Here is a 198,521-nt window from a genome sequence, read left to right on the forward strand (position 1 = left end):
GAAGGCACCGCCCTGGCCGCCCGCGCGCTGAACGGCTGACCGCGCCGGGGGCAGGCAGGAGTCCGCGGAGCCGTCGTCCCGCCCGGTCGGCCTTTACGGTCGGCTGACCGGGCGGCCCGCTGCCCTGGCGACGGCGGCGCGGACGAGCGAACGTACCGGCCGCCACAGGGCCAGCGTCACTCCCGCGACCGGGAGGGTGAGCAGCACGACCTGCAGGCACGCCGCGACCGTGCCGAGGACCGGGTAGCCGGAGGCGCCCGTGTGCTCGGCCAGGAGCCGGATCGTCTGCCAGTCCGACCGCAGCAGCTGCGGCAGGTTCACGAGCACGATGCCCAGCTGGAGCACGAGCGCGGGCACCAGGAGCAGGACCCACGCCGCGACCACGATCTGCGGCCATCGCTTCAGCGCCTTCAGGCTTTCGTCCTGGGGCCGGCGGAGCACGATCCGCCGGAGGATGGGCGCGATGTACTTGAACAGGTCGGGGATGCCGACCAGGTCGGCCACGATGTAGTAGCCGTCGAACCGCAGGGTGGGGAGGAGCTGCTGGATCATCTCCAGGTGGACGGAGAGGACCGCCACCAGCAGCAGCGGATTCCCGGTCGCCCCGTACAGGCCCAGCAGGCCCAGCACGAACAGCGCGTTGAAGTAGACGCCGCCCAGGTCGGCGCGGATGCGCCCGGCGCGGCCCAGCCGGTAGGAGCTGGTGATGTCGGTGTAGAAGGCGGGCCACACCAGGTAGACGCCGCAGCCCATCTCGCCCGGACGTGCGCCGCCGTAGCGGCAGGCCGCGCCGTGGCCCATCTCGTGGAACACGCAGGAGGCGACGGCCAGGACGAAGACGAGCAGCACGCTGGCGGGAGAGGTGAGCACCGTCCGGAGTGCGGCGCCGGTGTCCTGGGTCGCCCACAGCCACACCTCGCCGCCGGTGAACGCGCCCAGCGCGGCCACCACCAGCACCGGCCGGAACAGCCACGCGAACAGCCCGGCGAGGAACCACGTGGCACGCTCCGGCAGCACGGCCAGCCGGAAGCGGAAGGCCAGGAACGGGTCGCTCTTCACCACGGGCGGAGGCGGCGAGCCGTCGCTGTAGGTCGAGAGGCCCAGCGGTGCGAGCTTCTTGTCGATGAGGAAGACGACGTGTTCCTCGGCGAACCGCCGCCCGGTCTCCCGGCTCAGTTGCTCGGCCACCTGCACCACGGGCCGGCCGTCGAGCGCCCGCGCGAGCTGGTAGAGGAGGACGGGGAGGCGGACGACCTGACCGTCGGGGCGGCAGACGAGGTGGGGCGGCTCGCGGTAGCCGGAGTCCTCGAACTCGCCGACCAGTTCCGTGCCGGCCACCAGGGCGGGCAGTGCCATGAGCGCTCTCCGTCGGGGGACGAGTGGTCGGGGCAAGGGGAAGGGCCGGACGCGTCCGGCCCTTCCCAGGTGCGTACGTGGTGCCGCTACGCAATTAGTGGCTGGCGACGGCCGCCGGGATGCAGGTCATGCTGGTGGTCGGGTTCGTGGACGGCAGGCCGAGCGAGCCGAACAGACCCGGCGTGCCCTGGCGGTCCACGGCCTGGCAGGCGGAGAGCGCCACGGTGCCGTGGTCGTGGGGCGCCGGGGCGTACACGCCGCCGCCCGAGGCCGACGCGCTGCTGGAGCTGCCGGCACCGGCGCCGGAGCCGCCGTCACCGTCGCCGTAGGGACCGGCGAGCGGCGTGGCCACGATGCCCATCACGGTGCGCTCGGGCAGCACCTCGCCCGCGACGGTGTCGAGTTCCTCGAAGCTGATGGCGTTTTCCATTTCCGTACCCCTTCTCGAAAAGCGGAGCGGTCAGCGGCTGGCGACGGCCGCAGGAATGCACGTGGTGCTGTAGCCGGGGTCGCTGGACGCCAGTCCGAGCGCGACCAGCAGAGGAGGATTGCCGGCGTTCTGCCGGTAGTGACACGCGTAGGCCACCGTCGTCCCGTTGTCCGACTTCACGAGCGTCGGAAACACGGGCTGTTCGGAGCCGGCGGCTGCCGGGAGCAGCACGCTCGACAGTGCGATCCGCCGGGGAAGCTCCTCACCGCAAAGCCGGCCGAGCTCCCCGAAGGTCACGGCGGATCCCATCGTTGCTCCCTCCCCCATCGTCCCGGGCGGGAGCCTAACCAGGACATCACTGCCCGACACGTCATCAACCCCCTGATCACCCGGTCGAGTTGGATGTACGCCTCGGACGGGTGGAAAGGTGAACGCACGCCCGGCGGTGGGTGGTTGGGGCCGCTATGCGGGCGTCAAGGCCGCCCGAACGCTTCCCGCCGTGTTCGGCTCGGCGGCTTCCTCGACGCCTGGACGCGCGAGGGCCGCACCCCGTACGGAACGGGGTGCGGCCCTTATCGCTCGTGTGCCGGAACCGCTTACTTGCGGATCAGGCTGCGCAGCACGTACTGCATGATGCCGCCGTTGCGGTAGTAGTCGGCCTCACCGGGGGTGTCGATGCGGACGACCGCGTCGAACTCCACGCCCGTGTCGGTGGTGACCTTGACCGTGCGGGGCGTGCGGCCCTCGTTGAGCTCGGTCACACCGGTGAAGGTGAAGGACTCCTCGCCGGTCAGGCCCAGCGACTCGGCCGAAGCGCCCTCGGGGAACTGCAGCGGAAGGACGCCCATGCCGATGAGGTTCGAGCGGTGGATGCGCTCGTAGGACTCGGCGATGACGGCCTTGACGCCGAGCAGCGCGGTGCCCTTGGCGGCCCAGTCGCGGGACGAGCCGGAGCCGTACTCCTTGCCGGCCAGGACGACCAGCGGGATGCCCTGCTCGATGTAGTTGCGCGAGGCGTCGTAGATGAAGGAGACGGGGGCGTCCGCCTTCGTGAAGTCGCGGGTGAAGCCGCCCTCGGTGCCCGGCGCGATCTGGTTGCGCAGGCGGATGTTGGCGAACGTACCGCGGATCATGACCTCGTGGTTACCACGGCGGGAGCCGTAGGAGTTGAAGTCACGACGCTCGACACCGTGCTCGGTGAGGTACTGACCGGCCGGGGTGTCGGCCTTGATGGCACCGGCCGGGGAGATGTGGTCGGTGGTGACCGAGTCGCCGAGCTTCGCCAGCACGCGGGCGCCGGCGATGTCGGTGACCGGGGTGGTCTCCATCGTCATGCCCTCGAAGTACGGGGGCTTGCGGACGTAGGTGGACTCGGTGTCCCACTCGAAGGTGTTGCCGGTCGGGATCGGCAGGGCCTGCCACTGAGCGTCGCCCGCGAAGACGTCGCTGTAGGACTTGTTGAACATGTCCTCGCCGATGGCGTTGGCCACGACGTCGTTGACCTCGGCCTCGGACGGCCAGATGTCCTTGAGGTAGACCGGGTTGCCGTCGGTGTCGATGCCGAGGGCGTCCTTGGTGATGTCCACCTTCATGGAACCCGCGAGGGCGTACGCGACGACCAGCGGCGGGGACGCCAGGTAGTTCATCTTGACGTCGGGGTTGATCCGGCCCTCGAAGTTGCGGTTGCCGGAGAGCACCGAGGTGACGGCCAGGTCGTGGTCGTTGACGGCCTTGGAGACCTCCTCCGGCAGCGGGCCGGAGTTGCCGATGCAGGTGGTGCAGCCGTAGCCGACGAGGTTGAAGCCGACCTTGTCGAGGTACGGGGTCAGGCCCGCCTTGTCGAAGTAGTCGGTGACGACCTTGGAGCCCGGGGCGAGGGTGGTCTTGACCCACGGCTTGCGGGTCAGGCCCTTCTCGACCGCCTTCTTCGCGACGAGGGCAGCGGCCACCATCACGTACGGGTTCGAGGTGTTGGTGCAGGAGGTGATCGCGGCGACGGTGACGGCGCCGTGGTCGATCTCGTAGGTCGAGCCGTCGGGGGCGGTCACGGTGACCGGCTTCGACGGGGCGCCGGTGGAGATGGCCGGGGCGTCGGAGGCCGGGAAGGACTCCTTGCCCGCCTCGTCGACCTCGTCGACGTAGTTGCGGACGTCCTGCGCGAACTGCGCGGCGGCCTCGGCGAGGACGATGCGGTCCTGCGGGCGCTTCGGGCCGGCGATGGAGGGGACGACCGTGGCCAGGTCGAGCTCGAGCTTCTCGGAGAAGTCGGGCTCGGCGGCCGGGTCGAGCCAGAGGCCCTGCTCCTTGGCGTACGCCTCGACGAGCGCGACCTGCTGCTCGGAGCGGCCGGTGAGCTTGAGGTACTTCAGCGTCTCGCCGTCGATCGGGAAGATCGCGGCGGTGGAGCCGAACTCCGGCGACATGTTGCCGATGGTGGCGCGGTTGGCCAGCGAGGTGGCGGCGACGCCCTCGCCGTAGAACTCGACGAACTTGCCGACGACGCCGTGCTTGCGCAGCATCTCGGTGATCGTGAGGACCAGGTCGGTGGCGGTGGTGCCGGCCGGGAGCTCGCCGGTCAGCTTGAAGCCGACGACGCGCGGGATCAGCATGGAGACCGGCTGGCCGAGCATCGCGGCCTCGGCCTCGATGCCGCCGACGCCCCAGCCCAGCACGCCGAGGCCGTTGACCATGGTGGTGTGCGAGTCGGTGCCGACCAGGGTGTCCGGGTAGGCCTGACCGCCTCGGACCATGACCGTACGGGCCAGGTGCTCGATGTTCACCTGGTGGACGATGCCGGTGCCCGGGGGGACGACCTTGAAGTCGTCGAAGGCGGTCTGGCCCCAGCGCAGGAACTGGTAGCGCTCCTTGTTGCGGCCGTACTCCAGCTCGACGTTCTGGCCGAAGGCGTCCTTGGTGCCGAACTTGTCGGCGATGACGGAGTGGTCGATGACCAGCTCGGCCGGGGAGAGCGGGTTGACCTTCGCCGGGTCGCCGCCGAGCTCCTTGACGGCCTCGCGCATGGTGGCGAGGTCGACGACGCAGGGGACGCCGGTGAAGTCCTGCATGATCACGCGGGCCGGCGTGAACTGGATCTCCTGGCTGGGCTGGGCCTGGGAGTCCCAGCTGCCCAGCGCACGGATGTGATCGGCGGTGATGTTCGCGCCGTCCTCCGTGCGGAGCAGGTTCTCCAGCAGCACCTTCAGGCTGTAGGGAAGGCGCGCGGAGCCCTCGACCTTGTCCAGCCGGAAGATCTCGTACGACTCGTCGCCCACCTGCAGCGTGCTGCGGGCGTCGAAGCTGTTCGCCGACACGACAGTCTCCTTCATGCATGAATTCGCGTACTGCGGCCATCCTGCCGCCCCACGGTCCCGCCGATCCGATAAGGTGTGCCTTAGTTAGGCAAGCCTTACTGGCGCGACAGCGGTACGCCTCTCGGCAGATATCTCGATGTCGAGATAACTCTAGTACATCGCTGAGGAACGGTCATGTCCTGACGGGACCGACCCGCGCTCCGACGGGACTGACCTGCGCGGTCCGGGGCGGATCGCGGAGCCTGGCGTACCGCTTCCGCGGACGGGCCGGGTGCCGTACGCGCCGGCTGCGGCCTCCTGGTGCGGGGGCGCATGGGGCGCTCGGAGGCCCGTCGGAGAGGTCGTGGCCGGTACGGCCATTCCGGTGGTGAGGCCCGCAAGGACCTCTTCCAGCCAGTCCGCGATGTGGTCCGCGGTGCGGATGGGGGTCGTCTGCGTGCTGTACCCGGGCTCGCCCGCCCGGTCGACGGCCGGCACGGGGCGGTCCCCGCCGAGGGCGGCGACGTGCGGCGCCCACTCGGCGGGCGTGGCGCTCCGGCCGTGCAGCAGGACGACCGGGGCGCCGAGGACCCGGGCGCGGGCGGCTTCGCCGGCGAAGGAGCCGATCCGCGCGGCCGTCTGCGCAGCCTTGTCCGCCTTGCCTGCCATCGGACTGCCTCCCCCTGCGGCGGCGCGGGCGGCTGCCGCGGGTTCGATCATGACAGGGGGTGGATTGCGGGATGCGATCGGGCCTGGGTCACCAGTACGAGTGACCGATGGGCCGAATGGGCAGGCCAGTGGCGCTGATTGCCGTAGACCTTGGACAGTCGTCATGCTGCAGTCACGATGTCCGTGGGAGGACCGATGAGCACACAGCCCCACTCTTACGCAGCCGACGATCCCGAAATCGCACTGAAGTACGCGATCCAACACATCCGGGGGGACGACCGGGTGCAGATCGTTGAGGGGGTCATCGAGCCGATGTCACCGACCTGGGGCCACGAAAAGCCCATCACCAAGATCCGCAGGCAGATCGAGTCGACAACAGACAAGTTGGGCTGCGTCATCGGCGCGGGAAACATCGATCTTCCGGGCACCAGTAACTGGTACATCCCCGACATGGCTGTTGTGCCTGAACACCTCGAGGAGGCCGATGTTGTAGTACCCGACCAGACCCTGCTCGTGGTTGAAGTCACTTCGGATTCCAACGGAGACACGGACCGGATCGTCAAACGCCGCCGCTACGCCGAATTCGGCGCGCCGCTATACCTGCTTGTAGACCGCCAGGAGCGCACCTGCACGCTCTTCAGCAGCCCAGGAGAGCTCGGCTACATGAAGTCGGACAGCTGCCGCTTCGGAGAGTCTCTCCGCCTCCCCGAGCCCTTCGACCTCGAACTCGGCACCTCGGAGTTCTGACCCGGCGGCCCTACCGCCCCGCCAGCCCGCCCCGTACGAGGTTGACGAGCTCCTCGTCGGACACACCCAGCGCCCGCGCGTCCGCGACCAGCGCGCGGACGCCGTCCGTCAGGCGGGCGCGGCCGGGGGCGGCCGGGTCGGCCGTGACCACCGCGCCGCGGCCTCGCCGGAGTTCGATGAGGCCCTCCTCGCGGAGGCGCTGGTAGCCACGGAGGACCGTGTGGACGTTGACGCCGAGGGAGTCGGCGAGGGCGCGGGCCGCGGGGAGGCGTTCGCCCGGGCGGACGGTGGCGTCGGCTATGGCGCCGCGCACGGCGGCGGCGATCTGGTCGCCGAGCGGCACCGGGGAGCCGTGGTCGAGGCGGACGAGCATCTCAGCCCCCTGCGGATGTCGTGCCGGCCACCGTGCGCTCGCGCTCGCGCTCGGCCAGGGCGCCGAGGAGCGCGGCGGCCGTGGCGGCGTCGTCGACGGTGACGACGAACTCGCTGCCGGTCGTCAGGCGGACCACCACGGCGGGGCCGGAGCGCAGGGCGAAGCCGCTGCGGCCGGGGACGGCGCGGTAGCCCCAGCCACCGAGGTCGCGCAGCGGCTCGAAGTCGCGGCAGGTGGCTTCTTCGACGCGGTCGAGGGGGATGCGGACGCGGGGGCGGGGCAGGCCGAGCACGTTCACGGTGAGGCCGTGCCGGTCGACGGTGACGCGGACGGCGAAGCAGGCGCACAGCACCACTCCACCGACCATGAGCCCCAGGCCCGCGGCCCAGCCGGCGAGCGGGGTCAGGACGGCGCCGGCCGCCAGGAGGGACCCGCCGCCGACGAGCACGGGGCGCGAGCCGGCGCCGCGGGTCCAGACCGCGCTCTCGCCCTCGCGGAGCACGAAGCGGGGCGCCGGTTCCGCGAAGGCGTCGTCCGGCTCGGCCTGTGGCGCCGCCTTCGCCCGCAGCGCCGCGTGGCCGCGCCCGCCGGCCGGCACTCCCAGGCCCGCGGCCACGGCGCCCACCGCCACGGCGACGCCCAGCGCCCCCGGGCCGAGCCGCACCCCGTCGGCCGCCTGCGCCCCGGCGTTGTTCACGACGACGGCCACGGCCACGGCGCCGAGGAGCCCCGCGACGGCGCAGCCGAGGCCGGCGAGCAGGCGGTGGCCGCGCGTCGCGTACGTGAGGCCCGTGCAGAGCAGCGCCGCGACGAGGAGCATGCCGAGCACCTCGTACGGGAAGGCGCCGAGGGTCGTGAAGCCGTCGGCGCCGCCGGAGCCGGAGAAGTGGGTGGCGACGGGGTCGGGCAGGCCGTCGCGGCGGATGAGAAAGGCCGTCAGAAAGGCGGCGCAGGCCAGCAGATGGGCGGCGGCCACGACGAGGGGCGCACGCAGGCCGCTCACCGGGCGCGGGGACACAGTCATGTCACCTCCGAGTTGTACGCATCGTAATAGAACAACCAATGGCCAGAACCGCCATGCGGATGAAATCTCATATGTGAGATAACGTCTACGGCATGACCGACGCATACCTCGCCCGTATCGGCAAGCTGATCCGTGACGCCCGGCAGCACCGAGGCTGGACCCAGTCGCAGCTCGCGGAAGCCCTCGGCACCAGCCAGAGCGCCGTGAACCGCATTGAGCGAGGAAATCAGAACATCAGCCTTGATATGATCGCCCGCATCGGTGAGGCGCTGGACAGCGAAATCGTCTCCCTCGGTTACGCCGGCCCCATGCACCTCAGGGTGGTCGGCGGCCGCCGGCTCTCCGGCTCGATCGACGTCAAGACCAGCAAGAACGCGTGTGTCGCCCTGCTGTGCGCAACGCTCCTCAACGCGGGCCGCACCACCCTGCGCCGGGTCGCCCGGATCGAGGAGGTCTACCGGATCCTGGAGGTGCTGGGCAGCATCGGCGTCCGCACCCGCTGGATCAACGACGGCAACGACCTGGAGATCGTGCCGCCCGCGGAGCTCGACCTGGCCGCGATGGACACCGAGGCCGCCCGCCGCACGCGCAGCGTCATCATGTTCCTCGGTCCGCTCCTGCACCGCATGGACCACTTCAAGATCCCGTACGCGGGCGGCTGCGACCTCGGCACCCGCACCGTCCAGCCGCACATGACGGCCCTGCGCCACTTCGGCCTGGAGGTCACGGCGACCGACGGCACGTACCACGCGCAGGTCGACCGTTCGGTCGCACCCACCCGGGCGATCGTGCTGACCGAGCGCGGCGACACCGTGACCGAGAACGCCCTCCTGGCGGCCGCCCGGCACGACGGCGTCACCGTCATCCGGAACGCCAGTTCGAACTACATGGTCCAGGACCTCTGCTTCTTCCTGGAGGAGCTCGGCGTCCGCGTCGAGGGCATCGGCACGACCACCCTCACCGTGCACGGCGTCGCCACCATCGACCGCGACGTGGACTACGCGCCCTCCGAGGACCCGGTCGAGGCCATGAGCCTGCTGGCCGCCGCCGTCGTCACCGAGTCCGAACTGACCATCCGGCGCGTGCCGGTGGAGTTCCTGGAGATCGAGCTCGCCGTCCTGGAGGAGATGGGCCTCGACCACGAGCGCAGCCCCGAGTACCCGGCGAACAACGGCCGCACGCGCCTGCTCGACCTGACCGTGCGCCCCTCCAAGCTGCGGGCGCCGATCGACAAGATCCACCCCATGCCGTTCCCCGGCCTCAACATCGACAACGTGCCGTTCTTCGCGGCCATCGCCGCGGCCGCCCAGGGCCAGACCCTCATCCACGACTGGGTCTACGACAACCGCGCCATCTACCTCACCGACCTCAACCGCCTCGGCGCCGACGTCAAGCTCCTCGACCCGCACCGCGTCCTCGTCGAGGGCCCCACGCGCTGGCGCTCGGCGGAGATGATGTGCCCGCCTGCCCTGCGCCCCGCCGTGGTCGTCCTCCTGGCCATGATGGCCGCCGAGGGCACGTCCGTCCTCCGCAACGTGTACGTCATCAACCGCGGCTACGAGGACCTGGCCGAACGCCTCAACTCGATCGGCGCCCAGATCGAGATCTTCCGGGACATCTAGGAGGCCGCCGCCCGGCCGGTGCACGCCACCGGCCGGGCCCGCGGACGCCGGCAGCGGGCCTATTGCGGTTCGTACCGGCGTTTCTCCACGACCAGCGGCAGCCCCTCGATCTCCGGGCGGCGCAGCTCGGGCGGGACCTCGGCGTCCGGGTCGACGTCGACTTCCAGGACGAGCCTGCCCTCACGGAGTTTCACGCCGACCCCGGTGACGGAGGGCAGCGCGAGGATGCGCTGCTCGTTCCGGCGCTGCACCTCCAGTGCCTGCTCCTCGTTCATCTCCATTCCGCCATTGTGCATAACGCGTGCGGGACCACCCTGCTGCCCCAGCTCCTCGGGCGGGTCCCGGAAGGTCGTGCAAGCGTGGAATCCACGACCGAGAGGAGACCGGAATGCCGTCGGTAGCGGAGCTCGTCGCCGTCAAGCAAAAGGTGGAGCAGCGATTCCTCAGTCAGCCCGGCGTCACCGGAATCGACGTCGGCTACAAGGAAGTGGGCGGTGAGCTCACGGACCAGATCGCCGTACGGGTGCACGTGGCGCGGAAGACCGACGACGTCCCGTCCGCCGACCGGGTACCCGAGAATCTCGACGGCTTCGTCACGGACGTGGTCGAGCGCGTCTACGAGCTCCAGGTGGCCTCCCGCCCGGTGGACATGACCGTGCAGGCCGACACCCGGCACTTCTCCACCCTCAAGGGTGGCGTGAGCATGGGGCCCAGCAGGGTCATCGACGGCAGTGTCTTCGCGGGAACACTGGGTGCCGTCGTCGTCGACAACGCCACCCGGGCCAAGGCGGCCCTGACCAACTTCCACGTCGCGGCCGTCGACTCGACGTTCCAGACCGGCGACCGCATGGTGCAGCCCAGCCTCATCGACACCGGTGCGGCTCCCCAGGGCGAATTCGGCGCCATCCTCCGCGCCACGCTCTCGGCCGCCGTCGACGGCGCCCTGATCTCCATCGACCCCGGCAGGGCCGCCTCGTGCGAGATCGATGAGATCGGTCCGGTGCGGGGCACCAAGAAGGCCACCCTCGGAATGGCGGTGCGCAAGCGCGGGCGGACGACCGGACTGACCCACGGGTCGGTGGACGGGTTTTCGGGGTCCATCCAGGTGGACTACGGCGACGGACTCGGTGTCCACACCCTGACCAATCAGGTGAGCATCGCGGCGGACACGTCCCGGAACGCCCTCTTCTCCGACCACGGAGACTCCGGTTCCGTCATCGTCGACGACGACGGTTTCGTGGTGGCACTGCTCTTCGCCGGTGCCGGCTCCAGCACCTCGGCCAATCCCATCGCCGCCGTGCTGTCCGAGCTGAACGTTTCCATGTGCGTCCCGGGGCCGCAGGCGGCCCGGGGCGGAGTCCCGGCACCGCACGAGAAGTCGGTGATCAAGGACGTCAGGGACCACAAGGAAGCCGTCAAGGACAAGGAACTCGTCAAAGAGCTCACCAAGGACAAGGAACTCAAGGAGTTCACCAAGGACAAGGAAATCGCCAAGGAGCTCACCAAGGAAAAGGACATCAAGGAATTCAGCAAGGACTCCGTCCTGGACAACAAGACGCTGAAGGACGCGATCGACCACATCAAGCCCCATGAGCTGCCACCGGCCGGTCCTCCCGGCCCCGGCCCCCTCGGCGGGCAGACCTCGCTCGAACAACGGCTGGGCGCCGTCGAAGCCCAGCTGGCCCGGCTGGGCAGCTTCATCGAGCCGCAGCAGCGCCCCGACCTGCGCGGCGCGGCCCTCCCGGGCGGACCACAGCCGGCGCAGGACGGCACGGAAGAACTGCGTGCGGAGCTGGAACGCCAGGTCGCCGACGCCGTCGCGGCGAAGAGCGAGTTCGACACGCCCATGGCCTGAGCCGGCCGCTGACGCAGACCCGGAGGGAACGGCCGTGCTGCTGGTGCTGTGCCCGTTGAACGACCCCCACGCCCTGTGGTTCGCCGGGCGGGCCCGCGCCGAAGGGCGGCCCTGCACCGTCCTCCCCACGGAAAAGCTCTCCTTCCCCCGGCGCCGCTCCCACCGGCTGGGCGGCGGGGAGAGCCAGGCACGGACGGTCATCGAACTGACCGACGGAACGGTGGTCGACGGCGCCCGCGTCACCGGCGTGCTCAACCGCATGATCGCGCCACCGGCCGACGCCTGGCGGCACGCCGCGGAGACGGAACGCACGTACGCGACCGCCGAACTGCACGCGTTCTCGCTCAGCTGGCTCTCCGCACTGCGCTGCCCCGTCCGCAACCGCCCCACCCCCCAGTGCCTGGCCGGTCCCGCACCCGACACGCTGCGGTCCTGGGCCGCCGCCCATGCCTCCGGGCTCTCCTGCGCCCCCGTGCGGGTGGGAACCGCCGATCCCTGGCATCCGGCCGCGGCGGTCCTGGCCGCCGCGAGCCGCGCGTCGGGCCCGTCGGCCCGGCCGGTGCACGCCGTGTGCCTGGACGGGACGGTCCTCGCGCCGGACGTCCCGGCGCGGGTCGCCGCCGGGGTGGCCGCCCTGTGCTCGGCGATCGGCGCGGACCGGTGTCTGATCGGCATCGACTTCCTCGTGGACGGCGAGGACTGGCGCTTCGCCGGTACGTCCCCGCTCCCCGATCTCCGGGCAGGCGGGCACCGGCTGTACCGGCTGCTGCTCCGTGCCCTGGGGCAACGATGACCGTGATGTTGTGGGGAGTGCCGACCGAGCCCCCGATGGCCATGGTCGCAAGGGCGCTGACGGCCCGGGGCGCCGACGTGGTGGTGGTCGATCCGCAGTCCCTCGCGGGGGCCGCGGTCGATGTGGTGCTGTCCGGCGCCGGACCCGGCCGGCCCGGGGGCCGGCTCGCCGGGGTGATCCGCACCTGCGGGCGCTCGGTGGAACTGGAGCGTGTCACGGCCGCCTACCTACGCCCGGTGGAACCCGATGTCGTGCCCGGGCTGGACCCTGCGGAGCGCGGGCGGGCACGACAGGTGCACGACACGCTGCTGAGCTTCACCGAGGTCGCCGACGCGATGGGCGGCTGCCGGCTGGCGAACCCGCTGTCGGCCATGGCCTCCAACACCTCCAAGCCGTATCAGGCCCAGCTCATCGCCGGTCACGGCTTCTACACTCCGGCGACGCTGGTCTCCGACGACCCGGACGAGGTCCTCGGCTTCGTGGACCGGCACCGGGGGGCGGTCTACAAGTCCACCAGTGGCATCCGGTCGGTGGTCACCGCCTTCGATCCGGCCCGCGACACCGGCCGGCTGGACCGCTTGCGGTGGTGCCCCGTCCAGTTCCAGGAGCACCTTGACGGCCCGGACGTACGGGTCCACGTGGTCGGCGACCGGGCCCTCGCCGTCCTGGCCGACTCCGCCGCGGTCGACTACCGCTACGCGCGCCTCCAGGTGGGAGCCGACGCGCGGTTGCGCCCCTACGCGCTCGGCGACGGCATCGCCGAGCGCTGTGTCGCCCTCGCCGCCGATCTGGGGCTGCCCTTCGCCGGCGTCGACCTCAAACTCCTCCCGGACGGCCGGGTCGCCTGCTTCGAGGTCAACCCGTCGCCGGGCTTCTCCTGGTACGAGACCGCAACCGGTCTGCCCATCGCGGCGGCGGTCGCCGACTGGCTGCTGACCCCGGCCGGCTGACGGCTGCCGAGGTGGGTGCGGGCGGCGAACCACCGTGAACGTTTCATCGTGGTGAACCGGGTCATCGGCAATGATCCGGGTCAGGATGGTGGCATGGGATTCCATGTCGATTCCGAGGCCGGGCGGCTGCGCCGCGTCATACTGCACCGCCCCGGCCTGGAGCTGAAGCGGCTCACGCCCTCCAACAAGGACGCTCTGCTCTTCGACGACGTGCTGTGGGTGCGCAGGGCGCGCGCCGAGCACGACGGGTTCGCGGACGTGCTGCGCGAGCGCGGGGTCGAGGTGCACTTCTTCCAGGACCTGCTGGAGGAGAGCCTGACGGTGCCGGAGGCGCGGGAGCTGGTGCTGGACCGGGTCTTCGACGAGAAGGAGTACGGGCCGCTGGCGACGGGCCACCTGCGGGACGCGTTCGAGGGCCTTCCGGCGGCGGAGCTGGGCGAGTGGCTGGTCGGGGGGATGACCAAGCGGGAGTTCCTGGAGCGGCACAGCGAGCCGGTCTCGGTGCGTTTCCACGCCATGGAGCTGGACGACTTCCTGATCAATCCGCTGCCCAACCACCTGTTCACCCGGGACACCTCTGCCTGGATCTACGACGGGGTGTGCGTCAACGCGATGCGCTGGCCCGCGCGTTGGCACGAGACCGTGCACTACGAGGCGCTGTACCGCTATCACCCGCTGTTCTCGGGCGGCGGCTTCCACGTCTGGTCCGAGGGGCAGGCGGCCTATCCGTCGACGATCGAGGGCGGTGACGTGCTCGTGATCGGCGAGGGCGCCGTGCTGATCGGCATGAGCGAGCGGACGACTCCGCAGGCCGTGGAGATGCTCGCCCACCGGCTCTTCGCGGCGGGCTCGGCCCGGACGATCGTGGCGCTGGACATGCCCAAGCGGCGGGCGTTCATGCACCTGGACACGGTGATGACGATGGTGGACGGGGACACGTTCACGCAGTACGCCGGGCTCGGGATGCTCCGCTCGTACACGATCGAGCCGGGTGCGGGCGAGCGCGAGCTGAAGGTCACGGACCATCCGCCGGAGCACATGCACCGCGCGATCGCCGCGGCGCTGGGCCTGGACTCGGTGCGGGTGCTGACCGCGACGCAGGACGTGCACGCGGCGGAGCGGGAGCAGTGGGACGACGGCTGCAACGTGCTGGCCATCGAGCCGGGCGTGGTGGTGGCCTACGAGCGGAACGCGACGACCAACACGCACCTGCGGAAGAACGGCATCGAGGTGATCACCATCCCGGGCAGCGAGCTGGGGCGCGGGCGGGGCGGGCCGCGGTGCATGAGCTGCCCGATCGAGCGGGACGCCGTCTGAGAGCCCGGGGACTGAGACGCATCGCACACTTGATTGCATAGCAATACGGATGTTCGTATAGTTTCCCTCTTCTGCAGCAGTCGTGAGCATCCCGTGAGCAAGCTAGGAGTCCAACCCCATGGCGACAGACCTCAAGGGCCGTCACTTCCTCAAGGAGACGGACTTCACCGCCGACGAGTTCCACAGCCTCGTCGAGCTCGCCGCCGAGCTCAAGGCCGCCCGGCAGACCGGCACCGAGGAGCAGCGGCTCATCGGCCGCCACATCGCGCTCGTCTTCGAGAAGACCTCGACCCGGACCCGCTGCGCCTTCGAGGTGGCGGCGGGCGACCAGGGGGGCCGTACGACCTTCCTCGACCCCGCGAGCTCCCAGATCGGGCACAAGGAGTCGGTGAAGGACACCGCCCGGGTGCTCGGCCGGATGTTCGACGCCATCGAGTACCGGGGGCACGGGCAGGACGTGGTGGAGGAGCTCGCCGAGCACGCGGGGGTGCCCGTCTACAACGGCCTGTCGGACGAGTGGCACCCCACGCAGATGCTCGCCGACGTCCTCACCATGTCCGAGCACACGGCCAAGTCCCTGGACCACGTCACCTTGGCGTACCTCGGCGATGCCCGGTACAACATGGGCAACTCCTACCTCATCACGGGCGCCCTCCTCGGCATGGACGTGCGCATCGTGGCGCCCGAGGAGCTGTGGCCCGCCCCCGAGGTCATCGCGGACGCGCGGCGGCTCGCCGCGGCGAGCGGGGCGAAGGTCAAGCTCACGGAGGACGTCGCCGAGGGCGTGAAGGGCGCCGACTTCGTCGCCACCGACGTGTGGGTGTCGATGGGCGAGCCCAAGGAGGTGTGGGACGCCCGGATCGCCCTGCTCGGGCCGTACGCCGTGACCATGGACGTGCTGCGCGCCACCGGCAATCCGGCGGTGAAGTTCCTGCACTGCCTGCCGGCCTTCCACGACCTGGAGACGAGCGTCGCCCGCGAGATCCACGAGCGGCACGGGCTGACCTCCCTGGAGGTCACCGACGAGGTCTTCGAGTCGCCGCACTCGGTCGTCTTCGACCAGGCGGAGAACCGGATGCACACGATCAAGGCGGTGATGGTCGCCACGCTGGCCGGCTGACGCCGGCGGACGGCCGCCGCACGTGCCGGCTGCGGTCACCGCAGCCGACGCGTTCGCCGGATCCGCCGGAGGGTATCGCGCACTCGTGACGACAGTCACAGTCAGGTGATAGCTTCACGGAGCAGGCACACACCAGCCCCCGGCTGAAGGAGGCCGCTCCGTGAGCCCGTTCACCGGCTCCGCGTCCCGTACCGAGGAGTGGCGGCACCTGCGCCTGAGCCTCGACGCCGGCGTCGCGACCGTCACCCTCGCCCGCCCCGAGAAGCTCAACGCCCTCACCTTCGGCGCCTACGCCGACCTGCGCGACCTCCTGCCCGAGCTGGCGCGCGACGGCTCCGTGCGCGCCCTCGTGCTCGGCGGCGAGGGCCGCGGCTTCTGCTCCGGCGGCGACGTCGACGAGATCATCGGCGCGACGCTGGCCATGAACACCGGGCAGCTCCTCGACTTCAACCGGATGACCGGCCAGACCGTACGGGCCCTGCGCGAGTGCCCGTTCCCGGTGATCGCCGCCGTCCACGGGGTCGCCGCGGGCGCCGGTGCCGTCCTCGCGCTGGCCGCCGACTTCCGCGTGGCCGACCCCACGGCCCGCTTCGCGTTCCTCTTCACCCGGGTCGGCCTCTCGGGCGGCGACATGGGCGCCGCCTACCTCCTCCCCCGCGTCGTCGGCCTCGGGCACGCCACGCGGCTACTGATGCTCGGCGAACCCGTGCGCGCCGCCGAAGCGGAACGCATCGGCCTGATCAGCCGGCTCAGCGAGGAGGGTCAGGCCGGCGACGCGGCGCAGGCGCTCGCCCGCCGCCTCGCCGAGGGGCCCGCGCTCGCCCACGCCCAGACCAAGGCCCTGCTCACCGCCGAGCTCGACATGCCGCTCGCCGCCGCCGTCGAACTCGACGCCGCCACCCAGGCGCTGCTCATGAACAGCGCCGACTACGCCGAGTTCCACGCCGCCTTCACCGAGAAGCGGCCGCCGAAGTGGCGGGGACGATGACGCCCGGCGAGGCGGCAGTCACCGCCCGGCGCGTCGCCGTCATCGGCGGCGGCCCCGGCGGCCTCTACGCCGCGGCCCTGCTGAAACGTCTCGCCCCCGAGCGCGAGGTCACCCTCTGGGAGCGCAACGCCCCCGACGACACCTTCGGCTTCGGCGTCGTCCTCTCCGACGAGACCCTCGGCGGCATCGAGAGCGCCGACGCGGACGTCCACGCCGCCCTGTGCCGCGAGTTCGTCCGCTGGGACGACATCGACGTCGTGCACCGCGGCACCACCCTGCGCTCCGGCGGCCACGGCTTCGCCGCCCTCGGCCGCCGCCGGCTCTTAGGGATCCTCCACGAGCGCTGCCACGGCCTCGGCGTCCGCCTCCGCTTCCGCACCGAGGCGCCGCCCGCCGCCGAGCTGGCCCGCACCCACGACCTCGTCATCGCCGCCGACGGCGTCCACAGCCGCACCCGCGAGGCCCACGCGGACCACTTCCGGCCCGTCCTCACCACGCACCGCTGCCGCTACATCTGGCTCTCCGCCGACTTCGCCCTCGACGCCTTCCGCTTCGAGATCGCCGAGACCGAGCACGGCATCATGCAGCTGCACGGCTACCCCTACCGGCAGGACGCCAGCACCGTCATCGTCGAGATGCGCGAGGAGGTCTGGCGCCGCGCGGGCCTCGACCGCTGCGACGAGGAGGGCACGCTCGCGGCCTGCGGCAAGTACTTCGCCGACGCCCTCGGCGGGCGCCCCCTGCGCTCCAACCGCTCCGCCTGGACGGCCTTCCGCACGGTCGTCAACGACCGCTGGCACCACGGCCGTACGGTCCTGCTCGGCGACGCCGCCCACACCGCGCACTTCTCCATCGGCTCCGGCACCAAGCTCGCCGTGGAGGACGCCCTCGCGCTCGCGCAGGCCCTGGAGCGGCACCCGGACGTCCCCGGCGCGCTCGCCGCCTACGAGGCCGAGCGGCGCCCGGCCGTCGCCTCCACGCAGCGCGCCGCCCGCGCGAGCCTGGAGTGGTTCGAGGACCTCGCCGTGCACGCGGACCAGCCGCCCCGCCGGTTCGCCTTCAACCTGCTCACCCGCAGCCGCCGCGTCACCCACGGCAACCTGCGGCTGCGCGACCCGGGCTTCGTCGCCTCCGTCGAGGACGAGGCGGGTGTACCGCCCGGCACGCCGCCCATGTTCACCCCCTTCCGGCTGCGCGGCCTGACCCTGCGCAACCGCGTCGTGGTCTCCCCCATGGACATGTACTCCGCCGTCGACGGCACCCCCGGCGACTTCCACCTCGTCCACCTCGGCGCGCGCGCCCTGGGCGGGGCGGGCCTCGTCATGGCGGAAATGGTCTGCGTGAGCGAACAGGGCCGGATCACGCCCGGGTGCTCGGGCATGTACGCGCCCGGGCACGAGCGGGCCTGGAGCCGCGTCACCGGCTTCGTCCACGACCAGGCGCCCGGCACGGCGATCGGCCTCCAGCTGGGGCACGCGGGCCGCAAGGGCTCCACGCGCCGGATGTGGGAAGGCATCGACGAGCCCCTCCCGGACGGCAACTGGCCGGTCGTCGCCGCCTCGGCGCTCCCGTACCGGCCCGGCGTCAACCAGACCCCGCACGCGCTGACGAGCGCCGGAATGGCCGCGATACGGGATGAGTTCGTGCGGTCCGCGGAGGCCGCCGCCCGGGCCGGGTTCGACCTCCTCGAACTCCACTGCGCGCACGGCTACCTGCTGTCCGGCTTCCTCTCCCCGCTGACGAACCACCGCGACGACGCGTACGGGGGCGGCCTGGAGGGCCGCCTGCGCTACCCCCTGGAGGTGTTCGACGCGGTACGGGCCGTGTGGCCCGCCGACCGGCCCATGACCGTACGCGTCTCCGCCACGGACTGGGCCGACGGCGGCACGACGGCCGAGGACGCCGTGGCCGTCGCCCGCGCCTTCGCCGCCCACGGGGCGGACGCGCTCGACGTCTCGACCGGCCAGGTCGTCGCCGGCGAACGGCCCGCGTTCGGCCGCTCGTACCAGACGCCGTTCGCGGACCGCATCCGCCACGAGGCGGGCGTTCCCGTAATCGCCGTGGGCGCGATCTCGTCCTGGGACGACGTCAACTCCCTGATCCTGGCGGGCCGCGCCGACCTCTGCGCGCTCGGCCGCCCGCACCTCTACGACCCGCACTGGACGCTGCACGCGGCGGCGGAACAGGAGTACGCGGGGCCGGGGACGTCCTGGCCCGCGCCGTACCGGGCGGGAAGCCGGCGGCCGCCCACGGGCCGGGGTTGAACACCCGGGCCCGGGCCACGCCCGGTGGTCCGCGCGACGGCGCCGTACGGCACCCAGGCCGGCTCGGCACCGCCGGGTACGTCGGGAGCGGTTGCGCATCGCAGCGGCGGATTCGAAGGGCCGACGCCGGCCAACACCCTCCCGCCGCAACGGCGGCGCGCCACGGCGGGCCTGTCCGGCGGTGGCGCACGGGCCGAAGCCCGCCCGGCACCGCCGGCGGTGTCATGTGAGTTCCGCGCTCACGAAGCGCGCGCCCGCCTCCCTCAACCGCGCGTGCAGCGCGGCGAAAACGCGCGCCGACCGCACCCCCGGCCAGTCCCCCGGCAGCAAGCCCCCCGGCAGGCCCGGGTCCGCGTAGGGCAGGTGGCGCCACGAGTCCAGGGCGAGGAGGTAGTCCCGGTACGCCTCCCGCGGCGGGACCACCCGCCGCCGCGCCCACCGCCGGAGCACCGGCTCGTGGGCGGCCAGGAACGCCCGGTGCTGGGCGGCCAGGGCGTCGAGGTCCCACCACCGGCCCACCGCCTCCGCGGTGGGTTCGAAGCCGAGGTGGGAGCCCTTGAAGAGGTCGACGTACGAGTCGAGTCCGAGGCGCTGCAGCGTGTGCCGCGTCTCGTCGTGCACGTGGGCCGGGGCGATCCACACGCCCGGCGCCGCCGTGCCGAAGCCGAGCCGGGCGAGCCGGGAGCGCAGCAGGTGCCGCTTGTTCCGCTCCTCCTCCGGCACGGAGAAGACGGCCAGCAGCCAGCCGCCGGCCGTCCGCGCGGGGGCGCGGCCGTAGATGCGCCGGTCGCCGTCGTCGAGCAGTTGCCGGGCGGTGTCGGAGAGCCCGTACCCCGCGGCGCCGCCGGCCGCGCGGCCCGCGACGAGCAGCCCGCGCCGTTTGAGGCGCGAGACGGCCGACCGCACCGAGGGCGAGTCCACGCCGACGGCACCCAGCAACCGGATCAGGGCCGCGATCGGCACGGGGCGGCCGGCCGCGTGGCGGGCGCCGCCGCGGCCGTAGGCGCCGTAGAACGTGACGATGAGGGACCGGGGAGTGTGGAGAGGAGGGAGTGGTTGCTGGTCAGTCACGGGGAAACTGTAAAGCTCCGTCAAGAGCCGTCACGCAGCCGGAATCGCTGCAGCTTGCCGGTGGGCGTACGGGGCAGGGCGGCCAGGAACTCGATCTCGCGAGGGCACTTGTAGGGAACGATCTCCTTTTTGGTGAACTCCCGCAGCGCCGCCGCGGTTTCCGGCGTCGGCGGCACGCCGTCCCGCAGGACCACGCAGGCGACGACGATCTCGCCGCGCCGCTGGTCGGGGCGCCCGACGACGGCCGCCTCCAGGACGTCGGGGTGGCGCAGCAGGGCCTCCTCGACCTCGGGCCCGGCGATGTTGTACCCGGCCGAGATGATCATGTCGTCGGCGCGGGCGACGTAGCGGTAGTGGCCGGTGGTCTCGCGGACGTACGTGTCGCCGGTGAGGTTCCAGCCGTCGCGCACGTAGTCGCGCTGCCGCTCGTCGGCGAGGTAGCGGCAGCCGGTGGGGCCGCGCACTGCGAGCAGCCCGGGTTCGCCGTCCGGGAGGGGGCGGCCGTCGGGGCCGACGACGCGCGCCTCGTAGCCGGGGACGGGCAGGCCGGTGGTGCCGGGGCGTATCGCGTCGTCGGCGGCGGAGATGAAGATGTGCAGCATTTCGGTGGCGCCGATGCCGTTGATGGCGCGCAGTCCGGTGGCCCGGCGCCAGGCGTGCCAGAGGGCCGCGGGCAGGTGTTCGCCGGCGGAGACGCAGCGGCGCAGCGAGGAGAGGTCGTGCGCGCCGGGCCGTTCGTCGAGCAGCTCCAGCATGGAGCGGTAGGCGGTGGGGGCGGTGAAGAGCACGGAGACGCGGTGGCGCCGGATGCCGTCGAGGAGCCGTTCCGGGCCGCGCCAGTCGGTGAGGAGGGTGGCGGCGCCCGCGCGGAGGGGGAAGACGACGAGGCCGCCGAGGCCGAAGGTGAAGCCCAGCGGCGGGCTGCCGGCGAAGACGTCGCCGGGGCCGGGCCGCAGGACGTGGGCGGAGAAGGTGTCGGCTATGGCGAGCACGTCGCGGTGGAAGTGCATGCAGCCCTTGGGGCGGCCGGTGGTGCCGGAGGTGAAGGCGATGAGGGCGACGTCGTCCGCGGCGGTGTCGGCGGCCGCATACGATGGGGGTTTGTCCGCGGCCAGGTGCAGCAGGTCGCCGGGGGTGTCGCCGCCGTAGGGGGTGACGCGGAGGCCGCGGAGGTCCGCTCCGGCCGCCTGCAGGCCGTCGAGGGAGCGGGCGTCGCACAAGGCGTGGCGGATGCGGGCGAGTTCGCAGATCGTGACGAGTTCGTGCGGGCGCTGGGCGGCCAGGACGGTGACGGCCACGGCCCCGGCCTTCATCACGGCGAGCCAGCAGGCCGCGAGCCAGGGGCTGGTGGGGCCGCGCAGCAGGACGCGGTTGCCGGGGACGACGCCGAGGTCGTCGGTGAGGGTGCGGGCGATCCGGGCGACGTGGGCGGCGAGTTCCCCGTACGTCCAGAGGCCGCCGTGGCCGTCGTGCACGGCGGGGCGGTCGGGGCCCAGGCGGGCGATGGTGGCGTCGAGCAGCTCGGCACCGCAGTTGAGGCGGTCCGGGTAGGCCGGGAGGATGCCGGCCCGCGGGCCGAGAAGGAGGTCGGGCCACTGGCCGGCGGGCGGGAGGTGGTCGCGCGGGAAGGTGTCGGCATGGACCGAGGGCTGAAGCTCCATCGCTGCCATCGCTGTGCGCCCCCTCGCGCCGGTGACATGGAGGTGAACGGGGGTCTTGCCAGCTGTACGGATCCGCTGTCAGCGTAGCGACTTGGTGACGGCAGTCAACACAGCGCGATAGCCGGACCGTAGAAGAGACAGGCAGAAGAAGCAGCAGAGGAAGCAGGCAGAGGAAGCAGTCCGTGGACCTCAGCGACCAGAAGGGGCCGCCCATGGTCACCCCGTTCGCCCTCGACCCGCAACAGCGCGCCTGGCGCGAGGAGTTGCGCACCCTCGCGGCGGAGCGGTTGCGCCCGCTCGCGGCCGCGGGCGAGCCGGGCCGCGTCAACCGGCCCCTCGTCGCCACCCTCGGCGAACTCGGCCTGCTGGCCCGGCTCTTCCCCGCCGACGGTACTTCCGGGGGGCCCGCCGCGGGCGCCGTGCGCGCCATGGACCTGTGCCTGCTCCGGGAGTCCCTCGCGCGCGAGTGCACGGAGGCCGAGACCGCGCTCGCCCTGCAGGGCCTCGGCGCGTACCCCGTCGTGCAGTCCGGCAGCGCACGGCAGCGCGCCCGGTGGATGCCGGAGGTCGTCGCGGGCCGGGCCGTGGCCGCGTTCGCGCTGAGCGAGCCGGCGGCCGGGTCCGACGCGGCCGCGCTGGAGCTGTGCGCCGAGCCGGACCCGTCCGGCGCCGGGGACGGCTGGCGCCTGACGGGCGAGAAGGCGTGGATCTCCAACGCCCCCGACGCCGACGTGTACACCGTCTTCGCCCGCACGGGGCAGGCGCCGGGCTCGCGGGGCGTCACGGCCTTCCTCGTGCCGGGCGACAGCGCGGGCCTGTCCGGCCGGCGCCTGGACATGCTCAGCCCGCACCCCATCGGCACGCTGACGTTCGACGGCGTGCCGGTCGGCGCCGGGGACGTGCTCGGCGTACCGGGCGGCGGCTTCCGCGTCGCCATGCGCACGCTCGACCTCTTCCGGCCCAGCGTGGGCGCGTTCGCCGTCGGCATGGCGCGGGCCGCGCTCGCCGCCGCCGTCGCCCACGCCGGGGAGCGGCGGGCCTTCGGCGGCCCCCTGAAGGACCTGCAGGCCGTCTCCCACCAGCTCGCCGAGATGGCCACCCGGACGGAGGCGGCGGCGCTGCTGGTGTACGCGGCGGCCGCGGCGTACGACGCGGGCGAGCCGGGCATCGCGGCCCGCTCGGCCATGGCCAAGCTCTTCGCCACGGAGACCGCGCAGTACGTCGTGGACGCGGCCGTCCAGCTCCACGGCGCCCGCGCCCTGCGCCGGGGACACCTGCTGGAACACCTGTACAGGGAGGTGCGCGCGCCACGGATCTACGAGGGCGCGAGCGAGGTCCAGCGCACGATCATCGCGAAGGAGCTGTACCGGTGAGTGCGGACGAGGGGCGGGGCGGGGAGGTGCGCCGGGTCAACCCGCCGGAGCTCTCGCCGCCGGCGGGCTTCTCGCACGCCGTCACCGTCACCGGCGGACGGCTGGTGTTCCTGGCCGGCCAGACCGCTCTCGACCCCGCGGGCCGCGTCGTGCCGGGCGGCCTGCCCGAGCAGTTCGAGCGGGCGCTGGGCAACCTGCTCAGCGCCCTCCGCGCCGCGGGCGGCGGGCCCGGGCACCTCGCGCGCGTCACCGTCTACGCCACCGACGTCGCCGGCTACCGGGCGCACGCGCGGGAACTGGGCCGCATCTGGCGGCGGCTGGCCGGGCGGGACTACCCGGCCATGGCCGTCGTCGGCGTGGTGCGGCTGTGGGACGAGGAGGCGCTGGTGGAGCTGGACGGGATCGCGATGCTGCCGTGACGCCGTGCGGCGGCTGACACGGACGACGTGCCGGCGTAGCCGGCCGGCTACGCCGCCGGACGCTCGCGTCTGTGGCGGAGCGCCGGTGCGGCGGGATTCTTCTTGCCGCCGACGCAGCGGCTGGGCACTGCGGGGCCCGGTTACGGCGCCGGGGTCAGAACCCCGAGCACGTTGCCGTCGCGTCCGGGCCGGAGGCCGTGGCGGTCCACGGCCGGCGGTCGTTCACCGTCACCGAACAGGAGACCGTGCCGCCGCCCTTCCCGGTCGTGACCGCCAGCAGGCCGCCCTTCACGAAGTCGTTCGTCGTCAGCTCCTTGCGCCAGGGCAGGTCCCGGGGGCCCTCCTTCTGCGTGACGAGGGCCCCGCCCTGCCAGGTGGTGTACGCGATGGCCACATCCTTCGCGCTGCCGGTCACCTCGTACCGCACCCGGACCGTCTTGTCGGTCTCCTCGGCGAGCCCGAGGACGAGCGCCGCGCACCCGCCGGCCAGCAGGAGCACCGCGGCCAGCAGCACCCACGGCCACTTGCGGCGCCCCTTGCGGGCATGGGCAGGGGGCGGCACCCACTGGCCGTGCGAGGGGCCGCCGCCGCCCGGATGCGGGGTACTCATGCGGCCAGCATGCCGCCGCCCCCGCGGGGCGGCGACCGGAGGCCGCCCGTACGGGCGGCGGGCCGCGTTCCTACAGCCGGGGGTCGACCGGCTCGGACTCCAGGGCGAGCACCCCGAAGACCGCCTCGTGCACCCGCCACAGCGGCTCGCCCTCCGCCAGCCGGTCCAGCGCCTCCAGGCCGAGCGCGTACTCGCGCAGGGCGAGCGAGCGCTTGTGGCCGAGGTGGCGTGCGCGCAGCCGGGACAGGTTGTCGGGGCGGGTGTACTCGGGACCGTAGATGATCCGCAGGTACTCCCGGCCGCGGCACTTGACGCCCGGCTGGACGAGCCGCCCGCCCTCGGTCCGTACGAGCGCCTGGAGCGGCTTGACGACCATGCCCTCGCCGCCGGCACCCGTCAGATCCAGCCACCACCGCACGCCGGCGGCGACCGACGCCTCATCCTCGGTGTCGACGACCAGACGGCGGGTGGGGGCGAGCAGCCGGTTCATGTACACCGGGGTGTACGCGCAGAGGCCGTTGTTCGCCTCCGAGCCGTACATCTCTGCCTCGATCATCCGGTCGATGAGGGCGAGCTGCTCGCCGTGCGGGAGCGCGGCCAGGCTGCGGCCCTGCACCGCCAGGATCTGGAACGGCGCCATCCGGATGCCGTCGAGGCCGTCCGTGCCCCTGGCGCCGACCCGGCGCAGGGACTGCGTCTCCGCCTGCTCGCCCGGCCAGCCCTGCGCGCTGTCGCCGGTGGTCCAGCAGTAGCGCCGGTAGGCCTCCGTGAACGCCGCGGCGTCCGCGGCCCGCTCGCGCTGGCGGTCCAGCAGCCCGGACACGTCCACGCCGCGCTCCGCCGCCGACTCCAGCGCGGCGAGCGCCGGCGGGAAGACCGCGCCGGACGCGGCGCCCACGGCCGCGTACTGGTGCCGCAGCAGCCCCTGCGCCTTGAGGGACCAGGGCATGAGCTCGGCGTCGAGCAGCAGCCAGTCGGTCTCCAGCTCCTCCCACAGCCCGGCCGAAGCGACCGTCCTGCTCAGCCTGCGCAGGACGCGCTCGGTCATCGCGGGGTCGTCGAAGAACGGCCGGCCGGTGCGGGTGTACAGCGCGCCGCTGACCCCGCCGGTTGCGCCGAAGCGCTCCCGCGCTACGTCCGCGTCGCGGCACACCAGCGCCACGGCCCGCGAGCCCATGTGCTTCTCCTCGCACACCACCTGCCGCACCCCGTCGGCGCGGTAGGCGGCGAACGCCTCCGCCGGGTGCTCCAGGTAGCCCTCTTCCTGGGAGGTCGCGCAGGGTGCCATGGTCGGCGGGAGGTAGGGCAGCAGCCGGGGGTCGACGGCGAAGCGGCTCATGACCTCCAGCGCGGCCGCGGCGTTCTCCTCCTTCACGGCGACCCGGCCCATGTGCCGGGTCTCGACGACGCGGCGGCCGGTGACGTCGGTCAGGTCGAGCGGGCGGCCGTCCTCGCCGCCGGGCGCGTCGCTCGCCAGCGGCCGGGCCGGCTCGTACCAGACCTGCTCGGCCGGTACGTCCACCAGCTCGCGCTCGGGCCAGCGCAGCGCGGTCATCTTCCCGCCGAAGACGGCGCCGGTGTCCAGGCAGATGGTGTTGTTCAGCCACGTGGCCGACGGGTTGGGGGTGTGACCGTAGACCACGGCGGCGCGGCCGCGGTAGTCCTCGGCCCACGGGTAGCGCACGGGCAGGCCGAACTCGTCGGTCTCGCCCGTCGTGTCCCCGTACAGCGCGTGCGAGCGCACGCGGCCCGAGGTGCGGCCGTGGTACTTCTCCGGCAGGCCCGCGTGGCAGACCACCAGCTTGCCCTCGTCGAGGACGTAGTGGCTGACGAGCCCGTCGATGAACTCGCGCACCCGCTCGCGGAAGGCGGGGTCCTCGGCGTCCGCCCGCTCCAGCTGCTCGATGGTCTCGGCCAGGCCGTGGGTGGGCTGGACCTTCTTGCCGTGCAGCCAGCGGCCGAGCTTGTTCTCGTGGTTGCCCGGCACGCACAGGGCGTTGCCGGAGGCGACCATGCCCATGACGCGACGCAGCACGCCCGGGCTGTCGGGGCCGCGGTCGACGAGGTCGCCGACGAAGACGGCCGTGCGGCCGCCGGGATGGACGCCGTCCTCGTAGCCCAGCTTCGCGAGGAGCGTCTCCAGCTCGGAGCTGCAGCCGTGGATGTCACCGATGATGTCGAAGGGGCCCGTGAGGTGGCGGAGGTCGTTGTAGCGGCGCTCCAGGACGACCTCGGCGGCCTCGACGTCCTCGGCGCTGCGCAGCACGTGCACCTTGCGGAAGCCCTCGCGCTCCAGGCCGCGCAGCGAGCGGCGCAGCTCGCGGCGGTGGCGCTGGATGACGTGGCGGGGCAGGCCGGCCCGGTCGGCGCGGCCGGCGTTGCGCGCGGCGCAGACCTCCTCGGGCAGGTCGAGGACGACGGCGATGGGCAGCACGTCGTGCTCCCGGGCGACGCGGACCAGCTGACGGCGGGCCTCGGGCTGGACGTTGGTCGCGTCGACGACGGTGAGGCGGCCGGCGGCGAGGCGCTTGCCCGCTATGTAGTGCAGGACGTCGAAGGCGTCGCCGCTGGCGCTCTGGTCGTTCTCGTCGTCGGCGACGAGGCCGCGGCAGAAGTCCGAGGAGATCACCTCGGTGGGCTTGAAGTGCCTGCGGGCGAAGGTGGACTTGCCGGATCCGGTCGCGCCGATCAGGACCACGAGGGAGAGGTCGGTGACGGCGAGGGTGCGGCTCGCCCTGCCGGCGGCTGCGGCTTCTGTTTCCGTACTGGTCATGCGGCCTTCTCCTGCTCCTGCTCCGTGGCCTTGTCCGTCCCGTTGGTCTGCTGCGTCCGGCGGGGCTGCCGCGTCCCGTCCGTCCGCTGCGTCCCGTCCGCCTCCACCGTCTTCTCCGTCCTGGTGAAGACGGCCATCTGGGTCGGCGGTCCGACCTCCGGGTCGTCCGGTCCCACGGGCGCGAACGCGACCTCGTAGCCGTAGTGCTCCGCGACCTCCGCCGCCCACGCGCGGAACTCCTCGCGCGTCCACTCGAAGCGGTGGTCGGCGTGCCGCACGCGCCCGGCGGGCAGGGTCTCCCAGCGCACGTTGTACTCGGCGTTCGGGGTGGTGACGACGACCGTCGCGGGGCGGGCCGCGCCGAACACCGCGTGCTCCAGCGCGGGCAGCCGCGGCAGGTCGAGGTGCTCGATCACCTCGCTGAGCACGGCCGCGTCGTAGCCGGCGAGCCTGCGGTCGGTGTACGCGAGCGAGCCCTGGAACAGCGTGACCCGCGCGGCCTGCCGCTCGGTCATCCGGTCCAGGCGCAGCCGCCGCGCGGCCTCCTTCAAGGCGCGCGTCGACACGTCCACGCCGGCCACCTCGGTGAACCGCGGGTCCTTGAGGAGCTCTCCCACGAGCTGGCCCTGGCCGCAGCCGAGGTCGAGGACGCGCGCGGCACCGGCGGCGCGCAGGGCGTCGAGGATCGCCGCGCGGCGCCGCACGGCCAGCGGCACGGGCCGCTCCTCGGTGTCCGTCTCCTCGTCGACGGCGTTGTCGAGCGCCTCGGCCTCGGTGTCGTCGGCCTCGGCGAGGCGGGCGAGAGCCAGCCGCTCCAGGGCGTCGCGGGTCAGCGACCAGCGGCGGCCCAGGTAGCGGCCGGCGATCAGGCGCTGTTCGGGGTGGTCCTCCAGCCAGCCCTCGCCGGCTCGCAGCAGCTTCTCGACCTCGTCGGGCGCCACCCAGTAGTGCTTGGCGTCGTCGAGGACCGGCAGGAGCACGTAGAGGTGGCGCAGGGCGTCCGCGAGCCGCTGCTCGCCCTCCAGGACGAGGCGTACGTAGCGCGAGTCGCCCCACTGCGGGAACTTCTCGTCCAGCGCCACCGGCTCGGCGGTCACCGTCCAGCCCAGCGGCGCGAACAGCCGCTCCACCAGCGCCGCGCCGCCGCGGGCGGGCAGCACCGGCACCTCGACGCGCAGCGGGCGCGCGGCCCCCGGCAGCTCGGGCCGGGCGTTGCACTGGCCCTTCAGCGCGGTGGAGAAGACGCTGCCGATGGCGACGGCGAGCAGCGAGGACGCCGCGTACGGGCGGTCGTTGACGTACTGGGCGAGGGCCGAGTCGGGCGCTCCGCCACGGCCCTTGCCCTTCGCCCGCCGCACCAGCGCGACCGGATCGATCTCCAGCAGGAGCGCGGCGGTGCAGCGCTCCGCGCCGGCCTCGGGGTAGAGGACGTGCGCGGTGCCGTGGGAGGTCGAAAAACGCTGCGCCTTGTCAGGGTGCTTGTGCAGCAGGAATCCGAGGTCGGTCGCGGGGGATCCGGCCGTGCCGGTGGTGGATATCGTCAGGAACACGCGGTCGAGTATCGCCCGAGACGACCGTTTTCCTCTAACTCTTTTCGCCGGCGGCTTTTCCCCGGAAGCCGTTCGTCCCGGGACAATCGGCCTCCCGCGCGGTCGTCCGTTCGCGCCGAACCGTTCATCCCAGGAGGCCGTTCAGCAGGGCGCGGGTGAGGACCGCGATGGTGAATCCGCAGGTGATCTCCCCTGCGCCCACCATCTCCGAGACCTCCGGCCAGGGGCGGGTGACGATCCGCCGGATGCCTTCGGAGGTCTCCGGCGGGCCGAAGCCGCCGATACGGGCGGCGAACAGCTCGACGTGATCACCGAGCAGGCCGCTGTCGGGATGCAGCCGGCCCAGGGAAATCCATTCGGTGGCTTCCGCGCCGATTTCCTCCGCGAGTTCCCGGGCGGCGCTTTCCGCGCCGGTGGCGCCCGGTGCGCCCATGCCGCGGGGCACTTCCCAATGCCAGGAACGGGTGGCGTGGCGGTAGTGCTCGATGAGGACGATGTCACCCGTGGTGGTGAGGGGGAGGATGACGGCGCCGGGGCCTGAGGCCGTGGAGAGCATGCGGACGTAGAGCCCGAGGGCGCCGCCGGGGAAACGGACGGCGTCCCGTACGAGGGTGACGAAGCGGTCGGCGTAGACGACGCCGACGGGGGGCGCTCCGGCCTCCGCCGCGCCGCGCGCCGCGCGCCGGGCCTCCTCGACCTCGGCCGGGTCGAGGAGGATGTCGATCCCGCCCGGGGTGTTGCCGAACAGCTCGGGGCGGGTGGCGCGCAGCCTGTCGTACGGGGTGGCCACGGTCTCTTCTGGCACGGGGTCGGTACTCCGCTCGCCGCTGCGGCCGGAACTCCGGCCGGTGCTCCGGCCATCGTCCGGTTCGGTCAGTAGTCCGGGATGTCGTCCTGCACGGTGGCGGAGCCGGTGGCGGCCGGGGAGCCGCCCTCCTCCCGGTAGCCGGGCAGCTTGCTCACCATGCCGTGGAACCTTTCCCACTCCCGGGTGCTGTCGAACCGGACCGCGGCCATCTCCCGGGCGAACTTCTGCTCGCGCCGCCCCTCCACCCGGTTGCGGAGCACCAGCTGTACGGAACCGCCGTACTTGGCCGAGATCCCGCCGAGGTTGCCGGCCACGCTCCAGGTCTCGTCGCCGGTGATCGCCGTGAAGACGGCGCCGCCGACGGTGACGACGACCTCGATGACGGGCAGCCACCTGTTGGCCCCGGCACGCCGGTCACCGCGCGCCTCGGCGAGGCGGACGATCTCGGAGTTGAGCCGGACGTAGCGGTCGAAGACGGGCCCCACCCGCTCCTGGAAGGCCGCCGGGTCGGCGGTCAGTTGGTCGAAGGCGCGGATGTACGCGTTCCAGGCATCGCTCTGGCGCAGGCTGCAGATGTCCTCCAGGGCGAGCGCGTCGACGGCGGAGGGGGTCAGGGCGAGCCGGTCCTGGACCGTCGAGAACGCCTGGCGCTTGAGGAACAGCAGCAGTTGCTCGGGGTCGGTGACCGTCCCGGCCGCGGTCGTACGGACGTCCCGCCACTCCTGGAGGGCGACCCGCCGCAGGCTGCCGGCCGGGGTGAGCGGATACATGCCGAGGGCGTCGGCGAGGTTCACGCTGTAGATGAGGTCGAGGAGCTGCTTGATCTCCGCGGCGAACGGCTTGGTCCCGTCGTACCGGCCCTCGGAGACCGGAGTGCCCGGCACCGTCACGAACTGCTCGTAGAGCAGGTTGCGCGTGACGAAGTCGCCGCGGACGCTCTGCTCGTTGCTCCACCGCACCACCTCGCCGATCTGCTGCGCGAACGCCCCGTGCCGCGGCTCCGGGACCCCGACCTGGCGGGCGAGCAGGGGGATGTCCTTCGCGGTCAGCGCCTGCACCCGCGCGGCGAACGCGTTGAACAGCGCGGTCCGGGTGGCGTCCCGGTTCTCCTGGTCCTCCCAGGAGAACCGGACGCACTTCACGCGCTCCCCGGCGGGCATCCCTTCGAGGGTCTCCTGCCAGGCGGCGAACCCCCGCGCGTCGTAGTCCAGGCCGGGGCGCGGCAGCTCGGCGGGGTCGCGCTCGTTGAGCAGGTAGGGCACCAGGGCCTCCTGCGCCAGCAGCTTCTGATGCGCGCGGCGGGCCGCGCCGCCCTCCAGGAGGTCACAGCTCACCGCCGCGTTGTTGTAGAAGAACACCCGGTTGGCCACCACCTGCCGGGTGTTGATCAGGCTGCGGAAGTATTCGGCGCGCACCTCCTTGTCCCGCGCGCTCCCGACGTCCTGGAGCGACTTCCCGCGCGCGGCCATCTCCCTGGTCAGCTCCGCGGTCACCCACTGGTTGTCCAGGGACTGCGCGATCACCGCGCCCGGCGCGAGATCCGCCGGTCTCACCCTGACTGCCGCCTCGGTGGATTGCTGGGCCATCCCTCCACACCCCCGGTCCTCGTCCCCCGGTGACGCTGTGTTCACGTCCGTAACCACGCTAGCCGTGAACCGGTGGCCCCGACCCGCGGTTGCACCAAGTCGGCTCATATGCAGGGGTGTTGGCGACCGGACCGTCCGCCCCCCGCCTGCCGAACGCGCCGGGCTACGAGCCCCGTCTATGCGGGCCCCGCGTCGAGCGCTCGGGCCAGGGCCGCGATGCCGTCCGGGCCCACGCGGCAGCAGCCGCCCACGAGGCGGGCGCCCGCCTCGCGCCATGCGGTGACGCGGTCGGCGGTGAAGGCCGGCTCCCCCGTCCAGGACCGGGCGGCGGCGTCCCACTCCTCGCCGCTGTTGGGGTAGACCACGACGGGCTTACGGGCCGCCTCCGCCGCCGTCCGGACCGCCCCGTCGGCGTCGGCGGGAGTGCAGCAGTTGACCCCCACGGCGACGACCTGGTCGTTCCCCGCGGCCAGGGCGAAAGCCTCGCGCAGCGGCTGCCCCGCGCGGGTGCGCCCGCCTGCCGCGCTGTACGAGAGCCATACGGGCACGCCGCAGCCCGCCACGGCCCGCAGCAGCGCCTCCGCCTCGGCCGCGTCCGGCACGGTCTCCAGCGCGAGGACATCCGGCTCCGCTTCCACCAGCGCCTCGATCCGCGGCCGGTGGAAGCGCTCCAGCTCCGCGGTGCTCAGCCCGTAACGGCCGCGGTACTCGCTGCCGTCGGCCAGGAAGGCCCCGTACGGACCGACGGACGCGGCGACCCACACATCCTTCCCCGGGGCCTCCTTCTCCGCGGCGCTCCGTGCCAGCTCCACGCTGCGCCGCAGCAGCTCCGCCGCCTGCTGCCGGCCCAGCCCGCGGCGGGCGAAGCCCTCGAAGGTGGCCTGGTAGCTGGAGGTGATGAGGACCTGCGCGCCCGCCCGCACGTAGGCGGCGTGCGCCTGCTCGATCTGCCCCGGGTCGTCGGCGAGCAGCCGGGCCGACCACAGGGCGTCGGACAGATCGCAGCCCTGCGCCGCCAGCTGGTTGGACAGCCCGCCGTCGAGGACGAGCGGACCGCGTGCCAGCACATCGGCGAAGGGGACAGTGGGGGCGGGCGTCACAGGGGCACTCCTCGGTGGGGACGGCTGCCGGGCCGGGCCGGCCGCCAGGTCCGGATCGGGTACCGGGTCCGGATCGGCCGCCAGGTCCGGGCTCAGGAGCCAGAGTCCAGACTCATGAGCCAGGGTCCGGGCCAGGGGGACGGCGTCAGCTCAGCTGGGACTGGACCTCGGAGGCGATCAGCTCCAGGTGGTCGAGGTCGTCCAGGTCCAGGATCTGGAAGTAGATCCGGGACGAGCCGACGGCCGCGTACCGGCCGATCTTGTCGACCACCTCGGCCGGGGAGCCGGCCAGGCCGTTCTCCTTGAGCTCGGCCACCTCGCGCCCGATGACCGCCGCCCGCCGCGCGACCTCCGCGTCGTCCTTGCCGACACAGGCGACGAGCACGTTGGAGTACACGAGGTCGTCGCCCTTGCGCCCGGCCTCCTCCGCAGCCGCCCGCACCCGGCCGAACTGCCGCTCGCTGTCCTCGACCGAGGCGAACGGGATGTTGAACTCGTCGGCGTACTTCGCGGCGAGGCGCGGCGTGCGCTTCGCGCCGTGCCCTCCGATGAGCACGGGCAGCTTCTGCTGCGCGGGCTTCGGCAGCGCCGGGCTGTCGGTGAGCCGGTAGTACGTTCCGTCGAAGTCGAAGGTCTTGCCCGCCTCCGTCTCCCACAGGCCCGTCACGATGGCGAGCTGCTCCTCCAGCCGCCCGAACTTCTCCTTCGGGAAGGGGATGCCGTAGGCCTTGTGCTCCTCCTCGAACCAGCCCGCACCCAGGCCCAGCTCGACGCGCCCGCCGGACATCTGGTCCACCTGCGCCACCTGGATGGCCAGCACGCCGGGCAGCCGGAACGTGCCCGCGGTCATCAGGGTGCCGAGCCGGATGCGGCGCGTCTCACGGGCGAGGCCCGCGAGGGTGATCCAGGCGTCGGTCGGCCCGGGCAGGCCGTCCGCGGAGCCCATGGCCAGGTAGTGGTCGGAACGGAAGAAGGCGTCGAAGCCGAGGTCCTCGGTGGCCTTGGCGACCGTCAGCAGCGTGTCGTAGCTGGCCCCTTGCTGGGGCTCGGTGAAGATTCGCAGATCCATGCCTCCATCCTGCACTGCCGAACAGGCGTCAACCGACTGCGCCCTGCGGCGGTACACCCGCCCCGGTCGGGTGAAATTCCGCCGCCCCCGCCGCGCGGGTGAGCTCCGGCCAGTGTCCGCCGCGGCCGGTGGTCGTTGGCTCGGGCGGAGCCGGACCGCCCGGCCCGCGCACCGGTGCACCCGGCCGGAGGCGACGACCGCAACACCGCTCTCCCGCACCGGGAGGGCCGGGGCCGAGGAGGCCGCGATGACCCAGGAAGCCGTGCCCGACGAAACGGCGCCCGCCCAGCCCGCCGCCGGGCAGCCCGGAGCGCCGAAGGGCCTGCTGCAGCAGATGGAGGAGCTGATGGCCGCGCTCAACGCCGACCTGTCGCAGCTCGATGCGGACCTTCAGCCGCGCGGCGGGCGCCCGGCGCCCGCCGGCGCCGCCACGGGCGCATCCACCGGAGCGCCTGCCGGCGCATCCGCCGATGCGCCCATCGATGTGCCCGTCGACGCGTCCGTCGACGGAGGGGATGCCCGCTGACCGCCCGCGCCTCACGCGGCACCGCCTTCCCGCTCGCGCGACGCGAGCCGTCTCTGTAACCAGCGCACTCTGTCGCTCGTCTCGTCGGCGGCGTCTATCGCTTCTATGCACTGCCAGTACATGGCGTCCTCGTCCGAGGAGCAGGCGACCCCCACCAGGGCGATGCCCACTTCCCCGAGGAGCCCGCAGAGCCCGGCCAACGCGGACCAGGGATCGCGGACTTCGGTGAGCTGCCCGGCCCGTATCGCTCCGGCGCGCAGCGTTTGACGCAGCGCGCCGGACGCACGGGCTCCGGCCTCGCTCAGACTCCCCGCGGCGGCGCGGGCCTCGAAAGGCCCGTGGACCGCGAGATGGCCGCCGACCGCTCCCGCCAGCGCCTGGGTCTGCCATGCCTCGGTGACGATGTCGTGGACGGCCCTGGCCTGCGCCAGGGCCGTCCGGGTGGCTCCGATGAGCCGCACTGCGTCCATGACCCGGTCCCCCAACTTCCCGACTGTGCCGTGCTCACACCTTCTCACTACCCAGAGTGATGACTAACCGCCGGAAACGCCAGGGGAATTCAGAAATCTGTGGATACCAGATGGGGTGTGGATAACTCAATCACTCCGGAGAGTGACGATCCGGCGAATCCGGAGCGTCCCGGTCCGGCACCGGGAACCGCTTCTCGTTGCGCTCGATCTTCGCGGCGAGGGCGGCGGCCGCGTCGATGCCCAGCACCTCGCAGAACTGCAGCAGGTACGCCAGGACGTCGGCGACCTCGTCCTCGACCCGCTCGGCCGTCCCCGGCCGGTCCATCACCTGCGCCGACTCCTCCGGCGTCAACCACTGGAAGATCTCGACCAGTTCCGACGCCTCGACGCTGAGCGCCGTGACGAGGTTCTTGGGCGTGTGGTACGGCTGCCAGTGGCGCGCGGCCGCGAAGTCCGCGAGCCGTTGCTGCAGCACGCGCAGCTCGCTCGCGCTCCCGCTCTCCCCGGCGCGCTCTTGCCGGTCTTCGCGGCCTTCTCGGTGTCCAGCGTCTTTGCAGTCGTCTCGGTGTTCAGCATTCACCCCCAAGATCTACCACCGAGACCCCCTCCGCCGGCGCATCCCCGTCGCCCGTTCCCCGCACCGCTCCCACCAGCCGCACATGCCCCCGCTCCCCCATGCGTACCGCCAGGGCGATCAGCTCGCGCGCCTGCCGGGCGTCCAGACAGCGGTCGAAGCCGTCCGCGAGGACGGTGAGCGCCTGCCGCGCCTGCAGCACCTCGCCGACGGGGTCCATGTCCAGCACTCCGGGGCCGGTCATCAGCACCAGGCAGAGCGCGAGGTAGCGCAACTCACCGTCGCCCAGCCGCTCCAAGGGCGTCCCGTCGCCGGGCTTCCGCTCCAGCACGGCCTGCACGAGGCCGCTGCCCGCCTCGCGTACGGCCAGCTCGCCCACCGGCACGCGGCACCCGGCGCCCACCGCCGCCACGAGCGCCGCGTGGCGGGTCGCGCACTCGTGACGCGTACGGTCCAGGACCGCGGCGACGTTGTCGCAGGCGCCGCGCAGCAGCCCGTCGTGCGCGGCGGCGGGCATGCGCATGAGCTCCGGGCGCGGGTCACAGGCGAAGACCGCGCGCAGGGCCACGACGACCTGCTCGGCGGCGTCGAGGACGAGGCGTTGCCCGGCGGTCTTGCCCGCGACGCGCAGGGGCAGCAGGGCGGTGCCGAGCCGGTCGTCCGGCAGGGGCGCGCGGGTGACGGGGGCGGCGCCGGCCGTGTGCCAGGCGGCCTCCACGGCGCGGCGGCCGGGGTCGCGGAGCGCCGTCGAGAGCAGGGTGCGGCCGCGGCCCGTCATCCGTTCGCCGACGATGCGGAGTTCGGGCTCGGCCTGCACGGCGACGTCGATACGCACGGGCCCCAAGGGCCCCTCGACGGTGCAGCCGATGCGGAAGCCGCGCCGCCCCTGGGCGTCGGGCCGCGCCTGCTGGGGAACGCACGCTCCGGGGCCGCCGTCGACGAGGGAGAGGGCCTCCCCCAGGGCGTCACCGCCGGCCAGCCGCGCGAGCACCTCGTACGCCTGGAGCGCACTGGACTTGCCGGATCCGCTCGGCCCCCGGAAGAGGGTGAGCGGGCCGAGCGCGAAGGCGGCGTTGCGGTGCGACTTGAAGGCGGAGAGCCGTAACTCGGTCACGACGGGCCGCTGCGTACCGCAGGGCGCAGGGGAAACCGCGGAAGGAATGCCGGAAGAAATGCGGGAAGAGCCGGGAGAGCCGGGAGAAACGTCCGGTCGGGCACAGCGAGTGTCCATGCCCGGACCGTATGTGTCACATAATCAGCCAAACCGTTTCGGCTGATCACTTTTCCTACGATCGGGGTACCCCGATGCCACCTCCGTCCCTTCTGGGGCCAGCAGGAAGACGTTCGTGTCGACCCGGTGCATGCCGCTGCCCAGGCCGAAGACGACTCCGCTGGAGAAGTCGAGAATGCGCTTGGCGACGTCCGTGTCGGCACTGGTGAGGTCCAGCAGCACCGGCACCCGCGCCATCAGGTGCTCGGCGACCTCGCGGGCGTCCGCGAAGACCTGGACCCGCAGCACGACCATGCGCCGCTGGTTCGGATCGGGCTCCTGCTCCTCCTCGGGCAGGGCCCGGTGGTTGGGCCAGGACGGCCATGCGTGGTGACCACGGAGCGGGACGACCTCGGCCAGACCCTCCCACTGCTCGTCGGTGGCCTCGGACCTGTTCACCGGCTCACCCCTCCGGGGAACGTGCTCGCTATATGCATCCCACAATCCTAGGGACAATCGTCACCCGCCGGGACCAATGACACGCTCGACCGCGGCACGGCCGGTGCGGGCCGCCCGGCGCCCCCGTACCCGTACCGCCGGACCCGGTGTCGGCACCGGCCGCGTGGCACGAGCGGTCCAGCAATTGTCCAGACGCGTCCACGAGCCTGTGGGGCAAGCGAGGTGTTCGGCGTCTCTGGAGGCACCCATGGATCTGCGGTTGGACGGCAAGGCGGCGCTCGTCACGGGCGCCACACGCGGGATAGGCCGTGCGACGGCCCGGGCCCTGGCACAGGCCGGTGCTGATGTCATCGGCTGCTACCACAAGGACGAGGAGGCGGCGGAGGCCGTCCTGCGCGCGCTCCGGGAAACGGGCGGGAAGCACCGGATGGTCCGGGCCGACGTGACCCGTCCCGAGGACGTGGAGCGGCTGATGGACGCCTGCCGGGAAGCGGGCCCGGTCGACGTGCTCGTCAACAACGTCGGCATCGACGCCTCCGCCCCGCTGGCCGACCTCCCCGAGGAGGACTGGCAGCACGTCATCGAGACCAACCTGACAAGCGCGTACCGCGTGACCCGGGCCGTTCTGCCGCTGCTCTCCGCGGACTCGTCGGTGGTGACGGTGGGCTCCTCCGCGGCGGCACGGGGCGTTCCGGGACGTGCCCACTACGGGGCCGCCAAGGCGGGGATCGTGGGTCTGACCCGGGCCCTGAGCAAAGAACTCGGGCCGAAGGGCGTACGGGTCAACGCCGTGGCACCCGGCATCGTCGACACGGGCACGCCGGGGTCCGGCGTACCCGCCGAGCTGCGCGCCCGGATGGCCCGGATGTCAGCCCTGGGACGGCTGGTGACGGCCGAGGAAGTCGCTCAGAGCGTGCTGTTCCTGGCCGGGGACGCTTCGCGCTACGTCACCGGCATCACGCTGAACGTCGACGGCGGTCTGTAGCCGGCAGCCCATCAAACCTGCTCCATCGAACCTGCTCCATCAAATCTGCTCCATCGCATGCTCCGCCGATTCCCCTTACCGAGGAGGCTTCTCATGGCTACGGCCGCGATCACGTACAGGATCAAGCCCGGGTTCGAGGAGGAGATCGCCGCGATCTTCGCCGACTTCAAGCGGGCCGGCTCGCCGGTCATACGGGACGGGAACGGCAAGGAAGTGGGCCGGATCAAGGCCACCGCGCTGTTCATCAAGGACGACCGGATGGTGCGCTTCATCCAGTTCGACGGAACGCTGGAGGACGTGGGCCGCCACATGGCGGGCCAGGAAGGCGTCAAGGAAGCCGAGCGCAAGCTCGCTCCGTATCTGGCCGAGCCGCGCGACACCACCACGGTCGAGGGGTTCCTCACGTACTTCCGCAACAGCTCGATGCGGTGCCTGTCGGAACTCTCCATAGACAGCCTTCCGCCCGAGATCCTCGCCAAGCTCTGACAGCAGTGACATCCGCCCGCCCGGGCGGCGGCACTTGCTGTCCTCCGCCGCCCGGGCGCGTACGAACCTCGCCGTCCGCAGCGGGACTTCCGCTGCGGGCCTTCATCCGGAGGGAACGTTGATGACCGGCCGACACATCGCCTTCATGGGGCTCGGCAGCATGGGCGGCGGAATGGCGCTGCGCCTGCTCGACTCGGGGTTCCGGGTCACCGTGTACAACCGGACCAGGGAGCGGGCACTGCCCGTCGCGGAGGCGGGCGCCGCCCTTGCCGGCTCGCCGGCCGAAGCCGCGGCCTCGGCCGGCGTCCTCCTGCTCAGCCTGGCCGATGAGGCCGCCGTCGAGGAGGTGCTCTTCGGGAGCGCCCGGCTGCGGCCGGGCACCTTGGTGATCAACACGTCGACGGTTTCGCCCACGTACGCCCGGGCCGCGGGGGCGCGGGCGGAGAAGGCGGAGGCGCGCTGGGTCGACGCCTGTCTCATCGGCAATCCCGCGCAGGCCCGGGAGGGCGCCGTGCGCGTGCTGGCCTCCGGGGCGCCGGAGGACGTCGAAGCGGCCCGTCCGGTGCTTAAAGCGCTGGGCAGCAGCCTGGTGGTGCTGGGGCCGGTCGGCCTGGCACCGGCCATGAAGCTGGCGTTCAACCTCCTCCTGGGGGCTCAGGTGGCCTCGCTGGCGGACGCCGTCCGGTACGGGGAGCGGGCGGGCCTGGACCGCGAGCTGCTGCTGGCCGCGATCGGAGGGAGCGGGTTCAGCTCCAAGGTGATGTCGTTCCGTGCCGAGGTGATGCGCAGCGGCGCGTACGAGCCGGCCGCTTTCCGTACCAGCCTGATGCACAAGGACCTGCGTCTGGTGCTGGAGGAGGCGCGGGAGCTGGATCTGGAACTGAGCGTGACCGAGAGCGCGTCCGGCTACTTCGAGCGGGCGATCGCCGAGGGCAAGGGGGACGCCGACGCCGCCGTCGTCGGCGCCGCGACGGCCTCCACGGGCGCTTGAGGCGGCGCGCCCGGATACGGCAGGTGGGCGGCGGAACCCCGGGGGTTCCGCCGCCCACCTGTACCCGTCGCCGTGCTACCGCGTCGCTGCCAGGCGGCCGTGCACGTACGCGAGGACCGCGCCGAGCGTCTTGAGGTCGTCGAGGTCCTCGTCCGGGATGGGGAAGCCCAGGTCCTCCTCCAGGCGTGTGAACACCTCGTAGACCGCCAGCGAATCCAGTCCCAGGTCGGTGAACTCGACGTCCATGGTGGTCTCGTCGAAGGTGATGGCCTCGTCGACCCCCACGCAGGCGTCGACGTTCTTCTGGAAGTCGGTCACGGTGAATTCCCGCATCTGCTCTCTCCTCACTCCTGGCTCCTCAGTCCTGGCTTCTGAGTCCTGACTCCTGTGGCTTTCGGTCAGGGCAGCACGACGACCTGGCCCGCGTAGTTGAGCCCCGCTCCGAACCCGATGAGCAGCGCCGTGTCCCCGCTGCGCACGGCGCCCTCCTGCAGCAGGCGCTCCATCGCGAGGGGGACCGAGGCCGACGAGGTGTTCCCGCTGTGCTTGACGTCGTCGGCCACGGCGACCGCCGCGGGCAGCGCGAGGCGCTCGGCCATGACCTCGGTCATCCGCAGGTTCGCCTGGTGCGGGATGAAGGCGCCCAGCTCTCCGGTGCTGATCCCTGCTGCCCGCATTGCCTCGCGCCCGGCGGGCACGATCCGGCTGACCGCCCAGCGGAAGACGCTGCGGCCGTCCATGCGCATGTACGGGCGGGGCAGGGCGGGGTCATCCCTCACCGCACCCCAGTCGCTGTCCATCCGCAGGGCGTGGGCGTGAGAACCGTCGGCCCCGCGTACGGCAGGGCCGATCCCCGGCTCGTCGGACGGGCCGACGACCACCGCGCCGGCCCCGTCGGCGAAGAGGAAGGCGATGGTGCGGTCGGAGGGGTCGACGATGTCGGTCATCCGTTCCGCCCCGATGACGAGGACGTGCGCGGCGCTGCCGGCGGAGACCATGTCGCCCGCTACCGCGAGCGCGTGGCAGAAGCCGGCGCAGGCCGCCGAGAGGTCGAACGCGGCCGCGCCCCGTGCGCCCAGGGCGTGGGCCACGGCCACGGCGAGGGGTGGCGTCTGCACCAGGTCCGACATGCCGGCCACGATGACGCAGTCGATCTGTCCCGCTTCCAGGCCCGCGTGGGTCAGGGCGTTCGCGGCGGCTGCCGCGGCCATCGCCGGCAGGGTCTCGTCGGGTGACGCGAAGCGCCGGGTGACGATGCCGGAACGGCTCTCGATCCACTCCTCGGTGGAGTCGATGCGCTCGCAGATCTCCTTGTTGGTGACCGTGCGGCGAGGACGGTACGTGCCCAGTCCGGCGATGCGGCTGTGCCGGTGCGCGGTGGTGAGCAGGCCCGCGGTCATCGCGGTCCCCCTTCCGTGGGGGCCGGGGCGGAGGGAGGCGCCGCGGCGAGACAGCGGTCGATGACCGAGCGGTGGTAGCCGGGCCGGGCCACGGACGCGTACGTGTGGGGCACCAGGCTCGCGAGCCGCTCCACGGACACGGTGTACTCGCCGGCGACCTGCCGGTACGTCTTGTCGGCGACGGTGCCCAGCGACCGTTCGATGTGCGCGACGATCTCCTCGACCGGCACCGCGACCCCGGAGGCCACGTTGATCACCTGCCGGGGTGCGGCGGCGGTCAGCAGCCCGTCGAGGAAGGCGACGGCGTCCCGGATGTCGAGGATGTCGCGGTAGGCGCCCCGGTGCACCTCCACGTGGCCGCCGGCGATCTGCCTGATCAGCGACGGAAGGAGCTGGTGCGGCCGCTGGCCCGGGCCCACGAGGTGCGTGGTGCGGAGGATGAGGTGGTCGGCGCGCGAGGCCGCGAGGACCGCTTCCAGGCCCAGTTTGTGGCGGGCGTAGGCCGAGGAGGGGAAGACCGGTTCGTCCTCCCGTCCCCGGCAGTCGCGTGCGCCGTACATGCCCGCCGAGCAGGTGGAGAAGTAGACCAGGCGCCGGCCGTCGGCCGTGCAGCGCCGGATCACCGTGCGGAGCAGGCCGGCCTCTCGTGCGAACTGCGCCTGTGACACGGCGCCGGCGCTGGAGACGCCGGCGGCGAAGACCACGGTGCCGGGGTGCCGGCCTGCCAGCGGGTGCAGATGACGGGCGATGAAGCCGTCTCCGACGATCTCCATGCGGTTCGGGTCCTCTCCTGACGGCTTCCTGCTCTGCGGGGACCGAGCCTTGCGAAGGGCTCTGACGGATCGCTGGACCGGAGCTGTCACCGACTGGCGGCTGTCCCCGGACGTCCCCGGCTGTCCCCGGCTGTCCCCGGCCGTCGCCGGCCGGGGCTCGCCCGCACGCGGACAGCGCGTCCATGGAGCGTCCAGCGAGGCCTGCGAAGGTGCCGCCAGGGCCGGGGCGTGCCCGGCGCGGTGGACTCGGGATCGGAGTGGTGATGGAAGCGCGTGCACGGGATTTCGGCGAGCTGCGGAAGCTGGTCGAGGGCAGCTCGGCCGAGGAGGCCGAGGCGAAGGCGACGGATTTCTACGGGGGCCCTGAGGAGGCCCTGGACGTGCTCTTCGCGCTGTTCCAGGACTCGTTCGTCCCGGAGAACGCCTCGGGGGTCGCCGGGGAGTTCCAGTTCGACGTCACGACGCAGGCCGGGATGCGGGAGTACACGGTCCTCGTGTCGGACGGCCGGTGCGAAACCCGCCGGGGCGCGGGCGCCTCGGCCACCGCCGTGACGGCCATCGGGCTGGGGGACCTCTTGCTGCTGTCCACGGGGCAGACCAGCGGTTTCCACCTCAGTGCCGAGAAGCGGCTGACCACCCGGGGCGACCTGGGCGCCGCGATCGGCTTCAAGGACTGGTTCAGGCTCGGCTGACGGTTCGGACTCGGCCGACGGTTCGGACCCGGCCGACGACCGCGGTGCGGGAAGGGCGGGCCGGGGGCGGCTTCCCCTTCTCGCAGCGCGGCGCGGGCCGGCGCGGGGCGGTGCCGGGCGGCGCAGGGCGGTGCCGGGCGGCGCAGCACAGCGCGGGACAGCACACCACGGCACAGCTCGGGTGCGTGCCGGTGTCAGGCGCTCGCCGCCAGTTGTTCCAGCGTCGCGACGTGCCCGGCGGGCGACGGCATGGCCGCCATCTCGTCGCGCAGCCCTTGCGCCGCCTTCGCGTAGGCGCGGTCGCCGAGGAGGTCGACGACGGCTTGCCGGATGCCCTCCACGCTGTTCTGCCCGTCGGCGGTGTCGAGGGTGATGCCCGCGCCCGCGGCGGCCAGCCGGTCGCCGTACTCGAACTGGTCGAGGAACTGCGGCACGACCACCTGGGGCAGTCCGTACGCGGTGGCCGTCAGGGAGCTGCCGGCCCCTCCGTGGTGGATCACGGCATCGCAGCGGCCGAGGAACAGGTTGAGCGGCAGGGACTCCACGACGCGGACGTCGCCGGGCAGCGGCCCCAGCCGTTCCCGGTCCGTCGCCGCGAGTGCCACGACCGCCTCCACCCCGTCGGTCCCGGCCACCGCCTCGATGATCCTGCGCAGCAGCGGGACTCCGTTGAGCACCAGGGTCTGGGTGCCCAGCGAGACGCAGACCCGCTTCGCTCCGGAGGGTTCGAGGACCCAGCCGGGCAGTGTCCCCGTGCCGTTGTAGGGGACGTAGCGCATGGGCCGGGCCGTCGTGGATTCCCCGTGGCCGAACGAGGGCGGGCAGGTGTCGAGGGTCAGCTCGGGCCGCGGCGCACCCGCGCCCAGCCCGAGCCGCCCCGCGGCGGGCGCCAGGGCATCGGCAGCGGCCTTCTCGAAGCGTTCGGCCTTGCCGGTCAGACCGATCCCGTGGCGGACCAGCGGCACCTTCAGGACTCCGCTCATGAGGCGGGCCGAGAACTCGAAGGGCTCGGCGACGATCAGGTCGGGCTCCCAGGACCGGCCGAAGTCCACGTACGCGTCGATCGTGCGCTGCGTCTGGGCGGCCCATGTCCTGGCGGCGGTCGCGTACATCGGGTCGATCACGCGTCCCCACGCTTCGATCGGGGACATGTCGTCCGGCAGGAGGCCCCGGAGGCCGAGGAGTTGCCCGACCGGCTCGCCGATCTGCTGCGCGCACAGGCCGGCAGCCCGTACGACCGGCACCAGCTCCGGCTGGGCGACCGTCACGACCTCGTGCCCCGCGGAGCGCAGGGCCCAGGCGAGCGGCACCATGGGGGTGAAGTGGCCGGCGGCGGGGATCGACGTCATGAGGATTCTCATAGGCCTTCCAGCGTTCCTTGGTCGACGGGGTGCGGGTCGGGTCGGGCCGCGCCCGGCAGGGACCTTCAGCGGCTTCTAGCGGCTTCTGACGGCGAGCAGCATGTGGACGTCGGTCCCGGCGAGCAGCGGTTCCTGATCCGTCTCGACGTCGAAGCCCCGGCTGGTCAGCTGCCCGGCGATGGCGTTCAGCCGGCCGTCCGTGTCGTGGACCTCGGCCACGACACGGCGGACCCTGGGCCAGCAGGCGTCGCCGATGCCGTCCAGGACGTGCTGTTCCGCCCGCTCGACGTCGATCTTCAGCAGCGCGATCTCGTCCACGGCGTGTTCCGCCACGGCCGCGGCCACCGTGGTGACCCGGACCGGACAGCGGCGCCCTTGGTGCATCTCGGCCAGGAAGGCGCGTGCGCTGTCCCCGTGGATGCCGCTGTTGGCCAGGTAGGCCAGGCTGTTGCGTCGGTCCTCGTCCTCGTCGGGGAAGAGGCTGCTCTGCGCCGGCGACTGCGGGTAGTAGGTCAGCTCTGCGGTTCCCTCCTGGGCGCCGACGGCGGCCTGGACCGCAATGACGCCGGGCGCGTGGCGGGCGGCGTTCTCCTTGAGGCAGGCGAAGCAGTCCTCGGCGGGTTCGAAGGCGTACACCCGCAGGCCGGGCACCAGTCCGGTGAAGAAGAGGGCGGCGAGCCCGATGTTCGCGCCCACGTCGAAGACGACGTCACCGGCCGCAAGGCCGTCGACGCCCCGGGCGTACAGCTCGTTGCCGGTCACGTCCCGCCACAGCACGGCCACTTGGCGGGGCTCCGGGCTCACGATCCTGCGGGTGTCGGGAAGGGTGATCTCGTAGGTACGGTCGACGGGCGCGTTCGCCGGTCCGGCCATGTGGTTTCTCCTCGTTTTCGCCTCGTTGCTGCCCATGTCGCCCGCTCGTGCCCAAGGCTCGCGGGGCGTGGTTCAGCCGCCGAGGACCTCTTCCAGGTAGCGGCTGTACGGCTCTTCCTGTCCGGGTCCGCTGCGGCAGCCGATGTATCCGTCCGGCCGGATCAGCAGCGACTCGCCCGGAGCCAGGGCATAAGGGCCGGCCGTCTCCGGGCCTGGTGCCTCGGCGGGTTGCGCACCGCGCACGCCGGGAGGCAGGCCGGTGAGCGGGGTCGTGGCGACGGCCACCCAGTCGCCGCTGCGCAGCTCGTCGTAGAGGGTCGTCATGGCCCCGTCCCTGCCGGTCAGCGGCGCTTGCGGGGCACGGTCGCCCGCTCTCAGGCCGGCGCGTTCCGCGTACTGCCGGCTGAGCTCGCCGTCCCGGTAGCCGACGGCCTGATCGGAGCGCGCCCGCTGCTGTTTGCGGACCCCCGCGGCGACGGCCTCGGCGGTGGGCGGTGTGCCGACACCGCCCCAGAACGAACGCTCGGTGCGGGCGATCAGGTCGTGGGCCACCGGCAGGCGCTCGGCGCTGTAGGTGTCCAGCAGTGCGTCGGGGGCTCCGGACACGACGGCGGCGAGCTTCCACCCCAGGTTGAAGGCGTCCTGGATGCCCGTGTTCATGCCCTGGGCGGTGACCGGCATGACGGTGCGCGCGGCGTCGCCGACCAGGAGGCAGCGGCCCTGCCTGAACTTTTCGGCGACGCTGTTGTGCAACCGCACGCGCCAGTTGTGCAGGGGGGACTCCAGCCGTACGTCCGGCCGGCCGGAGAGCTTGCGGACGTAGGCCTCGACCTCGTGCACGGACGGGTCGAGGCGGTTCCCGGGGTCGGGGTCGGCGACCGCGGCGAACAGCCGCCGGCGCCCGCCGGGCAGCGGCAGGTCGCCCAGGAAACCGTCCTCGGTGAGATACAGGTGCGCCTCTCCTGGGCCGTCGCCGGGCAGTCCGTGCGCCACGGCGTCCACCTGGACGAGCTGGGTCCCCTCGAACCGGGTCGTGTGCCAGCGGATGCCGAGCGCGTCCCGCAGCACGCTGTGCGCGCCTTCCGCGGAGACGACCCAGTCCGCCCGGGCCTCCTCCCGGGTCCCGTCCTCGCGTTGCAGTGTCAGCAAGACGCCCTCGGCGTCCTGTTCCACGCCCACGGCACGCAGACCTCGTTCGACTTCGACGCCGAGTTCCCGCAGGCGCCCGGTCAGGGCCCGCTCGGTCTCCTGCTGGCCGATCAGCACGGGCAGCGGGTACGGGCCTTCGTCCTCGCCGAGCTCCACGGCCAGCTCCGGCTCCCCGAAGGGGTGGTAGACCCGGCGCCGGTAGGCCACGGCCCGGGAGCGGAAGTCCGCCATGGGCAGGCCCATCAGGTCGAACGTCTCCAGGGTGCGCTGCCAGACGCTGCAGCCGCGCGTTCCCGGGCGCGGCTCCCCTCTGCGGTCCACGATGCGGCAGTCCACGTCCCGCCTGGCGAGTTCGATCGCCAGCGTCAGGCCCACGGGCCCCGCTCCCACCACCACAACCCCGGTCGCCGATGCCATGACCGCCGCTCTCCTCTCCCTCGGATCCCTCGGAAGCCGTCACTCCGGCCTGCAACTCACCCTTGAATACGCCGGGTTGGTGCCACGTCCACCCGGGCGGCGGAGCGTGGACAGCCGCCCTTTCCCTCGCTTACGGTGGATCCCGACCGGCTTCCCACAGCCCCTCGATCCGACCCCCGCTCACGCGCAGTCCGTGGCGTGGAGCGAAGCTCCCGGACCGCTGCCCCAGCCTCGCCCCGCGCGCTGGACGCTCAGTCGACGCGCGATGGCGGCATCGGATCCCCAGGAGGAGCCCCATGGCCCGCACGGTCTTCCGCAACGCCAAGGTCTTCGACGGCCACCGCGTCCGGAGCGACGACACCGTCGTCGTCCACGAGGGACGCATCGAGTCGGTCGGCCGGGGCCTCCCGGCGCCGGCCGGGAGCGACGTGGTCGAGTGCGACGGAGGCACCCTGCTTCCCGGGCTCATCGACGCCCACACCCACATCGTCGGTCCCGCGCTCCGCCAGGCCCTGGTGTGGGGGGTCACCACCGAGCTGGACATGGCCAACTTCCCCGAGCCGATGGCCGCCGCGAAGAAGGAGCAGGACGGCCCGCTCGGCTCCCGCGTCGCCGACCTCCGGTCGGCAGGCTGCGCCGCCACCGTCCCCGGCGGTCACGGCTCCGAGCGCTTCCCGCACATCCCGACGCTCACCGAGCCCGAGGAGGCTCCCGGCTTCGTCGACGCCCGCATCGCCGAGGGCTCGGACTACATCAAGATCCACTATGACGACGGCCAGCTCGCGGGCCGGCTGGAGGAGACCGAACTGCCCGTCATCCGGAAGGAGACCATGGCCGCGGTCATCGCCGCGGCGCGCGAGCGCGGCATGCTCACCCTCGTCCACACCGGCACGGTGCGGGCGGCGCTGGACGCCGTGGAGTCCGGCGCGCACGGCCTGGCCCATCTGCTCGTCGACCACGCGCCGGGGCGCGAGTTCGGAGAGGTGCTCGCACGGCACGGGGCCTTCGCGGTGCCCACGCTCAGCATGATCGAACTGCTCTCCGGCAGCAGTGAACTCGGCGCCCTCGCCGAGGACCCGGACGTCGCCGTCCACCTCGCCGCCGAGGAGCGCGAGCTCCTCGGCCGGCACCGGGCCGGCACCGCCCGCCGGCTTCCCGTGGACCTGTCCGCCGCCATGGCCGCGGTCCGTTCGGCACACGCCGCGGGGGTTCCCCTGCTCGCCGGCACGGACGCGGTGATGTGGCTGCACGGCATCGGCCTGCACCGGGAGCTGGAGCTCCTGGTGCGCGCGGGCCTGACCCCGGGCGAGGCGCTGACCGCGGCGACCGCGACGCCCGCGGCGCTCTTCTCCCTCTCCGACCGGGGACGGATCGCCCCCGGTCTGCGCGCGGACCTCCTGCTGGTCGGCGGAGACCCCACGGCGGACATCCGGGCCAGCCGTGCGGTCCGGGGCGTGTGGAAGCGCGGGATCGGTGTGGAGCGGCAGCCCGGGGAGGCCCAGGCCGGTTGAGCCGGTGCCGGACCAGGCCGGGGGCACCTCGGCAGTGCGCGTCCAGCAGGTGTCCAGTGGCGCGGCCGACCCTTACCGCGCCGGGCCCGCGGCGTCCCGCGGCGGGCACGACCTGTGATCGGAGCGGACGATGCCCACCATCCTCATGGCCTCTCTGGCCGCCAGCGGTCATGTCAATCCGTTCGGTCCGGTCGCCGCCGAACTGACCGGCCGCGGCCACCGCGTGATCTGGTACACGGGCACCGCCTACGCGGACCGGGTGGCACGGACGGGGGCGCAGTACGCGGCGCCGGAAGCGGGCGGGTTCACCGACCTGGACCGGCTGACGGACGAGCACCCGGAGTTCCTCGCGCTGCCGCCCGACGCCCGCGGCGCCTGGTTCGTCGAGAACGTGTTCGTCCGCCCGGTGCCGGGGCAGTACCTGGACCTCCGGGACCTCATGACCCGGCACCGGGCGGACGTCCTGCTCGCCGACTCCACGCTCGCCGCCGCCTCGCTCGTGCACGAGCTGGACCACAGGCTGTGGGCGACGCTCAGCGTGGCGCCGCTGGCGGTCCCGGACGCCTGGGTCCCGCCGTTCGGGAAGGGCTGGCCGCCGGGCGGTCAGCCCTGGCGCCGGGCCCGCCGCTGGTACGCCGAAACGACCGAACGCCGCCGGTTCCCCGGCCCGCTGCGCCGTATGAACGCCATCCGGCGGACCCTCGGAGTGCCACCGGTGCGCAACAGCCCCTTCGACGCCAACCTCACGCCGTACCTGTACGCGCAGGCGACCGTTCCCGAGTTCGAGTACCCGCGCCGGCGCCTCCCGGGGCAGGTGAACTTCATCGGACCGCTGCTCCCCGCTCCCCCGCCGCCGGGCCCGTTGCCGGCCTGGTGGCCCGAACTCGCGGAGGACCGGCCCGCGGTCCTGGTCACGCAGGGAACGGGTGCCCGCGACCTCGGCGAGCTGGTCGTACCGACCGTCCGTGCCCTGGCGGGATCGGACATCACCGTCGTCGTCACCACGGGAGGCGCCTCGCACGAGGCGCTGCGGCCCGAGGTGCTGCCACCCAACGTCCGCGTGGAGCCGTTCCTGCCGTACGAGAAGCTGATGCCGCGGCTCGACGCGATGGTGACCAACGGCGGCTACGGGACCGTACAGCTCGCGCTGGCGCACGGCGTCCCGGTCGTGGCCGCCGGGAGGACCGAGGACAAACCCGAAGTGTGCGCGCGGGTCGCCTGGAGCGGCACCGGCATCGACCTGCGGCAGCAGCGCCCTCCGGTACCCGCCCTCGCGAAGGCCGTGCACACCGTGCTCACCGACCCCCGCTACCGGCGGGCGGCGTCCGCGATGAGCACCGCCTTCGCCGCGCGCCGGGCGCCGCGGGAGCTGGCGGTCCTGCTGGAGGAACTCATCGCCACCCGCCGCCCGGTGCTGGCGCCCGCACCCTCGTGAGGAGACCGACGTGACTGACGTGACTGACGTGACTGACGCGACCGACGAACAGCCCGCGTTGTCCTTCCCGTTCCCGGCGGCCGACCCGTGGGAGCCCGCGCGGGAGTTCGCGGAGCTGCGCGGCAGGGACCGCATGTGCCGCGTCACGCTGCCGACCGGGGACACGGCCTGGATCGCCACGCGCTACGAGGACAACCGGCAACTGCTCTCCGACCCCCGCTTCAGCCGGGCCGCCGCCGCGCGGGCCGGCGCGCCACGGGTCCGGCGCGCAGCGCTGGAAGCCCGCTCGCTGACCACCATGGACCCTCCCGAGCACACCCGGCTGCGCCGGATCGCCGTGCGGGCCTTCACCACGCAGAGCGTGGACCGGCTGCGGCCGCGCATCCGCCAGGTCACCAACCGGCTGCTGGACGCCCTGGCCGCGGCCGGTCCGGGCGCCGATCTGGTCGCCGGGATCGCCAGGCCGCTGCCGGTCACGGTGATCTGCGAGCTGCTCGGCGTCCCCGCCGGGGACCAGGCGCGGTTCGGGGCGTGGTCCCGGGTCTACCTCAGCGCAGTCGGGCACTCCGCCGAGGAGATCGAGAACGCGGCGGCCTCGCTCAAGGGCTACCTCGCGCGGCTGATCGGCGACAAGCGGCGGCGCCCCGGGGACGATCTGCTCAGCCGGCTGGCGCACGCACCGGAGGAAGAGCGCCTGGACGAGGAGGAGCTGGTGACCTTCGGGGTGACCCTGCTGGTCGCCGGTGTGGAGACCGTGGTCCACGAGATCAGCGGAGGCGTCCTGGCGCTGCTGCGGGCCCCGGAGCAGTGGGAGCGGCTGCGGGCCCGGCCGGCCTTGCTCGACAGCGCGGTGGAGGAGCTGATCAGGTTCACACCGGCGGCGGTCAGCGGCGGCACGCTGCGCGTCGCGCTGGAGGACGTCGAGCTGGGCGGCGTGGTGGTCCGCGCGGGCGAGGCGGTGCTGCCGGCCGTGATCTCCGCGGACCGGGACCCCGGTGTGTTCCCCGACCCGGACCGGCTGGACGTGACGCGCCGGCCCAATCCGCACATCGGCTTCGGCCACGGCCCGCACCGCTGCCTGGGCGCCCAGCTCGCCCGCGCCGAACTCGGCATCGCCCTGGGCTCGCTGATCGCCCGCTTCCCCGGGCTGCGCCTGGCCGTTCCGGTGGCGGAGCTGGAGTGGGTGCTGCACGGCATGCAGCGGGGTCCGAAGGCGCTGCCCGTCCGGTGGTGAGCGTGCCCTGCGCGGACGGGTCCGCGCAGGCGTGACGGAGCGGCGGGGGCGCGCACCCCCCCCCCCCCCCCGCCCCCCCCCCCCCCGCCGCGCCGTCACGCCCGGTAGCCCGTATGGCGCGGGCTCAGTCGTAGTACGCGCCGGGCCCCGTCCGCAGCGTCGGCCACTGCCGCGCGTCATGCCCGTGCACGAGCAGCGCGTTCTCCGCCCTCGCCCGTTCGACGAGCTTGCGGGTGCTGGAGCGGACGGCGGCCTCGTCGACGTCGAAGGGGGTCATGGCCCGCGCGTCGGGGTCGAGGTGGCCGGCCGAGGGGATGGCGTCCGCCGCCAGCAGCACGGCACCCGAGCGGGGCAGCCGGACCAGCACCGACTGGTGGCCCTCGACGTGCCCTGGGCTCTCCAGGAGGACCAGGCCGGGAAAGAGCTCGGTGTCGCCCTCGACCAGCCGGTACTTCAGATGGGGCAGGTCCCACTTCGCCCTTGCCATGTCCAGCCGGCCCAGCGTGCCCGATCGCGCCAGCTCGTAGTGGCTGCGCTGGACGACGAACTCCGCATCGGGGAAGAGGTCGTGGTTGCCGGCGTGATCCGGGTCCAGGTGGGTGCACACCACCACTGCGATGTCCTGCGGCCGCAGCCCGACGCCGGCGAGCCGCGCCTCGATCCCCTCGCCGGGCCCCACACGGACGAAGGCCCCGGGCTCCGCGTCGCGCGGGAAGCCGGTGTCGACGAGTACGTGCGTGCCGTCGTCGAGCTGGACGAGATAGCCGGGCACGGGCGCGCCGACCGGGTTGGTGCCGAGCTGGAACAGGTACAGCTTCATGCAGGCCTCCTGGACCCGGTCGTGGATTCGGCGGCGGGGGCTGCGGCGGCCCGGTGACCGAAGTTTCGGGATATTCCCGGCAGCGTGCTCAGAGCCTCCGCCAGAGCTGTCCCGGGGGCGTCCTCCCCGGTGAAGCGGGCCAGGACGAAGCCGTCCGGGCGGACGAGGACGGCGCCGCCGGACGGGACGCCGTGGGCGCCGGCCCACCGCCCCGAAGGGTCGCTGAGCCCGTGGGCCCCGATCCGGTGGACCGCCGGAGGTGGAGAAAGGCGGGCTGCCGCCTCGCACCAGCGCTGCCCCCGCGGGCCCGCCACCAGGACCATTCCGCGGCCGTCGTAGAGGTCGAGGGTGGAGATCCGCTCGCCGTCGCGTTCGAGCCACAGGTGCGGGGCCCGCGTGCCCGGCCTGCCCCCGCCGCCCTCCGGTGCCAGCACGTCCTCGGGGGCGGCGCCGGCCACCGGGTAGCGGTACTCCAGGGCCACCACGTGGTCGGGCAGGATCGCCCCTTCCGGTACGCGCTCGTCGTGGCCGGGGCGGTCCAGGGAACGCAGCACCGCCTGCCGTACCGTGGCCCGCGCCACGGGAGCCCGCTCGCTCTCGTAGGTGTCGAGCAGCTCCTCACCAGCCTCGCCGCGCAGGACCGTGGCCAGTTTCCAGGCGAGGTTGTGGGCGTCCTGGATGCCGGTACCGGAGCCGAAGGCGCCCGTCGGGGGCATGACGTGGGCGCTGTCCCCGGCCAGGAAGAGCCGGCCGCGGCGGAACGCGGCGGCCACCAGTCCGGCCGCCTCCCACGGCTGGGCGCCGAGGATCTTCACGGGCAGTCCCGCGACGCCCACCGCGGCCCGCACGGCCGCCTCGCACCGCTCCTCTCCCCAGCTGTCCCGGTGCGCGGCCTCCTCCGGGCTCAGCGGCACGTGCAGGAGCCACCGGTCGGTGTTGTTGACGGGCAGCAGCCCGGCCGTCACCTCGGCATTGCGCACGTACGCCATGACGAAGCGCCGCTCGCCGAGCAGCTCGGTGAGGTCCGCACGGAAGTGGATGTTCAGGTAGTGGGCCAGGACTCCGTGCCCGTCGCGGGTGATGCCGAGCCGCTCCCGTACGGGACTGCCCGCGCCGTCGGCCACCACCACGTAACCGGCCCGCACGGTGTACTGCTCACCGGTGTCGCGGCGGAGCACGGTGGCCGTGACGCCGTCGGCGTCCTGGCTGTGGCCGACCAGCTCGTGCCCGAAGCGCAGGTCGGCGCCGCTCTCCTCGGCGCGCTCCCGCAGCAGCGGCTCCAGCTCGTCCTGCTCGCACAGGGTCCATCCGGTGGGGCTGACGTCTTCCACGCCGCTTTCGAGGTAGTCCCGGCTGAAGCCGGGTGCCTGCCGTCCTGCCAGGGACTCCATCCGCACGATGCCGCTGTTGCCGGCGAGCGCGCGGCCGGACTCGGTGTCCCGGATCCGGCCCTCCAGGCCGGCCTGCCGGTACAACTCCATCGCCCGTACGTTCACGCCGCGGGCACGGGGATGCGGCGACGTGCCGGGATGACGCTCGATCAGCAAGGGCCGCTGGCCCTGCCGGGTGAGGAACACGGCCGCCGACAGCCCGACCAGCCCCCCGCCCACGACGAGTACGGGGGTGCTCACGTCTTCCATCGTTTCTCCCGTCTAAGCGGTGGTCCGGTCGTCTCTGAGGGATGGTCCGGTCGTCTTCTCTGAGGTGGTGCGGGCCGCGGAGCGGACGGCTTCCAGCAGCGCGGCCTGGCGCAGGAGCTGCCCGTACTGCTCCTCGCGGGCCGCGGCGGGACCGTGGACCAGGTCCGCAAAACGGCCGACGGTATTGACGAACTGGTCGTCGGCGGCGAGGACGAACTCCTGGAGGTGGTCCTGGCGGGCGATCCGCATCCGTGGCCGGGCGCCGGCCGGCGGGGTGAAGGGCTGCTCCAGCACGAGCCGTCCCGCGCTGCCCCACACCGCGCAGTGGCTCCGGTAGCTGTGTGCGAAGCCGAAACTGAGCTCGGCGGTGCCCCCGGACGGGGACGCCAGCAGCACGCTGCCGCCCACGTCCACTCCCCGCGCCGCGTCGAGGTGCCGCGTCGCGCCCACCACCTGGGCGTCGTTGCCCAGGTACAGCAGCGCCGCGCGTACGGGATAGGCGCCGACGTCCAGGAGCGCCCCGCCGCCCAGATCGGCGCGGTAGCGGATGTCGGAGGGCGGGCGCGGGGGGATGCCGAACGACGCCTGCAGGACCCGCGGTTCGCCGATCTCACCGTCGTGCAGCCACCGTTGCGCCGTCGAGTGCTGGCTGTGGTGGAGGAACGCGAAGTTCTCCATGAGCGCCAGGCCGCGCCGGCGCGCCAGGGCCACGAGCTCCTGTGCCTCCGTGAGCGTGCAGACGGCGGACTTCTCCACCAGTACGTGTTTGCCCGCGGCCAGGGCGCGGGCGGCCCACAACGTGTGCAGGCCGGTGGGGAGGGGGATGTACACGGCGTCAACGCCGGGGTGTCCGAGCAGGCTGCCGTAGTCCCCGACGGCGGCGCAGCCGGAGGAGCGCGCGAGGTCCGCGGCCTTCCCGGGGCTGCGGCTGGCGATCGCCACGAGGCGGGCGCGGGAGCTCGCACGGAGGGCGGGGATCATCTTCCGCCTGGCGATGTCCGCGCAGCCGAGCACCCCGACCCCGAGCGTCGCGCGTTCCGGACTCGCCCCGGATGCGGCGGCCGTCACCGGTCCCCCGGCCAGAGCGACTGCAGGCAGGCGATGAGGGTGCGTGCCTCGACGTTGACGTAGGTGCCGTACCGCATCAGGGTCTTGAGCTGGTTCAGCGTCGCCCACCGCATCGTGTCCGGCTCGGCGGCGGGGAAGTCGTCGTCCGCCTCGACGACGAGGTACCGGTTGTCGCGGTGGTAGAACCTGCCGCCCTCTTCGGGGAGCACCGCGTCGAACCGGACCCGGGCGCGGGCGGCGCGCAGGACGTGGTCGAGCATCGGGGGCCGCGAACGGGGCGGCACCTCCTCCCAGTTGCGCGACACGCACTGCACCGTCGGAGCGAGCTCGACGGCGTCCCGGATCCCGGGCTGGGCCTTGCCCTGCATCAGGATGTGGAGGACGCCGTCGATGCGCTTGACCACGAAGGCCGCCACTCCTTGTCCGGGGAACTCCAGCATGGGCTGGGTCCACCGGGTGACTTCCCTGGTGCCGGCCCGGACGGAGACGGCGATGACCTTCAGGCGGGTGCCCGACTCCTCGGCGATGGCGTCCTCGTCCTGCCGCCAGCCGGCCAGGCCGCGCAGCGGGACCAGCCCGGCCGACACGGTGCTGTCCGTCCGCAGGTCGGTCAGCCAGCTGAGCAGTTCCAGCTCGTCGTGGACAGCGCGAGCCCCGGGGCCGAGGGACCGTGCCAGGGCCCGGTGGAAGGAGATATCGCCGCTCGTGCCGGGCAGGTCGGGGCCGGGCGTCTCCCCGCCTCCCAGCGGCAGGCAGGACAGCACGGTCCGCACGTCCATGTTGACCAGGTGCGCGGTCCCCATCAGCGCGTGGACCTGGCCCAAGGTCATCCACTGGTGGCCGTCCTGCACGGGGATGTCGCCGGACACCTCCACCACCATGTTGCGGTTGCGCTTGTGCCAGAAGCTGTCCCCCTGCTCGGACTGGAGCACGTCCACCAGGACGCGGCCGCGTCCGGGGCCGGTGAAGTGCTCCAGGTACCGCGTGGGGCCTCCGCGGTGGGCGCGCGTGTAGTTGCTGCGCGTGGCCTGGACGGTGGGGCCCAGCTGGACCAGTCCCGTGTTGCCGGGCTCCATCTTGGCCTGCATGAGCAGGTGCAGCACGCCGTCGATCTCACGGGCCAGGATCCCGAGGATCCCGGATTCGGGCTGGTTGACGACCGGCTGGGTGAAGCCGCCGGCGCCCCAGTCCCCGCCGCTCACCCGCAGGCCCTCGACGGTGAAGAACCGTCCGCTGCTGTGGCCGAGGTTGCCGGTCCCGGGGTGGAAGCTCCACTGGTCCAGTGCGGCGAACGGTATCCGGGAGACGGCGAAGCCCCCGTGCCGGCGGACGCGCTCCAGCCAGGCCGGCACGTCCCCGGTGGCGATCCGGGGATTGCCGGTGGTCGCCGCCGACAGGCCGAACCGGACGGCCAGGAGCGCCGTGGCGTCCGGTCGCCCGCCTCGTTCACCTCCGCCCGTCCGGTCGCGCGGACGGCTTGACTGCGTCACGGGAACTCCTTCGGTGGTCTTCAGTGGTGGAGCCGGTGGTCTTCAGCGGTGGAGACCGGTGGTCTTCAGTGGTCGAGACGGACCCGGCTGTGGTCGCCGACGATCAGCTGGTGGCCGCGCGGCGCGGAGGCGGCCGGGGAGATGTCGACTTCCTTGCCGATGAGCGAGTTGTGGATCCGGCCCACTCCGCTGACGGAGGAGCGGTCCATGACGATCGAGTACTCGATCTCGGTGCTGTCCAGCCGGCAGCCCGGCCCCACCGACGTGAACGGGCCGACGTAGCTGTCGGTGACCACCGCGCCCGGGCCGATGGACAGCGGGCCCACGAGCCGGGACCGGACGACGACCGCGTCCTCGGCGATCTCCATCCGCCCGATGATCTCGCTCTCGCTGTCCACCGCCCCGGACATGCGCGGAGCGAGGCCTTCCAGCACCATGCGGTTGCACTCCAGCATGTCCTCGACCTTGCCGGTGTCCTTCCAGTAGCCGGTGATGACGTGCGAGGTGACGTCCGCGCGCCGGAGGATCAGTTCCTGGATGGCGTCGGTGATCTCCAGTTCGCCGCGCCTGCCGGGCTGCAGCTCCGCCACGATCGGGTGGATGACGGGCGTGAACATGTAGATCCCCGCCAGGGCCAGGTCGCTCTTGGGGCGGTCCGGCTTCTCCGCCACCCCGATCACCCTGCCGCCCACGTCCAGTTCGGCCACGCCGAACTGCGTGGGGTCGGCGACCTTCGTCAGCAGGAGCTGGGCGTCCGGGCGCCGGGAGCGGAACTCGTCGACGAAGCCGCGGATGCCGTTGATGACGAAGTTGTCGCCGAGGTACATCAGGAACGCGTCGTCCCCGAGGAACTCGCGGGCGATGAGCACGCAGTGCGCCAGGCCCAGGGGGGCCTCCTGGGGGATGTAGGTCACGGACAGGCCGAACCGGGACCCGTCGCCGACCGCGCCGCGCACTTCGGCGCCCGTCTCTCCGGTGATGATCCCGACGTCGCGGATGCCGCTGTCGCGGATGGCCTCCAGGCCGTAGAACAGCACCGGCTTGTTCGCGATGGGGACGAGCTGCTTGGCGGAGGTGTGCGTGATGGGCCGCAGCCGTGAGCCGGTGCCGCCGGCCAGAACCAGGGCCTTCATCGCGACGAGACCTCCGGCTGCTGCCAGACGGACTCCTCCGTGACCGGGCGCCGCTCCAGCAGGGGCTCCCACCAGGTGGGATTGGAGCGGTACCAGCGTATGGTCCGGGCCAGGCCCGCCGCGAACTCGACGGTGGGCCGCCAGCCGAGCGTCCGCCTGATCAGGGTGGAGTCCAGCAGGTAGCGGCGGTCGTGGCCCGGCCGGTCCGCCACCGTGGTCTGCAGGGAGGCGGGCAGCCCGAGTTCCGCGAGCACCGCGTCGGCGATGTCCTGCACGCTCGCTTCCACCCCGCTGCCGACGTGGTAGGTGCGCCCCGGCTCCCCGCCCGTCAGCACGGCGTCGATCGCGCGGCAGTGGTCGTCCACATGGATCCACTCCCGCCGGTGGTCCCGGGAGGCGTACACCGGCAGCGGCCTGCCGAGCAGCGCGTTGGTGACGAACAGCGGAATCACCTTCTCCGGGAACTGGTAGGGCCCGTAGTTGTTGGCGCAGTTGGTGAGGGTGACGGGCAGGCCGAAGGTCTCGTGGTAGGCGCGCACCGCGTGGTCGGCCCCGGCCTTGCTGGCGTTGTACGGGGTGCGGGGCCGGTAGGCGCGGTCCTCACGGAAGGCGTCGGGGCTGTCGAGCGCCAGGTCCCCGTACACCTCGCAGGTCGAGATGTGGTGGAAGCGCTCGACGCCGGCCCGCAGGGACGCCTCCAGGAGCGCCTGGGTGCCCAGGACGTTGGTGCGGAAGAACCGTGCGGGGTCGAGGACGGCGAGGCTGTTGTGGGATTCGGCGGCGAAGTTCACCACCACCTCGACCCGGTGCTCGCGCAGGACCCGTGACATCCGGGCGCCGTCGGCGATGTCGGCGTGCACGAAGACGATCTCGTCCCGTACGGTCGCGAGGTTCTCCTCGTTGCCGGCGTAGGTGAGGGCGTCCAGGGCGATGACGGTGTCGCCGGGGTGCGCGGCGCGCCAGTAGTGGACGAAGTTGGCGCCGATGAATCCGGCGGCGCCGGTGACGAGCACGGTGCGGGACGGGGCGGCACGGTGCATCGAAGGGCCCCTTTCTCTCAGGTTCTCTCGGGCTTTCTTGGGCTTTCTCGCGCTACGGCGCGGGCCACCGCAGGTCCCGGCCGAGCTGGTCGAACAGCTGCCGTTCGGCCGGCGACGCCTGGGCGCCGGGGTCGAGTCGCTCGGGAGAGCCCGGCGGGGGCTCGGCCAGGGTGCTGTCGTCGTAGGGCGGCCACGGGGGCTGGACGACGTACAGCGATCCCAGGACGCGAAGCCCGTCGCACAGGCTCAGTCCCAGCGCACGCGCCAGGCGGCGCAGTGCCCGCTTCCTCTCGGGCCGCATGGAGCGCGGGTCAGGGCCGGCCGGGGGCGAAGGACGAGAGGACCTCGTAGATCCCGTAGTGCCGGCTGCCGCTCTCGCGGTCCTGGTACCGGCGCAGCGGGGAGGTCTGCGCGCGGTGCGCGGCCCCCTGCTCCCAGGCGTTGAAGGACGCGGTGTCCTTCCAGTGGCTCAGGACCGCCAGGGTGCGGTCCTCGCCGTCGAGGGTGGAGCCGAGCAGTTCGCTGCGGAGCAGGCCGGGCACCCCGGCCAGGTCCTCGTTGATGCTGCGGAAGGCGGCCTCGACCGGGGCGGTGCCCTGCTCGGGGGCCCTGCAGTAGACGATCACACGGACCTCGCCGTTCATGCCGCCGGTCATGCCACCGCTCCGGCCGCGGGGAGGTGGTGGACGACCTGCATGGTGGCCATCGAGCCTCCGGACCGGTAGGGGTGGAGCCGCTCGCGGTGTTTGACGTGCTGCTCGCTGTGCTCGAAGGCACGGAACCCGGCCTCGTCGGTCCAGTCGCTGATGATGAAGTAGAGGTGGTCCTCGTCGGTCGAGCGCAGCAGCCACTGCCCGAGGTTGGCGGGGTCCCCGGTCACGGCGGTGCCGATCTCCAGCCAGGTCCGCTCGAAGTCCGCGGCCATGCCGGGGCGGGTCTCCACGCGCAGCAGGACCCGGAAGACGGTCTCGGGGTGCGCCATGTCAGATTCCTCCGTCGACGTGGATGATCTCGCCGGTCAGGTACGCCGACGCGGGGCTTGCGAGGAAGGTGACCACCGACGCGACCTCGGCCGGCAGGCCGAGCCGGCCCAGGGCGGTCATGTGGCGGTAGCGCTGCTGGAGCGCCTCGTACTCCTGCGGTTCGAGCCTGGCCGCCTCTTCGGTCTCGATCACGCCGGGCGCGACGACGTTGACGCGGACGCCCCGGGGGCCCAGTTCCTTGGCGAGCGACCTGCTCAGCCCGATCACGCCGGCCTTGCTCGCGGTGTAGTGGGCGCGCAGGGGCAGTCCTACGGTGGCGACGCGGGAGCCGATGTTGACGATCGAGGCGGTCTCCGCGAGCAGCGGCAGCGCCTTCTGGACGACCAGGAACGGGGCGGTGAGGTTGGCGGCGATGATCCGCTGCCACTCGGCCAGGGGCAGTTCGGCGAAGGGCACGTGGGAGATGACCCCGGCGTTGTTGACCACGGTGTCGAGCGTGCCGAACCGGCTCTTGCAGACGTCCAGCAGCCGGTCGACGTCGTCGGGGTCGCCCACGTCGGCCTTGACCAGGTGGTGGTCGCCGGGGAGTTCCTTCAGCTCACGGGCGAGGCTGTGGGCCTCCTCGGAGTCCTGCCGGTGGCAGGTGATGACGTCGGCGCCCGCGGCGGCCAGGGCCAGGACCACGGCGCGGCCGATGCCGCGGGTGCCGCCGGTGACGAGCGCGTGCTGCCCGTCCAGTGACAGGTTCATCTTCTCTCCGTTCGGGTGGGTCACAGGGCGAGTGCCGCTGCGGTTGCGTTGGCCAGGAGCGCGGTGACCGCGAGCCCGGTCCTGACGAGGTTCCAGTTGCGCCAGCGCGCCCGGGGGTCGACCCGCTCCCAGTCGGGCGGGACGACGCCCGGCTCCAGGGAGCCGACCCACTTGTTGATGGGCACGTTCTTGGCGAGCGAGACGACGATCGCGCCGAGGAGCAGGGCGGCCGCGACGCCCGCGGGCACCCGCGTCGCGTCGCGGGACAGGGCCGCGAGGGCGGTGTCGGTGAGCATCGCGGTGACCATGCAGATCGGCATGAACGGGTCGAAGCGGGTGACCAGGAACTGGTGGACGGGGACGTAGCGGTCGGCGGGGAGGCTGAGCAGCAGCGGGGCGCCTCCCAGCGAGGCGATCATCAGGCCGCCCGCCGCCATGCCGCTGCCGATCAGGGCGAGGGGCAGGAGGATCTGCGTCATCGGTCCGGGCCGTCCGACCGGCCGGCCGCCTGCTCCACGAGCTTCTTGATCCGGGCCATCTGGACCTTGGTGCCGGCGTTCAGGTGGGCGGTCATCGCTTCGTCGTCGAAGGGCAGCCCGGGCCGTACGCGGAACTCCTGGACCCAGCGCATCTCCACGCCGCCGCCGGTCTCGCGGTAGTCCCAGGAGATGTTCATGAACTCGAACGGGCCCGGCTCCAGCCGGTGCGCGCGCACGCTCCGGGTGGCGGCGTCGGCCTTGCGCTGCGAGACCCAGCTCCAGACCTTGCCGTCCTCGTCGGGGAACATCGTCAGCCGGAAGCGGACGGTCCCGTCGGGCGAGGTGCCGAGGATCTCGGCCTCCGCGTACTCGTCGAAGAGCGACGGCCACGACGCGACGTCGTTGGTCATCCGCCACACCAGGTCCATGGGCGCGTCGATGACCACGGAGTTCTCCGTCTTCGCCACCATGGTCAGGCCACCTCCGCGAGGTGCCGGCCGACGTACTCCAGAACGGCGCGGGGGGTCGTCAGGCGTTCGACGAGCTCGTCCGGGACGTGGACCCCCAGCTGCTGCTCGATGCGGGCCGCGATCTCCAGCATGGCGAGGGAGTCGTATCCGAGGCTGCTGAAGGGGATGTCCAGGATCGGCACGTCGAGGTCCACGGAATCGTCGACGCCTGCGCCCTCCCTCAGCATCGTCCTGAGGTCGTCGAGGGTGAATGTGCTCACGGTCGTTCCTCCGTCTCCACGGGGGTGGTCGTGTCGGTTGTGCGTGCGCTTCAGCGGGCCCGGCGCACCACGGTCACGGCGTTGAAGCCGCCGTGCCCGCGGGCGACGACCATGGCGGTGCGCAGGGGCAGCTCGCGCGGCTGGTCCAGGACCAGGTCTAGGCCGTGCCCGGGGGCCGGGCCGGTGACGTGGACGGTGGGCGGCACGACCTGGTCGCGCAGCGCCAGCAGGGCGCCGGCCGCATCGAGGGCTCCGGCGCCCGCGTAGAGCCTGCCGGTCATGGTCTTGGGCACCGTGACGGGCACGCCCCGCGGCCCGAAGACCTCGGCGAGCGCCCGCGCCTCCTGGCGGTCGAGCTCCGCGGTGCCGTGCCCGTCGGCGAAGACGACGCCGATCTCCTCGGGCCGCAGCCGTGCGTCGTCGAGGGCCGCGCGGATGCAGCGGGCGAGCGCGGGGGGCCGCGTGGAGCCGGGGCGGGGGTCGAACGCGGCGGCGTAGCCGGCGAGTTCCCCGTACGGGTCGCTGATGCCGCGCTCACGCGCCGTCGTGCCGTTCTCCATCACCAGGATCGCGCCGCCCTCGCCGGGGACGAAGCCCGATGCCGCGGCGTCGAAGGGCAGGTAGGCCCGCGCCGGGTCGGTGACGGTGGTGAGGTGCCCGGTCGGCAGCTGGGACACGTACCCGGCCGGAGAGAGCGAGGAGTCCGTCCCGCCGGTGACGGCCAGCCGGGCGCCGCCGCGCACCACCCGCCGGGCCTGGCCCAGCGCGTCCAGTCCGCCCGCCTGCTCGCTGACCACGACGCCGCACGGTCCGCGCATCTCGTGGCCGATGGAGATCTGGCCGGTGGTCGCGGCGTAGAACCAGGCGATGGACATGTACGGGCTGACGTCCCTGGGGCCGCCGCGCCAGAGCTTCTGCAGCTCCCGCTGGCCGAACTCGGCGCCTCCGGAGGCGTTCGCGGTGATCACCGCCCGCTCGTACTCCGGTATCCGCGTCAGGTCCACCGCGGCGTCGTCCAGGGCCATCGCGGTGGCGGCCAGCGCGAAGTGGCTCATCTTGGAGGTCTCGACGACGATCCGGGGCGAGAGGTACGCGCCGGCGTCGAAGTCCCTGACCTCTCCCGCGAGCTGTGCGGGATAGGAGCGTGCGTCGAAGCCGCTGACGAAGTCGATCCCGCTCTTGCCCGCCAGGGTGGCGGACCACCACTCCTCGGTACCGAGCCCGTTGGGGGCGGTGACCCCGATCCCGGTGAAGACGGCGGCGGGTGCGCCGGCGGAGTCCTCCGTCCTGTGCGCGTCGCTCATGCCGCCGCCTCTCCCGGGGCGGCCACCACGATGGCGCTCTGGAAGCCGCCGAACCCGCTGCCGACCGACAGCGCGGCGCGTACCTTCTGCTCGCGCGCGGTCAGCGGCACGTAGTCCAGGTCGCATTCGGGGTCGCGCTCGTGCAGGTTGGCGGTGGGCGGGACGGCGCCGCGTTCGACGGCCAGGGCGCAGGCGGCCACTTCTATGGAGCCGATGGCCCCCAGCGAGTGGCCGACCATCGACTTGATGGAGCTCATCGGCAGCTCGAACGCCCGGTTGCCCAGGCTCGTCTTGACCGCCGCGGTCTCGTGGCGGTCGTTCTGCTTGGTGCCCGAGCCGTGGGCGTTGACGTAGTCGAGGTCCTGGGGGCCGAGCTCGGCCTGGTCCATGGCCGCGGTGATGGCCTCCGCCATCTCGCGGCCGTCCGGGCGCAGGCCCGTCATGTGGAAGGCGTTGGCGCGGGTGGCGTAGCCGAGGATGCGCGCGTACACGCGGGCGCCCCGGCGACGGGCCCGGCCGGTGTCCTCCAGGACGAACATCGCGGCGCCCTCGCCCAGCACGAGCCCCCGGCGGCTGCGGTCGAAGGGACGGCAGGCCTGCTGCGGGTCGTCGTTGTAGGTGGAGGTGGCCTTGATCGCGTCGAAGCAGGCCATGGTGATGGGCGAGATCGGCGCGTCGGCCGAACCGGCCACGACGGCGTCGGCGCTGCCCTCGGCCAGGAGGCCGGCGGCGTACCCGAGGGCGTCGATGCCCGAGGTGCAGCCGGAGGAGACCACCGACACCGGCCCTTCGGCCCCGGCCCGCCAGGCCACCTCGGTCGCGATCGAGCTGGGCACCAGGTAGTTGTAGAGCTGCGGGACGGCGAAGGTGTGGTCGACGGCCCACTGCCTGCCGTCGTCGCTGAGGACGCGGTACTCCTCTTCCAGCCCGGTGGTGCAGCCCACCGCGTTGCCGACGGTCACGGCGATCCGCCCGGGATCGGTGCCCCCGGTGTCGAATCCGCTGTCGGCCAGTGCCTCGTCCGTGGCCACGACGGCGAGCTGGGCGGCACGGTCCATCCGGCGGGCCTGCTGCGGCGTGAGCCCGTGGGCGGCCGGGTCGAAGTCGATCTCGGCCGCCACCTGGCAGCGGTAGCCCGCCGGGTCGAAGTGGGTGACCCGGCGCGTGGCCGTGCGGCCGGAGACGATGCAGTCCCAGAACGCCTCCCGGCCCGCGCCGCCGGGGGCCATGACGCCGATGCCGGTGATGGCGACGTCCATCGTTCTCATGAGCCCGCCCCGGGGGTTCCGCCTCCGCCGACTTCGAGCACGGGCTCGTCGCGGGCGCCGGGCAGGAACTCGGTGTCGACGTGGCCGAGTTCCGGGCGGGGCGCCAGCGGCCCCAGGTGGAAGACGGCCCGTGCCTGCACGGAGCCGGCGTTCACCAGCCGGTGGCGAACACCGATGGGGACCAGGGCCGAGTCCCCGGGTTCCAGGGTGAGCGTGGTGCCGCCGATGGTGAGGGAGACGATCCCTCGGACCAGGTGGACGAACTCCTCGGAGTACGGGTGGTAGTGCTCGCAGACGTGCTCCCCGGGCTCCAGCGTCACCGTGCCCATGAATCCGGAGGTGGCACCGGCCGTCAGCGGGCTCAGCAGGACGCGGACGTCGCCGCCCCTGCGCCGGTTCGGCTTGATGTCGGTGAAGGCCACCTTGGTCACGTTCGTCACCTGGGTCACTTCGGCTGCCCGGGGCACGTCGGTCGGCTTGGTTGCCTGGTCCGCCCGCGGCGCCCGGGGCGTCTTGGTCGCGTCGGGGCTCACCGCCGGTTCTCCCAGGTGTAGAACGGGCTGGCCATGGCGTCCTTCGGCTCGCTCCACGCGGGGTCGTACGGCCGGATGTGCCTGGCGAGCTTCACGTGGATGTCCTCGTAGAGCGGGTGGCTGCGCGCCCGGTAGAGGTTCGGGGTGATGTCCTCCTCGCCCTCCACGAGGTGGAAGTACAGATCGTGGAAGCGCCACAGCGTCCGCCGGGACACTCCGATCCTGTGCGGCAGGTCGGAAGCGTCCGATTCCGCGAAGATCTTCGCGACGGAGTCCGCCTCCGCAGGATCCATCCGGGCGACGATCAGGTTCTGATACACGATTCCTCCGAACGTCCAGCACCTGTGAGGTGGCCTGTGGCCCCCACCGTGGTCCGCTCCGCTGGACGCGGGCTGGCGATCAGCTGGAGCCCGGGCGAGGGCACCGGTCCAGCCGCCCTCCAGACGGCCGAGACCCGCGGCGGCCACGCTCGGGGCGGCGCCCTGATGGGGCGCGTCGGGCATCGCCGCGAACAGCCGGGCATCGCACCGAAGAGCCGGGCATCGCCTCGAAAAGGGGAGCGCATGGACAACACCGGTGTGCCCGGGCCGCGGCCCGTGGCCCTGCTGTTCGCGGGCCAGGGCGCCCAGCATCCGGGCATGGGACGGCACCTGTACGGCACGGAGCCGCGTTTCACCACGGCCATGGACGAGGTCTTCGCCCTGCTGGGACCGGGCGGGCCGGCGCTCCGGGCCGACTGGCTCGCCGGGCGCGCGGACGACCTCGACGACGCCGGGCAGGCGCAGCCCCTGCTCTTCGCCCTCGGCTACGCGATGGCGTGTGTGCTCCGCGGCTGGGGGGTGCGGCCGGCGGCCGTCCTGGGGCACAGCGTCGGCGAAGCCGTCGCGGCGGTCGTCGCAGGTGTGATGTCCCTCCCGGATGCCGTACGGCTGCTGACGCTGCGCACCGTGGCCGTGCAACGGACCCCGCCCGGCGGGATGCTGGCCGTGGCCGCTCCTGCCGAGGCGCTGGCGGAGCGGCTTCCGAGGGGCGTGGTCGTCGGTGCGGTGAACGGCCCGGCCCAGACCCTCCTCTCCGGAGCCGACGGGCCGCTGGCCGAGGCCGAACGCCTGCTGCGGCGGCAGGGCATACGGTGCCGGCGGGCTCGTGCGCGGCACGGCTTCCACAGCCCGCTGATGGACGGGGCGGTCGCCTCGACGCTGCCGGCCTTCGCACGCACCCGGTTCCGCCCTGCCTCGCTGAGGATGTACTCGGCCTGCACCGGGCGGCCGCTGAACGCCGCCGAGGCGACGGACGCGCGCTTCTGGGCGGGGCAGGTGGCCGGGCCGGTCCTGTTCGGCCCGGCGCTGAACCGGCTCCTCTCGGACGGTGATTTCCTGATGGTGGACGCCGGTCCCGGGCAGAGCCTGCTCAGCCTGGTGCTGCGGCACCCGGCGGTCACCGCGGGGCGCAGCAGCGCCGTATCCCTCCTGCCGCCGGCGCATGCCGCGCCCGATGCCGCACGCGCGGCACTGCCCGATGCCATCCGGCGGATCCGGTCGGAGGGCCACCGTTTACGAGTCCAGTGATCGTCCACCACCGGCTGCCACAGTCACCGGTCATCAGGACCCTGCCGGCGTCCGGCCCGGGCCGGCGGCCCGGGCACCGGAACCCCACCTGGAAGTGAGACGCATGACCATGAGCCCCACGTCCACGGGTGCGTGCCCGTACCCGTTCAAGCGGCCGTCCGCGCTCGAACAGCCGCAGGAGTTGCGCACCATCCGCCGGGACCCCGTCGTGCCGGTGACCCTTCCCAGCGGTGACCGCGCCCTGCTCATCACCCGGTACGCGGACCTGCGCTCGGTCCTGTCCGACGAGCGGGTCAGCCGTGACCTGACCCGGCCGGGCACCGCCCGCATGACGAAGGACAACGTCATGTTCCAGGACCCGCACATCAGCCCGGATCCGCCGGAGCACACCCGGATGCGGCGGCTGATCACCAAGGCGTTCACGCCCCGGCGCGTGGAGGAGCTGCGGCCCCGCACCGAGAAGGTGGTGGCCGGACTGCTCGACGCGATGGAGGCCGGCCCCCGCCCGGGCGACCTCAACGAGGCCCTCGCCTTCCCGCTGACCATCCGGATGACGTGCGAACTGCTCGGGGTGCCGATCGAGGACCAGGACCGGTTCCGTGCCTGGACCGACCACTTCCTGTCGGTGAGCCGCTTCACCGGCGAGGAGATCGGCCGGGCCCGCGGCGAACTGATCGCCTACGTCCAGGAGCTCGTGGCCGCCAAGCGCGCGGAACCCGGCGACGACCTGATCAGCGCGATGATCGCCGTCCAGGACGACGACACGTCCGGGCTCAGCGAGTACGAGCTGGTCTACTGGACGATGCTGCTGCTGATAGCGGGCTACGAGACCACCGCCGGGCAGCTCGGCTCCAGCATGGTCATGATGCTCGACAGGCCGCAGGACATGGCACGGCTGCGGGACCGGCCGGAGCTCGTGCCGCCGGCCGTGGAGGAGCTGCTCCGCCTGCAGGTGATGGGGTCCTCGCTGTCCATGCTGCGCTACGTCAAGGAGGACATCGAGGTCGGGGGCGTCCTCATCCCCGCCGGATCGAGCATCATCCCCTCGATCGAGTCGGCCAACATGGACCCCGAGGTCTTCCCCTCCCCCGAGACCTTCGACATCACCCGCAAGGACAACCATCACGTCACCTTCAGCACGGGCATCCACTTCTGCGCCGGCGCCGCGCTGGCCCGGATGGAGCTCCAGGTGGCCCTGGACGCGGTCGTGCGGCGCTTCCCCGGGCTGCGGCTGGCCGTGCCGGTGGAAGAGCTGCCGCGGAACGAGGGCGCCCTGATCCAGAACTTCCTGCGGATCCCGGTGGAGTGGTAGCGCGCGGCGGGCCGCGCCCTGCGCAGGGCGCGGCCCGCCGCCGCTGCATCGCGCAGTGCCGGTGTCTTAGTGCGGTGCCGGTGTCTCAGTGCAATGCCGGTGTCCTAGTGCAGTGCCGATGTCTCAGTGCAGTGACAGCAGCGCCTTCGACAGCTCCCCGGTGATCGTGAAGCGGACGCCGTCAGGCGATCCCGGCTGCCCGGCGTGCCGGTTGCGGACCCACGCCTTGTGGGTCACGAGCTCGTGCGCCGAGACCGGCGAACCGGCCGGCAGCCACAGCCGCACCACGCTCTTGTGCGCCGAGAGTTCGATGCGCACCTCGTTGTGCTCGATGGACGTGTGCCGGAAGTCCAGCCGGATCACTGCGTCGTAGCCGTCGAGGGTCAGCACGGCCGGGACGTCCCAGGGGCCGGCGATCCGGGAGAACGTCTTCACCCGGCGCAGGTGCAACGACCGCGGGGCCGCTGCGGACGGGAGGTCGGCCGTCACCGCCTGGGCCTGCTCGCGGGTGCGGGCGGCGTAGAGGAGGGACAGGCGGTGGTCGAGCTCGGCGAACGAGATGCGGCCCTCGCCCACAGCGGCCTGTAATCGGCCGGCCAGTCGCTCCCGCTCCGCGTCGGAGATCCTCACCGGCTCCGGCAGGTGCGGGTGTTTGGTGTCGTCAGTCACGGCCGGTGGCCCCTTCCCTTGCTCGCAGCCCTGCCGGCGAGCCCCCGGGGCTCGTCCCTGGGGGCTCGCCGGCGGCGCTCGTCGCTCACCACTCCACGGGCAGTGCGGTCAGGTTCCGGATGACACCCGGAGTGCACGTCAGCTCCGCTTCCGGTACGGCGAGGCGCAGCCTCGGCAGGCGGGCGAGCAACTTGTCGAGTGCGACGGTCAGTTCCAGTCTGGCCAGCTGGGAGCCGAGACAGTAGTGCACGCCCAGACCGAACGCCAGGTGTGGATTGTCCTCGCGCCCGGGGTCGAAGCCGGCGGCGTCGGCGAAGACCGTCTCGTCCCGGTTGGCCGAGGTGATCGCGGGCAGGACCGCCTCGCCGGCCCGCACCAGGACTCCGCTCAGCTCGACGTCCTCCGTGGCGACCCTGATGGTGCCGCCGTTGACGCCCGCGGTGCTGTACCGGAGGATCTCCTCCACCGTCGTCCGGATGCGCTGCTGATCGCCCCTGATCCGGTCGGTCAGCCCGGGCCGGCGCAGCAGCTGGAGGGCTCCGCCCGCCAGCGTGCTGGACGTCGTGTGATAGCCGGCGATCAGCAAGGTAACGCCGAAGACGACGAGTTCGCGCTCGCTCAGCCGGTCACCGGCCTCGCGGGCGGAGATCAGCATGGCCAGCAGGTCCTCGTCGCCCGGGGCACGGCGTTTGGCCTCGATCAGCTCCGCCAGGTACCCGGCCAGGCCGTCACGTGCCGCCTGGACCTGTTCCGGGCTGTGGGTGCCGAGGCTGAGCATGACGTCGGCCCAGCGGCAGAACCGGTCGCGATCGGCGAACGGCACCCCGAGCAGATGGCAGATGACGGCGAGCGGCAGGGGCAGTCCCAGGCCCGCGACCAGGTCGGCCGGCGGGCCCGTCTCCTCGATGACGGCCACGAGGTCCTCGGCGGTCCGCTCGACGAAGGGCCGCAGCCGTTCGATCTGCTTCTTCCCGAAGGCCCGGGCCACCAGCTTGTGCAGCCGGGTGTGCTCGGGCGGGTCCATCGACAGGATCGTGGCCGCGTCCGCGGCCAGCGGCCGCATGCGGGGCGCGCCGGGGAGCGCGGCGGCCGCCCGGCTGAACCGGGAGTCCGTGAGCACGGTGCGCACGTCGTCGTAGCGGGTGACGAGCCAGCCGCTGTCCCCGGTGGCGAAGCGGACCCGGGCTACCGGGCAGTTGCCGCGGAGCCGCGCGAACTCCTCGGCTATCTCCAGCGGCCCGGTGTCCCCGGTGCCGGGGAAGGGAAACGGCAGGGCGGTGCTTTGAGCGGTCGGTTGATGGGCCGGTTGAGCGGGGGTCTGATCGGTGGGCTGATCGGTGGGCTGATCCATCATCACTCCATTACCAGTTGCCCGGAGCCCGGCACCGTGAGTCCGTTTAAGGGGCGGAAGCAGCCGGCACCGGACCGGAGCCGGCGCCCGACGCGCCGCCCGTAGGCGTCCCTTGCCGACATCAGGCGTTCGCGTGCGTAAAGGCGGACCAGTTCGTGGCAGCGGTAGGCAAGCCGGTAGGTTCCGTCGTCCATCTGCACGACTTCTTCCAGCAACCTGCATTCCACCAGCTGTTTCAGCGCCCGGTCGGCGTCTTGCTCATCCACCAGGATGTCTTCGCGGGTGAAGGTCTCGGGCAGGGAGGCGATTTGTTCGAAGATCTGCAGGCCGGTCCGGCCCAGCTTGCGGCAGCTCAGCTCGAAGGATTTGCGCAGACTCACCTCCGGTGACGTCAGGAAGGTCAGGCGGCCCTCGGAATGCGTCAGCCAGTCGGCGAGATCGCGCAGGCCCCACTGCGGCCGGGCACTGAGCTGGAACGCCGCCGCGCAGATGGCGGCCGGCAGATGGCCGCACAGCCTGACGACCTGTTCGGCCAGCTCGCGGTCCGGCAGCTCCTGCCCGTCGGAGAGCAGCGACTCGAGCAACTGGATTCCCTCGTCGGCCGACAGCGGGGAGAGCTCCAGGGCCACCTCGTCGCGCAGCCCTGCCAGCCGGGACCGGCTGGTGACGACGGCCACGCAGTCCGGGCCGCCGGGCAGGAGCGGAAGCACCTGTTCGGGCGACTCGGCGTTGTCGAGGATGATCAGCACCTTGCGGTCCGCGCTCCAGGAACGAAACCGTTCCCTCCGTTGCTCCAGCCGGCCGAACCGTTCCGGCTGTATTCCGGCTGCCCGCAGAAAGCCGGCGATCGCCTCGAAGGGGCGGACCGAATGGCCTTGCAGATCCCGGAGATCGGCGTAGAGCTGACCGTCCGGGAAGTCGGCACGCAGTTGGTGCGCCACGTGCAGTGCCAGCTCGCTCTTGCCCACTCCCGCCATGCCGTGCAGCGACACCACGCGCGGCCCGGAGGAGCCGCGCCTGCCGGAGGTCGTGGCTCGCAGCAGCGCCCCCAGCTGCACCGCGCGCTCCTGGTGCATCACCGGCCCTGCCTTGACCGGCAGTTGCGCGGGAGTGCTCCGCAGCTGGACGACGGAATGGTTGGTTCTGGGGAGGTTCAGCGCCGGATCGGCGCGCAGGATGGTCTGGTGGAGCTGCACCAGCTCGCCGGACGGCTCCACTCCGAGTTCGCTGACGAGCCGGTGGCGCAGCGAGCGGTAGACCTCAAGGGCCTCCAGCCGGCGGTCCGAGCGGTACAGCGCCAGCATGAGCTGGGCGGGGAATCCCTCGTGCAGGGGGTGACTGGTGGTCAGGGCCTTGAGCTCGGCGATCAGTTCGTGATGCCGTCCCAGTTGCAGGCCGGCCTCCATCCGCATTTCGAACGCTCGCAGCCGGGCTTCCTCGAAGCGGACCAGATGTGCTTCGAGGAGCGGCCCGACGGAGACGCCGTCCAGCATCTTCCCCCGCCACAGCGACAGCGCCTCGTCGAGCAGGGAGGACGCCTGGTCCGGCCTTCCGTCCTGCAGCGCCTCCCGGCCCTGGTGGGAGAGCCGCTCGAACAGGTTGAGGTCGAGCTGGTCGGCCCGGGTGCGCACCAGGTAACTCGAATTGATCGTAACCAGAACTTCCCGTTCCTCTTCAGCCCTCTGATAGGCGCCGAGTTTCTTTCTCAGCCGGTATATGTAGGTCTGGAGGGTAGTGGCGGCACTGGCGGGGGGCTCGTGCCACAGTTCTTCGATGAGAGATGCCGGCCGTACGGGCTGATTCGCATGCAGAATCAGCGCCGCCAGTACGTGGCGCAGCTTGGGCGAGGTCGGAGTTACCAGCGTGTCACCACTGTAGACTTCAAGGCTGCCGAGAATGCTGAATCGCATGCTGACTCCCCCCGTGTGATTGAGTGAGCAGGAATGCTACGAGTCCAAGGTTTTGCGTCACTGTCACGACGAGGACGCCGTGCACAGGCTGCGGGGTTTACGGATCTCGATCAGGCACTGCGTATCCTGCAGTCAGGTGCCGCGGCGCACCATGGTGGTGGCCGAAGGGAATTCAGCGGCGCACCATCAGGAAGCAGGCGGCGTGCTCGGGCCGGGGCGGATCGGGAAGCCGCTCGATGTCGAAGGCGTGGCCGAACAGGCGCTGTTCCTCTCCCGGCGCCATGACCGTGTGGAGCAGCCGGGACATTCTCCGGCGGGCCACCAGCGGCAGGTCCTTCTTGTCCGCCGAGAAGCACCAGAGGAAGAACTGCGTCCCGGTGCGCGAGAGCCGCAGCACGGTGTTCACCATGCCCCGGCGGACGGGCCCGGTGGTGTCGTCCAGGGTTCCGTAGTCGATCAGCAGGTCGAAGGGGCCCTCGACGCCGGGGATGCGCGGGGAGGACAGGTCGGCGTTGACGAAGCGGCAGTGGTCCTCGACCGCTGCCTCACGGGCGCGTTCGCGGGCGCGCTGGAGGGCGTACTCGGTGAAGTCGACGCCCACGACGTCGTAGCCGTTCTGCGCGAGGAACACCGCGTTCGCTCCGGTGCCGCAGCCCAGGTCGAGGGCGCGCGGACGGCCGGCGGGCGTCACGGGGGCGGCGATCCTCCCCTCGGCGAGGAGTCCGCGCAGTTCGGGGCTGACTCCGACGTGCTCCCATGCGGCGCCTCGCTTGTACAGCAGTGTGTAGAGCCATGGTTTCATCGCGGATCCCTTCGATGCATTCGATGCAGAGCGCTCGGGGAGCGAGCCGGGCCCGTGCGGGGTCCGGGCGGTCAACTTCCGAGTGCGATCGCGAAGCTGTTGAGGATCAGGACAGCGAGGGCCGCGCCGGTCCTGACCATATGCCATCGCCGCCACAGCGGGCGTGGATCGTGCCAGTCGGCGGGAACGGAGTCGGCGTCGGTCCGCCCGGCCAGCTTGTTCAAGGGCACGTTGCACAGGTGGGACACCGCCTCCACCACCACGATGCCGACGGCCGAGACGATCAGCATGGCGCGGACCGCCGCGGAAGGCGCCAGGACGGCCAGCGCGATGTCCGCCAGCAGTGTCGCGTTGACCAGGATCGGCATGGTCGGGTGATAGCCCTTGCCCAGCAGGCGGTGAGCGTGCAGATACCGGTCCGGTGTCATGGCGGCCAGAGCGGGCAGCACGCTGATGGCCACCGCGAAGAACACCCCGGCCACAAGCCCGCTGCCGAGCAGGAGCGCGGCGCCGACGAGGTGCTGAACCACTGTCTACCCTCCCTCTCCCGTGCGCCCTCCTCGCCCGGTGGCCGAGGCGAACGCGTTCTTGATGCAACGACTGGTAGATAGTCGGCACACGCACTCGCAGCTCACTGGACACAGGTGGATACAGCTGGGCACAGGCGTAACGCGCCCTGCTCCAGCACCGGTTCGCGGCGGCGTCCACCGGGTTGCGCACCGGGCCGCACGCGTCCTCCAGCGACGCGCTAGCCCTCGTGGACAGCATCGTCGTCACGCTACGGGGTGCCTGCTGCCTGCCGGCCCGGTTGCGCGGAGGCACCCGCGAGACGAGGTGGCATGGGATGGTGACCTACACATCGGCCCTGGTGACCGGGGCCTCCAGCGGCATCGGGCAGAGCCTGGCCAGGTGTCTGGCGGCGCAGGGGACCGGTGTCGTGGTCGTGGCCAGGCGCGGTGACCGCCTGGAGCGGCTGGCCGAAGAGCTGCGCGGACGCTCCGGAGCGTCCGTCGAAGTGCTGGCGGCCGACCTGTGCGTACCGGAGGACCTGGCCACCGTGACGAAGCGGCTGACCGACCCGGACCGGCCGATCGACCTCCTGGTCAACAACGCCGGGGCGGGTTCCCGGCCTCCGCGGCCGCTCGCGGACCAGCCGCTGGACCACGAGCTGGGCAAGGTGGAGCTGAACGTGCTGGCCCCCCTGCGGCTGACGCACGCGGCGCTGTCCGTGATGATCCCCCGGCGGCACGGCGGAATCCTCAACGTCTCGTCGATCGCCGGCTTCCTACCCCAGCCCCAGGGCGCGACGTACGCGGCCACGAAGGCCTTTCTGACCTCCATGACGGAGACGGTGCACTGCGAGGCCCGCAAGTCCGGAGTCCACGCCACCGTGGTCTGCCCCGGTTTCGTCCGGCGGGGTGAGGGCGGGGCGGACGGCGGCATGCGCAGCGTCCGCCTTCCGGAGTTCGTCTGGCTCGACCGGGACGAGGTGGCCCGCGAGGCGATCCGGGCGGTGTGTGCCGGCAAGCCCGTGTGCATCCCGGGGTGGCAGTACCGGACGGCCATCACGCTGAGCCGAGTGCTGCCACGGGTGCTGTCCCGCAGGGGGTTCGAGCGTTTGTGGGGACACTGACGGAGAGGGTCTGACGGCTAAGGCCTGAGGGCGAAGAGGGCTCAACGCCGATCGTGGTGGCCGGAAGCCCGGCCACCACGATCGGTGCTGCTGCGGGTGCTGCCGTGATCAGCCCCAACTACGCGCTCGGGGCGGGAGGATGAAGGACAGGAAGAAGACCAGCACCATGGCCCCGGCCGTGCCCCACAGGCTGCGTTCGAGGGCGAGGGTGAAGTTCTTGCCGTTCGTCGTGGCGCCGGCGTGCTCCAGTGCCTCCGTCACCTCCTTGCTCACCTGCTGCGGCGGGGCGGACTCGCCGTCGCCCGGCTCGGCGCCGCCGCAGCCGGCCGGCGCCACGGACTGGTCATTCGCCGCCATCCGGTCGTGGTAGCAGGACCGGAACTTCGCGATCACCTGGTCCTGGACGGGGCCGGGCACGTGGGCCGCCGACAGTTCGGCCCTCAGCCGGGGCGCCGCCCGGTCCGCCATGTCGGTGGACTGGGAGCCCAGCAGGGAGAAGAGCACGACACCGAGGATCGCGACCCCGGCCGAAGCTCCCACCTGGGTGACGGCGTTGAGCAGGCCCGAGGCCGAGCCGATCTCACGGGGCTCCACCGCCGCCAGCACGATGCTGAACAGCGTGGAGACCACGGCCCCCATGCCCAGGCCGGCCAGCAGCAGGCTCGGCAGCAGCTGCCAGGACGTGGCGCTCGTGCCCTGGTAGTGCAGCGTCAGGCTCAGGGAGGTGAACGCGACGGCCATCACCAGCGCGCCGATGCTCAGCAGCTTGCGGCCGAGCCGGGGGGCGAGCACCGCGCCGGAGACCGCCGATCCGATCGCCATGCCCAGCGACCACGGCAGCGCGGTCAGACCCGCGTGCAGGACCGTGAAACCGCGCCCGATCTGCAGGTACAGCATGAAGACGAAGAAGAAGCCGATCAGCCCGGCGAAGAACAGGAAGCCGATGATCAGCCCGCCGTTGAAGGGACCCTTGCGGAAAAGGCTCATCTCGACCAGCGGGGAGCGGTGGGCACGGCCCTTCCGGATCTGGACGTAGGCGAACAGCGCGAGCATCGGGACGGACATGGCCATGGACACGTACGTCCACACCGGCCACCCCAGGTCCCGCCCCTTGAGCAGGGGGAACATCAGCAGCAGCATCGCGACCGTCACCAGCGCGCTGCCCAGCACGTCCACCCGCTGGGCGTGCTCCGACTTGGTGTTCTGCACGAACAGGGCCGCGACGATGAGCGTGGCGATCCCCACCGGGACGTTCACCAGGAAGATCGTCCGCCATTCCAGCCCCAGCAGGTCGGCCTTGATCAGCAGCGCCCCGAGCAGCGGCCCGCTGACCACGGCCAGGCCGGACACCCCGCCGAACATGCCGGCGACCATGGCTCCCTGCTTGGGCGGAAACGTCGCCATCAGCGTGGAGAGCACCTGGGGCACCATGAGCGCGGCCACCGCTCCCTGGAGCACGCGGGCCGCGATCAGCATCCCCGGCCCCTGTGCCGCTCCGCACAGGGCCGAGGTCACCACGAAGCCCGCCACACCGATCAGGAACAGGTTCTTGCGGCCGAAGATGTCCCCCAGCCGGCTCCCGGTGATCAGCACCAGCGCGAACGCCAGCGCGTAGCCGGACGCCACCCACTGCGCGTCGGAGTTGCTGGTCCCGAGGTCCCTCTGCAGCGACGGGATGGCCACGTTGACGATGGTCCCGTCCAGCAGGTCCATGAAGCTGGCCAGGAGCAGTGCGAGGACCGCCCACCACCGCCGGGATTCCCGGGATCCGCCCCCGCCCGGTTCGGCCGCCAGGTCCGTATGGATTGCAGTCACATCAGTCTCCTCGTTGCTTGCTCCGGGCTGGGCTCGCACACGCATTACGCGTCACAGTCGCGAGTGGGGGGAACCGTCACCCAGAGGGGCCGCTACGGGCGGCACGGTGGCAGTGAAGACGCCAGAATTCTTGCGGGACGTCACGAGCGTTGTCACGAGCGTTGTGACGAGATGGTTGAGAACCTCACCGCCACTGTGTATCTTAGCTTAGGAAGTAAGATACTAGGAAGGCTTGAGTAAGCATGTCAACTGGCTTGCCCTCGCGTGACGATCTCATCGGAGCGCTCTCCTGGAAGATGCGCCGCCTGAGCGGTGAGACCGTGCTGTTCCACCAGGCGATCGCCGACCGGCTCGGGATCAACCCCACCGACCTCAAGTGCCTGGACCTGGCCTCCGGCCCCGAGCCGGTCACCGCGGGCCGGCTGGCCGAGGTCTCCGGGCTCACCTCGGGCGCGATCACCGGAGTGATCAACCGCCTGGAGAAGGCCGGGCTCGTCGAGCGGCAGCCGGATCCGGACGACCGCCGCAAGGTGATCATCGCTGTCCGCCCGGACGTGCCCATGACCGTGATGGGGCTCTTCGGCTCCATGTCGCATTCGATGCTGGAGCTGTGCTCCCGCTACGAGGAGCACGAACTGGCCCTGGTCCTGGACTTCGTCAGCCGCGCGGCGGACACCATGCACGCCGAGGCGATCAAGCTGCAGGAGAAGCCGGAGAAGCAGGAGAAGACAGAGAGGCCGGAGAAGACAGAGGGGGCGGAGAAACCGGAAAAGGCGGAGAAGACCGGGAAGCCCACCGTCGACGCCTGAGACCCGTACCGCACCGCACCGGACGCCCGAGCGCGATCCGGCCGCCTACCGCCCCGGCGGGGACGGACGCCAATCCCCCGAGGCGACCTCCCCGCCGGGGCCTCGACCGCCGTGACCAGGTGCGACGGTCCATGGGCCGTACCTGTCCACGGGCCGTGACCCTCCACGGGTATCGAAGGAGCAGAAGGAGCAGGATGAAGCACACGAAGATCAGCCGACCACAGCGCATGACCGTGGAAGGAGTGACGGCCATCCGCTCCTTCGTCGTCCGCGGCCGCCTCCAGGTGATCGGAACGGACGACAGCTTCGTCACGCTGGAGGTCTCGGAGATCGACCAGCACCCCTTACACGTCCGCTGCGAAGACGGACTGCTCTACCTCGGCCACCAGGAGACCACCTGGCAGCAGCTCCTCAAAGGCCGGCTGAGCAAGCGCCACGCGCGGCGCAGCGTCGTCTCCCTCGCCGTACCGCGCCACTGCAAGCTCGACCTGTGGTCCGTGGCCGCCGAGGTCGTCGCGTGCGACAGCCCCTCCGCGGTCCAGGTCCACAACGGCGATGGCGGAACCACCCTCAACCACCTCTCGGGCCCCGTCGAGGTCGAGACGTCCTCCGGCCACGTCGACGCCATCGGCCTGAGCGGCGACGTCGAGATCCGCTCCGTCTCCGGCGCGATCGCCCTGTCCGCCACCCCGCGCCGGACCCGGAACGTGAAGCTCTCCAGCGTCTCCGGCGACATCAGCATCTGCCTGCCGCAGACCGCCGACGCCCGGGTGCACCTCGAATCCCTCAACGGGCGCATCTCGAGCCAGTTCAGCACCATCGGCCCGGTTAAGATGCCGGGACAGAGCAGGGCCAAAGGAGACCTCGGGCACGGGAGTGCCTCGGTGTGGGCCAACAGCGTCTCCGGCCGCATCGCCCTCCTCAACGGCGGCAGCACCGACGACGCCGAGGGGCCCGGCAGCGCACGTTAGGAGACGCACAGCGGATGAGCGACACTCCCCGCATCGGCTACGGCCAGATCCGCTTCCACCTGCTCGACCTCCTCGGCCAGCGGCCCCGGCACGGCTACGAACTGCTCGCCGCCCTCAGCGACAAGTTCGCCGGCACCTACCGCCCCTCCCCCGGCGCCGTCTACCCCAGGCTGCGCCGCATGGAAGCCGAAGGGCTCATCCGCCACGAAAACGTCGGGGGCCGGAAGGTCTACCACCTCACCAGCGCCGGCCGGCAACAGCTCACGCACCAGGAGCCCGCGGACGCCCGGCCCGGAACAGAGGGAGAAGCGGAGGGGGAAAAGGACGGCGAGCAGCCCCCGCCACCCCCCATCGGCCGGCTCAGCGAAGCCATCCGCAGCGACGTCGAGAGCATCGTCCGTGACTTCCGCCGGCAGTTCACCACGGCCATGGACCGCCCGGCCCGCACCTCCGACGAACGCGACTGGCTCAGCTGGGCGGCCTGGCCCACCCCGCCCCCGCCGCAGGCGCACCCCGGCACCCGCCAGGAATTCCAGCAGCAGCTGGACGGCCTCATCACGGCCGCCCAGCACCTGCTCACCACGGAATCCGTCCCCGACGCGACCCTCGCGGACGCCACCCGCCTGCTGGCCGACACGACGGCGGCTCTCCTCTCCCACGGCGGAGAGAGCGGGGGAAGCTGAGTCAGCGCGAAGGTGCCGGACTGCCCTTCACCCTCCGGTCCTTGACGGCCAGCGACAGAACGGCAGCCACCATCACCGCAAGCGGAGCAAGCCCGTCCTCAACCAGCTCGTCCCCGACGGCACCCGCCCCAACAGGCCTCTCAGCACCCGAAGCCCCCTCCAAGCCCTCCCGCGCACACCCCGATGCCACCACACGCCCTCCTCCGAACAGCCGGTGAGTCACCCCAGACTGTCCCGAAGACACCTGGACACCCACTGAACGGCCGGTGGCCCGCTGCCGGATGACGGCTGGACGGGTCACGCAAGGTCCGCAAGGAGCAGCTCCAGGGTCGTCTCCTCCTCGACGCGTACGCCCAGCTCGGTGAGGGCCGGTGCCAGGGCGGGATCCCAGGGGGCCTCGGTGGGCGTGCCCGTCAGAGGTGGCAACGACGGGGTGGCGGCGGCCACGGCGCGGTAGTCGGCGGCCGTGTACCTCCAAGGGCGCCAGGGCACGCCGCGCAGCAGCACAGTCGCGATGCGCAGCCCGCCCCAGTCGAAGTCGCCGTGGTAGAGCAGCCTCGCGCCGTTTTCATGGAGGTGGCGCAGGAGCGTGTGGGCGGCGGCGGACGGCTGGCCCTGGAGGCAGACCAGCGGTGGGCAGCCGGCGCCGTGGACGTCGGCGGCGGCTGCCAGAACGGCGGGGTTCTCGCAGATCCGTACCTCCGGCGGTACTGCTGAAGGCGGCTGGTGGGTGAGTTGCCGGAGGGTGAGCACGCAGGGTTCCCCCGCGTCGGCCATCCAGTCGAGGGCGGGGTTACCTCGCAGGTTCAGGGTGAGGACTGTCGATGACAAGTCGTCGCGCAGCAGTCCTGCCGACGCCCACGCGTCGCGCCGCCATGAGGCTCCGCTGCCACCGGGAAGGCCGGTGAGGGCGCGGACGCCCGACAGCGTGAGGGTGGCCAGGGGCGTTCCGTCGTCCAGCGCGTGCGCGCTGCCCAGCACCCGGGCTGAGAAGGCGGGCAGGGACACGGCGGGGGTGGCCGGGAGTTCGCGGAGCACTCGCGCGGTGTCGTCGAGCAGCGTCCGCGCGACGTCGGGGGTGCGGGCGAGACGCCGTACGAGGCCTTCGGCGCGTAGCCGGGCGGCCCATGCCGCGAAATGGGGGCGGTCGTGACCGAGGGCGTCGAGCGCGGCGTACGCCGCCCGCCAGGCACTGGACTCGTCGCGGTGAGCCTGGCTGAGGAGCGTGACGGGCCCGGTGAGGGCTGTGACGGCCACGGCGAGGCCGCCGGGGCTGATGCCGGAGCGAGACAGGACGGCGTCCACGGCGTCGAGCCGTACGGACAAGGACCGGCCGGCGCGCGGAGGCCTGCCCACCAATCGCTCGACGGCCGCTCGCTGGCCTTGGGTGGGGGTGGCCAGCGAGACGGGCCCGGTGAGCGGCTGCTCCCGTTCGAGACGTCGGCGTATGCGCTCGACCAGCCAGACCAGCTCAGGAGTGCCGAGGAGTCTGTGCAGACGTTCGGCGTCAACGCCATGGGGCGGCGGGGAGTTCACGCCCACAGGGGCTCCTGGCTCTCCGCCCCGGCCGCTTCCCGGCCGTGGGCTGATGCCGGTGCCGGTGCCGGTTCCTCGCCACGCCGCCGCGCACTGCCGTCCCACTCCCAGCGGGTGACCAGGACCGCCGCCACCCCGTCGATCCGCGAGAGCTGCGCGATGGCGATGCCGGGCACTTGTGGATAACAGGCCCACTCCCGTTCGCTGGTCATCACCACGTCCAGGTCGAAGGCGTGCAGCAGGCCCAGGCACTTGCCGCGCGAGTCGTCGTCGACACCTGCGAACGCCTCGTCGAGGGTGACCAGACGGGGGGCGTACGGGCTCCCCGCGCTCGCGTAGTGCGAGGACGCGGCGGCGAACAGGGGCACGGACACGGCGAGGACGCGCTCACCGCCCGAGGCCGGCCCGGTGGCCGGGACCCATCGGCCCTGCTGGTGACGCTCGATGCCGAATTCGTGCCAGGAGCGGTAGTCGAGGGCGGCGGTGAGGTGTTCGAGCCAGCTTCCGGCGGCGTCGCCGGTCTGCTGCTGGGCGATCTGCGCCTGCAGGAACTCGCCGACTGCCATCCGGTCCTCGGGGGTCCAGGCGTCCGCGGACTGGCGCAGGCGTTCGCGCGCCCGGTCGAGACCCGCCGGGGCCTTGCGCGAGGCCCGCCACACCAGGCGCAGCTTCATGCCCGTCGACGTGGGGCGTTCCTCCAGCTCGGCGTTCATGGCCTGTACCTGCCGTTCGGCCGTGCCGATCAGCTCCTGCAGAGTGCCCGCCACCTCGGTGATGAGGTGGGTTTCGAGGATCTCCCGCTCGTGGGCGGACAGGATGCGGGTGAGCTCACGGACCTCTGCTGCGAGTGCCTCGGCGAGTTCGGGTACGGCGCGTTCGCGGCCCTGGTACACGATGTCGACGACCATGCCTTCCTCGACCATGCGGGCAGACACGGTGTGCCCGTGCCGGGACAGGGCGTCCTGAAGAGACTTGAACTCTTCGCTGAGATGCCGCTGCACGCGTTCCCAAGCTCCGTCGGAGTCATCCGTCCTGGACAGTTCGGTCTCGATGGAGCGGGCGAGGGCGATGGCGGGGGTGGCCGCCCACGGGCCCTCCGTCACCGGCGGTACGGCGAGGTCGGGCAGCGCGACCGTGATCAGACCCGTGGTCGCGAACCGCTGGAGGGCCGCGATCGCCGCGGCCCGGGCGTCCGTGGCCTCGGCGAGGCCCCGTTCCAGCTGTTCGATGCGGCCCTCGGCGCGGCTGGCCCGCCGGTCAGCGTCCGTGTGCAGTTCGCGGGCACGGCGCTGCTCGGTGCCGCAATCGCTGAGAGAGCGGGCAGTCTCGGCGAGACGTCGTTCCAGTTCGGCGACGGCGGCGCCGACCGTGGAGCGGAGGGTGCTGTGGCGCTCGTCCGCCACGGCGGCCTCGCGGGCGGCTTCCTCGGCGCGCAACGCATGCTCCGCGGCCCGCTGCCCCACCTGTTCGGCCTCGTCGTGCTCCTCCCCTGCCTGCCGGGCCGCCTCGGTGCGCTCCCGCAGGGCGGGCCACAGAGCGGCGAAGGCGAGGGCGAGGTCGGTGAGGGCCTGGCGCACGGCGGCGAGCCCGGCCCGGTCGGCGGGCAGGCCCAGGTCGGTGACGGCCGCGTCGAGTTCGGCCACGGCCTGCTCGGCCGTCCGGGCAGCCTCGGTGAAGACGGCGGCCCGTTCGTCGCGTCGGCTGCGGTCCCGGCGGACGGTGTCGGCGGCCGCGGACACACGGGCGTACGCCTGCCTGAGCGGGGCCTCGTCAGGGACGGCGGCCAGTTCGGCGCCGAGCTTGCGGCGGCGCACGGCGGCAGCGTCCGCCTGGGCGGTCACAGCCGCGGACTCCTCCTGGAGCACGGCGAGCCCGGCCTGCAGGGCGGTGATGCGGGATCGTCGTGCTTGTTCACGGGCCCCTTCACCGAGGTATTCGGCTGCGGGTTTGGCCCACCGGCCGGTGAGCGAGCCGACGCGGAACCGCCCGTCAAGCGCTGCCCAGGTGTCCGCGCCCTCTCCCGCCGTCCGGACGGCTTGGGCACTGTCCCCACCCAGCCCGATCGCCGCGAGCAGCCGTTCCACCGTCTCCTCGCCGATCGCTGCGGCCCGCTCGTCGCCGTGGTCCACGGCAGGGCGCAGCACGTCGGCCAGCGACGGCCCCCGCACAGACCCGGTCTGCGGGGCGAGCAGCACGTCGTGCCCGTCACCACCGAGGAGGGAACCATCGGAGCTCACCCGGGCATCGAGCAGTACGCAACCGTCAGGACGCACCCAGGCATCCAGCAGTCCGGATGCCTCCAGCGCCGCTTCCAGGCCGGCGCGGTCGGCCTCCCCGAGCCCCTCGCGGAAGTCCGCCAGCCGCCACAGCGGGGCACCCGGCGTGCGCTCGCGCAGTCCCGGGGTACGGGTGTACGGGGCCTCGGGACCCCGCTGGCCTCCGGCTTCGAGTGCGGCCAGTTCCCGTTCCATGTCCTGGCGGCGGGTTGCGAGCTCAGTCCTGCGATGCGCCAGGACGGCCATCTGGTCGGCGAGCTCCGCCGAGGCGCAGTTGTGGGCTCGCGAGGCGTGGGCGCGCGCTGGGCAAGGCCCGTCGAGATGACGCACCCAGTCCTGGACCTCGTCGAGGAGGCCTGCCGGGTCCGGGTACGTCAGCTCCTGGCACGTGCGGGCGTGCTCGCGTACGGCGTCCACAAGCTCTTGGCCCGCGGCTGCCACGGCCTCCTCCGCCCGGTTGTGCGCCGCGGCCGCGAGCGCGAGATCGGCCTCCGCCTCGTCGAGCCGCCCGGAGGCCGCGTGACGCTCGGCCTTTGCTCTGTCGGCCTCGTTCGCCAAGCCCTCGACATGAGCCAGGGTGCGCCGCCGGCGATCCGCCGCCTCCTCCGCCTCTTCCCGGGTGGGTTCATCAGGCAGCGGGACGCGGGCGTCCCCGGCCGCCCCCCGGACGCGGTCGAGGACGTCTCCGGCCCGGCGCTGCGCCGCGGCGAGCCGGTTCTCGGCCGCGCCGCGCCGCTCCAGTGCCCGCGTGTGGAGCCGCGCGGCCTGCTCGCGGTCGGCCGCCGCGCGCTCCTGAGCCCGCGCCGTGCGGGCCGCCTCCGCGGCCACTTGCTCCAGCTCGCGGGCACTGCGCATCTCGGGGCCTTCGCGCAGGGCGGCGTCCTGGGCCCGCAGGCGGGTCTCGGCCTCTTCCAGGGCGGCGATCCGCTCCCCCGCCGCCGCTCTGTCCTCCTCCGCACGGGCCTTGTGCGCCTGTTCCTCCGTGAGGTCCCGCTGGAGGCGCTCGTAGCGGGAGTGCTCACTGCGCGGCAGCCGTGCCCGGCGGCGGGTGGCGATGCGGGCGTAGCGCCGGTAGTGGTCCAGGAACGCCGAGGCGGCGTGCTCGGCCTCAGTGGCGGCCCGCAGTTCCTCCTTCTCCTCGTCCAGGGAACGGAACGACTCGGCCGCATCGGCGATGACCGCCTGGTCCATGGGCGGCAGTGCTTCGGTCAGGGCCCTGGAGAGGGCGGCCTCGTTGGGGCGCTTGGACAGCTGGGGCTGGCGCAGCTGGATGAGCAGGTCGACGAGGGCCGCGTAGCGCTGCTCGCCGAGTCCGAACAGTGCCTCGTCGACGGCCCTTCGGTACGTCCTGGCCTGGTCGTACACCATGCCGTGCCCGGCGATCGCCTCGTTCAACCGGTCGCGGGACAGAGCGGTGCCCGTGGGATCGACCAGACTGAGTTCCGGGCCGATGCGCTGGTCGGTGACGGCGTACCAGTGGCGGGCGATGCCGCGCCCGGCGACGGCCTTGAGGCCGCAGGCGAGGGTACGGAAGTGCTCTTCACCGCTAGTCGCGTCCCGTCGGCCGAATTCGATCCACGTGTAGCCGAGCCGTTCGGAGTGCGGGTGCTCGCCGCCGAGGAGCAGATTCCACTCCATGCGCTTTCCCGGGTCGCCGTCGGGCTCGACACGGCGCGGCGTGAGGTCTCCGTCCAGCAGGAAGGGCAGTGTCAGGGCGAGGACCTTGGACTTCCCGGTGCCGTTGTTGCCGCGCAGCAGGAGGCGTCCGTCACGGAAGTGGAATTCCTCCACGTCGTAGTGGAAGAGGTCGACGAGTCCGATGCGCAACGGCTGCCAGCGCGTGCGCACGGGGACGGGCAGGGCGGTCAACTCTGGTTCGCCTTTCGCTGCTGAGGCATGCGCGTGGTGCGAGGGGTGCCGGATTCGCGTACGACCGTCTCGCCGACGGCGTACCGGGCGAGAGCCGGGCGTGGCACGACCGTGCCGCCTTGACGGGATATGAGTGCGAGGGCGGAGAGCTTGGTGAGTGCCTGTTCGACCAGTTCCCCCTCCGCGCCCGGTTCCTTGGCGGACTTGGCCCAGAAGCCGCCGTGCTCGACGGCAAGGTCACGGACCTTCTGCTGGAGATCGTCGGTGGTGACGGGACAGCCGGCCGCCGCGAGGTGTTCGGCGAGCAGCAGGGTGATGTGGCCGTGAGTGCCCTGTTCGGGCATGCGGACGTCGGTCAGGTCGTCTTCGGGGTCGACCATGGCGATGCCCTCGGCCCTCACCTCGGCGACGAGTCCGGTCAGTTCCGTGATACGGGCGATGAGGAAGCCGCGCTGCCGGGTGAGATAGGCCAGCTCCGCGTCCGTCAACTCGTCGTAGTACAGCACCGGATCGTCGAGCAGGCGCCGGGTCAGCGAACGGCGCATCGCGCGGAACCGCAGCTCGTCGCTGTCCAGGGCGGTTTCGGCGACCAGTTCGGCGAGGCGGCCCTCGAAGGTGCCGGCATGGACCGTCGAGGGGCCCCGACGGGTGACGAGCAGGCCGGCCAGCACGCGCCGCTCGACGTCGTACAGGACGTCGCCCGCTCCGCTGACATAAGCCTCTTCGTCTCCGGCGACGCGCCGGAGGACGCCGAGCTTCAGCAGGAACCGTACGACTGCGGCAAGGTCGAGGCGCTCGTCCCGCCGGTCCAGGGTGAAGTGGATTCCGGCGTCCGTGAGCCGGGGGTCGGCGGCGTCCAGGACGATGTGGTCGGCGAGACGGCCCAGCGCGATCTGCGCCTCGCCTCGCTCAAGGGCGGCCAGGGCGAGGCAGAGCAGGACGTAGCGGCGACGGGTGAAGGGGGCACCGGTCCGGCCGGCCTCACGAGCGGGGTGTGCCGGGCCGGCGAGGGTGCCGGGGACCTTCCGCAGCCGGGCCGCCTCGGCGCCCACTTGGAGGGACCAGCCGGTGTTGCGGTCGAACCACTCCCGCAGTTCCGAAGCGTGGCGGCGGATGAGCCGGAAGTCGTCGGAGTGCGGGCCGTGCGCGAGCAGGAGCGGCTGCTTGAGCAGAGCCCGGGCGGCCTTGCGCAGATCGGCGGCGTGCTGCCCGTCCAGCACCTCGGCGAGTGGGGTGCTCATGGCCTGCCGTCCTCCTCCGTCAGGTCGACGATCTCAACGGCGTGATCAGGGCCCCGGAACCTGCCGCCGGGAGTGGTGATCTCCGCGACCGCGCCGTCACCGAGCGCCGAGAGGCGGATCTCCATGGAGCCGTCATTGCTGGTGGCCGAGGTGCGGGTCATGCCGGGCCGCCACGTGGCCAGGGCATCACCGAGGAGCTGGAGGAAGAGGCCGAAGGCGAGCGGGTCGAGTTCACCGAGCGCCGAGAGGCGGGTGACACCGCCGGTGGCGAGCCGGGCACGAGCGGCGGCGATCTCGGCCCCCTGCTTGGCGGCGATCTCGGCGAGATGGCGGCGCGCCTCGGAGCGGTCCTCGACCTTGCGGGGTTTGCCGCGCCGTTCGTAGCTGCCCGTGCGGCGTAACTGCGGGCTGATGCGCAGGGGATCGGATTCGGCCCACGGCGTGGCGGCAGGGACCGGCCGTGCCGTGCGGGCGGCGAGGGTTTCGGCGTCGACGGTGAGATGACGGGCGGGGTAGAGCCCGAAAGCGGTCCGCCACAGACGGTGCCGGGCATCGTCGTCGGGCGCCTCGGCGAACCAGTGGGCGAGCGTCCGGAAGTCGGCGGAACGGTCGGAGCGCCCGGCCCGGCGCTCGTTGAGCGACCGTACGACCGCCAGGAGCTGAGGAATCGCCCCGAGGGCCCGCCCTCGCAGCAGCCGGGCCTGCGACTCGCGCCCGTCCCGGCTGATGAACCACGCGGCAAGCCCCTCCCAACGCCCTGTCCACCGCGTGTACGCCTCCCGCTCTGCGTGCGCCGCGTCCTCCGGAGAGGCATCGGCGGCCTCGCGGGCAGCGGCGGTCCGGAGCAGCGGCACGATGAAGCCGGCGTCCTCCAGTTCCAGGATCAGCTGGGCGATGCGCCCGCCGAGGGTGATCAAGTCCTGGATGAACCGCTCCAGATACTGGATGAGCCGGTCCTTGTAGGCGAGGAACACCTCCTCCTCGACGTCGTGCAGGTCGATGGTGCGCTGCAGGGAGCCCATGAAGGCGCGAGCGTTCTCGGCGAGGGCCGCGAACCTGCTGGTCAGCACGTCGAGTGCGAGGTACGTCTTGGCCGGGTCGAGTTCTTCCCCGGCTCCCAGGACGAGCAGGGCGCGCAGCTGGGTGACGATGTCGTGCAGAGCGACCGCCTGCAGCGCTCCACGCCGGCCAAGCGCCTCGTCATACGCGGACAGCGCCTCCTCCGCAGCCTCCCCCGCCCGGGTGAGCTGATAGACGAACCTCTTGCGGTAGAAGTCCTCGACGGCGGTGACCCGCGCGGTATCGGGATCGGCCCGCAGATTCCCCCACTCAACGAGGCTGTCAAGCGCCTTGACCACGGTCTCGAGCTCGGCCGGACGCTCACCGGCCGGCAGCGCGGCATGCACATCCTCGGGCCGCAGGTGCACCGCGAACCGTTCCTTGGCGACGAGGAACGTCCGCATCGTTCGCCGGTAGAGGACGGCGTTGGGCACGGTGAGATGCGCGAAGGGGGCGTATCCGGCGGGGGTGGAGGCCGGATTCTCAGGCGTCGGAGTCATCGCTTTGTCATTCTGTCCGATGACCACCGGCCTCGACGGAAAAAGCCAGGGAACTCACAATTCACAACCGGCCGCGTGGCGCTCTGCCGTCGGCGGTCGGCTCGCGGAGATCGTGCGGGAGGTGAATCTCCGAAGTTGGGTGGCGGCCAGGGTCGCACCCTCGGAGATTGCGGTCTGCGCCCGGTTCCACACACATACCGCGCGGATCAGGGTGCGGCTCGCCGAGGCCGGGCTGCCTGTCGTACGGGTCAAGGACGGGGAGCCCGACGGCACGGCCGGGGTGCGGGTTTCGAGCTTGCACAGCCTGAAGGGACTGGAGTTTCGCTGCGTGGCCGTGGCCGGGGTGACAGCCTCCGCTTTCCCGTTCCAGAAGGCGGTGACGCCGGCCGAGGTCGTCGACCCGCTCCAGCACGCCACGGACTTCGCCAGCGAACGGTGTCTGCTGTTCGTGGCGTGCACCCGGGCCAGGGAGGCACTGTACGTGTCGTACAGCGGGCGACCGAGCACCTTCCTCTGTGAACAAAGTCAACGCTCGTAGTAGCCTGGCGGACGTGGGAGGGAGGAAGGGTGGCTTGATCAAGCACCCGCAGTTGGGGGAGAGTCCTCGTGCAAATCAGAAACGCCCTGGGAGTGCAGATGTCCACGTCGAGTGCCGTACCGGTGACCTTGGCGGAAATCGCCCGTCTCGCGGGCGTGGGGCGAGCAGCCGTGAGCAACTGGCGGCGGCGGCATCCGTCCTTCCCCGGGCGGATCGCTGGCACCGACGTCAACCCTCAGTTCTCCATGACCGACATCGAGAACTGGCTACGCGAGAACAAGAAGCTCAAGAAGTCCGCCGAGCGGGAATGGCTCTGGCCCCGCTTCGAGGCGCTCGGGGGGCGCGACGAGACTGGGGCCGCCATCGCGAAGGCAGGGCGACTCCTCTCCGGCCGGGAAAGCGAGGAAGGCGATGAGCTCCCGGACGAGACGCGGGCGCTGATCAAACGGGCTGTGGATCTCGGGCGGCGCGAAGGAGGCGTACAGACCTTCGCGTTCCTGCTGCGCCGGTGGCTTGACGTCCATGTGCGCCAGATCGCCACCACCCCGGAGCCGCTGGCTGCACTCATGGCAGACCTCGCCCTCGGTGCGGCCGACCGCGCGGGCGGGACCACGGTCATGGACCCGGCCTGCGGCACCGGGCACCTTCTCGCGGCCGCGGCCGAAGCCGTGAAGGAGTCCGGTCCCAGGGCGGTCACTCTGCTCGGCGGCGACCGCGACCCTGTCCTCGCCGCACTGGCGAACGCCCGCCTGAGCCTCGCCGAGGGTAAGAGGGAAGGCGAGCGGACGCGCATCGACGTACGGGCGGGAGACTCCCTGCGCGAGGACCCCTTCGCCGGCACGCACGCCGACATCGTCCTGTGCAACCCGCCCTTCAACGAACGGGACTGGGGGTACGAAGAGCTGGCCACCGACGCCCGCTGGAGCCACGGACTGCCCCCGCGCACCGAGCCCGAACTCGCCTGGGTTCAGCACTGCCTGGCCCGGCTGCGTCCCGGCGGCGCCGCCGTGCTGCTGCTGCCGCCTGCCGTGGCGGCCAGGAAGGCCGGCCGACGCGTCCGCGGCTCGCTGCTGCGCACCGGCCATCTGCGGGCCGTCGTCGCGCTGCCACCGGGATGCGCGGCGCCGCACAGCGTCTCCCTGCACCTGTGGGTGCTGCGGACGCCCGCCCCCGGAGAGGAGGCACAGGTGGGCGGACGGCTGCTGGTTGCCGACGCCGCGTCACGCTTCCCCCGGCCTTCGGCGCGGGAGTGGGCCCCCGACTGGGCAGCGATCGGCACCTTCGTACGCGAGGCCGTCGAGGAAGCTGACTCCCTGCAGGAGCCCGCCCACGTACGTCAGGTGCCCGTCATCGACCTCCTCGACGACGAGGTCGACCTCACCCCAGGGCGTCATATCACTCCGTCCCCGGTGGACTCCGCGCCCCGACTAGCCGAATCCTGGAGGGCGTTCACCGAACTCACCACGAGTGTGGGCAAGTCGGCCCGGATGCTCGCGGCGCTCGAATTCGCCGCAGCCACTGCGGACACTCCGACGGCTACCACGGTCGCCGAACTGGCCCGGGCCGGGGCGCTCACCCTGCGTGGCGGGCAGCAACCGCCGGACGAGTCGATCCGCACGGGGCCGTCGTCCGACGACGACATCCCGCTACTCACCGTCCCCGACCTGCTGGTGGACGGCGAGCCGCGAGGCTGGCTCGCGCCCGACGACCCGGCGGCCCGCGAGGCCGTGATCGCCGAACCCGGGGACATCGTGGTGGTGGGGGTTGCCCGCGCCTTCTCCGCCTGGGTCCACGAGGGGTCACCGACCGCCCTCGGCCCGCAACTGCACGCCGTGCGGGTGCAGCCCGAGCAGCTGGATACCTGGTTCCTCGCCGGTTCGCTCCGAGCCCCCGCCAACGCCCGGCAGGCCGGAACGCACACCACGAGCTCCTCCCGCATCGACGTCCGCCGCCTCCAGGTCCGCCAGGTACCCCTTGGCGAACAGCGGCGTTACGGCGAGGTGTTCCGCGAACTGGCCTCCTTCGAGCGGATGGTGCGCCGCGGGGCCGGCCTCGGCGCGGATCTCGTCCGCGACCTCGGCGACGAACTGGCGGCCGGACGCCTGGCAGGCAGGGCATAGGGGACTGATCCGCCGCCTGACCGCACATGCGCTGCTGGTGCCTCGTGTGGTCACGTCTCCATGTCCGTGGGATCGGCGAGCCGGGCCGTGAGCTGGGCGTCAACCGTACGCCGTACGTCCTCGACCCGTGCCCCGAGTTCCGGCGGCAGGCCCGCGACCGTGCGCCCCGCCGTGTCGACCGCGCTGACCGCGGCCTCCAGTTCACCGAAGGCGAGGCGGCATTCGGCGAGGCGGAGCCGGATCACCGCGCGTTCGGCCCGCTCGGCCGGACCGTCCCCGTGGATGAGATCGTCGTCGATTCCCCGGTAGAGCCGGGCCGCGGAGCCGAAGTCACCTGCCAGGCGGAGTCCGTCCGCCGCTCCCTGCCACACGCGGCGCACCAGGGGGCGATGCTCGCCCCACTCCTTGCGAACCCGCGCCGTCAGCCCGCGCAAGCGGTCGGCCGCCTCGCCCGGATCCCCGGACTCGATCTCCGACTCGGCCTGCACGCAGAGTCGTTCAACCGTGCGAGCATCGAGCCACTCTTCCTCGACCAGCGCAGATGCCGCAGGCGGGGCGACGAGGGCGGGGCGCGGCCGCAGGACCCTGTCCGATGGCCGGCGCAAAGGGGCCGTGGGGTCGGGGCGGGTGCGCGGCCGGGGCTCGGGGTCGCCGGGCCGGGGCCCGAACGGGGCAAGGACCTCCAGGACCTCGTCGACGGACGGGCGCTGCTCGGGCTTCTTGGCGAGCATCCGCACCACCAGGTCGTCGATCGCCTCGGGGATGCCCGCGGCGTATACGCTCGGCGGCAGCGGTTCCTCGTGGAGATGTTTGTCGGTCAGACCGGAGTCTGCGCCGAGCGGGAACGGCGGTCGTCCGGTGAGGAGTTCATAGAAGATGCAGCCGAAGCAGTACACGTCCGTACGCGGAGTGGGCTCCAGTTCTAGCAGCTGCTCGGGCGCCAGATAGCCGCGGGTGCCCAGCGTCGAACCGTGGGCCGTATACCGTGTGGCGTCGGCGCGCAGCGGCTTGGCGATGCCGAAGTCGATGAGGACGACTGCCCCCTCGTCGTCGATCATGATGTTCGCCGGCTTGAGATCCCGGTGCACCACAGGAAGGGTGTGCGCACAGGCCAGCGCCCCGGCCACCTGCACGGCGACGGCGACCGCCGCGGCCAGAGGCAGAGGATTGTGCTCGTCGAGGTAGGTCCGCAGACTCACCCCGGACACCAGACGCATGGCGATGTACGGCACGCCCTGGTGCGATCCGCTCCCGTACAGCTCGGTGATGCCCGGGTGGTCGAGCGTGCCCAAGAGACCGGCCTCGCGCCGGAACCGCGCGTTTCTGACAGTGAGTTCGACCTCGCGCTCGTGCGGGTCGAGGCAGTACAGGGCCTCGGAGTCGTGGCGCAGGAACTTCACCGCCACCTCCCGACCGCCGGAAACCTCGCGGGCCCGCCAGACGTGAGCCATCCCGCCCTTGCCGAGCGAGCCTTTCAGCTCGTAGCGCCCGTCAATCAGATCACCCGCGCCGGGCTTGTACGTATCCGCGTCCACCGCCGTGCCCCTTCACACTCCTGCGCCATAGGCACACCAGAGTAGCGTGAAGGGATCATTACACGGGATATCCATGGACTAAGTTTACAGCTCTATGGCATGCTCGGTTGGCACCCGGATCTCCTCGGAGTCCCGTCGGTTCCGGGCACTCCTGCCCATGCCGCCCTCCACGGGGGTCACCATGCAGAATTCATCGGGCGTCTCCGGCCACGACTGGCTGATCAGGGCGAGCCCCCGGATGGCCCGGCCCGACGCCGCGGCTTGCCCGACCCACCAGCGCACCGCGATGCGACCCCTGCTCATCGCCGAGCCGCCCGTGCCGTTCCGCCCCGACCCGCGCGAGCAATTCGCGTTCGGGCCGCTCTTCACGGCCCTCGACCTCTGGGAACACGCGAACTGGCCCGTCGAGCGGGTGCGCGAGGAACTCCGCAGCACCCGCGGCCCCTTCCGCGGGTGGGGCGCACCGGTCCATCCCGCCCACCTGGCCTGGACCGCCCACGCCCTGGAGCGCTACGTGACCGCCCGCACCCAGGAACAGGCCGCTGCCATCAAGGCCGGGCTGCCTCCAACCGCACCGGTCGAGCAACCGTGGACGTGGCGCACCCGCCGCACGGATACTCCTGATCCGCGTGGCGCCCGGCAGTACGAGCACACCCTCTGGGGCCGCATGTACGCCTCCGCCGACGGAACGGTGCGCGACCTGTGGCTCCCCTCCATGGGCCGGGCCAAGACCGGCCGCCCCGACGCGGAACTCGCTGCGGTGGCACAGGTGATGGCGCACGGCGCGCCCACGCCCCGGCGCAAGGCGCGCACCGAGCCCCCGCCCACCGCGACCGACGACAGGCCCCTGCCCGGACTGGTCCGCGTCTTCGACTTCGGATGCGCCGACGGCTCCATGGTGAAGCTGCTCTCCGAAGGTCCCACCGAAGCAAGGCAGCGTTTCGCGGACGACGCGGCGCCCGCTTTCCTCGCAGCCGCGACCGGAACCGGCGCACGGCCCGGCGAGAGCTGTGTCGACTGCAAGGCCATCGCCAGCTGTACGGACCTGAAGCGCGCTCCACAACTGTGGGGCGGGCGGCCCCCTGCCCTCGTACGCCAACGACGCTCCGTCTCCGCCTGGGACCTGCGTCTGCACGCCGAATGCCCCGCCCAGTACCACCTGGTGCGACGGCTGCACCTCAACGACCTGTCCACCGAGGACCGGGGAGCACAGCGCGGCCGAGCCGTCGACGCCTGGCTCAACGCACAACACGACCAACGCCCGGTATGTGGCTGTCGGGACCGCGAGGTCCCCGACCTGGCCGCCATACGCGCCAGGACCGGACTCGACGACTCATCCGCACATGAGGCCGTCGGAATGCTTGCCGAACACCGGCTGTTGTGCCCGCTTAACGGCCTCGGCGCCGACGAGAAAGTGCTCGCACAACATCGGGTGACGGCCTACCTGCCCGAACTCGACGTCGTCGTCCTCGCCGTACCCGATCTGGTGTACACCCATCGTGGTCGGTGGATCTGGCGCGAGACCAAGACGTCGACTCGCCCGCTCTGGGAACGACAGTCCTTGCTCCGCACCTACCCCCAGCTCGCCCTGGCCGTATTGCTGTTCCATGCGGGAGCGCTCGGAGACGACCCGCGCCGGTCGTGGGTCGAACTGGAGCATCTACGCGAGGGTCACGGCGAGAGCCGGCTCGAAACCATCGACCCCGGACGCGCCGAGAACGTCGACGAAGCCCGGACCGTCATCGCCGAACTCGCCCAGCCGCTCCTGGACGACACCACGTACGAGCCGAGGGCCGGACGCCACTGCCACGGCTGCCAGGCACGGGCCTGGTGCCGCCCCGGCACCGCCTACGTCACCGACCACCCGCGCCCGGGAAGCCCCGAGGCGCAGGCCCCGGCGCAAGGAGGCATCCCGGCTCATGGCTGACCAGCAACTCGTACCGGACTGGTTGTCCAACCCCGACGTCGTCCTCCTGCGGGACGTCGCCACCGCTGTCCTGCACCTGGCAGCCGTCGACCGCCTCGACTCCTTCGCCCTGCCCTACCCGGCCACCGCGCAACGGGCCTTGGACGCCCTGGTGCTCCAGTGCCTGCGCAACGGGGCCAAGCCCCCGGCCGGGGTGCCCGAGATGATGCGGTGGGCCAGCGCCCGCCCCCTGGGTAGCTGGCCCCTCGACCGACTGCCCACCGACCTGTTCGACATCGCCGACCGGCTGATCGACGAGGACTCGGGAGAGCCCTCGCAGCTCTGCCACGAACTCGCCGTACGGGGATACGGCGACAGCACCGGACGGCAGTACGACCGCTTGGTGATCCATGAGGCCCTTCGCGCCTGCCGCGCCATGTCATCGCCCGAGTCGTACACGGCCTTCCGCCGTCTCCTCGTCACCCGGCCTGTCCTCACCGAGGCGGACTGGGCCGAGGTCAGCAGCGATCTTTTCCTCGACCCCGTCCGCTTCCTCATCGAGGAGATCTACGCCCCCGTCCCTCTCGGGTTCCGGCGGGGTGGCTCGTACCTGTGCTGCCACCGCTGCCTGACGCTGCTCCACCCGGTGTCCGACGCCGAGTGGTGGTGCGAGCGCGATCAATGCCGGCACCGGGGCCCCGCGCCGCGCGGCCGGGAACTCGTCGCGTCAGAGATAGGGGACCTGCGTCAGCTGCGCAAGCCGCTGCGACAGTTCGTCACGGGGCCCGGGCAGGCCGAAACCTCGCTGGAGAGTGAGCTGCGCGCCCTGGGGCTCACCGTCGAGATGTGGCCCGGATTCGACGCGTACGACCTGCGCGTCACCTTCCCTGATGGTTACGTGTGGGCCGTCGACGTGAAGGACTGGGCGCACCCCGCCTTCCTGGGACGCTCCGCAACCGCTGTCCGCGCCGAACCCCCGTACGACGAAGCATGTTGGGTCGTGCCGGGCTTCAGGGTACGCGCACGCCGCAACTACCTCGACATCTACGCCAAGGAGCGGGGCGATGGCGCGGGCGGACTACGTCTGCTGACGGACGACCAGCTGAAGAGGGCAGCACGACTTCGGCTGTCCGGCGAACGCGGGCCGGACACGACCATCGGTCCCCTCCACACCGACCGGACCATGCCATCGGGAAGCGACCGGAGAGCCGTGCATACGGCGTCACCCCCGTCCGGAGAACATGCGGCGCCGACGGACGGTGCCGGGAAGAACGGAGCGGAGCATGCGTGACCGCAGCAGCTGGTACCAGCCGGTCGTCGCCGCACTGGGCCCATGGCCCGAAGAGCACGCCGGGACCCGGCCCGCCCTGCTCTGCCAGGTCGAACTCGCCCTCCGGATGATGGAGACCGTTGCGCCCGGCCACTCGGCCGACGGAGCGTGGACGCTCCTCGGCGGCTACGGTCTCCGCTTCGTGCAAGCCGCGAAACTCCCCACCGGTACGGCCGAGCAGGTCGCACTGGCCGCGGCCCGGCACCTGCTCTGGCCGATGCGCCGCGGCCGGATGTGGCGGCAGAGCCTGGATGCCTACCTGGAACTTCCCGAACGGCTGCGCGCGTACCGTGTCCCTGCGGCCGGGGAACCCGCTCATCGGGTCTCCCTGAAGGTGGCCGCCGACCGCTTCGCCGCCTACGACGATGCGCTCGCGAAGCTCCCTGACTTCTCCACCAAGCCGCTTCCCCTGGCGGAGGCGGGCGAACACCGCTTCATGGATCGCCGCCACCGGCGCACCTCCGTCACCATCCCCGCCGACCTCGTTCGGGACCCCGTGCCCGGTCATCCCCTCACCGCCGCTCGCCCGGCCACCGCAGGCCCCCTCGACGTGCCGCTCGACGAACTCGCAGACGTGGCACGATGGATGGACGAGGTGGAACAGCGGCAGGGACTGAGGGCGGGAAACTGGGCGCAGCGCCTCGACCACCTCGACCTCGACACCCGCACGCCGGACGGGACATCCTTCGAAGCAGCATCTGTCCTGCCGCTCGACCGGCTCACCCACCTCGTTGGCATGGTCGGCGCCGGCAAGTCGACTCTGATGACACTGCTCGCCGTCTGGGCGCACCAGAACGGCCTGCGCATCACGCTCGTCGTCGGCGACGTGGCCGAACAACTGACCCTGACCGAACTGTTCCGCGCACTCGGCCTGAGCGCTGCCCCGGTTCAGGGCGGCACGACGCGGCCCCAGCACACCCAGCGGCTGCACCGCAGGCTCGCCGCACGCGGAGCGCACTCGCTGCTGGCCCATACAGGCCCCGTCTTCACACACCTCAGCACCGCCTGCCCGCTGGACGCCCTGCGCGCACTCGACACGTCGGAGCCGCTGCGCTACGCCGACGCGCCGTGCGGCGCCCTCCACCCCGCACGGCGCCAGGAGACCGATGAGGAACCGGCGGCCGAGCGCGCCGTACGCGAGCTCGAACGCGCTCGAGGAGTCCCGGGGAGAGCGGCAGTCGCGGATGACACCGACGAGGAGGACCTGAGCTCTCCGCACGCCTGCCCCCTGTGGAACCTATGTCCCCGGCACTCCTCCGCGCGCGACCTCGTGGACGCGCTGATCTGGGTGGCCAACCCCGCCAGCCTTGTCCAGACGGCGGTGCCGCGCCAGCTCAACGCCGAGCGGCTGCGCTATCTCGAACTGGCCTGCCTGCGCAGCGACATCGTGATCGTCGACGAGGCCGACCGCGTACAGATGCAGCTCGACCAGATGTTCGCGCCGTCGGCCACGCTCGTCACCACCGGTGTCTCCGACTCCTGGCTGGACCAGTTGCAGACCCACGAGATCGCCGAACTCTCCCGGCAGGGACGACTGCAACTCTCCGACCAGGACGTGGAACGGTGGTCCGCCGCCTTGGACGTCGTCGGATCCGCCGCAGACCGGCTGTACGCCATGCTCATCGACGACGAAGGACTACGAAACTGGGCACAGATCGACTACTTCAGCGCGTGGACGCTTCAGGAGAAGCTGCTGCACGCTTGGTACCCGCCGGTGCAAGGCCGGACCTCGGGGCGACCGGACAGCACGGGCGAAGAGGACGTCGAGGACGAGAGCGCGCTTTACGAGGACGAGGACGGTCCCACGAACGACGGCAATGCCTCTGCGCAGAAGGCCCCCTGGGCGGAGCGCCGCGCCGAGATCACCGCATTCTTCGACACGTTCCGCGATGACCCCCTCGGCGGGCGCGGCCCCTACCTGACGCCCGCCGACAAGCTGACGTCTCTCGCCCACGACGTCCTGCACACCCTCGACGAGAAGCGGACACGACGCCGCGTCCGCGCGCTCCTCGACTCGTTCCTCATCGGAGCACCGGGGCCGGATCAGCGCCCCGCACCCGTCACCAAGCGCGGCAAGGAGCCGGCGCCCGAGGACGTTCCCCTCACCGAGGAGTGGCGTGACCTCAACGCGCGCCGCCTGGAGTTCACCCTTGCCCTCGCCGCCCTGCATCAGCGCCTGGACCGGGTAACGTTCCTGTGGCCCCAGGTAGAGGCCGCATTGCGGCTCGACTCGGCAAGCCACGAGCTGACTCGCCGCCCGCCCCTCGACTACGCGCCGCTGCTCCCCGAAGCGCCCATGGGCAACGTCCTCGGTTTCCAGTACCTGGTGGACGAACGGGCCGCCGCCCGCAACAAGGACGGACACCGCACCGGCACCCTGCGCTTCTTCCGCTGCGCGGGCGTGGGCCGCGAACTGCTCCTCAACCTTCCCCAGCTCGGCGCCGACCCCGGCCGGGGGCAGGCCGGGCCGCACGTCCTCCTCATGTCGGGCACCAGTTGGGCCGGCACCTCCACCCGAGCCCACGTCCTCGCCCCCGTCCGCGCGGTGCTCAAGCCGCAGAGCAAGGCGCTGCGCTCCATCCGCGAAACCGTGTTTCGCACCGAGTTCCTCTACGACGCAGCCGGGCAGCCGATCCGGCTCTCCGGGCAAGACCCCGACAAGCGCGAGGACGTCCTGCGCCTGATGGTCGACCGGCTGGCCCGGCCCCGGGGCGACGGAAGCGCCTCCCCGCTGCAGAACGAACTCGCCCAGATTCCCGACCAGCGCCGCAAGCGCGCCCTGCTCCTGGTAGGCAGCTACGCGGAGGCCAAGGTGGCCGCCGCCGCCCTGGACGAGATCCCGCGCTGGCGCGGCCGGGTACGCGTCCTGGCTGCCGACGACGCCGAACTGGAAACCGCCATCGACGGCGCGGCGCCAGCGGGGACTCAGGCGCCGAGCGCGGGAGCGGTGCGGCGCGGAGACCTCGCCTCCTTCGCCGACGACCCGGACGCCGAACTGCTCGTGGCCCCCCTCCTCGCCGTCGAGCGAGGACACAACATCCTTACCACCCCCCAGAGGCCTGGCGAGGAGAAAGTAGCAGCGTTCGGGACGGTGTTCTTCATGGCCCGTCCGCACCCACGCCCCGACGACCTCTCCCTTGCTGTCTTCGCCATCAACGACTGGGCGACCCGCTTCGTACGCGATCAGCTGAGGAGTCTGGATGGGACATTCAGTGACATGGTGGCGGGGGCCGACAGCCTGTATACAGCCGGCAGCGCCTTCAGGACCACTGCGCGCCGCGTATGGCGGCACGTCCTGTCACGGCCCTACATCTATTCCTCGCTCTCCGACGACGAGAAGAAGTCCTTCGCCTGGGACCAGCTCGTCACCATCTGGCAGGTCATCGGACGCCTCGTCCGCGGCGGCGTGCCCGCCCGCGTCGTGTTCGTCGACGCCGCCTTCGCACCGCAGCTCGCGGCCGCACAGGCCCCCGTCATCGGGCGGGAACGGCGCCCGCGCCGCGCCGCCGACCCGGGGCTGCTCGTGCGGCTGCGGGACGTCCTCACCCCGTATTTCGCGGATACCGACGCCTCCGCCGTCGGCACATACCCCGACCCTGCCGACACCGAACTCGTCAAGCTGCTCTACCGCCCGCTGTACGAGGCGCTGTGCGCCATGGGGGCGCCGCCCGGCCCGCGAGGCACCGGCTGAGGCGCCTCAACGTCTCCCAGGTGCAGGGCGATTGAAGAGGCAGCGCCCACCCGACCACGTACGACATCGCAGGGAGAACCGGCATGTATAGGAACATTCGCCGATCCGCGTACCACTTGGCCGAGGACAGCGCCCCCTGGACCGAGGACTTTCAGGCACTTCCCTTTCCCGAACACTGGCGCGCCGGGCTCCTCGAACTGCACAACCACGGGCGAGACGAGGAGAAGCAGCAGCTGACCCTGCCCACCCGCCGGCTCGACGGCGTGCTCCAGACCCTCGCCCCCGACGTGATCGTGCGGCCCCGGCCCCGGACCCCCGTCGAGCCGGGGCCGCAGGCCGCCGAGGACTTCTGGATGTACGTCCCTGCCTCGGCACCTGGCCCTCTCCCGAACCGCGCGATGCAGCAACTCCTCGACGCCTGGCTGCGCACTCTCGGCCCTAAGAACACCGTACAAGATCCCGGGTTCCGCTCGCTGCTGCTCGCGAGCAGCGCCGACCTGAAGCGGAACCTGCCCGCGTGGCAGCCGGTCACCGGCGTCGAACTGCTCACCACCCCGACCTCCCCGGGCGGTACTGCCGCCCCCGAACCACGGCAGTTCCAGCTCGCCACCGACGCACTGGCGCGTCGCATCCTGACTCTCGACGCCTACCCCTTCGAGGGCGGGGAGCTGCGCTTCCGTGCCCTGCCCCGCGGGCCACGTGACCAGGGCGCCGAACTCATGTCGCAGCCCCTGTGCCGGACGGTCAAGCGCAAGGAGTGGTGGTTCTCCGTCGTCCTGAACATCTCCCTGCACACGACGCCGTTCGACCCCAGGCCGCGCCTTCACCTGCACTGGGGCGTACGCCGATGGGCCACCCACACCCGGGCGACCACCAAACGCCTTAATCTGCCCTACCGGGGCGCCACTACCGTCCATCTACGGCCCACTATCCCCTGGCTGCCCGGAGCGCCGCCCAGCGAACGCTACGCACTCGCCCGCCTGCGCCGCGACCGGGCTGCCGACACCTTCGTCTGGTCGGAGAACGACGCGGCCGGCATCCTGCGCGGACTCAGCCTCGCCGGTAACTTCCCCGACCCCGAACAACTCCTCACCGAGCCGGTCTCCTGGATCGGTGAAGGCCGCGGCGTCCGCGCATCCGTGGTCCACAGCACCAGGATGGGGAAGCACGAGATCGGCACCGGCTTCATGCCCAACCAGCGAGCCCAGCTGACCGAATGGGCGGAGCAGGCCCTCCCTGAAGCAGTGGTCCGGGTACCCGATCTGATGCGCGGCCGCGGCAAGGGCATCGGAGCACCGGTGAACCGGCGGCCCAAGCCGAGGACCGACGAGGCCAAGAAGACCGAGCTGCTGCGCGAGACCGAGGCGCGGCGCGTGGCACTCGCGGCGCAGTCCCAGATCGCCGGCTACGACCCGGAACAGGACGGCCCGCCAGTGGTGGAGGCCCGGCTGCTGTGGCAGTCACCCGAGGTTCGAAAGGAAGCGGTGGCGCAGTTCGCCGAGGCCCTGGGACTCGACGGTGACGGCGGCGCCTCCGCCGAACAGGTCACGGACCGGGACTTCGACGATGCCAGGCCCGGAGCACCGGTCGTCCTCGAATGGCGGTCGGCGGAACTCACCCTCCGGCTGCGCTGCCTGCCTCTCGCCCACGGACTCGGTGACCGGCTCGTGCCCGACCCGACCGTCAAGGGAAAGGGCGCGGCCATCGCGGCGGCCGTCAGCGAGCGCCGCAGGGCCCTGCGCTCATGGCTCCACGCGGACGGCGCGAACCCCTCTCGCCCCGGACTCGCCCTGGTGGAGGTCGCCCACCGCAGCACCTTCCGCCCGGCGTCGACGGACCCCAAGTTCGCCGTCCGTCTGGGGTGCGCCGACGCCGGGCTGCTGACCCAGTTCGTCGTGACCCCGTCCACCGACCGGAAGATCGACAACGTGGACAGCCTCGGCCACCGCACCCACAGCTCCTGGCTCGACGGCCTGCGCCAGCTCGGCGTACGCGTCCTGCCTCAGCACACCCTCGGCGACGACCTCCCCGACGGGCTGCAGTACGCGGCAGTGTGGATGGTGAAGCGCCGCAAGGACGGTCCGACCCGGCTGCCCAAGCACCTTCCCGTGGCCGTCCTGGTCACCCCGCTGCCGGAGGGCGAAGGCCTCGCGGCCGTACGCGGCTGGGACGACAGCGCGGGGGCGTGGGTGCCCTATCCGCGGTTCCTCCTCGGCCTGGTGAAGCAGGCCGAGATCGCCCCTGAAGCATTCGCGGACCCCGAGGCTACGGACGATGGCCCCCGCTCCGGGACTCCCCGAGTCACCAGCAAGCAGTGGCGCACTAACCTCACCCAGCAGCGCATGGAGACCGCGGCATTCCTCCAACGCGTACTGCATTCTCTCCGCGGGCAGCCCACCGCACTGATCACCCACGCGCAGAACAGCAGGTTGCATTGGCCGTGGCTGCAGGATGGCCGGACCGAACGGGACCTGATCAAGGCCGGTCACGCCCCGGCAGGCCGACTCGACGACGAACTCCGCCTCGTGCGCGTCCGTGGGTGCGGCGGACGGGAGACCGCCCAGTGGTGGGGCCTGGCCGAACCCGGCAAGCCGCACGGACAGCCGGCCGGCTTCTGGACGTCCCCCCAGCACCAGGACGGTACGCCCTCGCCCGAGCGGATTTTCTACAGCACCACCGAGCGCCCCGGAACCCATGCGGTCTCGCCCGCCCTCGACCGCCTTGCCACCCGCGTCAACGCGGCAGGCAACCTCACCTCGCAGGCGGGCACCAGCGCCTGGAACCCGACTCTGGTGGAGATCGCGGTGCTGGGCTGCCACGAGAACGACGACCCGGCCGCCCCCGTACCGGGAAAACCCGATGACGCCGAGGCGCTGGCCCTTGCCATACACCAGCTGCGCCAGGCGCCGGACTACGCCGCAGCGCTGTCCCTCCCGCTCCCTCTCCATTTGGCGGGACTTGCCCAGGCGTACGTCCTTCCGATGCTCGTAGAAGGTGACGAAAGCCCCAGCGAGGAGGCGGCGGCGGCTAATGCTCAGCAGAGCGCGGAGGACCCCGACCCGGACCTGACCGAAGCGGTCGGACTGACCACAGAACCCGATGTAGACGATGACAATGAGGTGGAGCCGCTCGGCGTCTCGTGAGCCGAGCCGTCCACTCACCCCACAAGCTGCACCATCCAGCCCAACTTGCAGAGCGGACCGCCGCTCCTGGGAGATCAAGCGCATCACGTTCCGAGTGGAGCCATCAGCGAGGGCGACTCGCCTCGGGCCGGCTTGAGGCAGATGAATGAACAGTCGGCTCGGTTGCGTCCGCAGGCACGACCGAGCCGGTGAGCCCCGTGTGAAAGAGCTTCAGAACGTGCGTCATGTGAGCGTCAGCAATCCGAGGAGTGCTCTGATGCCGCTAGTGAAGCGACCATCACGCCGTTCTGAAACAGCAGGTCGCTCGTCCTTCTTCGCCTGCTTCAAAATCGCTACGCACTCAACGTGATGGGTCATAGGGAGAGGATTCACCTCAGCTGCAGGAACAGAAGCGCAGGTCAGGCCCATTGTGAAACGGGTCGGAGACCGCCGAAAGATACCCGGAGTGTCAAACAAGCCCGACCGGCACGATCCCTCCTTCCGTCTCCACCAGGCGTCCATCGGTGATCAATGCATCGATGTCCGCCGTCAGCGCGCGACGGATGTCGGGACCGATCCGGGTCCAGCCGAAGAGCCGTGCCGCTTCGCGCATCAGGTCCTCGCGGTGCGTGCCGGGCCCTTCGTCCACCACGCGGCACAGGGCGAATCGGCGTTCGAGCGCGGGGACGAGCCCGACCTTCCGGTTGCACTCCGATGTCGGCGCACGCATGCAGGTGATCTCCCGCCCTGGCCGGTCGTAGGCCGTCCCGATCCGCACGATCTTGCCTTGGCGTGCAAGGCTGCGCAGCGCCCACTGGATTCTGTCCCGGACCACCGGCCCCGAGCGATTGAGGCCCCACGCCGTGCGGACCCTGGTGAAGATCAGCTCCTCCTCGACTGGCCCCTCCACTTCGACGGTGCAGAGGGCCACCTCGGCGATGGCCTCAGCGGCGCCAGGGTCCTGGAGCTCGATACCCGGCACTTCCAGCCGGGCACATGCACGTGCACGCACCTCGGCCAGCAGCGCGGGTTCGACCTCCTGGTACGGCCGACTCCATGACGCGGAGGTGACGACCACCGGTACGAAGTGAACGGGCTGTACGACTTCGGGAACATCTTCGGCAACCGGCGCATCCAGGGATTCAACCGGTGGCGTCACCCGTACAGCAGAGGATGCGTGCGGGTCGGCCGCGCAGGCTGCTTCCACCGCGGCACGCAACCGCTCCACCGCGTCCCTGCGGTTCCGGTACCAGTCGGTCCCCCAGATCCGGTGCAGACGCCAGCCGAGCTCACGGAGCACTGACTCCCGCAGCCGGTCCCGGTCCCGGGCCGCCCGCGAGGAGTGATACATGGCGCCGTCGCACTCGATGCCGAGTGCGTAGGTGCCGGGGGCGTCCGGGTGGCGTACGGCCATGTCGATCCGGTACCCCGCGACACCCACCTGGGGTTGGGTGGTGTACCCCCAGCCACGCAGGAGTGCAAAGACCTCCTCCTCGAAGGGGCTCTCCGGAACGGCGTCCGGATCGGCGGCTTCGGTCTGGAGCACTCTCGGGCCGTTCGCGGCGTACTCCAGGTACCGCTTGAGCGCGCGCACGCTGTTGTTGGTGCTCTCCTTCAGGTCACCTCCGTGGAAAGAGGCGATGGCTTCCATGCGCCGACGGGCTCGGGTAACGGCCACGTTGAGGCGCCGCCAGCCACCCTCCTTGTTGATCGGGCCGAACGTCGAGAGCAGCCTGCCTTGCTGGTCAGGGCCGTAACCGACCGACAGGATGATGACGTCGCGCTCGTCGCCCTGGACGGTTTCGAGGTTCTTCACGAAGAAGCCGTCGAGACGGTCCTCGGTGAAGTACCGGTCGAGGTCAGGGCGCCCGGCCCTGGCCTTGTGGAGTTCCTCTTCGATGGTTTCAGCCTGCGCCTTGGAGAGGGCGACCACGCCGAGAGTGAGATGAGGGCGGGTGGTGAAGTGGTGGATGACTCTCTGGGCCACCGTCGCCGCCTCGACGGGATTGTTGCTGCGCCCGCCCCTGTCGTAGACGCCGTCGGCCTTAATGAACTCCACGCCAATGTCCGGTCCTTGTTCCAGGGCTCCTGGGAAGGTGATCAGCTCTCTGCCGTAGAACTCATGGTTACTGAAGGCGATGAGGTTCTCGTGACGGCTGCGGTAGTGCCAGCGCAGGGACAGGCTTCGCAGCACACCGCTGCCCTTGCAGATGTCCAGGACGGACTCGAAGCCGACGGGGGTGTTCTCGTCCCACTCGTCCTCGTCGTCTTCTTCGGCCCCTGTGGTGAAGAACGACGTGGGCGGCAGCTGCTTCTGGTCTCCGGCCACGATGAGTGCGCGACCACGATAAACGGAGTTGACGGCGTCCTGTGGAAGGACCTGCGACGCCTCGTCGAAGATGACCACGTCGAAGGTGAAGTCCATCGGCAGAAACTGGCTGACCGTGAGCGGGCTCATCATGAGGCAGGGTTTGATGAGTTGTACGACTTCGCGGGTCTCTCCCAGCAGCCTGCGCACGGGCATGTGCCGTCGTTTCTTCTCGGCCTCTCGCCGGATCACTGCCGCCTGCCCCACCGACGTGCGGCGGGGGCGCCGCGCGTTGCATGCACTGATGACCTCGGCATGGGCTGCTTCCACAAGGTCGCGGTCGGCCGTCCGGAAGCTCTCCACCAGCTGGTCGCGTTCGGTCGCGCGTACCGGCTTCAAGCGGGCATCGAGCGCAAGATGGTGCTCGATCCATGCGGTGAGCACGGCACGTTCCACGGCCGCGGGGAAGGCCTCGGCCCCGACCTGTCGTTCCGCCAGCTGCCTGGGCAGCCCTCCGAGCCCGAATCTCCCCAGTCGGCGCATGGCCCCGGCGCATTGGGTCCACGTCTCCGGACCGTGCCGGTCCCGGTCCAGACGCTCCAGCTCCTTCTGCGCCGTCTACAGAGACCGGGCGAGTTCGCGCCGCAGCTCATCGGCGCGTGCGGATGTGAAATGGCCGGCCAGGGCGTCGAGCTGGCGGCGCCAGTCCTCGTTCCGCGTCATGACGGAAACGTCCGCCGACGCGGTCAGCATCATGCGCGCTGCCGATCCGCACAACGGCGCCGCGTGGCTGCCATGAGCCGTCCGCCGGACCTCCTGCGCCCAGTCCGCCGCGGCCCGCACCTCGTGTCGGTCCGTATCCATCCCGCGGTAGAGGGGGCCGAGCAGATTTCGGTGGTCCGCCGCATGCTCAGTGAATCTGTCCTCGGCCTCTCGCGCGGCCTTGACCGCCACCACCGCCTCGCGGGCCCGGGTGAGGGTCACAGCACGGTCGCCCATGACACGGGCCGTGGAGCGGACGAGATCGGCCGCGTCCTCAAGCGGTTCCGCATGAGCGCGCAACCACTCGGCCGCCCCGGCCAGCGGCAGCGTGAGGAGTACGGACCCTCTTGATGCGATGTGCGGCTTCCTGGTGAACGCTTCCCAGTCGTCCAGGGCACAGCGAACTGCCGTCCCCTTGTCCAGCAGTTCGTGATGCACGGGGGCGCCGTCGGCCAGGACACCGGCCAGACGGGAGCGCCGCGTCGGATCGGCGAGCGTGGCGGGAACGAGCCGCGCGACCAGGCCGGCGGTTTCGAGCGCGCCGCACAGGGCTTCCGTGTCGATCCGGTTCCCGTCTGCGTACCGGCCCAGCAGGTCGCGCTGCTCGGCCGTGGCCGGCGGTTCCAGCTGTCCGCCGTTCCTGCTCCGGGCCTGGCGCAGGAGTTGCCCGACAGACTCGTAACCCGTGATGCCTTGAGGGCAGCTCTCGTCGATGCTGTCCGGGTCCGTTTCGAGGCCGCGGTACCAGGGGCCGAGGAGAGCCATGTCGTCCGCTGCCTGGGCGTCGAACGCGGCGGTTTCCTGTTGTGCAGCGTGCGCGGCGACGATCGCGGTCCGCGCAGCAGCGAGGGTGTGTTCCGGGGCGCTGTCGCCGCCGACGGCCGAGACTGCGTCCAGCAGAGCGACGGCCTGCCGCAGAGGCGCCGTATGGGCGCGGAGCCAGGCGGCGGCCTCGGCCGGAGGCGTCTTGGTCAAGTCGTCGGCATACGCGTCGAGGTCCGGTTCCTCCAGGCCGCGCTTCCAGTGTTCCAAGCCGCGGCGCAGTTCCGGGGCGCTGTCGCGGAGCTCCGCGCCGAGCTCCCGTCCGGCGGCGACGTGGGACGCGAGTCGTGCCCGTCGCCGAGGGTGGGCGACGGTGTCCGGCGCCAGCCGGTGCACGGTCTCCGCGTGCGCCAGGGCATCCCGCAGGGCTCCTGCGTCGGGCAGGTCTGCGCCCGCGTATTCGCCGATCAGCCCGGCGTGACCGGCAGCCAGAGTGCGCAAGCGACAGTGTGCCGCGTACCAGTCATGCGCCAGTGGGAGCTTGGTGTAGAGCTCTCCTCGCCACGCTCCGCCGTGTGTCAGGCGAGCGATGAACTTTCGGTCCGCGCGGGTACGGCTGGACAGCAGGGCGCTTAGGCCACGACTGCCCTCGGTGAGGCGCTGCACGGTCTCGGGGAGGCCCTCGGCCGACACCACGGCGTCGGTGAAAGTGTCGCGAGCGACGGCCTCGGCGGCTCGCAACGCATCCGTCGCAGCGACGATCTCCTTCACGGCGGACCGGGCGCGGGAAAGAACCTCCGGGTCGAGCCAGGTGTCCGGGCACCTGTACGGGGCAGCGGCCGAATCGATGACGGCGATCAGGTCCTCAGCTTCCGCGACCGACTGTGGCCGGGGTATGCCCAGCAGGTCCGCGGCGATCTCCATTCGCCCGCCCCAGGCGTCGAGGGATCGGGTCAGTTCCTCGAACCTCCCGGCGAGACGCGCCGCCTGCGGCCGGGTGAGCGCCAAGACATCGACGCCGCACGGTTCCAGTGCGGCCAGCGAGACCTCCTCGTGGAAGGGCTCCGCGCGCAACTCCGCCGGCATGTTCCGCCAGCCGGGCCCCACCGCCGATACGGCGAGCGCCTGGGCGGACAGCGCACGCTCCCGGCGGGAGTAGAAGCACCGCAATCCGTCGGCGACCGCGGCCACCGCCGCGGTCTCGGCCCGGGGCACCCCGTCGGGTGTCAGCCAGCCTGCCGGCGGGCGGTGCTCCGCGCCCGCCGTGGCCAGGAGCGCGCAAAGACTCCGGGCCTGCTCCAGGCCGACTGCCTGCTCAATGCCCGCGCGATCGCAGAGCTCCGCCAGAGTCCGCTGCGCGTGCTCGACGACGGCAGCGACAGCCTCGCACTCGGCTGCGACGACACGGGCCTGCTCCTCGGTGAGGTCCGCGAGATCGAGGCCGGTCGGCGACAAGGCTCTCAGAGCGCGCTCGGCGTCCCCCGGTTCGGCCTGCAGCCGAGGGGATAGCTCCTGCCAGCGCTCGCCGACCGCGGTCCGGGCGGCATCGCGTGCCCGTACAGTTCTGCGCAGGTCTCCGAGAAGCGCGTCGATAGGATCCAGAACCGCATCCGCGAACCGTACCGTCGTCAGCCAGCCCTCCGGGAGCGAGACGCGGGAGTCGAGCAGCCCCAGGAGACGAATCAGGCGGTCGATGGCGAGCTGGTCGTCGATGGGCTCGCCGTCGGGTGCGAGATCCCGGTACCGGGCCACAGCGGCGGCCAGTGCGTCCCGAGCCGCCATGGCCTGCTCCAACGCGGGTCGGGGATGCGGCCCGTCGGGCTGTAGATCCCGCCAGGGAAAGTCCGGATCGGCGACCGTGTCCCAGGAACCGGCGATGGCCTCGGCCGCCTGGGTGATCGTCTCCAGGCCCTGGGTGTCCAGCGCATCCGGCCGGAAGGTGGGCTGCTCGGGAGATGCCCCGTCGCTGCCCGGGCCGAGGTAGGCCACGGGCGCCTCGGACAATTGGCCGACCCTGCCGATCGCATCGTGCAGCGTGCGCCTCAGTGGCTCCCGCACCTCGTTCATCGCGTCCGCGTACGCGCTGAGTGCCTGCCGGGTCTCCCGGGCCCGCGCCACCGCCTCGTCGGCCAGCCTCGGCGCCTGCGGCTCCTCGGTGAGAGCCCGGCCCAGTTCCCGGGCGACGGCCTGGCGGGCGGTGTTGTGGCTGTGGAGAGCGAGCGCGTACGAGTCCAGGCCGACGGCCTTGAGGCGGTTCAGCACGACGTCGAGCGCCGCGGCCTTCTCACTAACGAACAGCACGGTGCGTCCGGCGTGCATGAGACCGGCGATCATGTTGGTGATCGTCTGGCTCTTGCCGGTGCCGGGAGGCCCGTCCAGGACGAAGGACCGCCCGGCCACGGCCGCGGCGATCGCCTGTCGCTGTGATGCATCGGCGTCGAGCACGAGCGGGCTGTCCTCGGGCGGGCTCAGCTCGTCAACGCGGTCCAGGTCGATCTCTTCGAAGTCGAACCGGTCGGGCGCCAGACCACTTTCCGGCCCGAGGGCGAGGGCTCGGACGAGATCGCTGCTGACGACCCGCTCTTCATTGTCCAGCAGGTCCTGGTACATCGACTCCTTGTGCGAGGCGAACAGCGAGACAACCGCCCGGGAGGAGACAGTCCACCCCACCTTCCCCTCCACAGCGCGGGCGGCGGCTTCCAGAACGGCGGTGATGTCGAGCGGGTCCAGGTCGGCCACCGGTGTCCAGTCGATGCCGAACTGCTCCAGCTTCACCTTCAGTGCCGGATTGAGCCGGGGTTCCTCGTCCTCGTTCGCCCGCAGCCGCATGCGCCCGTTCGCCAAGCGCTCGATCCGTACCGGCAGCAGCACGAGCGGTGCGTCGCTGCCGGTCTGCGCCCCGTCGTCGCTCCAGCGCAGCATGCCCACACCGAGCTGGAGCGTCCACAAGCCGTAGTCGTTGAAGATCTGGACCGATTTGCTCCGCAGGTTGCGCTGGGCACGCAGCAGGGCGGGGCTCGTCTTCTTCTGGGTGACGATCCCGGTGTCGGCGTCGGCGCGCCGCGTGTCCGGCAGGTTCTCCGGTTCCGCCGACGCGAGCTCGCTCTCATCGAGCAGCGGCTCTTCCTCGGGCAGGGGAGCGAAGTCCCATCCCCGACCGAGCCCGTCGCAGAGAATGCCGACCGAGGGCGACACAATCTCCAGGGTTGCCGCCTTGGTGTGCCGGAAGTTGAGCAATCGGTTGCGCCCGCTCAAGTCGACGAGCGAGGACCGCCACCCCGCCAGGATCGCCTTGAGCCGCTCCACCTTGTCGCCGGCGCCCAAGGCCCCCGGATTCGCCACGCTCTTCCCCACTGGTCGTCACTCATGAGGGTGCTCACCGGAGTTCCCCGGCCCGCGGCACGGCATGTGGGATCAGACGGTTCTCCCGCTCGAATCCCGCACAACGTCAGCTGGCCCCCCTCGCCGATAGACAGGATTATACGATCCACATATGCAGATGGAGATCGGCTTGCCGGAATTGTCCTGCTCGAGGCGGACAACAGGCGGACGGCCGTTCACCACGAGGATCAAGACGCGGGGGGGGGGGGGGGGGGACAGTGCGTGTGTGAAGGCTGGTGGACCATGGTCACCGAGTCCGAGTTCGTCCATGAGCGCCGCGGCCTGGAGTCCCTCCGCGGGCTGCTGCCCGACTCCGCCCCCCCTGGCCTGGTCGAACCTTCACCGCGAACAGCGGTCACGTCCGCGAGATCGGCCTCCTTGTCGTCGCCCCCTGGCCGCGTATGCCTGATCGAGCTCGAGGACTGGCACGGCTCGGTCACCAGCAAGAACGGCAGCTGGGTGCAGACCACCCGGAACGGCCACCGCCGCACGCACAGCAATCCCCTGCACCTGGCCAACAAGATCGGCTGCCCCCGCTGTTCGTCTGCCGGGACCTGCAATCGGCCGTGGCCGGCCTTGCCCGAGCCCGCTTCTGCACCGTGATGACATCGAGCCACGCGCTCCAACCGGTCGCCTGGCCGTCGGCTCGCAACGGGCCCTGCAGGTACGGCACAGGCTTCGGTACCTCAGATCTGGCCCCCTGCAGGAGGTTTCGAACCGCCTTTCAGTCAAACCTTCGGGCGAACTCTGCGCCCGCATCCACATCGTCCAGGTAGACAGCGCGGCTCTCCACCTCAAGGACGCGCATGAGGGCCGAAGTCGGTACGCGATAGCGGTGCCCGGGGCGGACAACGGGGCAGGGGAAGGCGCCTCGGCCGATGAGTCGGTAGGCCGTGCCGAGACTCATCCCCAGCGCGCGTGCCGCAGTGTACAGATCGACCGTCACCGGAAGCCGGAAGAGCTCCGGGAAAGTCAGCGTGGGTCCGGAACGCTCGGTCATGAGGGATCGTTCCGGAATGCTGTACGGTTCGTTCGCCCATGGGTGCGCTTGGGTGTGCGATGCCCCATGGTGCGGGCTTGTGCGCACAGGCGGGTGACGCTTACGGTCTCGCCGAGCCCCAGGCGATGGGCCACCGCGCCAAGGCGTTCACCTTCGCGTTGAACGGTGTCGGCCCCGGTCTCTGCCCAGGAGCCCGGCACTCCGCGGTGCACCACCTTGCCGGAATCTACCGGCTCATCGAGCCGGGCTTCGCGACGCCCACCGGCTGTCTCCAGATCCTCGACCGGATACTCACGCGCGGCAGCCTTCGCAAACCGCCACCCTACGCTGCTGGCTGCACGCCACAACAGGTCGCCGAGCCCGGGGCGTTCGGGGTCGGCAGCATGGAGCGCCTCCAAAGCGCCGAGCAGGACTACTGAACAGATGTCCTGTATATCGGCACGGGAGTAGCGCGCCAGGCGCCCAACTGAGCGGCGGAGTCCGGGGAGTAGCATCCACATCACCACAAGGCTCCACATCCGGTCAGGGTCACCAGTCCGGTCCTGCTGGCCGAGTTGGACCAATCGTCGCCAGATTGCATCGCGTCGCGCTGGGTCTTCCTCGGGGTCCAAGGCGATCCGGCGAGCTGCAGGTAAGGAGAGGGCTGGTGATCCCGCGAGCGCACCGGACTCAACAGCGTCGAGGCAGAGACGGGCAGCGGGGAAACGCTCGCTGTACTCCGCTACTTGGATTTCAATGGCGTCGAAGATGCGTGAAGTACTCGGATGAACCATGACTCACTCTCGGTCTCGGATCCATGGAGGAGATGTCCTCCGAGGGACAAGAGCAGGGTGGGCACGGAGCTGATGAGCATGCCAGACCACGTACCCGAAAAGGTGGATTCTGAGGGATTTGGTAGCGGCCGAGCCAGGCAATCGGGTAATGGGCCGCTGAGGCTAACGCGACTACCAAGTCCGTACGAGATCCTCCGGCCCCCAGTGCGCGGCGAGTGGGACCCCGTCGGCCACTCCGCGGCGGGAGACCGCGACCAGCGGGGTGTCGGGCGTGGCACCAGGGACGGCGAGCATGTCCCGCACGAGGACGTCGCGCTCACGGCGGCCAAAAGGCTGGCTCTCCAGCCACTTCACCGAGCCGACGAAGTGCACCTTCCCTGCCACTGGTTCACGGTCGGCGCCGACCAGGTCAATCTCAGGGTTGTTCTGCCGGTTCCACCAGCCCCCTACCGCTTCGGTCCCCGGCCAGTCCTTGTTAGGCAGCAACCGCAGCAGAGACACTCACGGATCAGCGGCTCGACCGCGCAGCCGCGCCAGCTCGTCCGGGAACGTTCGATGCGCCCCAGTGCCACGTCGCTCCGTCCCCGCTCAACGAGAGGAATAGCGCGCTGCAGGAAGGCCAGCCAGAACGGCAGATACGGGTCGGCAATGCGGTAGCGCTTGTTCCGGGTGTCAGCCTTGGCCGAAAGCGGCAGGTCGACTGCGAGCATCCGCTTGGCCTGCAGTGTATTCAACAGCGGCGAGAGCGGATTGGCCACCGATTCCCACAGGAAATCCAGTCGGCTCATGCCCGGCCGCCACGCCTGCACGATCTCCGGAAAACCACCGGTGATCAGCGAGGGATCCACTGCATCTGCCGCGTCCAGACCCGTCATAGTCCGCACATCGGCCAGGTGGAGCGGCTGTACAGTCATCTTCGCCGCGCGCCCGAAGAAGGGCCGCCCGTACGACTGCAACGCCTCCGTCACAGACATGTCGCTGCCGACCAGCAGCAGCACCGGCTTGGCCGCCAGATTCCGGTCCAGACTGTCCACAGGGCGCACTCGAACTCCTGGTCCTGCTCGACCAGCCACGGGACCTCGTCGATCACCGCGATGCTGGGCGTATCATCCGGAACGGCTACAGCCAGTGACCGCAGAGCCTGATTCCAGTCCCCCGCCTGCAACCCGGAGACCAGCTCTGCGCCCGGCAACGTCGAGTGCGCCAGCGCCGCAGGTCGGCCCGCTCGGCCGCCGGATTACGGCCGCGCGTCGCGCCCTGCCCTTCCCGGATCTCTCTCAGAACGTAGATTCATTCTTACGTAGAAGAAATCTTACCTCCGCACCCTGTTTAAAACCCCTGAAGGCCCGGATGCCCGCCGCCAACCACACCTCCGAGCGAAACACGCCCCCAAAGCCCTCGGCCGTCGCCGTTCTCCCAAAACCCCCGAAGCCGTCGGCCGTGGCTGACAACATGCCGGTAGGTGCATTGGCTCCAGCTGGAGGTCATGTGAAGCAGCAGCTCAACGAACGCCAGCTGTCGGTGCTGCAGTGGGTGGAGCAGGGATGCCTTGACGGCGTGTGGGAGACCAGCTCGTACAAGATCAGCTGCCAGGCCCTGCAGAACCGTGGACTGCTCAAGGTCTCCAAGCGGCAAGGACAGTGGAGCGCCACACTGACCAGCGCCGGCCGGCACTACCTGCAGCATGGGAACTACCCACCTGCACAGCCTCAGGCCAGACTCACCACACCGGTGCAGAAGCCGACTCCTGCGGTTCCTGCTGAGTCCACTGGTATTGCAGCCGCAGAACCGGCTGTACCAGCCGTCCCGCGGAAAACCCCGCAGGCATGGCAGACACGTAAGACGGTCGCCGAACAGCTCTTGGAGGAACTTGCCGAAGCAGGCGGCCGGATCATCAAGAACAGTACACGCGGCCCGAATGCCGTGAACTGGCCGGCCCGCGTGAGCGCGGCGCGCAGATCCGGGAGGATTCCCAAGACGAAGGAACTGTACGGAGGCTGGTGCCGCGAGGGCTACGAGATCCGGCTGATGGACATTCCCGCCTGGCGCTTGGCCGTCCTCGAACCCATCCCCGTACCTGCCAGGCTTACTCAGCCCCATGCCGTGGTCAGAGCCCTGCAAAGCCAATCCCCACCCATGGGGCTGACCAAGGCCGTGCAAGCGCGGGCCTTGCGGCTTGTTCAGGCGCTCATCACCGCGGCTCAAAGGCGAGGTCACAGCAGTAAGATCGGGGCAACTCGCGGCGCGCCTCTGCCTCATCGGCGGCGAAGTGCCCCATCCCACTTCACGATCACCACTAAGGGGCAGGAGTGTGGTTTCCTCATCATCCAGGAGCAGGATCGGAGCGAGCATACGCCCACCGAGAAGGAGCTCGCGGAGGCCAAGAAGTACTCCTGGGTCAAGATCCCTCGGTTCGACTACACCCCGGCCGACCGCCTGCGGATCACCGTCAGCGGCGGCCAACCACACCGGGCCAGTGAGTGGGCAGACACTACAGACCGAACCCTTGAGGACCAGCTCGCGGAGATCGCGCAGGAAGTGGACCTAAGAGGGGAAGCCGCCGAACGCAAGCGGCTGGCCGACTTGGAAGCCGCGAAGCAGAAGCGACTGCGCTGGGAAGCCGCAATACAGCAGGCGCGCGCCGAGCACGCCGAGGCGTATCGCGTGAAGCACTTCGAGGCGCAAGAGGAAGCGTGGCGCCGCGCCACCCGCCTGGCCGAGTACCTCAGCGCCGTCCGCCTGCAAGTGGGGGCCTTGCCGACCGGGCAGGTCAAAGCCGAGACCGAGGCATGGACCGCATGGGCCGACGCGCACTTGGAACGACTGAATCCTCTGAACGCACCGCCCCGTTTGCCAAAAGTCCCGGAACCTCGCGCCGAGGACTTGAAACCCTTCCTCCACGGCTGGAGCCCCTACGGCCCCAACTCTTAGAGTCCATACGCGTTCTTCCGGCGGGGCAAACCCGCCCTCCACGGGCATCTGACCGGCACCTCCAACGAGGCGATGCCCCATCAGAACGAGCGTCAAATGAGCGTCATTTCCACGTAAGAAATTCACCCTTAACACCCATAGCGCGCATCATGCACGCCAGGCAAAAACACAGGTCAGATGCGGTTTCCCGTGGGTTTACCGAGCCGATCGCGAACGGGCATTACGTACAGAATGGGCGCTACAGGCAACTTCGCGACACCCTTCACACAAAAGTGCGACCTCCGCTACCGTCCGGGTCACGGCTATCCCCCGAGATCACGCACGGCGGGCGGCAGGAAGGGACGGTAGTTGGGATCGGCATGGGAACGGCGGACACGACGGGCACGCAGCCGCATTACACCAGAGACCAGTGCGCGTACGGGACCGGGCGGACGGCGGGCTCCGAAGGCGCAGCGTAGTGGCTCGTCGAGGAGTGCATCGGCGGCAGCGCGGACTGCAGGGCCGAGGACAGCTGGAAAGCGGTTGACGAGGAGACCCCGTGTGGCGGCCCACAGCTCAGCTGCCTCAGGAGTGGGAGCGAAGTGTTCCTGCTCGTAGCAGTCCATCCAGGCCGCGAACTCGCCCCATGTCGGCGGGGCTGTGTGAATTCCCATACGGTCAGCAAGGCCGAGGTAGAAGACATGGGAGGCTTCTTTCTCCCCTAAGGTCGCAGACCTCCACGCGTAAGTGTCACACCAGCGCATCGGGGCGACGTCGAAGCAGGCCAGGACGTAAAGGAACGCGTCGTTCCCGATCTGCCAGTGGCTGTGAATCCGGTTGAGAGCGGCCACGGTCTGCGCGCCCTGCTCGCTGTCCAGTCCGTCGCGGAACAGCAGGTACATCATCTGGCCGGTCATCTTGGCACGGAGCTCCGTCTGCTCCGTCATCCGCCTGGTGGAAACTAGGACCTCGGCGATCTCGGGCACGGCGAAGGTCCGGTAGAAGCCGATATTGAGGCCGAACGCGAGATCCTCGCTGAATTCAGTGAAGGCTAGACGTCGGTAGACGGCCTCCGCCCACGACAAGGTTGTGTGTGCGTCGGAATCAGGTTTCACTTCGTGTCCCCTTCTTTGTGTCGCCCTTGGCCGCGCGGGCACGTACACCGCCGCCGAAGCCCGCGGCCGCGATCGCGGCCTCCCGTTCCTGCGGTTCCAGGCTGTCGCGCTCTGTTCCGCGGCGGCGGGCGACCTCGACGAGGTCAGCCGGTACCCATGGGCGCAGGGCGAGCTGCCGGTCATGGATCTTTCGAGTGCGGCGGGTGGTGCGCCACCAAGGTCCCGGGTGTCCAAACCATTCCGCCCACGTCCGCAGTGGGCCACCCAGCGCCAAGCGCCCGTCGACCTGCATGGCCGTCATCCACAGTGGGTGCAGGGCACGGTAGTCGGTGCGTTGGCTTTGTGGTGGCTGCGGCGCCTGCCCAGCCGGAAGCGAGGACAAGGCAACCAGCACAGCCCGAGAGGGGACCGACGATCGGACTTAGCCAGTCCAACGCATCGTGGCCCGCTGCCGCGTCGGCCACTGCGACGATTTCACTGAGGCAGTAGCCGCCGATCAGTGTGCGCCCGAGGGCCAAGTGCCGGACGCGGGCGCTAGGTGCAACCACTCGACGCTCCCCTGGTAGCAAGGCTCCTCCGCACTGATTTGCTCACACTGAGGGCGACACCTCGTGCGGCAGGCCGTACCAGGCCCCCACCCACCACCAGGACCTTCCGGCAAGCACTACAACCCGCTGGCAGGGCCTGCTGAATCATCCAAGTCTCCCTTGCAGCCGATCGACCGCTCCACGGCACACCCGGTATCACCCCCGAGGGCGGTCCACTCCCAGAGGGCGGAGGAACCGGCTGGGTTCACCGTGCCAGGAGACGGTCAGGGCATCCCGCGCTCTGGTCGCGGCGACGAACAGCAGGGAGCGGGCCCGCTGCAGTTCGCGCCTGTGACGCAGCCGGTCCGTCCGTTCCCAGGTGTCCACGGCCGAGCGGGGAACCAGGCCGTCCGAGACCCCGGCAATGATCATGCGGCGGTACTCCAGCCCCTTGAAGCGGTACATGGTGCCGACGTGCACCCCTTCATTCCCTCGCGGCCCGTCCCCGGTGATCTTCGCGGCCATGATTCCCCGCCGGCCGAGCCGGGACACGACGTCGTCGGCCATGTCGTTCGTAGGCACACAGACCGCGACGGACTCACGTGGGACGTCGAGCCACGCCTGCACCTGATCCACCACGAGGTCGAGTTCCTCGTCCCAGCTGGCCGCTCGCCGCAGGGACGGGCGGCCTCCGTGCAGCACCGACCGGTATCCCGCCAGGTCTTCGGCGCTGCCGTCCAGGTCGTCGTAGTCCGTCCCTTCGAGGATGCCGATCGCGGATCCGAGGATCTCGCGCGTCGTGCGATAGCTGAGGGTCAGTTTGGCCGAGCGGCCCCGGATGTTGACGCCCAGGCTGCCCAGGGTGACCTGGTTGTCGTAGATCCTCTGGTGGGTGTCGCCGACCAGGAAGATGTCGTCGGGTTCCTGCGGCGCCATGGCGCGCAGCATCTTCCAGTGTGCCGCGCCGAGGTCCTGGGCCTCGTCCACGACGATGTGCCGGTAGCGGTAGCGCAGCCAGGCACCGGTGCCCGACTCCGCGTGGATGTTGCCCGGCCCGCCGCGTTCCTCCTGCTGCCGGCGACGTTCCTCGATCTTGTTCTTGCGGGCGATCTCCAGCTGGGCGGCACGCTCGGCGACCTGGCGATGGGTTTCGAGGCCCTTGGTGTCCAGGCGCTGGGTGAAGCGCTCGGCGAGCTGCCAGATCTCGGCCCGGTCGGCGCGGGAGACGCTGCGGCCCCGCCCCGCCCGCCGGGCCAGGAAGTAGTCGGCGCGCGATGCCACGGCCTGGCCGAGGATCACCTGGTTCCACTCGTCGCTGAGGAACTCGGCGTCCCAGCGGTTCTCACCGGCCTCCACTAGCAGTTGGCGCCATTCACGCAGGGCCTGTGCGTCCTCGATCTTGCGCTTGGTGTTCCCGGGGTCGGACTCGCTGACCACGCGCGTGGCCAGCTGGTCGACGTGCAGGATGTCGACGCGGGCGAGCGTCTGCGGGCCGCCGAGCGAGAGAAGACGGGAGCGCAGGTCGGCGGCCAGGTTCTTGTTGAAGGTGGTGAGGAGGACCGGCTTGTTGTGCCCGGGCGGCAACTGGTCCACGAGGTGTTTGACCCGGTGCAGGGCGACGATCGTCTTCCCCGTGCCGGGGCCTCCACCGACCCGGGCCGGGCCGGAGAAGGTGCGGTGCACCAGCTTTTCCTGCGTGGGGTGGAGGAAGACCTTCCACCGCCCGAAGTCGCCTTCCTCGATGATGCTCCGCAGTGACTCGTCATCGGTGATCACCACGGCCTGCGAACGATCGGCCGCCGCCTGCCAGTCCCCGGCGAGGGGGCCTTCACGGCGTTCCTCGGGCGCGATCGCCACCGGCGCGGTGACTTCCTCCTCGACCTGCTCGTACGGAACCCCGTCGCGCAGCCGGAGCAGCACCTCCCCGGTGTGCCGGGGCGCGTACTCGGCGAGCCCGAGCAGCTCGTCGTCCGTGGTGAGCTTGAGGGCGATCGGGATGAGGGGCTCGGCCACCCCCAGGTCCGCCAGCTGTTGCGCGCTGTACTGCGCGAACAGCGGTGTCTGGCCCTCCGGCTCGGCAGTCGGTTCGGGAGCGGGCGTTGCCGGGGAGACGGCCCGGCTCAGGACGTCGTCCTCCACGACCTGGAGGTCCACGTATTCGATCGCGCCGGTGATCTGGTTGATGCCGTACGCGAGCCGGTCCAGGTTCCGGTGGACTTGTCCGCGGTGCTTGACCGAAACCAGCAGCCAGTCGTTGCCGTCCAGGCGCAGCAGCAGCACCCGGTACTCGCGGTTGACGCGCGCGGACCACAGCCGTTCGTGTCCCTTGAGCGGCTTGAGGTCGAAGCCTGCCGCCTCGGGGTTCTTGCGGAACTCGTGCTGGAACTTGTAGACCGCTCCGACGATCGCCCGGTCCAGCTTGACGATCTCTTTGTCCGCCTTGTCGAGCAGGCGCAGGGTCGCGCCCGCGGTCGGCGAGCCGGTGCTGGTCATCGGTCGTGCTCCTCGTCGTCGTTCATGGCCGGGCGGTGGTCTGCTCCGGCGGGCCGCAGCAGAGCTTCGGCGAGTTCCCGGGCGTCCCACTCCACCGCGGTCCGTACCATCCAGCCCGCCGCCGCGTATGCCTGGTCGCGGTCCTCCGCGTCACGGTCCTCGGTGCCGTCGGCTCCTCGCCGGTGGGCGAGGACCACACCGATGCGGTGAGTGGGCCAGGCCAGTTCGGCGGGCCAGGCCGCTTCACCGAGTTCGTATCCGGCCTCGGGCGCGGGAACTCCCGCCCCCGCCAGCCCGTCGGTGAGTTGGGCGAGCCCGGGTTCCTCCACGAGGTACTCGATGACCTCGTCCCAGGCGGGGTCACGCACGGCCGCCCCGGCTGGCTCGGCCGCGGGAGCGGTGTGCGGCGCCGCGGTCGCTTCCCCTTCCGCACCGGGTTCGCGCCGCGGTCGCTGCGACTCCAGCCAGCCCGCCCCACCGGTCACGGCCAGTTCCACAGGGTTGAAGCCGGGCAGCTGGCTGGACGCGAGCTGCACGCCGTCGCCCTCGCCCTCGTTGAGGAACTGCAGCAGATTGGTCCAGTACAGCCATGCCTGCCAGCGCCTGCGGTGGGCGTTCTCGTCGCCGCCCACCGCGTCCGGGCTGTCGTCGAGCACGGTGAGCGCTGTCCACGTCGCACCCGCCTGTCCCTGGCGCAGGTCGAGCGCGATCGTCAAGGGACACCCGCTGCCGTCCTGGGTCGCCATGACCTGCACCGCGCCCTGGCCGCCGGACAGCCGCTTGCCCGTCAGCGCCTCGGCGATGCGATGGCCGACTTCCGGTCCGTCCGCCAGGGCCCGGCTGGTCGCGGAGACCGCGGCGAAACCGGCGAGGGCACTCTGGGCACGGCGCCTCCACACCTCGTGGTCGGGGGTGGTCAGGTAGCCGATCAAGGTCTCGACCGGGTTGGCCCAGACGAAGCGCGGCAGGTCGCGCGGGTCACCGCCGTGTACGCGGCGGTGGATGTCCGACGCGGTCTTCTGTGCCGTGTTCTGGTACGGCACCCACACGGGAGCAGCGGGCGGCTTCGTCTCGCCGGTCCAGCCGCGTACGTCGTCCCAGGTCAGCTGGAAGACCTGCCAGCCGTGCCCGGCCCGCAGCCGGGTGCGCTTGGCCGCGTCGGCCGCGATGCGGTTGTGGTCGGGGCTCGCGTGGTAGCGGTACCCGTCCAGGTAGACGGCGACCCGCCTGCGGTCGTCGTCGAGGCTGCGGAAGACCACGTCGGGCACGGTGAATCCGAGGTCGGTCTGCGTCTCCATGCGCCAGCCGCTGACTCTGCCGTCGGGTGCGGTGAACCGCAGCGTCGTGTCGCGCTCTCCGTCTGGGGTGAGCGCGGTGCGCACGCTCACCTCGTCGACGCGCTCCGCCCAGGCCATGAGCCCCCGGCGGAACAGCGCCTCCAGCTCGCTCTCCACCTGCTGGACGAGGGTGATGTCCCGGGTCGTGGCGGCTTCCTCGATGTCCCAGCCGTCGCCGGCACGGCCGAGGAGCTCACCGAGCATGTCCAGGGCGTGCTCCCGCGAGACCAGTTCGTATTCGCCGTCGTCGACATGCCGCAGCAGGCAGCGGTGGCAGGCGGGCCGGTCCTCGCCGACGCACGGGCACTGCTCTATGACCTGCCGGGCCCTGGTCAGCACGTCGTGCAGCCCGTCGGGGCCCGCGAGCCGGTGCAGGTAGCCGGTGCCGCCGGGCAGAGCGTCGTACAGCACGAGGAAGTGCCTGCGGACGTCGCTCCCGGGCTCGGGCATCGAGTCGGTGACCACGGCCAGGTGGTCGGGGTCGCCGCCGTAGCTCTGGGCGATGCCCGCGAGGAGCAGGGCCTTGAAGGAGACCAGCCGCTCCTGGGTGTGAGCGGTGACGGCGGGGATGAGGATGCGCAGTGCCTCACTGCGCAGCTCGTGGGCGAGCAGCAGTCTGACGCCCTGCTGCGCGGCCCGGGTCTCACCGAGCCCGTCGCGCAGCCGTGGGCACCAAGGGCGGTGGTACTTGGTGGCCCGGTGCGCGACGAGCGCGTCCTGCTGCCCGGCGTGGGCGGCGGCGGGTCCGCCGTCGGCGTCGGCGTATCCGCAGGAGTCGCAGACCCAGAAGGGGTTGAGCCGTACGCGGCGTCCCGCGAAGGCTTCGTCCGCCCCGGTGTCCACACGGGAAGCGCCCACGTTGATGTGCCGGATCACGGCCTGCCGGGTGAACTCCCAGCCGAACGTGGCCTTCTTGTGCCGCCATCCCGCTTCGATGTGTTCCTGCGGGATGTCCACGGCCGGTACGACGGTGTAGTGGCGTCGATCGCGCTCGTCGGTGTCGTCGCGTACACGGACGTCGTCGCGCTGGTCCCGGGCGAGCACGCGGTGGGGCACCAGCACCTTGTGCAGGCAGCCGACGTCGCCGATGGCCGCGGACCCGCATCGCGGGCACGCCGAGGAATCCTGCTCCGCCTTGTGGGTGCGGGCGTGACCGCAGTCGGGGCAGACCCGCCACCACAGCCACGCCGGGCGGCTGGGGCTTCCTATGTCGAGCCCGGTGATCCGGTGCTTGTAGCCCTGGATGTAGTAGTGGTTGCCGGGTGCGAAGTCACTCAGGGCCAGGCGCGCCGGACGGTCGTACTTGAGCACCTTGCTGTGGTGCTCGGGTTGTCCTTCCCTGCCCTCTTCCCGCCAGGTGAGGGTGGCTTCGAGTTCGGTCACGGAGTCGACGAGGCTGTAGTTGGGCAGCAGCCCGAGGTCGACGAGCGTGCCGTGCGCCGTGGCACGGCTGATCTCGCCCGCCCGCCGGGACACGGCCCGCCGTTCGGCGCGCAGTTCCCGGCCCTGCCGCTCGTGCTCCGGGTCACCGGCCACCAGGGCCCGGTGCGCGTCGTCGATCGCCTGGATCCGGCGCTGCATCTCGCCGCGCCGGTCTTCCCACTGCGCACGCGCCTTGTCCAGGGCTTCGGCGAGGCCACCGGTGGCATATGCACGCAGTTCGTCGGCCGCCTGCGGGCTCACGCCGGTGCCTTTCGCCTCGTCATACGGCGGGAAGAGCGCGAGGAACTCCTCGACGAGCGAAGCGCCTCGGGCCAGTGCCACCTGCTGGAACTCGGACAGCCACGCGGACGGGCCGAACAGGTCGGTGGCCAGGTGGGGCATCGGGCGGAGCGCCGCCCCGTCGGCGTCCGGTGCGGGTAGACGGCCCGCACCGGTCAGGTCCAACAGATGCGCGAGGTACTGCCGACGCAGGATTTCGATCGCGGACAGGAAGCAACCGGGCGGCTGGATGTCACCGGCGATCATCTGCCGGGGATCGTCCAGGTAGTAGCGGTCCCGGGGGCCGCGGTCGACCATGGTGAGCAGATAGGCGTTGCCGGTGGCGCGCCCGGCCCGGCCCACGCGCTGCACATAGTTGGCCGGCCCCTTGGGCAGCGAGGCGAGGACCACCGCGGAGAGGTCTCCGATGTCGATGCCGAGTTCCAGCGTGGGCGTGCAGGACAGGACCTGCGGGTTGGCGTAGTGGGCGCCGGTGCCCGCGCGGAACGCCTTCTCCACCGCTTCCCGCTTGGGGCGGCTGAGGGTGCCGGTGTGTTCGGCGGTGTTGATCGTGAAGACGCCTGCTTCGCGGTACATCCGCCGGTAGAAGTCCTGGGTGAAGTCGCGGCGCCGTACCCCGCTCTCCAGGTCCTGACCAGTGCGCAGTAGGCCGCCGCAGCGGTAACGGGGGCACGGCTGTCCGTGCCACTGGTCGGCCAGGTCGGGATGGACGGTCTGCTCCCAGGAGCAGACGGGGCAGTGCGCCGACGCGTCGGCCACACGGTCGTCGGCCAGCTTGCGGACCTGTACGTGGCCGGGCTGGAGACCGTAGACGCGGGTGGTGCCGTCCTTGGTGGTACGAGCCGAGAGCACGCCGGCGTCGACGAGCGCGGGCAGCAGCCGGACGAGGAAGGCGTTGGCCGCGTCGGGGCTCAGGCCGAGGCTGCGCCGGGTCCAGTCCTGATACCAGCCGAGGCGGCCGGTGACCACGTCGAAGTCGTCACTGCCCTGCTTGGGGCTGCCCAGGAGGAAGGCCGGGGCGGACACGCCGGGCGGGAAGGCCGGCATGCCGGTCTTGCGTCCTCCCCAGATGAGCCAGCGCCGCACGCCCGCCTCGTTCAGCCAGTCGTCGAGCCAGGCGTGCCGGATCGCGCCGCGCGTGCGCAGGCGTTCGAGGAGGCCGCGTACGTGGCCGACCCAGCGGTCCGGGCCCGGCAGGGAGCCGTCCGGGAGCGAGATGTCGCCGGGTGTGGTGTGGAGGAGCTCGCGGACGATCTCGGCGACGGCGTCGGGATCCTCCAGCGGAACGTCCGCGGCGACGGTGCGTGTCAGCTCCAGGGTGCGGCCCTGCCGGGATCTGAGCCCGAATTCCAGGACCGCCGAGAAGGCGAGGCGCTGGGCGATGAGCTCCCAGGTGGCACGGGAGCCGCGGCTGCGCCCGGACAGAAGGGTGTCGACGCCGCGCACGGCGTGCAGATCGGGCGGGATCACAGCAGCCTGTACGGCCTTGCTGTCGACGACATCGGCGATGAGGTCGGCCGCCAGGTCGCTCAGCGCGATCGGCTCGTTCTCGTCCATGCGGCTGGCGAGCAGAGAACGGAAGGAGAAGGTGTACGAGCGGCTGGCCACGTATCCGGCCCGGTGGGCGGCGTCCTGCACCGAGTCGTTGAACAGGAGGGTCTTGTCCTCCTTCAGGTTCTTGTCGAGCTCTCCGCCGGTGAACAGCTGGGTGATGGAGGCCGCGGCGAGGGCGGCGAGGCCGGTACCGAGGTAGCGAATGGCGTTGAAGGTCCGGCAGGCCGGGCACTGGTCGTCCCGGGCCGCCCGGTCGTCGGCGAGGTCCGCCCATACGAACGCGGCGTCGTGCAGGGGCTTGGCCACCCGCGGTCCCGCGCCGTCGTGCGGCGCATGGAAGTCCGCCTCGGGCGACAGCGGCCGCAGGCGTCCGTTCAGCCCGTCGAGCACCATCACGGTCGGACCGCTGCGTGGCTTCTCGGTCACGAAGGCTGCGTCGTACGCCTGTTGCGGGGTTGCAGAGATCATGTTGCGGACGCGGCTCTTGTCGCGGCCGACGGACGCCCGGCGGATCTTCGTGGCGTTCATGTCCAGCTCGGCCGGGTCCGCCTCCGGCGAGAGCGCCGCCCAGCCGGATCGACCGCATTCCCGGCAGAATACGGCGGGCAGGAACACCTGGGCGGGCGGTGGAGCACTGTCGCCCGCGGGCACGGCCTGAGCGGCGTCGTCCGTCGGTACGGTGCCGGAGCCACTGCCGACCGCACCGCTACCCGTACGCGCGGCGAGCCTGCCGCCGGCGGCGACCCGCTCGTCGTCCCAGCGGAACTCGGCCCTTGCCGCGCTGACGCCACGCAGCAGACGGGAGACCGACCGCACCCAATGGTGGACCTCGATCGACAGCAGGGGCCGTGCGGGGTAGTCGGGGTCGCGGGCCGTCGACAGCAGGGCGACGTAGCGGGCGAGTGCCTGTGCGGCCACAGCCGGGTTCTGCTGAACGGCCATGCCCCAGTGATAGGCGTAGCGGGGCAGGACATCCATGATCTCGGCCATGGTGCGCGGGCGGCCGTCGAGGATCTCCAGGACGGCGGCGGTCAGCCGGTGGCGGCGCAGCTGTCTGCCGAGCTGCTGCGGGCTCAGGCCGCTCTTGCCGGTGAAGGCGGCGGCCAGCTGGTCCAGGGCTTCACGGTCACGAGTGGGGTCACCGAGTTCCGCGACCTCGTGGGGGGACGGGAACGGCAGCGTGAAGTCGCTGTTGCCCGCGAAGTCCTGTGCACCTCGCCGGTCCTCCCCCACCACCGCCTCGGGGGGGAACGGTACACCGAAGACCTGCTCCGCCACGTCCAGCATGGAGCCGCCCGACGCGCCGGACCCGCCTTCACCCAGGGTTGCCGAGGTGGCGACGGGGCAGACCGGGCCGAGTGGCCGCCCCGGCTCGTTCAGGCCCGCGACCGCTCCGAGCCTGCGCAGCAGCATGGCCACGTCGGTGCCCTGGGCACCGTCGTAGGTGTGGAACTCGTCCAGGACGACGTAGGCCAGTGCGGAGCCGTCAGCCCCGCGCCACAGCCGCTGGTCCTCGGGGCGCTGGAGCAGCAGGTCCAGCATCTTGTAGTTGGTGATCAGGATGTCGGGGCGGGTGCGCCTGATCTCGTCCCGGTCGACGGCCACCCGGGGGTTGGCCTGCTTGAACTCCTTCGAGGCCTTGTCGCCGATGTACAGCGCCGCGCGCACCCCCGCGTCCCTGAGCCGCGCGTCCCTGGGGCTGTCGAGGTAGTCGTTGATGCGGTGGGCCTGGTCGGTGGCGAGCGCGTTCATCGGATAGAGGAGGACGGCCTTGACGCCCTCACGCCCGGCCTCGCGCTCGCGGCGGCAGTGGTCGAGCACCGGGACGAGGAACGACTCGGTCTTGCCGGAGCCGGTGCCAGTGGTCACCAGCGTGGGCCGGGCCGGCCCGTGCAGCGTCGAGAGGCGCTCCCAGGCCCGCTCCTGATGGCGGTGGGGAACGAAGTCCTTGACGCGCGGCCACCAGGTGAGATGCCGCTGCCAGGCATCGCCCTCCGCCGGGCGGAAGGGCGTGCGGATGCGAAGGTACGGTCCCCGGAAGATGCCGTCCTCCGGGTCGCCGAGGAACTGCTCCAGTGCGCTGCGGGTGCTTTCGTCCGCCAGCGCGTACGTCGTCGACAGGTACTGGCTCAGGCTGTCGCGTACCTGCTCGGCGGCGAGGGTCGGTCGCACCCCGGCATCTCCTTCGTTCCGTCGTCTTCGTCGGTGCCGCCCTCCAGGGGCCGGCGCCACGCCCCCACGTTAACGGGCGGGTCCGACATCTCACCCTTGGCGGGTCGGCCGCGACCCGCGGCTGCCCGGTCACCCGGCTCAGACCCCGAGTTTGCGGCCCACGTACGCGATGCGCAGGGTGCGCTGCTCGTGCAGGAGCCGGAAGTGCATCCGCCCCGGCGAGGGCAGGAATTCACAGTGCCAGTCGAAGAGTCGCTGTTCCCCGTCGAGGTCCGTGAACCAGCACAACCGCCGACGCGACTCGAACTCGGGGCGCACGTCGGATAGCCATTGCGGTGCGATGGGGCGGGTGTCCGGGTCCCACGCGGACACCGCGTCCTCAAGCTCCGCGAGACGGTCCCGCACGGGTTGCACCCACACCGAGGGCAGCTGGCGCAGGTGCGCTTCGACCTCAGGCAGGAACTGCAGCCGCGGAAAGAGGTCGGCCCGTCGCTCCCATAAGTGGCCGCCGTGCCGGACGGCCGCGAGGCCTCCTCTGCGGACGGTCTCGGCTTCGTCCCGGATCCAGGACGCGTGCACGTCGACATGCGCGGACGAGGACAGATGCCGCACCTGAACCTCGCTGGTGTCCGAACGGTATGTGCCGTCCTCCCCCTCCACCAGCCGCTCGCGCTCCAGCGTCACATGGTCCGTACCCCAGCACCGCTCCACCGCCAAGGAGACCCCGAGGCCGCCCATCAGATGGGCAGCCCCGAGCCCTTCCACCGGCTCGCCCTGGTGCCGGTACTCCACGTCGTAGAAGTCCTGCCCCTCCGGGAAGACGACCCGGTGCGGCCACTTGCTCTGCATCTGGAGCAGCCGACGCCACGCATCACGGTTCCTCGGGTTGCCGTGCCACTTGCCGATCGGATGGCCTGCCGCGATCTGGATACCGGTGATCGGCTCCCGGCTGACCAGCGCGGTGCCCGCCCGGTCGGCCCGGACCACCGCGAGCACGGCCCGCGCGAGTTCCGTCATGGCCCCGTCGGCGCGCGCGGGGTCGCACCCGGTTCCGCAGGATCTCTCGTTCAGGAACAGCAGCGGCACGCTTCCCCCTCCGTGATGTCGTACGCGCCTTGGACCGGGCCCGGGCCGTCAGCCCAAGAGCTCGTCGAGCGTGTTCTCCAGCTCGTCGAAGAAGCCCTCGGGCCATTGGTCGAGCAGGCCGTCCCGGTCGATGCGGGGGCTGGTGACGTCCACGCCTGTGCCGTCGCCCCGGAAGAAATGGAGGGCGGTCTGCTCCGGTGCGAGCACGCGGCGCTTCACGGCGAGCCGCACCCCGTTCAGTACGTGGTCACTATGCGTCTCGACGACCAGCTGGGCACCCTGTGCCGCCGCGGCCGAGGCGAGCGCGGCCATGCGGGTCTGCCCGCGCGGGTGCAGATGCGCCTCGGGATTCTCCAGGAGGACCAGCGATCCGGGCCGCGCGGTCAGGCAGGCCACGACGATGGGCAGCGCGTAGGTGAGGCCGAAGCCGACGTTGGTGGGGCGCCGGCGGGTGCCGCTCGGGCCGTCGAAGCCGTACGAGAGGCGGACCGAGTCGGTCCCCTCGATGGCGGCCGCCTGGATGTCCACGCCGGGGCACAGCTCCCCGATCCAGGCGGCGGCCTGGTCGAGGAGCCGCGGCGACTGGGCGCGCGGATGGCGCAGCGGGCCGTCCGGAACCTCGTCTCTGGCATGGTGCCGCAGGAAGTTGACGGTGTGTTCGCCGCGTACGCCGAGGAAGCCGCGACCGATGGCCGCATGGTGGTCGCGCGGATAGAACTCGGCGGGCGAAATGCGGTCGGCGTGCAGGTATTGGAACCCGGCCGTGAAGTAGCCAGGGATGACCGCCGCGTCCCCGGCCGGGGGCGTCGCACCCTCGGTCGTCAGGGGGAGGGCCACGCGGGTCAGTGGCAGCAGATTCTGTTCGGGCTCGTAGGCGGCGGTCCAGGAGTAGCGGTACGCGCCCTCGCTCACCGCGAGTGTGATCTCCGCCTCGTAACCCGTGAAGTCCTCGTGCAGGACGTCGTGGCCGGTGCCCAGAGTGACGAGTTCCCCGTTGAGGAGAAAGCCGTTGTCGACGGCCGCGATCTTGCCAACGTCTTCCGCTTCTTCGACCGGTCCCCGGATCTGGTCGAGATCGCCGGCCGCGTACGACTGCTGGAGCAGCGCGAGCGCCTGGAGGACGCTGCTCTTACCGGAGGAGTTGAGGCCGGTCAGCAGGGTGAGCGGGGCGAAGGACAGGTCGGCATGTTGGAACGCCTTGAAGTTCGTCAGCGTCAGCCGGTCGATCACTGTTCCCCTACCCCCCGGAAGAGCTCCGCCACCGCGGCGAACCTCTTGCGCACCTTCTTCGTGTCGCCCGTGGCGACGGAGATGGCGCGGTCGAAATCCCAGTCCTTCATCAGCTCGAAGAACCCTTCGAGCACCCTGTCACGGGACGTTACCAGTGTGTCCCGTGAGTGATCATCCAAGATGGCGAGATTGACCGCGACCGTCTCGAATAGAGCCTTGTTGATGGGCGATTTACCCTTTCCGCCCCGCCACTTTCGGAACGCATGCTCCCCGAAGAGCGCCTTCGCACAGCGCATCGCCTTGCGGAACTCCACGGCCAGCACCTCCCGCCGCTCCTCGCTCAGCCGGTTGACGCCGTGCATGGAGTCCACGAGGAACTGGTCGAAGTCCCGCTGCGCATGGCGGGCCGGATCGCTGAGCCGGAACGCCAGGAAACGGAGCACCATCTCCCGGTCGGCCATGCGTTCGTTGGACACGCTGTGCCCCGTGGCGTCGCCGAAGGCCGGGTCCTCCGCGAGGTCGGCGAGGTAGCCGCGGATGGGCCCCTCGATCATGGCGTGCCGGATCTCCTGCGGGGTAAGCGGCAACCCCCCGGTATTGATCCGCGAGAAGACGTTGAACTTCACGGCTTCCGGGGTGCCCTGCTGAATGATGTGGACCACGAGCTGGGTCTCGCGCAGCCTGATCCGCAGCCGGCCGGTCAGGTCCTGGTACCCCTTGCCGTGGAAGTCCCGCAGATAGTCGAGCCCGCGCAGGGTGAGCGGCGGCATGTCGACGGCCTCGGGCCCCATGAACCGGGCGATCGCCGTCAGCCGCTGGATGCCGTCGACGACCGACCAGTTGTCCTCCTCGTCCTGCGCCATATGAAAGGACGAGATGGGGATACGCAGCAGCAACGACTCGATGAGGCGGCTCTGCTGTACGTCGGTCCAGATGCCGGCCCGGCGCTGGAAGTCCGGCGCCAGGTCGATCATGCCCTCCCGTAGGCGGGAGAGGAGGAGATCGACCGTGGTCGCCTGCGTCTCGATCTTGATGTTCTCGGGCCGGAAAGGCGCGGAGATCCCATCGGCGTCGGCCGCGCCCTCCTCGTCGGCGGGCTGCTCCAGCTCCACACCGGTCGGAAGCCCGTCGGCTCCGACTTCGACGGGGCCGGTGAGTAAAGGGAAGAGACCCGACTCCGGCACCTCCGACTCCACCACCGGCAGCTGGTACCGCTGATACCCCACGGCCCGCTCACGCCGTACGCTGCCGCTGTCCTCAAGCCCTCTCATGACTCCCCGTCACCCTCGCTCGCCGCCGCCCGTTGGCCCTGCGGCCAGCTTATAGACGGCGGGCAGGCGAGTCAGTGCGGCGGCGCTGGCCACGGCCTTCTGGATTGAGGTGCCGCAGGGCTCGTCCGCACAGGTCACACGCTTACGCCTAGCGCCCCGGGCACGGGTCAGCCACAGCCGGGTGTCCGTGCTGGGGCTGACCTGTTCCTGTCGGAGCTCAGTCGGCATCCGGGAAGACTCCAGCCCGTATCCCCGATATGAACTCGGTCCATGCTCTTGTGGCGACACGGAGAGAAGGGCCGTGCGAGTCCTTGGAATCACGGACGGGCACCACACCGGGGAAGCCGTCGGCTACCTCGACGCAATCCCCATCGCCTGCAGATGTTCCAGCTGAGCACGCATAACCTTGGCGCCTCCGACCTGCCCACGCAGAGCACCCTCACCCTCGATCACGCACACCTGAGGAGCGCTCTCTCCAGCGAGCACCTCCTGCCGTTGCATGCGCACGGTCACAAGTTCATCGACTCGATGAGGCGGCATTCTCACCGGGGAAGCATGGAAGAGTTCGCGGGCGTAATCGGCAGTCTGCAGGAGACCGGCAATCAGCATGGGCTGATACGAGCGGATGTAGTTGGCCGTCTGCTCGTAGTCGATGTAGTCGGCATAGGACGGTAGAGCGACACCCAAGCGCTGCACCCATCCCCGCTCGGTCCCCCTCCGTGCAAGGCTGGCGACTTCCTCGATGTAGCTCGAATCATCGATCCCATAGAAGGTCATCAGGTCTCGGAGTTCACTCAGCGAGACACCCAGGCGCGCATTCTCGATGCGGCTGATCTTGGACCGGTGACAGCCGATGCGCTCGGCCGCCTCCTCCGGCGTCTTGCCCGCGCCCTCCCGCAACCGGGCGAGCAGCGCGGCGAGTCTGCGACGGCGGACAGACGGGCGCGGTTCGGACACAGGCTCAACCCCCTACACCGGCAAGCGAAGTGGGACTCAGGCTACAGCCAGCACAAGATCCGAACATGTTCCGGAACAGTTGCGGATGATCTATGGCCCGGAGCACACTACGCGGAGCGTTCACCTCTCGTCGCTTTGAGTGATCTTGGTGAGGGTTGCATAGGGCACCCGTGTGCCCAAATCCGCTGCCGCGTACACGAAGACAAACCCCGGCGACCGTCCTACCGGCCCCGGGGCGTGGCCAACCTGAAGGGACAGGTCAACAATGGTCAACCTTATCGTCCGATGCCTCGAATGGCTGAAGGCGTTGCTCACGCCCGATGCACCCGGCGGAGGCTCCACCCGCCACCCCGCTCACGCGGCTCCCGCTACGCACCCCGCAGCGACCCAGGTGCGGCAGGGCACGCACCCTTCCGACTAGCCGATCGACAGCGGCAATAGGCCCGAACCCATGTTGTGGGTGACGGCGCACGGGATCGACATCCGGCCCCGACAGCCTCACAGCGGGGAGGCGGGCCGATGAACGCCGACGACCACACCGCCCAACAGACCCCCGAGGACGGCTCGTTCGTGATGGACGCGAGCAAGGGCAAAGTCGGGCAGGTGATGGGCCACGAGGGGCCGTGTTTCCAGCTCCGTCCGCTCCAAGGCGGACGGGAGTGGGAAGCACGGCCGGAAGACGTACGGCTCGCGACGGACGCCGAGAGGCTGAGCGCCAAGGCCCAAGCAGCGAACTCGGCGAGGAGGTGGTGGGGATGAGCGCGCACACGGTGATCCGATTCACCGACTGGATGATCGGCCCGGAGAGGGCACCGGAAGCCCCGCCAGTCATCCACGAGTTGGAGTGCACCACGTGCAACGCCGCCTCCAAGGCGACCGAGGACTTCGAGGACGCGCGCGACTGGGCCTTCGAGCACGTCGGCCGCAATCCTTCCCATACGGGCTACCGGGAGATCATTCACCGGTTCTGGCGCGCCACGCAGGTGAGGTGATCAGCACCCCGTAGACGCCTGCCCTGGCCGTTCCCTGCCAGGTGAGGACGGCCAGCGGCCGGGGCAGGCTCCCTATCCCCTGATTGGGCCCCGGCCTGTTCCGCCTCACAGCGGACAGCCGGGACCCTGCCGTTTCTGCCGACAGCGGCGAGTTGCGGGTTACGCGCCCGGGGCCCACTGCCCCTTGTCGACCGCCTCCTGAAGCCGCTTCAAGAAGACGGCGTGCGCCTCGCGCATCTCCTGTTCACGGTTGGCCTTGTAGAAGGGGGCGGTGTAGCCCTCTGGGGGATTGGGGCGCTCACCCTTGTCGAAGGCGAGGAAGTGCTCGTAGTGCTCCTTGGTCTGGCCGTGGCCGTGTGCGTACGGATCCTGCGCCAGTTGACGACCCTTCGCGTCGAACCACATCTGGGACTCGCGGTCCGCGAGGATCGCGTACCGGGCCTTGTGGATGGCCACCAGCTCGTCGGCGCTCATGCCGAGCCATGCCGCCACCAGCGCGTCGATCTCGACGAGGGCGGCGCGGCGCTCGTACTCGGTACGCAGCGGGGTGGCATACTCCCAAGCTGGCTTGAGATGCCCGGCGAGCGGAGCCAGCTTGGGCCACTTCACGGCCCAGTCTTCGTAGCCGGGCCAGGTCATGCCGTAGAGCTCCAACCAGAGCGGACCGTATGCCTCAGTGAGACAGTTGAGGCGCAAGGTACGAAGAAGGAGAGCGGCGGCGAGAGGGTGAGCAGGGTCGGCGGCAGGCAACTTTTGAGCTTCACCGGGCTCAAGGTTCGCCTTGCCCGTGATACGCAGTCTGTAATCAAGCGGCAAGGAAGCCCAAAATCCCGCATTAAGCGCCGTCAACCGATTATCACCCAGCGCTGCCGAAAGAACGCCGTGGATATGCGTGGGGCCTGGCGGGATCAAGGCAGCGAAAAGGCTACGCTCGGTATTAAACGGGACCATCTTGCGCCACGCCAGTCTGTAGAACTGCGTGTACGGCCGAAACCACCACATCCGCCGCCGCAGCAATTCCCGCTGCTCATCCTCTGAGAGGCCCAGCTCCTCCTCGGTCAGCACTTCTTCACGGTTCACCCACTGTTCAGGGCTGGGTTCCCAATCGACATTCAACCGTGACCGGTCCAGCCAGTGGTCCTGGGCTTCCTCATAGCGCCTCAGCGAGCAGGACTCTGGGCGCGCATAGCCAGTCCGTGGTACGGCGTCTCCGGGCAGCTCGGCGAGATCGAAGCTCGTCCAGTCATGCGTTCCCCGGCACTGCATGTTCGGCTGCTTGCTGAACGGCGTGGCAATACCGATGTGCGGCCCCTGAAGCACAAGTTCGGAGAGCGAGCCAGGCTGACATGTGTTCCATCTGATGAAGCCATCGTCCTTCCCCGTCTTCTCATGAAAGCCTTGACTGATCCTCGGCTCATACATCCCCAACCGAGCCTTGACCTCTGACAGCGCCGCGATGGCCCCCTGTTCTGCAGTGGTCAACGGCTGCAACAGCATCACCTGCCTGGGAGGGATGCCTGTGTCCCCTTCCAGCCGCTGCCATTCCGTGAGCATCGCTTCATCGACTGTCATCACGCGTGACCTGTGCGGACGAAGGTCCCATGCGCCACAATGCTTCATGCCGGGAATTTCACCTTGCCCGTCATGGTTCAGCGATGGCAGTAGAGGTTCCACACCGTACAAACCGCTCAGACTGACGAAGCGGATAGCGCTTTGTGGGGAACCATAGATGTGTACACCAAACTCGGCGGTTCTGCTTGCCTCGAATGCCCAGTTGCCTACGTTCACGAACCCAGCGCGCAGCCGGAGTCGCGGATAGGCCGCTCCGCGAATCCTGCCATCCTTGGTACCTCCCAGATGGGTGTCAGGGTGCACAAGCCCCGCCATGCCTTTTATGCCGAGATTCCCCCAAGCCCGGCACATGAACGCCCGATACAGGTCCGGCTGCGTCCCCGTCAGCACCGGATACGTCACCGGCGACCCGAGCCATTGCCCCATCGCCGCGTTGGAAGCCAGCTCCCCAAGGAAATACGGAGTAGCCCCCTCCTCCCCCAGCGCCTCACTCTTCCGTTCCCGCCACACCGTCACACTCGGCTTCTCGGCAAGTTTGAACCACGGCTCCAGCTCCGCAAGAACCGTGTCCTCCTCCCACCTCGGCCGCACCCAAGGCGGATTCCCCACCTGTAGATCGAACCCACCCCCCGGCCCCCGGAACACATGCGCGAAGTGCAGCTCCCAGTGGAAGAAGCCGTGCCCGTCCTCCGCCTTTATGTCGCGCTCCGTCGTGCCCGCGATGTCCTCGACCACATTGAGCCAGGGGAAACGGATCGGCAGGTTGAACGTCCGGTCCATGCCCAGCACGCCGTCGAGGCTGCGCTCGTACGCCTCCAACAGCGGCAGTGCCTCGTCCACCGGGAGGCCGTCCAGGCCGTCCAGGAAGGAGCCGTCCTCGGCGTCCTTCGTGCCGAGGGTCGCCTCCAGGAAGTCCAGCCAGTCGGCGAAGGTCTTCAGGGGAATGGCCGGACGCCACCGGTCCTCGGCGATCTGGGCCTTCCGGCCGCCGGCTCCGCCCCGGGACTTCGTACGCAGGCCCGCTTCGTCGTCGACCGCCGGCCCGCCCAACTCTCCCTGCTCGCCGTCCGGGTCGTCGAAGAGCCCGGCCGCCTGCCAGATCAAATCACCCGGCGCAGGACCGCTCGGGAGCGCGGGCTCGGCCGACGCCGACGACTCTGCCGACGCCCTGCCCGCCAACAAGGCCGCCACATCACGGACCACCCCACCCCCCGGCTCGTACTCCGGAGCCGAACCGTCCAGCAGGCCCACCTGGTCCAGCGGCCAGAACCACAGGGCGCACCACGCGTCCATGACCGTCTTCAGCCGCCAGTACGGCGTGCCGGCCGTCGTCAGGTCGTCCAGGATCTTCTGCTTGTCGGCGGCCTCCTCCGACGGCGTCAGCCAGTCCGCGCCCCAGACGTCGATCCGGCGGGATACCTTCCGCTCGGACAGCTCCAGGCGCTTGGCGACCAGGCTCCACAGGAACTCGGCCCGGCGGGCGACACGCTGCAGGCGCACCAGCTCCGTCTTCGACGCGGCCTTGGCCCACCGGTCGTAGCGCTTCTGCCGCTTGTCCCGCGGCTCGCCCTCCCGCTCCTCGAAGGGCTTGGGGCCCTTGGGAGCCTTCTGCATCCCCCTCCGCCACTGCCCGAGCGCCTTCGCCTGCTCCTCCGCCAGCTTCTTCGCCTCGGGCTCTCCCGCGACCGCGCCCCAGCCGATGGCCGGGAGGAGGAAGTGGTGGACGGCGCCTTCCGGCAGATCTCCGTCACGGAAAGGGAGCTCGGTGGGCGGCAGGGGGGACTTCTTCGACAGCCACTGGCCGTCCGGCAGCGCGTCCGCTCCGTACACCTTGCGGCCGGCCCCGATGAGGGAGTTGCCGCGCCGCAGGTGCAGGCCGAACCAGGGGGCGCGCATGCCGGGGTGCATGGAGTTGAGCCAGAGGGAGACCTCGGCCAGCTCCACGGCGGTGGCGTTCAGGTCGACTCCGTACGCGTTGTGGAGGGCGACGTACGCCTTGGCTTTCTGGAGTTCGATCTGGCGCTGCTCGGGGTCGACGCGGCGGCCCAGCTCCTCCTCGCGGCGGCGCAGGTACTCGGCCGCGACCTGGTCGATGGCCTCGTTGAGGAACGCGCCCGAGCCCAGCGCGGGCTCGCAGATCTTCCACTCCAGCAGCTCACGGGCCGGCGTGGTCGCGCCGTCCTGGTCGAGGCGGTGCTTGAGGGCCAGCTCGACCGTGACCTCGGTCAGGGACTTCGGGGTGTAGTACGAGGCGGAGGTCTGGCGGTCGCGGCCCGCCAGGCGGTACACGAACGAGCCCTTGGGGTGCACTACGCGCAGCGGGCGGCCGGTCTCCTCGTGGGGGCGCTCGACGAACACCTCGTCCGGGTAGTCCTGCACCCGGGAGGCCGGGATCATCCAGCTGCCGCCGGAGGGGTCGCCGCCCTTGGCGACCTCGTACAGGTCCTCCTCGGCGATGAAGCCGGTGTAGGACATCAGGCCCTCGTAGACCGCGCCGAGCTGGTTGATGCCGAGCTGGGCGTACGAGATGAAGCCGCCGCGCTCACGTCCCTTGCCCTTGGTGAGCATCAGCCGGCGCAGCACCTTGCGCAGGGTCTCGTTGCGCAGCCGGGTGTCCAGGAACTCGGGCTGTCCGGAGCCCTCCTCGTACGCGGGGTTCTCGGTCCGGTCGGCCGAGATGAGGCGTACGGCGTCCTTGTGGAACAGCTCCGAGCGCAGCGGCTCGAAGCGCAGGCCGACGTCGGCGCTGCGGGCGGCGGCCTTGCGGGAGCGGTCGGCCTCGCGGACGCGCTCGGTGTACTCGTCGCGGGTGATGTCCCCGGCGGCGAGGAGTGCGGCGGACTCCCGCTCGGCCTCGGTGGCGGCGCGGTCGGCGGCCTCGGCGGCCAGGTCCTCGGGCTCGCTGCCGTATGCCCGGTGGCCCTCCTCCACCTGCCGGAAGAGCAGGTCGAGAGATTCGTACAGGTGGAATCCGCGCCGGGACCGTTCGCCGACCAGGTCGCGTACGACGAGGTCACCGAGGCGCTGGAGGCCGTAGCCGCGCGCGTACTCGGGGTCGTCGGCGGGGAGGATGCCGAGGGACGGCTGCGCCTCGGCGTACAGCAGGAAGAGGATGCGGTAGAGGTAGCGCAGCGACTCGCGGCTGAGTTCCTTGGCGAGGCGGCCCGGGTCGTCGAGCTGCTGCGGTGTGACTCCCTGGTCCCGCAGCCGGGCCAGGACCTCGTTGGCGATCCACTCGACGGACAGGCGCAGGCCCTCGCGAAGCTCGGTGGAGACGCCGACGGCGTGCTTGCCGGACTTGTCGACGAAAGAGGCGAGCGGGGCCGTGCCGCCTTCCTCGGGGACGCGCAGCGAATCCGCGCCGAACAGCGCGGCGATGGTATCGAGTTCGCCGCCGTTGCGGTCGTCGCGCCGGTTGAGGGCAGCGTCCAGGTCGGCGGCGAGGTAGCGGCCCTCGTGCCAGGCGAGACGGTCCGCGAGGACGATTACGCCGCCGACTAGCAACAGGACGTAGCGGGGCGGCTCCTCGCACTCGAACAGGAAGTCGGCGAGGGCCTTGGCATCGGTGAGGCGGGCCGACGCCTCCAGCGTCACCGGGTACAGCAGGCGGCCCGCGCCGTCGGGGTCGAGGGCCGCGTCGGGCTCGGCGGTCCAGCCGCAGGCGACGGCGATCAGGCCGGGCTCGGCGTGCAGGGCCTGGACCGTGTGGTCGTGCCCGGCCCGGTGGACGGCCACGGCCCGCTCGTGGGCGTCCGCGTAGCCGAGCGCCCGCAGGGTGGCGAGGTGGAGCTCGGTAAGGCGCTTGGCCCAATCGGCGGGGACCGGCGCGTCCGGTTCGGCGAGCGCTTCCGCGTCGCGCGCGAGGTCGGCGCGGGACGCGAAGTAGGAGCCGTGCAGGGCACGCAGGCCCTCGCGTGGCGTGCGGACGCGCGGCGGGACGGCGGCGGGGTCCCGTCCCTCGGCCTCGGCCTCGGCGACCGCGTCGGCGTGGGCCCGCCGCGTCCGCTCCTCGGTGTCGGCCCAGCGAGCGAGGAGGCCGTCCTTGGCCTTGAGGTCCTTCGGGAGGACCTCGGCGAGGTAGTGGGCCGAGAGGTAGTCGCCGTGGTTGACCAGCGAGTCGTACGTCACGTCAGTGCTCCGCCGGGTCGTAGGCGTTGTCGGTGGTGGGGTCAGCGGCGGGCTTGTCCAGGACAGCCAGCACCCGCAGCAGGGGCAGGCCCGTCGTGTTCAATTGGTCGAGGAGATGTGCCTGTTCGTCGGCGGTCGCCTCGACCTGCTTCTTGCGCCGGTCGCTCGCACCGGACAGGGAGTCCAAGGAATCTGCCCGCCAGTCGGACAGGCGGTCGCGGTACTCGGCGAGCGGGCCGCTGATCTGCCGCGCCCACTTCTCCTTGTACGTCTCCAGGTGCTCGCGAGCCTTCGCCACGGCAGCCGGGACCAGCGACTGGAGGTGGGTGAGGTCGCGGGGATCACCGGTGCGGGCGAGATCGGGCCCCACCTTCGCCGCGTGCAGGGCTTCGGTCATCGTCCGGACGGGGACATCGGGGTCGGCGCTGACGGCCATCCACCGTACGACCGTGGGACGGCCCAGCGCGTTGGAGTAGATGCCCTGGATGAGGAAGGTCGGGTGGTCCACGTGCGGGGAGGTGATGACCGGTGCCTCCTGCCGACCGAACTGCACCAGCACCTTGTCGGTGAGCCACTCCACCACCGGGTGGATGTCGCTCAGGAAGGAGACGGTGGGCCAGATGGTGTCCGTGGCCTCACGGGCGTCGGTCAGCTTGTCCTGGGCGAGGCCGCGGTCGAAGGTCAGGATCATGCGCTCGGCGACGCCCTGTTCCTTCAGGTAGGAGGGCGGCAGGGCCTTGAGGCGGCGCAGCAGGTCGGGGGCCTTGTCCGGGGAGAGGGAGAGATAAGGGCGCTTGAGGGCGTCCTCGCTGCGGGACAGGCCGATGAGCTCCTCGGCCTGGTCCTCGTACAGCTCCGCGAGCGCCGTGTCGACGAAGGCCGCCGCGTCGCCGTCGAAGAGCGAGAGGACTTCCGCGCGCTCCGGCGGTTCCTCCTCGGTGATGGTGTCGACCTGGCCGAAGAGGCCCGCCAGGTCCGCGTCGTCCGCGGCGGGCGCGGACGCGAGGAAGTCCTCGACCGTGCCGCCCTCCACCAGCTCCCTGATGAGGCGCCGCTCTTCCTCGTCGGCACGGTAGTAGCCGGTCTCCGCCTCCGCGGTGCCGTTCAGCTTGTGGGCCTCCTCCTCCCGTGCGAGGAGCTTCTCGGCCACGGTCCTGTCGTCCTTGGCGCCGGGCTGGGCGGAGGTGAGGATCAGCGCCCGGAACTGCGGCTCGTGGCGCTGCCCGTACCGGTCGATGCGCCCGTTGCGCTGCTCGATGCGGATCAGCGACCAGGGGATGTCGTAGTGGATGAGGTGGTGGCACTGGCGGTGCAGGTTGACGCCTTCGGAAGCGACGTCACCAGTGAACAGCAGCCGGACCGGGGCCCCGGCAAGGCTGAATTCCTCGCGGATCAGACGCTGTTCCTCCTCGCCGAGCCCGCCGTGCATGACCCGTACGGCCTTGATCTCCCCGTCCTTGCCAGGGGTGAAGCCGAGGCGCGCGGGGACCGCCTCCGCCAGCCACTTGAGGGTGGGGACGCGCTCGGAGAAGACGACGGCACGCATATCACTGCCGGGACCGACGCCGATGTCCTTCAACTGCTCGACGAGGGCGTCCAGCTTGGCGGAATCCCCCGGCGCACTCCCGTCGCCCATGGAGCCGATGAGGGCACCCAGGCGGTCCAGGGCGGCCTGCTCCTCGCCGATCGCCGGGTCCGGCCGCCTGCCCTCGGCCTCGATGTCCCGTGTCCTCTTCGCGAGGGCGGCGACCCGACGCTCGACCGTCTCCTTGAGGGCGACGTGGGAGGACAGAAAGGTCTTGAGAACGTTGTAGGCGAACAGCGGATCGGTGCTCACGGAGGTGCGCTCCTGATCCGCCGTGCCGAACTCGGTGCTGCCGGACGGTGCGGGCAGCCAGTACTCGGCCAGTTCCGCGAAGACGCGCTCCTCGGCCTCGGTCGCCGGACAGTGCAGCGACAGGGTGGGGCCCCGGTCCGCCCATGCGTCACCGATGCCGTTACGGACCTCGGGACTGATCTTCGTGCGTCGGATGAAGAGGTGCCCGAGGTCGTCCGCCGGGTCGTAGTGGTCGCGGTCCACGATGGCCGCGGGGTCGAGAAGCGAGACCAGGTCGGCGAAGGACCGTTTGTCGCCGTTGTGCGGGGTGGCGCTGGCCAGCAGCAGGGCGTCGGTGCGCGGGGAGAGGGTCTCGGCGAGGGCACGGCGCTGGCTGCCCTGGTTGATGAGGTTGTGGGACTCGTCGATGACGACCGCGTCCCACTGGATGCGTTCCAGGTGGTGCCGGTACTGGCCGATGTTTTTGAGCGTGTCGACGGAGATGATGACGCGCTTGTAGTGGGTGAAGGGGTTGCGGCCGGCGGGGATCTCGCGCTGGATGCGCTGGATGCCGAGCGAGTCGAGTCGCACCAGCGGGATCGAGAAGCGGGTCCACAATTCGTGCTGGAACTGCTCCAGGACGCTCTGCGGGGTCACGACGAGAATGCGCTCGCCGCGGCCGCGGCGAATGAGCTCGGCCAGGGTGAGGCCGATCTCCAGCGTCTTGCCGAGGCCGACGACGTCGGCGATCAGGATGCGGGGGCGGAGGTTGCGCATCGACAGGGCGAGCTCCGCCGGTCGCTGCTGGTGGGCGAGCGGGTCGAGGAGGAAACGGTCGACCAGGGCAAGGCGGCGTTCGGACTGGGGCAGGGGCGTCTTGCGCAGGACCGCTTCGAGGAAAAGCCTTGCGCGCCGGAAGTAGGAGGAGGTGTCGGACACCAGGCGCGTCTTCTCCGGTTCGAGAAGCTCGACGGTGTCGATGCCGGTGAAGAAGACGGCTTCTTCGTCCCGTACGAACTCGGAAACGCCGGTGGCTTCGATCCGGTCACCGTCGTGGTCGGTCCGCCTCGCGGTCCTGACCAGCCACTCCTCGTCTCGCACGAGAATCTGGGCCCCTGGTGGGTACCGGGTCTGCCCCTGCTCTGCCACCCGTCGTTCCTCCGTCGGTCGTGCCGGGAAATGCGGCGTGCTCCCTACGCCCCAAGTGTTTCATGGGGCGTATGAGGGTCGTGACCGAATGCCGGTCGCCAAGGGCGGGACCCGGGCGCACGACGGCCCATGGTGACCCCGGCCCCTGGCGGCGCGTTTTTCGGCTGAGGCGCGCGGCTCGTCGGAGAGGTGAGTGATCGGCTCCTCAGAGGTGAGTAGTCGGCTCCTCAGAAGCGCGCGTCGCGCGCGTACTCACCCCTCAGGGCCTCGGCGATCCGCAGCGGCGCGGAGAGCTGGACGCCCGACCGCGCCGGGCCGCTCTCCTCGGGCTCCTTCGGGCCGGCCGGGGCGGGCTCGCCCCCCACCCGGGAGTTCCCCCGTTCCTCCGGCGCCTCCTCAGCTCGTGGCGTCTCCTCCTCCCGCGCGGCCACGTCCACGACGGTCGGCGTGTAACCGGTCCAGCCCTCGGAAAACCCTCCAGTCTCGGGCGATACGGGCAGCTCGGGCAGGGCGGCCACAGGGGTCAGGTCCGTGAGCCGGCGCTTGGCCTGGGCTGCGGTCAGCCCCTGGCCCGCCATGACCTGGACGAGCTCCGCGGTGACCTGCGCCAGTGCCGGCCGGGCGGCGGGGTCGAGGGCGAGCATCGCGGAGATCAGCGGTTCCAGCTGAGGCGGCAGCCCGCTCAGGTCCGGTGGCGTACCCGGGTCCTCGATCTTGAGTGCGACGGCCTGCCAACTGGGGCCGGTGTAGGGGTAGTGGCCGGTAGCCGCGTGGAGCAGGACCGCGCCCAGCGCGTAGACGTCCGCGGGCCGGTCGAGCTGGTGCTCGCCCCGGGCCTGCTCCGGAGGCATGCACAGGACGGAGCCGACGACCACGCCGGTGGCGGTCAGGATCGAGCGCCGCTCGGCAAGCACGGCAAGACCGAAGTCGATCACCTTGGGCCCGTGCGGAGCCAGCAGGATGTTCTGCGGCTTGAGGTCGCGGTGCAGCAGCCCCGCCTCGTGCACGATGCCGAGCCCTTCGGCCAGCAGGGCTCCGAGGCTGGCCGTCTCCACGAGCGGGAGCGGCCCGTGCTCGGTGACGAAGGCCAGCAGGTCGGGCCCGGCGACGAACTCGACGGCCAGCCAGGGCCGGTCCGCCTGGGCGTCCGCGGCGACGAAGGACGCGATGAACGGCCCGTACACCGTCTTGAGGCTGTCCACTTCGAGCAGGAACCGCGCCCTGCTGTCCTCGTCCAGTACCGACGGCTTGATCACCTTCACGGCGACCTGCTGGCCCGCCGGGGACTCCCCGAGGTAGACCTGCCCCATGCCTCCGGCACCGAGCCGGCACACCAGGGTGTATCCGCCGATGGTCAGCGGGTCGTCGTCCCTCAATGGCTCCACGGGCTGCGGGCCTTCCGTGTGGTGGTGGCTTCCTGTCTCCTCGACGCGGAGGTGGGCCGCGTGCGCCCCGGCAGTGTATTCGAGGGGAAGGACGTCACTGGGGGTGCACTCCGGTGAGGCTCAGGGGGTTTGTGAAGCCTCCGGCCCGAGGGCGTGGCCGCCCTCCCGGCTACGGTCGGAGGCCGTGTGCGTCCAAGGTCCGCATGAGGTTCCGCTTACGCCTCCGGTCGGCACACAAGGCAGTGATGTAGGCAGTGAACTCCTCCTCCGTGCCCAAGTGGCGGTGGCACTCGCGGAAACTGAGGAGCAGGCCCGCCAGCTGCTCGTAGACAGGGTTGCCCGTCCGCTGTTTCAAGAGCTCGGCCAGCCGCAGGTACACACCGAGTGCGTCGGCGGGCCGGGAGGCGCGGGCGAGGTCGGCGAGGGCGAGCCACTGAGTGTCGTCGGCTCCGGTTCGGGTCGCGGCCTGCCAGGCGGCATCGAGGTCCTTGTCGTCGAGGAGGACCTCGACAAGGACCGGGCCTGGGCGTAGCGGGTGCAGAGGTAATCGATGAGATCGAGGCTTCTGTCGGACATGTCGGCAGAGCCCGGAGCTTCGGCGAGGCCGCGCTCCGCCCAGCTCAGCGCCTCGCCCTGGCGGCCTACGGCATCGAGCTCGCGGGCGATGGTGAGATGAGTGCTGCCGTCCGGGGCGAGGTAGGCCGCGTGCACCGCGATCACCGCGTCCACGTCACCCCCCTTCTTGGCCAGGCGCTCCACCAGGTACTTCTCCGCCCAGCCGGTGCGGTTGTCCCGCCAGGCCGCCATCGCCGACTCCCTGAGCGTGGCCAGCCCTTGTGGGCCCAGCACGTCCTCGTAGTCGAACGGGTCGATGTCGATGAGGTCGCCCAGGTCACCGAGCGCCTGGCCGACCAGCCAGCGCGCGGTGTCGTCCGGGTCCGGACGTGCCGCGACGCAGGCGTCCAGGTGCGCCTCGGCGAGACCGGCAGCGACCTCGCCCAGCAGCCCGTCGGAGTCATCGACCTGTTCATGGGTCTCCGCGAGGTGCCGCAACGCTTCCCTGCTGAGGTCGATCGCGTCACCGGCGCGGCCTGCGGCGGTCAGCGCGGTGATGGCGGACACCGCCTGCTCCGCCTGTTCGCCGTAGGCGCGGGCGTCGGCGTACTCGACGTATCCGTGCTGTGCGAAGGGACCGATGTCGAGGAGTTCTCGGACGCAGGTGCGGACTTCTGCGAGGTCTCCCCGGGCGCCGGCGGCGCGCAGCTCCAGTCGCCGGCGCACGTTCCGGTCCTGGTCGACCTGTTCGCGTAGGAGCGCGAGCAGCTCGTCCTGAGAGAGGCCCGTCAGCCAGGCGTCCAGGCCGTCGGCCCGGGTGCGGGCCCGGGCGCGCTGCTGGGGCAGGCGCCCTTGCCTGGACAGCAAGGTCAACCCGACCGCGACGAGGTGCTTGCAGAAGTGGCCTTCGAGGCCGTACGGACAGTCGTACTGTCCAGCAGGCCCTCGGGCGCCTCCAGCTCCAGCTCTACTTCGTAGGCTTCGGTTCCCCGGACCGTCGCGGTGACCCAGCTGTCGCCGATTTCCGTCACAGTCGCCAAGTCCAGGTGTCCCTGGCTGCTGGGAGTGCCATCTTCCTGCATCGCCAAGCGGGAGTTCGGCCCACGGGAACGGCCATATGCGAGCGGGGGCGGGGGGACAGCCTGCGATTCAGGTCGCGTCCCGGCCCTCCCAGCGGTCCCGGAACCAGCCCAGCGCCTCGCACAGGACCTCGCGGTTACGGTCGATTTCCAACAAGGAGAGCCGGAAGCTGGGGCGCAACTCCAGCTTGCCCTCCGGGATCGAGACGCCTTCCAGCTCATTCAACCTGCCGAGCAGTTCGGCGCGCAGGGAGCGGTCCGTGAAGGGCTCGCGGCTCGCCAGGTGCTGGAACACGACCTCCGCTACGCCGCCGCGCCCGCTGCCCGGATAGACGGTCAGCGGGCAGATTCCCTTGCCTGGGCTGCCGGCGTTCCCGAGCATGAGGAAAGCACTGGTCGTGACCTCACCGGCGCCGTGGCCGATCCAGCCTCCAAGTTTCTCCCAATGAGTGAACAGCTCACGCACGGCTGACACGGTCGCGGGAGTGTCGTCCGCCGCGAGCTGACGGAGGAACCTCGCAGCGCGGGTCTCCTCGCCTTGCGGCTCCGCGCCGTCCTGCGCGGTCTCCTCCGTCACCGCCGACTCATCCTCGCCCTCGGTGCCGGCCAGCAGCAGAGCGAGGTCGTCGCTGGTGAGGCGCTGGGCCGGATCGGCCGCCCCGGTGACGGTGAAGTGGATGCCGTCGGCACTGAGCCGGGCACGGACATCGCCGCCATCTCGTCCGGTCCACTGGAAACCCTCGGCGATCCTGCCATCGGCGTTGAGCACCCGGTAGGCGTTGGCCACTCCGTCCGTCTTGGCGAGATGGCTGCCCACAGCCTGGGCTCCGGACCCGATGAACGCGGCCAGATCTCCGTAGGACGTCCAGGTGCCGTGCGGAAGGCCGGCCAGCACCTGGTGGGCCAGGTGCCAGTCGCGGCTGCGCGCGGCGCGTCCGACACCTCGCAGCGGGGCGGGCCACAGCCGGACCGCCCGGACGGCGAGTTCGTCGGCTCGGGCGAGGATCTCCCGGGCACCCCAGCGCTCGGTCGCGGCAATGCGTCTGTTCATCTCCAGGTGACTGCCTTGCAACAGCCCCTGCTTACGATCGAAGGGGTGGTTGGACAGCTCCGAGTTGACACCGGTCAGCGTCAGATTGCCGAGCGTGTGCTGCAACCGGGCGTGGAGTTCCTCCGCGCTCTCGCCCTCGGCCGCGTCCTCGTGCAGCATCCGCATCCACTCCTCGCCGGGCGATTGCGGCATCACGTGCTCAATGGTCAGCTGCGCCGGGCCGAAGTCCACCGGCTCGGGGTGCTCGTGGCTCTCTTCCAGCCTCTGGAGCACCAGCCTCCGCTGATTCGGCCGACCGTACTGATAGAAAGGCGCGGTTCTGATCTTCTCGCGCAGCTCTTCGTCATCCGGCCAGAAGCGGTTCTCGGCGGAGAGGAGCTGATGCAGTCCGTCGGCGACCGGCACATCGTGCGGGAGTTGGGCGGGCACGGACTGGAAGATCCTGTTCAGATTGTTCGTCGGCACCCGGCAGATCGTTCGCCGTACCAGGAAGCTCTCGATGTACGACATGGCCCGCGCTGTTTCACGTTCGTCCAGCTCTCCTCGAGCCCGCCGGTCGAGCAACAGCATCAGCGCCGGATAGGTCACCACGGCCTGCCAGTCGTGCAACCGCTTCAAGTGGCCGCGGACCAGGGGGGAGGTCTCCTCCGCCGGGTGGATCACCTTGCGGAAGAGCGAGCTGCGGCGGTGCAACTCCTTGATGTAGGACTCGATGTCCGCCTCGGCACCCGCCCCATCCGCCCCCTCGCGCTCGAGGCGCTGCTGCTGGGCGGCGTACAAGTCCTGCCGACGGACTCGGTCGTCCCCGTCGAGCACCAGCTGCAGCCACATCAGCTGTTCGAGCTCGTCATTGCTCAGGCTGGCTTGCAGCGGCAGCCAATGGGTCTCGTAGACATACTCACCCCGAGTCGGCAGGCGCATGAACAAGTAGTTGCGCAGCAGGTCCGCTTGGCTGAGTTTCAGTCCGGTGTTGTTGAGCGACTCGAAGATGCGGTGGACGTTGTCACCGCGCTCGGCGGTCACCGCCACCAGCGTGAGCCGGGACGTGATCGCCTGCTCAATACGCAACACGCCCTGCGCGCCTGCCGGATCATCCGCTTCGACCAGCTTGCGGCGGAAGAAGCGGTAGGCGGTGGCGACTCTGTCCCCCGAAGCCCGCTCCGAGTGGACGCTGTGGATGTGTGCGGCGTACTGCGGCCGGTCTGCCTGGGTGGGCAGCAGGCGAAAGTAATCGTCACCCCTCTTGCGCTTGTTGATGAGGTATTCCTCGTCGATCCGCTCGGACTCGTCCGGCTGTCCGTCGGCAATGTGGTCCCGGATCGCTGCCAGCGCGAGGGACAGAGTCGTCAGCCGCTGCTGGCCGTCGACAACGAGCCAACGGGGAAACGTCGCCTCGTTCTGCGGGGACGGGGCAAGCACGACCGAGCCGAGGAAGTGCGTGTTCGCCGTCGCACCTGACTCAAGTAGTTCAGCCTGCTCAAGGATGTCGCTCCACAGCTGCGCCAGCTGCTTCTCCGACCAGGAGTACGTACGCTGATACAGAGGGACTTGGAACTGCTGAGCCCGCCCCTGAACCAGGTCGGCGAACAGTGTCTCTTTAGCCTGCATTGGTGGTGTCCGTCCTCGCTCGTCTCGCCCCATCAGGACCTCTCGGCGGCGACGATACGGCCCGCCACTGACATTGCTGATCCTGGAGCCGGCGCAGCGCGCCGGCCCTCGGACGGCACAGGACTTTTCAGCCACCGCCCCGGTCGGCCGTGGGCTCGCGCCCGGCGAAGCGGAGGCCTCGTCCATCGGCGCGGACCCTTCCCGCCCTCGCCCAACTGGATACCGGCCCGGAGGGAGTGGCCCGTTGACGGATTCCATCGACCGCTCCTCAGGCCGGGTCCTGCCGCTCGGTGTTCGGCGAACAGTCGCACGACATTGAGCTCGTACTCGGCATCCCCGTAGGCTTCGGCGTGGGATACGCCCTGAACGCCGGCGACGCACCAGTCCGCACGGCCGACCCCATACCTGCTACTGGGGTGGCAGGGGCGGATCGCTGATCGTCAACGACCTCGACGCGCGCATGGCCTTCACCTACGTGATGAACCAGATGCCCCACTCCGGCCTCGCCGACCCATGCGGCCAGAAGCTTCTCCAGGCCACCTACGAGGCACTGACGCTCTGATCGAATGCCGCTGCCGGCCGTCGCCCGGCGCGCGGCTCAGGACGCGCCCACCTCCTGAGCCTGCGGACGGCAGCCACCGCTCCACCTGCTCCATGCCGGCTACAGCACGGGGGTGGGCGAATATCACCTGCGCATCTGGTGATGGACGACACCGGTATGGCGGCGGTCGTCTCGTCACTGACCCGTCAGACGCGGTTTCCCGTGGGCTTGAGGATCGCCACGCACTCCACGTGGTGCGTCATCGGGAAGAGATCGAACGCCCGCAGCGTCGCCGGTGCGTAGCCCTCCTCCGCGAAGTACTTCAGGTCGCGGGCCAGGGCCGCCGGGTCGCAGGCCACGTAGGCGATGCGGCGAGCGCCCAGCGACGCCAGCTGGCGGACCGTCTGCTTGCCGGCGCCGGCGCGGGGCGGGTCGAGGACGATGATGTCGGCCTCCTTGATGCCCGTGCGCGGGAGGACCTGCTCGACCTTGCCCTGTTCGATGCGGACGCGGTCGAGGTCCTGGAGGTTGTGGCGGGCGTCCTCGACGGCGCGCTTGCCGGATTCGATGCCGAGGACCGCGCCCTTCTCGCCGATGCGCTCGCCGAGGGCGCCGGCGAAGAGGCCGACGCCGCAGTAGAGGTCGAGGGCCATGTCGCCCTTGCGGGGCATGAGGCCCTGCATGACGGCCTTGACCAGGGTGTCGGCGGCCTGCGGGTGGACCTGCCAGAAGCCGCCCTCGCCGACGCGGTAGGTGCGCTCGTCGGCGCGCTCGCGGACGAAGGGGCGGCCGTGGACGCGGTGGACCTGCTTGTCCTTTTCGCCCACTCGCATCACCGAGACCGGCTTGTCCAGCTCCACGATCGGGAGGCGGCCGCCCGGCTTCGGGGTGAGGATGACCTGGCGGTCCGCGGAGCCCGATGCTGCGATCGCCTCAACCGTTGCCATCTGCGGCCACTCGCGCTTCTCGATGCCGAGCTCGCTGACGCCCGGGGCGGCGATCATGCAGTGGTCGATCACCTGGACCTCGTGCGAGCGGTGCTTGCGCAGGCCCGCGTGGCCCTCGGCGTCGACCGCGTACTGGACGCGGGTGCGCCAGGCGGGGACCTGGCCCGCGGGGAGCTTGTCGCCCTCGGCCGGCATCACGGTGCCGTCCCAGCCGGCCTCCTCGGGGGTGAGGCCCGCGAGGCGCTGGAGCTGCTCGGCGATGACCTCGCCCTTCAGGCGACGCTGGGCGCCCGGCTTGGCGTGCTGCCAGTCGCAGCCACCGCACTTGCCCGGACCCGAGAAGGGGCAGGGGGCCGGCACGCGGTCCTTCGACGATTCCAGGATCTGCACCGCGTCCGCGCGGAGGAAGCGGGACGTCTCCTCGCCCTCCGTCACCCGCACGATCACCCGTTCGCCCGGCAGGGCGTGGCGGACGAAGAGGACGCGGCCCGACTCCGTACGGGCTACGCAGTGGCCGCCGTGCGCCACCGGGCCCACCTCGACCTCGTACTCCTCGCCGACCAGCGATTCCTGCGGTTCGATCTGCATTCGGTCGGCTCCAGAGTCAGCGAAACAAAAGGTGGGGGTGGGACAGCCGTCCAGTCTACGGCCGCCCCACCCCCACCTGCGAATTCGCAGTTGCGGCTGCGTCTCCTACTTCTTCGTGCTCGCCTTTTCCTTCTTCGGCTGCGACACCGGGCCGCGGCGCACCGACCCCGGCGCGTTCCACTCCGCCCGCTTGCGCGCACGCAGCTTCGCCGCCTCCGACGAGTCGAGCTGCCACGGCACCGAGGTGACCATGACGCCCGGCGTGAAGAGCAGGCGGCCCTTCAGGCGCAGCGCGCTCTGGTTGTGCAGCAGGTGCTCGTACCAGTGGCCGACCACGTACTCGGGGATGTAGACGCTGACGACGTCGCGCGGGCTCTCCTTGCGGAGGCTCTTGACGTAGTCGATGACCGGCCGGGTGATCTCGCGGTACGGCGAGTCGAGGATCTTCAGCGGGACGTCGAGGCCGCGGCGCTGCCACTCGTCGCGCAGCAGCTTGGTCTCGGCCGCGTCGACGCTGATGCTGAGCGCTTCGAGGGTGTCGGAGCGCATGAGCTTGGCGTAGGCGACGGCCCGCAGCGTCGGCTTGTGGATCTTGGAGACGAGGACGATCGAGTGGACGCGGGACGGGCGGACGGTCTCGTCGCCCGGGCCCTCGTCGGCGGCGATCTCCTCGGCCACCCGGTCGTAGTGCTTCCGGATCGCCGTCATCGTCGCGTAGAAGATCACCATGCCGAGCAGGGCGACCCACGCGCCGTGGGTGAACTTCGTCAGCAGGACGACGACCAGGACCAGGCCGGTGAGGAAGGCGCCGAAGGTGTTGATCGCGCGGGAGCGGATCATGTGGCGGCGCTTGGCCGGGTCGGTCTCCGTCCGCAGGTGGCGGTTCCAGTGCCGGACCATGCCGGTCTGGCTGAGGGTGAAGGAGACGAAGACGCCGACGATGTAGAGCTGGATCAGCTTCGTCGAGTCCGCGCCGTAGATGTAGGTGAGGACGGCCGCGGCGCCCGCCAGCAGCACGATGCCGTTCGAGAACGCCAGGCGGTCGCCGCGCGTGTGCAGCTGGCGCGGCAGGTAGCGGTCCTGGGCGAGGATCGAGCCGAGCAGCGGGAAGCCGTTGTACGCGGTGTTGGCCGCGAGGAAGAGGACCAGGGCGGTGGCGGCGGCGAGCACGACGAAGAAGAACGAGCCGCTGCCGAAGACCGCCTCGGCGACCTGGGAGATCACCGGGTTCTGGGTGTAGCCCTCGCCCACCGGCGAGCCGTTCTTGAGCAGGTCGGTGGCCGGGTTCTCGGCCATCCGGACGTTGGTCGCCATGGCCAGGCCGATGATGCCGCAGAACATCGTCACGGCCAGGCCGCCCATCAGGGCCAGCGTCGTGGCGGCGTTCTTGCTCTTCGGCTTGCGGAAGGCCGGCACGCCGTTGCTGATGGCCTCGACGCCGGTGAGGGCGGCGCAGCCGGAGGAGAAGGCGCGCAGCAGCAGGAAGACGAGGGCGAAGCCCGCGAGGCCCTGGTGCTCGGCATGGATGGTGTAGTCGGCGGTGGGGGCCTTCATGGTCTCGCCCATGAAGAGGCCGCGGGCGGCACCCCAGGCGATCATGACGAAGACGCCGCCCACGAAGACGTACGTGGGGATCGCGAAGAGCTTGCCGGACTCCTTGACGCCGCGCAGGTTCATCAGGGTGAGCAGCACGATCACGCCGATGGCGCAGGCCGTCTTGTGCTCGATGACGAACGGGATGGCGGAGCCGAGGTTCTCGATGCCGGAGGCGATGGAGACCGCGACGGTCAGGACGTAGTCGACGAGCAGGGCGCTCGCGACGGTCAGGCCGGCCTTCGGGCCGAGGTTGACGTTGGCGACCTCGTAGTCGCCGCCGCCACTGGGGTAGGCGTGGACGTTCTGGCGGTACGAGGCGACCACCGTGAACATCAGCACGACGACGGCGACGGCGATCCATGGGCTGAAGTGGTAGGCCGACACGCCTGCCGCGGAGAGCACGAGGAGCACTTCGCCCGGCGCGTACGCCACGGAGGAGAGCGGGTCGGAGGCGAAGACGGGCAGGGCGATGCGCTTGGGGAGAAGGGTTTCTCCCAGCTTGCTGCTGTGCAGCGCCCGGCCGATGAGGATCCGTTTCGGCAGGTCGGTCAGTTTGGACACAACAGAGGATCGTAAGCGCTCACCCGTACGGTCGCCCACCCGCCACCCGCCGGAGCGGGAATGTGGCCCACGCCTCATCCCCGGTCCGGCGTACTCCGCGGCGGTTCAGCCGTGCAGCAGGGCCGGCAGCGCCCGGTGTCCGTTCGAGATGAACGACTCGACCGGCTGCAGCTCCTCCTCCCCGGCCGCGAGCCGCATCCGCGGGAAGCGGTCGAAGAGGGCGGGCAGGGCGATGGCCGCCTCCAGCCGGGCGAGGGGCGCGCCGAGGCAGAAGTGGACGCCGTGCCCGAAGGCGAGGTGGTCCTTGACCGCCCGGGTGACGTCGAAGCGGTCCGGGTCCGCGCCGTGCAGCTCCGGGTCGCGGCCGGCGGCGGCGTACGCGGCGAGGATCGCGTCGCCCTTGCGCAGGGTGATGCCTCCCCCGGCCTCTCCGACGGCCTCTCCGCCGATCTCGATGTCCTCGGTGGCGTAGCGCAGCGGGAGGCTCGCGACGGGGGAACGGTGGCGCAGCGTCTCCTCGATCACGTCGTCCCAGCTCGCCGCGCCCGAGCGGACCAGGGCGAGCTGGTCCGGGTGGGTGAGGAGGGCGTGGACGGCGTTGTCGAGGAGGTTGACGGTGGTCTCGTGCCCGGCGCTGATCACCAGCAGCAGGGTGTCGAGGAGCTCCTGCTCGCTGAGGCGGGAGCCGTCCTCCTCGCGGGCGGAGATCAGCACGCTGGTCATGTCGTCGCCGGGTGCGGTGCGCTTGGCGGCGACGAGGGCGCCGAGCAGCTCGTAGGTCCGGGCGTACGTGGCGGTGACCTCGGCGGGGTCGGCGGAGGTGTGGAAGATGCTGTCGACGCAGTCCCGCAGGCCCTCGCGGAGGTCCGGGTCGGTCACGCCGAACAGCTCGCAGATGACCTGGATGGGGATCGGGTACGCGTAGCGCTCGCGCAGGTCGACGGTCTCGCCGGGGGCGGTCGCGGCCAAGCCGTCGAGGAGGTCCGCGGTCAGCGCCTCGATGCGGGGGCGCAGGGCGGCGGTGCGGCGGGCGGTGAAGGCCTTGGCGACGAGGGAGCGCAGCCGCTTGTGGTCGGTGCCGTAGGCGGTGAACATGTTCTGCACCGCCACCCAGGTGAACAGGGGCCAGTCGGGCGAGATGTCACCGTTGATCCAGGCCGGCCAGTGCTGGTTGGGGTCCTTCGAGACGCGCGGGTCGGTCAGGAGCTCCTTCAGCAGCGGCTGTGTGGTCACTGCCCACGCCACCACTCCGCCAGGAAGCTCCACGGGCGTCGCCGCGCCGCGGGCCCGGACCCGGGCGGCCTCCCCGTGGATGTCGCTGCCGGTGGCGTCGATCCGGAGGGGGGCGGGCTGAACCGGGACGGCGCCGGGCCGGCGGTCCGTGCTGGGCTTGCGTTCCATCGGCTGTCTCCAGGGAGGTCGGCCTGCTGCGGGGACGGGGCGGACTGGGGCTGCTCGTACGGCGGTACGGGGCCGGGCCCGGGGCGGCGCACGGCCGAGAGGTCGTGCACGGGCGCGGGCCGCGGACCGGCCGGCGGGGCCGGGGGGAAGCGTACGGGCAGCGCCGTCAGGGCGCGGTGGAACGGGCCGGGCCGCCAGACGAGGCGGTCGGCCGGGACGGCGAGTTCGAGGTCCGGCAGCCGGTCGAGGAGCTTCTCGACGGCGACGGCGGCGATCAGGCGGGCCGCGTCCTTGGCCGGGCAGTGGTGGGGGCCGGCGCTCCAGGCGAGGTGGGCGCGGTTGCCGGTGCGCCGGGTGGTGAGCAGCGCGGGGTCGGTGTTGGCGGCGGCGAAGCTGACGACGACGGGCTCGCCCGCGGCCAGCGGCACGCCGCCGAAGTCGACGTCCTGCACGGGATAGTGGACGCCGTAGTTGGCCATCGGCGGGTCGAGCCAGAGCACCTCGTCCAGGGCGTCCTCGACCGGCATGCTGCCGCCCGCGAGGTCGCCCGCGAAGCGGTCGTCGGAGAGCAGCAGCCGCAGGGCGTTGGCGATGAGGTTCTGCTGGGGCTCGGTGCCGGCGCCGATGAGGACGACGTGCTGGTGGATCAGCTCCTCGTCGCTCAGGCGGGCGTGGTGGGCCATCAGCCAGGAGGTCATGTCGGCGCCGGGCTGCTCGCGCTTGAGGGCGACGAGTTCGACGAGGCTGCTGGTGATGAGGGCGTCGGCGCGCTCGGCGTCGACGCCGTCGAAGATGCCGGAGAAGCCCTCCACGAGGCGGTCGCCGAGCTCCGGCGGGCAGCCGAAGAGCTGCTGGAAGACCAGCAGCGGCAGCACCTTGGCGTACGCGCCGAGCAGATCGGCCTCGCCGAGGCCCGCGAAGCGGTCGATGAGGGTGTCGGCGCTGCGCTCGACGTAGCCGCGCAGGGCGTTGGGGTCGATGCGCGCGAGGGAGTCGGTGACGGCCTGGCGCAGCCGCGTGTGGGCCTCTCCGTCGGAGAAGAGGCAGTTGGGGCGGTAGGCCATCATCGGCACGACGGGGTTGTCCGGGGCGACGCGGCCGTCGGCGAGGGCGCGCCAGCGGCGGGCGTCCTTGCCGAAGATCTCGGGGGTGCGGAGCACTTCGAGCGCGGCCCGGTAGTCGGTGACGAGGGTCGCGTGGGCGCCGGGGGCCAGTTCCACGGGGGCGGCCGGGCCCAGGGTGCGCAGCCGGGCGTAGACGGCGTGCGGGTCGGCGGCGAAGTCGGGCCCGTACATGGGGGTGGGGGGCCCGGGGGCCCAGGCCCCGGCGGCGTGCTCCTGGTGCGCCGGGCAGCCGGGCGGGGGCACGGCGCCGGCTTCGGGGCGGGGGTGGTTCACGCGTGCTCCCGTACGGTGCGCCGCTGCAGGTACTCGACGAGGGCGATGAGCGCACGGGTCGACGAGACCCGGTCGCGGGCGTCGCAGGTGACCAGGGGGGTCTCGGGGAGCAGGTCGAGCGCCTCGCGGATCTCCGCCTCCGGGTGCACGGGCGCGCCGTCGAAGTGGTTGACGGCCACCCCGTAGGGCAGGCCGAGCTCCTCCAGCAGGCCCATGACGTCGAAGGACTGCTCCAGGCGGCGGGTGTCGGCGAGGACGAGCGCGCCGAGCGCGCCCTGCGTCATGTCCTGCCAGAGGCGGGTGAAGCGCTGCTGGCCGGGGGCGCCGAAGAGGTAGAGCACCAGGCTGTCGCTGAGGGTGAGGCGGCCGAAGTCCATGGCGACCGTGGTGGTGGTCTTGCCCTCGATGCCGGCGAGGTCGTCGACCCCCGCCCCGGCCTGGGTCATGGTCTCCTCGGTGCGCAGCGGCCGGATCTCCGACAGCGAGCCGACGAACGTGGTCTTGCCGACGGCGAAGTGGCCGACGACGAGGAGCTTGGCCGCGGTGCTCACGGTGCGCCGCAGGTACAGCTGCTCGCCGCCGGCGCCGGGAACGGGCTCGACGGGACCTGCGGGCTCAGAGGCGAGCGCGAAGTCCATCCAGCACCTCCTGCAGGATCTGGGCCTCGGGGAGTTGTGCCGAGGGGATGGGGGCCCGGGTGATGAGGTGGCCGCTGTCGACCAGGTCGCCGAGCAGCACCTTGGTGACGCTCACGGGCAGCATCAGGTGCCCGGCGATCTCGGCGACCGACAGGGGGCCGCCGAGGCAGAGTTCCATGAGCCGGCGCTTCTCGGGGCTGAGCCCGGTGAGCGGCCGGTCGTACTGGGCCAGGACCAGGGTGACCAGGTCGAAGGTGTTGCGGGTCGGGTGGGCGCGGCCGTCGGTGACGACGTACGGGCGCACTAACCCTCTCTCGTGCCTCGGCGCCGGCGGGGTCATGCCGGGGCGCCCGAGCCCTGCCAGGTGCCCGCGCGGGGCGGGCTGGTCAGCTCCTTGCCGAGCCGGTCGACGAGCTTCTGCATGCGGTACGTGACCGCTTCCATGTCGACGTGCTCGGTCGCGGACACCGCGAGGTACGCGCCCGGGCCGGCCGCGATGAGGAAGACGTAGCCGTGGGCGAACTCCACGAGCGTCTGCCGCCAGGGGTTCTCCTGCTGGCCCTGGTTGCAGAACTCGGAGGTGGAGCGGCTGATGGACTGCAGGCCGGAGAGGGCCGCGGCCTGGCGCTCGGCCTCGTCGCGCTCGATGCCCTGGGAGCGGGCGCGGAGCATGCCGTCGGAGGACAGGAGGATCGCGTGCCGGGCTTCGGGCATCTTGACGACCTCGTCCAGCATCCAGCCGAGTTCGTTGTTGAGGTGGTCGTTCACGCGGGGGGGTTCCCTTCGTCGTCTACGGGGGCGGGGGTGCCGGGTGCTCCGGGGGGCGCCTCGTGCGCCGGTGTCCCCTGCAGGGGGCCGATGGGCGTGCCGGCGGCGGGGGTGCGGCCCGCTCGGGTGCCGCGGGCGAAGGCGCCCATGCGGCGGGCGGTCTCCTCGGCGGTGCGCTCGCCGGCGCCGGTGCCGCCGGTGCCCGGGGCGGGCGTCTCCGCGGGCAGGGGTGCGGGCCGGCCCCGGTGGCTGCCGCCGGCGGCGGGCTGCCGGCGGCGGCGCTTGGGCAGGCCGCCCGCGGTGGAGCCGACGGAGCCGGGGACGGGACCGGCGGTTCCGGGGGTGTCGGAGGGCGCGGCGTGGCTGCCGGAGGGCGCGGCGTGGCCGGCCTGCGTCGCGGGGAAGCCGGATGCGGCCGGGGAGTCCGGAGCGGCCGGGAAATCCGGGGCGGCCGGGAAGTTCCGTGCGTCGGGAAAGTCCGGGAAGTCCGGGACCGGTGCCTGGGCCGGGGGGTGCGTCGCCGCCGGGCGGTCCGCCTCGTGCCCGCGTCCCTGCCCGCGTCCGTGTTCACGCCTGTGGCCTTGCTCGCGCCCGCGCCCGTGCCCGCGCCCGTGCCCCTGCTCGGCCTGGGGCCGCAGCGGCGTGGTGTCGGGCCCGTCGATGTCGATCTGGGTGAGCAGGGTGCTGGGGAGAAACAGCACGGCCCGGACGCCGCCGTACGGCGAGCGCGTGTCGACCGAGACGCTGAACCCGTAGCGCGCGGCGAGCACGCCGATGACGGGGAAGCCGAACTGGGGCGGGTCGCCGAGGCGGGAGACGTCGACGGTGGCGCGGCCGGTGAGCAGGGCGCCGGCCCGCTGGATCTCCTGGCCGTCCATGCCGACGCCCGCGTCGTCGATGACGATGCAGGCGCCGTTGTGCACGGGCTGCAGGCCGACCTCGACGGTGGTGTTGGGCTGGGAGTGGCGCGCGGCGTTGTCGAGGAGCTCGGCGACGGCGAGCACGACCGGCTCCACGGCGCGGCTGACGACGGCGAGGTCGGCCTGGCTGTGGACCTGGACGCGCCGGTAGTCGCGGATGCGGGAGGTGGCGCCCCGTACGACATCGGTCAGGGGCGAGGCGGCGCGCTGCCGGCCGGGCCAGGAGCCGCACAGGACGGCGATGGCCTGGGCGCGGCGGCCGAACTGGGAGTTGGCGTGGTCGATCTGCAGCAGGTCGCGTAGCACGTCGGGATTGTCGTGCCGGTCCTGCATGTCGGAGATGGCCAGCTGCTGCTCGTGGGCGAGTCCCTGGAGCGCGCGCATGGAGGCCTTGAGGGCGGCCTTCGCGGACTGGTCGGCGCGGGCCTGCGCCTTGTCGACGGCCTGGGTGAAGGTGTCCATCACGGACTGCAGGCCGTGCGCGAAGACGGTGCCGGCGAGCTGCTCGTCGAGCAGGCCGGGCAGGGGCACGGGCTGGTTCATGGAGGCCGTCACGGCGGGGAGCCGGACGGCCGTCAGGTGGCCGAGCTCGGTGTCGCGCGCCCGCTGGCCCTCCTCCAGCGTCGCGGCGCGCAGCCGCAGGGCCGCGGCGATGCCGCGCTGGCGCACCAGCAGGACCGCGACGGCGATCAGCGCGGCGGCCAGACACCAGGTCACTGCGTCCGGTATGTGATGTGACATCAATTCCTCGTGGACGCAGGGGGCATGCGGACGGCTGGACGAGGCCGTTGTCCCTGACGTCCCGTCCAGAAGCGGAATACGCGGATCATCCTAACCACGGCCGTAGCCGGGTGGCCGATCTTCGCCTGCGGATGACCGAACACGCATCCGCCTTCCGCAGGGCCTCGGACGAGGGTACGGAAGGCGGAAGGCGGGTGCAGGCAGTGCGGGTGAAGTGTTGTCAGGACCACAGTGCGCGGTCGGCCGGCGGGAGGGCGCGGTCGACCAGCGGGCCCGCGGCGCCGGTGTAGTCGGCGGGGTCGCAGAGGGCGGCCAGCTCGGCGGCTGTGAAGCGACCGTCCAGTAGCGGCTGCTCGGCGAGGATCAGGTGCAGTTCCCGGCCATTCGCGGCCGCTTCGGCCGACGCCGCGGTGAGCAGCCGCTTGGCCGCCGACCGGCCGATACGGGGCGCCAGGACGGCCGCGAGCCGCTCCGAGACGACCTGGGCCCCCGTCAGGCGGAGGTTCTCGCGCATCCGGTCCGGCCGCACCTCCAGGCCCTCCGCGAGCTCGACGGCGGTACGGGCCGCGCCGCCGGCCAGGCGCAGGCATTCGCGCAGCAGCTGCCACTCCGCGTGCCACGCGCCGGCCGAGCGCTCGTCCTCCGCCGCCAGACACTGCGTCAGGCCGGCCGCCAGGACCGGCACCTGCAGCGCCGCGCTGCGGATCAGGGTGGCGAGGACGGGGTTGCGCTTGTGCGGCATGGCCGAGGAGGCGCCGCGGCCCGCGCGGCCGCCGCCCGGCTCGGCGACCTCGCCGGCCTCCGTGCGGGCCAGCGACTGCACGTCCGCCGCGATCTTGCCGAGGGCGCCGGCGGTGAACGCGAGGGCGGCGGCCAGATCGGCCACCGGGGTGCGCAGGGCGTGCCAGGGCAGGGGCGGGCGTTTCAGCCCGGTCTCGGCGGCGAAGGCGTCGGCGAGCCGCGCCGCGTAGCTGCCGTCCTGCGTGCCCCGGACTCCCGCGAGCCGTGCGTACTCCAGGTAGCCGGCGAGCGTGCCGGCCGCGCCGCCGAGCGAGACCGGCAGGCTGGCGTGCACGTGTCCGAGCCGCTGCTCCGCGTCGAGGGTGAGCTGCCGCCAGCCTGCCGCCTTCAGCCCGAAGGTCGTCGGTACGGCGTGCAGGGTGAGCGTGCGGCCCGCCATGAGGGTGTCCCGGTGACGGGCCGCGAGCACGGCCAGCGCCTCGGCGGTACGGGTCAGGTCCGCGCGGACCGTGCGCAGCGTGCGGTCCGCGACCAGCATGGTGCCCGTGTCGAGGATGTCCTGGCTGGTGGAGCCGCGGTGCACGTACTCGGCGGCCTGCGGGTCCTCCGCCGCGACGAGCTCTGTGAGCGCCTGCACGAGGCCGACGACGGGGTTCGCGGTCTGCCGCGCGGCCAGCGCGAGCGCTCGTACGTCGAACCGGTCCGCGCGGGCGGCGCGGGTGATGGCTTCCGCGGCCCCGGCGGGCACGGCCCCGAGCCGGGCCTGCGCCCGGGCGAGCGCGGCCTCGGCATCGAGCATGGCCTGCAGCCAGGCGGTGTCGCCGGTGGCCGCTTCGGCGGGGGCGCCGACCCGAACGGGGGACAGCAGCCCGACGTCGGCGACGGGGGCCTTGCCGGCCGGGGCGGGGGGTGCCTGCGGGCCCGGCGCGGCGGCCCCGGACGGGCTGCCGGCGCCCGCCACCCCACCGCCGCTACGGCGATCAGCCACAACGACGGTCTCCGGCGGTGCCCAACCGGCCTCGCTACGTCGGGCTGCCGGCGCCCGCCACCCCACCGCCGCTACGGCGATCAGCCACAACGACGGTCTCCGGCGGTGCCCAACCGGCCTCGCTACGTGGCACCGCCGGGCTCCGCCATGGTCATACGATCACGCCCTGTTCGTCCGAGTCCGGAGTCGTCGGGCGGAGCGACGGGGGGACGTGGGCTACCGGGGGGAGGGACAGGACTGCGCGGGCTATCGCGTCCGCGTCGGCCAGGGTCACCGAGTCCACGCCCGGGCGGATGCCCGCCGCCGTGACCCAGTGGACGGACTCCGTGGGCACCCCGTAGGCGAAGCGGCGCGGGTGGGGGCGGCCGCGGCCGTCGACGACGTGGTACGGGCGCTCGGTGACGGCCAGTCCGCCCGTCTCGTAGCCGGCGCCCGTGGCCGTCGGGATGCGGTACGTGGTGACCTGATCGGTGTTCAGGAGGTGCCGCAGCAGGGGGTCGGCGGTGCGCCGCAGGTCCGGCTCGGGCAGCCGGGCCTCGATGAGCACGCGGGACCGGACGGGCGGCCCCGGCACGGCGCGGCAGTCGGCGACGAACGAGGGCCCGCCGGGGCCGGCGACGTCCAGGCGGACGACGGTGCCGGGCCCGGTGACCTCCAGGACCCCCGCCTCGATGAGGGCGGTCATCTCCTCGATGCGGGAGGCGGGCGGGCCGATGGAGAGGAAGGCGTTGAGGGGGGTGTACCAGCCTTCGAGGTCGTCGCGGTGGGAGTCGCCCTCCAGGCCGCCGTGGTCGACGGCGAGCCGTATCTCGTTGCGCAGGTCGCGCAGGACGTCGAGGGCGGCCTTCAGGGGCCCGCTGACGTTGCCGGCGCGCGCGGCCCGGACGTCCGCGCGCAGGTAGTCCAGGAGCCAGGCACGGAACTCGGCGCGGCCGGCGAACGCGCGGTCGACGTACGGCCTGGCGAGCCGCTGCCAGTCCCAGCGGTCGGCGGGGGCGATGCGGAACGCGTCGAGGAGGTCCGCGCGGTCGTCGTCCTTCTCCAGGGCCAGGAACCGCCCGGTGAACTCCTCCCGCTCCCCCGCCCGGCCCAGCCGCTCCAGCAGCGTGCCGTAGTAGACGCTCTCCACTTCGCCGGCGATCAGGGGCCACAGGTCGGTGCCGAAGCGCACGGGCCCGCCGCGGGCGGCGCGCTCGCGCAGGCCCGCGATGTAGCCGGCGGTGAGCAGCCGGGGCAGGTAGCGGCCGTGCGCGCCCTTCTCGTTCTCGCCGCGTGCGTGGTAGGGCACGCCGCGCCGGGAGAAGGCGTACAGCCGGGGCTCCGCGCCGGAGGGCCGGTAGACGGTGCGGTCCCCGTCGCGGGCGAACTCGCCGCCGCGCCCGGCGGTGAACAGCGCCATGTAGTCGAAGAAGTTCAGCCCGAGCCCGCGCAGCAGCACCGGCGCGCCGGGCGCGATGTGCCCGAGGTCGAGGTCGGCGGGGTTGACGGGCGTGACGTAGTCGAGGTGGTGGATGCGGGCCAGCGACGCCGTACGGGCCTCCCGGGCGGACAGCTGCGCGGGCACGTGGCCGAGCGCCATGACGATCGCGTCGAGCTGGTTGAGGCGCGTGCCGTCCTCCAGGCGGATGCCCTGCGGCCCGCCGGTGATGCCCTCGGTGTCGGCCATGGCCACCGCGCGCGAGCGGTGCACCTCGATGGTCATGTGCGCGGGGGCGCGGGCGGCGATGCGCCGGAAGCTGTCGTGGAGGTAGCGGCCGTAGAAGGCGCGGGTGGGGTAGTCGTCGGGGCCGAGCGCCCGCGCCTCCGCGAGGGTGGCGTCGTCGTGATCCGTACCGCTGCCCTTGCTGTCGCCGCTGCCGTCCGGAAGGCCCGCGACGCCCCGCGCCCACTCGTACAGGCTGGGCCCCGGCTCGACCGGGCCCTCGATCCGGGCGCTGTCGTCCGTGTACACGGTGATCTGCGAGGCCACGGTGTTCATCAGCAGGTGGGGCGACTGTTCGGCGCGCCACACGGTACCCGCGCCCGGGGCGGACGGGTCGACGACGTGCACGGTCACCGCGGAGTGCGAGGGCTCGGCGCGCTCGTTGGCGCACAGCCGCTCCAGCACGGACAGCCCCCGCGGGCCGACGCCGACGATGCCGACCTCTGTACGACTGCTGTTCATGCGTCTGCTCCTCCGTTCTGAGGGGACTTCCGCTCCGTACGCCTTGCCGTCTCACCGTCCGGTCTCCGACTCACCGTCCGGTCTCCATCTCGCCGTTCCGGAAGGGCCGGGTCAACGCGCGGCCGCCGGGTCCGTCAGGTCCCCCGGGACGGAGGTGACATACCGTCAGTGGCGCTTTCGCGGCCCCGCCGCCCGGCCGTGCCACAGTGGGTGGCATGGGTGACACGGGTGACATGCGCGCCGCCTACATCGAACGGTTCGGCCCGCCGGAGGAGATCGTGGTCGGCGGGCTCCCCGCGCCGCGCCCGGGGCCCACCGACGTCCTCGTCGACGTCGCCGCCACGGCCGTCAACCCCGTCGACACGCTCATCCGCTCCGGGAGCTACCGGACCCCGCTGCCCTTCCCCTTCGTGATCGGCCGGGACATGGTCGGCACGGTCGCCGAGGCCGGGCCCGGTGCGCCCGGGTTCGCGCCCGGCGACCCGGTGTGGTGCAACAGCCTCGGGCACGGCGGGCGCCAGGGCCCCGCCGCCGAACGGGCCGTCGTCCCCGCCGACCGGCTCTACCCGCTGCCCGCCGGAGTGCGCGCGGAGGACGCCGTGGCCGTCGCCCACCCCGCCGCCACGGCGTACCTGGCGCTGTTCACCCACGGCCGGCTGCGGCCCGGCGAGACCGTGCTCGTCGCCGGCGCCGCCGGGAACGTGGGCAGCGCCCTCGTGACGATGGCCGTGTGGGCCGGCGCCCGGGTCGTGGCCACGGCCGCGGCGCACGACGCGGAGTACGTGCGCTCCCTCGGCGCCGCCGAGGTCCTCGACTACGCGGCCCCCGGCCTCGCAGGGCAGCTCGCGGACGCCGCGCCCCGCGGCGTCGACGTCCACGTCGCGACCCACGGCCGGCACGATCTGGAGGTCGCCGTGCCGCTGCTCGCCCGGCGCGGCCGGATCGTGGTGTTCGCGGGAACCACCGCGCGGCCCGTCCTGCCGGTGGGGCAGCTGTACCAGAAGGACGGGGCCCTCGTCGGCTTCGTGATCTCCCGCGCGACCGTGGCCGAGCTCGCGCAGGCGGCCGGCGCCGTGGGGCAGCTGCTCGGCGCGGGGCGGCTCCGGCCGCGGTCCGTCGAGGAACTGCCGCTCGCCGACGCCGCCGAGGTGCACCGGCGCATGGAGCAGGGGGAGCTGCGGGGGCGGCGGGTGGTCCTGAGGGTCTGAGGCCGGGACGGCGGGTACGGGCCCGTACCCGTACCCGGACCCGGACCCGCCGTCCTGACCCAGACCCCACCCGCCGGATCCGTGGATCTGACGCATCGTCGCCGGGCCCGTTGCCGGGGCCCTCCCCCGCTGCGCACCCTTGACCGTATGACTCCCCCAGCGACCACCGGCACCCCCGCGATCCTCCGGGTGCAAGCCCGCGTTCTGATCGCCGCCGCGCCGGACACCGTCTACGACACGGTCAGCGACCTCACCCGCAGCGGCGAGTGGAGCCGCGAGTGCACCGGCGGGCGCTGGGTGTCCGGCACGCCGCGCACGGTCGGCGCCGTCTTCCGCGGCGAGAACTACCGCGGGGCGGACGTCGTGCCCTGGGCGCCGGTCGTCCGCGGCCCCTGGACCACCGAGTCGGAGGTCGTGGCCGCCGAGCCATGGCGCCTGTTCCAGTGGGTGGTGCGCGACAGTGCCGGCCGGCGGCAGGACAGCACGTGGACGTACGAGCTCGAAGCCACCGCCGAAGGCTGCCTGCTCGTCCACCACTACCGGCTCGGACGGCCCACGGAAGGGCTCGCGAAGATCTTCGCTCAGCTGGGTGAGGACGGGCGGCGGCGGTTCACCGCCGCGTGGAACGAGAAGCTCGCCGACGACGTGGCCGCGTCGCTGTCGCGCATCAAGCGCGTGATCGAGCGCGGGGCCGGGCGGGGACCAGGGCCCGGGGCCGCCGAGCGGGGCGGGCTGGGATGACGAACCCGGCCGCGCCGTTACGGCCGAAGGCCGAGCGGTGGGACGCGGAGGACCCCGGCTTCTGGGAGCGGGGCGGCCGGCACGTCGCCCGCCGGAACCTGCTGCTGGCGGCGCTCGGCGGGCACGTGGGGACGTCCGTCCGCAGCATGTGGGCCGTCCTGGTGCTGTTCCTGCCGGCCGGCGACGGGCCCGCGCCCGGCCCGGGCGGGACGTCCCTGCTGCTCGTCACGCCGCTCGTCGCGGGGGCCGTGCTGCGGCCGGTCGCGGAGCGGGCGCTGGGCCGGCTGGGCGGCCGCGACCGTACGGTCGTCACCACGGCCGCGCTGGCCCTGCCCGTGCTCGCCGCGGTGTACGTGCTGCAGCAGCCCGGCGCGCCGCTGTGGCTGCTGGTGGCCGTCGCCGCGACCGCCGGGGCGGGGGATGTCGCCGCGGCCGCGTCGACCGGGGCGGCCGCGTTCTTTCCGCGGCGCGCGCAGGACCGGGCCGTTGCCGTCGCGACGGCCGGGGCCGGTCTCGGTGCGGCCGTCGTCCAGACGGCCGGAGTGGTGGCTGCCGTCACGGCCGGGGGGACTTCGTTCGTGTGGATCGCTGCCGTGCACGTGCCGTTGGTGGCGCTGGCCGCGGGCGGCGCGGCGCTGCGGATGGACAACCTGCCGGCGGCGCGGGGCGCGGCGGTCCGTGGGCCGCGCGGGGCTTCCCGGGACCCGCACGTGTGGGGGCTTTCGCTGCTGTCCCTGGCCACGGCCGGGTCGTTCACGGGGTACGGGCTCGCCTTCGGACTGGTGCTGCGGGGCGGCTTCGGCTCCTCCGTACCGACCGCTCTTGTGTGTGCGTTGCTCGCCACGCTGCTGGGCACGGCCGCCCGGCCCTGCGGCGGGCTCCTCGCCGGGCGGTGGGGCGGGGCGCGGGTCACACTCGTGAGCCTCGTGGGCATGGCGGCGGGGATGGCGGTCCTGGCCGCGGCGGCGGCGCGGGGTGCGGTGGGGGTGTGCGCCGCCGCGTTCACGGCGGTGGTCGTCCTGGCGGGACTCGGCGCGGGCGCCGTCGGTGTGCTCGTCCCGGCGGTGTTCGCCGCGCGGGCGGGCGCGTCCATCCTGGCCGGACGGGACGCGGCGACGGCCTTCGCCACGGCACGGGGCCGCTCCGCGGGGGTCGCGCGGGTTGCGGGCCTCAGCGGGGCCGCCGCCGCGCTGGGCGCCGCCGTGACGGGCCCGCTGCCCGCGCTCTGCGGGCTCCTCGCCTTCTACGGCGCGTGTGCGTTCGCCACTTGGGCGGCGTACGTCCGCGGGGGGTCGCGGGCGCTCACCCCGTACGGGCTGAGGTGAGCGCGGCACCACGGCGGAGGCGGTCGGTGCCCACGCACTCGCGCCGGCCCGGCACCGCCGGTCTCCACCGTCGTGGTTGCGCGCCGCCGCGGCGGATTCATGGGTGCGAGGCACCCATGGCCCGTCCCGGCGGCGCCGTGCGAGCCTTGGGCGGATTCGGCACCGCCGAGGCGCACCGCGGGGGCTGGTCGCCGTGGCGGCGGGATTTCTCTGCCTGCGGCAGAGGAGGGCAGGCAGGTTGCGCGCCGCTGCGGCGGAAGCAACTCGGGCGGCCTGCCTCACGAAGGTCAAGGAAGCCCCGCTGCCTTGAATCCGCCGCCACGGCGAGCAACCACCGCGGCGGAGACCAGCGGTGCCCCGCGCACCTGGGCCGGTACGGCACCGCCGGACTACGGCGTCGCGGCTGAGCACCGCCGCGGCGGAAGGGGGTTGAGCGGAAGGGGGTTGAGCAGCGCCAACCACGGCCGGAGCGGCACACGCTCAAGCCGGTTCGGCACCGCCGGGCCGTGCCGTCGTGGCGTAACGCAGTTCGTCGTAGAGGCGGGGCGTGTCCCGGGCGTGGCCGTGGGCGGCTACGTGGCCGTCCGGGCGGATGAGGTAGTAGCCGGGGCGGCGGCAACCGGGGGCGGCAGTCGGCAGGGCCACGCGTACGGGGTGGACACCGCGCCGCCCCTCGGCCATCGCGGTCGCCTCATCCGCCCACGCCTCCCCCGCCCCGGGGCGTACGGCCAGGAGCAGCCCCCAACCGGCCCCGTCCACCAGCCCCCGCGGGAACAGCTCCCCCGCCCGTACCCCGCCGCACGGCCGGGCCGGACCCTGCGTGCGGCGTTGCGGGCCGTAGGCGAGGCGGTGGCCTGCCATCACGGGGGCGTAGAAGCGGGTGACCGCGCCCGTATGTTCCAGGAGCCGGAACGCCGTGTCGCGCACGGCGACCCGTACGCGCCCGCTCACCATCCACGCCCTCGTCTGCAGGTCCGTGTCGCGCACGATGCGCCGCGTGGCCTCCTCCCGTTCGGCCTCGTAGCCGTCCAGCAGGGACGCCGGGGAGTCCCCGTGGAGGACCGCGGCGAGTTTCCAGGCGAGGTTGTGCGCGTCCTGGAGGCCGTTGTTCATGCCCTGGCCGCCGGCGGGACTGTGCACGTGCGCGGCGTCGCCGAGCAGGAAGACGCGGCCGCGCCGCAGCACGGCCGCACGCCGCGCGTGGACGCGGAAGGCCGCGTGGTGGACCGGTTCCGTGATCCGCACGCCCCGCGGCCCTCGCGCGTCGAGCAGTTTCTGCATGTCCGTGACGCCCGGCACCGGCGCCCCCGCGGGCAGCGCGGTCAGCACGCGGAAGACCTCCCCCGGCATCGGCACGATCACCAGCGTCCCTGACGGCGCCTGGTAGTAGAGGATCTCCCCGGGCGGCAGGCCGGAGCCCCCGACCCGCGTGTCCAGCACCGCGAACGTCATCGGATACGTGCTCCCCGCGAAGCCCGTCCCCAGCCGTTCCCGCACCGTGCTCCGCGCCCCGTCCGCGCCCAGGAGGTACGGCGTGCGGGCCCGTTCCGTCCGCCCGTCGGCGTGGCGCAGCGCCACCGTCACGCCGCGGTCCGCCGGTGCGAGGTCCACGAGCCGCACGCCGCGTTCGACCGTGCCGCCGAGCTCGTGCAGCCGGCGCGTCAGGAGCGCTTCCGTCTCGTACTGCGGCAGGTTCCGCGCCGCGCACCACGCCGGGAAGGCGAACGCCGCCAGCGGCCGCCCGCCCGTGAAGTAGCGGTAGCCGTCGATGCGTACGGACGCGGCCCGGACGTCGTCGCCGATGCCGAGGTCGTCGAGGATGGCGAGGGCGCGGGGCCAGAGGGACAGGGCCCGCGGGGTCGGCGCGGGCGCGGGGGCCTGGTCGACGAGGCGTACGGGGATGCCGCGGCGCAGGAGTTCGCAGGCGGCCAGGAGCCCGGTGGGGCCGGCTCCGGTGACGAGGACCGCGGGCCCGGGCTCAGGCCCCGGCACTGCCCAGGCTCCGGGCGAGTTCGAGGCGGCGGACCTTCATCGTGGCGGTGCGGGGCAGCGCGGACAGCGGCAGTTGCACGGGCCGGGCGAGCTGGGGCCAGTCGGCGGTGGCGGCGGTCCAGCGGGCGTGGTCGAGAGGGGCGTCGCCGCGGGTGCAGACCACGGGGACGGGCTCCCGGCACGGGCCGGGCACGAGAACGACCTCGGCGAGTTCGGGCAGCCGGTCCATCAGCCGGTCCTCGACGTCGAGCGTGGAGCCGATCTGCGGGATGACGTCGACCTCGCGGTCGAGGAGGTGCAGGCAGCCGGACCGGGTGCGGTAGCCGACGTCGCCGGTGCGCCACCACCCGTCGTGCAGTTGGTGTGCGAAGCGCTCGGCTTCGGCGTGGTAGCCGGTGGCCCGGCCCGCGGCCCGTACTTCGATGGCGCCGGGCCGCTCCCGCGTCGCGCGCCGCCCGCCGGGCGTAGCCAGGCGCACGCGGACGCCGGGCAGCGGGCGGCCCAGGCAGCGGCCGTCGGCGCGGTGGGCGGTGCGCCGCGTGTACCAGCGGCCGGTCAGGGGGCCGCACTCGCTCTGCCCGTAGAACTGGAAGAACAGGGGCGCCCGGCGGCGGGAGGCGCGCAGCAGCCTGCGCATGGTGGGCGGGTGCAGGGCGTCGAAGGTGGAGCTGAAGTACCGGACGGAGGCGAGGGGCCGGCGCGGGTCGTCCGCGAGGTCCTCCCACGCCATGAACGAGTTGGGGTGGGTCTCGACGAAGCCGGGGCGCGTACGGGCGAAGAGGTCCGCCACGTGCGCCGGTCCGGGGTCGCCGACGATGACGAGCGGCATGCCCTTGGGCAGGGCGACGGCAAGCGCCAGGTACATCCGCGAGTGGACGGGGCTGAGGTGGGCCGCGTACGTCTCGGGCTTACGGATCAGGGCGGCGAGCCTGCGCTGCGGCGCGTACCGGCCGTACAGGCTCGCCGCCGTGTGCACCACCAGTTTGGGGAGGCCGGTGGTGCCGGAGGTGTGGGTCATCAGCGCGGGGCGGTCCGGGTGCAGGAGCACGGGGGCGCGGCGCGGGGCGCCGGCCAGTGCCGCGAGGGGCGTGCAGCCGGGGCGGGCGGGGCCGGTGGTGAGGACGCCGGCGGCGATGTCCGGCAGGGAGAGGGGCGCGAGGCAGGTGCGCAGTTTGTCGTCGTCGGTGAGCAGGTGCGGCCGGTCCAGGCGGCGCAGGAGCGCGCCGGCCGTGGCCCCGTCGAGCTCCGGGGAGAGCAGGACGGGGACGGCGCCGATGCGGGCGGCCGCGCAGGCCAGCAGGTACGTGTCGAAGTTGGCGGCCTTGTGGACGGCGAGGTGCTCGGTGGAGCGCACGCCGGCCGCCCACAGCCGGGCGGCGAGGTCGTCCACGTGGGCGGCGAGCCCGGCGTAGGTCAGGTGGCGGCCGGTGCCGGGCAGGGCGTCCAGGTCGTGGTCGAGGGTGATGGTGACGTCGCCGTGCCGGGCTGCGGCCTGTTCGGGGACGAGGCCGAGGCGGAGGGCGTTGCGGTGGGACCCGTGAGGGCCGTTGTCGTGGCCGTTGTCGTGGCTGTTGTGGTGGGCGTTCATGGGAGCTCCGCGATGCGCTGCTGCAGCAGGACCGCGTCCTGCGCGCCGAGCCTGATGCCGAACGTGCCGCGCAGGACGTGGACGACCTCGTCGGGGGCGAGTTCGGTGCGCAGGAGGCGGCCGTCGGCGTAGCGGGCGGTGAGGGTGCGGCCGGTGAGCGTGTGGCGGACGTGGTCGTCGCCGCGCTGGACGACCATCCGGTCCGTGAAGGGCGACCGGGGGTGGTGGGAGGTCCAGTAGTGGGCGGACTCGAAGTCGTCGGGGGCGTGGTGCTCCGGGCGGAAGGCGTAGACGTCGAACCAGCCGTCCGGGTGCAGGGAGCGCAGGGCCCACTGCTCGGGGGCGGGACCGGCCGGCGGTTCGAGGTCCAGGCGCCAGGTCCAGTCACCGGTGGTCACGGTGGCGCCGGGGGCGAGGGGTACGGGTTCGAGGGGTCCTTCGTCGCCGAAACCGGCGTCGCACAGCCAGGGGCGGCCGTCCGCCTCGACCACCAGGGTCGTGTGCGAGCGGCGGCGGACGCGGGTGCTGCCGCGGCGGACGCGGGCGAGGTGGCGGACGACGGGGAAGCCGAGGCGTTCGAGGACGGCGGCGAAGAGGAGGTTCTGCTCGAAGCAGTAGCCGCCGCGGCCGGCGTGGACGATCTTCCGCTGGAGCGCGGCGGTGTCGAGGGGCATGTCCCGGCCGAGCAGGACGTCGAGGTTCTCGAAACTGACGGCGGCGGTGTGGGCGCGCTGGAGGGTGCGGAGGGTTGCGGCGGTGGGTGGGAGGGGGTGCCGGCCGGTGAGGCGGATACGGGTGAGGTAGGCGTCCAGGTCGAGGGGGGTGGTGTCCCAGGGGGGTGTGGTGCCGCCTCCGGGCGCGGGCGCGGCTCCGGCTCCGGCGGGTGCGGACGGCCCGGCTGGGCCGTGGACGACGGCGGTGTTCGGCATGGGCCGTACGCTCCTTCCTTTCGCAGGTGCGGGGTCCGCTGCGCGGTGGCGGGTCGCTGCGCGGTGGCCCCGCTCGTACGGCACCGCCGGTCAGCGGCGTCGTAGTGTCTCGCCGTTGCGGCGGGAAGAACCTGCCGTGGCGACGACGAAGTACCGGTCGGCCGGGGCCCCGGCGGGGTGCCGGGCCGGCGCGGCCGGGGTGCGCACCCCGATCCACCGGTCCGATCCGCCGGTCCGATCCGCCGGTCCGATCCGCCGGTCCGATCCGCCGTACGGCACCGCCGGTCAGCGGCGTCGTGGTCTTTCGCCGTTGCGGCGGAAGGGAGCGGAAGGAATCTGCCGCTGCAATGGCGACGTACCGATCGGCGAGCGTCTTGCGAGTGCCCCGACGGGACCGGCGCTGTCCCAGACTGCGCCGCCCCAACACCCCGTGGCCACGGCCCACCCGGCAGTCCGTCACCCCGCCGGGCGCTCCGTCACGTTCGGCCGGGTACCTGACACAGCGGCCCGCCGTCCGGGGCGCGTGCGCAAGGGGCCGATCTACCCTCGGACCGTCCGGCAGGGCCGGAGGGCCGGCGCCGTTCGCCGCGGCCCCCGCCCCGTACCGGGACCTCCGACGGAGAAGCGGGGACCGACATGACCAAAGTGGTACTGATCTCGGGCAGCCTGCGCGCCGCGTCGGTGAACTCGGCGGCGCTCAGGGCCGTCCGCCGCATCATCGCGCAGACCCGTCCGTCCGCTTCGGCGGTCTCCCTGCCGATCGGCCGGCTGCCGTTCTACAACGGCGACGCCGAGTCCGCGGGGACGACCCCGGCCGTGGCCGTCGCCCGCGCCCTCGTCGCGAACGCCGACGCCCTGGTGATCAGTACGCCCTGCTACAACGGCGCCGTGCCGGGCGTGCTGAAGAACGCCCTCGACTGGCTCTCCCGCCCGGACGGGGCGAGCCCGCTCACCGGGCGGGTCGCCGCCGTCCTGAGCGCCTCGCCCGGCGGCCGGGGCGGGATCGACGCCCAGCCGGCACTGCTGGACCTGCTGGACAGCTGCGAGGCGATCACCGTGGAACACCCGCCCGTAGCCATCCGCAGGGCACACCAACGGCTGGACGGGGCGGGCGAGATGACCGATCCGGAGGCGGTCGCGGCGCTGCGGGAGCTGGTGGACGCCACGTTCGAGGCCGTGGCCATCATGGCCGAGCAGCGCCGGTCGGTGCTCCGTACGCATGAGCCGCCTCGGAACCCCGGGGCGCCTCAGGCGGTTCCGCCGGTCCCGTCGCCGGCCGCAGGCCCCTTGTCGAGGGCCGGGGTCACCCTGTCCAGGAGCTGATGCCAGGCGTCGTTCAGCTCCTTGAGCGCCTCGGTCTCCAGGCGCGAGGCCAGTTCGCCGTGGTCGATGCCGAACCACTGCAGGTGTCCGAGCAGGCGCCGCGCGGTGGCGTACGTGCCGGGGCCGGGGGGCGCTTCCCCCGCGGCCTCCAACTCGTCCAACTCGCTCAGCTCGCCCAGCTCATCCAGCTCGCTCAGCTCGTCCAGCGTCTCCTCCGTCACCGCCGTGACCGTGCCCCGGGTCAGCAGCGGCGCCGCGTACCGCGTGGGCAGGAGCCCGGAGGCGCCGGGTTCCGGCACGGTGGTCGCGGTCCACAGCAGCCGCTGGGGGCGGGCGCCACGGGCCGCCAGCGCGTGCCACCGCGGTTCGCCGAGCATCCGCTCGTACTGCTCGTGGACGTGCCGGGCGGCCGCGACGGCGACGGCACCCCGCATGGCCCGGGCCTCCAGCGTGCCCTCGCGGTCGAGGAGGGCGTCGACGGCGGTGTCGATGCGGCTGACGGGGAACGCGGCGACCGACGCGAGGGAGGCGAGGGGCCGGCCGGCGGCGCGGGCGCGCTCCAGTCCTTCCGCGTAGGCGTCCCAGGCCTGGCGGTGGCACGCCGCGGACAGGACGAGCGTCGCGCTCACGTTGATGCCCTCGGCGAGGCACGCGCTGAGGGCGGTGAGGCCGGCCGCCGTGGCCGGTATGCCGAGCATGGCGTTGCGGCGGTCGACGGCCCGCCACAGCATGCGGGCCTCGGCGAGCGTGGCTCCGGCGTCGTGGGCGAGCCGCGGGTCGAGGGTCACGCAGACGAGCCCGTCGACGCCGGCGGTCGCCTCGTGGACGGGCCGCAGGATGTCGCAGGCCCACCGGATGTCGTGGACCGCGAGGGCCTTCAGGGCCCGCTCGGCGGGGACGCCGCGCTCGGCGAGGTCGCCGAGCTGCCCGGTGTAGTACGGGCCGCCGGCCGGCGAGCGGGCGAGGAAGGCCGGATCGGAGACGACGCCGGCGATGCGGCCCTGACGGGCCAGGGCCGCGAGCCTTCCGCTCGCGAGCCGCTGCCGGCTGAGGCCGTCGAGCCAGACGGAGATCCCGGCCGCGCCCCAACGGCGGGAAGCGGCAGCGGCTTCCGCCGGGCCGCACCCCGGTTCGCCGGCCGCGCCCGGGGCGGGCGCCCGCCCGGTGGGCCCTGTAGGCCCCATGGGCCCGGCCGGAGCCGGGGGCCCGGCGGGCCCCGTAAGCCCGGCCCCCGCGCCGCGGCCCTGCGGGCTGCCGGCACCTGCAGGCTTACCCGGCACAGCGGCGGGCGCCGGGGCCGTGAAGCCGGCCCCCGTCCCCCGGCCGTACCGGCTACCGGCCGGAGCCGGACCCTGTGCCTGCTCCGCCGGCCCGAGCCCGGCCGATCTCGTGGGCGCGGCTCGCGCTCCCCCGCCGCGTCGGCTGTCGCCGGCCGCACTCGGACTGCGCGCCTGCCCCGTGGAGCCCGCTGACCGGTTCACTCCTACGGAGCCGGGCTCCGCCTCTCCGCCCTGCCGGCCCGCAGGGCCGCCGGCGCCGCCGCTCACCGCGGCCACCGTTCCCCCGCGCGGGGCGCCCCCGCCGCGCGGGCCAACGTGGCGCGGGCCGTGGCCGCTACCCGTTCCGGGGTGAGGCCGGCGTGGTCGAGCAGGCCTCGTTCGTGTTCGGCGGCGGCGCCCAGGAGTTCGTACCGGCCCACCGCCGCGCCCGCCCCGACCGAGACGGTGGCGGGCGCGCCGGGCGGCAGGACGGTGTCACGGTAGGCGCGGCTCTGCTGCCGGAACCACGCGGCGCAGGGCATCGACACCACGCGCGTGGCGATGCCCTCGCGTTGCAGGATGCGGCGGGCGTCCAGCGCCGCCGGCACCTCGCCGCCGGCGGCGACGAGGACGACGTCGGGGGCCGTGGCGCCAGGGTCGGCGTCCAGGGCCTCGGCGAGGATGTAGCCGCCCCGCGCGGCGCCGTCGCCCGCCGGAACAGCAGGCGCGCCAGGAGCACTAGGAACACCAGGAGCAGCAGGAGTTGGGCACATTCCTACGAGGTTCATGCGACCGGCACCTCCGGAGCGAGCGCGGCGAGCAGGTTGCCCACGATGCGCGGCCCCCCTTGCGTGAGGACCGATTCCGCGTGGAACTGCATGGAGGCGAAGTGCGGCCCGCGCAGGGCGTGCACCTCCCCGGTGTACGGGTCGCGGCTGACGCCGACCGTGCCGATCCCGCCGACGTCCACGCTGTCCCGGTCGCTGCGGGCGGCGAACGTGTTGTAGAAGCCGACGCGTTCCCGTACGCCGAACAGGTCGATCTCGCGCTGGACGCCCTGGTTGGGGACCTCCCGGCGGACGAGCTCGAAGCCGAGGGCGAGGGACAGCACCTGGTGGCTGAGGCAGACGGCGAGGAAGGGCCGCCGCTCGTCCAGGAGCGCACGGACGGCGCCCCGCAGGTGGGCGATCTTGGGATGGCGGCCGTCGCGGGGGTCGCCCGGGCCGGGCCCCATCACGACGAGGTCGTGCCCGTCGAAGGCGTACGGCTCGTCGAAGCGGCGGACGGTCACCGTCAGCCCCATGGCCCGCAGTTGATGGTCGATCATCGAGGTGAAGGTGTCCTCGGCGTCCACGACCAGGACGCGCCGCCCGGCCAGCCCCGGCGCAGGGTGCGTCCGTTCCGCCTCCTGGGCGAGCCAGAAGCCGGCGATGGTGTCGTTGCGCTGCTCCAGGGCGGCTCGTACGCGCGGGTGGCCGCCGAAGCGGGCCGCGCCGCCGGACTCCAGGGCGGAGATCAGCCCGGCGGCCTTGGCGCGGGTCTCGGCGACCTCGGAGGCGGGGTCGGAGTGGCGCACGAGCGTCGCGCCCACCCCGATGCGCACCTGCCCCGTACGGTCGATGTCGGCGGTGCGGATGAGGATGGAGGAGTCCAGGGTGCGCTCGCCGCCGGCGTCGCGGCCGATCAGGGCGAGGACGCCGCTGTAGTAGCCGCGGCCCTGGGGCTCGTAGCGGTCGATGACCCGGCAGGCGCTCTCCAGCGGGCTGCCGGTGACGGTCGGCGCGAACATCGTCTCGCGCAGGATCTCGCGCGGGTCGCGGTCGGTCGTGCCCTCGATGAAGTACTCGGTGTGGGCGAGGCGCGCCATCTCCTTCAGGTACGGGCCGACCACACGCCCGCCGCCCGCGCAGATGCGGGCCATCATCTTCAGCTCCTCGTCGACGACCATGTACAGCTCGTCGGCCTCCTTGCGGTCGGCGAGGAAGTCCATCACCTCGGGCAGGCTCGGGCCCGCGGCCGGGTAGCGGTAGGTGCCGCTGATGGGGTTCATCACGGCCGTGCCGCCGCGGACGCTGATGTGCCGCTCCGGCGTGGCCCCGACGAACGTGCGCTCGCCGGTGTGCACGGCGAACGTCCAGTACGCGCCGGACTCGCGCTCCAGGAGCCGGCGGAAGAACGTGAGGGCGTGGGCGGGCGTGTACCCGTCGATCCCGGCGCGGAACGAGCGCTTGATGACGAAGTTCGCCCCCTCGCCCTCGCCGATCTCGTCGGCGATGATACGGCGGACGGTGTCCGCGTACGTGGCGTCGTCCATGTCGAAGTGCCCGCCCGAGAGGGCGATCGGCGTCTCGGGGATACGGGAGAGCACCTCGGCCAGCGGCAGGACGGCCTGGTGGGTGACGGTCATGGCGAGCAGCGGCGCGCCGTCGTCCGCGCCGCGGAAGCCCCGCTCGGCGATCTGGCGGTACGGGACGATCGCCAGGACTTCGGCCGGGGCAGTGTCGGGTATGAGGGCGCTTGTAGTGCCGGATGCGGTGCCGGGCGCGCCGTCCCGCCGGGGGATGCGCGGGGATTCCTCCAGCCGGATCTCCCCCAGCGTCTCCGGAGCCGACATCTCCCCCAGGAGCAGCTCCACCGCGCCCGGACCCGTGGTCTCGGGGCGGTGGAGGAGCGCGAAGGCCGGCGGCTCGGGCGAGAGGATCCGCGCCAGCAGGTCATCGGTCATGTCCGGTTCCTCTCTGCGGGCTCCCGTGTTCCCGGTCATACCGCCGCTCCCTCGACCGTGAGCGTCTCCGCCCGGCGGGCCGGGCCCTGCAGGCGGCACAGCATGTCCTTCGTCGTCGTGACGACCGCGCACCGCGCCGCCGCGTACTCCACGGCCAGCCGGTGGTACGCGGGCGAGAAGTCGGCGACGGCGTCCGCGACCAGGAACGGGCGGATGTCATTCGTGAACGCGTCGACGGCGCTCATCAGCACGCCCACGTGCGCGTACACCCCGCAGACGATCAGCTGATCGCGGCCGTTGGCGCGCATCCGCCCCAGCAGGTCGGAGCGGAAGAAGGCGCTGTAGCGCCACTTGGTGAAGACCCAGTCCCCCGGCACCGGGGCGAGCGGCTCGACGACGCGCCGGTCGGCGGGGTCGACCCGCATGCCCGGCCCCCAGAAGTCCTTGAGCAGGCCGCGCTGTTCGTCGCTCATGCCGCCCGGCTGGGCCGTGTAGGCCACGGGGATGCCGAGCGCCGCCGCGGCGCGGCGCAGCAGCGCCGCGTTGGCGACGAGCTCGTCGCGCAGACCCTGCGGCAGCGGCCCGAGGAAGTAGCGCTGCATGTCGTGGACGAGCAGCACGGCGCGGGCCGGGTCGGCGTCCCAGCGGGCGGTGTTCTCCGGCAGGTCGCCCGCCGCCGGCATCGGGTAGGGCTCTATCCGGGGGATTCCAGCAGTGGCTGTGGTGCCTGCGGTGCCTGTCATCGTGATCAGCCCTCCCAGGCGGAGACTACGGAGATGGCCTGCTGCGGGTTGAGGCGCGGGTCGCAGAAGCTCGTGTACTTGTCGCCCACGTGCGCGAGCCCCGCCTCGTTGCGGACGCACTCGGTGACGTTCTCGGGCGTCGTCTCCAGGTGCAGGCCGCCCGCGATGCCGCCGGCCGTCCGCACCGAGCACTGGAAGCCGTGGACCTCGCGGACCACCGTGTCCAGCAGCCGCGTCTTCAGGCCGTCCGGCGCGGTGACGGTGTTCCCGTGCATCGGGTCGCTGAGCCAGATCACGGGGTGCCCGGCGTCGCGGACCGCCGCCACGAGCGGAGGCAGCTTCTCGGACACCACGTCCGCGCCCATGCGGGCGATCAGCGTGAGCCGGCCGTGCTCCCGGTCCGGGTCGAGGAGCTCGCACAGGGCGAGGAGTTCGTCCGTCGTCGTCTTCGGGCCGACCTTACACGCGACCGGGTTCGCCACCGCCGCGAGCAGCGCCACGTGCGCGCCGTCCGCCTGCCGCGTGCGCTCGCCGATCCACGGCCAGTGCGTGGACGTCAGCAAGGGGCGGCCGTCCTCGCCGGTACGGACCAGGGGCAGTTCGTAGTCGAGCAGGAGCGCCTCGTGGCTCGTCCACACGGGCGGGCAGACGCCCGAGCGGCGGGACGGGTCCAGCCAGCCGAGGTGGGTCATGGCCTCGCCGGCGGCGAGGTAGCCGGACAGCATCCGCTGCGGGTCGGGGCGGCGGCGCTCCGGGTGCGGCTCCGGGTTGTTCACCATGTGTCCCCGGTAGACGGGCAGTTCAGGGCCGCCCGCGACGCACTCCGTGGCGCTGGAGCGGGGCTTCGCGAACTGGCCCGCCATGCGGCCCGCCCGGACCACGGGCTTGTGGGCGACCATCTTCATCACACCGGCCAGCACGTCCAGCAGGCCGGCCTTGCGGGCCACGTAGCCCGAGGTGCACTCCGCGGGGTCCTCCGCGCAGTCACCCGCCTGAACCACCTGGGCCGCGCCGCGCGCCACCTCGGCGAGGTGGTGGCGCAGCGTCCGCACGTCGTCGGCGCGGACGAGCGCCGGGCGGCGGGAGAGCTCCTCACGGACCCGGCTCACCTGGGGGGCGTCGCCCCAGTCCGGCTGCTGGAGGGCGGGCTTGTGCTGGACGTCGAGCAGAGCGTCGGTCATGGGTTTCTCCAAAAACGCTTAAGTGACTGCTCTTGAGAACAAAGCAAGCAAGGTGGTGCGGCGGTTTTCCAGGGAGCGGCTCCCTTCCGGCCCGGGCTGGGGGGTGGCGAAGGCCGGGCAGTGGGGTACGGGTGCTGGGTGCTGGGTTGGGGGGTGAAGTGTGCGGGTGGGGGGTGGGAGTGGTTCGGGTGCAGGCGGCGCTGCGGGTTGTGGTGCGTTCTCCTGCGCGCGACTCGATCGTCCGGCGCGGTCCCCGTTCCGCCAACGCCCCTTCCCTCACTCCGTCAGATGGATCACGGCTCCGTCACATGGCTGTCAAGTCCCCGTTCTTGCCAAGTTGACGGAGTACGAGCGGGCTGTTCTGCCCCGCGCTCCTTCCGATTTACTGTCGTGCCCTCTGCCCTAGGTGTTTCCGCGGACCGTCCGGAGAGGGGGCGACCCTGTCATGGGAGAGCGCACGGTGACATCAGGAGGCGAGGTCCTGCGGGAACTGCTCGCCGAAGGCGTCTCCCCCTGGCTCGACGGCCTCCGCCGGTCGCTCCTCACCTCCGGCACGCTGACCCGGCTCGTCGCCGCCGGCCGCGTACGGGGGGCCACGGCCGATCCCGGGGCGCTCGCCGCCGAGATCGCCGGAGACACGCCCTACGCCCAGCAGTTGTCCCATCTCGCCTGCCGGTCCGTCCCCTTGACGACCGCCGTGCAGGCACTGTGCGCGTACGACCTGCGGACCGCGTGCGACGAACTGCGGCCGGTTTTCACCGCAACGCAAGGGCTCGACGGGCACGTCTCCATGAACCCGGTCGTCTACCCCGGCGGATGTGCCGGCGCCCTCGCCGACTCCGCGGTCGCCCTGCACCGGGCCGCCTGCCGGCCCAACGCCCTGGTGAAGCTCCCCGCCACGGACGAAGGGCTCGCCGCGGCCGGCGAATGCCTCGCCCGGGGCATCGGCGTGCACGTCACCGGGATCTTCTCCGTCCAGCGTTACGAGCACGTCGTGGAGGTGTGGTTCGCGGGGCTGGAGCGGGCCCGGGACGCCGGCCTGGACCTGTCCGTCATCCCCTCGGTCGCCGGCCTGCCCGTCGCCCGCCTCGACACCGAGGTCGACGAGCGGTTGCGCGGGGCGGGGGTCTCCCCCGAGCTGCGCGGCACGGCCGCCCTTGCCGTCGCCCGGCTCGTGTACCAGCGGTACGAGGAAGGGCTCGGGAGCGCGCGGTGGCGGGTTCTGGCCTCGGCCGGGGCCCGGCCGCAGCGGCTCATGTGGGTCGTCGGCTCCGGTGTCCCGTATGTCGAATCGCTGGTTGCCTGGGGCACCGTCAGCGCCATGTCCTCGGGCACGCTGGAGGCTGTCGTGAAGCAGGGGCGGTTGCGGGGCGACACCCTGACCGGGCAGGACGGGGCGGCCCGGGCGGCGGTGGCGCGGCTGGAGCGGTGCGGCGTGTCTTTCGGTGAGGTCGCGAAGAAACTGGAGGCGGACGGCATCACGCACGAGGTCTCCTCCTGGCGGGCGTTGCGAGGCGCGGTGGCGGAGCGGTTGCGCTGACGGTGCGGTGGGGGTGCGGGGCCGGTGCCTCCGGGGCAGGGGTCCGGGACCGTATATTTACGGGCCCGCACCCGGCGCCGTTCCGGCGCTCTCTTCCGCATCGGGCCCGCAAATACACGTCAGCGTCCCGGACCCCTGCCCCTGCGGCCCCGGCCCCTCCCGTTTCGTCGTCCGCCGGCCGCCGGAGGGTGGTCCATCCCCTACGGCCGGCAGGCGGTCTGATGCGGTCCGGGAGCTCCCGTCCGTCTTCCGCCACCGGCCGCCGGCAGGCGGTCCCCTCAGATGCCCACCGCGTCCCTCGACGGCCTGCGGTCCGGGAACTCCTTGCCCGTCAGGGTGGTGAGTGGTGCCGCCTTCACCGCTGTTTCCTCGTACTCCTCCTCCGGGTCGGAGAGGGCGATGATCGCGCCGCCCACCCCGTAGCGGACCCGGTCCGGCGTGACGACTGCCGTGCGGATCACTACGCTCAAGTCCGCCGCTCCTGTGAGGGAGAAGTAGCCGATCGCTCCCGAGTACACGCCTCGCGGGCCTTCTTCGAGGGCGTCGATGATCTGCATCGTGCGGATCTTGGGCGCTCCCGTCATCGAACCCGGCGGGAAGGCCGCCCTCACGCAGCCGACCGCGGAATGCTCCTCGCGCAGTGTCGCCCGCACCGTGCTGACCAGCTGGTGGGCCTTCGCGTAGCTCTCCACACGGAAGACGTCCTTCGCCTCCACCGAGCCGATCTGTGCGCAGCGGCCCAGGTCGTTGCGGACCAGGTCCACGATCATCAGGTTCTCCGCGCGGTCCTTCTCGTCGGTCGCGAGGTCTTCGGCGAGCCGGGCGTCTTCCCGGGGCGTCGCGCCGCGTGGGCGCGTGCCCTTGATCGGGCGCGATTCCGCCCGGCCCTCGCGGTCGATGCGCAGGAACCGTTCGGGCGAGGTGCTGAGCACCGACAGCCCGCCGAAGGAGAGCAGGGCGCCGAAGGGGGCGGGGCTGGTGCGGCGCAGGTAGCGGTAGCCGTCCCAGGGGTCCAGCGTGCCCGCGGTCTCGGCCATGTTGGTCAGGCAGATCTCGTACGACTCGCCCGCCGCGATCTGTTCCTGGCACGTGTCGATCAGCCGGAGGTACGCGTCGCGGCCGTGGCGCAGGTGCAGGGCGCCGGGGGTGCCGGGGCGGCGGGCCGGAAAGGGGCGCAGCCCGGTGAGTGCGGCGAGCCTGCGGGCGGTGGTGTCGAGCCAGGTGCGGGCCGCGGACTCGTTGCCGTCCTCGGCGAGGGCGAGGAGGTGGGTGGTGCCGGTGGCGTGGTCGAGGACGACGGCCCGGTCGGCGAAGACCATGGTGGCGTCGGGCTCGTCGGACCGGTGGCCCGGTTCGCCGCCGCACTCGGCCTTCAGGCCGTAGCCGAGGTAGCCCACCCAGCCGAGCGCGAAGTCGAAGGGGAGGGGCGGCACTTCGGTGCGGGTCGCCCGCAGGTCCCGGTCGAGCCAGTCGAGGAACTGTCCTGTGACGACCTCGGTGGGGCGGCGCGAGCGGACCGTCACCGTGCTGCTGTGGACGTCGGCGGTGGCGGTGCGGGCGAGCGGGCCGGAGGCGTCCCCCATGATGGAGAACCTGCCCGTCCGCTCGTCCCGGCTGCTGCTGTCCAGCCAGTACGGGTGCGGGCCCCTGCGGAACAGGCGGTCGAACACCACCTCGTCGTCCCAGCTCGTCGGCAGGGCTGCTGTCAGGATCCGCAGGCTGCGGGACGGTTCTTGCTGCTTCTTCCGGGGCGGCGCGGGCGTCTTGGGCGCGGGGATCACCTTCCTGTGGCGTTCGCTCAGCCTTCGGAAGTTGTCCAGAATGCGGTGCCCGTGCTCGCTTCCGATCGACTCCGGGTGGAACTGCACGCCCCACAGCGGGCGCTCACGGTGCCGCAGCCCCATCACGATGCCGTCGGGCGTCCGTGCCGTCACCTCCAGGGCGGCGGGCAGCCTGCGGGCGGCCAGCGAGTGGTAGCGCACGGCCGGGAAAGGGGACGGAAGCCCCTCGAACAGGCCGCTGCCCTCGTGGACGACGGGCGAGACCCGGCCGTGGTACGGCTCCGGGGCCCGGCCGACTTCGCCCCCGTACAGCAGGGCGATGCCCTGGTGGCCCAGGCAGACGCCGAGCGTCGGCAGCCCGCCGCTGCGCAGGATTTCCGTGCAGATACCGAAGTCCGCCGCCCGTTCCGGGGATCCCGGGCCGGGCGATATGACGACGTTGTCGAATTCGGCGAGGTGTTTTTTCCGCCAGGTCCGGTCGTCGTTGGTGACGACTTCCGGTTCGCGGCCGTTGACCTCGGCCAGGTAGTGGAACAGGTTGTAGGTGAAGGAGTCGTAGTTGTCGACTAATAACGTACGCACGTTTCCCCCGTTTCGGCGTTATCGGACGACTTCCGGGCGGCGGACGGAATCCGCCGCCGGCGTCACTTCCATCAGCATGTGCTCGACCTCGTGCGGGCCTTCCCGTACGACGGTGCGACGGACCACGTCCAGCCGGCGGCCGCACGCGTCGGCGATCCGGTGCAGGGCGGGCACGTCCCCCCTGGCGCTGAAGTGCAGCAGGACCCTGCCGCCCGGGGCGAGCCGGTCCGCCGCCTGCTGGAGGAAGCGGCGGTGCGCGGCATAGCCGGGGTCGACATATGCCCTCTCGTGCATGGTCCTGGGCCGGTAGTCCGGCGGCGCGAGCACGAAATTCGAGTGCCAGAAAACCGTGTCGAACCCCTCCTGTCCGGTGAGGCTTTCGAAGAGGTCGCTGTGCAGGCCGGACACCCTGTCCGGCACTCCGTGCCGGGCCGCGTTCATCTCGGTGTTCAGCACCGCGGCGGGATTGATGTCGGTCGCGAGGACCCGGGTGCAGCCCGCCAGGGCGGCCGCCACCGCCACGACGCCGGTGCCGCACCCGACCTCCAGGAGCGATCCCTTGCGGAGGACGGCGGATTCCGTGGCCCTTTCCGTCAGGTCCAGGAAGTCCAGGGTGATTTCCGTCGCCGGCGAGTAAATCGGAGCAAACACCTCCGGTAACAGATCCCACTCCCGGCCGCACATCGTGAAAACGTCCGGCCGGTCCTCCCGCACGAGCGCCCGGCGGCTGCGCTCCAGAGAGAGCCTGTAGTCCCGTACCCCCGTCATACCGATCCCCCTGAATCAGCGACAACTCCCCGACCCGGGCCGGGTGTTCATCAACCTTCACCTATAGGGACGCTAAAGAGGAAGGTGATCCAGTAACACACCCGCGAGTTTCGGCGGTGGTCCGGACACCACCGCGCGGGGCCCGCCGCCCGCCACCGGCCCCGCTTGATCGGCGGCGGTTGACGCGCCACTGCCGGTGTGCATAGCTTCCCCGCATACCGTGCCGCGGCTCTATCCGTGCGGCAGAGCGCACCGGACCCGGGGGGCATCGTGTCGCAAGGCATGTCCGAGGACGGCATATTCGCCGTGCTGGAGCTATTGGCCGCCGGGGCGCCGGCCCAGGAATACGAAGCCCTCGCCGAAGAGATCCGCGCTTCCGGTGCGAGCGCCGCGGTCCTCGCCCGGCTCGACCGGGCGGTCCAGCTCGGTCTGACCATACGGACCTGGGCGGAGCGTCAGCAACAGCGGGAGGCCGGGCTGTCCGCCCTCGTCGACACCGCGCGCGACCTGGCCACCCCGCACGACCTCGACACGCTGCTGAAGGTCATCCTGCGGCGCGCCCGGCTGCTGCTCGCCGTCGACATGTCGTACATCGGAATGTACGACGAGGGGGAACGGTACGTCACCATCCGCGCCTCCGACGGCCACACGACCGCGTTCAACGTGGGGCTGCGGCTGCCCGGCGGCAGCGGGCTGGGCTCCGCCGTCATGTCCAACCCCTCCCCCTTCTGGACGCCTGACTATCTCGCCGACGAGCGCATCCAGCACAGCGGCGACATCGACTACGTGGTGAAGGCCGAGGGACTGCAGGCCGTCCTCGCCGTCCCGCTGAACCGCGGGGCGCGCCCCTTCGGCACCCTGTACGTCGCCGAGCGCAAGGTCCGGCACTTCACCACGGACGAGATCGCGCTGCTCAGCTCGCTGGGCGACCTCGCGGGCGTGGCCATAGAGAAGGCCGAGCTGCTGGACCGGACCACCGCCCTGGTGGCCGAGCTGGAACAGCACTCCACGCGGGTCGAGGCGGGGCTGCGCAGCGCGCAGGAGCTCAGCGACGCCCAGCACCGGCTGATCCAGCTGGTGCTGGCCGACTGCGACCTGGACGCCCTGGCCCGGGCGTCGGCCGCCGAGCTGGGCGCCGCCGCCGTCCAGGTGTGTGCCGCCAACGGCACCATCCTCTGCGCCTCCGGGCACGTGCGGGACGAGGGCGCGGACCCCGAGTCGCTGCTCGTGCCCGCCGCCATGGACGCCCACGCCGCGCGCGAGCCCGTCGCCCTCGACGACGGGCTGTGGGCCGTGCCGATCTCCGCGGGCACCGGCAGCAACCTCGGCACCCTGCTGCTGCGCCCCGACCGCCCCGGCTCCGTGCAGGACGAGCGCCTGCTGCGGCTGGTCGCGCAGGTCATGGCCGTACAGCTGCTGGTGGAGAGCAGCCGCACGGCGATCGCGGAGGGGCAGGTCCGCGACGACTTCCTCGCCGACCTGCTGGCGAGCCCGCAGCGCCCGCCCCACCAGCTGGAGACGCACGCGCGGCGGCTCGGCATCGACCTGAGCAAGCCGCACGTCGTGGTCGTCGCGCGCCCCGAGGGCGACGCCCGCGGCAAGATGGCGATCTGGGCGTCGTCGTACGCGCACCGGCTCAGCGGGCTCAAGAGCATGCACAACGGCTGCGCGGTGCTGCTGCTGCCCGGCACGGACGCGGGCGGCGCGGGCCGCGCCGTCTCCGCGGAGCTGTCCCCGCTCCTCGGCCACCCGGTGACGGTGAGCTCGGCCGGCCCGGTCGCGGGGCCGGCCTCCGTCCACCACGCCTTCCAGGAGGCGCTGCGCTGCCTGGACGCGATGACCTCGCTCGGGGTGATCGGCCGGTCGGCGTCGGTGCGCGAGCTGGGCTTCCTCGGGGTGCTGCTCTCCGACAACCACGACGTCGAGGGGTTCGTCGACTCGGCCATCGGGCCGGTCATCGACTACGACCAGCAGCGGTTCACGGACCTGACGCGCACGCTGGAGACGTACTTCGAGGCGGGCGGCAGCCCGACGAACGCGGCCAAGAAGCTTCATGTGCACCCCAATACGGTGGCCCGGCGCCTGGAGCGGATCAGCGAGCTGCTGGGGCCGCAGTGGCAGCAGCCCGAGCGCGCCCTGGAGGTGCAGCTGGCCCTGCGGGTCTTCCGGGTGCGGCACAGCCTGCGGCTGGGCGAGCGGGCCGCGCCCGCCGAGGGCGGCGGCCCCCCGGAGGCTCAGGAGACGTAGCCGAGCCGCAGGCTCTCCTCCGGGCGGCCGGTCAGCGCGGCCACGGCGTGGGCGGCGGAGGCGAGCGTGACGTGCCGGTGCCAGCCGCTGAACGAGCGGCCCGCGAAGTCGCGGATGCCGACCTCGTCGGAGATCTCCGTGAAGTCCCGGTCGACGCGGTCCAGGAGTTTGCCCAGCCGGACGAGGGCGGCGGGCGGGACGTTGACCATGTCCGTCAGCCACAGCTCGGACGGCCAGCGCCGGCCGTTCTCCCCCACGCCCAGCAGGAGTAACTCCCGGCGCCGCGCGGGCCCCGGCACGGCCGCCGAGCGCAGCGCCGGCAGCCCCACGCGCACCGCCGCGGTCAGCGCGGTCCGGACCACCCGGGAGGGGCCGTGGTCGCGCCACATCACCGGGCGCCGCAGGTCGCGGGCCGCCCCGAGGATCTGGTGGGCCGGCAGCGCCTCCGCGCCGCGGCCCGGCACGGCCGGGCCGGAGACGGTGAGCCGCAGCGAGTGGCTGACGCGGGCCATGGCCGGCACGCCGCAGGCGCGCAGCCGCAGCAGGGCCGCGGGAGCGTCCATGTCGCGGGCGTCCAGCACCAGGGGGCGCAGCGGCAGCCCCCAGTCCCGCATCATCCCCGTGTACGCCTCGACGGTGCACTCCCCCAGGGTCTCCGGGCGGACCGAGTCGGGGATGGAGGCCTGGCCGCGCCGGAGCCCGTCCTGCAGCCAGGCGTCGGAGAGGTGCAGCCGCCAGTTGACGGGGGTGCTGCGCTCGGCGGAGGCGGCCCAGACGCCGACGGCCTCCTGAGCGTTGAGCACCTGGCCGACGGCGGGGCAGAAGCGCCGGTCGACGCCCACCGAGTTGTCGCCGGCCTTGGGGATGACCATCGGGCGCACGACCCACGCGTGCGGGGGCGAGACCCGGGCGAGGTAGTGGGCGAGCGCGCGGCGCACGGGGATCCAGTCCCAGGTGGAGCTGGAGATGAAGTGGTGCAGGCTCTGTTCGGCGGCCTGGCCGCCGATGAGCGCCGCGATGTTGCGGATGGACTTGCGGCCCTGGGTGCCCAGCAGGCCGCGCATGTAGGCCTCGCCCCGGCGTCGCTGGTCGCTGCGCGGCAGCGAGGCGAAGAGGGCGGCGCACAGCTCGGCCAGTACGTCGTCCTGGGGCTCGGGGCCCTGGGGCTCGGGGCGGGCCGGGGCGGGAACGGCGGGCCGTGCGGTCCGCGGGTAGAGAGCAACACCACTCATCGTCAATCCCCCATCTCGGCAGCTGGGTGGCTCTCTCCACGGTGCTGCCGCGCACCCCCCGGCGCCCAGGTGTCAAGGCCACCCGCGCGCCCCTCCTGATGGTGGCCTCACCACCACCCGGCGGTCCGTGAGGCGCCGGACGGCGCCCCGTAGAGCCCCCGGGGTGTGCCCGGACCACCACCCGGCGGCGGGCCGGGGGGCCACTCGGAGGACGGGGTCGAAGCCGCGCGGGGCGTTGCGGATACGGTGGTCCCATGCACCGGCGCGGACGGCCCCTCGGGGGAGGTTCCGCGCCGATACCGCGGGCAGCATTCGGCCACGCGGGCGCAGCAAACCGGGAAGGAACACGTGAGCAGGTTGTTGGTGCAGGTCAGCGCGGTAGTCCGGAGCGTGGGGTAAGCGTCGTGCACATTGTGATCATGGGCTGCGGGCGCGTGGGCTCGGCCCTCGCCCAGACCCTTGAGCAGCGGGGTCACACGGTGGCCGTGATCGACCAGGACCCGACGGCCTTCCGCCGCCTGGGCTCCGGGTTCGGCGGCCGCCGCGTCACCGGCGTCGGCTTCGACCAGGACACCCTGCGCGAGGCGGGCATCGAGGAGGCGGGCGCGTTCGCGGCCGTCAGCAGCGGCGACAACTCCAACATCATCGCGGCCCGGGTGGCCCGCGAGATGTTCGGCGTCGAGAACGTGGCCGCGCGGATCTACGACCCGCGGCGCGCCGAGGTCTACCAGCGGCTCGGCATCCCGACCGTGGCCACCGTCCGGTGGACGGCCGACCAGATGCTGCGGCGGCTGCTGCCCTCCGGCGCGGAGCCGCTGTGGCGCGACCCGAGCGGCGGCGTGCAGCTGGCCGAGGTGCCGGCTTCGGAGGCCTGGGTCGGCCACAAGATCAGCAAGCTCCAGGAGGAGACCGGCGTGCGGGTGGCGTTCCTCACCCGGCTGGGTGAGGCGATGCTGCCGACGTCCTCGACGGTGTTGCAGGAAGGCGATCTGGTGCACGTGATGATGCGCACCGACGAGGTCGAGAAGGTCGAGGCGTCGTTCGCGCACGGCCCCGAGGAGGCGCACTGATGAGGGTCGCCATTGCCGGTGCCGGTGCCGTCGGCCGCTCCATCGCGGGCGAGCTGCTGGAGAACGGCCACGAAGTGCTGCTCGTCGACAAGGCCCCGACCGCCATCTCGGTCGAGCGGGTGCCGCTCGCGGAGTGGCTGCTGGCCGACGCGTGCGAGATCACCTCGCTGGACGAAGCGGCGCTGCAGCGCTGCAACGTGGTCATCGCGGCCACGGGTGACGACAAGGTCAACCTGGTCGTCTCCCTGCTGGCCAAGACCGAGTACGGGGTGCCCCGGGTCGTGGCCCGGGTGAACAACCCCAAGAACGAGTGGCTGTTCAACGAGTCCTGGGGCGTCGACGTGGCCGTGTCCACGCCGCGCCTGATGTCGGCGCTGGTCGAGGAGGCCGTGAGCGTCGGCGACCTGGTGCGCCTCATGCGCTTCAGCCAGGGCGACGCCAACCTGGTCGAGCTGACGCTGCCGCCCGAGTCGGCGCTGGCCGGCACCCGGGTCGGCGACGTGGACTGGCCGGACGACACCTCGCTCGTCACGATCATCCGCGGCAACCGCGTCCTCACGCCCAGCGGCGAGGACGCGCTGGAGGCCGGCGACGAACTCCTGTTCGTAGCGGCACCGGCGCGCGAGGAGCAGCTGGAAGACCTGCTGTCGGCGACGCGGGGGGACGGCACCTCCGCCTGAGGTCCTCTCCCCGGACATACGTGAGCGCCGGCGGACCGGGTTGCCCGGTCCGCCGGCGCTCTCACGTATGCGGGAACGGCCGCGGCGGCCTCAGAGGCGCCGGGACGCGTCCGGGACGAGCTCGTCCTTCGCGCTCTCCGCGCCTTCGGCGCGCTCCGCGGCCTCCGCCGCTTCCGCCGCCTCCATCTCCGCGATCACGTCGATCGGCGGCGGCGCCTTGGCCAGGAAGATCCAGGTCAGGTAGACGGACAGCAGCATCGGCGGAATGCCGAGGGCCACCTTCACCCAGCCGAGCTCCGTGGCGTCGCCCCACCAGTACAGCGGGAAGAGGATCGCCGACTTGGCCAGCAGGATCAGGCCCCAGGCCCAGCTCGCCTTGGTGTAGGCCACCTTGCGGCCGGGGTTGCGGGTGCGCCAGGAGAGGTTCTCCTTGAACACCGGCCCCAGGATCAGCCCGAGCAGCGGATAGCCCGCCAGCGACGTGACGATGTACGCCACGGCCAGGCCAAGGGTGTAGAGCATGCCCGGCAGGTGGAAGTTCTTGGCGTCACCGGTCATCATCGCGAAGACCGCGCCGATGGCCACGCCGAAGACGCCGCTGAAGGCGTGCTTGACGGTGTCCTTGCGCAGCAGCCGGGCCACGCCCATCAGCAGCGAGAGGCCCAGTGCGGCGATGGCCGCGGTGTGGATGTCCCGCTTGGCGGTGAAGATCGCCACGAAGACCAGCCCCGGCACGGTCGTCTCGACCATGCCCCGCACCCCGCCGAAGGCCTCGAACAGGGCGGCCTTGGTGGCTGCCGACGCGTCGGCGTCACCGCCCGTCCCCTGCTGGTCAACGATCGGCTTGTCGAGAGACGTCACCCGCTACTCCTGTCCGAGCGGTCGGAGTTCGTACTTGGGATTGAACAGCACCCGGCGGCCGCGGCTCATCGAGATCCGGCCGGAGGCGATCAGCTTACGGCCGGGCTCTATGCCGACGATGGAACGACGGCCGAGCCACACGACGTCGAGCGCGGCCGAGCCGTCGAACAGCTCGGCCTCCAGAGCGGGAACACCGGCGCGCGGACGCAGAGTGACGGTCCGCAGCGTACCGGTGACCTTGACTATCTGGCGGTCGTCGCAGTCGCATATCCGCGTGCAGCCCGCGGCCTCCGTGTCCTGCTGCAGCTCCGCGTCGTGCAGCTCCTCCTGCGAGGTGGACAGCCGGTCGAGCATCCGGCGGAAACGGCCGGTCGGCTTCTCGGAACGGGGTACGGCACTCATGAACCCAGCGTACCGGCAGCCCTCCGGGCGGGTTCCTGACCCACGAGCGGGGCACCGTTTCGTCCTCAATGCCTTACATCTCGAACCGGTACCCCATCCCCGGCTCCGTAATGCCCCACCCCCCGGGGGCAACCCCCGGACCCCCGGCCGACGGCCCCGAACCGCTCATCACATCTCGAACCGGTACCCCATCCCCGGCTCCGTGATGCCCCACCTCCCGGGGGCAACCCCCGGACCCCCGGCCGACGGCCCCGAACCGCTCGTCACATCTCGAACCGGTACCCCATCCCCGGCTCCGTAATGAAGTGCTTCGGGTGTGAAGGGTCGCGCTCCAGCTTGCGCCGCAGCTGCGCCATGTACACCCGCAGGTAGTTCGTCTCCGTGCCGTACGAGGGGCCCCAGACCTCCTGGAGCAGCTGCTTCTGACTGACGAGACGCCCCGTATTGCGGACCAGGACCTCCAGCAGGTGCCACTCCGTCGGCGTCAGCCGGACGTCCCGCCCCTCGCGGTTGACCTTCTTCGCCGCGAGGTCGACGGTGAAGACCTCCGTCTCGACGATCGCGTCGTCCCCCGCGGCCGCGGGCCCCGTCGGCTCGGCGCGCCGCACCGCGGCCCGCAGCCGGGCCAGCAGCTCGTCCATGCCGAACGGCTTGGTGACGTAGTCGTCGGCGCCGGCGTCCAGCGCCTCGACCTTCTCGTCGGAGGTGTGGCGGGCGGAGAGGACCAGGATCGGGACCCGGGTCCAGCCCCGCAGCCCCTTGATCACCTCAACGCCGTCCATGTCGGGCAGGCCGAGGTCGAGGATGACCACGTCGGGGTGGCGGGCGGCGGCGAGCTGGAGCGCGGTCGCGCCGTCGGGCGCGGCGTCGACCTCGTACTTCCGCGCCTTGAGGTTGATCACGAGGGCGCGGACGATCTGCGGCTCGTCATCCACCACGAGCACCCGGTTCATCGGTAACCACCTCTGCTGGTCGTGCGGGCCGCTGCGCGGGGCCCGGGATCGGGGACTGCTGGTCTGTCGGTGCGCGGGGAACGTCTCACGAGGTGGCCTGCGCCGGAAGGTCCGCGCGGACGGGGGCGACCCCCGCGGCAGCCCGCAGGGTGAGCACCATCGTCATGCCGCCGCCGGGCGTGTCCTCGGCGGCGAGCGTGCCGCCCATGGCCTCGGCGAAGCCCCGGGCGACGGCCAGGCCGAGGCCCACGCCGGCCCCCCGCGGCGCGTCCCCGTAGCGCTGGAAGGGCTCGAAGATGCGGTCCTTGGCGCTGTCGGGGACGCCGGGGCCGCGGTCGGCCACCCGGACCTCCACCCGGTCGCCCAGGGCGCTGGCGGCCACGTGGACCGGCGTCCCGCCGGGGCTGTACTTGACGGCGTTCTCGACGACGTTGGCGACGCTGCGCTCCAGCAGGCCCGGGTCGACGGCGACCATCGGCAGCGACTCGGGGATGTCGAGGGTGACGCTCCCCTCGGGGACGCCGCCCAGGGCCATGGGCACGACCTCGTCCAGGTCGATCTCGCGGATCAGCGGGGTGACGGTGCCGGTCTGCAGCCGCGACATGTCGAGGAGGTTGCCCACGAGGTGGTCGAGGCGGTCCGCGCCGTCCTCGATGCTCGCCAGCAGCTCGGCCTCGTCCTCCTCGGACCAGGCGACGTCGTCCGAGCGCAGGGACGTCACCGCGGCCTTGATCGCGGCGAGCGGGGTGCGCAGGTCGTGGCTGACGGCGGCGAGCAGGGCCACGCGGATGCGGTTGCCCTCGTCCAGGCGGCGGGCCCGCTCGGCCTCGCCGACCAGCCGCTGCCGGTCCAGGACGACCGCGGCCTGCGCGGCGAAGGCGGCGAGCACGCGGCGGTCCTCGGCGGGCAGGACGCGGCCGGAGAGGGCGAGCGCCATGTTGTCGCCTACGGGCATGTCGACGTCGGCGTCCTCGGGCCGCAGCAGGGGCTTGCCCGAGCTCGTCACGACGCTGGCCGCGCAGGTCCACGGGTCGACCTCGCTGGCGCGCTCCAGCAGGGCCACGGACTCCATGGCGAAGGTCTCCCGGACCCGCTCCAGCAGCGCGTCCAGGCTGGTGTCGCCGCGCAGGACGCTGCCGGCCAGGAAGGACAGGATCTCGGACTCGGCCCGCAGCCGGGCCGCCTGGTGGGTGCGGCGCGCGGCCAGGTCCACCACGGACGCCACGGAGACCGCGACGAAGACGAAGATCGTGATGGCGACGATGTTCTTGGGGTCGGTGATCGTCCACCGGTGGAGGGGCTCGACGAAGTAGTAGTTCAGCAGCAGCGAGCCGAAGGCCGCGGAGGCGAGGGCGGGCAGCAGGCCGCCGAGCAGGGCCGCGGCCACCGTCATGCACAGGAACATCAGCATGTCGTTGGCGAGGCCGAGGTCCGGGCCGATGTGCGTCAGCAGCAGGCTGAGCAGGGCGGGGCCGCCCAGGCCCACGAGCCAGCCCGCCGCGATGCGGCCGCGCCCCAGGCGGGCGCCGCGCGAGACGGGCAGGCCGCGGCCCTTGGCGGCCTCCTCGTGCGTGACGATGTGCACGTCGAGGTCCGGCCCGGAGTCACGGGCCACGGTCTGGCCCACGCCGGGACCGAAGACGTACTGCCAGGTCTTGCGGCGGCTGGAGCCGAGCACGATCTGCGTGGCGTTGACTCCGCGGGCGAACTCCAGCAGCGAGGCGGGCACGTCGTCCCCGATCACGTGGTGGAAGGTGCCGCCGAGGTCCTCGACCAGAGTGCGCTGGACGGCCAGCTCCTTCGGCGACGCCGAGGTGAGCCCGTCGCTGCGGGCGATGTAGACGGCGAGGATCTCGCTGCCGGAGCCCTTGGCGGCCATGCGCGCCGCGCGGCGGATCAGCGTGCGGCCCTCGGGGCCGCCGGTGAGGCCCACGACGATGCGCTCGCGGGCGTGCCAGATGGTGGAGACGCTGTGCTCGGTGCGGTACTGGCGCAGGTATTCGTCGACGCGGTCGGCCGTCCACAGCAGCGCGAGCTCGCGCAGCGCGGTCAGGTTGCCGGGCCGGAAGTAGTTGGACAGCGCCGCGTCGACCTTGTCGGGCTTGTAGATGTTCCCGTGCGCCATGCGGCGGCGCAGCGCCTGCGGCGACATGTCGACCAGCTCTATCTGGTCGGCGCGGCGCACCACCTCGTCGGGCACGGTCTCCTGCTGCCGGACGCCGGTGATGGACTCGACGACGTCGCCGAGCGACTCCAGGTGCTGGATGTTGACCGTGGAGACGACGTCGACGCCCGCCTGGAGCAGCTCCTCGACGTCCTGCCAGCGCTTGGTGTTGCGCGAGCCGGGCACGTTGGTGTGGGCGAGCTCGTCGACGAGGACGACGGCCGGGCGGCGGGCGAGGACGGCGTCGATGTCCATCTCGGTGAAGGCCGTCCCGCGGTAGGCGATCTCCCTGCGGGGCACCTCCTCCAGGCCGTGCAGCATCACCTCGGTGCGCGGCCGGTTGTGGTGCTCGACGAAGCCGACCACGGCGTCCGTGCCGCGCTCCACGCGGCGGTGGGCCTCGGAGAGCATCGCGTACGTCTTGCCGACGCCCGGTGCCGCGCCGAGGTAGATCCGAAGCTTGCCGCGTCCCATGGCCCCTATTGTCTTTCACGCCACGCGGTGGTGTCCGGCCGGTCCGTGACGGCCGGCAGTGCCGATGTGCCCCGCACTGCCGCGTACGGCCGACCTTACGGCCAAACTTTCGGACATATGGGGCGCGCGGGGGTGCGGGCCGCGGTATTGACGCAGCTCTGACGCCGTATGCCGTGTCCTTCGCGGGCTCCGTACGGCTCCGCCGGGCTCCGTACGGCCCCGGGCCGGGAGGCGGGCCGTGCCGGGCGGCATGATGGCGGCATGACCGACATCCGCACGGCTCACACCTCCGACCTGACCGGCACGGAACGCGCCGCGGTCCGCGCCCTCGTGGACGACGCGTTCGAAGGGGACTTCTCCGACGACGACTGGGACCACACCGTGGGCGGCATGCACGCCCTCGCCTATGAGGGCGGCGAACTCATAGGCCACGGCTCGCTCGTGCAGCGGCGGCTCCTGCACGGCGGGCGCGCGCTGCGGGCCGGCTACGTGGAGGGGGTCGCCGTCCACGCGGACCGGCGCCGGCGGGGCGTGGCCTCGGCCGTGATGGACGCGCTGGAGCGGATCCTGCGGGACGGGGCGTACGAGGTGGGTGCGCTGTGCGCGGCGGACGAGGCGGTGCCGCTGTACGCGGGCCGCGGCTGGCAGCTGTGGCGCGGCCCGTCTTCGGTGCTCTCACCGGCGGGCCTCCAGCGCACGGAGGAGGAGGACGGCTGCATCTACGTCCTCCCGCTCGCCGCGGAACTGGACCTGGACAGCGCGTTGGCGTGCGACTGGCGTCCGGGGGACGTGTGGTAACCCCCACGTCCCCCACCGAAAGCCACATCGCCGGCCCGGCACCCCTCTCCCCGCCGCGGCGGAAAGCAGGGGCGGGGGCCCGCACCCCTAGCCACCGGCCGGGGCCCTTCCCTCCGCCGCAACGGTGATCAACCACATGACCGCAGCCCGGCGGCGCCGGACCGGCCCCAGGCCGTAGGGCACCGCCGGACACGCCCGTAGGGGCTGATCACCGCCGCGGCGGAAGGGGCGTCACCGGGCCGGCGGCTCGCCCCCAGGACGCCGGACCGCCGGCTGCGCCGGGCGCGGGGCCCCGGGGCGTGGTCGCCCCGGAAGTCAGCGCGGCCGATGCATCAGCGAGGGCGCGGAACCGGGCGGCGGCCCAAGAGGTCCGCCAGGCCCTGGCGGGTGGCGGCGACGAGGACGCGGTCCTGACCCCGCAGCACATAGTCGCCGGGAAGGTCCCGCAGGAGGACGGTCTGCCGCCCGGACGCGTCCGGAAGGACCACGGTCAGCCCGAGCACCCGCCAGGCGCCCGGCGCAAACGCGTCGGCCGCGGCGCGCCCCTCCAGGCCGGCGTGGCCGACGACCTCGACGGCCGCGATGAGGACGACGCTCCGTTCCACGGGCACCGCGCCCAGGATCTGACGCCCCGCCATCGCGCTGGCGAAGGCCGGGGCGACGAGGAACGACACGCTGCGGCTGCGGGTCCACGCCCGGGGGTACGTGTCGCGCAGGGTGCGGTAGACGGCCTTGGCGAAGCGGTCGTCGTAGAGCCGCATGACCACGCGGACGTCGGGCTTGACGGCCCGCGCGTACAGGGCGGCCTCCAGGTTGGTGATGTCGCTGCTGGTCAGCGCCATGAGCGTGCCGCTCTGGCCGATCTTGGCGCTCTCCAGCACGCCTTCCTCGGTGACGTCACCGATGATCGTGGGCACGCGCAGCGCGCGGGCGAGCGCGACGCCGCGGGCCTGCGGGTCGCGCTCGACGCAGACGACGGGGATGCCGAGCTCGCGGAGCCGGGCCAGCACGCGGGCGCCGATCTTGCCGAGTCCGAGCAGCACCACGTGGCCGGAGAGGCCGCGCCGCGGACGCCGCAGAGCGGAGGCGGAGCGGAAGGTTCCGAGCCCTTCCAGCGCGGCGGCCACGAGCAGGGGGAGCAGGAGCAGGCCGGTGAAGCCGGACAGGAGCTGGAGGATCTGCCGGCCGTGGCCCTCACGGATCGCGGGCTCGTTGATCGCGAAGAGGTCGAGGAGCGAGAGGTAGACGGCGTGCGTCGGGTTGTTGCTGCTGACGCTCCAGGACGCGACGGCCAGCCCGCACACGGCGGCGGTCAGCAGCGCGAGGGCCCAGCGCAGGCGCAGGGAGAAGAACGAGCCGAGGGGCAGGCCGCGGACGGTGGGCCGGGCGGGCGGCCCGGACGGCACGTCGAAGGGGACGGCTTCCAGGACGACCCGGGAGCGCCCCTCCGCGCCGGGCGGCGGCACGGCGCCGGGCAGCAGCAGGGGCCCGTCGGCCTCGGGCCCGTAGGCGCCGGCGGGCCGCTGGGCCGGGGAGAGGAGGGCGACGGTGCACAGCTCCTGCGGCCGTGCGGCGGCTTCCGCCGCGGGCGGCCGCTCGGCGGCTCTCAGCAGTCTGCCGCCGACGTCGAAGACCCTGCTGTGCCCGGAGACGGCGGCGGTGACGAGGACGGGGGCGGCGGTGTCCGCGTCGGACAGGACGGTGGTGGTGGCGTCGGTGACGGGCTCGGCGTCCGACGTGGCGGCGGCCAGCAGGGCGGCCTGGTCGAGGACTTCCTCCAGGTGCTGGCCGAGCCGCCGGTTGTAGAGGCGGATGACGAGCCGGACGCGCGGGTTGAGACGGCGGGCGAGGAGGGCCGCCTGGACGTTGGTCTCGTCGTCGTCGTAGACGAGGGCGAGGGCCGTGGCCCGGGCCACCTGCGCCTCGGTGAAGGCGTCCTCGTCGGGCTCGGTCGCCTCGATGACGCGGACGAGACCGCCGCCGGCCGGAGCGGTGCCGTTGCGGTCGGGGGCGCCGGCGCGGCCGACGACTCCGGTGACGCGCCCGAAGAGGGCCGCGGCGCGGCCGACCATGGGCGCGGGGCGCCGCCTGGCCTCGCGCGCCGGGGGCAGGACGACGGTGACGCGCTCGCCGTACACGCCGGAGAGCTCGGCGGCGAGCCGGTGCACGAGCCCGTCGTCACCGCACACCACCATGTGCGGTGCGGCTGGCGTGACTTGGGGCTGCTGGTTCAGTGTGGCCACATTGTCAGGGTGCCCTGCACCGGTCGAACATTCACCGGAATTGCCACGGACATGCAGGACATTCGGTACGGCGGAGTCGGAGCGCGGGCCACCGCACACCGGAAGCCGCCCCTCCCCCCGCCGGCCGGCACCTCCGGCGCACAGCAGCCCGGCCCCCTCCTGACGAGGAGCCGGGCTGCGGCTTCAGGCTTTCACGCCCGCCGTACGGGCGTCACCGCTTCCCGCCGGCCCCGGCGAGTTCCCGCAGCGCGATGTTGAGCTTCAGGACGTTGACGCGCTCCTCGCCCATGAAGCCGAGGATGCGGCCGTCCGCATGGTCCTCGACCAGCTTCTCGACCTTGCCGGCCGGCAGGCCGTTGGCCTCGGCGACGCGCTTGGCCTGCAGGCGTGCGTAGGCCGGCGAGATGTCCGGGTCGAGGCCCGAGGCGGAGGCCGTCAGCGCGTCCACCGGCACGGCCGACGGGTCGGCGTGGTTGAACGCGGCGACGTCCGCCCGCCGCTGCTTGACGGAGTCCAGCAGGGTCTTGCTGTCGGCGGCGAGGTTCGAGGCGCCGGAGACGATCAGCTGGTACTTGGTGTTCTCGGCGTTCGGGCCGGCGGCCGAGGGGCGCGGCTGGAAGAACTTCGGGTCCGGCAGCGGGTTGCCGTCCTTGTCCTTCGCCTCGAGGGTGTAGCTCTGGCCGAGCCGCTCGGAGCCCGCGGACTTGCCGCCGGCCTTGACCTCGGAGCCGTTGGCCTTGTCGTGGAAGGCCGCCTGGGCGATGCCGGTGACGACCAGCGGGTAGATCACCCCGCAGACCACCGTGAGGACGAGCAGGGCGCGGAGCCCCGCGCCGACCAGGCGGGCCGTGCTGCGTACGGAGTTGTTCATGGTGTCGTCACCCGATGCCAGGGATGAGGGAGATGAGCATGTCGATGAGCTTGATGCCGATGAACGGGGAGACCAGGCCGCCCAGTCCGTAGATCAAGAGGTTGCGGCGGAGCATGGCGTCCGCGCTCATCGGCCGGTAGCGCACGCCCTTGAGGGCGAGCGGCACCAGGGCCACGATGATCAGCGCGTTGAAGATGACCGCCGAGAGGATGGCCGACTCGGGCGAGGTCAGGCTCATGATGTTGAGCTTGTCCAGGCCGGGGTAAGCCACCGCGAACATCGCCGGGATGATGGCGAAGTACTTGGCGACGTCGTTGGCGATCGAGAAGGTCGTCAGGGCGCCGCGCGTGATGAGCAGCTGCTTGCCGATCTCGACGATCTCGATGAGCTTGGTGGGGTTGGAGTCCAGGTCCACCATGTTCCCGGCCTCCTTGGCGGCCGAGGTGCACCCGTGATCATGACGGTCTTGATGCCCATGGCGCGCAGCTCGTCGAACCGCTCGCGCATGCCCTCCTTGACGACGTCCTTGAGGTGGATGACGCCGAGCACACGAGCGACGCTCTTTCCCTCCGGGAGGCGCTCCTCCACGGCGACGAGCAGCGGGGTGCCGCCCGCCTGCGAGATGTCGTCGGTGAGCTTGCGGGCGTCCTCGGCGACCGTGCCTCCCTGCTCCTCGACCCAGGCGATGACCGAACCGGTCGCGCCCTTGCGGACCTTGCGGCCGTCCACGTCGACGCCGGACATCCGGGTCTGGGCCGTGAACGGGATCCACTCGGCGCCCACGAGCTCGCCCTCGTGGCGCTCGCGCAGGCCGTACTTCTCCTTGGCCAGGACGACGATCGAGCGGCCTTCGGGCGTCTCGTCGGCGAGCGAGGAGAGCTGGGCGGCGTCGGCGACCTCGGCGGCCATGGTGCCCTTGACGGGCACGAACTCGGCGGCCTGGCGGTTGCCGTAGGTGATGGTGCCGGTCTTGTCGAGCAGCAGCGTCGAGACGTCGCCCGCGGCCTCCACCGCGCGCCCGGACATCGCCAGGACGTTGCGCTGCACCAGCCGGTCCATGCCCGCGATGCCGATGGCGGACAGCAGCGCGCCGATGGTGGTCGGGATGAGGCAGACGAGCAGCGCCGCGAGGATGATCATCGACTGCTCGGCGCCCGCGTAGATCGCGAACGGCTGGAGCGTGATGACGGCCAGCAGGAAGACGATCGTCAGCGAGGCGAGCAGGATGTTCAGCGCGATCTCGTTGGGCGTCTTCTGCCGGGCGGCGCCCTCGACCAGGTTGATCATCCGGTCGATGAAGGTCTCGCCGGGCTTCGTCGTGATCTTGATGACGATGCGGTCGGAGAGGACCTTGGTGCCGCCGGTGACCGCCGAGCGGTCGCCGCCGGACTCGCGGATGACCGGGGCCGACTCGCCGGTGATGGCCGACTCGTCGACCGAGGCGACGCCCTCGACGACGTCGCCGTCGCCCGGGATGATGTCGCCGGCCTCGCAGACGACCAGGTCGCCCACGCGCAGCTCGGTGCCGGGCACCGACTCCTCGGTGTCCCCGTTCAGCCGCCGGGCCACCGTGTCGGTCTTGGCCTTGCGCAGGGTGTCGGCCTGGGCCTTGCCGCGGCCCTCGGCGACCGCCTCCGCCAGGTTGGCGAAGAGCACGGTCAGCCACAGCCAGACGGTGATCGCCCAGCCGAACCAGGAGCCGGGGTCCTTCAGCGCCAGCACGGTGGTGACCACCGAGCCGATCAGGACCACGAACATGACCGGGGCCTTGACCATCACCCGGGGGTCGAGCTTGCGGAAGGCGTCCGGCAGCGACTTCAGCAACTGCGCGGGGTCGAAGAGGCCGCCGGAGACCCGGCCGGACTCCGGGGCCTGCGGCTGGATGTCCTCCTCGGACGGCGTACGGACAGGGGTGGTCGTGCTCATGAGAGTCCCTCCGCCATCGGGCCAAGGGCCAGGGCCGGGAAGTAGGTCAAGCCGGTGATGATCAGGATCGCGCCGACGAGCAGGCCCGCGAAGAGCGGCTTCTCCGTGCGCAGGGTGCCGGCGGTCTCGGGGACGGGCGTCTGCTCGGCGAGCGAGCCGGCCAGCGCCAGGACGAAGACCATCGGCAGGAAGCGGCCGAGCAGCATGGCGAGGCCGATCGTGGTGTTGTACCAGGGCGTGTTGGCGTTCAGGCCGGCGAAGGCGGAGCCGTTGTTGTTGGCGCCGGAGGTGAACGCGTAGAGGACCTCGGAGAAGCCGTGGGCGCCGCTGCCGTCCACCGAGTTGCCCTTGACGTTCAGGATCGACCCGGGCGGCGAGGACAGCGCCATGGACAGGGCGGTGAAGCCCAGCACGAGGGTCGGGGTGATGAGGATGTAGCACGCGGCGAGCTTGATCTCGCGGGTGCCGATCTTCTTGCCGAGGTACTCGGGCGTCCGGCCGACCATCAGGCCCGCGATGAAGACCGCGATGATCGCCATGACGAGCATGCCGTAAAGGCCGGAGCCGACGCCGCCGGGCGCGATCTCGCCGAGCATCATGCTGAGCAGCGTGAGGCCGCCGCCGAGGCCGGTGAAGGAGGAGTGGAAGGAGTCCACCGCACCGGTCGAGGTGAGCGTCGTGGTGGTGGCGAAGATGGCCGAGGCGCCGACGCCGAAGCGCTGCTCCTTGCCCTCCATCGCGCCGCCCGCCGCCTGGAGCGCGGCGCCGTGGTGCGCGTACTCGGTCCACATCATCAGGGCGGTGAAGCCGAGCCAGATGACGCCCATCGCGGCCAGGATCGCGTAGCCCTGCTTGACGTTGCCGACGAGCTTGCCGAAGGTGCGGGTCAGGGCGAAGGGGATGACAAGGATCAGGAAGATCTCGAAGAGGTTGGAGAAGGCGTTGGGGTTCTCGAACGGGTGGGCGGAGTTGGCGTTGAAGTAGCCGCCGCCGTTGGTGCCGAGCTCCTTGATGACCTCCTGCGAGGCCACGGCGCCGCCGTTGACCTGCTGGGTGCCGCCGGTGAGCTGCCCGATCTCGTGGATGCCCGAGAAGTTCTGGATCGCGCCGCAGGCGACGAGGACGGTCGCGCCGATCACGGAGAGCGGGATCAGGATGCGGACGGTGCCGCGCACGAGGTCGGCCCAGAAGTTGCCGAGCTCGCCGGTGCGGGAGCGCGCGAAGCCGCGGACGAGCGCTACGGCGACGGCTATGCCGACGGCCGCGGAGACGAAGTTCTGCACGGCGAGGCCGAGCGTCTGGACGGCGTGGCCCATGGCCTGCTCGCCCGAGTACGACTGCCAGTTGGTGTTGGCGACGAACGAGGCGGCGGTGTTGAACGCCTGGTCCGGGCTGATCGCGGTGAAGCCCAGCGACAGCGAGTCGGGAAGGACGCCCTGGATCCGCTGCAGGAGGTACAGGAAGAGGACGCCGGCGACGGAGAAGGCGAGGACGCCGCGCAGGTACGCGGGCCAGCGCATCCCGGCGTCCGGGTCGGCGCCGATGGTGCGGTAGATCAGCTTCTCGGCGCGCAGGTGCTTCTCGGAGCTGTAGACGCGGGCCATGTAGTCGCCCAGCGGGCGGTAGGACAGCGCCAGCGCCGCGACGAGCGCGAGGAGCTGGAGAACTCCGGAGAGTACGGGGCTCATATCTGTGCTCAGAACCTCTCCGGGAAGACGAGGGCGAGGATCAGGTAGCCCAGGAGGGCGACGGCCACGACCAGGCCGACGATGTTCTCGGCAGTCACAGCTTCGTCACCCCCTTGGCGACGAGAGCCACCAGCGCGAAGACCGCGAGCGTGGTGACGACGAAGGCCACGTCGGCCATCGTGTGCTCCTAGAGAGGGTTCGGATATGAACGGACCATCACAGGAAACCGTTCGCGGACCCTCCCGGGCGCTCCGTTGACGCCCTCTATACGGCCATTAGCGCCCCCTTGACGGAATCCATACGGATACGCCTTTGACCTGCAAAAACGCCGCTGGGCCGCAACCCCGGTCAGGGGTTGCGGCCCAGCGGAAGGCCGTAATCCAGCCGCCGGCGAGGGTGTTCGCCGGTGGCTGCGAGCGTCCGTCAGCGCACTTCGGTGATCTCCGGACCGCGCTCCAGGCGGTCCACGCCGCCCGCGAAGCGCGAGCGGTCGTCGTCCTGCTGCTGCAGGCCCTCGGCGACCATCTGGGCGTCCTCGGGCAGCTTCAGGACGATCGGGTCGCGCGGAGCCATCGGGGACTCGCCGCGGACGACGACGGTGTCCCGGAAGATCTGCTCCAGCAGGCCGGCGGTCTGCGGCTGCACCGCGCCCTGGCCCGAGATCACGCCGCGCAGGAACCAGCGCGGCCCGTCACACCCGATGAAGCGCACCATCTGCACGCCCTGCGTGCCGTCCGGCAGCGCCACCGGCACCTGGGCCCGCAGCTCCCAGCCGAGCGGCCCCTGGACCTCGTCCACGACACCGCCCTGCTGGGTGATGCCGGAGGCGATCTCCTCGCGGACCTCGCCCCAGATGCCCTCGCGCTTGGGGGCGGCGAAGCCCTGCAGCTGCACGGCGCTGTCGCGGAGCACGACGGTGGCGGCGACGATCGCGTCACCGGCGACCTCCACGCGCAGCTCCATGCCCTCGACACCCGGCACGAACAGACCGCCCAGGTCGACCCGGCCCTCGGCGGGGTCGCGGACCTCGGAGAGGTCCCACGGCCCGTCGGGGCGCGGCTCCGGCTCCAGCCGGACACGGCTCTCGGCCGCGGAGTCCGACGCGGCCGGCGACTCCTCAGCCAACTCCTCGGAGGTCACGTCGTCGGGACGGGAATCCTCGACCACGTCCTCACTGCGCTTGCGGCGACGACCGAACACGTCACTGTCCTTCCCGGTCGCTGGCGACCGAAGCGAATCCATACCCCACGGCAGCGTGGCCACCGGTGGACCCGAAGCCCCCTTCGGCCCGTGCCGAGCCCGGAAGCTCCGCCACCTCGTGGAAGCGGACCTTCTCTACTTGCTGGACGACCAACTGGGCGATGCGGTCGAACCTCTCGAACCTGACGGTCTCCCGCGGGTCCAGATTGACCACAATCACCTTGATCTCTCCACGGTACCCGGCATCGATGGTCCCTGGGGCATTCACCATGGAGACTCCGCACCGGGCGGCGAGGCCCGAACGCGGGTGCACGAAGGCGGCGTAGCCGTCCGGCAGCGCGATGGAGACGCCCGTCGGCAGCACCATCCGCTCCCCCGGGGCCAGCGCGGCGGCCTCGGTGGTCACGAGGTCGCAGCCGGCGTCGCCGGGGTGGCCGTAGGAGGGGAGGGGCACCTCGGGGTCCACTCGGCGGATGAGGACGTCCAAGGGTTGACGCGTCACGGGTTCACCTCGAAAGCTCGCGCGACCTTCACCTGGTCGGGGTTGGCCAGCGTGGCCTGGATCTCTGCGGGACGGCCGTGCTCGATGAAGTGGTCGACCTTGACCTCGACGAACACCGCCTCGGCACGGAGCGCGACCGGGCCCTCGGGCCCGCCGATCCGGCCGGTGGCCGCGGCGTAGATCTTACGGCCGTGCACGGCCTTCACCTCGGCCCGCAGGTGCAGCACGGTGTCCACCGGCACGGGCAGCAGGTAGTCCGTCTCCAGCCGGCCGGTCACCGCGATCACCCGCAGCATCCAGCCCAGCGCGCTCAGCGTCTCGTCCAGCGCCGTCGCCAGCACCCCGCCGTGGGCGAGGCCGGGGGCGCCCTGGTGGGCATCCTTCACCCGGAACTCCGCGGTGACGCACACCCCGTCGCCGGCCCGCACCTCTACGTGCAGCCCGTGCGGGACACCGGGGCCGCAGCCGAAGCAGTACTCGTAGTGCGACCCGATGGTCTCGCCGGGCGCGGGCGCGTCGGGGTGCCGCACGGGGGGCACAGCCCCTTCAGGCGGCGTCAGCGCTGTCGTTCGTCCACTCACAGGGGCTGACCTTACCCGCGAGGGCCGGGCCCGGTCCCGCTCGTGTCAAGCTTGGGCCCATGCAGGCTTACGAAGAACGTCTCACCGCGCCCCGTTCCTGGTGGTTCATCGCGCTTCTGGCCGGGGTGGCGATGGCGCTGATCCTGCTGCCTCTGGGAACGGTGCCGATGCTCGGCGGTCTCGTGGGCGGCGGCGCCCTCGCGGCGGTCGCCGTCAGCTCCTACGGCTCGGTGCGCATCCGCGTGGTGGGCGGCACGCTGATCGCGGGCGACGCCCGGATCCCTCTGGAGGCGCTGGGGACGCCGGAGGTGCTGGACGCCGAGGAGGCCCGCGCCTGGCGCACGTACAAGGCCGACACCCGGGCCTTCATGCTGCTGCGGGGCTACGTGCCCACGGCGCTCCGGGTCGAGATCACCGATCCGTCCGACCCGACGCCCTACGCCTACCTCTCCACGCGCTCTCCCGAGCGGCTGGCCGCCGCGCTGACGGCGGTGCGGGCTTCCTGACGGGCGGCTGCGCTACGGGCCCGCCGGCTTCCTGACGGACGACTTTCCACGGGCCTGCCGGCTTCCTGACCGGCTGCTGCGTTCCACGGGCCCGCCGAGGGGCTTTCCGGCGGTCCGGGGGCCGGGCGTCCGGGCCCGGCCCGCGGGCCGCTACGCGAGCGGGAGGGGGCCTTCCGGGCCCCCGGGGAGCGCTTCCCACGGCACCTGCCGGGCGCGCAGGTCCTTGCGGACCTTGGCCGCGAGCCTTCTGGTGTCGCGGCGGTTCATCACCGCACCCACGGTCGCGCCGATCATGAAGGGCGTGAGGCTGGGGAGGTTGCGGAACGTGCGCTTGAGGATCTGCTGGCGCAGCTCGCGCCTCATCTGGACGCCCAGAGCCGCGTTGACGGTGGTGGGGGCCGTGACGTCGATGCCGCGCTCGTCGGCCCAGGCGGCCAGATAGGCCAGGGAGCGCTGGCTGAGGGTGCCGGGGGCCCGCAGGCCGTACACCTCGTGGAGCTCGGCGATCAGCTTGAGCTCCACGGCGGCGACGCCGGCGATCTCGGCCGCCAGCTCGGCGGGCATCGCGGGCGGCACCGGCAGCATCGCCGCGGCGCCGACTCCGGCGCCCACGGTGGACGTGCCGTGGGCCGCGCCCGCCACCAGCTTGTCGGCGAGCTCCTCCGGGCCGAGGCCCGGGAACTGGGCCCGCAGCGTCGCGAGGTCGCGCACGGGGATGCGCGGGGCGTTCGCGATGATCCGGTCGGCAAGGGCGGTGAGACCCGCCCGTGCTCCCCGGCCGCCCCTGGCGGCGCCACGGCCGACCGCAGCGGCGAGCGAGGCCGTGCGGCCCCGCTCGACGTGAGTGCCGGCCGTGTCACCAGAGGCGGGTGCGTCCTGCGGTGCGGCGTCCCGGCCTGGCCCGGTGGTCAGCTCGGGCTGTCCGGAGCGCCGCTTCCGGAAAGGGTTCGAGCCTGCCATCGCAGACCCGGTCCTCAGTCGCAGTCGCGGCAGATCGGCTGGCCGTTCTTCTCGCGAGCCAGCTGGCTGCGGTGGTGCACGAGGAAGCAGCTCATGCAGGTGAACTCGTCGGCCTGCTTGGGCAGGACCCGGACGGCCAGCTCCTCATTGGAGAGGTCCGCGCCGGGCAGCTCCATGCCCTCGGCGGCCTCGAAGTCGTCCACGTCGACGGTCGACGCCGACTTGTCGTTCCGGCGGGCCTTGAGTTCTTCAAGGCTGTCCGAGTCGACGTCGTCGTCGGTCTTGCGTGGGGTGTCGTAGTCCGTTGCCATGTCGCTCTCCCCCTCTGGGTGTCTGCGGTGTCTCCAGCGCACGTAACGCGTGAGAGGCCGGACTTGTGCCCGACCCGAGGCGGAGATTTTGCCTCACATCAAGGTCTGTTACTCAATCGACACCCAACCGCACACCTGAAGAGGTGATGGGGATGGATGGCGAACCGGACCGTACACGGTCCGGATGCCGCGTGCGGATGCGCCATCACGTGTACTTCCCGTGATCAGGACCTGCAGAAACCCCCATTTTCCCGGCGTTCCGGCGAGTCCATCGATCACGGAGAGTGGATGGCCGGAAGTTTGCCTGTGTGAGCGATTCCACACATCCACAGCAAGGGGCGGAACGTGAAAATTCCGCCCAAAGCGAACCTACGGCCGCCCTATTCTCGCAGAAATTTTCACGTGGGCAGGACCACCCTCATGATCAACCCGCCGCCCTCGCGCGGCACCGCGGTGATCCGCCCGCCGTGCGCGCGGGCCACCGAGCGCACGATGGACAGACCCAGGCCGACACCCTTGTCGCTGCCCGTGCGCTCCGTGCGGAGCCTGCGGAACGGCTCGAAGATGTTGTCCAGCTCGTACGCCGGGACCACGGGACCGGTGTTCTCCACCACCAGCACCGCCTGACCCGGCTGGGCCTCGGTGGTGACCTCGACCCAGCCGTCCGGCGCGTTGTAGCGCACGGCGTTCTGCACGAGGTTCAGCGCGATCCGCTCCAGCAGCACGCCGTTGCCCTGGACCACCGCGGGCTGCCGCGTGCCGCGCAGCTCCACGCCCTTGCCCTGGGCCTCCGAGCGCGTCTGGTCCAGCGCCCGGGACGCCACCTCGGCCAGGTCCACGGGCTTGCGGTCGACGATCTCGTTGTCGCTGCGGGCGAGCAGCAGCAGGCCCTCCACCAGCTGCTCGCTGCGCTCGTTCGTGGCCAGCAGCGTCTTGCCGAGCTGCTGGAGCTCCGGCGGCGCACCGGGGTCGGAGAGGGTGACCTCCAGCAGCGTGCGGTTGATCGCGAGCGGCGTGCGCAGCTCGTGCGAGGCGTTGGCCACGAACCGCTGCTGCGCGGTGAAGGCCCGCTCCAGCCGGTCCAGCATCTCGTCGAAGGTGTCGGACAGCTCCTTCAACTCGTCCTCCGGCCCGCCCAGTTCGATGCGCCGGGAGAGGTCGGTGGCGGCCACCCGGCGGGCGGTCCGCGTCATCCTGCCCAGCGGCGAGAGGACCCGGCCCGCCATGGCGTAGCCGAAGGCGAAGGCGATCACGGCGAGGCCCAGGAGGGCGAGCAGGGAGCGCTTGAGGAGGCCGTCGAGGGCGATGGCGCGCTGGTGCTCCATGCACAGCCGCAGGCCGTTCATGAAGGCGTCGCTGTTGGTCGCGGAGCCCTGGGGCAGGCTCCGGCAGCTGGCGCTGGTCTCGACGTTGGCGTTGAGGATCCGGAACGGCAGCTGGTTGCCCTGGGTGAGGGCGTCGGCGGCCAGCAGGTAGATGATCGTCAGCAGCAGGACGCCCGCCATCAGGAACATCCCGCCGTACAGCAGGGTCAGCCGTATCCGGATGGTGGGGCGCAGCCAGGGGAACGGCCGCACGACGGGCTGCCGCGGGTCCCAGGTGGGCTTGGGGGGCGCTGCGGGGGGTGCGGGCG

General features: G+C 71.9%; 155 protein-coding genes and 3 pseudogenes (1 of these 158 only partly in view). 47 read left to right on the top strand and 111 right to left on the bottom strand.

Annotated elements, in window-relative coordinates:
• Window positions 1-39 carry the final stretch of a cobalamin-independent methionine synthase II family protein gene (locus IF61_RS0110160; protein WP_030365962.1) on the top strand. It extends 1,026 nt beyond the left edge of the window, so 39 of the gene's 1,065 nt are visible here — the last part of the coding sequence; its start codon lies off the left edge, out of view; the stop codon is at window positions 37-39.
• Between the two features lie 54 nt (window positions 40-93).
• Here IF61_RS0110160 and IF61_RS35820 read toward each other — a convergent pair whose 3' ends face one another.
• The 5 genes from IF61_RS35820 to IF61_RS0110185 all read right to left on the bottom strand — a co-directional run bounded on the left by IF61_RS35820 (window position 94) and on the right by IF61_RS0110185 (window position 5,745).
• Window positions 94-1,356 (bottom strand): zinc metalloprotease, encoded by a 1,263-nt coding sequence (locus IF61_RS35820; protein WP_043188558.1) that lies wholly within the window; start codon window positions 1,354-1,356, stop codon window positions 94-96.
• A gap of 94 nt (window positions 1,357-1,450) precedes the next feature.
• Entirely contained in the window at window positions 1,451-1,786 is a 336-nt protein-coding gene (locus IF61_RS0110170; protein ID WP_030365964.1) for a hypothetical protein, read from the bottom strand.
• A 30-nt stretch (window positions 1,787-1,816) separates the two neighbouring features.
• A complete protein-coding gene (locus IF61_RS0110175) occupies window positions 1,817-2,095 on the bottom strand; it encodes a hypothetical protein (protein WP_030365965.1) in 279 nt (92 codons plus the stop codon).
• Window positions 2,096-2,382: 287 nt separating this feature from the next.
• Window positions 2,383-5,097, bottom strand: coding sequence for an aconitate hydratase AcnA (acnA, locus tag IF61_RS0110180; protein WP_030365966.1), 2,715 nt, complete (start codon window positions 5,095-5,097; stop codon window positions 2,383-2,385).
• Window positions 5,098-5,247: 150 nt separating this feature from the next.
• Complete coding sequence (locus IF61_RS0110185) at window positions 5,248-5,745, bottom strand: alpha/beta fold hydrolase (RefSeq protein ID WP_030365967.1); 498 nt, start codon at window positions 5,743-5,745, stop codon at window positions 5,248-5,250.
• 195 nt (window positions 5,746-5,940) lie between these two features.
• Between IF61_RS0110185 and IF61_RS0110190 the strand changes: the two genes are divergently transcribed.
• Window positions 5,941-6,492, top strand: coding sequence for a Uma2 family endonuclease (locus IF61_RS0110190; RefSeq protein WP_030365968.1), 552 nt, complete (start codon window positions 5,941-5,943; stop codon window positions 6,490-6,492).
• Window positions 6,493-6,502: 10 nt separating this feature from the next.
• Here the strand turns inward: IF61_RS0110190 and IF61_RS0110195 are convergent, their stop codons facing one another.
• Window positions 6,503-6,865, bottom strand: a complete 363-nt coding sequence (locus tag IF61_RS0110195; protein WP_030365969.1) for a GntR family transcriptional regulator — start codon at window positions 6,863-6,865, stop codon at window positions 6,503-6,505.
• Between the two features lies 1 nt (window position 6,866).
• Window positions 6,867-7,889, bottom strand: coding sequence for a hypothetical protein (locus tag IF61_RS0110200; RefSeq protein ID WP_157848587.1), 1,023 nt, complete (start codon window positions 7,887-7,889; stop codon window positions 6,867-6,869).
• A 92-nt stretch (window positions 7,890-7,981) separates the two neighbouring features.
• On the opposite strand from IF61_RS0110200, the gene IF61_RS0110205 reads away from it, so the two are divergent.
• Complete coding sequence (locus IF61_RS0110205; protein ID WP_030365971.1) at window positions 7,982-9,511, top strand: helix-turn-helix domain-containing protein; 1,530 nt, start codon at window positions 7,982-7,984, stop codon at window positions 9,509-9,511.
• Window positions 9,512-9,570: 59 nt separating this feature from the next.
• On the opposite strand, the gene IF61_RS0110210 is transcribed toward IF61_RS0110205, so the two are convergent.
• A complete protein-coding gene (locus IF61_RS0110210) occupies window positions 9,571-9,792 on the bottom strand; it encodes a hypothetical protein (protein WP_157848588.1) in 222 nt (73 codons plus the stop codon).
• 107 nt (window positions 9,793-9,899) lie between these two features.
• Here IF61_RS0110210 and IF61_RS33310 point away from each other — a divergent pair, with 107 nt between their 5' ends.
• From IF61_RS33310 to IF61_RS0110245, 7 genes are all read left to right on the top strand, one after another.
• Window positions 9,900-11,366 carry a hypothetical protein gene (locus IF61_RS33310; protein ID WP_052392586.1) on the top strand — a complete coding sequence of 489 codons (1,467 nt, stop codon included), beginning with the start codon at window positions 9,900-9,902 and terminating at the stop codon, window positions 11,364-11,366.
• Window positions 11,367-11,400: 34 nt separating this feature from the next.
• Window positions 11,401-12,159, top strand: a complete 759-nt coding sequence (locus IF61_RS33315; protein ID WP_030365974.1) for a hypothetical protein — start codon at window positions 11,401-11,403, stop codon at window positions 12,157-12,159.
• 17 nt (window positions 12,160-12,176) lie between these two features.
• Window positions 12,177-13,109: an ATP-grasp domain-containing protein gene (locus IF61_RS0110225; RefSeq protein ID WP_157848589.1), complete on the top strand. Its 933-nt coding sequence runs from the start codon at window positions 12,177-12,179 to the stop codon at window positions 13,107-13,109.
• 93 nt (window positions 13,110-13,202) lie between these two features.
• Window positions 13,203-14,426 (top strand): arginine deiminase, encoded by a 1,224-nt coding sequence (locus tag IF61_RS0110230; protein ID WP_030365976.1) that lies wholly within the window; start codon window positions 13,203-13,205, stop codon window positions 14,424-14,426.
• Window positions 14,427-14,544: 118 nt separating this feature from the next.
• Complete coding sequence (argF, locus tag IF61_RS0110235) at window positions 14,545-15,546, top strand: ornithine carbamoyltransferase (protein ID WP_030365977.1); 1,002 nt, start codon at window positions 14,545-14,547, stop codon at window positions 15,544-15,546.
• Window positions 15,547-15,706: 160 nt separating this feature from the next.
• Window positions 15,707-16,534: an enoyl-CoA hydratase family protein gene (locus tag IF61_RS0110240; RefSeq protein ID WP_030365978.1), complete on the top strand. Its 828-nt coding sequence runs from the start codon at window positions 15,707-15,709 to the stop codon at window positions 16,532-16,534.
• On the top strand, window positions 16,531-18,798 hold the full coding sequence (locus IF61_RS0110245) for a bifunctional salicylyl-CoA 5-hydroxylase/oxidoreductase (RefSeq protein ID WP_030365979.1): 2,268 nt from the start codon (window positions 16,531-16,533) through the stop codon (window positions 18,796-18,798). The genes IF61_RS0110240 and IF61_RS0110245 overlap by 4 nt, the downstream gene beginning before the upstream one ends.
• 222 nt (window positions 18,799-19,020) lie before the next feature.
• Here the strand turns inward: IF61_RS0110245 and IF61_RS0110250 are convergent, their stop codons facing one another.
• The gene (locus IF61_RS0110250; protein ID WP_030365980.1) at window positions 19,021-19,869 is read right to left on the bottom strand and encodes a PaaX family transcriptional regulator; all 849 of its coding nucleotides are present in this window, start codon (window positions 19,867-19,869) and stop codon (window positions 19,021-19,023) included.
• 20 nt (window positions 19,870-19,889) lie between these two features.
• Window positions 19,890-21,530: an AMP-binding protein gene (locus IF61_RS0110255; protein ID WP_030365981.1), complete on the bottom strand. Its 1,641-nt coding sequence runs from the start codon at window positions 21,528-21,530 to the stop codon at window positions 19,890-19,892.
• 212 nt (window positions 21,531-21,742) lie between these two features.
• Between IF61_RS0110255 and IF61_RS0110260 the strand changes: the two genes are divergently transcribed.
• Together IF61_RS0110260 and IF61_RS0110265 are read left to right on the top strand one after the other, a co-directional pair.
• Window positions 21,743-22,903 carry an acyl-CoA dehydrogenase family protein gene (locus IF61_RS0110260; RefSeq protein WP_030365982.1) on the top strand — a complete coding sequence of 387 codons (1,161 nt, stop codon included), beginning with the start codon at window positions 21,743-21,745 and terminating at the stop codon, window positions 22,901-22,903.
• Window positions 22,900-23,322: a RidA family protein gene (locus IF61_RS0110265; protein WP_245684467.1), complete on the top strand. Its 423-nt coding sequence runs from the start codon at window positions 22,900-22,902 to the stop codon at window positions 23,320-23,322. Before IF61_RS0110260 ends, IF61_RS0110265 begins: the two co-directional genes overlap by 4 nt.
• 154 nt (window positions 23,323-23,476) lie before the next feature.
• Here the strand turns inward: IF61_RS0110265 and IF61_RS0110270 are convergent, their stop codons facing one another.
• From IF61_RS0110270 to IF61_RS0110300, 7 genes are all read right to left on the bottom strand, one after another.
• Entirely contained in the window at window positions 23,477-23,932 is a 456-nt protein-coding gene (locus tag IF61_RS0110270) for a hypothetical protein (protein ID WP_052392588.1), read from the bottom strand.
• Window positions 23,933-24,002: 70 nt separating this feature from the next.
• Window positions 24,003-26,705, bottom strand: coding sequence for a polynucleotide kinase-phosphatase (locus tag IF61_RS0110275; protein ID WP_030365985.1), 2,703 nt, complete (start codon window positions 26,703-26,705; stop codon window positions 24,003-24,005).
• Entirely contained in the window at window positions 26,702-28,255 is a 1,554-nt protein-coding gene (locus IF61_RS0110280; protein WP_078660101.1) for a 3' terminal RNA ribose 2'-O-methyltransferase Hen1, read from the bottom strand. The genes IF61_RS0110275 and IF61_RS0110280 overlap by 4 nt, the downstream gene beginning before the upstream one ends.
• Window positions 28,256-28,379: 124 nt before the next feature.
• Window positions 28,380-29,060, bottom strand: a complete 681-nt coding sequence (locus IF61_RS0110285; protein ID WP_030365987.1) for an NUDIX hydrolase — start codon at window positions 29,058-29,060, stop codon at window positions 28,380-28,382.
• A gap of 68 nt (window positions 29,061-29,128) precedes the next feature.
• A complete protein-coding gene (locus tag IF61_RS0110290) occupies window positions 29,129-30,649 on the bottom strand; it encodes a hypothetical protein (RefSeq protein WP_030365988.1) in 1,521 nt (506 codons plus the stop codon).
• 176 nt (window positions 30,650-30,825) lie between these two features.
• The gene (gene mmuM / locus IF61_RS0110295) at window positions 30,826-31,749 is read right to left on the bottom strand and encodes a homocysteine S-methyltransferase (protein WP_030365989.1); all 924 of its coding nucleotides are present in this window, start codon (window positions 31,747-31,749) and stop codon (window positions 30,826-30,828) included.
• A gap of 145 nt (window positions 31,750-31,894) precedes the next feature.
• On the bottom strand, window positions 31,895-32,818 hold the full coding sequence (locus IF61_RS0110300) for an LLM class F420-dependent oxidoreductase (protein WP_030365990.1): 924 nt from the start codon (window positions 32,816-32,818) through the stop codon (window positions 31,895-31,897).
• A 247-nt stretch (window positions 32,819-33,065) separates the two neighbouring features.
• Between IF61_RS0110300 and IF61_RS32215 the strand changes: the two genes are divergently transcribed.
• Window positions 33,066-33,344, top strand: coding sequence for a hypothetical protein (locus IF61_RS32215; protein ID WP_043188563.1), 279 nt, complete (start codon window positions 33,066-33,068; stop codon window positions 33,342-33,344).
• Between the two features lie 11 nt (window positions 33,345-33,355).
• Here IF61_RS32215 and IF61_RS0110310 read toward each other — a convergent pair whose 3' ends face one another.
• The 4 genes from IF61_RS0110310 to IF61_RS0110325 form a co-directional block, all read right to left on the bottom strand.
• Window positions 33,356-33,814, bottom strand: coding sequence for a DUF6099 family protein (locus IF61_RS0110310; RefSeq protein ID WP_030365992.1), 459 nt, complete (start codon window positions 33,812-33,814; stop codon window positions 33,356-33,358).
• 130 nt (window positions 33,815-33,944) lie between these two features.
• A complete protein-coding gene (locus IF61_RS0110315; protein WP_397945536.1) occupies window positions 33,945-34,289 on the bottom strand; it encodes a nucleotide pyrophosphohydrolase in 345 nt (114 codons plus the stop codon).
• 94 nt (window positions 34,290-34,383) lie between these two features.
• The gene (locus IF61_RS0110320; protein WP_245684468.1) at window positions 34,384-35,619 is read right to left on the bottom strand and encodes an ATP-binding protein; all 1,236 of its coding nucleotides are present in this window, start codon (window positions 35,617-35,619) and stop codon (window positions 34,384-34,386) included.
• A gap of 24 nt (window positions 35,620-35,643) precedes the next feature.
• A complete protein-coding gene (locus IF61_RS0110325; RefSeq protein WP_030365995.1) occupies window positions 35,644-36,057 on the bottom strand; it encodes a cell division protein SepF in 414 nt (137 codons plus the stop codon).
• 247 nt (window positions 36,058-36,304) lie between these two features.
• Between IF61_RS0110325 and IF61_RS0110330 the strand changes: the two genes are divergently transcribed.
• The 3 genes from IF61_RS0110330 (at window position 36,305) to IF61_RS0110340 (ending at window position 38,519) form a co-directional block, all read left to right on the top strand.
• Window positions 36,305-37,042, top strand: a complete 738-nt coding sequence (locus tag IF61_RS0110330) for an SDR family NAD(P)-dependent oxidoreductase (protein WP_030365996.1) — start codon at window positions 36,305-36,307, stop codon at window positions 37,040-37,042.
• A gap of 93 nt (window positions 37,043-37,135) precedes the next feature.
• Window positions 37,136-37,528 (top strand): SchA/CurD-like domain-containing protein, encoded by a 393-nt coding sequence (locus IF61_RS0110335; protein WP_030365997.1) that lies wholly within the window; start codon window positions 37,136-37,138, stop codon window positions 37,526-37,528.
• Window positions 37,529-37,649: 121 nt separating this feature from the next.
• Window positions 37,650-38,519 carry an NAD(P)-dependent oxidoreductase gene (locus tag IF61_RS0110340; protein WP_043188572.1) on the top strand — a complete coding sequence of 290 codons (870 nt, stop codon included), beginning with the start codon at window positions 37,650-37,652 and terminating at the stop codon, window positions 38,517-38,519.
• A gap of 75 nt (window positions 38,520-38,594) precedes the next feature.
• Here IF61_RS0110340 and IF61_RS0110345 read toward each other — a convergent pair whose 3' ends face one another.
• From IF61_RS0110345 to IF61_RS0110355, 3 genes are all read right to left on the bottom strand, one after another.
• The gene (locus IF61_RS0110345) at window positions 38,595-38,852 is read right to left on the bottom strand and encodes an acyl carrier protein (protein ID WP_030365999.1); all 258 of its coding nucleotides are present in this window, start codon (window positions 38,850-38,852) and stop codon (window positions 38,595-38,597) included.
• 65 nt (window positions 38,853-38,917) lie between these two features.
• Window positions 38,918-39,919: a beta-ketoacyl-ACP synthase III gene (locus tag IF61_RS0110350; protein ID WP_030366000.1), complete on the bottom strand. Its 1,002-nt coding sequence runs from the start codon at window positions 39,917-39,919 to the stop codon at window positions 38,918-38,920.
• Complete coding sequence (locus tag IF61_RS0110355) at window positions 39,916-40,692, bottom strand: NAD-dependent epimerase/dehydratase family protein (RefSeq protein WP_030366001.1); 777 nt, start codon at window positions 40,690-40,692, stop codon at window positions 39,916-39,918. The genes IF61_RS0110350 and IF61_RS0110355 overlap by 4 nt, the downstream gene beginning before the upstream one ends.
• Before the next feature lie 263 nt (window positions 40,693-40,955).
• Between IF61_RS0110355 and IF61_RS0110360 the strand changes: the two genes are divergently transcribed.
• Window positions 40,956-41,384 carry an SCP2 sterol-binding domain-containing protein gene (locus IF61_RS0110360; protein ID WP_030366002.1) on the top strand — a complete coding sequence of 143 codons (429 nt, stop codon included), beginning with the start codon at window positions 40,956-40,958 and terminating at the stop codon, window positions 41,382-41,384.
• A 194-nt stretch (window positions 41,385-41,578) separates the two neighbouring features.
• On the opposite strand, the gene IF61_RS0110365 is transcribed toward IF61_RS0110360, so the two are convergent.
• From IF61_RS0110365 to IF61_RS0110375, 3 genes are all read right to left on the bottom strand, one after another.
• Window positions 41,579-42,733: a nucleotide disphospho-sugar-binding domain-containing protein gene (locus IF61_RS0110365; RefSeq protein WP_107043018.1), complete on the bottom strand. Its 1,155-nt coding sequence runs from the start codon at window positions 42,731-42,733 to the stop codon at window positions 41,579-41,581.
• An 87-nt stretch (window positions 42,734-42,820) separates the two neighbouring features.
• The gene (locus IF61_RS0110370; protein ID WP_030366004.1) at window positions 42,821-43,618 is read right to left on the bottom strand and encodes an FkbM family methyltransferase; all 798 of its coding nucleotides are present in this window, start codon (window positions 43,616-43,618) and stop codon (window positions 42,821-42,823) included.
• Window positions 43,619-43,690: 72 nt separating this feature from the next.
• Window positions 43,691-45,184, bottom strand: a complete 1,494-nt coding sequence (locus IF61_RS0110375; protein WP_078660103.1) for an FAD-dependent monooxygenase — start codon at window positions 45,182-45,184, stop codon at window positions 43,691-43,693.
• Window positions 45,185-45,480: 296 nt separating this feature from the next.
• Here IF61_RS0110375 and IF61_RS0110380 point away from each other — a divergent pair, with 296 nt between their 5' ends.
• From IF61_RS0110380 to IF61_RS0110390, 3 genes are all read left to right on the top strand, one after another.
• Window positions 45,481-46,695 carry an amidohydrolase family protein gene (locus IF61_RS0110380; protein ID WP_030366006.1) on the top strand — a complete coding sequence of 405 codons (1,215 nt, stop codon included), beginning with the start codon at window positions 45,481-45,483 and terminating at the stop codon, window positions 46,693-46,695.
• Window positions 46,696-46,825: 130 nt separating this feature from the next.
• Window positions 46,826-48,130: a glycosyltransferase gene (locus IF61_RS0110385; RefSeq protein ID WP_052392591.1), complete on the top strand. Its 1,305-nt coding sequence runs from the start codon at window positions 46,826-46,828 to the stop codon at window positions 48,128-48,130.
• A gap of 10 nt (window positions 48,131-48,140) precedes the next feature.
• Window positions 48,141-49,364: a cytochrome P450 gene (locus IF61_RS0110390; RefSeq protein WP_211264868.1), complete on the top strand. Its 1,224-nt coding sequence runs from the start codon at window positions 48,141-48,143 to the stop codon at window positions 49,362-49,364.
• 124 nt (window positions 49,365-49,488) lie between these two features.
• Here IF61_RS0110390 and IF61_RS0110395 read toward each other — a convergent pair whose 3' ends face one another.
• The 17 genes from IF61_RS0110395 to IF61_RS35175 all read right to left on the bottom strand — a co-directional run bounded on the left by IF61_RS0110395 (window position 49,489) and on the right by IF61_RS35175 (window position 62,922).
• Complete coding sequence (locus IF61_RS0110395; RefSeq protein WP_030366009.1) at window positions 49,489-50,184, bottom strand: N-acyl homoserine lactonase family protein; 696 nt, start codon at window positions 50,182-50,184, stop codon at window positions 49,489-49,491.
• Window positions 50,181-51,824, bottom strand: a complete 1,644-nt coding sequence (locus IF61_RS35165) for an FAD-dependent monooxygenase (protein ID WP_107043019.1) — start codon at window positions 51,822-51,824, stop codon at window positions 50,181-50,183. Before IF61_RS35165 ends, IF61_RS0110395 begins: the two co-directional genes overlap by 4 nt.
• A 12-nt stretch (window positions 51,825-51,836) precedes the next feature.
• Window positions 51,837-52,892 (bottom strand): Gfo/Idh/MocA family protein, encoded by a 1,056-nt coding sequence (locus IF61_RS35170; RefSeq protein WP_052392592.1) that lies wholly within the window; start codon window positions 52,890-52,892, stop codon window positions 51,837-51,839.
• The gene (locus IF61_RS0110410) at window positions 52,889-54,382 is read right to left on the bottom strand and encodes an NDP-hexose 2,3-dehydratase family protein (RefSeq protein ID WP_078660104.1); all 1,494 of its coding nucleotides are present in this window, start codon (window positions 54,380-54,382) and stop codon (window positions 52,889-52,891) included. The genes IF61_RS35170 and IF61_RS0110410 overlap by 4 nt, the downstream gene beginning before the upstream one ends.
• A gap of 65 nt (window positions 54,383-54,447) precedes the next feature.
• The gene (locus IF61_RS0110415) at window positions 54,448-55,515 is read right to left on the bottom strand and encodes a glucose-1-phosphate thymidylyltransferase (RefSeq protein WP_030366013.1); all 1,068 of its coding nucleotides are present in this window, start codon (window positions 55,513-55,515) and stop codon (window positions 54,448-54,450) included.
• Window positions 55,512-56,555 carry a dTDP-glucose 4,6-dehydratase gene (rfbB, locus tag IF61_RS0110420; protein WP_030366014.1) on the bottom strand — a complete coding sequence of 348 codons (1,044 nt, stop codon included), beginning with the start codon at window positions 56,553-56,555 and terminating at the stop codon, window positions 55,512-55,514. Before rfbB ends, IF61_RS0110415 begins: the two co-directional genes overlap by 4 nt.
• Window positions 56,556-56,607: 52 nt before the next feature.
• Complete coding sequence (locus IF61_RS0110425) at window positions 56,608-56,856, bottom strand: DUF6059 family protein (RefSeq protein WP_030366015.1); 249 nt, start codon at window positions 56,854-56,856, stop codon at window positions 56,608-56,610.
• Between the two features lie 10 nt (window positions 56,857-56,866).
• Window positions 56,867-57,211, bottom strand: coding sequence for an antibiotic biosynthesis monooxygenase family protein (locus tag IF61_RS0110430; protein WP_052392593.1), 345 nt, complete (start codon window positions 57,209-57,211; stop codon window positions 56,867-56,869).
• Window positions 57,208-57,537 carry an antibiotic biosynthesis monooxygenase family protein gene (locus tag IF61_RS0110435; RefSeq protein ID WP_030366017.1) on the bottom strand — a complete coding sequence of 110 codons (330 nt, stop codon included), beginning with the start codon at window positions 57,535-57,537 and terminating at the stop codon, window positions 57,208-57,210. The genes IF61_RS0110430 and IF61_RS0110435 overlap by 4 nt, the downstream gene beginning before the upstream one ends.
• A gap of 1 nt (window position 57,538) precedes the next feature.
• Window positions 57,539-58,288, bottom strand: coding sequence for an SDR family NAD(P)-dependent oxidoreductase (locus tag IF61_RS0110440; RefSeq protein WP_030366018.1), 750 nt, complete (start codon window positions 58,286-58,288; stop codon window positions 57,539-57,541).
• 20 nt (window positions 58,289-58,308) lie between these two features.
• A complete protein-coding gene (locus IF61_RS0110445; RefSeq protein WP_030366019.1) occupies window positions 58,309-58,767 on the bottom strand; it encodes an anthrone oxygenase family protein in 459 nt (152 codons plus the stop codon).
• Window positions 58,764-59,237, bottom strand: coding sequence for an SRPBCC family protein (locus tag IF61_RS0110450; protein WP_030366020.1), 474 nt, complete (start codon window positions 59,235-59,237; stop codon window positions 58,764-58,766). The genes IF61_RS0110445 and IF61_RS0110450 overlap by 4 nt, the downstream gene beginning before the upstream one ends.
• A gap of 2 nt (window positions 59,238-59,239) precedes the next feature.
• Window positions 59,240-59,497, bottom strand: coding sequence for an acyl carrier protein (locus IF61_RS0110455; RefSeq protein ID WP_030366021.1), 258 nt, complete (start codon window positions 59,495-59,497; stop codon window positions 59,240-59,242).
• 50 nt (window positions 59,498-59,547) lie between these two features.
• A complete protein-coding gene (locus IF61_RS0110460; RefSeq protein WP_052392594.1) occupies window positions 59,548-60,801 on the bottom strand; it encodes a ketosynthase chain-length factor in 1,254 nt (417 codons plus the stop codon).
• Entirely contained in the window at window positions 60,798-62,069 is a 1,272-nt protein-coding gene (locus IF61_RS0110465; protein ID WP_030366023.1) for a beta-ketoacyl-[acyl-carrier-protein] synthase family protein, read from the bottom strand. The genes IF61_RS0110460 and IF61_RS0110465 overlap by 4 nt, the downstream gene beginning before the upstream one ends.
• Complete coding sequence (locus IF61_RS0110470) at window positions 62,066-62,518, bottom strand: cupin domain-containing protein (protein ID WP_043188640.1); 453 nt, start codon at window positions 62,516-62,518, stop codon at window positions 62,066-62,068. The genes IF61_RS0110465 and IF61_RS0110470 overlap by 4 nt, the downstream gene beginning before the upstream one ends.
• 80 nt (window positions 62,519-62,598) lie before the next feature.
• Window positions 62,599-62,922 carry a TcmI family type II polyketide cyclase gene (locus IF61_RS35175; protein WP_043188581.1) on the bottom strand — a complete coding sequence of 108 codons (324 nt, stop codon included), beginning with the start codon at window positions 62,920-62,922 and terminating at the stop codon, window positions 62,599-62,601.
• Window positions 62,923-63,165: 243 nt separating this feature from the next.
• Here IF61_RS35175 and IF61_RS0110480 point away from each other — a divergent pair, with 243 nt between their 5' ends.
• Both IF61_RS0110480 and IF61_RS0110485 read left to right on the top strand, forming a co-directional pair.
• A complete protein-coding gene (locus IF61_RS0110480; RefSeq protein WP_043188584.1) occupies window positions 63,166-64,170 on the top strand; it encodes an acyltransferase domain-containing protein in 1,005 nt (334 codons plus the stop codon).
• 103 nt (window positions 64,171-64,273) lie between these two features.
• Window positions 64,274-65,482 carry a cytochrome P450 gene (locus IF61_RS0110485; protein ID WP_052392595.1) on the top strand — a complete coding sequence of 403 codons (1,209 nt, stop codon included), beginning with the start codon at window positions 64,274-64,276 and terminating at the stop codon, window positions 65,480-65,482.
• A gap of 123 nt (window positions 65,483-65,605) precedes the next feature.
• On the opposite strand, the gene IF61_RS0110490 is transcribed toward IF61_RS0110485, so the two are convergent.
• The 5 genes from IF61_RS0110490 to IF61_RS0110510 form a co-directional block, all read right to left on the bottom strand.
• Window positions 65,606-66,151 (bottom strand): DUF1707 SHOCT-like domain-containing protein, encoded by a 546-nt coding sequence (locus IF61_RS0110490; RefSeq protein WP_078660107.1) that lies wholly within the window; start codon window positions 66,149-66,151, stop codon window positions 65,606-65,608.
• Window positions 66,152-66,236: 85 nt separating this feature from the next.
• Window positions 66,237-67,502 (bottom strand): cytochrome P450, encoded by a 1,266-nt coding sequence (locus IF61_RS0110495; protein WP_078660108.1) that lies wholly within the window; start codon window positions 67,500-67,502, stop codon window positions 66,237-66,239.
• Window positions 67,503-67,504: 2 nt separating this feature from the next.
• The gene (locus IF61_RS0110500) at window positions 67,505-69,412 is read right to left on the bottom strand and encodes an AfsR/SARP family transcriptional regulator (RefSeq protein ID WP_078660109.1); all 1,908 of its coding nucleotides are present in this window, start codon (window positions 69,410-69,412) and stop codon (window positions 67,505-67,507) included.
• A gap of 172 nt (window positions 69,413-69,584) precedes the next feature.
• A complete protein-coding gene (locus IF61_RS33320; RefSeq protein WP_052392596.1) occupies window positions 69,585-70,214 on the bottom strand; it encodes a class I SAM-dependent methyltransferase in 630 nt (209 codons plus the stop codon).
• 71 nt (window positions 70,215-70,285) lie between these two features.
• On the bottom strand, window positions 70,286-70,744 hold the full coding sequence (locus IF61_RS0110510; protein WP_030366032.1) for an anthrone oxygenase family protein: 459 nt from the start codon (window positions 70,742-70,744) through the stop codon (window positions 70,286-70,288).
• Window positions 70,745-71,058: 314 nt separating this feature from the next.
• Here IF61_RS0110510 and IF61_RS0110515 point away from each other — a divergent pair, with 314 nt between their 5' ends.
• Entirely contained in the window at window positions 71,059-71,847 is a 789-nt protein-coding gene (locus IF61_RS0110515; RefSeq protein WP_030366033.1) for an SDR family NAD(P)-dependent oxidoreductase, read from the top strand.
• A 108-nt stretch (window positions 71,848-71,955) separates the two neighbouring features.
• Here IF61_RS0110515 and IF61_RS0110520 read toward each other — a convergent pair whose 3' ends face one another.
• A complete protein-coding gene (locus IF61_RS0110520; RefSeq protein WP_052392597.1) occupies window positions 71,956-73,662 on the bottom strand; it encodes a DHA2 family efflux MFS transporter permease subunit in 1,707 nt (568 codons plus the stop codon).
• Window positions 73,663-73,904: 242 nt separating this feature from the next.
• Here IF61_RS0110520 and IF61_RS0110525 point away from each other — a divergent pair, with 242 nt between their 5' ends.
• The 3 genes from IF61_RS0110525 to IF61_RS33325 all read left to right on the top strand — a co-directional run bounded on the left by IF61_RS0110525 (window position 73,905) and on the right by IF61_RS33325 (window position 76,125).
• Window positions 73,905-74,471: a MarR family transcriptional regulator gene (locus IF61_RS0110525; RefSeq protein WP_211264869.1), complete on the top strand. Its 567-nt coding sequence runs from the start codon at window positions 73,905-73,907 to the stop codon at window positions 74,469-74,471.
• Between the two features lie 194 nt (window positions 74,472-74,665).
• Window positions 74,666-75,442 carry a DUF4097 family beta strand repeat-containing protein gene (locus tag IF61_RS0110530; RefSeq protein WP_157848590.1) on the top strand — a complete coding sequence of 259 codons (777 nt, stop codon included), beginning with the start codon at window positions 74,666-74,668 and terminating at the stop codon, window positions 75,440-75,442.
• Window positions 75,443-75,456: 14 nt separating this feature from the next.
• The gene (locus tag IF61_RS33325; RefSeq protein WP_052392599.1) at window positions 75,457-76,125 is read left to right on the top strand and encodes a PadR family transcriptional regulator; all 669 of its coding nucleotides are present in this window, start codon (window positions 75,457-75,459) and stop codon (window positions 76,123-76,125) included.
• Between the two features lie 297 nt (window positions 76,126-76,422).
• On the opposite strand, the gene IF61_RS0110545 is transcribed toward IF61_RS33325, so the two are convergent.
• Genes IF61_RS0110545 through IF61_RS0110560 form a run of 4 tightly spaced genes read right to left on the bottom strand, consistent with a single transcriptional unit; the run spans window position 76,423 to window position 84,606 of the window.
• Window positions 76,423-77,661 (bottom strand): TIGR02679 family protein, encoded by a 1,239-nt coding sequence (locus IF61_RS0110545; protein ID WP_052392614.1) that lies wholly within the window; start codon window positions 77,659-77,661, stop codon window positions 76,423-76,425.
• Window positions 77,658-81,806, bottom strand: a complete 4,149-nt coding sequence (locus tag IF61_RS0110550) for a TIGR02680 family protein (RefSeq protein ID WP_030366040.1) — start codon at window positions 81,804-81,806, stop codon at window positions 77,658-77,660. The genes IF61_RS0110545 and IF61_RS0110550 overlap by 4 nt, the downstream gene beginning before the upstream one ends.
• On the bottom strand, window positions 81,803-83,047 hold the full coding sequence (locus IF61_RS0110555) for a TIGR02678 family protein (protein ID WP_030366041.1): 1,245 nt from the start codon (window positions 83,045-83,047) through the stop codon (window positions 81,803-81,805). Before IF61_RS0110555 ends, IF61_RS0110550 begins: the two co-directional genes overlap by 4 nt.
• The gene (locus IF61_RS0110560; RefSeq protein WP_030366042.1) at window positions 83,044-84,606 is read right to left on the bottom strand and encodes a TIGR02677 family protein; all 1,563 of its coding nucleotides are present in this window, start codon (window positions 84,604-84,606) and stop codon (window positions 83,044-83,046) included. The genes IF61_RS0110555 and IF61_RS0110560 overlap by 4 nt, the downstream gene beginning before the upstream one ends.
• Window positions 84,607-84,625: 19 nt before the next feature.
• On the opposite strand from IF61_RS0110560, the gene IF61_RS0110565 reads away from it, so the two are divergent.
• Complete coding sequence (locus IF61_RS0110565; RefSeq protein ID WP_078660113.1) at window positions 84,626-85,144, top strand: 3'-5' exonuclease; 519 nt, start codon at window positions 84,626-84,628, stop codon at window positions 85,142-85,144.
• A 98-nt stretch (window positions 85,145-85,242) separates the two neighbouring features.
• Window positions 85,243-87,264: an N-6 DNA methylase gene (locus tag IF61_RS0110570; RefSeq protein WP_030366044.1), complete on the top strand. Its 2,022-nt coding sequence runs from the start codon at window positions 85,243-85,245 to the stop codon at window positions 87,262-87,264.
• A gap of 50 nt (window positions 87,265-87,314) precedes the next feature.
• On the opposite strand, the gene IF61_RS0110575 is transcribed toward IF61_RS0110570, so the two are convergent.
• Window positions 87,315-88,799, bottom strand: a complete 1,485-nt coding sequence (locus tag IF61_RS0110575; RefSeq protein WP_030366045.1) for a serine/threonine-protein kinase — start codon at window positions 88,797-88,799, stop codon at window positions 87,315-87,317.
• Between the two features lie 181 nt (window positions 88,800-88,980).
• Here IF61_RS0110575 and IF61_RS0110585 point away from each other — a divergent pair, with 181 nt between their 5' ends.
• The 4 genes from IF61_RS0110585 (at window position 88,981) to IF61_RS0110600 (ending at window position 98,869) form a co-directional block, all read left to right on the top strand.
• Window positions 88,981-90,726: a PD-(D/E)XK nuclease family protein gene (locus tag IF61_RS0110585; RefSeq protein WP_245684469.1), complete on the top strand. Its 1,746-nt coding sequence runs from the start codon at window positions 88,981-88,983 to the stop codon at window positions 90,724-90,726.
• The gene (locus IF61_RS0110590; protein ID WP_030366047.1) at window positions 90,719-91,996 is read left to right on the top strand and encodes a pPIWI_RE_Y domain-containing protein; all 1,278 of its coding nucleotides are present in this window, start codon (window positions 90,719-90,721) and stop codon (window positions 91,994-91,996) included. The genes IF61_RS0110585 and IF61_RS0110590 overlap by 8 nt, the downstream gene beginning before the upstream one ends.
• The gene (locus IF61_RS0110595; protein WP_030366048.1) at window positions 91,989-95,726 is read left to right on the top strand and encodes a pPIWI_RE_Z domain-containing protein; all 3,738 of its coding nucleotides are present in this window, start codon (window positions 91,989-91,991) and stop codon (window positions 95,724-95,726) included. Before IF61_RS0110590 ends, IF61_RS0110595 begins: the two co-directional genes overlap by 8 nt.
• An 83-nt stretch (window positions 95,727-95,809) precedes the next feature.
• On the top strand, window positions 95,810-98,869 hold the full coding sequence (locus tag IF61_RS0110600; RefSeq protein ID WP_043188588.1) for a pPIWI_RE module domain-containing protein: 3,060 nt from the start codon (window positions 95,810-95,812) through the stop codon (window positions 98,867-98,869).
• Window positions 98,870-99,317: 448 nt separating this feature from the next.
• On the opposite strand, the gene IF61_RS36920 is transcribed toward IF61_RS0110600, so the two are convergent.
• Complete coding sequence (locus IF61_RS36920; protein WP_245684470.1) at window positions 99,318-101,600, bottom strand: DUF3320 domain-containing protein; 2,283 nt, start codon at window positions 101,598-101,600, stop codon at window positions 99,318-99,320.
• Between the two features lie 174 nt (window positions 101,601-101,774).
• Window positions 101,775-106,004, bottom strand: a complete 4,230-nt coding sequence (locus IF61_RS36925; RefSeq protein WP_245684471.1) for a DUF4011 domain-containing protein — start codon at window positions 106,002-106,004, stop codon at window positions 101,775-101,777.
• 279 nt (window positions 106,005-106,283) lie between these two features.
• Between IF61_RS36925 and IF61_RS36930 the strand changes: the two are divergent.
• A pseudogene (locus IF61_RS36930) lies at window positions 106,284-106,583 on the top strand (nuclease-related domain-containing protein); the annotation flags it as partial.
• A 202-nt stretch (window positions 106,584-106,785) separates the two neighbouring features.
• On the opposite strand, the gene IF61_RS0110610 reads toward IF61_RS36930, so the two are convergent.
• On the bottom strand, window positions 106,786-107,061 hold the full coding sequence (locus IF61_RS0110610) for a helix-turn-helix domain-containing protein (RefSeq protein ID WP_030366050.1): 276 nt from the start codon (window positions 107,059-107,061) through the stop codon (window positions 106,786-106,788).
• A gap of 77 nt (window positions 107,062-107,138) precedes the next feature.
• On the opposite strand from IF61_RS0110610, the gene IF61_RS0110615 reads away from it, so the two are divergent.
• A complete protein-coding gene (locus IF61_RS0110615) occupies window positions 107,139-107,480 on the top strand; it encodes a hypothetical protein (protein WP_157848591.1) in 342 nt (113 codons plus the stop codon).
• A gap of 525 nt (window positions 107,481-108,005) precedes the next feature.
• On the opposite strand, the gene IF61_RS36935 is transcribed toward IF61_RS0110615, so the two are convergent.
• Window positions 108,006-108,218 (bottom strand): hypothetical protein, encoded by a 213-nt coding sequence (locus IF61_RS36935; RefSeq protein WP_245684472.1) that lies wholly within the window; start codon window positions 108,216-108,218, stop codon window positions 108,006-108,008.
• Window positions 108,219-108,280: 62 nt separating this feature from the next.
• The gene (locus tag IF61_RS36940) at window positions 108,281-108,868 is read right to left on the bottom strand and encodes an ATP-binding protein (protein ID WP_245684473.1); all 588 of its coding nucleotides are present in this window, start codon (window positions 108,866-108,868) and stop codon (window positions 108,281-108,283) included.
• Window positions 108,869-109,322: 454 nt separating this feature from the next.
• Here IF61_RS36940 and IF61_RS36945 point away from each other — a divergent pair, with 454 nt between their 5' ends.
• On the top strand, window positions 109,323-110,765 hold the full coding sequence (locus tag IF61_RS36945; protein WP_030366052.1) for a hypothetical protein: 1,443 nt from the start codon (window positions 109,323-109,325) through the stop codon (window positions 110,763-110,765).
• 302 nt (window positions 110,766-111,067) lie between these two features.
• Here IF61_RS36945 and IF61_RS0110630 read toward each other — a convergent pair whose 3' ends face one another.
• The 10 genes and pseudogenes from IF61_RS0110630 to IF61_RS0110660 all read right to left on the bottom strand — a co-directional run bounded on the left by IF61_RS0110630 (window position 111,068) and on the right by IF61_RS0110660 (window position 126,208).
• Window positions 111,068-111,859: an oxygenase MpaB family protein gene (locus IF61_RS0110630; RefSeq protein ID WP_157848592.1), complete on the bottom strand. Its 792-nt coding sequence runs from the start codon at window positions 111,857-111,859 to the stop codon at window positions 111,068-111,070.
• Window positions 111,849-112,184, bottom strand: a pseudogene (locus tag IF61_RS37710) (DUF6545 domain-containing protein); the annotation flags it as partial. The pseudogene IF61_RS37710 and the gene IF61_RS0110630, both read right to left, overlap by 11 nt.
• Window positions 112,157-112,246: a 50S ribosomal protein L32 gene (gene rpmF, locus IF61_RS37715; RefSeq protein WP_157848593.1), complete on the bottom strand. Its 90-nt coding sequence runs from the start codon at window positions 112,244-112,246 to the stop codon at window positions 112,157-112,159. The gene rpmF and the pseudogene IF61_RS37710, both read right to left, overlap by 28 nt.
• A 356-nt stretch (window positions 112,247-112,602) precedes the next feature.
• On the bottom strand, window positions 112,603-114,879 hold the full coding sequence (locus IF61_RS0110635; protein WP_030366054.1) for a UvrD-helicase domain-containing protein: 2,277 nt from the start codon (window positions 114,877-114,879) through the stop codon (window positions 112,603-112,605).
• Window positions 114,876-121,664: a DEAD/DEAH box helicase gene (locus IF61_RS0110640; protein WP_030366055.1), complete on the bottom strand. Its 6,789-nt coding sequence runs from the start codon at window positions 121,662-121,664 to the stop codon at window positions 114,876-114,878. The genes IF61_RS0110635 and IF61_RS0110640 overlap by 4 nt, the downstream gene beginning before the upstream one ends.
• 138 nt (window positions 121,665-121,802) lie before the next feature.
• A complete protein-coding gene (locus IF61_RS0110645) occupies window positions 121,803-122,750 on the bottom strand; it encodes a hypothetical protein (RefSeq protein ID WP_030366056.1) in 948 nt (315 codons plus the stop codon).
• A 48-nt stretch (window positions 122,751-122,798) separates the two neighbouring features.
• Complete coding sequence (locus tag IF61_RS0110650; protein ID WP_030366057.1) at window positions 122,799-123,980, bottom strand: AAA family ATPase; 1,182 nt, start codon at window positions 123,978-123,980, stop codon at window positions 122,799-122,801.
• Entirely contained in the window at window positions 123,977-125,251 is a 1,275-nt protein-coding gene (locus IF61_RS0110655) for a DUF262 domain-containing protein (RefSeq protein WP_043188591.1), read from the bottom strand. The genes IF61_RS0110650 and IF61_RS0110655 overlap by 4 nt, the downstream gene beginning before the upstream one ends.
• 217 nt (window positions 125,252-125,468) lie before the next feature.
• Window positions 125,469-125,585 (bottom strand): DUF397 domain-containing protein, encoded by a 117-nt coding sequence (locus tag IF61_RS34045; protein ID WP_342667982.1) that lies wholly within the window; start codon window positions 125,583-125,585, stop codon window positions 125,469-125,471.
• 17 nt (window positions 125,586-125,602) lie between these two features.
• Window positions 125,603-126,208: a helix-turn-helix domain-containing protein gene (locus IF61_RS0110660; protein WP_052392601.1), complete on the bottom strand. Its 606-nt coding sequence runs from the start codon at window positions 126,206-126,208 to the stop codon at window positions 125,603-125,605.
• 519 nt (window positions 126,209-126,727) lie between these two features.
• Here IF61_RS0110660 and IF61_RS0110665 point away from each other — a divergent pair.
• Both IF61_RS0110665 and IF61_RS0110670 read left to right on the top strand, forming a co-directional pair.
• On the top strand, window positions 126,728-126,967 hold the full coding sequence (locus IF61_RS0110665; protein ID WP_030366060.1) for a hypothetical protein: 240 nt from the start codon (window positions 126,728-126,730) through the stop codon (window positions 126,965-126,967).
• Window positions 126,964-127,200: a DUF7848 domain-containing protein gene (locus IF61_RS0110670; RefSeq protein WP_030366061.1), complete on the top strand. Its 237-nt coding sequence runs from the start codon at window positions 126,964-126,966 to the stop codon at window positions 127,198-127,200. The genes IF61_RS0110665 and IF61_RS0110670 overlap by 4 nt, the downstream gene beginning before the upstream one ends.
• 159 nt (window positions 127,201-127,359) lie before the next feature.
• On the opposite strand, the gene IF61_RS0110675 is transcribed toward IF61_RS0110670, so the two are convergent.
• The 15 genes from IF61_RS0110675 to IF61_RS0110750 form a co-directional block, all read right to left on the bottom strand.
• Entirely contained in the window at window positions 127,360-132,900 is a 5,541-nt protein-coding gene (locus tag IF61_RS0110675) for a hypothetical protein (protein ID WP_030366062.1), read from the bottom strand.
• A gap of 1 nt (window position 132,901) precedes the next feature.
• Window positions 132,902-135,817, bottom strand: a complete 2,916-nt coding sequence (locus IF61_RS0110680; protein WP_342667983.1) for an SNF2-related protein — start codon at window positions 135,815-135,817, stop codon at window positions 132,902-132,904.
• 275 nt (window positions 135,818-136,092) lie between these two features.
• Window positions 136,093-137,250, bottom strand: a complete 1,158-nt coding sequence (locus IF61_RS0110685) for a serine/threonine-protein kinase (protein WP_030366064.1) — start codon at window positions 137,248-137,250, stop codon at window positions 136,093-136,095.
• A 351-nt stretch (window positions 137,251-137,601) separates the two neighbouring features.
• A complete protein-coding gene (locus IF61_RS32245; RefSeq protein ID WP_245684474.1) occupies window positions 137,602-138,672 on the bottom strand; it encodes a hypothetical protein in 1,071 nt (356 codons plus the stop codon).
• Between the two features lie 282 nt (window positions 138,673-138,954).
• On the bottom strand, window positions 138,955-141,543 hold the full coding sequence (locus IF61_RS0110695; protein ID WP_030366065.1) for a GmrSD restriction endonuclease domain-containing protein: 2,589 nt from the start codon (window positions 141,541-141,543) through the stop codon (window positions 138,955-138,957).
• A 747-nt stretch (window positions 141,544-142,290) separates the two neighbouring features.
• The gene (locus IF61_RS0110705) at window positions 142,291-143,619 is read right to left on the bottom strand and encodes a class I SAM-dependent RNA methyltransferase (protein WP_030366066.1); all 1,329 of its coding nucleotides are present in this window, start codon (window positions 143,617-143,619) and stop codon (window positions 142,291-142,293) included.
• Between the two features lie 105 nt (window positions 143,620-143,724).
• A complete protein-coding gene (locus IF61_RS0110710) occupies window positions 143,725-145,776 on the bottom strand; it encodes an APC family permease (protein WP_030366067.1) in 2,052 nt (683 codons plus the stop codon).
• A gap of 105 nt (window positions 145,777-145,881) precedes the next feature.
• Entirely contained in the window at window positions 145,882-147,009 is a 1,128-nt protein-coding gene (locus IF61_RS0110715) for a cytochrome P450 family protein (protein WP_245684475.1), read from the bottom strand.
• Window positions 147,006-148,472 carry a cytochrome P450 gene (locus IF61_RS0110720; RefSeq protein WP_043188666.1) on the bottom strand — a complete coding sequence of 489 codons (1,467 nt, stop codon included), beginning with the start codon at window positions 148,470-148,472 and terminating at the stop codon, window positions 147,006-147,008. The genes IF61_RS0110715 and IF61_RS0110720 overlap by 4 nt, the downstream gene beginning before the upstream one ends.
• 98 nt (window positions 148,473-148,570) lie before the next feature.
• The gene (locus tag IF61_RS0110725) at window positions 148,571-149,212 is read right to left on the bottom strand and encodes a GTP-binding protein (protein WP_030366070.1); all 642 of its coding nucleotides are present in this window, start codon (window positions 149,210-149,212) and stop codon (window positions 148,571-148,573) included.
• A complete protein-coding gene (locus tag IF61_RS0110730; RefSeq protein WP_030366071.1) occupies window positions 149,190-149,552 on the bottom strand; it encodes a DUF742 domain-containing protein in 363 nt (120 codons plus the stop codon). Before IF61_RS0110730 ends, IF61_RS0110725 begins: the two co-directional genes overlap by 23 nt.
• Window positions 149,549-149,947, bottom strand: coding sequence for a roadblock/LC7 domain-containing protein (locus IF61_RS0110735; protein WP_228774399.1), 399 nt, complete (start codon window positions 149,945-149,947; stop codon window positions 149,549-149,551). The genes IF61_RS0110730 and IF61_RS0110735 overlap by 4 nt, the downstream gene beginning before the upstream one ends.
• 29 nt (window positions 149,948-149,976) lie before the next feature.
• Window positions 149,977-151,641, bottom strand: a complete 1,665-nt coding sequence (locus IF61_RS33340) for an ATP-binding protein (RefSeq protein WP_245684476.1) — start codon at window positions 151,639-151,641, stop codon at window positions 149,977-149,979.
• A 220-nt stretch (window positions 151,642-151,861) separates the two neighbouring features.
• The gene (locus tag IF61_RS0110745; protein WP_030366074.1) at window positions 151,862-153,343 is read right to left on the bottom strand and encodes a nitrosuccinate lyase; all 1,482 of its coding nucleotides are present in this window, start codon (window positions 153,341-153,343) and stop codon (window positions 151,862-151,864) included.
• A 178-nt stretch (window positions 153,344-153,521) separates the two neighbouring features.
• A complete protein-coding gene (locus tag IF61_RS0110750; RefSeq protein WP_030366075.1) occupies window positions 153,522-155,534 on the bottom strand; it encodes an FAD/NAD(P)-binding protein in 2,013 nt (670 codons plus the stop codon).
• A gap of 233 nt (window positions 155,535-155,767) precedes the next feature.
• Between IF61_RS0110750 and IF61_RS0110755 the strand changes: the two genes are divergently transcribed.
• The 3 genes from IF61_RS0110755 to IF61_RS0110765 all read left to right on the top strand — a co-directional run bounded on the left by IF61_RS0110755 (window position 155,768) and on the right by IF61_RS0110765 (window position 158,808).
• Entirely contained in the window at window positions 155,768-156,742 is a 975-nt protein-coding gene (locus tag IF61_RS0110755) for an NADPH:quinone reductase (RefSeq protein ID WP_030366076.1), read from the top strand.
• A gap of 147 nt (window positions 156,743-156,889) precedes the next feature.
• Window positions 156,890-157,483, top strand: coding sequence for an SRPBCC family protein (locus IF61_RS0110760; protein WP_078660117.1), 594 nt, complete (start codon window positions 156,890-156,892; stop codon window positions 157,481-157,483).
• Window positions 157,480-158,808: an MFS transporter gene (locus tag IF61_RS0110765; RefSeq protein ID WP_043188599.1), complete on the top strand. Its 1,329-nt coding sequence runs from the start codon at window positions 157,480-157,482 to the stop codon at window positions 158,806-158,808. Before IF61_RS0110760 ends, IF61_RS0110765 begins: the two co-directional genes overlap by 4 nt.
• 480 nt (window positions 158,809-159,288) lie before the next feature.
• Here the strand turns inward: IF61_RS0110765 and IF61_RS0110770 are convergent, their stop codons facing one another.
• Genes IF61_RS0110770 through IF61_RS0110780 form a run of 3 tightly spaced genes read right to left on the bottom strand, consistent with a single transcriptional unit; the run spans window position 159,289 to window position 163,317 of the window.
• Complete coding sequence (locus IF61_RS0110770; RefSeq protein ID WP_052392606.1) at window positions 159,289-160,800, bottom strand: FAD-dependent monooxygenase; 1,512 nt, start codon at window positions 160,798-160,800, stop codon at window positions 159,289-159,291.
• A complete protein-coding gene (locus IF61_RS0110775) occupies window positions 160,787-162,388 on the bottom strand; it encodes a class I adenylate-forming enzyme family protein (RefSeq protein WP_052392607.1) in 1,602 nt (533 codons plus the stop codon). Before IF61_RS0110775 ends, IF61_RS0110770 begins: the two co-directional genes overlap by 14 nt.
• Complete coding sequence (locus IF61_RS0110780) at window positions 162,385-163,317, bottom strand: arylamine N-acetyltransferase family protein (protein WP_078660118.1); 933 nt, start codon at window positions 163,315-163,317, stop codon at window positions 162,385-162,387. Before IF61_RS0110780 ends, IF61_RS0110775 begins: the two co-directional genes overlap by 4 nt.
• A 636-nt stretch (window positions 163,318-163,953) precedes the next feature.
• Here IF61_RS0110780 and IF61_RS33345 point away from each other — a divergent pair.
• The gene (locus IF61_RS33345; RefSeq protein WP_052392608.1) at window positions 163,954-164,640 is read left to right on the top strand and encodes an NADPH-dependent FMN reductase; all 687 of its coding nucleotides are present in this window, start codon (window positions 163,954-163,956) and stop codon (window positions 164,638-164,640) included.
• On the opposite strand, the gene IF61_RS0110790 is transcribed toward IF61_RS33345, so the two are convergent.
• The 5 genes from IF61_RS0110790 to IF61_RS0110810 all read right to left on the bottom strand — a co-directional run bounded on the left by IF61_RS0110790 (window position 164,565) and on the right by IF61_RS0110810 (window position 170,548).
• Complete coding sequence (locus IF61_RS0110790; protein WP_052392609.1) at window positions 164,565-165,824, bottom strand: transaldolase family protein; 1,260 nt, start codon at window positions 165,822-165,824, stop codon at window positions 164,565-164,567. The two genes, IF61_RS33345 and IF61_RS0110790, sit on opposite strands and share 76 nt — an antisense overlap.
• 359 nt (window positions 165,825-166,183) lie before the next feature.
• Entirely contained in the window at window positions 166,184-166,687 is a 504-nt protein-coding gene (locus IF61_RS35185; RefSeq protein ID WP_107043021.1) for a transketolase-like TK C-terminal-containing protein, read from the bottom strand.
• Window positions 166,684-168,624 carry an anthranilate synthase family protein gene (locus IF61_RS0110800; RefSeq protein ID WP_107043022.1) on the bottom strand — a complete coding sequence of 647 codons (1,941 nt, stop codon included), beginning with the start codon at window positions 168,622-168,624 and terminating at the stop codon, window positions 166,684-166,686. Before IF61_RS0110800 ends, IF61_RS35185 begins: the two co-directional genes overlap by 4 nt.
• A gap of 35 nt (window positions 168,625-168,659) precedes the next feature.
• Window positions 168,660-169,367 carry an isochorismatase family protein gene (locus IF61_RS0110805; RefSeq protein WP_078660119.1) on the bottom strand — a complete coding sequence of 236 codons (708 nt, stop codon included), beginning with the start codon at window positions 169,365-169,367 and terminating at the stop codon, window positions 168,660-168,662.
• 5 nt (window positions 169,368-169,372) lie between these two features.
• Window positions 169,373-170,548 carry a 3-deoxy-7-phosphoheptulonate synthase gene (locus IF61_RS0110810; RefSeq protein WP_030366086.1) on the bottom strand — a complete coding sequence of 392 codons (1,176 nt, stop codon included), beginning with the start codon at window positions 170,546-170,548 and terminating at the stop codon, window positions 169,373-169,375.
• Between the two features lie 445 nt (window positions 170,549-170,993).
• On the opposite strand from IF61_RS0110810, the gene IF61_RS0110815 reads away from it, so the two are divergent.
• Window positions 170,994-172,088 carry a transaldolase family protein gene (locus tag IF61_RS0110815; RefSeq protein WP_030366087.1) on the top strand — a complete coding sequence of 365 codons (1,095 nt, stop codon included), beginning with the start codon at window positions 170,994-170,996 and terminating at the stop codon, window positions 172,086-172,088.
• Between the two features lie 278 nt (window positions 172,089-172,366).
• On the opposite strand, the gene pabB is transcribed toward IF61_RS0110815, so the two are convergent.
• Complete coding sequence (gene pabB / locus IF61_RS0110820) at window positions 172,367-174,451, bottom strand: aminodeoxychorismate synthase component I (RefSeq protein WP_030366088.1); 2,085 nt, start codon at window positions 174,449-174,451, stop codon at window positions 172,367-172,369.
• A gap of 18 nt (window positions 174,452-174,469) precedes the next feature.
• The gene (locus IF61_RS0110825) at window positions 174,470-175,102 is read right to left on the bottom strand and encodes a 50S ribosomal protein L11 methyltransferase (RefSeq protein WP_245684477.1); all 633 of its coding nucleotides are present in this window, start codon (window positions 175,100-175,102) and stop codon (window positions 174,470-174,472) included.
• 399 nt (window positions 175,103-175,501) lie between these two features.
• Between IF61_RS0110825 and IF61_RS0110830 the strand changes: the two genes are divergently transcribed.
• Window positions 175,502-177,466, top strand: coding sequence for a helix-turn-helix domain-containing protein (locus IF61_RS0110830; protein WP_043188602.1), 1,965 nt, complete (start codon window positions 175,502-175,504; stop codon window positions 177,464-177,466).
• On the opposite strand, the gene IF61_RS0110835 is transcribed toward IF61_RS0110830, so the two are convergent.
• Window positions 177,454-178,698 (bottom strand): IS701 family transposase, encoded by a 1,245-nt coding sequence (locus IF61_RS0110835; RefSeq protein ID WP_052392610.1) that lies wholly within the window; start codon window positions 178,696-178,698, stop codon window positions 177,454-177,456. The two genes, IF61_RS0110830 and IF61_RS0110835, sit on opposite strands and share 13 nt — an antisense overlap.
• 404 nt (window positions 178,699-179,102) lie before the next feature.
• Between IF61_RS0110835 and IF61_RS0110840 the strand changes: the two genes are divergently transcribed.
• Complete coding sequence (locus tag IF61_RS0110840; protein ID WP_030366092.1) at window positions 179,103-179,768, top strand: potassium channel family protein; 666 nt, start codon at window positions 179,103-179,105, stop codon at window positions 179,766-179,768.
• Window positions 179,768-180,448 (top strand): potassium channel family protein, encoded by a 681-nt coding sequence (locus IF61_RS0110845; protein ID WP_030366093.1) that lies wholly within the window; start codon window positions 179,768-179,770, stop codon window positions 180,446-180,448. The genes IF61_RS0110840 and IF61_RS0110845 overlap by 1 nt, the downstream gene beginning before the upstream one ends.
• A gap of 90 nt (window positions 180,449-180,538) precedes the next feature.
• Here IF61_RS0110845 and IF61_RS0110850 read toward each other — a convergent pair whose 3' ends face one another.
• From IF61_RS0110850 to IF61_RS0110875, 4 genes are all read right to left on the bottom strand, one after another.
• Complete coding sequence (locus IF61_RS0110850; RefSeq protein WP_030366094.1) at window positions 180,539-181,309, bottom strand: DUF3159 domain-containing protein; 771 nt, start codon at window positions 181,307-181,309, stop codon at window positions 180,539-180,541.
• Between the two features lie 3 nt (window positions 181,310-181,312).
• Window positions 181,313-181,711: an OB-fold nucleic acid binding domain-containing protein gene (locus tag IF61_RS0110855; protein WP_078660120.1), complete on the bottom strand. Its 399-nt coding sequence runs from the start codon at window positions 181,709-181,711 to the stop codon at window positions 181,313-181,315.
• Between the two features lie 263 nt (window positions 181,712-181,974).
• Complete coding sequence (locus IF61_RS0110870; protein ID WP_030366096.1) at window positions 181,975-182,664, bottom strand: response regulator; 690 nt, start codon at window positions 182,662-182,664, stop codon at window positions 181,975-181,977.
• Window positions 182,665-182,749: 85 nt separating this feature from the next.
• Window positions 182,750-185,302 carry a sensor histidine kinase gene (locus IF61_RS0110875; RefSeq protein WP_030366097.1) on the bottom strand — a complete coding sequence of 851 codons (2,553 nt, stop codon included), beginning with the start codon at window positions 185,300-185,302 and terminating at the stop codon, window positions 182,750-182,752.
• 261 nt (window positions 185,303-185,563) lie between these two features.
• Between IF61_RS0110875 and IF61_RS0110880 the strand changes: the two genes are divergently transcribed.
• The gene (locus IF61_RS0110880; protein ID WP_030366098.1) at window positions 185,564-186,100 is read left to right on the top strand and encodes a GNAT family N-acetyltransferase; all 537 of its coding nucleotides are present in this window, start codon (window positions 185,564-185,566) and stop codon (window positions 186,098-186,100) included.
• Between the two features lie 332 nt (window positions 186,101-186,432).
• Here IF61_RS0110880 and IF61_RS0110885 read toward each other — a convergent pair whose 3' ends face one another.
• The 8 genes and pseudogenes from IF61_RS0110885 to IF61_RS0110925 all read right to left on the bottom strand — a co-directional run bounded on the left by IF61_RS0110885 (window position 186,433) and on the right by IF61_RS0110925 (window position 195,111).
• Window positions 186,433-188,295: an NAD(P)-binding protein gene (locus tag IF61_RS0110885; RefSeq protein WP_052392611.1), complete on the bottom strand. Its 1,863-nt coding sequence runs from the start codon at window positions 188,293-188,295 to the stop codon at window positions 186,433-186,435.
• A gap of 259 nt (window positions 188,296-188,554) precedes the next feature.
• The gene (gene kdpC / locus IF61_RS0110890; RefSeq protein ID WP_030366100.1) at window positions 188,555-189,214 is read right to left on the bottom strand and encodes a potassium-transporting ATPase subunit KdpC; all 660 of its coding nucleotides are present in this window, start codon (window positions 189,212-189,214) and stop codon (window positions 188,555-188,557) included.
• A 7-nt stretch (window positions 189,215-189,221) separates the two neighbouring features.
• Window positions 189,222-191,140, bottom strand: a pseudogene (kdpB, locus tag IF61_RS32255) (potassium-transporting ATPase subunit KdpB).
• Window positions 191,137-192,828, bottom strand: coding sequence for a potassium-transporting ATPase subunit KdpA (gene kdpA / locus IF61_RS0110900; RefSeq protein WP_030366101.1), 1,692 nt, complete (start codon window positions 192,826-192,828; stop codon window positions 191,137-191,139). The pseudogene kdpB and the gene kdpA overlap by 4 nt, the downstream one beginning before the upstream one ends.
• An 8-nt stretch (window positions 192,829-192,836) precedes the next feature.
• Entirely contained in the window at window positions 192,837-192,926 is a 90-nt protein-coding gene (gene kdpF, locus IF61_RS34050) for a K(+)-transporting ATPase subunit F (RefSeq protein ID WP_043188605.1), read from the bottom strand.
• A 325-nt stretch (window positions 192,927-193,251) separates the two neighbouring features.
• The gene (locus IF61_RS0110915; RefSeq protein WP_030366102.1) at window positions 193,252-194,028 is read right to left on the bottom strand and encodes a DUF3710 domain-containing protein; all 777 of its coding nucleotides are present in this window, start codon (window positions 194,026-194,028) and stop codon (window positions 193,252-193,254) included.
• 1 nt (window position 194,029) lies between these two features.
• Window positions 194,030-194,530, bottom strand: a complete 501-nt coding sequence (dut, locus tag IF61_RS0110920; protein ID WP_030366103.1) for a dUTP diphosphatase — start codon at window positions 194,528-194,530, stop codon at window positions 194,030-194,032.
• Window positions 194,527-195,111, bottom strand: coding sequence for a PaaI family thioesterase (locus IF61_RS0110925; protein ID WP_030366104.1), 585 nt, complete (start codon window positions 195,109-195,111; stop codon window positions 194,527-194,529). Before IF61_RS0110925 ends, dut begins: the two co-directional genes overlap by 4 nt.
• Before the next feature lie 59 nt (window positions 195,112-195,170).
• Between IF61_RS0110925 and IF61_RS0110930 the strand changes: the two genes are divergently transcribed.
• Complete coding sequence (locus IF61_RS0110930; protein ID WP_030366105.1) at window positions 195,171-195,617, top strand: DUF3093 domain-containing protein; 447 nt, start codon at window positions 195,171-195,173, stop codon at window positions 195,615-195,617.
• Between the two features lie 150 nt (window positions 195,618-195,767).
• Here the strand turns inward: IF61_RS0110930 and IF61_RS0110935 are convergent, their stop codons facing one another.
• The 3 genes from IF61_RS0110935 to IF61_RS0110945 all read right to left on the bottom strand — a co-directional run.
• On the bottom strand, window positions 195,768-196,577 hold the full coding sequence (locus tag IF61_RS0110935) for a hypothetical protein (protein ID WP_030366106.1): 810 nt from the start codon (window positions 196,575-196,577) through the stop codon (window positions 195,768-195,770).
• 14 nt (window positions 196,578-196,591) lie between these two features.
• Window positions 196,592-196,888 carry a DUF4193 domain-containing protein gene (locus IF61_RS0110940; protein WP_030366107.1) on the bottom strand — a complete coding sequence of 99 codons (297 nt, stop codon included), beginning with the start codon at window positions 196,886-196,888 and terminating at the stop codon, window positions 196,592-196,594.
• A gap of 398 nt (window positions 196,889-197,286) precedes the next feature.
• A partial coding sequence (locus tag IF61_RS0110945; RefSeq protein ID WP_030366108.1) for a sensor histidine kinase occupies window positions 197,287-198,521 on the bottom strand: 1,235 nt, incomplete at its 5' end.

This window comes from Streptomyces roseoverticillatus (genome assembly GCF_000719265.1).
GTDB lineage: Bacteria > Actinomycetota > Actinomycetes > Streptomycetales > Streptomycetaceae > Streptomyces > Streptomyces roseoverticillatus.

What these genes read in the sequence shown, in the direction of transcription:
- IF61_RS35820 (WP_043188558.1), bottom strand. Translation starts at nt 1,356, where the DNA reads ATGGCACTGCCCGCCCTGGTGGCCGGCACGGAACTGGTCGGCGAGTTC.
- IF61_RS0110170 (WP_030365964.1), bottom strand. Translation starts at nt 1,786, where the DNA reads ATGGAAAACGCCATCAGCTTCGAGGAACTCGACACCGTCGCGGGCGAG.
- IF61_RS0110175 (WP_030365965.1), bottom strand. Translation starts at nt 2,095, where the DNA reads ATGGGATCCGCCGTGACCTTCGGGGAGCTCGGCCGGCTTTGCGGTGAG.
- IF61_RS0110185 (WP_030365967.1), bottom strand. Translation starts at nt 5,745, where the DNA reads ATGGCAGGCAAGGCGGACAAGGCTGCGCAGACGGCCGCGCGGATCGGC.
- IF61_RS0110190 (WP_030365968.1), top strand. Translation starts at nt 5,941, where the DNA reads ATGAGCACACAGCCCCACTCTTACGCAGCCGACGATCCCGAAATCGCA.
- IF61_RS0110195 (WP_030365969.1), bottom strand. Translation starts at nt 6,865, where the DNA reads ATGCTCGTCCGCCTCGACCACGGCTCCCCGGTGCCGCTCGGCGACCAG.
- IF61_RS0110200 (WP_157848587.1), bottom strand. Translation starts at nt 7,889, where the DNA reads ATGACTGTGTCCCCGCGCCCGGTGAGCGGCCTGCGTGCGCCCCTCGTC.
- IF61_RS0110205 (WP_030365971.1), top strand. Translation starts at nt 7,982, where the DNA reads ATGACCGACGCATACCTCGCCCGTATCGGCAAGCTGATCCGTGACGCC.
- IF61_RS0110210 (WP_157848588.1), bottom strand. Translation starts at nt 9,792, where the DNA reads ATGGAGATGAACGAGGAGCAGGCACTGGAGGTGCAGCGCCGGAACGAG.
- IF61_RS33310 (WP_052392586.1), top strand. Translation starts at nt 9,900, where the DNA reads ATGCCGTCGGTAGCGGAGCTCGTCGCCGTCAAGCAAAAGGTGGAGCAG.
- IF61_RS0110230 (WP_030365976.1), top strand. Translation starts at nt 13,203, where the DNA reads ATGGGATTCCATGTCGATTCCGAGGCCGGGCGGCTGCGCCGCGTCATA.
- argF (WP_030365977.1), top strand. Translation starts at nt 14,545, where the DNA reads ATGGCGACAGACCTCAAGGGCCGTCACTTCCTCAAGGAGACGGACTTC.
- IF61_RS0110245 (WP_030365979.1), top strand. Translation starts at nt 16,531, where the DNA reads ATGACGCCCGGCGAGGCGGCAGTCACCGCCCGGCGCGTCGCCGTCATC.
- IF61_RS0110255 (WP_030365981.1), bottom strand. Translation starts at nt 21,530, where the DNA reads ATGGAGCTTCAGCCCTCGGTCCATGCCGACACCTTCCCGCGCGACCAC.
- IF61_RS0110260 (WP_030365982.1), top strand. Translation starts at nt 21,743, where the DNA reads ATGGTCACCCCGTTCGCCCTCGACCCGCAACAGCGCGCCTGGCGCGAG.
- IF61_RS0110270 (WP_052392588.1), bottom strand. Translation starts at nt 23,932, where the DNA reads ATGAGTACCCCGCATCCGGGCGGCGGCGGCCCCTCGCACGGCCAGTGG.
- IF61_RS0110275 (WP_030365985.1), bottom strand. Translation starts at nt 26,705, where the DNA reads ATGACCAGTACGGAAACAGAAGCCGCAGCCGCCGGCAGGGCGAGCCGC.
- IF61_RS0110290 (WP_030365988.1), bottom strand. Translation starts at nt 30,649, where the DNA reads ATGGCCCAGCAATCCACCGAGGCGGCAGTCAGGGTGAGACCGGCGGAT.
- IF61_RS0110300 (WP_030365990.1), bottom strand. Translation starts at nt 32,818, where the DNA reads ATGGATCTGCGAATCTTCACCGAGCCCCAGCAAGGGGCCAGCTACGAC.
- IF61_RS32215 (WP_043188563.1), top strand. Translation starts at nt 33,066, where the DNA reads ATGACCCAGGAAGCCGTGCCCGACGAAACGGCGCCCGCCCAGCCCGCC.
- IF61_RS0110310 (WP_030365992.1), bottom strand. Translation starts at nt 33,814, where the DNA reads ATGGACGCAGTGCGGCTCATCGGAGCCACCCGGACGGCCCTGGCGCAG.
- IF61_RS0110320 (WP_245684468.1), bottom strand. Translation starts at nt 35,619, where the DNA reads ATGGACACTCGCTGTGCCCGACCGGACGTTTCTCCCGGCTCTCCCGGC.
- IF61_RS0110330 (WP_030365996.1), top strand. Translation starts at nt 36,305, where the DNA reads ATGGATCTGCGGTTGGACGGCAAGGCGGCGCTCGTCACGGGCGCCACA.
- IF61_RS0110335 (WP_030365997.1), top strand. Translation starts at nt 37,136, where the DNA reads ATGGCTACGGCCGCGATCACGTACAGGATCAAGCCCGGGTTCGAGGAG.
- IF61_RS0110340 (WP_043188572.1), top strand. Translation starts at nt 37,650, where the DNA reads ATGACCGGCCGACACATCGCCTTCATGGGGCTCGGCAGCATGGGCGGC.
- IF61_RS0110345 (WP_030365999.1), bottom strand. Translation starts at nt 38,852, where the DNA reads ATGCGGGAATTCACCGTGACCGACTTCCAGAAGAACGTCGACGCCTGC.
- IF61_RS0110350 (WP_030366000.1), bottom strand. Translation starts at nt 39,919, where the DNA reads ATGACCGCGGGCCTGCTCACCACCGCGCACCGGCACAGCCGCATCGCC.
- IF61_RS0110355 (WP_030366001.1), bottom strand. Translation starts at nt 40,692, where the DNA reads ATGGAGATCGTCGGAGACGGCTTCATCGCCCGTCATCTGCACCCGCTG.
- IF61_RS0110360 (WP_030366002.1), top strand. Translation starts at nt 40,956, where the DNA reads ATGGAAGCGCGTGCACGGGATTTCGGCGAGCTGCGGAAGCTGGTCGAG.
- IF61_RS0110365 (WP_107043018.1), bottom strand. Translation starts at nt 42,733, where the DNA reads ATGACGTCGATCCCCGCCGCCGGCCACTTCACCCCCATGGTGCCGCTC.
- IF61_RS0110370 (WP_030366004.1), bottom strand. Translation starts at nt 43,618, where the DNA reads ATGGCCGGACCGGCGAACGCGCCCGTCGACCGTACCTACGAGATCACC.
- IF61_RS0110375 (WP_078660103.1), bottom strand. Translation starts at nt 45,184, where the DNA reads ATGGCATCGGCGACCGGGGTTGTGGTGGTGGGAGCGGGGCCCGTGGGC.
- IF61_RS0110380 (WP_030366006.1), top strand. Translation starts at nt 45,481, where the DNA reads ATGGCCCGCACGGTCTTCCGCAACGCCAAGGTCTTCGACGGCCACCGC.
- IF61_RS0110385 (WP_052392591.1), top strand. Translation starts at nt 46,826, where the DNA reads ATGCCCACCATCCTCATGGCCTCTCTGGCCGCCAGCGGTCATGTCAAT.
- IF61_RS0110395 (WP_030366009.1), bottom strand. Translation starts at nt 50,184, where the DNA reads ATGAAGCTGTACCTGTTCCAGCTCGGCACCAACCCGGTCGGCGCGCCC.
- IF61_RS35165 (WP_107043019.1), bottom strand. Translation starts at nt 51,824, where the DNA reads ATGGAAGACGTGAGCACCCCCGTACTCGTCGTGGGCGGGGGGCTGGTC.
- IF61_RS0110415 (WP_030366013.1), bottom strand. Translation starts at nt 55,515, where the DNA reads ATGAAGGCCCTGGTTCTGGCCGGCGGCACCGGCTCACGGCTGCGGCCC.
- rfbB (WP_030366014.1), bottom strand. Translation starts at nt 56,555, where the DNA reads ATGCACCGTGCCGCCCCGTCCCGCACCGTGCTCGTCACCGGCGCCGCC.
- IF61_RS0110425 (WP_030366015.1), bottom strand. Translation starts at nt 56,856, where the DNA reads ATGCGGCCCGAGAGGAAGCGGGCACTGCGCCGCCTGGCGCGTGCGCTG.
- IF61_RS0110430 (WP_052392593.1), bottom strand. Translation starts at nt 57,211, where the DNA reads ATGACCGGCGGCATGAACGGCGAGGTCCGTGTGATCGTCTACTGCAGG.
- IF61_RS0110435 (WP_030366017.1), bottom strand. Translation starts at nt 57,537, where the DNA reads ATGGCGCACCCCGAGACCGTCTTCCGGGTCCTGCTGCGCGTGGAGACC.
- IF61_RS0110440 (WP_030366018.1), bottom strand. Translation starts at nt 58,288, where the DNA reads ATGAACCTGTCACTGGACGGGCAGCACGCGCTCGTCACCGGCGGCACC.
- IF61_RS0110445 (WP_030366019.1), bottom strand. Translation starts at nt 58,767, where the DNA reads ATGACGCAGATCCTCCTGCCCCTCGCCCTGATCGGCAGCGGCATGGCG.
- IF61_RS0110450 (WP_030366020.1), bottom strand. Translation starts at nt 59,237, where the DNA reads ATGGTGGCGAAGACGGAGAACTCCGTGGTCATCGACGCGCCCATGGAC.
- IF61_RS0110460 (WP_052392594.1), bottom strand. Translation starts at nt 60,801, where the DNA reads ATGAGCGACGCGCACAGGACGGAGGACTCCGCCGGCGCACCCGCCGCC.
- IF61_RS0110465 (WP_030366023.1), bottom strand. Translation starts at nt 62,069, where the DNA reads ATGAGAACGATGGACGTCGCCATCACCGGCATCGGCGTCATGGCCCCC.
- IF61_RS0110480 (WP_043188584.1), top strand. Translation starts at nt 63,166, where the DNA reads ATGGACAACACCGGTGTGCCCGGGCCGCGGCCCGTGGCCCTGCTGTTC.
- IF61_RS0110485 (WP_052392595.1), top strand. Translation starts at nt 64,274, where the DNA reads ATGACCATGAGCCCCACGTCCACGGGTGCGTGCCCGTACCCGTTCAAG.
- IF61_RS0110495 (WP_078660108.1), bottom strand. Translation starts at nt 67,502, where the DNA reads ATGGATCAGCCCACCGATCAGCCCACCGATCAGACCCCCGCTCAACCG.
- IF61_RS0110500 (WP_078660109.1), bottom strand. Translation starts at nt 69,412, where the DNA reads ATGCGATTCAGCATTCTCGGCAGCCTTGAAGTCTACAGTGGTGACACG.
- IF61_RS33320 (WP_052392596.1), bottom strand. Translation starts at nt 70,214, where the DNA reads ATGAAACCATGGCTCTACACACTGCTGTACAAGCGAGGCGCCGCATGG.
- IF61_RS0110515 (WP_030366033.1), top strand. Translation starts at nt 71,059, where the DNA reads ATGGTGACCTACACATCGGCCCTGGTGACCGGGGCCTCCAGCGGCATC.
- IF61_RS0110525 (WP_211264869.1), top strand. Translation starts at nt 73,905, where the DNA reads ATGTCAACTGGCTTGCCCTCGCGTGACGATCTCATCGGAGCGCTCTCC.
- IF61_RS0110530 (WP_157848590.1), top strand. Translation starts at nt 74,666, where the DNA reads ATGAAGCACACGAAGATCAGCCGACCACAGCGCATGACCGTGGAAGGA.
- IF61_RS33325 (WP_052392599.1), top strand. Translation starts at nt 75,457, where the DNA reads ATGAGCGACACTCCCCGCATCGGCTACGGCCAGATCCGCTTCCACCTG.
- IF61_RS0110555 (WP_030366041.1), bottom strand. Translation starts at nt 83,047, where the DNA reads ATGAGCACCCCACTCGCCGAGGTGCTGGACGGGCAGCACGCCGCCGAT.
- IF61_RS0110560 (WP_030366042.1), bottom strand. Translation starts at nt 84,606, where the DNA reads ATGACTCCGACGCCTGAGAATCCGGCCTCCACCCCCGCCGGATACGCC.
- IF61_RS0110565 (WP_078660113.1), top strand. Translation starts at nt 84,626, where the DNA reads ATGACCACCGGCCTCGACGGAAAAAGCCAGGGAACTCACAATTCACAA.
- IF61_RS0110570 (WP_030366044.1), top strand. Translation starts at nt 85,243, where the DNA reads ATGTCCACGTCGAGTGCCGTACCGGTGACCTTGGCGGAAATCGCCCGT.
- IF61_RS0110585 (WP_245684469.1), top strand. Translation starts at nt 88,981, where the DNA reads ATGCAGAATTCATCGGGCGTCTCCGGCCACGACTGGCTGATCAGGGCG.
- IF61_RS0110590 (WP_030366047.1), top strand. Translation starts at nt 90,719, where the DNA reads ATGGCTGACCAGCAACTCGTACCGGACTGGTTGTCCAACCCCGACGTC.
- IF61_RS0110595 (WP_030366048.1), top strand. Translation starts at nt 91,989, where the DNA reads ATGCGTGACCGCAGCAGCTGGTACCAGCCGGTCGTCGCCGCACTGGGC.
- IF61_RS0110600 (WP_043188588.1), top strand. Translation starts at nt 95,810, where the DNA reads ATGTATAGGAACATTCGCCGATCCGCGTACCACTTGGCCGAGGACAGC.
- IF61_RS0110610 (WP_030366050.1), bottom strand. Translation starts at nt 107,061, where the DNA reads ATGACCGAGCGTTCCGGACCCACGCTGACTTTCCCGGAGCTCTTCCGG.
- IF61_RS0110635 (WP_030366054.1), bottom strand. Translation starts at nt 114,879, where the DNA reads ATGACCAGCACCGGCTCGCCGACCGCGGGCGCGACCCTGCGCCTGCTC.
- IF61_RS0110655 (WP_043188591.1), bottom strand. Translation starts at nt 125,251, where the DNA reads ATGAGAGGGCTTGAGGACAGCGGCAGCGTACGGCGTGAGCGGGCCGTG.
- IF61_RS0110665 (WP_030366060.1), top strand. Translation starts at nt 126,728, where the DNA reads ATGAACGCCGACGACCACACCGCCCAACAGACCCCCGAGGACGGCTCG.
- IF61_RS0110670 (WP_030366061.1), top strand. Translation starts at nt 126,964, where the DNA reads ATGAGCGCGCACACGGTGATCCGATTCACCGACTGGATGATCGGCCCG.
- IF61_RS0110695 (WP_030366065.1), bottom strand. Translation starts at nt 141,543, where the DNA reads ATGCAGGCTAAAGAGACACTGTTCGCCGACCTGGTTCAGGGGCGGGCT.
- IF61_RS0110705 (WP_030366066.1), bottom strand. Translation starts at nt 143,619, where the DNA reads ATGCAGATCGAACCGCAGGAATCGCTGGTCGGCGAGGAGTACGAGGTC.
- IF61_RS0110720 (WP_043188666.1), bottom strand. Translation starts at nt 148,472, where the DNA reads ATGTACGGGCCCGACTTCGCCGCCGACCCGCACGCCGTCTACGCCCGG.
- IF61_RS0110725 (WP_030366070.1), bottom strand. Translation starts at nt 149,212, where the DNA reads ATGGACTTCGCGCTCGCCTCTGAGCCCGCAGGTCCCGTCGAGCCCGTT.
- IF61_RS0110730 (WP_030366071.1), bottom strand. Translation starts at nt 149,552, where the DNA reads ATGACCCCGCCGGCGCCGAGGCACGAGAGAGGGTTAGTGCGCCCGTAC.
- IF61_RS0110735 (WP_228774399.1), bottom strand. Translation starts at nt 149,947, where the DNA reads ATGCTGGACGAGGTCGTCAAGATGCCCGAAGCCCGGCACGCGATCCTC.
- IF61_RS33340 (WP_245684476.1), bottom strand. Translation starts at nt 151,641, where the DNA reads ATGTCACATCACATACCGGACGCAGTGACCTGGTGTCTGGCCGCCGCG.
- IF61_RS0110750 (WP_030366075.1), bottom strand. Translation starts at nt 155,534, where the DNA reads ATGAACAGCAGTCGTACAGAGGTCGGCATCGTCGGCGTCGGCCCGCGG.
- IF61_RS0110755 (WP_030366076.1), top strand. Translation starts at nt 155,768, where the DNA reads ATGCGCGCCGCCTACATCGAACGGTTCGGCCCGCCGGAGGAGATCGTG.
- IF61_RS0110760 (WP_078660117.1), top strand. Translation starts at nt 156,890, where the DNA reads ATGACTCCCCCAGCGACCACCGGCACCCCCGCGATCCTCCGGGTGCAA.
- IF61_RS0110765 (WP_043188599.1), top strand. Translation starts at nt 157,480, where the DNA reads ATGACGAACCCGGCCGCGCCGTTACGGCCGAAGGCCGAGCGGTGGGAC.
- IF61_RS0110775 (WP_052392607.1), bottom strand. Translation starts at nt 162,388, where the DNA reads ATGAACGCCCACCACAACAGCCACGACAACGGCCACGACAACGGCCCT.
- IF61_RS0110780 (WP_078660118.1), bottom strand. Translation starts at nt 163,317, where the DNA reads ATGCCGAACACCGCCGTCGTCCACGGCCCAGCCGGGCCGTCCGCACCC.
- IF61_RS33345 (WP_052392608.1), top strand. Translation starts at nt 163,954, where the DNA reads ATGACCAAAGTGGTACTGATCTCGGGCAGCCTGCGCGCCGCGTCGGTG.
- IF61_RS0110790 (WP_052392609.1), bottom strand. Translation starts at nt 165,824, where the DNA reads ATGGGGCCTACAGGGCCCACCGGGCGGGCGCCCGCCCCGGGCGCGGCC.
- IF61_RS35185 (WP_107043021.1), bottom strand. Translation starts at nt 166,687, where the DNA reads ATGAACCTCGTAGGAATGTGCCCAACTCCTGCTGCTCCTGGTGTTCCT.
- IF61_RS0110800 (WP_107043022.1), bottom strand. Translation starts at nt 168,624, where the DNA reads ATGACCGATGACCTGCTGGCGCGGATCCTCTCGCCCGAGCCGCCGGCC.
- IF61_RS0110805 (WP_078660119.1), bottom strand. Translation starts at nt 169,367, where the DNA reads ATGACAGGCACCGCAGGCACCACAGCCACTGCTGGAATCCCCCGGATA.
- IF61_RS0110810 (WP_030366086.1), bottom strand. Translation starts at nt 170,548, where the DNA reads ATGACCGACGCTCTGCTCGACGTCCAGCACAAGCCCGCCCTCCAGCAG.
- IF61_RS0110815 (WP_030366087.1), top strand. Translation starts at nt 170,994, where the DNA reads ATGGGAGAGCGCACGGTGACATCAGGAGGCGAGGTCCTGCGGGAACTG.
- IF61_RS0110830 (WP_043188602.1), top strand. Translation starts at nt 175,502, where the DNA reads ATGTCCGAGGACGGCATATTCGCCGTGCTGGAGCTATTGGCCGCCGGG.
- IF61_RS0110835 (WP_052392610.1), bottom strand. Translation starts at nt 178,698, where the DNA reads ATGAGTGGTGTTGCTCTCTACCCGCGGACCGCACGGCCCGCCGTTCCC.
- IF61_RS0110845 (WP_030366093.1), top strand. Translation starts at nt 179,768, where the DNA reads ATGAGGGTCGCCATTGCCGGTGCCGGTGCCGTCGGCCGCTCCATCGCG.
- IF61_RS0110855 (WP_078660120.1), bottom strand. Translation starts at nt 181,711, where the DNA reads ATGAGTGCCGTACCCCGTTCCGAGAAGCCGACCGGCCGTTTCCGCCGG.
- IF61_RS0110870 (WP_030366096.1), bottom strand. Translation starts at nt 182,664, where the DNA reads ATGAACCGGGTGCTCGTGGTGGATGACGAGCCGCAGATCGTCCGCGCC.
- IF61_RS0110875 (WP_030366097.1), bottom strand. Translation starts at nt 185,302, where the DNA reads ATGGGACGCGGCAAGCTTCGGATCTACCTCGGCGCGGCACCGGGCGTC.
- IF61_RS0110880 (WP_030366098.1), top strand. Translation starts at nt 185,564, where the DNA reads ATGACCGACATCCGCACGGCTCACACCTCCGACCTGACCGGCACGGAA.
- IF61_RS0110885 (WP_052392611.1), bottom strand. Translation starts at nt 188,295, where the DNA reads ATGGTGGTGTGCGGTGACGACGGGCTCGTGCACCGGCTCGCCGCCGAG.
- kdpC (WP_030366100.1), bottom strand. Translation starts at nt 189,214, where the DNA reads ATGAACAACTCCGTACGCAGCACGGCCCGCCTGGTCGGCGCGGGGCTC.
- kdpA (WP_030366101.1), bottom strand. Translation starts at nt 192,828, where the DNA reads ATGAGCCCCGTACTCTCCGGAGTTCTCCAGCTCCTCGCGCTCGTCGCG.
- IF61_RS0110930 (WP_030366105.1), top strand. Translation starts at nt 195,171, where the DNA reads ATGCAGGCTTACGAAGAACGTCTCACCGCGCCCCGTTCCTGGTGGTTC.
- IF61_RS0110935 (WP_030366106.1), bottom strand. Translation starts at nt 196,577, where the DNA reads ATGGCAGGCTCGAACCCTTTCCGGAAGCGGCGCTCCGGACAGCCCGAG.
- IF61_RS0110940 (WP_030366107.1), bottom strand. Translation starts at nt 196,888, where the DNA reads ATGGCAACGGACTACGACACCCCACGCAAGACCGACGACGACGTCGAC.